This is a genomic window from Bacteroides sp. PHL 2737 (assembly GCF_004115325.2).
Lineage (GTDB): Bacteria > Bacteroidota > Bacteroidia > Bacteroidales > Bacteroidaceae > Bacteroides > Bacteroides hominis.
This window is the reverse complement of record NZ_CP040630.1, coordinates 2,249,188-2,479,873: the sequence shown is the minus strand read 5'-3', so window position 1 is coordinate 2,479,873 and position 230,686 is coordinate 2,249,188. Positions and strand designations below refer to the sequence as shown.

Annotated in this window: 183 protein-coding genes, 1 tRNA gene, 1 other RNA gene and 4 pseudogenes (2 of these 189 running past the window's edge); 67 read left to right on the top strand and 122 right to left on the bottom strand. The window is 41.9% G+C overall.

What is annotated here, in order from left to right; genetic code table 11:
- Positions 1-49: transfer RNA gene (locus DBK98_RS10040), tRNA-Ser, on the bottom strand; it reaches 36 nt to the left of the window's first position.
- A gap of 154 nt (positions 50-203) precedes the next feature.
- Between DBK98_RS10040 and DBK98_RS10035 the strand changes: the two genes are divergently transcribed.
- From DBK98_RS10035 to DBK98_RS10025, 3 genes are read left to right on the top strand one after another with little or no spacing between them, the layout of a single operon-like run.
- Positions 204-2,702, top strand: a complete 2,499-nt coding sequence (locus tag DBK98_RS10035) for an endonuclease MutS2 (RefSeq protein WP_032535526.1) — start codon at positions 204-206, stop codon at positions 2,700-2,702.
- Positions 2,703-2,715: 13 nt separating this feature from the next.
- The gene (gene corA, locus DBK98_RS10030; RefSeq protein ID WP_032535525.1) at positions 2,716-3,777 is read left to right on the top strand and encodes a magnesium/cobalt transporter CorA; all 1,062 of its coding nucleotides are present in this window, start codon (positions 2,716-2,718) and stop codon (positions 3,775-3,777) included.
- A gap of 56 nt (positions 3,778-3,833) precedes the next feature.
- A complete protein-coding gene (locus DBK98_RS10025; protein WP_005775976.1) occupies positions 3,834-5,042 on the top strand; it encodes an L-serine ammonia-lyase in 1,209 nt (402 codons plus the stop codon).
- A gap of 103 nt (positions 5,043-5,145) precedes the next feature.
- Here the strand turns inward: DBK98_RS10025 and DBK98_RS10020 are convergent, their stop codons facing one another.
- From DBK98_RS10020 to DBK98_RS23210, 5 genes are all read right to left on the bottom strand, one after another.
- Positions 5,146-5,646, bottom strand: coding sequence for a PepSY-like domain-containing protein (locus DBK98_RS10020; protein ID WP_005775975.1), 501 nt, complete (start codon positions 5,644-5,646; stop codon positions 5,146-5,148).
- A gap of 37 nt (positions 5,647-5,683) precedes the next feature.
- Positions 5,684-6,127: a PepSY-like domain-containing protein gene (locus DBK98_RS10015; protein WP_005775974.1), complete on the bottom strand. Its 444-nt coding sequence runs from the start codon at positions 6,125-6,127 to the stop codon at positions 5,684-5,686.
- 115 nt (positions 6,128-6,242) lie between these two features.
- Complete coding sequence (locus DBK98_RS10010) at positions 6,243-6,797, bottom strand: DUF4738 domain-containing protein (RefSeq protein WP_005775973.1); 555 nt, start codon at positions 6,795-6,797, stop codon at positions 6,243-6,245.
- 151 nt (positions 6,798-6,948) lie between these two features.
- On the bottom strand, positions 6,949-7,416 hold the full coding sequence (locus DBK98_RS10005; RefSeq protein WP_005809744.1) for a DUF4890 domain-containing protein: 468 nt from the start codon (positions 7,414-7,416) through the stop codon (positions 6,949-6,951).
- 782 nt (positions 7,417-8,198) lie between these two features.
- Complete coding sequence (locus DBK98_RS23210) at positions 8,199-8,327, bottom strand: hypothetical protein (RefSeq protein ID WP_255504458.1); 129 nt, start codon at positions 8,325-8,327, stop codon at positions 8,199-8,201.
- Positions 8,328-8,376: 49 nt separating this feature from the next.
- Between DBK98_RS23210 and ahpC the strand changes: the two genes are divergently transcribed.
- Both ahpC and ahpF read left to right on the top strand, forming a co-directional pair.
- Positions 8,377-8,943, top strand: a complete 567-nt coding sequence (gene ahpC, locus DBK98_RS10000; protein WP_005775969.1) for an alkyl hydroperoxide reductase subunit C — start codon at positions 8,377-8,379, stop codon at positions 8,941-8,943.
- A gap of 68 nt (positions 8,944-9,011) precedes the next feature.
- On the top strand, positions 9,012-10,562 hold the full coding sequence (ahpF, locus tag DBK98_RS09995; RefSeq protein ID WP_022011905.1) for an alkyl hydroperoxide reductase subunit F: 1,551 nt from the start codon (positions 9,012-9,014) through the stop codon (positions 10,560-10,562).
- 86 nt (positions 10,563-10,648) lie between these two features.
- Here ahpF and DBK98_RS09990 read toward each other — a convergent pair whose 3' ends face one another.
- The 8 genes and pseudogenes from DBK98_RS09990 to DBK98_RS09960 form a co-directional block, all read right to left on the bottom strand.
- A complete protein-coding gene (locus tag DBK98_RS09990) occupies positions 10,649-11,656 on the bottom strand; it encodes an endonuclease/exonuclease/phosphatase family protein (RefSeq protein ID WP_005809750.1) in 1,008 nt (335 codons plus the stop codon).
- 73 nt (positions 11,657-11,729) lie between these two features.
- Positions 11,730-11,834: pseudogene (locus DBK98_RS23035) on the bottom strand (alkaline phosphatase); the annotation flags it as partial.
- Positions 11,835-11,843: 9 nt separating this feature from the next.
- Entirely contained in the window at positions 11,844-12,830 is a 987-nt protein-coding gene (locus DBK98_RS09985; RefSeq protein WP_005809754.1) for a metallophosphoesterase family protein, read from the bottom strand.
- Between the two features lie 73 nt (positions 12,831-12,903).
- Entirely contained in the window at positions 12,904-14,427 is a 1,524-nt protein-coding gene (locus tag DBK98_RS09980) for a SusD/RagB family nutrient-binding outer membrane lipoprotein (RefSeq protein WP_005809757.1), read from the bottom strand.
- Between the two features lie 11 nt (positions 14,428-14,438).
- On the bottom strand, positions 14,439-17,825 hold the full coding sequence (locus DBK98_RS09975; protein ID WP_005809759.1) for a SusC/RagA family TonB-linked outer membrane protein: 3,387 nt from the start codon (positions 17,823-17,825) through the stop codon (positions 14,439-14,441).
- A gap of 173 nt (positions 17,826-17,998) precedes the next feature.
- The gene (locus DBK98_RS09970; protein ID WP_005809762.1) at positions 17,999-18,964 is read right to left on the bottom strand and encodes a FecR family protein; all 966 of its coding nucleotides are present in this window, start codon (positions 18,962-18,964) and stop codon (positions 17,999-18,001) included.
- A 638-nt stretch (positions 18,965-19,602) separates the two neighbouring features.
- Positions 19,603-20,595 (bottom strand): glycoside hydrolase family 43 protein, encoded by a 993-nt coding sequence (locus DBK98_RS09965; protein ID WP_005809764.1) that lies wholly within the window; start codon positions 20,593-20,595, stop codon positions 19,603-19,605.
- Between the two features lie 62 nt (positions 20,596-20,657).
- Entirely contained in the window at positions 20,658-21,203 is a 546-nt protein-coding gene (locus DBK98_RS09960) for an RNA polymerase sigma-70 factor (RefSeq protein ID WP_032535532.1), read from the bottom strand.
- A gap of 132 nt (positions 21,204-21,335) precedes the next feature.
- Here DBK98_RS09960 and DBK98_RS09955 point away from each other — a divergent pair, with 132 nt between their 5' ends.
- Positions 21,336-23,873 (top strand): glycoside hydrolase family 31 protein, encoded by a 2,538-nt coding sequence (locus DBK98_RS09955; RefSeq protein WP_005809768.1) that lies wholly within the window; start codon positions 21,336-21,338, stop codon positions 23,871-23,873.
- A 217-nt stretch (positions 23,874-24,090) separates the two neighbouring features.
- On the top strand, positions 24,091-25,551 hold the full coding sequence (locus DBK98_RS09950; protein WP_005809771.1) for a catalase: 1,461 nt from the start codon (positions 24,091-24,093) through the stop codon (positions 25,549-25,551).
- Between the two features lie 94 nt (positions 25,552-25,645).
- Here DBK98_RS09950 and DBK98_RS09945 read toward each other — a convergent pair whose 3' ends face one another.
- On the bottom strand, positions 25,646-26,332 hold the full coding sequence (locus DBK98_RS09945) for a TrkA family potassium uptake protein (protein ID WP_005775954.1): 687 nt from the start codon (positions 26,330-26,332) through the stop codon (positions 25,646-25,648).
- Positions 26,333-26,347: 15 nt separating this feature from the next.
- The gene (locus DBK98_RS09940; RefSeq protein ID WP_005809772.1) at positions 26,348-28,183 is read right to left on the bottom strand and encodes a TrkH family potassium uptake protein; all 1,836 of its coding nucleotides are present in this window, start codon (positions 28,181-28,183) and stop codon (positions 26,348-26,350) included.
- A gap of 135 nt (positions 28,184-28,318) precedes the next feature.
- Here DBK98_RS09940 and DBK98_RS09935 point away from each other — a divergent pair, with 135 nt between their 5' ends.
- Both DBK98_RS09935 and nfo read left to right on the top strand, forming a co-directional pair.
- A complete protein-coding gene (locus DBK98_RS09935; protein ID WP_005809773.1) occupies positions 28,319-29,686 on the top strand; it encodes a TrpB-like pyridoxal phosphate-dependent enzyme in 1,368 nt (455 codons plus the stop codon).
- A gap of 128 nt (positions 29,687-29,814) precedes the next feature.
- Positions 29,815-30,651, top strand: a complete 837-nt coding sequence (nfo, locus tag DBK98_RS09930) for a deoxyribonuclease IV (RefSeq protein ID WP_032535522.1) — start codon at positions 29,815-29,817, stop codon at positions 30,649-30,651.
- On the opposite strand, the gene DBK98_RS09925 is transcribed toward nfo, so the two are convergent.
- A complete protein-coding gene (locus tag DBK98_RS09925; RefSeq protein ID WP_032535531.1) occupies positions 30,645-32,216 on the bottom strand; it encodes a ClC family H(+)/Cl(-) exchange transporter in 1,572 nt (523 codons plus the stop codon). The two genes, nfo and DBK98_RS09925, sit on opposite strands and share 7 nt — an antisense overlap.
- 413 nt (positions 32,217-32,629) lie before the next feature.
- On the opposite strand from DBK98_RS09925, the gene DBK98_RS09920 reads away from it, so the two are divergent.
- From DBK98_RS09920 to DBK98_RS09905, 4 genes are read left to right on the top strand one after another with little or no spacing between them, the layout of a single operon-like run.
- Positions 32,630-34,171 carry an RNA-binding domain-containing protein gene (locus tag DBK98_RS09920; protein ID WP_011109350.1) on the top strand — a complete coding sequence of 514 codons (1,542 nt, stop codon included), beginning with the start codon at positions 32,630-32,632 and terminating at the stop codon, positions 34,169-34,171.
- A 16-nt stretch (positions 34,172-34,187) separates the two neighbouring features.
- Complete coding sequence (locus DBK98_RS09915; protein ID WP_005818837.1) at positions 34,188-34,892, top strand: hypothetical protein; 705 nt, start codon at positions 34,188-34,190, stop codon at positions 34,890-34,892.
- 32 nt (positions 34,893-34,924) lie between these two features.
- Complete coding sequence (locus DBK98_RS09910) at positions 34,925-38,398, top strand: helicase-related protein (RefSeq protein ID WP_011109349.1); 3,474 nt, start codon at positions 34,925-34,927, stop codon at positions 38,396-38,398.
- A 12-nt stretch (positions 38,399-38,410) separates the two neighbouring features.
- The gene (locus DBK98_RS09905) at positions 38,411-41,410 is read left to right on the top strand and encodes an N-6 DNA methylase (RefSeq protein ID WP_032535521.1); all 3,000 of its coding nucleotides are present in this window, start codon (positions 38,411-38,413) and stop codon (positions 41,408-41,410) included.
- A 58-nt stretch (positions 41,411-41,468) separates the two neighbouring features.
- Here the strand turns inward: DBK98_RS09905 and DBK98_RS23205 are convergent, their stop codons facing one another.
- The 15 genes and pseudogenes from DBK98_RS23205 to DBK98_RS09835 all read right to left on the bottom strand — a co-directional run bounded on the left by DBK98_RS23205 (position 41,469) and on the right by DBK98_RS09835 (position 56,438).
- Positions 41,469-42,116, bottom strand: coding sequence for a hypothetical protein (locus tag DBK98_RS23205; RefSeq protein WP_032535520.1), 648 nt, complete (start codon positions 42,114-42,116; stop codon positions 41,469-41,471).
- 75 nt (positions 42,117-42,191) lie between these two features.
- Positions 42,192-42,437: pseudogene (locus DBK98_RS23200) on the bottom strand (hypothetical protein); the annotation flags it as partial.
- Between the two features lie 74 nt (positions 42,438-42,511).
- On the bottom strand, positions 42,512-43,768 hold the full coding sequence (locus DBK98_RS09895; RefSeq protein WP_011109346.1) for an Eco57I restriction-modification methylase domain-containing protein: 1,257 nt from the start codon (positions 43,766-43,768) through the stop codon (positions 42,512-42,514).
- Positions 43,752-44,405 (bottom strand): master DNA invertase Mpi family serine-type recombinase, encoded by a 654-nt coding sequence (locus tag DBK98_RS09890; RefSeq protein ID WP_005818830.1) that lies wholly within the window; start codon positions 44,403-44,405, stop codon positions 43,752-43,754. Before DBK98_RS09890 ends, DBK98_RS09895 begins: the two co-directional genes overlap by 17 nt.
- A gap of 107 nt (positions 44,406-44,512) precedes the next feature.
- Entirely contained in the window at positions 44,513-45,160 is a 648-nt protein-coding gene (locus tag DBK98_RS09885) for a hypothetical protein (RefSeq protein ID WP_004313932.1), read from the bottom strand.
- Positions 45,160-46,059: a relaxase/mobilization nuclease domain-containing protein gene (locus tag DBK98_RS09880; RefSeq protein WP_004313935.1), complete on the bottom strand. Its 900-nt coding sequence runs from the start codon at positions 46,057-46,059 to the stop codon at positions 45,160-45,162. The genes DBK98_RS09885 and DBK98_RS09880 overlap by 1 nt, the downstream gene beginning before the upstream one ends.
- Positions 46,043-46,411, bottom strand: a complete 369-nt coding sequence (locus tag DBK98_RS09875) for a MobC family plasmid mobilization relaxosome protein (protein WP_004313937.1) — start codon at positions 46,409-46,411, stop codon at positions 46,043-46,045. Before DBK98_RS09875 ends, DBK98_RS09880 begins: the two co-directional genes overlap by 17 nt.
- Positions 46,412-46,512: 101 nt before the next feature.
- Complete coding sequence (locus tag DBK98_RS09870) at positions 46,513-48,315, bottom strand: DUF3987 domain-containing protein (RefSeq protein WP_032535519.1); 1,803 nt, start codon at positions 48,313-48,315, stop codon at positions 46,513-46,515.
- Positions 48,266-48,865: a BT4734/BF3469 family protein gene (locus DBK98_RS09865; protein ID WP_004313940.1), complete on the bottom strand. Its 600-nt coding sequence runs from the start codon at positions 48,863-48,865 to the stop codon at positions 48,266-48,268. Before DBK98_RS09865 ends, DBK98_RS09870 begins: the two co-directional genes overlap by 50 nt.
- Entirely contained in the window at positions 48,862-49,215 is a 354-nt protein-coding gene (locus tag DBK98_RS09860; protein WP_004313943.1) for a helix-turn-helix domain-containing protein, read from the bottom strand. Before DBK98_RS09860 ends, DBK98_RS09865 begins: the two co-directional genes overlap by 4 nt.
- 314 nt (positions 49,216-49,529) lie before the next feature.
- Complete coding sequence (locus DBK98_RS09855) at positions 49,530-50,792, bottom strand: site-specific integrase (protein ID WP_005818825.1); 1,263 nt, start codon at positions 50,790-50,792, stop codon at positions 49,530-49,532.
- Positions 50,789-51,334, bottom strand: coding sequence for a helix-turn-helix domain-containing protein (locus DBK98_RS09850; protein WP_011109344.1), 546 nt, complete (start codon positions 51,332-51,334; stop codon positions 50,789-50,791). Before DBK98_RS09850 ends, DBK98_RS09855 begins: the two co-directional genes overlap by 4 nt.
- A 203-nt stretch (positions 51,335-51,537) precedes the next feature.
- Complete coding sequence (gene dnaK / locus DBK98_RS09845) at positions 51,538-53,457, bottom strand: molecular chaperone DnaK (protein WP_005775948.1); 1,920 nt, start codon at positions 53,455-53,457, stop codon at positions 51,538-51,540.
- A gap of 286 nt (positions 53,458-53,743) precedes the next feature.
- The gene (locus DBK98_RS09840; protein ID WP_032535518.1) at positions 53,744-54,268 is read right to left on the bottom strand and encodes a UpxY family transcription antiterminator; all 525 of its coding nucleotides are present in this window, start codon (positions 54,266-54,268) and stop codon (positions 53,744-53,746) included.
- 7 nt (positions 54,269-54,275) lie between these two features.
- Complete coding sequence (locus tag DBK98_RS09835) at positions 54,276-56,438, bottom strand: SLBB domain-containing protein (RefSeq protein ID WP_005809804.1); 2,163 nt, start codon at positions 56,436-56,438, stop codon at positions 54,276-54,278.
- A 533-nt stretch (positions 56,439-56,971) separates the two neighbouring features.
- On the opposite strand from DBK98_RS09835, the gene DBK98_RS09830 reads away from it, so the two are divergent.
- Positions 56,972-58,111 carry an ABC transporter substrate-binding protein gene (locus tag DBK98_RS09830; protein ID WP_032535530.1) on the top strand — a complete coding sequence of 380 codons (1,140 nt, stop codon included), beginning with the start codon at positions 56,972-56,974 and terminating at the stop codon, positions 58,109-58,111.
- Complete coding sequence (locus tag DBK98_RS09825) at positions 58,108-59,109, top strand: iron ABC transporter permease (protein ID WP_005809813.1); 1,002 nt, start codon at positions 58,108-58,110, stop codon at positions 59,107-59,109. The genes DBK98_RS09830 and DBK98_RS09825 overlap by 4 nt, the downstream gene beginning before the upstream one ends.
- 95 nt (positions 59,110-59,204) lie before the next feature.
- On the opposite strand, the gene DBK98_RS09820 is transcribed toward DBK98_RS09825, so the two are convergent.
- Entirely contained in the window at positions 59,205-59,996 is a 792-nt protein-coding gene (locus DBK98_RS09820) for an META domain-containing protein (protein WP_005809815.1), read from the bottom strand.
- A gap of 124 nt (positions 59,997-60,120) precedes the next feature.
- On the opposite strand from DBK98_RS09820, the gene DBK98_RS09815 reads away from it, so the two are divergent.
- From DBK98_RS09815 to recA, 4 genes are all read left to right on the top strand, one after another.
- Positions 60,121-61,371: a hypothetical protein gene (locus DBK98_RS09815; protein ID WP_005809816.1), complete on the top strand. Its 1,251-nt coding sequence runs from the start codon at positions 60,121-60,123 to the stop codon at positions 61,369-61,371.
- Between the two features lie 94 nt (positions 61,372-61,465).
- Positions 61,466-62,659, top strand: coding sequence for a saccharopine dehydrogenase family protein (locus DBK98_RS09810; protein WP_005809817.1), 1,194 nt, complete (start codon positions 61,466-61,468; stop codon positions 62,657-62,659).
- 85 nt (positions 62,660-62,744) lie between these two features.
- Entirely contained in the window at positions 62,745-63,191 is a 447-nt protein-coding gene (gene bcp, locus DBK98_RS09805) for a thioredoxin-dependent thiol peroxidase (RefSeq protein WP_005775939.1), read from the top strand.
- A 10-nt stretch (positions 63,192-63,201) separates the two neighbouring features.
- Positions 63,202-64,245 (top strand): recombinase RecA, encoded by a 1,044-nt coding sequence (gene recA, locus DBK98_RS09800; RefSeq protein ID WP_005775938.1) that lies wholly within the window; start codon positions 63,202-63,204, stop codon positions 64,243-64,245.
- 63 nt (positions 64,246-64,308) lie between these two features.
- Here recA and DBK98_RS09795 read toward each other — a convergent pair whose 3' ends face one another.
- Positions 64,309-64,533, bottom strand: a complete 225-nt coding sequence (locus DBK98_RS09795) for a hypothetical protein (RefSeq protein WP_005809822.1) — start codon at positions 64,531-64,533, stop codon at positions 64,309-64,311.
- 141 nt (positions 64,534-64,674) lie between these two features.
- Between DBK98_RS09795 and DBK98_RS09790 the strand changes: the two genes are divergently transcribed.
- Genes DBK98_RS09790 through DBK98_RS09780 form a run of 3 tightly spaced genes read left to right on the top strand, consistent with a single transcriptional unit; the run spans position 64,675 to position 66,388 of the window.
- Positions 64,675-65,190, top strand: a complete 516-nt coding sequence (locus tag DBK98_RS09790; RefSeq protein ID WP_005775936.1) for an RNA polymerase sigma factor — start codon at positions 64,675-64,677, stop codon at positions 65,188-65,190.
- Complete coding sequence (locus tag DBK98_RS09785) at positions 65,171-65,698, top strand: hypothetical protein (RefSeq protein WP_005775935.1); 528 nt, start codon at positions 65,171-65,173, stop codon at positions 65,696-65,698. Before DBK98_RS09790 ends, DBK98_RS09785 begins: the two co-directional genes overlap by 20 nt.
- A gap of 6 nt (positions 65,699-65,704) precedes the next feature.
- A complete protein-coding gene (locus DBK98_RS09780; protein WP_022011922.1) occupies positions 65,705-66,388 on the top strand; it encodes a DUF4252 domain-containing protein in 684 nt (227 codons plus the stop codon).
- Between the two features lie 83 nt (positions 66,389-66,471).
- Here DBK98_RS09780 and DBK98_RS09775 read toward each other — a convergent pair whose 3' ends face one another.
- The 3 genes from DBK98_RS09775 to DBK98_RS09765 all read right to left on the bottom strand — a co-directional run bounded on the left by DBK98_RS09775 (position 66,472) and on the right by DBK98_RS09765 (position 69,045).
- The gene (locus DBK98_RS09775) at positions 66,472-67,464 is read right to left on the bottom strand and encodes a YeiH family protein (protein ID WP_005775933.1); all 993 of its coding nucleotides are present in this window, start codon (positions 67,462-67,464) and stop codon (positions 66,472-66,474) included.
- 78 nt (positions 67,465-67,542) lie between these two features.
- Entirely contained in the window at positions 67,543-68,439 is an 897-nt protein-coding gene (locus DBK98_RS09770) for a LysR substrate-binding domain-containing protein (RefSeq protein WP_005775932.1), read from the bottom strand.
- 24 nt (positions 68,440-68,463) lie between these two features.
- Complete coding sequence (locus tag DBK98_RS09765; RefSeq protein ID WP_032535517.1) at positions 68,464-69,045, bottom strand: DUF6621 family protein; 582 nt, start codon at positions 69,043-69,045, stop codon at positions 68,464-68,466.
- A gap of 223 nt (positions 69,046-69,268) precedes the next feature.
- On the opposite strand from DBK98_RS09765, the gene clpB reads away from it, so the two are divergent.
- On the top strand, positions 69,269-71,857 hold the full coding sequence (clpB, locus tag DBK98_RS09760; protein ID WP_005775930.1) for an ATP-dependent chaperone ClpB: 2,589 nt from the start codon (positions 69,269-69,271) through the stop codon (positions 71,855-71,857).
- Between the two features lie 76 nt (positions 71,858-71,933).
- Here the strand turns inward: clpB and DBK98_RS09755 are convergent, their stop codons facing one another.
- From DBK98_RS09755 to nusB, 6 genes are all read right to left on the bottom strand, one after another.
- Positions 71,934-72,173: a hypothetical protein gene (locus DBK98_RS09755; RefSeq protein ID WP_032535516.1), complete on the bottom strand. Its 240-nt coding sequence runs from the start codon at positions 72,171-72,173 to the stop codon at positions 71,934-71,936.
- Between the two features lie 495 nt (positions 72,174-72,668).
- Positions 72,669-73,085 (bottom strand): DUF5606 domain-containing protein, encoded by a 417-nt coding sequence (locus DBK98_RS09750; RefSeq protein WP_005775928.1) that lies wholly within the window; start codon positions 73,083-73,085, stop codon positions 72,669-72,671.
- Between the two features lie 17 nt (positions 73,086-73,102).
- Entirely contained in the window at positions 73,103-73,720 is a 618-nt protein-coding gene (gene coaE, locus DBK98_RS09745; protein WP_032535515.1) for a dephospho-CoA kinase, read from the bottom strand.
- Complete coding sequence (locus DBK98_RS09740) at positions 73,710-74,723, bottom strand: CdaR family protein (RefSeq protein WP_005775926.1); 1,014 nt, start codon at positions 74,721-74,723, stop codon at positions 73,710-73,712. The genes coaE and DBK98_RS09740 overlap by 11 nt, the downstream gene beginning before the upstream one ends.
- A 23-nt stretch (positions 74,724-74,746) precedes the next feature.
- Positions 74,747-75,073: a preprotein translocase subunit YajC gene (gene yajC, locus DBK98_RS09735; protein WP_005775925.1), complete on the bottom strand. Its 327-nt coding sequence runs from the start codon at positions 75,071-75,073 to the stop codon at positions 74,747-74,749.
- A gap of 45 nt (positions 75,074-75,118) precedes the next feature.
- Positions 75,119-76,045 (bottom strand): transcription antitermination factor NusB, encoded by a 927-nt coding sequence (nusB, locus tag DBK98_RS09730; protein WP_005775923.1) that lies wholly within the window; start codon positions 76,043-76,045, stop codon positions 75,119-75,121.
- Positions 76,046-76,213: 168 nt separating this feature from the next.
- Between nusB and DBK98_RS09725 the strand changes: the two genes are divergently transcribed.
- The 4 genes from DBK98_RS09725 to DBK98_RS09710 all read left to right on the top strand — a co-directional run bounded on the left by DBK98_RS09725 (position 76,214) and on the right by DBK98_RS09710 (position 78,454).
- On the top strand, positions 76,214-76,600 hold the full coding sequence (locus DBK98_RS09725) for a PUR family DNA/RNA-binding protein (RefSeq protein WP_005809831.1): 387 nt from the start codon (positions 76,214-76,216) through the stop codon (positions 76,598-76,600).
- A gap of 144 nt (positions 76,601-76,744) precedes the next feature.
- Complete coding sequence (locus tag DBK98_RS09720) at positions 76,745-77,335, top strand: 50S ribosomal protein L25/general stress protein Ctc (protein ID WP_005809832.1); 591 nt, start codon at positions 76,745-76,747, stop codon at positions 77,333-77,335.
- 104 nt (positions 77,336-77,439) lie between these two features.
- Positions 77,440-78,003 (top strand): aminoacyl-tRNA hydrolase, encoded by a 564-nt coding sequence (pth, locus tag DBK98_RS09715; RefSeq protein ID WP_005809833.1) that lies wholly within the window; start codon positions 77,440-77,442, stop codon positions 78,001-78,003.
- Positions 78,004-78,028: 25 nt separating this feature from the next.
- Complete coding sequence (locus DBK98_RS09710; RefSeq protein WP_005809834.1) at positions 78,029-78,454, top strand: RNA-binding S4 domain-containing protein; 426 nt, start codon at positions 78,029-78,031, stop codon at positions 78,452-78,454.
- Positions 78,455-78,559: 105 nt separating this feature from the next.
- Here DBK98_RS09710 and DBK98_RS09705 read toward each other — a convergent pair whose 3' ends face one another.
- Together DBK98_RS09705 and DBK98_RS09700 are read right to left on the bottom strand one after the other, a co-directional pair.
- Positions 78,560-79,339 carry a BT1926 family outer membrane beta-barrel protein gene (locus DBK98_RS09705; RefSeq protein ID WP_005809836.1) on the bottom strand — a complete coding sequence of 260 codons (780 nt, stop codon included), beginning with the start codon at positions 79,337-79,339 and terminating at the stop codon, positions 78,560-78,562.
- Positions 79,340-79,386: 47 nt separating this feature from the next.
- Complete coding sequence (locus DBK98_RS09700; RefSeq protein ID WP_032536809.1) at positions 79,387-80,964, bottom strand: hypothetical protein; 1,578 nt, start codon at positions 80,962-80,964, stop codon at positions 79,387-79,389.
- 227 nt (positions 80,965-81,191) lie between these two features.
- Here DBK98_RS09700 and DBK98_RS09695 point away from each other — a divergent pair, with 227 nt between their 5' ends.
- A complete protein-coding gene (locus tag DBK98_RS09695) occupies positions 81,192-81,551 on the top strand; it encodes a helix-turn-helix domain-containing protein (protein WP_005809840.1) in 360 nt (119 codons plus the stop codon).
- Positions 81,552-81,964: 413 nt separating this feature from the next.
- Here the strand turns inward: DBK98_RS09695 and DBK98_RS09690 are convergent, their stop codons facing one another.
- Positions 81,965-84,124, bottom strand: a complete 2,160-nt coding sequence (locus DBK98_RS09690) for a glycoside hydrolase family 97 protein (protein WP_005809842.1) — start codon at positions 84,122-84,124, stop codon at positions 81,965-81,967.
- Positions 84,125-84,275: 151 nt separating this feature from the next.
- On the opposite strand from DBK98_RS09690, the gene crcB reads away from it, so the two are divergent.
- The 3 genes from crcB to eno all read left to right on the top strand — a co-directional run bounded on the left by crcB (position 84,276) and on the right by eno (position 86,774).
- The gene (gene crcB, locus DBK98_RS09685) at positions 84,276-84,662 is read left to right on the top strand and encodes a fluoride efflux transporter CrcB (RefSeq protein ID WP_005809844.1); all 387 of its coding nucleotides are present in this window, start codon (positions 84,276-84,278) and stop codon (positions 84,660-84,662) included.
- Positions 84,663-84,670: 8 nt separating this feature from the next.
- Complete coding sequence (locus DBK98_RS09680) at positions 84,671-85,336, top strand: pentapeptide repeat-containing protein (protein ID WP_005775911.1); 666 nt, start codon at positions 84,671-84,673, stop codon at positions 85,334-85,336.
- Between the two features lie 148 nt (positions 85,337-85,484).
- Entirely contained in the window at positions 85,485-86,774 is a 1,290-nt protein-coding gene (eno, locus tag DBK98_RS09675) for a phosphopyruvate hydratase (RefSeq protein WP_005775910.1), read from the top strand.
- 231 nt (positions 86,775-87,005) lie between these two features.
- On the opposite strand, the gene DBK98_RS09670 is transcribed toward eno, so the two are convergent.
- A complete protein-coding gene (locus tag DBK98_RS09670; protein WP_032536810.1) occupies positions 87,006-88,175 on the bottom strand; it encodes a 6-bladed beta-propeller in 1,170 nt (389 codons plus the stop codon).
- Positions 88,176-89,100: 925 nt separating this feature from the next.
- On the opposite strand from DBK98_RS09670, the gene DBK98_RS09665 reads away from it, so the two are divergent.
- From DBK98_RS09665 to ric, 4 genes are all read left to right on the top strand, one after another.
- A complete protein-coding gene (locus DBK98_RS09665; protein WP_005809848.1) occupies positions 89,101-89,961 on the top strand; it encodes a hypothetical protein in 861 nt (286 codons plus the stop codon).
- Positions 89,962-89,970: 9 nt separating this feature from the next.
- Complete coding sequence (locus tag DBK98_RS09660) at positions 89,971-90,366, top strand: thiol-disulfide oxidoreductase DCC family protein (RefSeq protein ID WP_005809850.1); 396 nt, start codon at positions 89,971-89,973, stop codon at positions 90,364-90,366.
- 63 nt (positions 90,367-90,429) lie between these two features.
- Positions 90,430-90,894, top strand: coding sequence for a MaoC family dehydratase (locus tag DBK98_RS09655; protein WP_005775901.1), 465 nt, complete (start codon positions 90,430-90,432; stop codon positions 90,892-90,894).
- 163 nt (positions 90,895-91,057) lie between these two features.
- A complete protein-coding gene (gene ric / locus DBK98_RS09650; RefSeq protein ID WP_005809855.1) occupies positions 91,058-91,786 on the top strand; it encodes an iron-sulfur cluster repair di-iron protein in 729 nt (242 codons plus the stop codon).
- Between the two features lie 236 nt (positions 91,787-92,022).
- Here ric and DBK98_RS09645 read toward each other — a convergent pair whose 3' ends face one another.
- Positions 92,023-92,622 carry a hypothetical protein gene (locus DBK98_RS09645; RefSeq protein ID WP_005809857.1) on the bottom strand — a complete coding sequence of 200 codons (600 nt, stop codon included), beginning with the start codon at positions 92,620-92,622 and terminating at the stop codon, positions 92,023-92,025.
- A gap of 181 nt (positions 92,623-92,803) precedes the next feature.
- Positions 92,804-94,693, bottom strand: coding sequence for a fimbrillin family protein (locus DBK98_RS09640; protein WP_005809859.1), 1,890 nt, complete (start codon positions 94,691-94,693; stop codon positions 92,804-92,806).
- A 289-nt stretch (positions 94,694-94,982) separates the two neighbouring features.
- Between DBK98_RS09640 and DBK98_RS09635 the strand changes: the two genes are divergently transcribed.
- Positions 94,983-95,084, top strand: a complete 102-nt coding sequence (locus DBK98_RS09635) for a DUF4372 domain-containing protein (protein WP_157195908.1) — start codon at positions 94,983-94,985, stop codon at positions 95,082-95,084.
- A gap of 137 nt (positions 95,085-95,221) precedes the next feature.
- Here DBK98_RS09635 and DBK98_RS09630 read toward each other — a convergent pair whose 3' ends face one another.
- On the bottom strand, positions 95,222-99,088 hold the full coding sequence (locus DBK98_RS09630) for a TIM-barrel domain-containing protein (RefSeq protein WP_005809861.1): 3,867 nt from the start codon (positions 99,086-99,088) through the stop codon (positions 95,222-95,224).
- A 387-nt stretch (positions 99,089-99,475) separates the two neighbouring features.
- Between DBK98_RS09630 and DBK98_RS09625 the strand changes: the two genes are divergently transcribed.
- The 5 genes from DBK98_RS09625 to DBK98_RS09605 are packed head-to-tail and all read left to right on the top strand — an operon-like array spanning position 99,476 to position 109,986.
- Complete coding sequence (locus DBK98_RS09625) at positions 99,476-101,470, top strand: site-specific DNA-methyltransferase (RefSeq protein ID WP_005809863.1); 1,995 nt, start codon at positions 99,476-99,478, stop codon at positions 101,468-101,470.
- Between the two features lie 21 nt (positions 101,471-101,491).
- Positions 101,492-104,524, top strand: a complete 3,033-nt coding sequence (locus DBK98_RS09620; protein ID WP_005809865.1) for a type III restriction-modification system endonuclease — start codon at positions 101,492-101,494, stop codon at positions 104,522-104,524.
- Positions 104,525-104,539: 15 nt separating this feature from the next.
- On the top strand, positions 104,540-106,159 hold the full coding sequence (locus DBK98_RS09615) for an RluA family pseudouridine synthase (RefSeq protein ID WP_005809867.1): 1,620 nt from the start codon (positions 104,540-104,542) through the stop codon (positions 106,157-106,159).
- Positions 106,160-106,169: 10 nt separating this feature from the next.
- A complete protein-coding gene (locus DBK98_RS09610; protein WP_005809869.1) occupies positions 106,170-107,069 on the top strand; it encodes a GNAT family N-acetyltransferase in 900 nt (299 codons plus the stop codon).
- Positions 107,070-107,127: 58 nt separating this feature from the next.
- The gene (locus DBK98_RS09605) at positions 107,128-109,986 is read left to right on the top strand and encodes a hypothetical protein (protein WP_032536812.1); all 2,859 of its coding nucleotides are present in this window, start codon (positions 107,128-107,130) and stop codon (positions 109,984-109,986) included.
- A gap of 13 nt (positions 109,987-109,999) precedes the next feature.
- Here DBK98_RS09605 and DBK98_RS09600 read toward each other — a convergent pair whose 3' ends face one another.
- The 6 genes from DBK98_RS09600 to DBK98_RS23195 form a co-directional block, all read right to left on the bottom strand.
- Complete coding sequence (locus DBK98_RS09600) at positions 110,000-110,419, bottom strand: pyridoxamine 5'-phosphate oxidase family protein (RefSeq protein WP_005775889.1); 420 nt, start codon at positions 110,417-110,419, stop codon at positions 110,000-110,002.
- 91 nt (positions 110,420-110,510) lie between these two features.
- A complete protein-coding gene (locus DBK98_RS09595; RefSeq protein ID WP_005818741.1) occupies positions 110,511-111,386 on the bottom strand; it encodes a helix-turn-helix transcriptional regulator in 876 nt (291 codons plus the stop codon).
- A 101-nt stretch (positions 111,387-111,487) separates the two neighbouring features.
- Entirely contained in the window at positions 111,488-112,702 is a 1,215-nt protein-coding gene (locus tag DBK98_RS09590) for a sodium ion-translocating decarboxylase subunit beta (protein ID WP_005775879.1), read from the bottom strand.
- Positions 112,703-112,713: 11 nt separating this feature from the next.
- Complete coding sequence (locus DBK98_RS09585; protein WP_032529855.1) at positions 112,714-113,154, bottom strand: LapA family protein; 441 nt, start codon at positions 113,152-113,154, stop codon at positions 112,714-112,716.
- Positions 113,155-113,299: 145 nt separating this feature from the next.
- Complete coding sequence (locus tag DBK98_RS09580) at positions 113,300-113,683, bottom strand: hypothetical protein (protein ID WP_005818739.1); 384 nt, start codon at positions 113,681-113,683, stop codon at positions 113,300-113,302.
- 163 nt (positions 113,684-113,846) lie between these two features.
- Complete coding sequence (locus DBK98_RS23195) at positions 113,847-113,981, bottom strand: hypothetical protein (protein ID WP_005775876.1); 135 nt, start codon at positions 113,979-113,981, stop codon at positions 113,847-113,849.
- A 219-nt stretch (positions 113,982-114,200) separates the two neighbouring features.
- Here DBK98_RS23195 and DBK98_RS09575 point away from each other — a divergent pair, with 219 nt between their 5' ends.
- Together DBK98_RS09575 and DBK98_RS09570 are read left to right on the top strand one after the other, a co-directional pair.
- Entirely contained in the window at positions 114,201-115,796 is a 1,596-nt protein-coding gene (locus tag DBK98_RS09575; protein ID WP_005809879.1) for a YfcC family protein, read from the top strand.
- A gap of 106 nt (positions 115,797-115,902) precedes the next feature.
- Positions 115,903-118,581, top strand: a complete 2,679-nt coding sequence (locus DBK98_RS09570) for a transglutaminase domain-containing protein (protein WP_032536813.1) — start codon at positions 115,903-115,905, stop codon at positions 118,579-118,581.
- A gap of 290 nt (positions 118,582-118,871) precedes the next feature.
- Here DBK98_RS09570 and DBK98_RS09565 read toward each other — a convergent pair whose 3' ends face one another.
- From DBK98_RS09565 to ssrA, 5 genes are all read right to left on the bottom strand, one after another.
- A complete protein-coding gene (locus tag DBK98_RS09565) occupies positions 118,872-119,300 on the bottom strand; it encodes a hypothetical protein (protein ID WP_032536814.1) in 429 nt (142 codons plus the stop codon).
- Positions 119,301-119,413: 113 nt separating this feature from the next.
- Positions 119,414-120,508 carry a DNA polymerase IV gene (gene dinB, locus DBK98_RS09560; protein WP_032529860.1) on the bottom strand — a complete coding sequence of 365 codons (1,095 nt, stop codon included), beginning with the start codon at positions 120,506-120,508 and terminating at the stop codon, positions 119,414-119,416.
- Between the two features lie 133 nt (positions 120,509-120,641).
- A complete protein-coding gene (locus tag DBK98_RS09555; RefSeq protein WP_032536815.1) occupies positions 120,642-121,658 on the bottom strand; it encodes an AraC family transcriptional regulator in 1,017 nt (338 codons plus the stop codon).
- 38 nt (positions 121,659-121,696) lie between these two features.
- A complete protein-coding gene (locus DBK98_RS09550; protein WP_032536816.1) occupies positions 121,697-124,384 on the bottom strand; it encodes a two-component regulator propeller domain-containing protein in 2,688 nt (895 codons plus the stop codon).
- A 643-nt stretch (positions 124,385-125,027) separates the two neighbouring features.
- Positions 125,028-125,425, bottom strand: a transfer-messenger RNA (tmRNA) gene (gene ssrA, locus DBK98_RS09545).
- A 193-nt stretch (positions 125,426-125,618) separates the two neighbouring features.
- On the opposite strand from ssrA, the gene DBK98_RS09540 reads away from it, so the two are divergent.
- Positions 125,619-126,773, top strand: a complete 1,155-nt coding sequence (locus tag DBK98_RS09540) for a lactonase family protein (RefSeq protein WP_005809891.1) — start codon at positions 125,619-125,621, stop codon at positions 126,771-126,773.
- A 112-nt stretch (positions 126,774-126,885) separates the two neighbouring features.
- Complete coding sequence (locus tag DBK98_RS09535) at positions 126,886-128,070, top strand: OprO/OprP family phosphate-selective porin (RefSeq protein ID WP_005809893.1); 1,185 nt, start codon at positions 126,886-126,888, stop codon at positions 128,068-128,070.
- Here the strand turns inward: DBK98_RS09535 and DBK98_RS09530 are convergent.
- From DBK98_RS09530 to hpt, 6 genes are all read right to left on the bottom strand, one after another.
- Positions 128,009-128,740 (bottom strand): M23 family metallopeptidase, encoded by a 732-nt coding sequence (locus tag DBK98_RS09530; protein ID WP_005809895.1) that lies wholly within the window; start codon positions 128,738-128,740, stop codon positions 128,009-128,011. The two genes, DBK98_RS09535 and DBK98_RS09530, sit on opposite strands and share 62 nt — an antisense overlap.
- Before the next feature lie 9 nt (positions 128,741-128,749).
- The gene (locus DBK98_RS09525; protein ID WP_005809897.1) at positions 128,750-129,415 is read right to left on the bottom strand and encodes a B3/4 domain-containing protein; all 666 of its coding nucleotides are present in this window, start codon (positions 129,413-129,415) and stop codon (positions 128,750-128,752) included.
- 21 nt (positions 129,416-129,436) lie between these two features.
- On the bottom strand, positions 129,437-130,249 hold the full coding sequence (pgeF, locus tag DBK98_RS09520) for a peptidoglycan editing factor PgeF (RefSeq protein ID WP_005809899.1): 813 nt from the start codon (positions 130,247-130,249) through the stop codon (positions 129,437-129,439).
- On the bottom strand, positions 130,246-131,406 hold the full coding sequence (gene obgE, locus DBK98_RS09515; protein WP_032529872.1) for a GTPase ObgE: 1,161 nt from the start codon (positions 131,404-131,406) through the stop codon (positions 130,246-130,248). Before obgE ends, pgeF begins: the two co-directional genes overlap by 4 nt.
- An 85-nt stretch (positions 131,407-131,491) precedes the next feature.
- A complete protein-coding gene (locus DBK98_RS09510; protein WP_005809902.1) occupies positions 131,492-132,061 on the bottom strand; it encodes an adenylate kinase in 570 nt (189 codons plus the stop codon).
- Positions 132,062-132,120: 59 nt separating this feature from the next.
- Positions 132,121-132,657, bottom strand: a complete 537-nt coding sequence (hpt, locus tag DBK98_RS09505; RefSeq protein ID WP_005809904.1) for a hypoxanthine phosphoribosyltransferase — start codon at positions 132,655-132,657, stop codon at positions 132,121-132,123.
- A 247-nt stretch (positions 132,658-132,904) separates the two neighbouring features.
- Here hpt and DBK98_RS09500 point away from each other — a divergent pair, with 247 nt between their 5' ends.
- From DBK98_RS09500 to DBK98_RS09490, 3 genes are read left to right on the top strand one after another with little or no spacing between them, the layout of a single operon-like run.
- On the top strand, positions 132,905-134,968 hold the full coding sequence (locus DBK98_RS09500; protein ID WP_005809906.1) for a TonB-dependent siderophore receptor: 2,064 nt from the start codon (positions 132,905-132,907) through the stop codon (positions 134,966-134,968).
- A 21-nt stretch (positions 134,969-134,989) separates the two neighbouring features.
- Positions 134,990-135,643, top strand: a complete 654-nt coding sequence (locus DBK98_RS09495) for an HmuY family protein (RefSeq protein WP_005809908.1) — start codon at positions 134,990-134,992, stop codon at positions 135,641-135,643.
- A 13-nt stretch (positions 135,644-135,656) separates the two neighbouring features.
- The gene (locus DBK98_RS09490; RefSeq protein WP_032536817.1) at positions 135,657-137,171 is read left to right on the top strand and encodes a PepSY-associated TM helix domain-containing protein; all 1,515 of its coding nucleotides are present in this window, start codon (positions 135,657-135,659) and stop codon (positions 137,169-137,171) included.
- A 133-nt stretch (positions 137,172-137,304) separates the two neighbouring features.
- Here the strand turns inward: DBK98_RS09490 and DBK98_RS09485 are convergent, their stop codons facing one another.
- The 17 genes from DBK98_RS09485 to DBK98_RS09405 all read right to left on the bottom strand — a co-directional run bounded on the left by DBK98_RS09485 (position 137,305) and on the right by DBK98_RS09405 (position 153,616).
- Entirely contained in the window at positions 137,305-138,261 is a 957-nt protein-coding gene (locus DBK98_RS09485) for a glycosyltransferase family 4 protein (RefSeq protein WP_005809911.1), read from the bottom strand.
- Between the two features lie 3 nt (positions 138,262-138,264).
- Positions 138,265-139,284, bottom strand: a complete 1,020-nt coding sequence (locus tag DBK98_RS09480) for an NAD-dependent epimerase/dehydratase family protein (RefSeq protein ID WP_005809914.1) — start codon at positions 139,282-139,284, stop codon at positions 138,265-138,267.
- Entirely contained in the window at positions 139,281-140,045 is a 765-nt protein-coding gene (locus DBK98_RS09475) for a glycosyltransferase family 2 protein (RefSeq protein WP_005809916.1), read from the bottom strand. Before DBK98_RS09475 ends, DBK98_RS09480 begins: the two co-directional genes overlap by 4 nt.
- A gap of 16 nt (positions 140,046-140,061) precedes the next feature.
- Complete coding sequence (locus DBK98_RS09470; RefSeq protein ID WP_005809918.1) at positions 140,062-141,285, bottom strand: glycosyltransferase family 4 protein; 1,224 nt, start codon at positions 141,283-141,285, stop codon at positions 140,062-140,064.
- 54 nt (positions 141,286-141,339) lie between these two features.
- The gene (locus DBK98_RS09465; protein ID WP_005809920.1) at positions 141,340-142,119 is read right to left on the bottom strand and encodes a polysaccharide deacetylase family protein; all 780 of its coding nucleotides are present in this window, start codon (positions 142,117-142,119) and stop codon (positions 141,340-141,342) included.
- A gap of 12 nt (positions 142,120-142,131) precedes the next feature.
- Complete coding sequence (locus DBK98_RS09460) at positions 142,132-143,247, bottom strand: glycosyltransferase (RefSeq protein WP_005809921.1); 1,116 nt, start codon at positions 143,245-143,247, stop codon at positions 142,132-142,134.
- Positions 143,234-144,511, bottom strand: a complete 1,278-nt coding sequence (locus tag DBK98_RS09455) for a nucleotide sugar dehydrogenase (protein WP_005809923.1) — start codon at positions 144,509-144,511, stop codon at positions 143,234-143,236. Before DBK98_RS09455 ends, DBK98_RS09460 begins: the two co-directional genes overlap by 14 nt.
- A 6-nt stretch (positions 144,512-144,517) precedes the next feature.
- The gene (locus DBK98_RS09450) at positions 144,518-145,468 is read right to left on the bottom strand and encodes a hypothetical protein (RefSeq protein ID WP_005775846.1); all 951 of its coding nucleotides are present in this window, start codon (positions 145,466-145,468) and stop codon (positions 144,518-144,520) included.
- A gap of 1 nt (position 145,469) precedes the next feature.
- Positions 145,470-145,934: an O-antigen ligase family protein gene (locus tag DBK98_RS23190; RefSeq protein WP_255504456.1), complete on the bottom strand. Its 465-nt coding sequence runs from the start codon at positions 145,932-145,934 to the stop codon at positions 145,470-145,472.
- Positions 145,935-146,693: 759 nt separating this feature from the next.
- A complete protein-coding gene (locus DBK98_RS09440) occupies positions 146,694-147,242 on the bottom strand; it encodes an acyltransferase (RefSeq protein WP_005775844.1) in 549 nt (182 codons plus the stop codon).
- A gap of 14 nt (positions 147,243-147,256) precedes the next feature.
- Positions 147,257-148,174 (bottom strand): AAC(3) family N-acetyltransferase, encoded by a 918-nt coding sequence (locus DBK98_RS09435; RefSeq protein WP_005775843.1) that lies wholly within the window; start codon positions 148,172-148,174, stop codon positions 147,257-147,259.
- A complete protein-coding gene (locus tag DBK98_RS09430; RefSeq protein WP_005809929.1) occupies positions 148,171-149,055 on the bottom strand; it encodes a CoA ester lyase in 885 nt (294 codons plus the stop codon). The genes DBK98_RS09435 and DBK98_RS09430 overlap by 4 nt, the downstream gene beginning before the upstream one ends.
- The gene (locus tag DBK98_RS09425; protein ID WP_005775841.1) at positions 149,039-149,512 is read right to left on the bottom strand and encodes a MaoC family dehydratase; all 474 of its coding nucleotides are present in this window, start codon (positions 149,510-149,512) and stop codon (positions 149,039-149,041) included. Before DBK98_RS09425 ends, DBK98_RS09430 begins: the two co-directional genes overlap by 17 nt.
- A 2-nt stretch (positions 149,513-149,514) precedes the next feature.
- Positions 149,515-151,032: a lipopolysaccharide biosynthesis protein gene (locus DBK98_RS09420; protein WP_005775839.1), complete on the bottom strand. Its 1,518-nt coding sequence runs from the start codon at positions 151,030-151,032 to the stop codon at positions 149,515-149,517.
- Positions 151,033-151,193: 161 nt separating this feature from the next.
- Positions 151,194-151,592: a UpxZ family transcription anti-terminator antagonist gene (locus DBK98_RS09415; protein ID WP_005775838.1), complete on the bottom strand. Its 399-nt coding sequence runs from the start codon at positions 151,590-151,592 to the stop codon at positions 151,194-151,196.
- 169 nt (positions 151,593-151,761) lie between these two features.
- The gene (gene upcY / locus DBK98_RS09410) at positions 151,762-152,280 is read right to left on the bottom strand and encodes a capsular polysaccharide transcription antiterminator UpcY (protein WP_005809932.1); all 519 of its coding nucleotides are present in this window, start codon (positions 152,278-152,280) and stop codon (positions 151,762-151,764) included.
- A 700-nt stretch (positions 152,281-152,980) separates the two neighbouring features.
- Positions 152,981-153,616: a class I SAM-dependent methyltransferase gene (locus tag DBK98_RS09405; protein ID WP_005809936.1), complete on the bottom strand. Its 636-nt coding sequence runs from the start codon at positions 153,614-153,616 to the stop codon at positions 152,981-152,983.
- Between the two features lie 247 nt (positions 153,617-153,863).
- On the opposite strand from DBK98_RS09405, the gene DBK98_RS09400 reads away from it, so the two are divergent.
- From DBK98_RS09400 to DBK98_RS09390, 3 genes are all read left to right on the top strand, one after another.
- Positions 153,864-155,204, top strand: a complete 1,341-nt coding sequence (locus DBK98_RS09400; protein WP_032535677.1) for a DUF5690 family protein — start codon at positions 153,864-153,866, stop codon at positions 155,202-155,204.
- Between the two features lie 43 nt (positions 155,205-155,247).
- On the top strand, positions 155,248-156,759 hold the full coding sequence (locus DBK98_RS09395; RefSeq protein WP_005809940.1) for a bifunctional ADP-dependent NAD(P)H-hydrate dehydratase/NAD(P)H-hydrate epimerase: 1,512 nt from the start codon (positions 155,248-155,250) through the stop codon (positions 156,757-156,759).
- Between the two features lie 73 nt (positions 156,760-156,832).
- Positions 156,833-157,888 carry a DUF4831 family protein gene (locus DBK98_RS09390; protein ID WP_005775831.1) on the top strand — a complete coding sequence of 352 codons (1,056 nt, stop codon included), beginning with the start codon at positions 156,833-156,835 and terminating at the stop codon, positions 157,886-157,888.
- Between the two features lie 82 nt (positions 157,889-157,970).
- Here the strand turns inward: DBK98_RS09390 and DBK98_RS09385 are convergent, their stop codons facing one another.
- The 15 genes from DBK98_RS09385 to DBK98_RS09315 form a co-directional block, all read right to left on the bottom strand.
- Complete coding sequence (locus tag DBK98_RS09385; protein WP_005809943.1) at positions 157,971-158,324, bottom strand: PqqD family protein; 354 nt, start codon at positions 158,322-158,324, stop codon at positions 157,971-157,973.
- A gap of 6 nt (positions 158,325-158,330) precedes the next feature.
- A complete protein-coding gene (locus DBK98_RS09380) occupies positions 158,331-159,719 on the bottom strand; it encodes an MFS transporter (protein WP_005775829.1) in 1,389 nt (462 codons plus the stop codon).
- A gap of 170 nt (positions 159,720-159,889) precedes the next feature.
- Positions 159,890-160,270 carry a preprotein translocase subunit SecG gene (gene secG, locus DBK98_RS09375; RefSeq protein ID WP_005775827.1) on the bottom strand — a complete coding sequence of 127 codons (381 nt, stop codon included), beginning with the start codon at positions 160,268-160,270 and terminating at the stop codon, positions 159,890-159,892.
- Positions 160,271-160,274: 4 nt separating this feature from the next.
- Complete coding sequence (locus DBK98_RS09370) at positions 160,275-161,039, bottom strand: hypothetical protein (RefSeq protein ID WP_005809945.1); 765 nt, start codon at positions 161,037-161,039, stop codon at positions 160,275-160,277.
- 5 nt (positions 161,040-161,044) lie between these two features.
- Positions 161,045-161,566, bottom strand: a complete 522-nt coding sequence (gene lptE, locus DBK98_RS09365) for an LptE family protein (protein ID WP_005775825.1) — start codon at positions 161,564-161,566, stop codon at positions 161,045-161,047.
- Complete coding sequence (locus DBK98_RS09360; RefSeq protein WP_005775824.1) at positions 161,553-162,779, bottom strand: sigma-54-dependent Fis family transcriptional regulator; 1,227 nt, start codon at positions 162,777-162,779, stop codon at positions 161,553-161,555. The genes lptE and DBK98_RS09360 overlap by 14 nt, the downstream gene beginning before the upstream one ends.
- Positions 162,780-162,803: 24 nt before the next feature.
- The gene (gene pdxA / locus DBK98_RS09355) at positions 162,804-163,901 is read right to left on the bottom strand and encodes a 4-hydroxythreonine-4-phosphate dehydrogenase PdxA (RefSeq protein ID WP_032535675.1); all 1,098 of its coding nucleotides are present in this window, start codon (positions 163,899-163,901) and stop codon (positions 162,804-162,806) included.
- A 4-nt stretch (positions 163,902-163,905) separates the two neighbouring features.
- Positions 163,906-164,952 carry a DUF4837 family protein gene (locus DBK98_RS09350; RefSeq protein ID WP_005775822.1) on the bottom strand — a complete coding sequence of 349 codons (1,047 nt, stop codon included), beginning with the start codon at positions 164,950-164,952 and terminating at the stop codon, positions 163,906-163,908.
- Positions 164,953-165,027: 75 nt separating this feature from the next.
- On the bottom strand, positions 165,028-166,062 hold the full coding sequence (gene rlmN / locus DBK98_RS09345) for a 23S rRNA (adenine(2503)-C(2))-methyltransferase RlmN (RefSeq protein WP_032535674.1): 1,035 nt from the start codon (positions 166,060-166,062) through the stop codon (positions 165,028-165,030).
- 177 nt (positions 166,063-166,239) lie between these two features.
- Positions 166,240-168,378 (bottom strand): peptidylprolyl isomerase, encoded by a 2,139-nt coding sequence (locus tag DBK98_RS09340; RefSeq protein ID WP_032535673.1) that lies wholly within the window; start codon positions 168,376-168,378, stop codon positions 166,240-166,242.
- Between the two features lie 120 nt (positions 168,379-168,498).
- A complete protein-coding gene (locus DBK98_RS09335; protein ID WP_005809954.1) occupies positions 168,499-169,755 on the bottom strand; it encodes a hemolysin family protein in 1,257 nt (418 codons plus the stop codon).
- A 2-nt stretch (positions 169,756-169,757) separates the two neighbouring features.
- Positions 169,758-170,375: an LPS export ABC transporter periplasmic protein LptC gene (gene lptC / locus DBK98_RS09330; protein WP_005809955.1), complete on the bottom strand. Its 618-nt coding sequence runs from the start codon at positions 170,373-170,375 to the stop codon at positions 169,758-169,760.
- Between the two features lie 4 nt (positions 170,376-170,379).
- Entirely contained in the window at positions 170,380-171,705 is a 1,326-nt protein-coding gene (locus tag DBK98_RS09325; RefSeq protein WP_005775816.1) for a hypothetical protein, read from the bottom strand.
- 45 nt (positions 171,706-171,750) lie between these two features.
- Entirely contained in the window at positions 171,751-173,025 is a 1,275-nt protein-coding gene (locus DBK98_RS09320; RefSeq protein ID WP_005818680.1) for a hypothetical protein, read from the bottom strand.
- On the bottom strand, positions 173,012-173,743 hold the full coding sequence (locus DBK98_RS09315) for a type III pantothenate kinase (RefSeq protein WP_005775814.1): 732 nt from the start codon (positions 173,741-173,743) through the stop codon (positions 173,012-173,014). Before DBK98_RS09315 ends, DBK98_RS09320 begins: the two co-directional genes overlap by 14 nt.
- A gap of 527 nt (positions 173,744-174,270) precedes the next feature.
- Here DBK98_RS09315 and DBK98_RS09310 point away from each other — a divergent pair.
- From DBK98_RS09310 to DBK98_RS09290, 5 genes are all read left to right on the top strand, one after another.
- Entirely contained in the window at positions 174,271-175,497 is a 1,227-nt protein-coding gene (locus DBK98_RS09310) for a DUF4105 domain-containing protein (RefSeq protein ID WP_005775812.1), read from the top strand.
- Entirely contained in the window at positions 175,494-177,068 is a 1,575-nt protein-coding gene (locus DBK98_RS09305) for an alkaline phosphatase family protein (protein ID WP_032535672.1), read from the top strand. The genes DBK98_RS09310 and DBK98_RS09305 overlap by 4 nt, the downstream gene beginning before the upstream one ends.
- 107 nt (positions 177,069-177,175) lie before the next feature.
- Positions 177,176-180,505: a preprotein translocase subunit SecA gene (secA, locus tag DBK98_RS09300; RefSeq protein ID WP_032535671.1), complete on the top strand. Its 3,330-nt coding sequence runs from the start codon at positions 177,176-177,178 to the stop codon at positions 180,503-180,505.
- Positions 180,506-180,625: 120 nt separating this feature from the next.
- Positions 180,626-181,726 (top strand): DUF6340 family protein, encoded by a 1,101-nt coding sequence (locus tag DBK98_RS09295; protein ID WP_005809963.1) that lies wholly within the window; start codon positions 180,626-180,628, stop codon positions 181,724-181,726.
- Positions 181,727-181,790: 64 nt separating this feature from the next.
- Entirely contained in the window at positions 181,791-182,237 is a 447-nt protein-coding gene (locus DBK98_RS09290; RefSeq protein WP_005775807.1) for a hypothetical protein, read from the top strand.
- A gap of 93 nt (positions 182,238-182,330) precedes the next feature.
- Here the strand turns inward: DBK98_RS09290 and DBK98_RS09285 are convergent, their stop codons facing one another.
- The 5 genes from DBK98_RS09285 to DBK98_RS09265 all read right to left on the bottom strand — a co-directional run bounded on the left by DBK98_RS09285 (position 182,331) and on the right by DBK98_RS09265 (position 191,851).
- Entirely contained in the window at positions 182,331-183,890 is a 1,560-nt protein-coding gene (locus DBK98_RS09285) for an arylsulfatase (protein ID WP_022012999.1), read from the bottom strand.
- A 176-nt stretch (positions 183,891-184,066) separates the two neighbouring features.
- Positions 184,067-185,632 carry an arylsulfatase gene (locus DBK98_RS09280; RefSeq protein ID WP_005809968.1) on the bottom strand — a complete coding sequence of 522 codons (1,566 nt, stop codon included), beginning with the start codon at positions 185,630-185,632 and terminating at the stop codon, positions 184,067-184,069.
- Between the two features lie 16 nt (positions 185,633-185,648).
- Positions 185,649-187,289 carry a RagB/SusD family nutrient uptake outer membrane protein gene (locus tag DBK98_RS09275; RefSeq protein WP_005775803.1) on the bottom strand — a complete coding sequence of 547 codons (1,641 nt, stop codon included), beginning with the start codon at positions 187,287-187,289 and terminating at the stop codon, positions 185,649-185,651.
- A 6-nt stretch (positions 187,290-187,295) separates the two neighbouring features.
- Positions 187,296-190,676, bottom strand: coding sequence for a TonB-dependent receptor (locus DBK98_RS09270; protein ID WP_005809971.1), 3,381 nt, complete (start codon positions 190,674-190,676; stop codon positions 187,296-187,298).
- A 167-nt stretch (positions 190,677-190,843) separates the two neighbouring features.
- Positions 190,844-191,851, bottom strand: coding sequence for a FecR family protein (locus DBK98_RS09265; RefSeq protein ID WP_005809974.1), 1,008 nt, complete (start codon positions 191,849-191,851; stop codon positions 190,844-190,846).
- 135 nt (positions 191,852-191,986) lie between these two features.
- Between DBK98_RS09265 and DBK98_RS09260 the strand changes: the two genes are divergently transcribed.
- A complete protein-coding gene (locus DBK98_RS09260) occupies positions 191,987-192,562 on the top strand; it encodes an RNA polymerase sigma-70 factor (RefSeq protein WP_005775800.1) in 576 nt (191 codons plus the stop codon).
- 206 nt (positions 192,563-192,768) lie between these two features.
- Here the strand turns inward: DBK98_RS09260 and DBK98_RS09255 are convergent, their stop codons facing one another.
- From DBK98_RS09255 to DBK98_RS09235, 5 genes are all read right to left on the bottom strand, one after another.
- Positions 192,769-193,842, bottom strand: coding sequence for a metallophosphoesterase (locus DBK98_RS09255; protein WP_032535670.1), 1,074 nt, complete (start codon positions 193,840-193,842; stop codon positions 192,769-192,771).
- Between the two features lie 83 nt (positions 193,843-193,925).
- Complete coding sequence (locus tag DBK98_RS09250; RefSeq protein ID WP_032531830.1) at positions 193,926-194,954, bottom strand: endonuclease/exonuclease/phosphatase family protein; 1,029 nt, start codon at positions 194,952-194,954, stop codon at positions 193,926-193,928.
- Positions 194,955-195,042: 88 nt separating this feature from the next.
- Complete coding sequence (locus DBK98_RS09245) at positions 195,043-196,563, bottom strand: SusD/RagB family nutrient-binding outer membrane lipoprotein (RefSeq protein WP_032535669.1); 1,521 nt, start codon at positions 196,561-196,563, stop codon at positions 195,043-195,045.
- 13 nt (positions 196,564-196,576) lie between these two features.
- Complete coding sequence (locus DBK98_RS09240) at positions 196,577-199,879, bottom strand: SusC/RagA family TonB-linked outer membrane protein (RefSeq protein ID WP_005809985.1); 3,303 nt, start codon at positions 199,877-199,879, stop codon at positions 196,577-196,579.
- Between the two features lie 251 nt (positions 199,880-200,130).
- The gene (locus DBK98_RS09235) at positions 200,131-201,153 is read right to left on the bottom strand and encodes a FecR family protein (RefSeq protein WP_005809988.1); all 1,023 of its coding nucleotides are present in this window, start codon (positions 201,151-201,153) and stop codon (positions 200,131-200,133) included.
- Positions 201,154-201,257: 104 nt separating this feature from the next.
- Here DBK98_RS09235 and DBK98_RS09230 point away from each other — a divergent pair, with 104 nt between their 5' ends.
- Entirely contained in the window at positions 201,258-201,839 is a 582-nt protein-coding gene (locus DBK98_RS09230) for an RNA polymerase sigma-70 factor (RefSeq protein ID WP_005775793.1), read from the top strand.
- 23 nt (positions 201,840-201,862) lie between these two features.
- Here the strand turns inward: DBK98_RS09230 and DBK98_RS09225 are convergent, their stop codons facing one another.
- Together DBK98_RS09225 and DBK98_RS09220 are read right to left on the bottom strand one after the other, a co-directional pair.
- Entirely contained in the window at positions 201,863-203,758 is a 1,896-nt protein-coding gene (locus tag DBK98_RS09225; RefSeq protein ID WP_032531810.1) for an ATP-binding protein, read from the bottom strand.
- 116 nt (positions 203,759-203,874) lie between these two features.
- A complete protein-coding gene (locus tag DBK98_RS09220; protein WP_032535667.1) occupies positions 203,875-206,505 on the bottom strand; it encodes a valine--tRNA ligase in 2,631 nt (876 codons plus the stop codon).
- Positions 206,506-206,621: 116 nt separating this feature from the next.
- Between DBK98_RS09220 and DBK98_RS09215 the strand changes: the two genes are divergently transcribed.
- Both DBK98_RS09215 and mazG read left to right on the top strand, forming a co-directional pair.
- Positions 206,622-207,686, top strand: coding sequence for a DUF3810 domain-containing protein (locus DBK98_RS09215; protein WP_032531808.1), 1,065 nt, complete (start codon positions 206,622-206,624; stop codon positions 207,684-207,686).
- Between the two features lie 2 nt (positions 207,687-207,688).
- Positions 207,689-208,474 (top strand): nucleoside triphosphate pyrophosphohydrolase, encoded by a 786-nt coding sequence (gene mazG / locus DBK98_RS09210; protein WP_005775787.1) that lies wholly within the window; start codon positions 207,689-207,691, stop codon positions 208,472-208,474.
- A 170-nt stretch (positions 208,475-208,644) separates the two neighbouring features.
- Here the strand turns inward: mazG and DBK98_RS09205 are convergent, their stop codons facing one another.
- From DBK98_RS09205 to DBK98_RS09175, 7 genes are all read right to left on the bottom strand, one after another.
- The gene (locus tag DBK98_RS09205; RefSeq protein WP_032535665.1) at positions 208,645-209,097 is read right to left on the bottom strand and encodes a hypothetical protein; all 453 of its coding nucleotides are present in this window, start codon (positions 209,095-209,097) and stop codon (positions 208,645-208,647) included.
- Positions 209,098-209,125: 28 nt separating this feature from the next.
- Complete coding sequence (locus tag DBK98_RS09200) at positions 209,126-209,539, bottom strand: hypothetical protein (RefSeq protein WP_005810006.1); 414 nt, start codon at positions 209,537-209,539, stop codon at positions 209,126-209,128.
- Positions 209,540-209,556: 17 nt separating this feature from the next.
- The gene (locus DBK98_RS09195; protein ID WP_005775784.1) at positions 209,557-210,108 is read right to left on the bottom strand and encodes an RNA polymerase sigma factor; all 552 of its coding nucleotides are present in this window, start codon (positions 210,106-210,108) and stop codon (positions 209,557-209,559) included.
- Between the two features lie 72 nt (positions 210,109-210,180).
- Positions 210,181-211,095, bottom strand: coding sequence for a ribonuclease Z (locus DBK98_RS09190; RefSeq protein WP_005775783.1), 915 nt, complete (start codon positions 211,093-211,095; stop codon positions 210,181-210,183).
- A 123-nt stretch (positions 211,096-211,218) separates the two neighbouring features.
- Positions 211,219-213,012, bottom strand: coding sequence for a 30S ribosomal protein S1 (gene rpsA / locus DBK98_RS09185; protein WP_005775782.1), 1,794 nt, complete (start codon positions 213,010-213,012; stop codon positions 211,219-211,221).
- 141 nt (positions 213,013-213,153) lie between these two features.
- Positions 213,154-214,269, bottom strand: a complete 1,116-nt coding sequence (locus DBK98_RS09180) for a retron St85 family RNA-directed DNA polymerase (RefSeq protein WP_005810010.1) — start codon at positions 214,267-214,269, stop codon at positions 213,154-213,156.
- A 203-nt stretch (positions 214,270-214,472) separates the two neighbouring features.
- Positions 214,473-216,692: a DUF5686 family protein gene (locus tag DBK98_RS09175; protein ID WP_005810014.1), complete on the bottom strand. Its 2,220-nt coding sequence runs from the start codon at positions 216,690-216,692 to the stop codon at positions 214,473-214,475.
- 211 nt (positions 216,693-216,903) lie between these two features.
- Between DBK98_RS09175 and DBK98_RS09170 the strand changes: the two genes are divergently transcribed.
- The 3 genes from DBK98_RS09170 to DBK98_RS09160 all read left to right on the top strand — a co-directional run bounded on the left by DBK98_RS09170 (position 216,904) and on the right by DBK98_RS09160 (position 222,832).
- Positions 216,904-219,093, top strand: a complete 2,190-nt coding sequence (locus DBK98_RS09170) for a glutamine synthetase III (RefSeq protein ID WP_005775778.1) — start codon at positions 216,904-216,906, stop codon at positions 219,091-219,093.
- A gap of 547 nt (positions 219,094-219,640) precedes the next feature.
- The gene (locus DBK98_RS09165) at positions 219,641-220,342 is read left to right on the top strand and encodes a Crp/Fnr family transcriptional regulator (RefSeq protein ID WP_005775777.1); all 702 of its coding nucleotides are present in this window, start codon (positions 219,641-219,643) and stop codon (positions 220,340-220,342) included.
- 45 nt (positions 220,343-220,387) lie between these two features.
- The gene (locus DBK98_RS09160; RefSeq protein ID WP_005810018.1) at positions 220,388-222,832 is read left to right on the top strand and encodes a beta-N-acetylhexosaminidase; all 2,445 of its coding nucleotides are present in this window, start codon (positions 220,388-220,390) and stop codon (positions 222,830-222,832) included.
- Positions 222,833-223,167: 335 nt separating this feature from the next.
- Here DBK98_RS09160 and trxB read toward each other — a convergent pair whose 3' ends face one another.
- From trxB to DBK98_RS23610, 4 genes and pseudogenes are all read right to left on the bottom strand, one after another.
- Entirely contained in the window at positions 223,168-224,115 is a 948-nt protein-coding gene (gene trxB / locus DBK98_RS09155; protein WP_005775774.1) for a thioredoxin-disulfide reductase, read from the bottom strand.
- A 56-nt stretch (positions 224,116-224,171) separates the two neighbouring features.
- The gene (locus DBK98_RS09150; protein ID WP_032535664.1) at positions 224,172-224,813 is read right to left on the bottom strand and encodes a LolA-like putative outer membrane lipoprotein chaperone; all 642 of its coding nucleotides are present in this window, start codon (positions 224,811-224,813) and stop codon (positions 224,172-224,174) included.
- Positions 224,814-224,837: 24 nt separating this feature from the next.
- A pseudogene (locus DBK98_RS09145) lies at positions 224,838-226,475 on the bottom strand (DNA translocase FtsK); the annotation flags it as partial.
- 119 nt (positions 226,476-226,594) lie between these two features.
- Positions 226,595-227,327 (bottom strand): annotated as a pseudogene (locus DBK98_RS23610) (DNA translocase FtsK 4TM domain-containing protein); the annotation flags it as partial.
- 112 nt (positions 227,328-227,439) lie between these two features.
- Here DBK98_RS23610 and DBK98_RS09140 point away from each other — a divergent pair.
- The 4 genes from DBK98_RS09140 to DBK98_RS09125 form a co-directional block, all read left to right on the top strand.
- Complete coding sequence (locus DBK98_RS09140; protein ID WP_032535663.1) at positions 227,440-228,075, top strand: DUF5063 domain-containing protein; 636 nt, start codon at positions 227,440-227,442, stop codon at positions 228,073-228,075.
- Positions 228,076-228,081: 6 nt separating this feature from the next.
- On the top strand, positions 228,082-228,729 hold the full coding sequence (locus DBK98_RS09135) for a 3'-5' exonuclease (RefSeq protein WP_005775769.1): 648 nt from the start codon (positions 228,082-228,084) through the stop codon (positions 228,727-228,729).
- A 27-nt stretch (positions 228,730-228,756) separates the two neighbouring features.
- Entirely contained in the window at positions 228,757-229,935 is a 1,179-nt protein-coding gene (locus tag DBK98_RS09130) for a class I SAM-dependent rRNA methyltransferase (RefSeq protein ID WP_005810026.1), read from the top strand.
- A 339-nt stretch (positions 229,936-230,274) separates the two neighbouring features.
- Positions 230,275-230,686, top strand: partial view of a nucleoside permease gene (locus tag DBK98_RS09125; RefSeq protein ID WP_005775766.1) — the start only. It continues 848 nt past the right edge of the window; the window shows 412 of its 1,260 coding nt (coding positions 1-412); its start codon is at positions 230,275-230,277; its stop codon lies beyond the right edge, outside the window.

The window sequence follows — 230,686 nt, the reverse complement described above, 5'->3', positions numbered from 1 at the left end:
GTACAACGGTTTTCAAGACCGCCGCAATCGACCACTCTGCCACCTCTCCAAAACTACTTTTCAATAGTGCTTTTCTCTTAAAGCGCTGCAAAGGTACGAATCATTTTCAAATCTGCAAACGTTTCGGCATTTTTTTCGCGAAATAATCGTATTTTTGCGGCACATTTCAACTTAAAGCGTTATACAGATAAATAAGACAGTACATGATATATCCCCAGAATTTTGAGCAAAAAATAGGATTCGACCAAATCAGACAATTATTAAAGGACAAATGTCTCAGTACGTTGGGAGAAGAGAGAGTATCGGAAATGAACTTCTCCGATCAATTTGAAACTGTTGAAGAACTGCTGAACCAAGTCACAGAGTTTGTCCGCATCATACAAGAAGAAGATAACTTCCCGGATCAGTTTTTCTTCGATGTCCGTCCGTCATTAAAACGGGTACGGGTAGAAGGCATGTACATGGACGAACAGGAACTGTTCGACTTGCGGCGTTCATTAGAGACAATCCGCGACATCGTACGTTTTCTGCAACGGAACGAGGAAGAAGAATCCGACCACCCTTACCCCAGCCTGAAAAGACTCGCAGGAGATATTGCCGTATTCCCGCAACTTATCACCAAGATAGACGGCATTCTGGACAAATACGGTAAAATCAAGGACAACGCCTCAACCGAACTGTCACGCATCCGCCGGGAATTGGCTAATACGATGGGGAGTATTTCACGCTCGCTGAACAGCATCCTGCGTAACGCTCAATCGGACGGATATGTGGATAAAGACGTTACTCCGACCATGCGCGACGGTCGATTGGTAATTCCGGTTGCCCCGGGGCTGAAACGCAAAATCAAAGGTATCGTCCATGATGAATCGGCCAGTGGTAAAACTGTATTCATCGAACCGGCAGAAGTGGTAGAAGCCAACAACCGCATCCGCGAACTGGAGGGAGACGAGCGTCGCGAGATCATCCGTATCCTGACCACATTTTCCAATACATTGCGTCCTTCCATTCCGGAGATACTCCAATCGTACGAATTTCTGGCCGAAATCGATTTCATTCGCGCCAAAAGTTACTTTGCCATTCAAACCAGCAGCATCAAGCCCGGTCTGGAAAACGAACAATTACTGGATTGGACCATGGCTGTTCATCCACTGCTGCAATTATCCCTTGCCAAGCATGGAAAAAAGGTAGTTCCCCTGGATATAGAACTGAGTACCAAACAGCGCATCCTCATTATATCCGGCCCTAATGCCGGAGGTAAATCAGTCTGCCTGAAAACCGTCGGACTGCTGCAATACATGTTACAATGCGGTATGCTGGTACCCATGCACGAACGCAGCCACGCCGGTCTGTTCGGCAGCATCTTCATCGATATAGGCGACGAACAATCCATTGAAGACGACTTGAGCACTTACTCTTCCCACTTGACGAACATGAAGATCATGATGAAGAGTTGCAATGAACGCAGCCTGATTCTGATCGATGAATTCGGAGGCGGTACAGAACCCCAGATTGGCGGGGCCATTGCAGAAGCTGTTCTGAAACGATTCAACATAAAGCATACTTTCGGCGTTATTACTACACACTACCAAAATCTGAAGCACTTTGCAGAAGACCATGAAGGTGTGGTAAACGGAGCTATGCTCTACGACCGCCACTTGATGCAGGCACTGTTCCAACTTCAAATCGGTAATCCCGGAAGTTCTTTCGCAGTAGAGATAGCCCGGAAAATCGGTTTACCGGAAGATGTCATTGCCGATGCTTCCGAAATAGTGGGAAGCGAGTACATCAATGCTGACAAATACTTGCAGGACATTGTGCGGGACAAGCGTTATTGGGAAGGCAAACGCCAGACCATCCGTCAACGTGAAAGACAGATGGAAGAAACCATCGCCCGTTATCAATCGGAAATGGAAGAGTTGCAAAAGTCGAGAAAGGAAATCATCCGCCAGGCCAAAGAAGAAGCCGAACGGTTATTGCAAGAATCGAACGCACGTATCGAGAACACCATACGTACCATTAAAGAGGCACAGGCTGAAAAAGAAAAGACACGCCTCGTCCGTCAGGAACTGGCAGAGTTCCGCGAGTCGATGGACAGCCTGACTTCCAAAGAACAGGAGGACAAGATAGCCCGAAAGATGGAAAAGCTGAAAGAAAAGCAAAACCGGAAGAAAGAAAAAAAGCAGAATGTTCCGAAAGAACAACAAGCTGCACAGCAAACTCCCCAAGTAGCTCCCATCACCGAAGGGTGTCCGGTACGCATCAAAGGGCAGAGTTCTGTCGGAGAAGTGCTTGAGATCAACGGAAAGAATGCAGTCGTAGCTTTCGGCAGTATCAAAACAACCGTAAAGCTGGAACGGTTGGAACGAAGCAATGCAACTCCTCAGAAACAGGAGCCTGCTAAAAGCACTTTTGTCAGCAACCAGACCCAGGACAGCATGTACGAGAAGAAGCTGAACTTCAAGCAAGATATCGATGTGCGGGGAATGCGGGGGGACGAAGCCTTACAGGCTGTTACCTATTTTGTGGATGACGCCATCCTGGTCGGTATGAGCCGGGTACGTATTCTGCATGGAACCGGAACGGGAATTTTGCGTACCCTAATCCGCCAATATCTGCAAACCGTACCGGGTATCCGTCACTTCGCCGACGAGCATGTCCAATTTGGGGGAGCAGGTATCACGGTAGTCGATTTGGCATAAAAGAACAAAGAATATGAAGAATAACCTGTTAAGTGAAAGATTAGTTTATACCGGTGAGAGCCAGACTCCCACTCACCTGCATTTGTGTACCTACAATGCCCTCGAAATGCAGGAAGTATCGGGCACCGATTTCCAGGCTGTAGCCAATGCACTCAACCACGAAGAAATCAACTGGCTGCAGATACACGGGCTCCAGAATACCGAGCTCATCCGCGAAATATGCAGCCACTTTGAAATAGGCTTTCTTACCCTTCAGGATATTCTGAATGCCGAACATCCCACAAAGATAGAAGAGCATGACAAGTATACGGTATTGATCATGAAAATATTCCGCTTCAACAACAGAGAAGAAACAAGCCCCGAAGATGAGATGGATGAATTGGAGCAGCAACAGGTGTGTATCATACAAGGGAGCAACTTTGTGCTTACCTTTCTGGAAAATGAAACCGACTTCTTCGATGACGTTACCTCCGCCCTGCACAATGACGTACTGAAAATCCGGAGCCGGCAAAGTGACTACCTGCTCAGCGTTTTGCTGAACAGCGTGATGGGAAACTACATTTCCACCGTATCCACCATCGACGACTCGCTGGAAGACCTGGAAGAAGAGCTACTCACCATCAGTGACGGAAACGACATCGGCATCCAGATACAGGCACTCCGCCGGCAATATATGCTGATGAAAAAAGCCATTCTTCCGTTAAAAGAACAATACGTCAAACTGCTGAGGGCGGAAAACTCCCTGATGCACAAAGTGAACCGTGCCTTCTTCAATGATGTCAACGACCATCTGCAATTCGTATTGCAAACAATCGAAATATGCCGGGAAACGTTATCGTCTTTGGTAGACCTTTATATATCGAACAATGATCTGCGGATGAACGACATCATGAAGCGGCTCACCATTGTTTCTACCATCTTCATCCCGTTGACTTTTCTTGTCGGTGTATGGGGAATGAACTTCAAGATTATGCCCGAATTGGACTGGCGGTATGGATATGTATACGCCTGGATATTGATGATATTGGTAGGCGCAGCCGTATACTGGTTTTTCCGTAAGAAGAAATGGTATTAAGTTACCAAAAATCTTGAAAAAACAATTACCTTTGCGCAACAACCTAATTAGCTAATATGAAATCAATAAAAGAACTCTATCGCATTGGAACCGGGCCTTCGAGCAGCCACACCATGGGGCCTCGCAAGGCAGCAGAAATGTTCCTCACCCGACATCCTGAAGCAGCATCGTTCAAAGTAACCCTCTACGGAAGCCTGGCTGCGACAGGAAAAGGGCACATGACGGATGTAGCCATCATCGACACATTGGAACCGACAGCACCGGTAGATCTTATATGGCAACCTAAAATATTTCTACCTTTCCACCCCAACGGAATGAACTTCATTGCGCTCGACGCTGATGGCAACGAACTTGAAAACTGGACCGTTTACAGCGTTGGCGGAGGTGCATTGGCCGAAGACAACAAACAAGCTTCCATTGAAAGCCCGGAAGTATATGGCATGAACAGCATGACCGAAATTCTGGATTGGTGCGAACACACCGGAAAGAGTTACTGGGAATACGTGAAAGAATGCGAAGATCCCGATATATGGGACTACCTGAGAGAAGTATGGAATACGATGAAAGAGTCCGTCCAGCGTGGTCTTGAACAAGAGGGTGTACTGCCCGGCCCGTTGAACCTGAGACGCAAAGCCTCCACATATTATATCCGGGCCACCGGATACAAAGCTTCCCTGCAATCCCGCGGACTGGTTTTTGCCTATGCACTTGCCGTAAGTGAAGAAAATGCCTCGGGAGGTAAAATCGTAACGGCACCAACCTGCGGCTCATGCGGAGTAATGCCTGCCGTTCTCTATCATCTTGCCAAGAGCCGTGATTTCAGTGAGATGCGCATTCTTCGCGCACTGGCAACGGCCGGACTAATTGGCAACATCGTTAAGCAGAACGCTTCCATATCCGGAGCGGAAGTAGGTTGCCAGGGAGAAGTAGGCGTGGCATGCGCAATGGCTTCGGCCGCAGCCAACCAATTGTTCGGAGGCAGTCCTGCGCAAATTGAATATGCCGCCGAAATGGGTCTGGAACATCACTTGGGCATGACCTGCGACCCGGTGTGCGGATTAGTACAAATCCCCTGTATCGAACGGAACGCATACGCAGCCGCACGTGCACTGGACGCCAATCTATACTCGTCATTCACCGACGGAATACATCGCGTCTCTTTCGACAAGGTAATACAGGTAATGAAACAAACCGGCCACGACCTCCCTTCACTTTATAAAGAAACAAGCGAAGGCGGACTGGCAAAGGATTACAAGCCGATGTAAAAGGCCATTCTCCATAAAGCGCAAGAGGGTGTGCATGACTCACCACAGATTGCACATCCTCTTGTTTTTACTATTCACGTGCCTCGGTCGGCAGATTCAACCTTTAAGTTCTGGGCCAGTGAGTATCGTCACCGTTGGTCACATCTTTTTCGTGGAGCAAACCGCCACCTTCCGAAAAGTATAAATCAATCTTCTTACCCTGTTCCACGGTTACCACAAATTCCGTATAAGGTTCATTCGGATATTCCAGTATCGCTACATCATCCACCACCCAATTGCTGTAACTCGACTCCATAAAAGCCGTCAGCACTGCCGGGGGCAGATTATTGATGCTGTTCAACTCGGTTTCCGTCATCAGCCAGGTGGCGTTGGCATCAAACCATACTTCCTTTTCTCTGCCGTCAGCCTGACAATCGGCTACGTAATAAACACCCTTCTGCTCCCACTTAATGGCAGTGGCATTGGGATAAAGCTTCTTCAGTGCATCCTGAATGGCCTGGCTCGGCGGAAGATATCCTGTATCGTCATCATCACCACACGAACTGAAAGCAAACACTACCGACAGCAGCACAGCTGCCAACAAACTAAATTTCAACGATTTCATAATCAAGGTCTTTTTTTAACAGGTTTATTCCAATTTATCAATATTCCGCTTTACGGAAACGGCCGTCTTTGGTAAACTTCAGACTCAAATCCGTATTAAGCTCGACTTCATAACCTCTGCGGTCACGTTCTATCTGGGTTACAAATTCAGAGTTATATCCATTGGACTTCAAATACTCCTTCACGAAGCCGGGGATAATCGATGCGGGAACAGCGGCTTTCTTACAATCCACTTCAATCCAGTTTCCCCGGTTATCGAAGTCGATCTCGGTTGCATTAGTCAACAACACATCGTACTTCTTTGTTTGCAGAATCTCATTTTCTATCTTAATATGCGAAATCTGCGGATTAGAAAAGTGCTGATTAATAAAGTTGCGTGCCGGAAGAGGCAGTGTCATCACGTCTTTCGTAATGATATCACCTGCAAACGCAAATTGAACGGCTATGATAGCCAAAACAAGAATAGATAGAATCTTTTTCATAATCGTTATTTTTAGTGTAAATAATAAGTTTCGGAATTATTTTACACTGCAAATAACGAGATAGAATCGGGAAAGATTTGGTAATAAACAAAAGGGTAAACTCTTTTTGTATTTTTTAACGGCCAGAAGTATCCTCCTCGTATACCTCTTCCAGAAGTTCTTCTTTCTTCATGCTGATCTTCCCATCGGTCGAGATCGTAATGGAGACGGGCACATACAAGTCCGTTTGCGGATAACAGATACTGGCGGCATAGACAAATCCCTCGGGAGTTGTTTTATCATAAGCAATTCCTTCCAGAATGGACTTTGCCATAAAGTCCTCTCCTATCAGAGACGCAAATTGTTTCTTGGTGAAAGTCCTGCTAAAAATACGTTCATTCCCGCGTGTCAGTCTCAGAACAATCTGATTGTCAACGTATGTATTTCCCATCTGGCTCACTACCCGGGGAAGTGAATCATTAGGGGTACGGGATATAAACGAATGGTACTCTTTGCCTTTGTATTTAATATCTATCTCACTCTTCCGGGCTGTCATCCGCTGCAAGCCATGTGCATCGGTGCTATCTTGCATCAAGACACGGATATCGCTCTGTTTCTTTTCAGCTGTACCGGAACACGCAACGATAACCATAAGCATTGTCAACCCAAGCAGATAAATAAGCTTTTTCATATTTGAATCATCTGTTTATTAAATCGTACGGCAAAGGAACAAAAAGCAGTGGAAATATACAAGTATTTCGGTAATTAGTAGCTGACAATTAGTGAGGAACCGGCGCCCTATACCGCTACGCCGGTCCATCACTGATCATCCATACTGAAATTTACTTTCTACCTCCTCTTTTCGGTCCGCGTTCGGCCTTCTGCTTGGTATAGGCCTCATACTGCTCCTTCGTCATTATTTTCTTCAGACTGGCATCGTAAGCCTCACGCGAAGCTTTCATCTCCTGCCGCATCTTTTCTCTGTCTTCTTTCGACATGCGGGGAGCTTTTCTTTTATCCTGTTTACAAGTGCAGCTGTCAGTAGCCTGACTCTGCCCCTCCTTACCTTGCCTCATTTCGGGTTTCATCTTTCCGGGACGTGTTCCCATCTTCTCCATCAGAGCCATATTGGCTTCCAACAGTTGTTTCTTCTGGGTTTCATTCAAAGAGTATTCTTTCGCCATACGTTCAGTCATGCGCTCGGCACGTTCCTTCGGATCCATATTCTGACCACCTCTGCGCGGGCCTTGTGCCATCGCCATTCCCCCTACCATCAAAAGGGCCACTAACAAAAAACTTATTCTTTTCATTGTTCTTTTCTTTTTTAAATTATCAAATAATCATCTGTCTTTTTTGTTGCAACTGTCTATATGACTAAAAAGTCAGATAGAAGTTTAAACGTGAATACAACTTTAACAAAACGCAAACTTATTTCTATTTTGATTAGACTACACCTGTCTGCGCTCTCTTTGCTTTCATATCACCTTCTCTTCCAAGCACCCTTCCCTCCTCTTTCCACGGCGAAGGCTTTAAAATGCCGTTCTGTCAAATTGATAATCGAATGGATCCAGATTTGCTTTTTTCCGGGCAAGAATGCAGTAGAACGTTTTTTTCGTCTCCTTTCCCGGTCAGCCTTTTCCGCTTTATCACCTTTAATCTCTATTTTCAGGCAAGAGAACACTTATTCTATAAGAATAAGAACAAAAAGGGTATTATTTAAGTCCGGCACTTCCCTTTTATCTGTTTCGGCACCTTCATAATCAAAGGTCAACCAGAAAAAAATCTCTCTCTTTTCATCTCTCAAACGGGAACAATATATGTAATGAGAGAAAACATATAGAGATATTCCAAAAAGAAGTAAGCATTTTCTCAAGTTGCTTACGTCTTTCGGACCAAATGCTTACTTCTTTTTCTGGAAACACTGGCTCTTTTGGATGAAAACACCGGCTTTCGCACCGCCCAAGCCTGCTTCTTGAGGAAGAAAAACTCAGTTTTTGCACTTCACTCCCGCCGGTTTGATCCGAATCCTCAAAGGGCTTGTCAGCCAATCAACGTTTTTACTATCTTTCCGGAAGAGGACTAAAGAAATAAGTTACAATATGAACGTTCCGTCCTTATACCAGGCAAAAAACACATGGAGCTGCATACCCCATAAGATTTCATCTATCAGCCGATAAATATTATCAATGGGATTTTTTGTTGAAACGGGAAATTTTGCCATACTTTTGCAACGTAAACAAATAAAGAATGAATCTAAATAAGAAACAATTATGGAACCAATTATCAACTCACAGATGCCTGAATTCAAAGTACAGGCTTTTCAAAACGGAAGTTTTAAAACAGTAAGCAGCGAAGACGTAAAGGGAAAATGGGCTATTTTCTTCTTCTATCCGGCAGACTTCACATTTGTATGTCCGACAGAATTGGTAGACGTTGCCGAAAAGTATGAGCAATTCCAGGCCATGGGTGTGGAAGTGTACTCGGTAAGCACCGACTCCCACTTTGTACACAAAGCATGGCATGATGCTTCGGAAAGTATCCGTAAGATCAAATATCCGATGCTGGCAGACCCGACAGGCGTACTGAGCCGTGGCTTTGGCGTGATGATCGAAGAAGACGGAATGGCTTACCGCGGAACCTTCCTCGTAAATCCGGAAGGAAAGATCAAGATTGCCGAAATACAGGACAACAACATCGGACGTAATGCCGATGAATTACTCCGCAAAGTAGAAGCCGCACAGTTTGTGGCTACCCACGACGGAGAAGTTTGCCCCGCCAAATGGAAAAAAGGCGAAGCAACCCTGAAGCCGAGCATCGATCTGGTCGGTAAGATCTAAGCAGTAATTCTATGAAGACCGGCATCCCCCAATGCCGGTCTTTTTTACCCTAATCAATCTTCAATATAATGTTAGACTCAGCTATAAAAGAACAATTACGTACCATCTTCTCCGGATTGGAGGCGAAGTACACATTCGATATCACCGTCTCACCACAGCACGAAAGCCGCAACGAACTCCTGGACCTTCTGAACGACGTGGCATCTTGTTCAGAGAAACTATCTTGCCGGATCCATGAGGGCGAAGGACTGGAATTTACGCTTCTCAAAGACGACCAAAGGACGGGCATCACTTTCCGCGCCGTCCCCAACGGACATGAATTCAGTTCATTACTACTCGCCGTACTGAACGCAGACGGAAAAGGCAAAAACTTCCCGGACGAAGGGATTTGCAACCGGGTAAAAGCATTGAAAGGACCTATCCGCCTGACAACCTATGTGTCACTGACTTGTACCAACTGTCCCGACGTAGTGCAGGCACTCAATGCCATGACCACACTCAACGCCCGGATCCAGCACCAGACGGTGGATGGTGCCATCAATCAAGCCGAAGTAGAAGCCTTGAAAATACAGGGAGTTCCCTCTGTATTCGCAGACGGCAAACTGATTCATGTAGGCCGCGGCGACTTTGGCGAACTGTTGAGCAAACTGGAAGAACAATATGGAGTGGAACAAAGCCCCCGTGAAAGTTCTATCAGGAAGTATGACGTGATTGTAGTCGGTGGAGGTCCGGCAGGTTCCGCCGCTGCCATCTATTCGGCCCGCAAAGGCCTGAATGTAGCCGTTATTGCCGAAAGAATAGGCGGACAGGTAAAAGAGACAGTCGGCATAGAGAACCTGATTTCCGTTCCCTCAACCACCGGAAGTCAGTTGGCCGATAACTTGAAAACGCACATGGCACAATATCCTATCGACCTGCTCGAACATCGCCGGCTTGAAAAGCTTGAGCTTGAAGGCAAAGACAAAGTGCTCACAGCCAAAGGGGGCGAGCGTTTCTCTGCTCCGGCAGTAATCGTTGCCACCGGTGCAAGCTGGCGTAAACTGAATGTACCGGGCGAAGCGGAATACATCGGCCGGGGAGTTGCATTCTGCCCGCATTGCGATGGTCCGTTCTACAAAGGAAAACATGTGGCTGTCGTAGGAGGAGGAAACTCCGGAATCGAAGCTGCCATCGATCTGGCAGGCATCTGCTCCCAAGTCACGGTACTCGAATTTATGGATGAACTGAAAGCAGACCAAGTGTTGCAGGAGAAACTAAAAAGCCTGCCGAACGTAGAAGTCTTCGTCCATTCGCAGACCACCGAAGTGATAGGCAATGGCGACAAAGTTACCGGCATCCGTGTCAAAGACCGTCAGACAGAGCAGGAACAGGTAATCGGGTTAGACGGCATTTTTGTACAGATAGGACTGATGCCCAACAGCGGTATTTTCCGGGAGACGGTAGAAGTAAACCGTCCGGGTGAAATCATAATAGACTCCCACTGCCGCACCAATGTTCCGGGGATCTATGCTGCCGGAGATGTCTCCACCGTTCCCTACAAACAGATTATCATCGCAATGGGGGAAGGTGCCAAAGCAGCGCTCGCAGCGTTCGAAGACCGGATGCGTGGGGAGATTTAAGACACAGAGTAACACAGAGCATTTATGTCAATAATCAATGACTTAAAATTCACTCTGTGTTACTCTATGTCTTCTGTGGTGAAACATCACTTCATCTTAAACGTTACCAACAGTCCTTTATGATCGGTCGGCCATACGTCCAACGGAAGCAGGAATTTGTCTTTTGAAGTCTCCTGTACTCTCTGGTTACGTACGATAGAGCCTTTCGGACCAAAGATCACCGCTTTCTTTGCTTCAATATCCTTTCCCTGATAGAAAATAAAATCAATGCGGTCACGTTCGTCCGCTTTCGGTGCCCATGTCAGTTTACCGGGTTCTTTCAGCGGATTATCTGCCGGATATGTAAATCCCGGGTGAGTCAGCGGATTCGGGTAAATATGGCGGTATGTATCTATAAATCCGTCCTTCTCCAACAATGTTGTCACTGTCCAGGGAATTACGAGACCATTATGGTCGTACAGATTCTTGTTTTCCTCAATCCAGTCCAGATGTGAAGGTTCGTTGAAGTCACCGCCTACAATCACGCTATATCCGTTTGCAATGTCCTTTTTGGCCTCAGCGATAAACATCTTGATAGCGTCATCGCGTTGAGATGCCACATTCACTTTGAGCACCTCTTCCACAGTAGTCGGAATAGGTATCTCTTTCCAACTGGAACCGTCATAACCACGCACATTGTAATATGCACAATCCAGATAGTCCAAATGCGCCGTATAAACAGCCACTTTATGTCCGTCCACCGAGCTGGTCAGTTTATAGATACTTCCGTGATCTCCGTTTTCCGGAAATACAGTCAGTGAATCCGTGATCGGATGTTTGCTCAGCAAGCCTGTGTCATAAGTATAGAAAGAGTAATAATCCAGCCCTTTCTCTTTGAGAGAAGCCACAATACGGTCGTTGAAACGAGTGTTATGGTAATTGCGTACTTCACTGAACGTCACAAAATCGGGTTGCAAACGTACAATCTCGTTAACGATTGCATCATATCCTCCCGGAACCATTGTACCTTCCTGCCATACATTCCATTGCAGAACCGTAAATTCACCTTTACCTTTACTTTGCCCCACCATAGTTACCAGCAGGAAAAGCGTCATAAAAAAAATCTTTTTCATTTTATCCAATTTATATTATGTGCATTGTTTTTCTTCGGGTTGTGACAGTACTGTTTTACTTGAAAACCTGTATCATCGGACGTCCTGTCCAAACTTGCGGCTGTTTCACTCCAAAAACATATCCCATCGTGGCGGCAGTGTCATATCGCATCATGCTTTTGTGCAACCTTTATTCTTTAGTAAAATCGGCAGGATAGGTCACTTGTTGAACAATCCCTTCTTTCAGGCGTATCCATGTACGGAAGCTGCTTGCGTTTTCATCCAGCTCTATCACCCTCGCACCGTTTGTCAGATGGTTATAGACTGTATTACCGCCAGTATAACGTCCGTATGCCAGCAAGATGCCCTTCCATGACACAGCATAGTCGTCATCATGATCGTGTCCCACAAATACACCTCTCACATCTCCCATCTCTTTCATGGCAGTAAACAAGCCCGAATTTAATTGGGGAGCACATGCTTTTTCTTTACGAATACCATAAAGTATTGCGCTTTCGGAAGAGGCTGCCTGATTATACTCCGGCAAAGCTATATGAAAAAATGCATACGACGAAACCGGAACGCCATTATTTTCCGCAGTAAACTTCTTACTGTTCTCACGATACCACTGAATCTGGTCAAATTTTATATAATCGTATCCGTTCACCCCTTTTATCTGTGAATAAGAATGGGAGTCGATGCAATAAAGAACCGTTGCATTGCGTTTTCCGTCCGACGACTTCACAGGCAGGATAAAATTGGTCACCCCCGAAATTCCCGGAGTGGTCTGTGTCAGGTTGTAAGGAACGGACTGGATAATCTTCAGCAGCTCTTCACGGGTCAATCCCTGCTCATTATCATGATTCCCGAAAGTTACGGCAAAAGGAATCTCTCTTTTAGATACCAGATTCAATACCGTACGCATCCCTTCTTCCGCGGGTTTGCCATAAATCACGTCACCTGTGAAAAGAACAAGATCGGGTTTTTCCAAATCCAGTACCTGATTGATACGCTCAACCGATATGTCCGAACGGGGGTCATTATAGATATAATGAACATCGGTAAACTGGACAATCTTGAATTTACCGTCTTTGTTGAACCGGAGAGTTTGCTGCTGTGCACTTGCCAGCTGAAGGCTTCCCAACAGGATAGCCAACAATAAATAAATTTGTTTCATGGTTATGATTATTTGGGTATAAAGAAGGACGCACAGGATATACCTGTGCGTTTACCTTCAAATGAATAATAATTTACTGGAGAATCCACATTAACTTATTCACATCGTCCGAACCGTTGTACTGACGCTGAACAGCTTCGTTGGCGTTATCCGGATTATAACTGAATTCAGCCTCCGGATACATCCATCTTGTAGGGATCTTATCCTTTTCTGTATTCAGGTTCGTATTCGGATTGATAGGCAATACCGGATATCCTGTACGGCGGTAGTCATAGTAAGCATCATACGGATGTTGCAGGAACGAGGCCAGATAACGTTGCAATAAGATCATCTCCAGGTCTTTTTCCTTATCACCGGATAACTGGATGACCGGTTGTGCCAAGTATTCCTGTATATACTCTTGGGTAATGGTACGTCCATGAGTATACTCTTCCTTATCAGGCGTGTTGTCCGCTATAAAATTCATGCTGGCTTCTATACCTTTCTTATAATAAGTAGAAGCATCTCCCGAAATCCAGCCGCGTACAGCTCCCTCAGCCAATATAAAGTTCTGCTCCGCATAGCTCAGGCGCATCAGAGGTTCGCCCTCCGGAATACGGGTATAACGAAGGTTAGCCAGGCAGAATTCACCTTTTCCGTACAGAACGGAGATATTTGAATAGCTGTCCGAAGGATCTACCGAAAGATAAGCATCCCACTCGGACTCTTTCACCCCTTTGTCTGTCTGGGCTTTCGAAGGAGAAGCATAATAGAACATGCGGTAGTCATTGAACTTTTTCAGGTTATCGATAATCACGCTCGACATCATCAGATAGTCAGAATGCTTGTTTTGTGTATAGTAGAACGGATAAAGCTGTCCGGCCTTATTAGAATATACCAGTTGGAAGTTATCTGCATTCGATGTCATCAGCGAACCCGAGGCAGCCAGTCGGGCAAAGCGTTCTTTCACTTTCAGGTCTGCGTCCGCCTCTTTCTTACACAAGTGGGTCAGTACCTTCAGTTCGAATGCAACCACGGTCTTTTTCCAGTTTTCAGTGTCACCGCCAAAGATAGGGTCACCGTCAAAGTCATCACCCGATGAGAATAAAGTGTAAGCCTCTTCCAAATCTTCCAATACCTGGCGCATCACCTCTTTCTGTGTATCGTATTTAGGTTTCTGAACTCCCTCTTCGCCTTTCAAAGCATCACTGTAAGGAATATCGCCTACTTCCAATGATTTATAGAACAGCTTATAGGCCTTCATAAATTTAGCCAAAGCAGCATACGAGTCCTTATCTCCATCATTGGCCGCATCAATCATCTTCTGGCAGTTTGTGAGAATGGTATAACCGTCAAAATCGGTTCTGCCAAACAAATTGTACTGTTCATCCGAAGCATTCTCCGACCATGCGATCTGCTTGCTCAGCATACTGTGGTATACAAAATTCTTTGCAGCACCCTGTTGTGTGATATTCAGGATAAGTTTTGTCGCCAACATGGGGGCTGTCACCTTGGTTGCGGCATCCGGGTTCGTATTCAAATCATCAAACTTGTTACAAGATGCCAGGATAGCGGCACTTGCTGTAAGTAAAAGCAACGTTTTATTTATTAGTTTCATAATTTCCATTTTTACAAATCAAACTTAACATTAAATCCGACATATCTCATAGAAGGTGAATTCAGGTCATCCGAATCCACATCCGGGTCAGCATACTTAAACTCTTTCATCCAGATCAATAAGTTCTGTCCGATCAAACCGAGTGTAACGCCTTTCATATGCAGTTTATCACATACTGATTTGGGCATTGTGTACAACAATGAAAGCTCACGCAATTTCAGGAATGTACAGTCGTGAACGTTCTGGTAAACCTTGCCACCCGACCACGGATTGTAGTTCTTGATATAGCTTTCATACGAAACCTGTGTATCGTTCGGTGCAAACACACGCGTATCACTGATAATCTTTCCGGTTGTGTCGTATTCAACCTTACCCGATACCACTTTCACACCCTGGCCCACATAGTTCTTTTTGCCGTTCACCACTTCATCATAACGCCATTTGTTATCACTATCGGGGTGTACACCAGTGTTCCACATGGTCTGCTCCGTACGAGAATAAGCCATACCGCCTACACGTCCGTCCAGCGAGATTCCCAAAGTCCATTCTTTATAGCGCAAGGTAGTGCTGAGACCCCAGATCCAGTCCGGATATTCATTACCCATTACCGACTGGTATTTGCTTTGTACGGGATAACCGTTTTCATGAATGATGTTTCCCTGAGGGTCACGTTCCCAGTCATAGATGCCATACCAGTCCCAACGTTTACCGGCAGCTACCCAAGGTTTCTGTGTAGAGTACACCGGGTCAACCTTAGCATAGAAGTAACGGTCACGGGCCCAGTTAGCATTCACTTCCCAATTCCAGTCTTTTGATTGGATCAAAGACGCTGTCAACGAAACTTCCACTCCCCGACGAACCTGCTCTTCATCATAGTTCACCAATGTTTTGGTAAAACCGGACGATCCACTGATTGTAGCTTCACGTGTCAGGTTGTATTTCAGCTTGTTATAATAAGAAATATCAAAGCGCAAACGGTTGTTCCATACATTGAAAGCAGTACCGATTTCGTAAGAACGCGCAGCAGTCGGTTCAAGGGTTGAACTGCGAATCATTTCCGGATATACGGCAGTATTCATTCCGTCCCATACGTTGGTGCTTACACTGTAAGCCTGATTCGTATCATAAATACCCAAGTCGCTCTTCGTTACAGTCCAGGCACCTCTCAGTTTCCAGAAGTTCAGCCATTCGGGCATCTTCAGTAACTGCGACATGATGATACTTCCCGATACAGCCGGATAGAAATAAGAACGTGTTTCCGAGGGCAAAGTAGACGACCAGTCATTACGTGCCGTAACATCCACAAACACGGTGCTCTTCCAGGAAGCAGAGAATTTTCCGTAAATAGAATTCACCTGTTTTTGCTTGTATGAACTTGAAGAAGCAATCGGGTCAACCGATGCTTTCAGCGAATAATAGCCCGGGATGCTCAATCCGTTACGGGTATTCGATGATATGGCATCATCATAGTAATAATAGATGGTACCTCCGACAAAACCATCGATGGCAAAATCGCCAAAACTGTGGTTGGCAGATAACAAGGCATCACCATTGAAACTGAATCCGGTAGATTTGGATGTATAGAAGTATCCGTTCTTGTCCCATCCGCCGCGGGCACTCATTGCGTTTTTCTTTTCCGTACGGCTGGCATAAGCATCGGCACCGGCTCTCATTGAGAAGTTCAGCCAGGGCATGATGTCATATTTACCCGACAAGTAAGTATTTACTTTATCATAATCATTCGATGAAGTCATTTCATGCGCCAGATAATAAGGGTTATCATACCACACGTCATTCATCCAGTTCTGTTCTTCGTCTTTCTTTCTCCAATAGTTTTTATAGTCGCGCACATCATAATCGGTACCTGTCCATACCAACAGGTTGTAGATGTAACCGCCGCCGCCATAACCGGCTCCTTCACCATTGGGATAGAAACGCTTGTTGTAGATCGCGCCTCCTTCGAAACTCAGTTTGCCGAACTTCATGTCTCCACCTACCGAATAAGTAATCTTATTCAATCTCTGGTTCGGATATTGTCCCTTGTTATAAACATGCGACAAAGAAGAGCGGAAACTACCGTATTTACCGGTCTGGCTGATACTGATATTGTTATTGGTGATGAAACCTGTTTCCAGGAAGTTCTTAAAGTTGTCTTTACCTTTCGAAACCAACGGCATCTCTTTCCACTCATAAGTATACGGGTCATACTGTACGGCTGTACGGCCGATATCCAATTTATCACCCCAAACAAAGTCAGCAGCGGTATATTTACCTCCCTGACCGGTACTGTATCCGTGTTGCACTTCCGGCAACACCAGATAGCCGGCATTGAACATCGTACTACTGTTTACCGAAATATTCAGTCCTTCCTGGCTACCTTTCTTTGTAGTCACCATGATAGCTCCCGAACCTCCGCGGGCACCATACAAAGCCGATGCAGTAGCTCCTTTCAATACGTCAACAGACTCAATGTCATCCGCCGCGATATCATTCAGAGAGATATTGCTATACGGCACACCGTCCACAACCAATAACGGAGTCTCACCACGCAGTTTGAGGGTCGGAGCCGTATTGAACTCCGTACTGTTGGTTACGTTCAGACCGGCAACCTTACCGGTCAGTGAAGTAGCGATGTTAACAGGTTTCACAGTGGACAACTTACTTCCACCCACCTTCTGGACAGCATAACCCAATGCCTTTTCTTCGCGTTTGATACCCAAAGCTGTTACCACCACTTCATCAAGCACTTCTGCGTCTTCCGCCATTTTAATTCTCAGCATGGTTTTTCCGTTCACCGGCACTTCCTGCTGTTGGTATCCGATAAAGGAAACGATCAGTACACCATTGGCAGGCACTTCCAATTTAAAGTTACCCTCCACGTTCGTAATCGTTCCGGTTCCCTGAGCACCTTTCAATTTGATGTTAGCCCCGATTATAGGCTCACCTGCGGTATCTACGATGGTTCCCGATACTTGAATTGTATTCTTTTTCTGTTGGGGAGATGCAGCCAAAGACTGTGCTTCAGCCTCTTTGCGTACATGAAGAGAAATATAATTATCTGCGAAATTATAAGAAATATTATTCTTAGAGAGCACCTCGTTCAGTAAATCGGCCACCCTATGAGTACCTTTCTTCACACTTACCTGGCGAGAAGCATTGATTTCTGCATCACTATAGATAAACAGATAGTCTGTCTGTCTTTCAATTTCCGCCATAAACTCCTTTAACGGAAGTTGGTTTCGAGACATGTTTACCCTTGCATTTTGCGAGCTTACACCGGCATGTGCCTGAAGGATAAGCAGAAATAATAGCAAGACTGTGCATTTCATAATTCGCAAGATTTGAATAATTTCACGTTGTTTAATTGCATAAGATAACAGCAATAAGTTTTTTTTCATACTTTTGCAATGTAATAAGGTTAATACTTTGTTGTTTTTTATTAGGACCAGCCAAATGTGTTGACTTTATCGGGAGGGAAAGGTGTACCAGACCATTTCCTCCTTTTTTTCACTTCATACTGTTTTTCTATTTCATAGGCATCTGTTTTTAGTTAGAGTATCATCCGTATTTATCAATAAATAATAATTTCTTCTTCACTAACTATCTTGTATTTGAAAGGCATGGCACCTTGCAAAGCTTTTAAGATGCTCTCCAAAGAATCACTTTGCCGGAATTTACCGGAAATGCGTTGGGTTGCATTGACCGAACGTTCTATCTTGAAATTTACGTCATTCCATAAAGCGACGCTGTTCAGCACTCTCCCGAAAGGTTCCGACAGGAAGCTCACTATTCCGTTCTTCAGGTATTCTTCATTATCAAAGTCCGATTCCCGCTTCATCAGACGGTCTCCCCACAGCACCGCCTTCTCTTTGGGTTGCAGAAATACTTCATTCCTTATATCTGCCGGATCATAAATATGAACACAGCCTTCTACAAGGTCCGTCTCAAATTCAGCACTATTCTTATAGGCCGATATATTGAATTTAGTTCCGAGCACTCTGACCCGATAGCCCTTGGCCGAAACGACAAACGGCTTTTCAGGATTCTTTGCCACATCAAAATAAGTAGCACCATCCAATTCTACTTTACGGTCCGACTCATTAAAAGATGCCGACAGGCGGAGACTACTGCAAGGACTCAGCCAAGCAACGGTTCCATCCGGTAAATCCACTTTTACCCGCTGTCCCTTGGGAGCTGTAATCATAGTATAGTTTTTACCGAATTCCTCTGACAAGTATTGCTTTGTGACATAGAAAGTACCTGCAATCAACACCGCAAAAACAGCGGCATATTTCAAAGATACGATAATTGTCCGCTTCAATCTTTTACGAAACAGGAGTTGCGCGAAATGCTGCTTCCCTTTTCGGCTGACTTCAGGATCGTCCTGCCGGGAGAGTATTCCGGTCAACGCCACTACATTCTGCATCCGGAGAAATTCTTTCTTCAGAGTTTCATCCGTCTCTATCCGGTCGAAAAGGTCTTTTTTCTCCCGGTCAGTCATTTCTCCTGCAAAATATTTATCTATTAGTTCATTCATTTTTTAGGGTTTCTATTAATAAGGCGTAACAGCCTTTAAAATCCACTAAAAGAAAAACAACTTTTTTTCAAAAAACTTTTTTTCTTTGCAATCAGACCCGTGCAGCCAGAATAAAACATCACAATCCCCTGTCCCGGCCTTTCATCGGTTTATACCTCTCCCTCTCCGGAAACCTCTTCTGAACAAGCCCATCACAAGATTAAAATCAAACACACAAAAGTCCCTGATCAAAGTTCGTCAGAATACTAAAGAAAATGGGATTCTTCATATCATACTGTCCATCTCAGCACTCAAGATGTGTATCTTAGCCGCCAAGATGCAAATCTCGGCAGCCAAGATGTCCATCTTAGCGGCTAAGATGAACTTTACATGCAGACCAGAAGATTTTTCAGTCATGACTTCACCACTTCATAAAAAAGCACATCCCATCAAACAATGGACTTCTTAATGCACTTTCTCACTCTTAACGATCACCGTATTCGCCCGAAGATACCCTACTGACCCCAAACAATAAAACGGCCTCAGATGCAATTTCAAATGTCATCGACAGTTTGAAAAAGTCAGCATCTGCGGCCGTTTACAAAACCAGCTTTGTTCATGTGCCATTCTGTTTCCGGCACATCTCCCAAACGATTTCCTTATTTCTTCTTGATCTTCTGTGGAGGTACACCCTCAAAAGTCATCTTCACAGGTTTAATAAATCCGTCTTTGTCAAAAGTCATTTTGTCAATGCAAGTCGCGCGGTGATCGCGCGCATTATCATTCAGCGGACGACGATGATAAACAATATAATAATCATCCGACCCGGGAGCATGCAACACCGAGTGATGTCCGGCACTGGTTGCCACTGAAGAATCCTGCTCCAGAATTTTGGCTACACGTTTAAAAGGACCGAACGGAGAATCGGAAATAGCATAAGCTACAGAGTAATCAGGGCTTCCCCAACCTCCTTCACTCCACATAAAATAATATTTGCCGTCTTTCTTGAACATAAACGGTCCTTCGACATAATTTTCCGGAGTCACTTCTTTATAGATAGTACCGTCTTCGAAAGGTACCAATCCTGTAAAGTCATCGTTCAACTGCACTACATTGCAATGTCCCCAACCACCATAATACATATAATAACGCCCGTCATCATTGTACACAAACTGGTCGATCGGTTGCGCTCCATTCACTATCTCATTAATCAACGGCTTGCCCAGCAAATCTTTGTACGGTCCTTCCGGACGATCGCTGACTGCCACGCCAATGCCACCAATCTCTCCTTCGTGAACATCGTTCGCTCCAAAAAAGAAATAATATTTTCCATTTTTACTAATCACCGAAGGAGCCCACATCGCTTTCTTAGCCCATTTAACGGCTGTAGTATCCAGAACCGAAGCATATTTGGTCCAGTTCACAAGGTCTTTGGAAGAGAAACAATCAAAGAAAGTCTGTTTTTCGTAAACGTCGCTCCAAGTTGGAAAGATCCAATAAGTATCATCATAAATAATGCCTTCCGGATCGGCATACCACCCCTGGAGTACAGGATTACCACTCGTGGCCTTATGGGCAGCCACTTTCTTTTGCTGTGCAAAGCAGCAAGCACCGCCCACCATCAGGACGATGCAAATAACTAAGTGTTTCATTGTTGTGTTTTGAATATAAAATAAGTAATTCCTAATAACTTGACAAAAATAGGGATTCTTTTTCAGATAATGAAAACAAAAAGGGGAAAGTAGTCTTTCAGTTCTTCTTTTAACTTGCGCAATGCGATGGCAATCTGATTCTCAACCGTATTGGGAGAAACATTCAGCCGTATAGCTATCTCTTTATAGCGGAGATTCTGCAAACGGCTCATAATAAATATTTCACGGCAACGCTCCGGCAAGCGATTGATGGCATTATTCAATATCTCCTCAATGTCAGCATCCGAAAGGCGATCGTTGTCAAATGCTTCCAATGAATATAGTTTCAGTTGGAGTTCCCTGTTTTCTATCTCCGAAAGCGAACCTTTACGGATATCACGAACCATCTCTTTACGAAAATAGTCGATACAACGGTTTTTTGCCAATGTAAACAGATAGGCATTCAGGTTCTGAAGTGTTTCGATGATATCTCTGTGTTCCCATAAATAGATAAAGATTTCCTGGACAATATTCTCCGATTCATCCTCTGAAATCAGATACGTTTGGGTAAAACGCAGTAACTTCGGAAAATAAACATCATAAATTTGTGAGAAACCGTCTTTTTTCATACTATCATCTGTTGTAACTAAAGGAACGATAATTATTACACAGGTTGCAAAGATATAAAAAGATTTAAAATTCATTATTACAAATATATGAATATTACTCTTATCTTTGTGAAAAACTAACATAAATACAACATGAAACATTTAGCAGTCTATTTTTTACTGGCATTGCAAGGAGTTCTATTCAGCCTTTCACTCTCGGCCGCAACTCCTCAGAACACAATAGCCTATTGTGATGGGAACGTACGTTTTAGCATTCTCACAGATGGAGTTATCCGTATGGAATGGAGTCCTTCGGGTACGTTTACCGACGCCCCATCATTTGTAGCAATCCACCGTAACTTACCGGTTCCGGAGTACACGGTACAAAATAAAAGTGCGGTGGTAGTGATAAGTACCGCCCGTATGAAATTGAAATATAAAAAAGGGAAAGGTCCTTTTACGAAAGATAATTTAACGATTACATCGGCCAAAGGAATGTTGCCCTTCGAGTGGACACCCGGTACAACGCAAAAGGGAAACCTGAAAGGGACGGACCGCACACTGGATGGTTTTGAAGGAAACCACAACATATACAGCCATCAGGACATGAAGCTGGAAGACGGTCTTCTCTCAACAGACGGATGGACTCTGATTGACGATTCAAAGAATTTCCTGTTTGATGATTCGGAATGGCCCTGGGTAGAGACACGTGAAAATAAAGACGGACAAGACTGGTACTTCATGGCCTATGGACACGACTACAAAGCTGCCCTGAAAGATTATACAGCCTTTGCGGGAAAAGTTCCTCTACCACCCCGGTACGCATTCGGCTATTGGTGGTCAAGATATTGGAGTTATTCGGACAAGGAGATGCGGCAATTGGTGGACAACTTCCACACTTATAACATTCCTTTGGATGTATTGGTGGTAGACATGGACTGGCACTATACCGAACCGGGGTTCGGCGGATGGACAGGATGGACATGGAATCACCGACTCTTTCCGGATCCTGCCAAATTCCTCGGTTATCTGAAAGACAATGACTTAAAGATTACCCTAAATCTACATCCTGCCGATGGTGTGGCCCCTTACGAAGAAAAATATCCGGAGATGGCACAATGGATGGGAATAGATACGGCTAAACACGAACCTATCCCCTGGGTAGTTTCGGACAAACATTTTATGAACGGTATGCTGAACAAGGTACTCCGCCCCATGGAAAAACAAGGAGTAGACTTCTGGTGGCTCGACTGGCAGCAATGGATGTATGACAAGAAAGTGGACAGCCTCAGTAATACCTGGTGGATCAATTATGTTTTCTTCTCGGATATGGAGCGTAACCGTGATACGCGTCCGATGCTCTATCATCGCTGGGGAGGACTGGGCAATCACCGTTACCAGATCGGCTTCTCGGGAGATGCTGTCATATCATGGAAATCGCTTGAATTCCAACCTTACTTTACTAACTGCGCCTCCAATGTATTGTATGGTTACTGGAGCCATGACATCGGTGGGCACATGTTCAAAGGCGGTGAAAAAGAAATACTCGATCCGGAACTTTTCACCCGCTGGATGCAATACGGTGCTCTGACACCCGTGATGCGAACTCACTCTACAAAGGATGCGGTCCTGAATAAAGAATTATGGAATTTCAAAGGGGATTATTTCGAAGCCTTACGTAACTCGATCCTATTCCGCTACCAATTGGCTCCTTATATATATACGATGGCCCGGGAGACTTACGATAATGGTATTTCTATCTGCCGCCCGATGTATTACGATTATCCTGAAGCCAAAGAGGCATACGATTTCAGAAACGAATACATGTTTGGTGACCAGATTTTGGTAGCCCCCATCACTACTCCCATGCAAAACGGACTTTCCACAGTAAAGGTGTGGCTGCCGGAAGGTAACGACTGGTTTGAATGGACAACCGGAACCTTGTTGAAAGGAGGACAGACAGTAGAGCGCTCGTTTACACTGACCGAATATCCGGTATACGTAAAAGCGGGCTCCGTACTCCCTCTTTACAACCGGGTGAAGAATCTGAACAGCAATAACGAAGAGATTATCGTAAATGTATTCCCCGGAGGAAGCGGTTCGTTCTGTTTCTATGAAGACAACGGCAATGATAAATATTATGCCAACGAATATGCCCGTACCCGGATAGCCTGTGAACGAAAAGATAATCTTTTAACCGTAACGATTGCTCCTCGGAAAGGCAGCTATCGCAACATGCCGCCTAACCGTCAGTTTAAGATAAAAGTATTAGGTTCCGCCATTCCGGAAGCAATCACCGTGAATGGAAGCAAAGCAGAATATGAATACATCGGTGATGAATTGGCATTACTGATCACTCTACCGGAAACATCGTGCAGCCAGGGAAACACGATAGAAATTCAATATCCGACTTCTATCCCGGAATTAAATGACGGAATGGTTTCACAATTCAAACGATTCAGCAAGGCTGTTACTGCGCTCAAATACCGGGATGCCGGGATCGTATTGACCCCTGCCATGGGAGCGACCGAAGCGACCAGCATTGCACTGAATTACTCGCCCGAACGTTTTAACAAACTGATAGAAGCATTCAAAAGAAACTATAGTCAAATGCCGGAAATGCTCAAGGAGCAAAAACTGAACGAGACTAATACCCAATGGTTTTTGGAAACAATCGGCTGGAAAAAATAGAATCACTTACATCTTATATTTTTCCCCACGAAACATTGCAAATCCAAGTAAAACTGATATCTTTGATAGAAATAGATATCACCTATCCATGGATTGAAATTATCTATTTGACGAGTAAACAATTTAGCGCTACTTTTGTCAAGTAATAACACGGAAGAGGGGCTGTAAAAGACTTCACATCATTGAAAGCTTTGTTTCCGGTAAAAACCAAAACTATATGGAAAAGAAAAAACTTACAGCAGCTAATGGTCGTCCTATTGCCGACAACCAAAACAGCCAGACAGCAGGCCCCCGCGGGCCAATCATGCTACAAGATCCATGGTTGATTGAGAAACTCGCTCATTTCGATCGTGAAGTGATCCCCGAACGCCGTATGCACGCTAAAGGCTCCGGAGCTTACGGCACATTTACCGTCACACACGATATCACCAAGTACACACGAGCCGCTATCTTCAGCCAGGTAGGTAAACAGACAGAATGTTTCGTACGTTTTTCAACTGTAGCAGGAGAACGCGGAGCCGCCGATGCAGAACGCGATATCCGTGGATTTGCCATGAAGTTTTATACAGAAGAAGGAAACTGGGATCTGGTAGGTAACAATACCCCTGTGTTCTTTCTGCGTGATCCTCTGAAATTCCCCGATTTGAACCATGCAGTAAAACGTGACCCACACACCAACATGCGTAGTGCCAATAACAATTGGGATTTCTGGACCCTATTGCCTGAAGCCCTCCATCAGGTAACCATTACAATGAGTCCGCGCGGTATTCCGGCTTCTTATCGCCACATGCATGGATTCGGCAGTCATACTTACAGTTTCCTAAATGCTGAGAACAAACGTATCTGGGTTAAATTCCACTTGAGAACCATGCAGGGCATCAAGAACCTGACTGATCAGGAAGCTGAAGCCATCATAGCCAAAGATCGTGAATCACATCAACGTGACTTGTACGAAAGTATCGAACGAGGTGATTTTCCGAAATGGAAATTCCAGATCCAGCTAATGACAGAAGAAGAGGCTGACAACTATCGCATCAACCCGTTTGACCTTACCAAAGTTTGGTCGCACAAAGATTTCCCGTTACAGGATGTAGGTATCCTTGAACTGAACCGTAACCCGGAAAACTATTTCGCAGAAGTAGAACAATCGGCTTTCAACCCGATGAACATTGTTGAAGGTATCGGTTTCTCTCCCGACAAGATGTTACAGGGACGCCTATTCTCTTACGGCGATGCACAACGCTATCGACTGGGAGTAAACTCTGAACAGATTCCGGTGAACAAGCCACGTTGCCCGTTCCACGCATTCCATCGCGACGGAGCTATGCGAGTGGATGGCAATTATGGCTCGGCCAAAGGCTACGAACCGAACAGCTATGGTGAATGGCAAGACTCTCCGGATAAAAAGGAACCGCCTCTGAAGGTTCATGGAGATGTATTCAACTATAACGAACGCGAATACGATGACGATTACTATAGCCAACCGGGTGACTTATTCCGACTGATGCCTGCGGATGAACAACAATTATTGTTCGAAAATACCGCACGTGCTATGGGCGATGCAGAACTGTTTATCAAACAACGGCATGTGCGCAACTGCTACAAAGCTGATCCGGCTTATGGTGCAGGAGTAGCCTGTGCCTTGGGTATTAATCTGGAAGAAGCATTGAAAGAATAATTTTCTCTCTTTTTATATGCGCCTTAAATGTTAGACAATAACATTTATGGCGCATTTTTATATCAATGATTCGTCGTCTTCCGTTATTTGTCTATCACAATGCCTTCCACAGTTTCTGGAAATCATTATATTTACCGTAGCATACCAATACGTCATCCGGACGAATCTTGGCATTCTCGGGCAATTCGTTCACTATCTTGTGCTCTACCAACGAAATGCCCAAGCAATTCTTGATGGTATTGGAGCGTTTCAGTCCTATCAGCTTTAAATGAAACTCTTCATCCAGATTTAACTCATTGACAAAATAGCCTACAAATTTCTCGGGAACATTGAATTTGACTACATAGTATTCCGAATCTATCCGGAAAGTTTCCATCTTTGTACCAAAATCCAGCAACTGCACCAAACTTCGGGCGGCATCTTCTTCCGGAGTCAGTATCTTCTCCAGTCCAAATGCTTCAAGCACTGCTTTGTGTACTCCGTCGATGGCACGTGCATAAATATGTTGCACCTGCTTTTGCTTCAACATAGCCACCACACGGATTGAAGCTCCGAAATTCTCACCAATGGCAACAATCACCATATCAACACTGTTAAGAGGCAAAACGGAAAGAGACTGCTCGTCCGTCGCATCGATTACAAAGGCAGTGGCAATCTTATCTTTTATGCTATCTACCCGTCCTTCGTCCAAATCGGCCCCTATCACCTCGTGCCCTAAGGCGGAAAGTTCCTCAGCCAGCACATGACCGTAGTTTCCAAGACCAATAATAATGTATTTCATAATAAATTCAACTGATTAGTTTATGATAATGTTATCGCTCGGATAACGGTATTTTGTATTCTTTTTCTGTTTCACGATGCCCAGCACCAGAGTGATAAATCCTACACGACCGATAAACATAAGCAGAGATACCAGCAACTTACTTTCATCACACAGCAAAGGAGTGGCATTCAGACTGGAGCCGACCGTACTTAAAGCCGACACACATTCAAACGTCAGGGTCATGATAGACATCTTGGGTTCCAGTATGCTCAGAATAAAGACAAACACAAACAAGATTCCCAAAGAAACGACTACCGCAGCATTGGAACGTCGGATGGAGTCATGTGACAACTCACGGCCAAATACCTCCACTCTTTCGGTTCCTCTCAGCACAGCGATCAGGTTGAGTGAGGCAACAGCAAAAGCATTTACTTTCACACCACCGGCTGTGGACTGTGCCGCACCACCGATCCACATCAGGACTATATAAAGCATGATGGTTTGTATGCTCAGTGAAGTCAGGTCTACACTGCTGAATCCGGCGGTTCGGGGGCAAGTGGCATTGAAGAAAGCCTGTGTCCACTTATCGGCAACCGACATGCCTGCAAACGAATGATTCCACTCGAAAAAAGCAATGGCAAGCGTTCCGAAAACCAGTAGCAGAACAGTCATTATCAATACAATCTTAGTATTGAGATTGAACAGATGATGTACCTGATGATTGTCCCACTGGCGGGTACGGATCAGACGCCAGAAACGACGGGCATGGTAAACTATAATATCTTTAAAATTAACCAGAATCGGAAATCCGATTCCACCAAAAATAATCAGGAAAGACACGGTTATATACAGCCAGTTATGCTGGGTCATAATCATCGGATTGCCTAAATTACCGGGCAACGTAGAAAATCCGGCATTACAAAAGGCAGAGATGGAATGAAAGGCAGAAAAAGCCAGTTCATCCTGAACATCCATCCCCAGCGTACCATGTATACTGAACCAGATAGAGAGCATGCCTATCCCCTCAATGACCAATGTAAAACCTAATATGTACAATAAAGTAGAGAATAACGACCCCAATGAATTGGAACTTACCATATCACGTACGACCAACTGATTGTACAAAGAAGTATTTCCCATGAAGAACATGGCAAAGAAACTGGTCAGTGTCATCACTCCCAGACCACCGATCTGAATCAAAAGAATGATAACTGTCAGTCCGGCCGGCGTAAAAGTAGCGGATACGTCAACGGGAACCAACCCGGTTACGCAGACGGCACTGGTAGAAGTAAACAACGCGTCGACCCACGATAAGGTAACCCCCTCCACAGTACAACGAGGCAACATCAACAACCCCGATCCGATAAATATAATCACCAGGAAGCTGACAGCCAGAATCAAAGAAGGATTGGTTCTCCTGCCCAACAATCGTACCAGCCCATTAGACAAATTCAGTAAGGAGAAAAGCAACAGCAAGACAATATGGTAAAAGTAACCGTGCAGGAATTCCCACAGATGCAGAATAGCCCCTCCCTCCTCGGGCCGATGGAAGATAACAGGAATCAAAGTCAGATACAGTAACCAGCTCAGTATCCAGGCCAACTTCCGGAAATTCTTTTTCGTATCTCTATATTCAAGCAGGATATGCAGCGTAACGTCGATCAAGAATATAATCCAAACCGTCTTATAAAGAAGATGTATTTTCGTAACTTCATGGGCAGAGAGCGTAAAGCCATGTTCGTAAATCACTCCGACTATCAGCATGATGGAAGCCAGATAGGTGATAATTGCCATTAATCGTAACAAAAGTCGTACGTAAGGCTGCAACAATTTATTCTGGTACAAAAAGAATTTATGATAAATCTTCATCGGATTGCATATTAATAGAGTCGCACAAACTTAACTAAAATAACAAACATATCCGATTCTTTGTTGCTGAAATCATATAATTCTTAAAAATTATACTTACTTTTGGCATCAGAATAATCAAATAACTACAATATTATGAGCGACAAGAAAAAAAGGTACATACTGCCTGAAGAAGAAATTCCGCATTACTGGTACAACATACAAGCCGACATGGTGAACAAGCCGATGCCCCCGTTGCATCCGGGAACCAAACAGCCATTAAAGGCAGAAGATCTGTATCCGATCTTCGCGGAAGAGCTTTGCCGCCAGGAACTGAACCAAACCGACCAATGGATAGAAATACCGGAAGAGGTTCGTGAAATGTACAAATATTACCGCAGTACTCCATTGGTCCGTGCCTATGGGCTGGAAAAAGCATTAGGCACACCGGCACATATTTATTTCAAGAATGAAAGTGTCAGCCCGATGGGTTCGCACAAATTAAACTCGGCCATTCCACAAGCTTATTATTGTAAAAAAGAAGGTGTACAGAATGTAACAACTGAAACCGGTGCCGGACAATGGGGAGCTTCTCTGGCTTACGCCGCCAAACTTTTCGGTTTGGAAGCAGCCGTTTATCAAGTGAAAATCAGTTATGAGCAGAAACCTTACCGCCGTAGCATCATGCAGACCTATGGTGCCCAAGTGACTCCTTCGCCTTCGATGTCGACCCGTGCAGGAAAAGATATTCTGACTGCACACCCGAATCATCAGGGCTCATTGGGTACCGCCATCTCTGAAGCCATCGAACTGGCTCAAACTACTCCAAACTGTAAATATACATTAGGTTCCGTTCTGAGCCATGTCACCCTGCACCAGACCGTGATCGGCCTGGAAGCTGAAAAACAAATGGCAATGGCAGGTGAATATCCCGATATGGTGATCGCATGCTTTGGTGGTGGTTCCAACTTCGGTGGCATCGCGTTCCCATTCATGCGCCATAACATCCTTGAAGGTAAAAAAACACGCTTCATTGCTGCCGAACCGGCATCTTGCCCGAAGCTGACCCGCGGTAAGTTTCAATACGACTTCGGCGACGAAGCAGGATATACCCCACTGTTGCCTATGTTTACATTGGGGCACAACTTTGCTCCGGCCAACATCCACGCCGGCGGACTTCGCTACCACGGTGCAGGAGTGATCGTTTCGCAACTCCTCAAAGACAAACTGATGGAAGCTGTCGATATCAGCCAACTGGAATCTTTCGAAGCCGGATGCCTGTTCGCACAGGTTGAAGGTATTATTCCTGCTCCGGAATCTTGCCACGCCATCGCAGCCGCCGTTCGTGAGGCAAACAAATGCAAAGAAAGCGGAGAAGAGAAAGTGATTCTGTTCAACCTGTCCGGTCACGGACTGATCGATATGGCTTCGTATGACAAATACCTGTCCGGTGACTTGGTAAACTATTCGCTTACAGATGATGATATCCAAAAGAATCTGGATGAAATAGGCAATCTGGCTTAACCGTCGGATCCCATCAGAGCTTTTGCCCCATAACAATATATGTAATCACTCATTACATATATTGTTATGGGGCAAAACATATATTGTTACGGAAATGTTATCTTTGCATATGAATCAAAGAAAAGAATATGAAATATATCGGAGCACATGTCAGTGCATCAGGAGGCGTTGAGTTCGCTCCTGTCAATGCACACGAAATCGGGGCCAACGCATTTGCCCTCTTTACTAAAAATCAACGCCAGTGGGTCAGTAAGCCACTAACCGAAGATAGTATCCGTCTCTTCAAAGAAAATTGTGAGAAATTCGGCTTCGCCCCCGAATACATTCTCCCGCACGATAGTTACCTGATAAACCTGGGACATCCCGAAGAAGAGGGACTGTCCAAAAGCCGGGCTGCCTTCCTTGACGAAATGCAACGTTGCGAACAATTGGGACTGAAACTGTTGAACTTCCATCCCGGCAGCCACCTCAACAAGATACCGGTGGAAGAATGTCTGGATCGGATCTCAGAAAGCATCAATCTGACTTTGGAAAAGACCCAAGGAGTAACTGCCGTTATTGAAAATACTGCCGGACAAGGAAGCAACCTGGGAAATGAATTCTGGCAGCTGAAGTACATCATCGACCGCGTGGAGGATAAAAGTCGTGTAGGGGTTTGTCTGGACACCTGCCACACTTTTACAGCCGGTTATGACTTTCTGAATGATTATGATGATGTCTTCGGAGAATTCGGTGAAGTAGTCGGATTTGAATATCTGCGGGGGATGCACCTCAATGATTCCAAAAAAGAATTAGGTAGTCGAGTAGATCGTCACGACAGCATCGGTAAGGGACTAATCGGTTTCGCTTTCTTTGAGAAACTAATGAAAGATCCCCGTTTCGACAATATGCCGTTGATTCTGGAGACCATTGACGAAACACTGTGGCCCGAAGAAATAGCTTGGCTGAGAGAACAAGCTCAATAGATATTGGCCATACTTACCAAAGGTTCGTATAATTTTTCAATATCTTGTGCATCCATCTCGATCTGCACCTGATCCCCCGGAACAAGTTTTTGCTTTGCCGGGGGTATATCTTTCCGATCACGGTGTATATTGATAATCTCACAACGTTCCGGCAATAGTAATTCGCTTACCGTCTTTCCATCAAAATACGAACCACTCATCACTTCGACAGAAAGAGTATAGCGCTTCTCCTCCTGAAAGTCAGGAGAACTGATCATGTCATCATAAAGTGTTACATTAAACGGCTGGATCTGCAACATCTCCGTAAAATAGTAGGTCAGCCCTCCCACAACAATGGAGGGGTAGAAAACCTCCAGATGTCCTGTGATCTCGGTAATCAAAACGATTGCTGTCAAAGGAGTCCGGATCACCGCAACCAAAAAAGCAGACATACATATCAGCATGACATAGCTGATGTTTTCGTATCCGATAATGCCCTGACGTACCAGGATCAAAGCAACGATCTGCCCGATCAGTCCCCCGGTAACCAGAGTGGGAATAAAACTTCCTCCCGGCAATCCGGAAGAAAACGAAAGCACACTAAAAACAAAATGCAAAATCATCATACCTACAATCCACATAATATGGGTGTCAGCATGCATCGCCTGCTCCAATAAAAATTGTTCACCTCCACCGGTCAGATTCACTTCCGTGAGTGATATTAAATAAGCAATAAACAACAAATAGAGCATCTTCACATAAGCCGGATGCTTGATGGCCGGATAAAGTCGCTTAAACCAAACTGTAATAACCGAATAAATCTTACCGGATACGGAAATTACCGCAGCCAGCAATAAGAACAATTTGACTTGTGAAGAAAAAACCAGTCTGGGAGAAATAGCGTCAATCTGGAAATAAGGGTTAATGGGAAAGATCATACTCGCCACACCACCTGCCACCACTCCGGCGAGCAAAGTGGTTATGGCGGTCTTAGGTGCATCAAAACGTTCGATAGACTCAATGACCAATAACGAAGAAGCCAAGGGAGCGGCAAAAGCAGCAGCCAATCCGGCACCTGCACCGGCGGCAAGCAGTTGTTTTCGTTCACCGGCAAGCACCCTTCCCCATTTAGACACCAGACAACCGATATAAGAGCCGATCTGCACGGAGGGCCCCTCACGTCCCAAAGACAAACCGGCACTCAACGCCAACACTCCTCCCACAAACTTAGATACTAACTCTATAAAAGGATGCTTGTAGGAGATACGTCCGTTAATCACTCCACGGGTTTGAGGAATCCCCCCACCGGTGATCAACGGCATCTTTTTCACCAGCCACATCACAAATAAGAGGATACCCCATAAAGACAAAAAGATAGGAATATGCCAATACCAATGTGGCTGTGAATCAAAAAAGTTTCTACGGGTATTAAAAAAGAATTGTAACAGATAGTGATAGGGTACAGCAACAAGCCCTGTCAACAATCCCACGAATATACTGACAAAATAAAGACGGGCATCTATCAATTTCAGCTTCCATACCCGCCACTTCCTCATATCCTCTAAATCACCTGATTTTCCAAACATATCTCCGTCCGTTATACCGTTGCAGAGTACAACAATCCGGAGATTGCTTAGTTTCACCGGAATAGTTAAAATTAGTTCAAACAAATAAAGGCCGCCACAAGCACTCGTCTTGCAGCGGCCTTCTATATGTAGACCTATTATTTAGAACTTACTTACTTGACTTCCTCAAAATCAACATGATATACCTATCAGCAACTTGCGTACACGTGTTGCAAATATAACACAAACCCGAAAATAAGCATCCATAAGCAACACACGCTCTTGCTCACAAAAGTACGATTTTTATTCATAAACAACGAGACATAAACGCATAAAAATCAAAAGAAAGCGATGTTTTTAACAGATTCTTCGGTTTTATCCTTACCTTTGTGTATGATATTGGGATATTATACCCGAACAACAATAAGGAAACTATGCAAATACATAACAATACATTGATAGTGGAATGCTCGGCTTACGATTTCAAGGAAATGCTGGAACGTAAGAAAGTAAAGTCATGGCTTAAATCCGTGTCGGCTTTTGCCAATACGGACGGTGGCAGTTTGTTTTATGGAGTGAATGATGAAGGTGTAATTGTAGGGTTGGAGAATCCACAAGCCGATGCTGATTTTATCAGTGAAATGATGAAGGCACGACTTGACCCTGTGCCGGAAGTTCAGCTTATTCCGATAGAACACGAAGGGCATACCCTGCTTGAAGTGAAAGTAAAGGCAGGAACGCTTACACCTTATTACTATTATCAGGATGGGACACGTACCGCATATGTACGAGTTGGCAATGAAAGTGTAGAATGCAACTCCCAACAATTACTTTCGTTGGTATTAAAAGGCACGCACATGACATGGGATTCTCTTCCTACCCAAGTGGATGCCGGCAAACATTCTTTCATCATCCTTGCCAATACTTTCCGTGAGCAAACCCATCAAGAATGGAACGACAAGTATCTGGAATCATTCGGACTAGTAACTCCTGACGGCAAACTGACCAATGCAGGATTGCTGTTTGTGGATAATTGCACGGTATTTCAATCGCGTATTTTCTGCACCCGTTGGACTGGACTCTATAAGGATGATGCCATCAGTTCCGTAGAACATCGGGCTAACCTTGTGCTGCTCTTAAAATATGGTATGGATTTCATCAAAAACTATACCATGAGCGGCTGGGTGAAGATGCCAAACTATCGCCTTAACCTCCCCGACTATTCCGACCGTGCCATCTTTGAAGGACTGGTAAACCACCTTATCCATAGAGATTATACTATAATGGGCGGTGAAGTACATATCGACATTTATGATGACCGCGTAGAACTGGTATCACCTGGTGCTATGCTTGACGGTACACAAATTCAAGACCGTGACATATACAAAGTGCCGTCCATGCGTCGTAATCCTGTCATTGCAGATGTGTTCACACAGTTGGATTATATGGAGAAACGTGGTTCCGGTTTACGCAAAATGCGAGAGCTTACAGAGAAATTACCTAATTTCTTGCAAGGCAAAGAACCGCAATATCAAACGGAAGCGACCTCTTTCTACACCACGTTCTATAATTTGAACTGGAACGAAAGCGGAAGAATACCTGTAGAGGAAGTAGCCAACAGGGTAAATAGTACCCTCGAAAAGTACCCTGTAAACGAAGAAAGTTCGGTCGAAAAGTTCGGTGTAAACACAAAAGAGTTCGGTGTAAATGAAGAAAGTTCGGTCGAAAAGTTCGGTGTAAATGCGGATAAGTTCGGAGATACATCGGAAACACAGAAGAAAGTCAGTAAAACTGCACAAAAGATAATCGACCTCGTTATTTCAGATCCTTCAATCACAGCTGATAATATGGCCAACAAGATTGGTGTAACTAAACGCGCTATAGAGAAAAATATCAAGAGCCTTAGGGGTATGGGAATTTTGGTTCACGAAGGTTCAGACAAGGCTGGTTATTGGCGCATTATTGTTAAACCATAAACAGAACAACAAACCTATGGAGACCTCTTTCATACCACTCTTTGCAATCATAGCCGTTTTGATTATCGCCTTTTTGTTTGCCTCTTTGCCACAGGTAAACCATAAAACGCGATACCGAGTGCTTTATGCAATAGCCATTATCATGCTATTAGCTGTTATCCCTATTAGTGAATATATGGCTGGTGGCATACAAAACTCAAGTAACAATTATCTGCTTGTCCTAATATTCGATATTGCAGTAGGATATTTCTGTATGTACATTGCTGCTTTGCTAAAATTCAACGTTCTTAAACGAAAGAACCAAGCATTAGAAAACGCCTTGACAGAAAAGCAACAAGAAAATGTAGCAATCCTATTGGAGCATCAAAACGAAAAACAACAAGCACTCCGGCAAAGAGAGCTTGAATGGTTAGCTGGGAAAATAAAGATGTTTACCGAAGAAGAACAGGAAGCTATTCTTGCCAGTGCTCTATCATTTGCTGAACATGACTTGATAGTTGCTCCCTCAATAAGCATACAACCTAAAGAAACATGTAGTCAGCAAGAACTAATGTACTTTGTCTGCTCTGCTTTTTACAATATGGATAAAAGTCGTAGTGAAGTTGTGGGTTTCTTATATAAAGTTTTTCCTCTCTATTTTCCAGCAGGAGAAAGTGCATTGGCTAAAAAGATGCCGGGATTGGAAAAAGTAAAAGAGAGGAGAGAGAAAGAATGTAATTAGCGCATATTTTCAAACCATAGAATAGAATTAAAATGAATAATACACTTATAGATAATTCCATAGAAGCACTTTCAATGACAACAACATTGAGAAAATGCTTAGCCATTGATGGTATTAAAACAGTTAGTATTGCCACAGGCTATTGGGATATTCCCGGTTTAGCTATACTACAAGAAAATTTGAGGTCTTTCATTGAAAAAGAAGGAACAACGCTTCGTTTACTTATAGGAAAAGACCCTTATATATACGTAAATCAATTAAAGTCACCTAAATATAAAGATGCAAATTATCCGCTGGACTTCATAAAAACTGATATCCACGAACTTAATGTTACTGAGGAATATAAAGATGCTATACGTCTGCTTCTTGATTATTGTACGGAAAACAATGATTCAAAGATTCAGATTCGTGTATTTCGAAAAAATGAAAATGACGAAACTCAATTTTTACATTCTAAGTGTTACATCTTTGACGGAAAGTCAAACGGCATTGGTATTGGTATCGTGGGTAGTACAAATTTTACACAAAAAGGATTACAAGGTAACGCTGAATTAAACTATATTGAAACAGCTCCAAATCAAGTGTTATCGCTTGATGAAATACCTGGTAATAAATCTCATTTGATATGGTTTAATGAAAAATGGGAAATATCTGAACCTTGGAACAAACAATTCTTAGAACAAATCCTTAAATCTGCACCTATAACAGATGACGTGGAAAAAGAACGCAAAAGTGAACAACAATCATTCACTCCATACGAACTATATATCAAATTGCTACAAATTAAGTTTGGTGACATTGTAGACAAATCACTCGGACAACAGATAGAAACTTATCTGCCAGCGAACATCCACAAACTGGAATATCAAATAGAAGCTGTTAAGAGGTGTATCGGCATTATGCACGAACATGGTGGCTTTATGTTGGCAGATGTGGTGGGACTTGGCAAGACGATTATTGGTACGCTCATCATCAAGCGTTTCTTGTCCGTACCAGAAGACGATGGACGAGAACGTAAAGTATTGGTCATTACTCCTCCTGCCATTCAATCGGGTTGGAAGAAGACTATAGCCATGTTCGACAAAAATTCTGACGAGAAGATTGCGCCATACATTGACTTCATTACAACTGGACGCATCGGAAATGTTGCCGAAGATGAGAGCTGCGAAGATGACGATGACGACAGCCGCGATTCTGGCGATTTTGGTGGAACACTCCAAGAAAAGAATTATGGCTTTATTGTCATTGACGAAAGCCATAAGTTCCGCAACAGTGCCACATTGATGTACCAGTCTCTTGATGAACTGATACAGAAGATTTGTTCTAATACAGGGGTATATCCATACGTGGGTCTTCTTTCTGCCACACCGCAGAACAACCGACCAAATGACTTGAAGAATCAGATTTACCTTTTTGAGAGAAACCACAATGACAGTACATTGAAGAAGGCTGAAAGTGGTAATATCGAAAGGTTCTTTGCAGATGTCAACCGAGAATATGAATCGCTGATAGATAGAAGCAACGACATACCAGCAGATGAGCGCCGCCAACGCTTGGATGCCGTGTCAAAGAGACTACGTGATTGCGTGTTAAGTGATATTCTAGAACGCCGAACAAGAACTGACGTTGAGAAATATTACAAGGATGATATGGAATCACAAGGCTTGATATTTCCCAAAATTGTTGGACCTAACAATCTTGAATACATCATGGATGACGAGTTGGCTCAACTGTTCTCTGATACTATGACAATCATTGCTCCAACGGAGGCAGAAAAGTTGCAGACTGACGAGTGGTTAAAATATTTCCGCTATCGTGCCATTGAATATTTTACTGACCCTGCCAACGAAAGAAAACATACTGGTCGAGGCAATCGTGGTGTCAACGACGTTGCCAAGCAGCTTGCAATCATCATGCAGATTCTTCTTGTGAAGCGTCTTGAAAGTTCGTTCACTGCTTTCACCCAATCCCTGTTGAACCTGCGACGTTACACAGAGAACATGATTAAGATGTGGGAGAACGACACAATTTTCGTTTGTCCGCAAATTGACGTAAACAAAGAACTTGACTATGAAACCAAAACATTGAAACGTGGTAGACGTGTTTCGTTTAATGATTGTGTAGAAGAAATCAGAGCCAAGATAACAAAATTGACGGAACAAGGGCGTAACGAGAAGGGACAGAATGCAGAATATAACCGCAAAGACTTCAAGGAGGAATACTATATCCAACTGAAAGAAGACTTCCGACTCATTTCTAATCTCTATGATCGATGGGCGAAAAACCCACAAGACCCGAAATTTGATGCATTCAAAGAGAATATCAAGCCAGAATTGTTTAATCCACAAAAGAATACCTCTGGAAAATTGGTTATCTTCTCGGAAGCTATAGACACAGTACAATCGCTTGCGAGAGCGGTAAAGGCAAAGGGGTATAAGGCACTTGTCATTACTGCTGCCAATCGTGATGAGATGGAACACACGATTGAGGAAAATTTCGATGCCAATTACGAAGGTGTTTGGAAGGATGACTACAATGTTATCATTACAACAGAGGTCTTGGCAGAAGGTGTGAACCTCCACCGTGCCAATGTTATTCTGAACTATGATACTCCTTGGAACTCCACTCGCCTGATGCAGCGCATAGGTCGTGTAAACCGTATCGGCAGTAAAGAGCCTTTTGTCTATGTTTATAACTTCATGCCAAGTGCAGAAGGCGATGCGCAGATTCAGTTGGTTCGCAAGGCACATACCAAGTTACAATCCTTCCATGTCCTGTTTGGTGAAGACAGTAAGATTTTCTCGGAAGAAGAAAGTGTGGTACATTACGATATTGCCAAAGCTGTTGACGGTGAGGAATCACCTTTGCAGAAGTATGTATATGAACTGAAACAATACAAGGATACTCACCCTGAACGTTATCTGCAAATAGAACAAGCTGATAAAGACTGGCAGATAGCACAGGCTGCAAGTGGAACGGCATATTTCATAGTAAAAGCACCACACTCTGCAAGGCTTGCAATTAGAATACGTACAGAAGCCGAGGGTCTGTATAACGCCAAAATAATTTCTTTGCTTGAACTGCTTGAAGATATGCGTGTGAAAGAAAATGCCAAACGTGTTCCATTACCAGATAACTGGCGACAGCTTTCGGCAGAAGCCATAAAGACTTATAACCAATACTTTGTCCGCATCAACAAGTCAAGGGCTGGTGACAAGGCTACGGCTGCAAAAGAAATGTTGGTGAAAATTAACAACACACCTAGTTTATCACTACAATCCAAGATTTTGCTGAAAAATGCTCGTAAGTTTATTGACCGAGGAAGTTTTGATATTATCAAAAAAGTATTGGCTATTGGTCAGGAATTAGAAGAGCGGGGTTTACGTCTCTTTGCCATAGAGCAACAAGATATAGACGAGATTCTGGAGCGAGAAATCGGCAAACTCGTAGCCCATGTGGAAAGTAAACAAGGCGAAGCATCTATTGTATTAGGAACCATCAAGTAAACAAATACCCCCATGAATAAGGAGTCATTAAAAGAATATTTAAGCAGCCGATATCAAGGCTGGAGTTCGTTCCTCAACAATGTTATTTTTCCCATTTTCGGTGAAGATGACTTTGAGGATGGTTTTGAAACAGAGCTTTTGGAGAGTCAGCCCGAACGAAGACAACTGGCAGAAGCGACGGGAATACGCAGCATCAAGCAAGTTGGAATGATGTATGTTGGCGTTGAACCTTTACAGATTTTCGATGTGACAGTCAGCGACCGGGTTATGATGGAGCATAACCGTGTGAACATCCAGCGGCTCATCCGTGCTGTCATGGATCAATTCTCTTGTGCCTTCATGCTGTTCCATTACGAGGATGATACTCGTTGGGATTGGCGTTTCACCTATTGCCGAAAGAGTGGCAACAAAGAAGAATCCACCGACAGCAAACGCTATACGTTCCTGCTGGGGCCTGGTCAGTCATGCCGCACGGCAACTGACAACTTCATAGCTCTATACGACAAAAGGAATTCTCTTGAAATTAAAGACATCGAAAATGCATTCAACGTTGAAGCTCTTTCTAAAGAGTTCTTTGGGAAGTACAAGGCTCAATACGAAGCTTTTGTCAATTACATGGTTGACCCTACAAACGGAATGCGTCAACACTTCATTGATACAGGCTTTGACCATACGGGTATGGCTGCTGACAAAATTCGTGACCGTGAGGAAAAACCCATTCGTGACTATGTGAAGAAACTTCTTGGACGCATTGTGTTCCTGCACTTCCTCCAAAAGAAAGGCTGGCTTGGCGTTCCTGCAAGCAAGGAATGGGGCGAAGGCGATCGTGATTTCATGCTGAATATTTTCAAGAATGCAAATGAACGTCAAAAGGAAAACTTTCTTGATGACATATTAGAAGACTTGTTTACAGAAGGTTTAGACCGTAACCGTTCAGATCAGGGCGACCTTTACGACACAAAAGTAGAAGGCTTCCGCAACTGTCGTATTCCATATTTGAACGGCGGTCTGTTTGAACGTGACATTCTTGACAAGAAGCCCAGTCATTTTCCTGCCAGCTATTTTAATGGCCTGCTGACAATGCTCTCGCAGTACAACTTTACCATCGATGAAAATGACCCAAACGATGCAGAAGTGGGCGTTGACCCAGAAATGCTTGGACGCATCTTTGAAAACCTGCTGGAGGACAACAAGGATAAGGGTGCATTCTATACGCCGAAAGAGATTGTGCAGTACATGTGCCGAGAAAGCTTGATAGCATATCTGCAAACAGACATGAGGGAAGAAGACAAGGAGTGTATACGTCAGTTTGTGACAACTCACGATGCATCCCAGCTGGGCGAATTAAAGGAATACATTGATCAGAAACTGTACGATGTGAAGATATGCGACCCTGCAATTGGCTCTGGTGCTTTTCCAATGGGATTGCTGCGCGAACTGTTCTTCTGCCGTTCTGCTATTGAGCCAAACATTGTAGAGAATGCAGCTAACATTAAACGTCACATTATCCAAAACAACATTTATGGTGTTGACATTGAACGTGGAGCAGTGGATATAGCCCGACTTCGTTTCTGGCTCTCACTGATTGTTGACGAAAAGTCACCAGAGGCTCTGCCTAACCTTGATTTCAAGATTATGCAGGGAAATTCCCTTCTGGAGCAATATAAGGGTGTTGACCTTTCAACGATGACAGAAAAGAAAATAGGAGCTGGTGAAAGTCTAACTTTCTTTGATAGCATGTTAGATGTTTATCGCAAAAATCTACGCGACAAACTTACTGAATATTACGCTTGCCCTGAACATGACAAGAAAATGCAGCTGAGAAAGGACATTGCAGATATTGTAAAGCAGGAACTCGTTGAACAAGGTATTCATATTGATTTTGAAGATATGGACTTGTCTGCAAACAGTCAGTTCTTCCTCTGGCATACCTGGTTCCATGATGTTTTCTCACGACCCTCAAAAGAGGGCTTCGATATTGTCATTGGCAATCCACCGTACGGAGCGAAATACGACAACCAAACAAAGAGGTATTATAAGAATACCTATGTGACGGCAAATAGCATCCGAGGATTACAGAAGGGGGCTCTTGATACATATACACTATTCATAGAATTGGGATACAATCTGCTTAGGAAGAATGGGAGTTTTGCCTATATCGTTCCAATATCCTTGACATCAAGTGATTCCCTAACAGGCGTACACCGTCTTTTGATGGGAAACTGTGATACCATATACATATCATCCTATGCAGTACGTCCTAAGCCTGTTTTTGAGAACGCTGTAGTAAACACTTCGATACTTCTTTTTAAGAAGACTGAAACGCCATGTCAGTATATTTTCTCAACCAAGATGCACAGAAGAGGGAATGAGTTTGAATTACAAAGGCTCATTGATAATTTGCAATTTGTTGATGTGAAAGGGCAAACACTTTATGGTCGTATTCCAAAGATAGGTTCTGAAATAGAGAAAACCATCTTAAACAAACTCTTCAACTATACAAAGTTAGGATCTCTTATCAAGACTTCAGGGAGTCCAATCATATATAGGTTTGCAGGAGGGCGATATTTCAAAGTCGTAACAAATTATAGTACCGGTTCATCAGCAGAGAGAACTATCTATTTCGCTAATTCCAAAATCGCAGATGCTGTTGGCTGCATACTCAGTAGCAGTTTGTCATTTTGGTTCTATCAGATTTTTTCTGATAATTTAAATTGGAAGACATACGAGATAGAGAATTTCACAGTTCCACAGCTCTCAGCTGAGGATATTGACTATCTTGACAAGTTGTATTCTCGTTATCTTTCTGACATAGAGGCAAAAGCTAATATCAGAATAACTTCTGGAGAGTCCACCTATAATGTTGATTCATTCAAGGAATACAAAATTGTACGCTCCAAAGCCATCATTGATGAGATAGATGACTACATCTGTCCGCTATACGGATTGACGCAGGAGGAAACCGATTTTATCAAAAATTACGAATTAGAATTTAGGTTGGCTGGAGAATGAATGATAATTGGAGGATAATCCCTCCAATTATCATAATCTTTCCTTTCAGAATTAACGCTTATTCAGCATTTCGATATTGATAGTCATAATTGATTAAAAATTTTATTTCAATCTCAGATAAACCATATTTTTCTCCAATAAATTTATCAATTGCATCAATATGCATTTTAGATTGTCTTGCAAAAAAACATTTCAGTCCCGTTTTAGTTGTCTGGCTCTTTGAATATAAATCATTAAGATAAGTATCATATAAAGTATTTATTTTATCAAGTTCTTCATCTGAAAATGATTCGAATGGGATAGGAAACATTTCTAATTCGGATGATCGTAAGTTATGCCAATCTGAGTGTATCAGCCAAAACCAATAGAAAAGGTTACTTGACAAGGCTGCTCCTACAAGACTTTGATATTTTTCTCTGACTTTCAATTCCCCTTCTGCAGAAGAATGAGTAGGAATCTTAGTTATTATTTTATAGTACCTACCACCTGCCTTCCGGTAATAAATAGGTAAACCTTCTCGTTTATACACATCTTTTATTGTTGTGACACAACGCTCTAATTTGCATAATATTCCTAATTCTATTTCATTGCCTATCTTTGGAATTCTCCCATTGCGAATATGATGAAGGGCATTTACAAACTTTAGGTCATCTAAGAGTAACCACAGAGATTCATCAGAATAGCGTTTGTTGATATGCGTAGTCATAATTCTTGTGGCCTTGTTGCTGGATTTTTTAAAACTAATAATGGATACTTGTTGTTCTGCACTTTCAAATATACGGCGTGGTCTGTCTCCATATGAACTGACATAGATTTCGTCACAGTGATTTATTAGTAGTCTATGAAGTCCTGACATTGCATCGGAAGCAGTAACACTTAGTGGAACAATAAAGATTGCATTTCCTTTAGTGTGTAATATTTGGTAACCTAAATCAATGAAAAGCGAAAAAGTATCTAAAGATCCTTTTTGTATATTAGGTATAGTTTGAGCAGATGTAAATATATGTTTGAAGCATGCTTTGTCTATAGATGAAATTTTAGCACCATACGGTGGATTGCCAATGACAATATCGAAGCCCTCTTTTGAGGGTCAACAATATGTCATTGATACAATGCTTCCACAAGATTATTGAGCTGTTCTTCCAATTCAGAGTAATCGGTATTTGTTTCTCGAATAAGAAGAATCTGTTTTGCAATTTCGCCAATAGCGTTTTGTATTTCTCTTTGCGGAACAGGTATTGGAAGATTACGAATATGTTCTGGATATATGTGATAGTCACCGCCTCGTTGGTCTGTCAACAGCTGGTCTGCCATAGAAGAATTAAGGATGCCAAGCAAATAATACAGGTCGACCTTCTCAGACAGAGATTCCATAGCTTCACGGTTATGTTTACTGAATTTCTTTACACTAGAAGATATGCTTTTATTGCTAACATCTTTCAAATCTTTCCAAAGAATAGCACAGTAGATAGAGTGATTATGCAGAAAGTGTTCTTCTGCATCTATTGTCACGTTGATAGTTCCTAAACAATTCATGATAAGTTTTGGACGGTCATACAACTCGCGAAAAGTTGGACGGCGTAGTTTCTCTGGGCAGCGTTCCGTGTTCCATTCAAGATAGCGTACACGTTTGACTTGAAATTTGTCTATATCCTTTGCTTCAATATACTTTCTACAATGGATAGCATCGTATGTGTCACTTATCAAATCTTCTTTTTTGAATGCTCCTTGGGCATCCTTCTCATTGGCATTAACAACCATTCCTACGCTTATATAGCAGAAGTCACCCAATACATTCATATTAGCAAAACGGTTTCCTGTTCTTTCCTCTTCTGTCAAGTTCCAAACATAATTCTTCTTGTCCAGTTTTAATGCCTTTGGAGATTTGCTTAACACTTCACGGATGGTCTTGTCCTCAAAGATTTGTGTGATGCGAAGTTCACCCTCTGGTTGACTGTTCTGAATAAATGGAATACAGTTACTCACTGTGGCATTCTCAAAAATCTTTGTTCCATTTAGGTCGGCTATTTCCAACAAACGATACTCTTCTACAATCATCTTACGGAGTTTCTTTCCATACTTTTGATTTGTCAAAGGATATGGGACTATCATAGAAAATACTCCATTGGGGCATAGTAACTGCATACCAAGTTCCATGAAAGGAACATACAAATCCCACTTCTCATTAAGCGATTTATACTTCTTGCTTGCCACTATACGCTGCCGCTGTTCGTTCAATTCTGGTGATGCTATCTGTGTTGGCGCACTGATGTATGGTGGGTTACCAATGGCTATGTCGAATCCGCCCCCATTTGAGGGTCGCTTCTGTAGTACATAGAAATCAATGATAGATACCATACTCTTCCCATCCTTCTTGTTGACAGTTTATAGGCAAATGAAGCCCCGTATAAACGAGATAACGATATAATGTAGTTTTTGATACTTTCAATCTTTTAGATATAACTGTTTTTTCTGTTCCTTTAGCCAATTCTTTTACAATATAATCGTGCTTGTTGGCACATTTGGGATTAAGTCTACAACGAAAGCCACGACAATGTCCGAGCATTGCCCCTTCTGCTTTTTTTCTCGCTAACGCCTCTTTTGTACGTTGACTGATAAGATTGCGTTCAATCTCAGCTGACAATCCGAAAGCAAAGGCAAGGACTTTACTTTGTATATCTTCCCCAAGTCTATAGTTATCTTTAATTGTCCATACCTTACATTCTTTTGTCATACAGATATTCAAGATTTCCATAATCATAAAAAGATTGCGTCCAAGACGTGAAAGCTCACTACAGATGATAATATCATCTTTGCGTACTTTACGCAGTAAACGTCCAAGCTGTCGTTTTGTGTAATTTTTCGTTCCACTAATAGTTTCTTCAATCCAATCGCCAATTGTCAACTCATTATTATTACAGAAATTACTTATCTCAAAACGTTGGTTTTCTACAGTTTGTTTGTCACTGCTTACTCTAATGTATCCGTAAATCATAACTCTTAAAATTATATTAATATACACCAATATAAAAAATTCCTTCACAATTGATTAAAATGTAAAGGGATAAATTGGAGCAAACAGTATATACGTAGAAGCATATACTAATTTTCCCCTTTTATTGCTATCTGCTTTTCTATCAAGTTCTGATTCTGTTCCTTCACTGCCCTATACATAGAATAATACGCAAAGCTCTCTTCCTTATACTTCATACTACTAACAGAAACAGCAACGGCCCATATCATAATAACGACAATGAAGACCATGACATATCGTAGCTTAATATGATAGCCATATATAAACAACCCACTGATATTAGGTGGAATAACGGTTACAGGGCTTTTCAATTCATTGATTTTTGCTAATATCTCATCCTGCCGTTTCAATATACATCGGGTATTAGTTTCGATAGTTATACGATTCTGATTGTAATCGCAAACGTGCCGATAAAGATATTCAAGAAGTTTGGACTTCTGCTTGAATAAATCAATGAGTTTCGGAAACCATAGCGAAAACGGCAATGTGTTAGGCTGCTGTTGCCAGATATGTTTCTTGATCACAGACAAGGCTTCATTCCAGCAAGTACAGAAACTTTTGGCAATTCCAGTATAAATGGTCTTTTCATCAAATTCCACTTTTACAGATTGTTCCGATTTAGAAACAGTGACATTCTGTTTTTCAATACACTCTTTCAGTTCACTGATACTTTGGCGCAAATTTGCAAGATTTGCAGCTATTACATCTTCTTTCATTATCTTCTACGTTTTGAAGGTTTATAAAAAGGTTCGCTTCTTTGGTTATCCTTGTCTTTATCATCCCGCCCGCCTTGTTCATTGTTGGTTCCTCCACCTCCACCGGGAGTTATGACTTGATGGGGTTGAATAATCAGTTCCGCAGCTACATCACCCAACATAGTGCAAAGGTTGTTGAAGCTCAAATCACGGTCAAGTTTAGAACCAGCAATGCTAAATTCATCCATACAAAAGGATATACCACGAATTTTATCAGAGTTCTCAGCATGATTAAAACGCATATCTATGCCCTGACCTTTGAGCGTACTAATAAAGTCATTCCAAGAACGAGAATTTACCTGCGCATCAAGAACTGAAGAACGAAGATTATACTTCCGTAATTGGTGAGGACGCAAACGACTTTTATTTCTGGCTTTACTATTTTTAGGGGCAAAGTAAAATCCATACTCTTTAGTCAAAGCACGACAAACTTTTGCATTGCGTATTCTTTCATTGCTGTCAGAAATAAGATTGCCTTCATTGTCTATCCGATTGAATACCAAATGGCAATGAGGATGTTTCGTGTCGTGATGCCGGGCTATGATATATTGAGTATTACGAATCCCCATTTGTTCCATCCATTTCTTGGCAATCTCCACCATCAGCGCATCTCCTTCTTCATTATCGGGAAAACGGCTAATGTCTTGCGAAGAAAAAGCAAGTGATACGTGTTTCACCGGACTTTTTACTTTCGGGCGCATGGATGCTTGTATCTGAAAAAAATCAGCGATGGCTTTATTACTAATGGTGCAGACTCCTTCGTGTGCCAAAAGTGTGGCACTCTTTTTCTTGTTCTTTTGGTCATTGGCGTAATTCACTATTCCTCCAAAATCGGTTCTTGTTTTAATCTTTGCTATCATGGCAGTTGTTCTTTACTTGGGTGATGATTCTATTGACTTCTGATATGATTGAGAAGCATTGTTGCTTGACAGCTTCCAAACCATAAGTGTGCATCTGGTGGGCAATCTGATTGACATTATTGGCGATACCGGAAAGGTCACGAATAGCCGATACCATTTCAGGACTGATGCGTTGACAGACTTGACAATCCATTGCAGCCTGATGGCAAAATTCATTGACAGACAATCCAGCCTGCTCCGCTTTGGATTGGATATAAATGTAGTCGTTCTCGGTAAACATTACCCGAAAACATTTCGTGCGTTTCTGATAACTCGCCAACTTAGGGCGACCACCAAGTTTCTTATCCTTCATACTTATCTAAACTTTTATGTTCATAAATTGATTTTTTGAGAGTGGCTGTTCTATCCGCTTGCCGCATAGGTTTTAGTGACACTAAAACACAAACTTGCCACTCAAAAAATCTTCCTATATTTCCCTTGTTCTATTCGGCTTAGTTTGCCATCTTTGATAAAGGCTTCTATCCACTTGTTTGCCGTACTTCCATTCTCGCCCAAAGTTAAAACCGCCGCATCATAATCTTTCTTTGTGAAAGTGTCAGGCAACATATTATAAAGGGTGTTCCTTCGTGCATAAACGCCTGTCTCTTGCGAAACGGTATTGAATCGTTTAGACTGATTTCCTGACAAATTCAGATAAATGAATACGGCATGATAAAGCAGGGTGTCGCAAATACTCATGGCTACGGAATAGTCAAACTCATGGCAAACCAATTGTACAGTCTCGTCAGAAGAAGATTTGTGAATCACATTATCCAAATGTCGGACAACGGTCAACACCATCATTATACGATAAGCAATCAGTCCCATCCGTCTGACTACTCCTTGCATCTTGTTATCCACTTCGTCACAACATTCCTCATTCACCCGACTGAGATATTCAATAAAGTGTTCCTGTAAATCAGAGGGAAGAGAAAAGGAATAATTACCCTGCCGTACAAAATTCTCATGTAAATGGCAGAATTTATCTCCCAACAGTTTGAACATGGCATTCTTGGATTGGGAAATGTCGCTTGTGGCAAACACATTTCTTATACCTCGTTTGAAGCGGATAATATAGAAACAAAAGCGACTCATCAATCCGTTCTCTGCATCAGGTATCAATCTTCTTACCTGTTCTGGAGTTCCAGCCAAAGCTACCGATACTCTCGGATTGGCTACTTCACAATACTCTCTATCCTTACGCCTACTCAAACTTACCAATTCATGATGGAATGCCTTTCGCAACACATCGGAGTAATTGCCGTAGTCCGATTTCAAAGTCTGACTTAACGTGTCGCCCTCCGATTCAAACAGCAGCCCGATTCCGTCATTATCTCCTAATATCTTCAAGAAAGAGCTTGCGCTACTATTGGCTGGAATCACGAGCATACGCATGGGCGGTTCAGTTGGCATAGCCATTCCATCGGTTTTCTTACCTTTAATATATGTGTTCATTGCTTCTTTATATTCCTGTTCCAATCGTTTGGAAAGTTCATGCAAATGGCGGTTGATGGGGGCTACCAATTCACGGCATAGAGTCAATGCTCCTTTTCCCATACCGGCATCCGCTACAACAAACAGATAGAGGTTGGGATAAACAATGCGTTCATCGTACACGCCACAAACATTATGAAAGCATACCGACAAACACACAATAGCCCCGATTAATATCGTATCACGGTCATCTACCGAAATGGAATTATTGACAACCTCATTTAGAAAAGGAGGAAGATGCTCAAACACACATTCAGGAAATGTAGGAAGTTCTTCTTCTGATTTTATCCATTTACCCGTTTTACCATTTTGGATATTTGGCAAAATGGATAAATGCTCTTTGAAGAACGGAGCCAATGAGATTCCAGCTTGATTTGCCAAATGGAAGAAAGAACGGATAGTAATGCCTTGCCCTTTGGAGTGCAGACAATGCGTGTATTGTTTATCCGTTTCTTCCTTTTGATAGGTAGGGTAAAACCTGCTGATGCGGTGGTAATACTCCCGCCCGTTCTCTCCCAATCCATCCACAAGCGCAAAGCCCAACTCCACCCAATCTTTATAATGAGGGGCTATATCAATGGCACACTGTTCTATCTCCCGAACAACACTTTCCACATCATCCTCCACCTTATTATATATAGGGGCAATACTTGGTGTATGTGCCTGTTGTATTTCAGAAGGGACATTCTCCCAATCTTGGGCGGAAAATATTTTCTTCGACATCATCTTTGTATTTAGGGTTAATATATGCTTGTGGGTCGTAGGGTAAGAAGCATGAACGAGCCACATCACTGCCGGACATATCCACCAATGGCAAACCTGTCGCTTTGATACAGTTGGTAACAGCCTTGAAGTACCGGGAATGTTCCCAGCCTTTCAAATCAACAGGTATTATCCACTTCAATCCATTACCGGATGGACTGACAAATAACAGTTCTGTATCAAAATACTCATGGTTAAGTAATTGTTGCTTTAACCTCCCTATGTTATCCACATGATCGAAATCCAAACACATCAATCCTGAGTGCATAATCAGTTCCTTTTCATTCCGTTTTCGGAATAATCCCGAAAAAGTACAATAGTCAAAATGGGTGGCTTTGTACCTTTTGGCTTCGGGAGAGGACTGCATCTGCCGCAGGTTCTCGGTTTGTGGTTGGGCATAATGTCCGATGACATAACGATACACATCCACAATACCTATAGCCCTCATCGGTTCGATGTTTTGAATGGGCTTGCGAAAGAATGAAAAGCAATAGTCGGTCGTTTCCATCATCTGATAATCTTTTTAGATTCGACAAATCGTCTGGCTTCTTCCATTAAGTCATCTTGGGTCTTGTGCGATTTGTTCTTCAGCCAATCGTCAATCTCTGATTGCAGGAAAGCCAAAGCCTTGTTTATTTTATGTACGGGAATCTGTTTGGTTGACACCCATCCATAAACCGTTTGTTTGGCAGGATGTGATGGCAGATAAGCACAAAGCTCATCTATATCCATCCACTTGGGTGAGTTACTTGCCTGTTTATGCTGCAAGGCATTCACTTTAGATTGCAGTACTTCTACGGACTCAATCAGGTAGGACAACGCATTCGGCATTTCCTCCAATGAATTTACTTTATAGGCCATTTTTTCTTCGTATTAAAATTTATGCCGCAAAAGTATAGGGATGCTTATAGGTGCTAAATAGGTGCTTGACCGCCACCAATCAACCGCTCATTTACCACTGACAGATTTAAGTTTCATTAATACGAAAATTTATTGGGCAACATAATAAATGGGGAATAAACGACTGTTTGGACTAACACATTCTTTACTGAACACCTCTATACTACAAAATACCCCTCAAAAAGTTGATGCTTCATGAGGGGTAAACGGTGGTAAGTATATGATTGGTATTACATAAGTCGTTGGTGCTCAATGGTGGATATAACCACCACAACCTATAAATCCAAATTTTCTATATGCAGTGTATTGGCGGCTTTCTCTTTTTGTTCGTTTACGATATGCGTATAAATCTGCGTGGTTTTGACGTTAGTATGTCCCATCAAAGACTTGATGGTGTATATGTCAACGCCATTTTCCAGCAACAGCGAAGCATAGCTATGCCGCCCACAATGGAAGGTGATGTGCTTCTTGATACCGGATGCTTCTATCCAGACTTTCAACGGGCGAGAAATCCAAGAGGCATCAGTCAATCCTTCAAAAACAAGTGCTTCATCATCGTCTGGACGTATGCCGCATAGTTGAAGTGCCTGTTGAATGACTGGCTTGTAATCGGGCCTTTTTGTCTTTTGCTGAATTACTACTGCTTGCCATGTACCTTTGCTTGTTTGCTGAATTTGTTTCCATTTCAAAGTTTGAATATCACTATGCCGCAATCCAGTGAGAATAGAGAACAAGAACGCACGTTTCAAAACATCATCCTTGCAAGGAGTATCAACCAACATTTGCACTTCATTCATGGTAAGCGCAACACGAGGCTTCTCTATGTTTGTTATTCCCTTTACTTTCGCGCTTATATCAACGGTCAGATATTCATCAATGAACGCCTGTTTCAGTCCGGCTTTAAGTATGGAAAAATAGGTTGATGCCGTGTTTTGTGAGATAGTACCTTTCTTATTCCCTCCCATTGGAGCACGGAGAAGGAACATCTTTATATCTTCAAGCAGTTTAACGGAAATCGCCTTGAATGGAATTGGTTGCCCTTGTGAATACATTTTCAATAATTCACCTACACGCCTCCAGTTGACTATAATCGAATCGGAACTATTGGGATGACGTGTGCTTATAATACGATTGAAATACTTGATAAAATCCTGTTCGCTCCGCTCATTCTGTGCAGCGATTTCGTTTTCCTTATCAGTGTATAGGATGGCACTATCGTATTCATGCTGCCGTAACTTCCGCACATTGTCGGCATAGATGCAAGCCTCTTGGTCTATCGTTGAACGGCATTGGATAATTCCATTCAAATCACGTTTAGGCTTATAGTTGAATGTTCCATCCGGCAAGATTCGTGCTATGGATGACTTATCCCAAATGGGTGTGGATATAGTTCTGTTGATAGATTCCACCACACGGCTTGCCCGTTTAGAACCTCGCTTATACACTGGGTATGACTCTATAATCAGATACCACTCTTCTTTATAATTCGACCTTCTGAGTTTGACGGTCACTTTGGTATTGGGTAATGCTTTCTTCATAACGACTTATACAATTTATCAATTTCAGATTTGGGAACATAAACATAGTTACCGATTTGGCGTGTAGGAATAGAATGACGGCGTATGTGCTTAAACACACTGCTGTCATTGATATGGAACTTCTTTGCGATCTCTCCGATGGTGTAACAATCTTTGGGTTCAAAGGACAATGCCTCCTTTTTTCTCTTTCTACTCCCTGCCTTTGTTTTGAAGTGTTCATCCATATACTGCCGACTAAGGCGTATCAGACGCTGACCAAAATTGTATGACGGTATCAAGCCTTGCCGTATCATACGATAAAGAACGTCTTTACTAATTCCGTAAATCAGCATAGCTTCCTTTACGGTTAGATACCCCTTACTGGATGGTATTCGTCTAATCAGTGCTTGGCGTATCGCTTCTTTCTCTTTTGCGATTTGTCTTTTCTTATACGCCCTCTTGGAACAAGCAGGGCAACAATACTTCGACACTAATGTCGGAGGAGTAAAGATTTTACCGCACTCCTCGCAACTTCTTTGAATAGTGTAATTTCCTCTTGGCATATTCTTCTCGTTTTAAATGGTTTATATCAATTTAAGTTGTACCTTATCGCCAAATAAGACGTGTCGCAAACATGTCGCAAATAAGAGATAAAAAAGCCCATAGAAAACACATAGCAACCATGAACCCCATAAATGCAAAAAGCGTGCAACTCATTGAGCTGCACGCTTTTGCTTATTGTTTATTATCTGTTCCCTTATCGGAATCATTTCACTTCCTCAAAGTCAGCATCCTGAACGTTATCGTCTTGTTTGCCGTTATTTTGTCCAGCATTAGCCTGACCTGCGTTCATATCCGGACCAGCCTGTGCACCACCTTGCGCACCGCTCTGAGCGTACATTTCAGCACTTGCAGCCTGGAATGCAGTATTCAGTTCGGCCATAGCGCTATCGATAGTTGCCATATCCTGAGCCTTGTGAGCATCTTTCAGTTTCTGAAGAGCTGTTTCGATCGGAGCTTTCTTATCTGCCGGCAACTTATCACCCAGTTCCTTCAACTGAGTTTCAGTCTGGAAGATTAAACTGTCAGCCTGATTCAACTTGTCGATCTTCTCACGCTCTTTCTTATCTGCTTCTGCATTAGCCTCAGCTTCTGCTTTCATCTTTTCGATCTCTTCTTTGCTCAAACCGCTGGAAGCCTCGATACGGATAGCCTGTTCCTTACCGGTAGCTTTATCTTTAGCAGATACTTTCAAGATACCGTTGGCGTCAATATCAAATGTAACCTCGATCTGAGGAACACCACGGCGTGCCGGAGCAATGCCAGTCAGGTTGAACTGACCGATTGATTTATTCTGTGCAGCCATAGGACGCTCACCTTGCAAAACATGGATGGTAACCTCGGTCTGATTGTCGGCAGCAGTAGAGAATGTTTCGCTCTTACGTGCAGGAATCGTAGTATTAGCGTCAATCAATTTAGTCATCACACCACCCAGAGTTTCGATACCCATTGACAACGGAGTTACATCCAACAATACCACACCTTTGATTTCGTCAGTCAGTACAGCACCTTGAACAGCGGCACCTACAGCTACTACCTCATCCGGATTAACACCCTTTGAAGGAGTTTTACCGAAGAAATCTTCAACCAACTTCTGTACAGCCGGAATACGTGAAGAACCACCTACAAGAATTACTTCATCAATATCTGAGTTACTCAAACCAGCATCTTGCATTGCTTTCTTACAAGGTTCAAGACAAGCCTGAATCAGATTGTGAGCCAAAGATTCAAATTTAGCACGAGTCAGAGTCTTAACCAAGTGCTTAGGTACACCACCTACCGGCATGATATACGGCAAGTTGATTTCAGTACTTGTAGAAGAAGACAGCTCAATTTTAGCTTTTTCAGCTGCTTCTTTCAAACGCTGCATAGCCATCGGATCCTGAGTCAGGTCAGCACCTTCGTCATTCTTAAATTCCTGAACCAACCAGTCGATAATTACCTGGTCAAAGTCATCACCACCCAAGTGAGTATCACCGTTTGTAGAAAGTACTTCAAATACGCCACCGCCGAATTCCAGAATAGAGATATCGAATGTACCACCACCTAAGTCGAATACGGCAATCTTCATATCTTTGTGAGCCTTGTCGAGACCATAAGCCAACGCAGCTGCTGTCGGTTCGTTTACAATACGTTTCACTTCCAGACCGGCAATCTGTCCGGCTTCTTTTGTGGCCTGACGCTGTGAGTCAGAAAAATATGCAGGAACAGTGATTACTGCTTCTGTTACTTCTTGTCCCAGGTAATCCTCAGCTGTCTTCTTCATCTTCTGCAGAATCATTGCTGAAATTTCCTGCGGAGTATATAAGCGTCCGTCTATATCTACACGCGGAGTATTATTATCACCCTTCACCACTTTATAAGGTACACGTGCGATTTCTTTCTGCACCTGATCCCAATTTTCACCCATAAAACGTTTGATAGAGAAAACTGTACGGGTAGGATTCGTGATAGCCTGACGTTTTGCAGGATCACCCACTTTACGTTCGCCACCGTCTACAAATGCTACAATGGAGGGAGTTGTACGTTTACCCTCACTATTTGCTATTACTACAGGTTCGTTTCCTTCAAATACAGAAACACAAGAGTTTGTAGTTCCTAAGTCAATACCAATAATTTTTCCCATGATCGTTATTCTTTTATTTATTATTATTTCAGTTTCTTTTGTCCGGTTATTCCCGCACCCCCTTCAGGAGTTTGTCTCAAACGGACGACTATAAAAAAACAAACCTTGTGCCAAAAGGTTGAGTAAGATCGAAAGTGACAGGATTCTGACAGAAAGTCAGATTTTGACATTTTCATGTCACCCAAAGGATGAAAAAAAGTCAAAGTTACAGGGAAATAAAATAATAATTCCCCGCCCTGAAATGGACGAGGAATTATCGTTGAGATGAAAAAAGAGAAAGTAATATCTAAAGTCTTTCAATCCACTCTCCAGGTATGGTTATGCGAAAACATCCCATAGTATGAAAACGGATTATTATCCGTATTTCTGTTTCCGAAGTATCGAGTTCGCCCACCAGTCCATTTAAAGAACCTCCGGTGACACGAACCATAGGAGCCGGCTCCGGACAATCAGGTATCCACTCCACAGCAGTATCTATATGAGAAAACAATAATTGATAACTGTTCACCTGCCATTCCGGTATCCGATATTCCCATATATTTTGAGGAATAATTAATCCTTGTATTCCGGACAACTGCAAAACATCAGATTCTGAAGCCCGGATAAGAATGCAACGAGTTATCTGTGGTAACAATGTTTCCTTGGGACGGCCCTGCCATTGATAAGTAATTTTCCGCAATGGAAGATAATTCCGTACTTTTCGTTGATCCAGTTCTTGTTTTACACGTTGCTCTGCCCGCGAAGCTGTAAAAGCAAGATACCAATGACATGACTGTTTCTCCGCCATTTCGGGCTTTTCATTTATATTCATCTATCTCTTATTTTGTTAAACTCACCATAGAAGCAACCATTGCAGCAATAGAAGCCATGGAACTACTCATGCCTACTGCTCCGGACACAGTAGCTTTTTTCCGTTCTTCTTTAGTGGGAACGATTATTTCACACCCGGGCTCAATGGCATTTGCCGTATTGTGTCTTAATCGGGAAACAGTGCCATTCATATATACAACATAGGCACGTCGCTTCAAGGCCCGGTTGCCAAAGCCGCCGGCTTGACCTATATAATAATCAATTCCACTTCCTTTTTGATAAAGAACCGTATTGGGATACATCACAGCTCCGGTAATGGTCACAGTACTGACATATTTAGGAATAAAAAGTACATCTCCCTCACGCAACACCAAATCTTCATCGGACTTTGGTTTTGCTAATGCTTTTTCAAGTTCAATACCTACTGAATAAGTCTGATCGACTTCCAGAGCAGCCAAAGATACCGAATCTTTTCCGGTTCCCTTAACGGCAAACCGGACTGCATCTTGTCTTTGCCGGATTTCATCAGCTGTCATCCTACGCATCAGGCGTGCACCTTTTACATAGGCATCTTTCGACAATCCTCCGGCCTTAGCTATCAGATCACTCAACCGTTCATTCCTTTTAGTCAGCGCATAGTTGCCTGTGAATATTACTTCTCCATCAACCGTCACATTCGCCTGTTTCTGATAGCCCGGGCTTCTACGTATAAAAACCATATCATAAGGTTCCAATTCAAACACCCTCTTTGCTCCTATCAATAGGCCATTCTCCAATTCAACCGTAAAACTTTTCCCTATTACAGAAGAGGAAGAGGTGCTTTTAGCATCTTTAATACGCCGCGATACATCGATACGAGCCGTTGAAGCTGATTCCAACAGACCACCGGCTTTTAAAATCAGATCCTGGATAGTCATATTTTTAGCAAAAGGAAAATATCCCGGATTTGCCACATCGCCATAGATAGCCAATGTTCCTTCCTTTTCCAGTTCCCGGATACTCGATATATAAAGTACATCATTTTTCTGAAGGGGTAAATCCGGAATAATACCTTCCATCAATTTCCTTAAATCAACAGGAATCATTTCATGTGACAGGTCCTCACGCTCTCGCTTAAGCAACGCTCTATTAAGAAAAGCATCCCCACGAAGCCCTTCGGCCTGACAAATCAGTTGTTTTATAGTTCCTGTCAAACTGTCCAGTTGATACATACCGGCACGATATACTGCCCCACGAACTTCCACTTTATTAGAGAAACGATCTAATACCGCCTCCACGGAAACTTCATCATCATCAGTCAGAATAAAGTTTTCATAATCCACTTTATCTACATTATATATTTGCTTCTCTCTTCCGCTACGACGCAACAAACGAAGCGTATTCCGATAAGCATCCCCCGTAAAGCCGCCTGCATAGTTGATTAAGGCAGCCAGAGACTCTCCCTGTTTCATCTCATAAATCATCGGTCGTTTCACTTTTCCTAAAATACCGACCAGATTCTCATAAGGAGAGACCAGAATCACATCTCCTTCCGACAAACGGATATCATCTGCCAGTTTTCCCTCCATTATATATTTATATACATCCACATCAGCTACCTTTTCACCGTTCCGCACGACTTGAATCGTACGCAAGCTGCCAATTCGATTGACCCCTCCGGCCCGATACAAAGCATGAAACACTGATGCAAAAGCAGATAACCGATAGGTACCGGGAACTTCAACCTCCCCCATGACATTGACCATAATGGAACGTATCTTCCCTAATGTCACCTTGATATGTACCGATTCTCCGGAAATAGCTGCATAGATTTTACTGAACTCACGTCGTAAATGCCGCTCGGCCTCTTGCATGTTCATACCACTCAGATAAATAGGACCGATGTTCTCCACCACAATACTTCCTTCGGGAGAGATAGTCTCTCTTACCGTATTTTCCGAAGTTCCCCATATATCAATTATCACTTCATCTCCCGGTCCTAACATATAGTTTTCCGGGGTAGGAATATTCAGATTAGGTTCAAATGACAAGTTCCGACTTGCAAATATATTGCGTCCAAAAACCTGAGTTTGTTCGCTCTGTCCTACTACTTTTTGCAGCTCTTCCTGTTGAGCCCTTACCCATCCAATAAATAAAAGAAACAGTAAAAAGACTAATACTTTCTTGCCCATTTTCCTAAGTTATTCTATAAGATTATTTTTCTTCTTAAATCTCCGAAAATCATAAAGTATCCATATCAGACAAGCAAGCAGTCCCAATATTACACTTCCAAGAATCAATCCTAATAAAATCATAGTAGTTAGCTTTTAATATATTCTCAATAAAACATTCTTATTATCAATGTATTACATCTAAAAAAATGTGTTTTTAAACGTACGTTTAAAAACACATTAAAAACAAGTGATTCGTTAAAGGGAAAGATTTATAAAATCATAGAGATAAAATGAAAAGAAAAAGAACAGACATTGATTTGAGAATGAGTTTATTTCAATAATAATGAAAGTTAAAAGGAAGTCTTTTTATTAAACACTTTGTGTATTTAAATATTAGCTTTATCTTTGTGAACAAATAAACGTACGTTTAAAAACACATTTTCATCAGCTTTCCCTTTGCTCGTATTTACGGCATTTTCCTTATTAGGCAGACCTATAATCCGGAATAATCCTGTATTTTTGCACCACGACTAATCAATATTTAAAGTATGATGAACCGATCTTCTTTTATTCTTTTTGTACTAATATCATTTCTGCTCACTGCTTGCAAAGAAAAGCAGAAAGCAACACTCACTGTCGAAGAAGGTGTTCCGGCCCCTCTTTCATATGCAGAAGGATTCGGAATAACACATTCTCCTGAATACACTACAGTAACAGTATATAATCCCTGGAAACCGGGAGAGACCTATGATATCTATTATCTTGTGAAAACCGAAGATCAGCCTGTCCCTGCCAACGGTCACAAAATAGTGATCCCACTAAAAAGTATTATGACCAACTCAGCTACTCATTTGGGGTTTCTTGAACTTCTGGGGGAATTGCATAAAGTGACAGGGGTGTGCAACTCGGCCTATATTTACAATCCTACCATTCTGCAAGGTGTCAAAGAGGGTAAAATAAAAGATTTGGGCGATGCTTTCAATCTGGACATAGAAAACTTACTTTTATTACACCCACAGGCCGTAATGACTTCTGCCTACAATACCGAAGACGAAAACAGCCGACGTATGAAACAAACGGGATTGCCTATCCTATATAATATTGAATGGCAAGAAAAATCTATTCTGGGGCGTGCAGAATGGATTAAATTTGTCGGAGCCCTTTTCGACAAAGAAGCATTGGCTGACAGCATTTTCGGGCGAATAGCTAAACAATACAATGAAGTAAAAAAGAGTGCCGAGAAATTTTCATATGCGCCTTCTATACTTTCCGGGCAAGATTACAGGGGAACCTGGTCTATGCCGGGAGGAAGAAGCTATAGTGCACAACTCTTCCGCGATGCAGGTGCCAATTACTATTATGCCAACGACACAACAGCTTCCGGTAGTATATCCAGCAGTATTGAAGAAGCTCTGATACATTTCAACCAAGCTGACATATGGGTAGGCGTACAAGCCAATACTTTGGAAGAGTTGGGACGAATGGACTCGAAATACAAACTATTCAAATCATATAAAGACGGCAATGTATACCATATAAACAAGCGGACAAATGCTACTGGTGGAAACGACTATTGGGAAAGTGGAGTAGCTCGTCCAGATCTATTATTGAGTGATATGATCAAGATCGTTCATCCGACACTATTGCCTGACTACGAGTTAACTTACATGGATAAATTAAGAAGTGAATGAAAAACTACCGGCTGTTTTTATTATTAATCATATTGTTAGTCATTGCTTTCATGGCAGATATTGCTATTGGGAGCGTCAACCTCTCCATACGAGACGTATGGGATACACTTACCGGAGGCAGTGACAATCTTATCTATCGTGAAATTATCATCAATCACCGACTTCCCAAAGCATTAACAGCAATTTTAGCAGGAGCATCACTTTCTGTTGCCGGAGTATTGATGCAAACTCTGTTTCATAACCCACTGGCCGGTCCTGACGTATTGGGAGTAACTTCCGGCGCCAGCCTGGGAGTAGCCTTACTCACTTTAGGCACTTCTTCGCTTCCTTTGTGGCTTATAGCAGGATGGGGGCAAGTGACAGCTGCTATCATTGGGGCTATAGGAGTTTTATTATTGGTAATAATCGTTTCTATCAAAATACCTCAGACTGTCTCTCTGTTAATCATAGGCATGATGTTCGGCAACTTTGCCGGTGCCATCGTCAGTATCCTGCAAAGTATGAGCAATCCGGATACTCTCAAGCTTTTTATTACCTGGACCTTTGGCAGCCTCTCTTCAGTGGGCTGGGAACAGATGAGTGTGATGGCCCCTGTCATTGCCTGTGGAATTCTGACTGCATTGCTCTTGCAAAAGCAACTCAATATTTTGTTGTTGGGAAAAAACTATGCCAACGGATTGGGAGTCTCTGTGATCAGATTACGCCTTTGGATTATTCTGGCCACTGCACTTTTGGCCGGAACTTCGACGGCTTTTACCGGTCCTATAGCCTTCATAGGCATCACCATGCCCCATGTAGCCAGAGGATTGTTTGGGAGCCCTAATCACCGTATTATTCTTCCGGGCTCCATACTGTGTGGTGCCATTACGCTGTTAATTTGCGACTTAATTTCTCAAATGCCCGGAATGCAGGGTACATTACCTATCAATGCAGTAACTGCTTTGTTTGGCTCTCCAGTAATCGTTTGGATCATATTCCGCAACTCATATCTAAAATAAGAAGAACCATTATTATACTAAACCTTAGTTAAAAGATACAGAGAAGGGTGTCCCACGTGGGACACCCTTCTCTGTATCTTTTAACTAAGGCACTACTATTTTTTCACTAATACCATTACCAATGTTCCGTCTGCGTTATACAAACCAATTCCACCACCGGACAATACATCAAATGATTTCACCTCATTGATAGCCTTCATCACTTTACTTTCTACCTCCATGTCCGGACAAGCCATCATAGTAGAAATAACATTTGGGAAAGAAATAGAACGAGGATTTTCTTTATCAGTTTCAAATCCTCCATTAATCAGATTACATCCGGCATTTCCATGAATAGATTTCTTTTTAATGTCAAAACTGATAAAAGGCTGCTTCTCCATACCGGAAGGAATAGCCTCACCATTCACTTCCTCTATTTTCCATTCACCGTTCAGTGCAGACAACTTCACCGTAGATACTTTCTTCTGAAGGACAACTACCGGGCGACTGGAAGCATTACAAAGAGCCATGTTCTGTTTACCCAGCTTTTTATAACTCTTTACCTGTCCCAATGCATTCAGTACATTTTGTTCCGTTGTCATATCAGGACAAGCCATACGAGTACTTCCCAAACGACTCATATCAATAGTACCGGGTTTTGAATTTAGATCTATCGAACCCATCATACGATTACAGCCGCTGTTACCATATACTTTTCCAGTTGCTGTATCAAAACCGATAAACGGCAATTCCTGATTCTCTGCCGGAACAATAGCTGAACCGTTCACTTCAATAATGTTCCATTCACCATTTAAAGATGATAAAGAAGCGGTCTCTTTGGTTGAACCACAAGATGACATTGCGAATGCTGCACCTGCCATGCAAATTGAAAACAATACTTTTTTCATTGTTATACTATTTAAGTTAAATATTGGCGCAAATATAGATAAAAAATAATATAAAGTTGATACATTTGTCGAATTAAGATAAACAGAACAGACATACGAATAGTTCAACAAACAATATACAATCATGAAAAGACGTATCAGAACCTTATTACTCCTCCTCTTGACAGTCGCTTCGGCGGCAATTGCACAGAAAGATTATTCCGTACCCCTCTCTTCCCCCTTGGCTCCATCGGTTGATGAAGAAACGAATTTCATAACAACGTATTTTCCGATGAAGCAATTATGTAAGTGGACACCTGGAATAAAATTTATGTTTATTCCGGATAGTGGTGACGAATTCATCCCCATATTTTATTGTTACGAAAACGGGAAAGAAGTAGTTAACGACTTACTCAAAAATAAAACTGTAGAATATGTAGGATCAGAAGAAACAGAGCATGAAACATATATCGGTAAAATATATACTTCACGTTTCATTTTTGAATGTGAAGGTAAAAAATACTATTACGAAATGAAAGATACCAAACTAAACGATCTGTGTGATAAAGATCCTCGTGCCGGTATCAACGGGCTCGTCTACCTGCAAGATATAAATACTGCCAAAGAATTATTGATTGGAAAAACACTTTATACCCGGACTACCATAGTAAAAGTAGATGATGTCAGCAGTTACTCCGGATACAGAGAGGTCAGCATTCCCAAAGGCGAACCCGTAAAAGTCATAGCAATAAGTATTGGTAGCAAAGCTTTTCCTGTGAGAATTGTTTTTACTGACAGTGAAGGGAACACCTATTATATTGACGTAGCCATGTCCAGAACAAATTCCTGTATGGAACCTGAAGATTTTCAAGCAGAAAAAAGGATGAGCTACTTCCCCAATGCATTTTCTTTTACCAATCCGGACATTAAAGCCAAAGAGTCCATTCAATCTAAATATATCGGACAAGCCGTTTATCCCTTAAAAACAATACGAACAAAACAAGCAGATTTACTGCGTTATACTCCCCTACAAATCAAAGATGTGCAACCTGAAAAAACAGGAACGTCAGCTACACTCCTACTGGCAGATGTTTTGGGAACAACATACCGAATAAAAGTAGATTTGAGATATGACCCTATCCTTAGAAATGAAGATTTCATCGAAAATCTTTTTGAATTTGCCAACATACGAAAAAAATATCCGAACATTAGCGAAGCCAACTGGTTAATGCTTGCTAAAGGAGAGGTAAAACCGGGTATGACAACCGAAGAGTGTAAGTTGGCAATCGGCGAACCTATCGAAATCAGAGCCCGGACCGACTCTCGTTTTGAGACATGGTTATACAGAGGAAAAATACTGGAGTTTGAAAATGGTATCTTGCTTCGCGCCAAATAAAGAAACTTAAATCGGCGAATATTCTGAAATAATGCCGTATATTTGTTCCATCAACAATTCTTAAATTCTTAATTTAAAATTCTTAATTAAAGAAATGGGTAGAGTTCTTATTATCGGTGCAGGCGGTGTAGGTACCGTTGTAGCACACAAAGTGGCACAAAATGCCGATGTATTTACTGATATCATGATCGCCAGCCGCACGAAGTCAAAATGTGACGACATTGTGAAAGCCATCGGCAACCCCAGCATAAAAACAGCCCAAGTGGATGCTGATAATGTAGACGAACTGGTAGCACTATTCAACGACTTCAAACCGGAAATGGTTATTAACGTTGCTTTGCCTTATCAAGATCTGACTATCATGGAAGCCTGCCTGAAAGCAGGTGTAAACTACCTGGATACCGCTAATTATGAGCCTAAAGACGAAGCTCACTTTGAATATAGCTGGCAATGGGCTTATCACGAACGTTTCAAAGAGGCAGGTCTGACTGCTATCTTAGGTTGTGGATTCGACCCAGGGGTGAGTGGCATTTATACGGCATATGCTGCCAAACATTATTTCGATGAAATTCAATACCTGGATATAGTAGATTGTAATGCCGGAAATCATCACAAGGCTTTTGCTACAAACTTCAATCCGGAAATCAATATCCGTGAAATCACCCAAAACGGACGTTATTATGAAAACGGACAGTGGGTAACCACCGGACCCTTGGAAATTCATAAAGACTTGACTTATCCGAATATAGGTCCTCGTGACTCATACTTGTTATACCACGAAGAGTTAGAATCACTTGTAAAACACTTTCCAACTATCAAACGAGCACGTTTCTGGATGACATTCGGTCAGGAATATCTGACTCACCTACGTGTGATTCAGAACATCGGTATGGCCCGCATCGACGAAATCGATTACAACGGGCAAAAAATTGTTCCTTTGCAATTCTTGAAGGCCGTGCTACCTAATCCTCAAGATCTGGGTGAAAATTACGAAGGGGAAACCTCTATCGGTTGCCGCATCCGTGGCTTAAAAGATGGCAAAGAACGTACCTACTATGTATACAATAACTGTAGTCACGAAGCAGCATACAAAGAAACGGGTATGCAGGGAGTAAGCTATACCACAGGTGTCCCGGCCATGATTGGTGCCATGATGTTCTTCAAAGGCGAATGGAAGCGACCGGGTGTGAATAATGTGGAAGAGTTTAATCCGGATCCGTTCATGGAACAATTGAACAAACAAGGTCTGCCTTGGCACGAAGAATTCGACGGAAACCTGGAATTGTAATTAACATAATAATATGTCAATTGGCTATATGCCACCTTGTGGTAAGCTGATTGACATAATTTATACATTGGGAAAATCATCAAAGATGAATATAGGAGATAAAGCCCCTGAATTGCTGGGTATCAATGAAAAGGGAGAAGAGGTACGCCTCAGCAACTATAAAGGAAGAAAAATCGTCCTTTATTTCTACCCCAAAGATAGCACTTCCGGCTGTACGGCTCAGGCTTGCAGCCTGCGTGACAATTACGCAGAATTGCGTAAGGCCGGATACGAAGTGATCGGTGTTAGTGTAGACAATGAAAAGTCACATCAAAAATTTATTGAAAAGAATAATCTGCCATTTACCTTGATTGCCGATACTGATAAAAAATTAGTAGAGCAATTTGGAGTATGGGGAGAAAAAAAGCTATATGGCCGTGCCTATATGGGTACTTTACGCACTACTTTCCTGATCAATGAAGAAGGAGTCGTTGAACGAATCATCGGTCCGAAAGAGGTAAAGACCAAAGAACACGCTTCACAAATTTTATAAATCGATCATTATGGCAAAGAAAGAAGACGAGTTAAATTTTGAAACAGATAATAATAAAATGGCATCAAGCGAAAAATTAAAAGCCTTACAGGCTGCCATGGACAAGATAGAGAAAAGCTTCGGTAAAGGTTCTATCATGAAAATGGGTGAAGAAGTGGTAGAACAAGTAGAAGTAATTCCTACAGGTTCGATTGCACTGAATGCAGCATTAGGCGTAGGCGGTTATCCCCGCGGAAGAATAATTGAAATTTATGGTCCGGAATCATCCGGTAAAACCACACTGGCGATCCACGCCATTGCAGAAGCACAAAAAGCCGGTGGAATTGCCGCTTTCATTGATGCTGAACATGCCTTTGACCGTTTTTATGCGGCCAAGCTGGGAGTGGATGTAGATAATCTATTTATCTCTCAACCGGATAACGGAGAACAGGCACTGGAAATTGCAGAGCAATTGATCCGCTCTTCAGCCATCGACATCATCGTAGTGGACTCCGTAGCCGCCTTGACTCCGAAAGCAGAAATAGAAGGAGACATGGGCGACAATAAAGTAGGTTTGCAGGCTCGATTAATGTCTCAGGCATTACGCAAGTTGACATCAGCAGTGAGTAAAACCCGTACGACTTGTGTTTTCATCAACCAATTGCGTGAGAAAATCGGTGTAATGTTCGGTAATCCCGAAACAACAACCGGTGGCAATGCATTGAAGTTCTATGCTTCGGTACGTTTGGATATCCGCGGTTCACAACAAATAAAAGACGGTGAAGAAGTGATTGGTAAACAAACAAAGGTCAAGGTTGTGAAGAACAAAGTAGCCCCTCCTTTCCGTAAAGCAGAATTCGATATCATGTTTGGCGAAGGTATATCACATTCTGGAGAGATTATTGATCTGGGAGCCGATTTGGGAATCATCAAGAAAAGTGGTTCATGGTATAGCTATAATGACACGAAGCTGGGACAAGGTCGCGATGCAGCTAAACAGTGTATTGCCGATAATCCTGAACTCGCTGAAGAACTGGAAGGATTAATCTTCGAAAAATTGAGAGAACACAAATAACTCTAATCAATAGATAACGATTGGCTGTATTTCATTGAATGACAGCCAATCGTTTATCATATATCAATTCAGAGAATTCCGTTTTTCCAATGCCAACGGATAGTACTTATCCAGTAACATCGCCCACTCCGCTATAAGTTCAATTGGCATTCTCTGACCATTTTCATCACCAGACTCTGCAAATGTCCTTATCCGATCATCCAATGTAACCAAGCGCCGTATCTCTGGTTCTCTCTCACCTAATACCTCTACAATAATATCCAATTTCGTAATTTCACTTTCACTCATAGTATTTCATTTTAATTAAGTCATTAAAAGTACATCCTTTTCATCAAATATCTTCATATTACTTGCTCTTTTTTCTCTTTCTTTGTAACATAATTCGTCCCGTTACGTCTTACAAATATAAACATTGACAAAAACGAATCCATGGATGCTGAGAGTTTTAAAAAAGAGTTTCTGCCTTATCACCGCAAACTGTACCGTGTAGCTTACCGACTACTGGAGAATTCAGCCGATGCGGAGGATATAGTGCAAGAAGCCTACCTGAAGCTGTGGGATAAGCGGGAAGGACTGACTGTTATTAGTAATCCGGAAGCATTTAGTGTCACTTTGGTAAAGAATATGTGTTTTGATTTGCTCCGCTCAGGAAAGTACATATTGTCCCGACAAACCGTAGAACTGTCTGCCGTTCAGGATATTTCCCAGTCGGACAACCTGGAAGTACGCGAAGGCGCACGACAGGTAACAGATATCATAGCCCACTTACCCGAACAGCAGCAACGGATCATAAACATGCGTGATATCAAAGGCTGTTCTTACGAAGAGATAGAACAAGTTACCGGATTGAATTCTATTAATGTTCGTGTACTGCTATCACGAGCAAGGAAAAAGATACGTGAAGAATTTAATAAATGGAATAATTATGAAAGTCGAAGAAATTGAAAGGTTGCTCGCCAAGTTTTATGAGGGGACTACTACCGAGAGCCAGGAAGAGGCGCTGAGAGATTATTTCAGAACAACGGAAGTACCCGAACATCTGCTGAAGGACAAAGAAATCTTTCTTAACCTTTACTTAAACGCAGATCATGATGTGGAAATTCCTGCATATTTGGAGGACAAACTAAACTTGTTGATTGATGAAATGGCCGAGAAAGAACAACGCTTCTTCCGCCCCAACAGTTCCAAGAACAATTGGCGCTGGATTGGAAGTATAGCAGCCACTATATTATTACTTGTCGGTCTTGGATATGGTATCGACAATCTGGGTAAGAATGTGTGTCCACCTACACCGCAAGACACGTTTTCTGACCCGGAAGAAGCCTATCGAATGTTTCAGGCGACATTACTGGAGATTTCCGTTAACCTGAACAACGGGTTCAATGAAGTGAAGGAAAGCCAAATTGACATGAGAAGAATACATCAAGAAGTAAAAAACGAAATAAAAAAATAAACGGTTATGAAAACAATGAAATTTATTCTGGTTTGTGTGCTGCTATTATCACCTCTCTTTTGTCAGGCACAAAAGAATCTGTTCAACAAATACAACGACATGAAAGGGGTATCATCAGTTTACATCTCTAAAGCAATGATGGAACTAAATCCGAACTTATTTATGAAGGACCTTTATATAGGTAAGGTGGCAGAACACTTGAATTCTGTTCAGGTCCTTTCTACGCGTGATAATAAGATACGTGAAGAGATGGCTAAAGATATTCGTTCTTTGGTGCAGTCATCCAAATATGAACTATTGATGAAACAAAAAGGGACAACTTCCGGTTCAGAAATCTATGTAAATCGTAAAGGAAGTAAGATAAAAGAACTAATTATGGTAATGGACGGAGCATCTTCCCTAAAATTTGTATATATGGAAGGAGATATGACAACGGATGATATCAAAAAACTAATGTTGTATCAAAATACCAGTCAGTGCTTTATAATATCAGGAGATAGGCTCTATACCAATAATAAACCTGTCATTTATGACAGCAAGAAAGATATAAGCAAACAAAAAGGTATGATAGAATTAAGCGGAACTTATAATTTGAACACTATAGATACAAATTATAGTGAAGAATTAAACGCTTTGAATGACGAACTAAAAAACCTTGGGAAAGAACTAAAAAACATAAGTATAGAGTAAATGATATAGGATATTTATTATATGTAAGAGGTACGATGTATTTAGACATCGTACCTCTTACATACAGTTCTGTTTATATTTAATCAGCACCAATAAATATATGCCAAAGTGCTCAGACTAATCACTGCCCACAAAAGTACTCCCTGTATCAAAGGTTTGATACCTACGGACTTCACAACATCCAATGAAAGAGAAGCCCCGATGAAAAACATAGTGATAGTTAAAGTTTTACGAGCCAATCCATTGATAGCTGCCCCCAATGCAGGCACACTACCCAACAAATAGGTATTCACAATCATAGCTAATACAAAGAAGAAGATAAACCAAGGAATGCTGATCTTCTGTCCTTTACTTTTAAAGATAAACGAAGTAGCAAATGCCATTGGAATAATCCAAAGGGCACGGGTCAATTTAATAGTAGTAGCAACTTTTAGTGCCTCCTCACCGTATGCAGCACCGGCACCTACCACAGAACTTGTATCATGAATAGCAATGGCAGCCCAAGTTCCGAACTCATGTTGACTCATATTTAAAGCATGTCCGATTACTGGAAAGATAAAAAGTGCAAGTGCGTTTAATATGAATATTGTAGCCAACGCTACAGACATTTCACTATCATTCGCCTTTACTACAGGACCTACAGCAGCAATGGCACTACCACCACAAATCGCCGTACCCGAACTGATAAGATAAGAGGTATTACGATCTACCTTCAGGAACTTACGACCAATAAACCACCCAATGATCAGTGTACCGATTACTGAAATAATAGTAAACTCCATTCCTTCTTTACCGGAAGCAAGTGCCGAATGCAAATTCATACCAAAACCTAATCCGACAACAGAGTATTGCAACAAATATTTGGATGTCTTTTTATTAAATTTCGGATGCGCCTGTCCACATGTCAATGCGAAAGCTAACCCAAGGAAGAGAGCTAATGGTGGGGTTACCCATGCAGAAAGTGCCTGCAATCCTGGAACATAATCCAACATTAGAAATAAAGTCAAAATAGAAAGTAAAGAAACATAGACCTTTTTATTGTTTGTCTGTAACGTTTTCGTAATAGCTGATACCATATCTTATTATCTTTTTTATTTTTCGGGTGCAAAGATACGGCTACTTATCGGTATATGCCAATTGCATCTAATTATGCTTTATAACTTTTTATTATGATGCATGGCAAACTGCATCAAAACCTGTGACAATCCACTCTCCTGCCCTTGGGGTTGGGCAAAACAGAATTCACGCAACATAGGCATGCCTTTGATTTCGATAACCCGGAAAGTACCGGAAAGTAATTCACGACTGATGGAACGGATAGAAACAATTCCCATACAATCTGTATGTTCCAGAAACAATTTGATACTCTCCGTACTACCCAAATATAAAAGCACATTCAAAGATGATAACTTTATATTATGTCCGGACAAAGCTCTTTCAAAAACATCCAACGTGCCCGAACCTCTCTCACGAAGCACAAGAGGAATTCTGGATAAATCTTCCGGAGTAATTTCATCCGGTAATGAGAGCTTATTACCTGTGTGGACAACAGCCACCAATTCATCCTGCAAAAACGTAGTATATTTAAGATTCGGCAAACGAGAAATTCCCTCCACTAAACCTAAGTCAATGCGGTGTTCCTGCAAAGCTGCTTCTATTTCTCTGGAATTCCCATTCAGCAAAGAAAGATTCACCTGAGGAAATTTTGCTATAAAATTAGCCAATAAAGGAGGAAGCACATATTGCGCAATTGTAGTACTGGCACCTAACTTTAAATCACCTATATATTCATTATGGAGTAAATGCATTTCATATTCCAGCCGTTTATAGTCCTCCAATATCTTTTCACTATGTTCTTGCAAAAGCTTCCCTGCCTCTGTCAAAGATATCTTATTCCCTTGCCTGTCAAACAAGCGGGCCTGATAGCAAGTTTCCAATTCCTGAATATGCTTGGTTATAGCAGGCTGACTGACAAACAACTCTTGTGACGCTTTCGTAAAACTAAGGTTCTTAGCAACACTTAAAAATACTTTTAGACGAAAATCAGACATAAATATAAAGGTTTATTGTCTATATTACAATTCTTCTCCCCTGATTCCCAACGCTTGCATCAACGGATATGCAAGCATTTCCCATTGATACCCTTCCGGCATTTCCTCCGGTTCATTCATACGAAACTGAATCGTTTTTTTATTTTTAATCTTCTTCAACCGATTCATTACTTTATCACCATATTCTTCATTAAAAGAGACTAAAATCAATTGTCTCACATCGGCAGAATCTGCAACAATATTTAATAAATCGAGATATAAATCCTCACGGGATACCATTTCCTCACAAGGTACACCGGCAAAAGAAAATTCTCCAAACTGACTCTTAAACGCTACACCATTCAGCTCTGTAGATAAATCAGACGGTACACAATTAGATAACCGGACGGAATTCTTATCGTATACCACTAATATTTGAACTTGATTTTCTCCTTCTGTTATGCCTGAGTCTAACGCTAAATAAGTTATCAATTCCGAAAGATCAATCTCTTGTAACTCACGCTTCAATGTTCGCTCAAAATATTTCTTCAGATCCGTTATAACTAAATTCAAGAACGCTGCATCTATCAATATCACATTCGAAGGGAACTTTATTTTTTCGTCCATATAGTAATTCCTTTATAATTATATTCAGGCTATAAAGATACAACATACTTCTAAAATGCCCTTGCATTCGGACACAATTTCCTTGTAAAAAGGAAAATATATGACATTTTGGCTTTTACATTCCTTAAAAAGCTGAAAAAAAGTCAGTTTTTAACCCATGGCAAATCTTTTGCGCCTTCAATAGTGTTATTGAAAATAAGAAAAAGAAAGGAGAATAAACGATATGAATTTCAACAATTTTACCATTAAATCACAGGAAGCTGTACAAGAAGCGATCAATCTGGCACAAAGCCGGGGACAACAAGCCATTGAAACAGCTCATATCCTGTATGGAGTGATGAAGGTAGGCGAAAATGTTACTAACTTCATCTTCCAGAAGTTAGGATTGAACGGCCAGCAAATCGCCCTTGTACTCGACAAGCAAATTGACTCTTTCCCAAAAGTTTCGGGCGGAGAGCCTTATTTGAGTCGGGAAGCAAACGAAGTCTTCCAGAAAGCAACACAGTATTCCAAAGAAATGGGTGATGAATTTGTTTCACTGGAACACTTATTACTGGCATTACTAACGGTAAAGAGTACTGTATCTACTATTCTGAAAGATGCAGGAATGACCGAAAAAGAACTACGCGGAGCTATTAATGAATTGAGAAAAGGAGAAAAAGTCACTTCTCAGTCCAGTGAAGATAATTATCAATCACTGGAAAAATACGCCATAAACCTGAACGAAGCCGCTCGTAGCGGCAAACTCGATCCGGTGATCGGACGTGACGAAGAAATTCGGCGTGTACTTCAGATTCTGAGTCGACGCACCAAAAATAACCCTATATTAATAGGTGAACCGGGTACCGGTAAAACAGCAATCGTTGAAGGGCTGGCACACCGTATCCTCCGGGGAGATGTTCCTGAAAACCTGAAAGATAAACAAGTATACTCTCTGGATATGGGGGCACTGGTTGCAGGAGCCAAATACAAAGGAGAGTTTGAAGAGCGGCTTAAATCCGTAGTGAATGAAGTGAAAAAATCTGAAGGTAACATCATACTCTTCATCGATGAGATCCATACATTGGTAGGAGCCGGGAAGGGAGAAGGTGCCATGGATGCAGCTAATATCCTGAAACCTGCACTTGCCCGTGGAGAGTTACGTTCCATCGGTGCTACGACCCTTGATGAATACCAGAAGTATTTTGAGAAAGACAAAGCTTTGGAACGCCGTTTCCAGATAGTACAAGTAGATGAGCCGGATAATCTGAGTACCATATCCATTCTGCGTGGTCTGAAAGAACGATATGAAAATCATCACCATGTACGTATCAAAGACGATGCAATCATAGCTGCCGTAGAATTAAGCAGTCGATATATCACTGATCGTTTTTTACCGGATAAAGCAATTGACCTCATGGATGAGGCGGCAGCCAAACTCCGTATGGAGGTAGATTCCGTCCCGGAAGGATTGGATGAAATATCACGTAAAATCAAACAGTTAGAGATCGAACGGGAAGCCATTAAACGCGAAAATGATGAACCGAAATTACAAACAATCGGCAAAGAATTGGCCGAACTGAAAGAACAGGAGAAATCATACAAAGCAAAATGGCAAAGTGAAAAAAGTCTGATGGATATAATCCAGCAGAACAAAGTTGAAATCGAAAATCTTAAATTTGAAGCTGACAAGGCCGAACGTGAAGGAAACTATGGGAAAGTTGCAGAAATCCGATATGGAAAATTACAAGAATTGAATAAGGAAATTGAGGATACCCAGAAAAAGTTACATGAAATGCAAGGGGATACAGCTATGATAAAGGAAGAGGTAGATGCTGAAGATATCGCCGATGTAGTATCCCGCTGGACCGGAATTCCCGTAAGCAAAATGATGCAGAGTGAAAAGGACAAGTTACTTCATCTTGAAGAAGAATTACATCAGCGTGTTATTGGGCAAGATGAAGCCATTGCAGCCGTATCCGATGCCGTACGCCGCAGCCGCGCAGGATTGCAGGATCCCAAGCGTCCGATTGGTTCCTTCATCTTCCTGGGCACTACCGGAGTAGGTAAAACCGAACTGGCTAAAGCACTCGCAGAGTTTCTTTTTGATGATGAAACAATGATGACCCGTATTGATATGAGTGAATATCAAGAGAAACATAGTGTTTCACGTTTAGTTGGAGCACCTCCGGGATACGTGGGATACGATGAAGGAGGACAGTTGACAGAAGCCATACGGCGTAAACCCTATTCTGTAGTACTGTTTGACGAGATCGAAAAGGCTCATCCGGATGTATTCAATATATTGTTACAGGTACTTGATGACGGAAGGTTAACAGACAATAAAGGTCGCGTGGTAAATTTCAAAAATACAATTATCATCATGACCTCTAATATGGGTAGTAGCTACATACAGAGTCAAATGGAAAAACTGAACAGTGCCAACAAAGACGAAGTTGTAGAAGAAACCAAGAAAGAGGTAATGAATATGCTAAAGAAAACCATACGCCCCGAATTCTTAAACCGTATTGATGAAACCATCATGTTTCTACCACTAACGGAAAAAGAAATAAAACAAATTGTCCTGCTGCAAATCAAGAGTGTGCAGAAGATGCTTGCGGGTAATGGAGTAGAGTTGAAGCTGACAGATGCCGCTTTAGATTTTCTTTCACAAGTAGGTTATGATCCAGAGTTCGGTGCACGTCCTGTAAAAAGAGCTATTCAGAGATATTTATTAAATGATTTATCAAAGAAATTATTAGCACAAGAAGTAGACCGTAGTAAAGCAATTATTGTAGATGCACAAGGTGACGGATTGGTTTTTCGTAACTAAAGAATTGAGAATCTATAAACTATAGCGATCTGCCGGTATGCCTTATGGTATACCGGCTTTTCTCTTTCTTGAAAGTTCAATAAGTGATCCTCCTGACCTCCACCGGATAGGATGCACAATGAATAACAAGCACATACATGCCTCTTCTCGGCAATATAAAAGTAACACAATCTCCCGTTGAGTGAATCTTCCCTATTAACTCACCCTGCTCACTATACAGGTATACCATTGTATTAACTTCCAGACGTTCCAAAGACAAAACTCCGGTAGAATCGTCCAGTTTCATACAGATACCGCTATCTCTTGTTGCTTTCATGCTCTTTCCTTCTCTCCTATCACTCCCGGTTCCCTCGAAAGAATCTTTCGTATATAAAAAAGCGTGGGAACGTTGCAATTATCGTACCTGAGGCTCTGGACTGCCACTATTCAAATAATGTACAACAACCCACGCTCGATACTATATATTTGCATATACAGCAGAGCATGAGCGTTCGTTGCATTATTCCTGAATAGTGAAATTGTCCAGATTTCAAGTACAGAATAATATCTTAAAAACGCTTTTGTTCTTTTTGTGTAATATTCCTCGCAACACTGACTCTTCAGGTATCGACGGATTGCAACAAAGATAATTAAAAAGCCCTGAATACGACAAATAAGTTCTCTAAAATATTCTATGCAAATTTTATATAGTTATGCAAGAACAGCTTAAGGAGCCTTTTGTTTATTGGGGCACGATAAAAAATAAAAGCGCAATATCCCCCCTTTCAGTAAGGGATATTGCGCTTTTAACTAAAAGAAACAGAATTAATTTTTATTCCGCCTCAGCAGCAGCTTCTTCACCAAATTCTGTAATTCCGTTAGAAACAAGAATATTGTACCATAAGATCAATTTCTTGATATCATTCACATACACTCTGTCACGATCAAAATCAGGCAAAACCTCAGCTAAATATTGGCGTAGCTGCTCGGGAGTAGCCTTCTTCACATCTATAGAGGCCGTAGCTGCATTTTCCTTTTCTTTTATTGAACGCAATACGTCACGCAAAGGTACTTCCGAATCGTTTGTGTACATTGCTATATCTGCCAAAGAGATAATCTTTTCATTACCATAAGCAGGAAAACGTTTCTTAGTCGCATCAATTGTTTCTACAATTAACATATTTTTCCCCTGCGAAATAAGCTTATACAATCCCGGTTTACCGGAGATAGACAAAATAGTCTTTAACATAGTATATTACTTTTATATTAGTTATTTTTTGCGGAGCAAAGGTAATGAATCTTTTGATATAGGAAAGCAATTAACTCTAAAATCTGTGGTATCAACGGTTTCTCATCATCATTTATTATAACGAAAGAAGCCTGTTCACACTTTTCTTCATCACTCATTTGGCTCCGAATACGTTGCATTATCTGTTCACACGAAGCATTGTCACGCCGAACTGCACGATCCACCCTTATTTCTAAAGGGGCATAAACCATCACAATACAATCAACCTCATCAGCAAACCCCGACTCTATAAGGATTGCTGATTCCATACCTATAATATCCATACAACCCTTGTGTGAAGCCCATTGCCTGAAATGCTCTTTAACTCTCGGATGTATGATTCTATTAACTTGAGAAGCATGTATGGAGGAAGCAAAAAGGTATGAAGCCAATAAGACCTTATTTAATTTACCGTTTAAGAAAACCTCCTCTCCTACCAAGTCGCACAGTTCCTTACGTATAACAAGATCGGTCGCTACAATTCTCTTGGACTCCTCATCTGAAATATAGACAGGAATCCCCATTACTTCAAGTAGCCGTGAAACAATACTTTTGCCACTGCCTATCCCACCGGTTATACCAATTTTAATTGCCATAAGAAGAAACTTGTTCTATAAGAAAATCAACCTGCTCCGGATGAATGCGTATATGACTCACTCCACGTGGAACTGACTTCAATTTGACAGTATATTTATCAGTGCCCAACTTTAAAAGTTCTTCATAAGAGACATTTACAACAAAATCACTTGCCTTAATTTTGCGAAAACGGCTTAGTCCAACCTGAAATGTAATCTGGACTTTAGACGGAAAAGCTCTCAACACCTTATCTGCCGGAAAATTAATACCACGCAATGGTACTTCAACAGTCTTTTCCGTATATATATCCACAGGCAAAGTTAAATCAATCGCTCCAGGAACAAACTTAGCTCCTTTCACTCCGGCAAGTGCAATTCGTTGCCTCAATGTATCCGCTACATTCTCAAAGTTCACTTTTTGTGTATAGGCAGTTGTAATTGTATCCAATATAGCTACAGGAGCATATACTAAAACAGAATCCGGAGAATAAATGGTATCGGAAATATAGTATTGACGCCCTGCAGTAACTTTACCCTCTAATTTAACAGGTACCAATTTCGACTTTCCGGTAGAATAAATATACTCCAAGGTATCTGGTTTGACAGAAAGCAGACGAGTGGACACATTGAGCTGTCCCAGAATCTTTTTCTCAAGTTCTGAAGTATAAATCTTCACATGATTATCAGGGGCCTTTGACTCAGAAAAATCAATATTTACCGGAAAGAAACTTTTGCCCAACATATAGTTCAGCAATACCGTACCCTTATCTTTTACTTTGATACGCAATTCAGAAGGAGGTTCAGAAGTTAAAACTACATGATTGGGTACTCCTTTCAAACGAACAGGAATTGAAAATTCTGCTTCATAATCATTATTTAATGTTTGAAGCAGCCAAAATCCACCTGCAATAAAAAAGAAAAATAAAAAAATTAAGAACTCTCTGCTCTTATCACTAAGCAGAAAGTCCTTAATCCTTCTTGATAATTTTAAATAAATATACTTTATGTTCCTACGTTCGAACATAGGCTTTATTTATTTTTAGTTCCTTATTTCGTAGCAGACTGGCTATTGGCAGCTGAAGCATCTGCAAAAATAGAGTTCTTATCTATCTTAATTTTTACATTAGAAGCGATTTCAAGAACAATATAATCATCATTGATTTCCTTAATCACACCATGAATACCACCAGCAGTAATTACATTCTGATTCACCTGGAGAGACTTACGGAAATTAGCGATCTCTTTCTGTTTCTTATTCTGCGGACGAATCATGAAGAAATACATGATAACAAACATTGCTATCAGCATAATCCACATCAAACTACCATCAGGGCCAGCAGCAGGAGCTTGAAAAAATACAGTTAATAGGTTCATAAAATAATCAGTTTTTTAGTTTTTTAATCTATTTGGACAAAGGTATTAGTTTTTTGTCAACTTACCTTCTTTTTTTAATTGATTAACTATTCCGTCCAATGTACCATTGATAAAGCTACCGCTCTTCACTGTACTATAGAGTTTGGCAATCTCTACATACTCATTTAACGAAACACTGACCGGAATGTTCGGAAAACTAAGAATTTCTGCCAACGCACACTGCATAATAATCACATCCATGAAAGCTACACGATCCAAATCCCAGTTCTTTGTGTTTTCACTGATCAGATGCCGATAATAATCGGCATTCAGAATGGCCCGACGGAACAAGCGCCGTGCAAATTCCTGATCTTCATCATCTTTAAACTCAGGCAATAATGGCTGGTTAGCCCCTTGTTTTTCTTCAAAACGCTTGATAGTTTTCAATACAAATGTATCAACAATCTCTTTATCATCATTCCAATATAAACTCTGATCTTCCAACACTTGATCCAGCGAATCATTATTGAAAACAAACGTTTTATATAGTTTTCTCCACAACTCACGATCCATTTCGTAAGATTTATCGGAAGAAGCCATATATTCTTTATATATATCGGATGCAATAATCTTCTCGTACAATTCTTTGATAAAGTCCTGATCGTTTGCCCAGGTTCTTTTCTGGTTAGCTATAAACTCGCTCAATTGTTTATTTACTTCAAGTTGTGCGATAAACTTATTTTCCACAAACTTCATGTTAGGATACAACTCTTCTTTTGTCGGCGCCAATTTAGCTTTCGCTGTGTCAATGCGTTTTTGTGCATATTCCGTCAAAGCAATCATAAGCATCAGCAAATAGTTGTATAAGTCGTAAGCCTTAGAGAGGCTAAAGAACAACTCTTTCTCCGCTGAGTCTAAATTTTTGCTGCCGTTTTGATAGTAAGCATACACTATCTGTATGATCTTTAGACGAATAAGAACTCTGTTAATCATAATCTTAATTAATACTGTTATTAACGAATTGCAAAAGTAGACATTTTTAATGAGTTTACGCAAATAAATCACATTTTTTAATGCAGTATTTCATTCTCTTTCCTTTTTCTTTTGACGGTTTAAAAAAAATATCCAATTTTGAAGCCAATTATAAACAGACCTAACAATATGGAAGATTTTAAAAAGAAAATAGGAACAGACATGAATGATAAAGAGATTGTATTCTCCAAATCGATTAAAGCTGGTAAACGTATATATTATCTGGACGTTAAAAAGAACCGTAAAGATGAAATGTTTCTTGCTATCACTGAAAGCAAAAAAGTCGTAATGGGAGAAGGAGACGATTCCCAGGTAAGTTTTGAAAAGCATAAAATCTTTTTGTATAAAGAAGATTTTGGTAAATTCATGTCCGGTCTTGAACAAGCGATCAGTTATATCAATCAGAATCAAGAATATACCGAAGATTTAGAATCCGAAAAAAAAATCGAATCTGAAAGCGAAACTGAAACTGCAGTTTTAGATAGTGAAATTAAAATAGATATTGATTTTGAATAATTAAAAACATCAATTCTTTGATATTTCAGAAAGAAAGTGTACTTTTGCACCGCTTTTTGCACATCGTGTGATAATCACATCGTGTGATGGTGAATTAAGCAAGCAAAATAACTTAATTTAGAGTAACACAAAAAATTTCAAGAAATGAGATCAATTGAAGTTAAAGGAACTGCAAGAACAATTGCAGAACGCTCTTCTGAACAGGCAAGAGCTTTGAAAGAAATTCGTAACAACGGTGGTGTACCTTGTGTACTTTACGGTGGTGGAGAAGTTGTTCACTTCACAGTGACTAACGAAGGACTTCGCAATCTGGTTTATACTCCGCACATCCACGTAGTAGACCTGATTATCGATGGCAAAAAAGTGAATGCGATTTTGAAAGACATTCAATTTCACCCTGTAAAAGATACTATCCTGCACGTAGACTTCTATCAGATTGACGAAGCTAAACCTATCGTAATGGAAGTACCGGTACAACTTGAAGGCCTTGCTGAAGGTGTGAAAGCCGGTGGTAAATTAGCATTGCAGATGCGTAAACTGAAAGTTAAAGCTTTGTACAACGTTATTCCTGAGAAACTGACTGTCAATGTATCTCACTTGGGTCTTGGCAAAACAGTTAAAGTAGGCGAATTGAGCTATGAAGGACTGGAACTTCTGAACGCAAAAGATGCTGTCGTATGTGCCGTTAAGTTGACTCGTGCGGCAAGAGGTGCAGCTGCTGCAGCAGGAAAATAATATTGCTATCCCTTTATTAGAGATATCATTCAAACGCAGATTAATGCAGATTTCACATCTGTGTTAATCTGCGTTTTTTATTTAAAACAAATAAACTGAAAGATATGAAATACTTAATTGTCGGATTAGGAAACATTGGTCCTGAATACCATGAAACGCGACATAATATAGGCTTTATGGTGTTGGATGCTTTGGCCAAAGCAAACAACCTATCATTCAAGGACGGTCGTTATGGCTTTACAGCTACCCTATCTGTAAAAGGAAGACAAATGATTCTGTTAAAGCCTTCGACATTTATGAATCTAAGTGGCAATGCCGTGCGTTATTGGATGCAAAAGGAAAATATTCCATTGGAGAATATGCTAATCATCGTTGATGACCTGGCTCTTCCTTTTGGAACATTACGTCTGAAAAGCAAAGGTAGCGATGCAGGTCATAACGGATTAAAACATATCGCAGCTATCTTGGGAACTCAGAATTATGCACGGTTGAGATTTGGCATTGGCAATGACTTCCCAAAGGGCGGACAAGTTGATTTCGTATTAGGACATTTTACGGAAGAAGACTGGACAACAATGAACGAGCGCCTGGAGACAGCCGGAGAGATTGCCAAAAGCTTTTGTTTGGCAGGAATCGACATAACGATGAATCAATTCAACAAAAAATAATAATTCATTTTCAATTTATAACCCAATGCCTGAAGCAAGAATAGATAAATGGATGTGGGCAGTCCGCATCTTCAAAACCCGCACCATCGCCGCTGAGGCCTGTAAAAAAGGACGAATCAGCATCAACGGATCGTTTGTGAAAGCATCTCGTATGATAAAGCCAGGAGACGTAATTCAAGTAAAAAAGCCCCCCATTACATACTCTTTCAAAGTATTACAAGCTATCGAGAAACGAATCGGAGCAAAACTTGTATCCGAGATGATGGAAAACGTAACGACACCCGATCAATACGAACTTTTGGAAATGAGCAAAATCAGTGGTTTCATTGATCGCGCAAGAGGCACCGGACGCCCGACTAAAAAAGACCGTCGAAGCATTGAAGAATTCACTACTCCGGAATTTATGGATGACTTTGATTTTGACTTTGATTTTGAAGAAGACAATAAATAAAAATCCCCGACAGCCGTCACGGACATCGGGGAGGTATAAATAAATGGACTTATTTATAAAATCACCCACCCGACCGATAACCTATCGGCCGGATGGAGATAGAGGTCAAAACTTAAATCCGATCTTCAATGTCGGAGCCGCCAAAACACTGTAGTTATGGCTGTCTGCCGACAGATCGCCAAGACCGGCTTGCGGATTATACGTAGTCTTGTTGTACGTATAAGCAAACGGATCGATCTGCGCACCGACGTAGAGGGCAGGAAGAACATAGTAATCGACACCGATAGTCAAGGCGCCACGAAGATTCCAGCTTTCGGCAACCGATTTGCCCATAGAGGTCTCTTCATCATACTTCATTTCATTTTCGCCGTAAGCAAAACCTACGCGAACGCCTGTATACCACATCAGGTTAGGAACACGCTTGATGTTGAAATAACGATCAACACCTGCCAACACATTATAGGCGAACGACTGGGCACTGGCTACGGCACGGTAGTTAGGGATTTCTCCCATCAAATCGTCTGCCGATCCACTTCCATTCGATTCTGAACCATCTATCGTGCCGGGAACAGCCGGATAACCGGGGTTATTCGTGAAGCTGACACCGCCACCCAAATTTAGTTTCCACTGATCTTTGAAGAACCAGCCCCCTTCGAAACCAACCATCAGCTTTTTGTCTGCCCAGTTGGTTGAGAGCGCTCTGACTTCATAGTCAGTCAGCAGCCCCGAAGGGGCTGTGACGTTTGTGTAACTATTGTATCCAACAGTAGCTGCTACCGTAAAGTCACCCTTTTTAGGAGTATTGTCTTTACTACAGTTCTGCGCATTAGCTGCAAGACACATCATGGGTAGAACGGCCAACACTAAAAGTCTTTTTATTTTCATACGATACTTTTTTTGATTTGTTGTTTATTTGCCGTTACTATTGGCGATTATTTTGCTATTAAAGCATTAATCTGCTCCATAACTATATCCATAAGTTTCTGAATAGCATCGATCTGCGTTGTAAGATTAGCTACAGAAACCTCAAGACGTGCAATTTGTTGTTCACTATTCAAAACGCCATAAGTAGAATCTAAGTCTGCAATTGCTTTATTTAAAGTTGCATTGGCAGCTTCTAAAGTCCGAATTTCGGCCTTGGCATCTACCCCATAATTATTTGCTAAAGCAGATAAAGCAGAATAATTCGCATCAGCTACCTCGTAAGCTTCGTCCGCCTCGTCATACGCATCGCACGCAGCTACATAAGCCAAAACTGTTTCATTTATCTTCAAAGCCTCAATAGCTTTATCATAAGCAGCAACATCTGCTCCCGACATTGAAGCAATCAACTCTATTGTCTCTTTCAATTCAGCAATGGATTCATTCTGTTCATTTATAGCATCCTTAGCTTTAGCAATACTAATGTTGGCAGCATCAATTTTTACTTGATCCTCACCGGCAGCTTTCAGTTCTTCATTCGCTGCGGTTAAATCAGCATATTTGGTTCCTGCGTCAGCCTTATCACCTGATTTGCCCAGAAGTTTAACAGCAGCAGCATATTTATTATTGAAATTTTGAGTTGCCTTTTCTTTAGCATATTCAGACTTCCAACTATAATAAGTAACAGATAAATCTTCTGCTATCTCTTTTGAACTTATTTCGATTGGCTGAATATATTCTCCATTACCAATGTACAACAGACCTGAATAGTAATATACACCAGTACCATCTATATAATCATATTCACAGCCTGTGATAGGAGTGGCAACACCAAAATTCTGCAATTGATCTATTATGGTACGAGCAGCAACCACAGTCTTCAAAGAAGATTCATCACTTGTAAAGTCCGCAATAGCATCCTGATATGCCTTCTGTGCAGGAACTTTAGCTTGAGCGGCAGCTGTTGTTGCTTTTATTGCGTTATTTTTAATCTGCAGTGCCTCAAGTGCTTTATTTTGTAGATCAGCTTTATCCAAACCATCGTACTTACTATAAGCAGCAATTTTAGCATCATTCTGAGCTATATTAGCCAGTTTGATAGCTTTCTGCTTTTCAACTACTTCCTTATAAGATATAAGCCCGGCTTTATAATTAGCCAGAGTAACTGCATTTTGATCTCTTGTTTCCTGTAGACTACTCAACTGAGAAGAGTAACCTTGATACTCACCGTATAACCCCTTCAATTGTTCATCCGCAACATTCAGGAAGTCTTGTTTTGCTCTTTCTTCATTAGCCTTAGCTACCCATAAAGCAGCATTTGCCTGAGCTATCAACCTCTCTTTGTCACGTTCATAGGCTTCTTGATCTTTTTGATTTTCAAATTCTTTAGCCGCAGCTTTTGCCTCAGTCAACCGTTTTTGGGCATCCTGAACGCCAGCCTGTGCATTAGCCAATGCAGCAGCACCTTTCAGCTGTTCAGCTTTTGCGTTACGCACCGCTGTTACCGATGCCGATTCGTCGTTATCTACGCAAGCTCCCAGTGACAAAGCACCCAGGAGCACTGCAACCATCATGAGTTTCTTTTTCATAATCTCAAAATTTTAGTGTTAATAATAATAATATAAATGTTATGTTTCACTCTGTTTTTTCTTCTGTTACCAGAAGGGTGTTAGTGCACCCCTCTCTGTTATCCGCAGCAAATATATCCCAATTTATCTGATAAAACAAATAAATTATGAACAAAATACAGAAATAGACAGATATTCTTTTATGCCGATAAACCTAACTCTTCGGATTATGTTGTACTTTCATGCAAATGAAAAAAAGCAATATTTATATAGGTGAAATTATCAAGAATATAATGTCCGAGAGGCAGGTCACTAAAGCTGAACTCGCAAGAAGATTGGACGTTAAGCCTCAAAGTGTAGATTATCTACTGACAAGGAAAAGCATTGATACGGATACATTATATAATATTTCACTGGCGTTAGATTATGATTTTGCCCTTTTATATAGCATCAAACAAGAACAGAGAAATTATGATAACGAAGATATCAGATATAAATTGGGAAATGCCAAAATTACAGTAGAAATAGAACTGCAGCAAGATGAAATTATCAAGCTAAACCTGAAAAAGAAAATAGCCGAGTTACTGGATGGAGGAGCTAATAAGTAGAGTTGTTTACACCTTATTATATATAGGGAACAAAAGCTATCAAAGCAAAGATATAATCATAACAGAATAATTTAACAATGTTAAGGAGAAAACAAAGATCATTATTCCCTCTGTACAAAGAACAAATCTTTTAAATGCAAACAACTTGTTCTTTGCATTCAAAAAACAAGCTTTAACTCTATGTTAAAGTTAGCTTTATAAACATTCAACATTAGACTATTAATCACTTGATTAAAAACGATATAATCAATAAAGATAAGAACAGCAGATAAAAATAGAAAGTCAAGAGATGACTCACTTAATTGATAATATAGTAACTATCAACAAAAGGAGTCCGGACATACATATTGTGTATCCGGACTCTTTCATTTCAAAAAAATAACCAAACTAACCTTTTTACCACTACCCCACCTTTATTTCCACTTTTTAAGTTCTTTTCGGTCGGCCGGAGTAGCTTCTATCAGACTGAGAGCGAAACCTCCACTACGAGCCAATTTAGTAGAGATCTTGGTTTTATTAGTCACTATACCTTTTTTAATCTCATAAGAGGTCGGATTCTTCTCATAATCCGCATCTTTCCCATCAGCATATAAAGTGGCTACATACTGTTTCCCCAGATCCAGGAAATCAAGAATGAATGTAGAAGTACGGGGATTTTCACCTGTAATACCTCCAACAAACCAATTATCGGTTCCTTTGGCCTTTCGAGCCACCGTGATATATTCTCCCGGTTCTGCTTCAATATATTTACTGTCATCCCAGTCTACTGCCACATCTTTAATAAACTGAAATGCGTCCATGTGGCGCTCATAACTCTCCGGAAGGTCGGCAGCCATTTGCAGCGGACTATAAAGTGTAACATAAAGGGCCAATTGTTTTGCCAAAGTGGTATGCACAAAACTATGTTCACCACTCAAGAAAGACAATTGAGTGTCAAAAATACCCGGAGTATAATCCATTGGACCACCAATCAGGCGTGTAAAAGGAAGCAATGTAGTATGGAATGGTTTATTCCCACCAAAAGCTTCATATTCTGTTCCACGGGCAGACTCGTTACCGATCAGGTTTGGATACGTACGACACAATCCGGTTGGACGAACGGCTTCGTGAGCATTTACCATGATTTTATGATCGGCTGCCTTCTTCACTGCATAGAGATAATGATTATTCAGCCATTGCCCGTAATGATGCTCACCGCGTGGGATTATATTGCCTACATATCCGCTCTTCACAGCGTTGTAGCCGTTATCTTCCATAAATTGGTAAGCTTTGTCCATGTGGCGTTCATAGTTACGGACAGATGCAGAGGTTTCATGGTGCATCATCAACTTTACCCCTTTATTCTTGGCATATTCATTCAACATTTTCACATCAAAGTCGGGATATGGAGTGACGAAATCAAACACATAATCTTTTGACTTGCCAAACCAGTCCTCCCATCCTTCATTCCAGCCCTCAACCAATACCTGGTCAAAACCGTGTTCAGCGGCAAAATCGATATAACGTTTCACATTCTCATTATTGGCACCATGACGCCCATTGGGCTTAGTCTTAGCATAATCGGTCTCACCCAACTTCACTGAATAAACGTCGTCAGTATAAGCCCATGTACTTTTACCCGTAATCATCTCCCACCATACACCTACATATTTGACAGGCTTAATCCAAGAAGTATCCTCCAATTTACATGGCTCGTTCAGATTTAATGTTAATTTGGAAGTAAGAATGTCACGTGCATCATCACTGACCATGACTGTACGCCATGGAGACTGACAAGGAGTCTGCATATATCCTTTATCTCCCTGTGCATCAGGAGTCAGCCATGATTCAAAAACAAAGTTTTTATCATCTAAATTAAGATGCATACAAGAGTAATCCACCAAGGCAGCTTCATGAAGGTTGATATACAATCCATCATCGGTCTTCATTTGTAAAGCAGTCTGAACCCCGGTAGGAGAAAAAGGAGTCTGGGAAGCATTGGGAGTCACAGCTGTTTTCATCAGGCCACGTATTTCCGAAAGCTTCGATCGAGTATAATCATATTCTTGTGTATCATAATCGCCCGGTATCCAGAAAGCAGTATGATCGCCTGTCATAGCAAATTGGGAATGCTCCTCTTTTATCACAAAATAATTCAGATTCTTTTGCTGCGGAAATTCATAGCGAAAACCGAGTCCGTCATCGTACAAACGAAAACGAATCAACATCTTACGATCCTGAGCTTTTTGGTCTAAAGTTACCGCAAGCTCATTATAATTGTTACGGATTTGCTTTACTTCTCCCCAAACAGGTTCCCAGGTTTCGTCAAAAGAAGAAGTCTTGGCATCAATCAATGTAAAACCATCCATCAGACCGGGATCATCTTTCAGTTCAAGGCCCAGTTTAGAAGGTTTAATCACTTCTTTACCCTTATAAGAAAGTTCATACACAGGCTCGCCTTTTCCATTCACCGAAAAGTTCAGTTTCAAGAGTCCATTTGGAGAAGTAATGCTTTCGGCCATTGCCACACTACTCACTAAAAGAGAAAGAAAAAAGCAAGCCAACTTAAAAGTCAGTTTATTCATGTTCTTCATGATATGGTTTAATATAAATTAGTAATCATGCAACAAAGATAAGCAAGAAGCAGATTCCGGTTCGACGAATAGAACCGAAATAAAGAAGATTTATCAGAAAACGTTTGCATAAACAGTTGACAGTGGTAACTTTGCCAACAAAATAAAAAAGATGAAAGAGATTATTTATATATTTATCGGAGGAGGCATAGGCAGTGTATCCCGCTATCTGGCACAAATAGCCGTCAACGAAAAACTTAGCCCTACTTTTTTCCCCTTTCCGTGGGGAACATTTGCCGTAAACATTGCTGGGAGTTTGTTAATAGGATTATTTTATTCACTTTCGGAACGTCTTGATCTATCCTTCGAGTTAAGGCTATTTCTGACTGTTGGTTTCTGTGGAGGTTTTACCACATTTTCTACTTTGGCTAATGATGGCCTGAGTTTACTGAAAGGAGGCTTCTACGGCATATTCGCATTTTACACATTAGCCAGTATGATACTCGGGCTTTTAGCCGTATTAGGTGGAGGATACCTCGGAGAACATTTAAAACAATAGACTAATATATGAAACCAGCAATTAAGAAAGTCCAACCTGTTAAAGTCGTAGCCCCATTCATCAATGAGCAGTCCGAAAGCATCACTCCGCTCGATATTTTGGTGGATGAAGAGAAAATTTCTGATTTATATTTCTCTAAAGGAGTTGTCCGACAAGTAAATAAGCCCTATCTAAATATTAACAATTGTACTTTCAAACAACAAATATTCAACGAATGCCAGTTGAAGTCAGCCCAATTAACAGACATACGTTTTGAAAATTGCGACTTATCCAACGTGTCCTTTGCCGGAACTATTTTCTACCGGGTAGAATTTATATCATGCAAGCTCTTAGGAACAGGTTTTCCGGAAGCCACCCTAAACCATGTCCGGATGGAGCATTGTTATGGACAATATATCAATCTTTCCATGACGAAAATGCGGACCGTTCGTTTCAGCCATTGTGATTTTCGAAACGCCAGCCTCAATGACAGTAAATTAATACCGGCAGCTTTCGACAACTGTGAACTGCTTGAAGCAGATTTTTCGCATACGTCTTTAAAAGGCATCGACCTGAGGAGCTCAAGAATAACAGGCATTCAACTAAACATAGCTGACCTGAAAGGGGCTATAGTCAGTTCATTACAGGCAATGGACTTACTGCCTCTGTTAGGAGTCAAGGTTGAAGACGACTGAACTTTTCCACCTCTCTCTTTGTTTTATAGTATAAAAGCGATAATACTGATTTATAGGGAAAGAGACCGCACGGAATACCTATTAATAGTTATTCTACCGCTTCCCATAAGTGAGTACATTTGCAGAGACTAAAAAAACAAGAGAAACAATGAAAATAGAAAAAATTACAGGACGAGAGATTCTCGACTCAAGAGGTAACCCTACAGTAGAAGTAGACGTAGTATTGGAATCAGGCATCATGGGACGTGCATCCGTTCCGTCGGGCGCATCGACCGGTGAGCATGAAGCGCTTGAACTCCGCGACGGTGATAAACATCGTTACGGCGGTAAGGGTGTACAGAAAGCAGTAGAGAACGTTAATAAAGTCATTGCCCCACATCTGATTGGTATGTCAGCCCTCGACCAAATGGGCATTGACCATGCTATGCTGGCACTGGACGGAACAAAGACAAAAGCCAAACTGGGTGCAAACGCTATCCTGGGTGTTTCACTTGCCGTAGCCAAAGCAGCTGCCAATTATCTTGATATTCCCCTTTACAGATATATCGGCGGCACAAATACTTATGTTTTGCCCGTCCCAATGATGAATATCATTAATGGAGGATCACATAGCGATGCCCCAATCGCCTTTCAAGAATTTATGATTCGCCCAGTTGGTGCAAACTCTTTCAAAGAGGGACTGCGCATGGGCGCTGAAGTATTCCACGCCTTGAAAAAAGTATTAAAAGACCGTGGTTTGAGTACAGCTGTAGGTGATGAAGGAGGCTTCGCTCCGAATCTGGAAGGCACAGAAGATGCACTAAACTCTATCCTTGCCGCTATTAAAGCTGCCGGATATGAACCGGGTAAGGATGTAATGATCGGCATGGACTGCGCTTCTTCCGAATTCTATCATGACGGTATCTACGATTACACCAAGTTTGAAGGTGAAAAGGGTAAAAAACGTACAGCCGAGGAACAGATTGACTATCTGGAGAAACTTATCAACGAATATCCGATTGATTCCATCGAAGACGGTATGAGTGAAAATGACTGGGAAGGCTGGAAAAAATTAACTCAACGTATCGGTGACCGCTGCCAATTGGTAGGTGATGACCTTTTCGTTACTAATGTTGATTTCCTGGCAAAAGGTATCGAAAAAGGTTGTGCCAACTCTATTCTGATTAAAGTAAACCAAATAGGTTCGCTGACAGAAACATTAAACGCTATTGAAATGGCACACCGCCACGGATATACAACAGTCACCTCTCACCGTTCCGGCGAAACAGAAGATGCAACCATTGCAGATATTGCCGTAGCAACAAACAGCGGACAGATTAAAACCGGTTCGTTGAGCCGTTCGGACCGCATGGCGAAGTACAATCAGTTGCTCCGTATAGAAGAAGAATTGGGTGACCGTGCTGTATATGGTTACAAACGAATTACCGTAAAAGGCTAAATAAAATCATGATAAGCATAGCATGATGAAAGGTTAGTTATTTTTATAATGATTGAATGTAAATGTGAAAAGGAGGTTGTGTCAAATACGCTTTGACACAACCTCATAGTATACGTAAAGAACAAGAGCAACACCATCTATTCGGTCAACAATCCTGCGAATGGAATAAAAGGAGTGTTCAGCAGGTGGTGGATGATCCACTGCTCTTGATAAAATAGTTGGTTGCCTTTTTCATTTTAAACCACTATTTTTTTGCTTTACCAACATGATTACAGGATTGTCTTCTTCATTCAACTTTGAAGCAATATCTTTCAATTTGCCATCTTTCAGTTGCTCTTTCTTATAAATCTCAACAAGTCGGGATGCACTTAAACTCGTGACATTTTCGATATCGCGATTAATTGATTTCGCCGTCATAGCTACAGTTCTTTTTTCTGCATAGTCATCATTATATACGGCAACTTGAAATATGGCTTTTTCCTTCTTGTCGTACACCAGCCCATCTGTATAGAATCCGTTACCTTTTTCAAAGTTAAATACATTTTTAACGGTTTCCATAAAGTAATAACGGTCGGTATGAATACCCATATAAAGAAAAATTTCAGGCTCCATAGTATTTGCAGAGGGGGTTCTTACAATAAAGGGGCTTAATGTACCATCCGGTGCATAGTTATACAATGTATCGGCTGATGCGTCCATAAGTGTCCATTTGCCGTTACTTAGGCGTATTTGGTAAGAATAATTTGCTATAAATCGATCTCCATCAGTCACAATCGGTGTGTTAATAGTTTTAAAAGGAATAAAAATTTCCCAGGTGATACTTCCATCCTGTTTTGATATAAGAATATGGTACGATTTGTTTCTATCTTTTCCTTTGTTATGATAATCTGACATATCATAACAGATCAAATTATGTTTGTCATAATCAAAAATAGATGAAATATCTCTACCAAGATTCAAACACCGTTTGAATTCTCCGTTAAGATCGTATACTAAGATTTTATTTCCCGGTGACTTTACGAATATTTCATCATTGTTTTCATCAAGAATAATCTCATTAATCCTTGCATATTCTTCTGCCCCTTGCCCTCGCCGATTTATCTTTTTTAATCCTTTACCGGTTTGCCTGTCAAAAATAAAAATATCCCCATCATTATTCCTATTGGTTACCAATAAGTATTCTTTTCCCACATCTTGTACTAAGCCTTGTGTAAGAAACTCATCTGTAGTTTCCAGCGCAACATATTCCACATTCATAAAATCCTGAAGAATCAATTCTTTTTTAGGATAGCTTTTCGAAACGTCCACGATGATTAAATCATCGTTTGATTGTTTATTTCTTCCACATCCAGTCAATACTACCAACAGAATGACTGTCAAAACAGTGTTTACTTGTTTCATCTTATTTGTTTTATTTGTTTTTTTATGTAACAAAGATTAGTACGATCAATAATTATTTTAAATTTTTCATATTCAATTCCTTTTAAGGTTAAGAAACGGGCTGAAGTGTTTCGGGGTAAATATACCACTATCTGATGTCTAAAGCAAGAAAAAAACATTAATATACAAGAAATCAAAAAGAATAAATTAAGCGACAAGATTCTATTATTGAAAGAATATCACAATATCGACTTCTCTTTTTTTCCATCATTCGAACTATTCGAATTGAATAATAGATTACTGCCTTTGTCTGATTTCTATCTTTCTGCTTCAGAAATGCATAGGGTTGTGTGGATTGGTTATAAACTATCTTTTGAGATCTACATTCATTTCGTTATGAATGAAATACCGGTTATACCTGTAACATGTTCATTGTTATCGGAGAAATTGTTATCTGAAGGATTGGAATATGATCAGGGGGATAAAGAAATTCAGTAATATTGTACCGGTGGGGATATCATCGTTATTGGGTGGATGACGTATGATAGCCTTTTTATGTCTGAAAACGAGTAATGGAACTTGTTAATGGTTAACAATACAAGTGTGAAATGTTAATAAGTTATCGGTAACATTAAACCATGTTATAATAGAGCAGAATATCGTGCGTAAATTTGCTAATTAGTTGGGAATCGGTATTTTTGTATTGTGTTTTTTCATAAGTATTAGATTTAAGGTTAACAAAAGATTGGTTGCTCGGGACGAGTAGCCATTTTTTGTTTTATGCAGTAATGTGGTTTCGCTTCCGATGATATTTATTTCTTTAATTTCCCTGTTCCCTTTGTAATTTATAGATGGTTTTGAGAGCAAAACGACTTTTATATTGTTATTAGTGCAATATCAGCTATCTATAGGCTTGTTCTATTTACTAATTATTAAAGGAAACATTATGAAAAAGAATCTATTGTTTTTTGGAGCACTTGTGAGTGCTTTTCTGTTGGCCTCTTGTTCGGGTGGAAGCAAGAGCAAAGCTCCTGTTGCCAGTACGGCAGATATTGAAAATGCGACAGAGGTAATCAAATATTATAATACTTCTCTCGGAGTATTAAAAGATATGGTGAAGGAAAAAGATGTAAATGCCGTTTTGGATTATATGGAACAAAAAGGAAAAGTACCGGCTCTTACCGCCATCGCCCCACCGACAGTTGTTGCAAAAGATTCGGCGACGGTGATGAATCCCGGAGATTACTTCAATGGAGAAACCCGCCAGAATCTGGTGCAGAACTATGCCGGATTGTTTAAGGCGAGAGCAGAGTTCTACGCAAATTTCGATACCTATCTTTCTTACTTGAAAAAGAAAGATGTAACCAAAGCGAAGCAACTGTTAGAGGCGAATTATCAGTTGAGCACACAGATGTCTGAATACAAGCAGAATGTTTTTGATATTCTGAGTCCGTTTACCGAACAGGCTGAACAGGTGCTTCTGGCGGACAGTCCGCTGAAAGAACAGATTATGTCTGTACGGAAGATGTCTGCTACGATGCAGAGTATTTTGAACCTGTATGCACGTAAGCATATGATGGATGGCCCCCGCATTGACCTGAAAGTAGCTGAACTTACCAAACAACTCGATGCTGCTAAAAAACTTCCTGCCGTGAATGGTCATGAAAGCGAGATGAAGTCTTATCAGACTTTCCTTTCACAGGTAGAAATATTTATCAAACAGGTGCAGAAGGCTCGGGAAAAAGGAGAATACAGTGATGCCGATTATGATATGTTGACCAGTGCATACGAGACTTCCATTATTTAGAAAAATAGAATGAATATTATACTTTTCGATGGTATATGTAATCTCTGCAACGGGACAGTTTCTTTTATTGTAAAGAGGGATAAAAGAAAGCTGTTCCGTTTTGTTTCACTGCAATCTGAAGCGGGTAAAACTTTGTTGGGCCGGTATGCTGTTGAAAGTAGTAATAAGACTCTCTATTATTTTCGGAAAGGAGATTGTTATTCTAAATCTACGGCTATACTTTATATCTTAAAAGACCTGGGAGGATTCTGGCAGTGTTTTTATCCATTGATCCTGATTCCGGTAAAAGTAAGGGATGCATTGTATTTATTGGTTTCCAAATATCGGTATCGGATATTTGGGAAAGTAGATTCATGTACTAAGCCGGCGAGTTTTTCTGATGAAGAATCTAAAAGACCGGATTAATTTTAACTTATCTAAAAAAAATATATCTTTGTAGCAAAGATGTACATTTTTAAATGAAGAAATATGGATAAAGTAATTATTAATTCTTATGAAGATTTTGAGAAATTAGTGGGGCAGCAGATTGGAGTCTCTGACTATCTGGAGGTTTCTCAGGAACGTATCAACCTTTTCGCTGATGCAACATTAGATCATCAGTGGATTCATGTGGACACAGAGCGTGCTAAGGTGGAGAGCCCTTATCATAGCACCATTGTTCACGGATATCTGACATTGTCATTACTTCCTCATTTGTGGAATCAGATTATTGAAGTAAATAATTTGAAGATGATGATTAATTATGGTATGGACAAGATGAAGTTCGGGCAAGCAGTACTGTCAGGTCAAAGTGTGCGACTGAAGGCAAGTCTGCATTCTCTTACTAACTTGCGTGGTGTGGCTAAAGCTGAAATTAAGTTTGCGATTGAGATTAAAGATCAGCCTAAGAAAGCACTCGAAGGTATCGCTATCTTTCTGTATTATTTTAATTAAGAAAAGAATATGGCATACACAAGTTATAGAAAACTGTGTATGCCATTGTTTTATACTTCATATTGCTTCGAAAGACAAAAGAAAATCCTTCCTGTAACATTGGTTACAAATTATTTGTTTTCTGTTCCCTACCTTTGTCCTCTGAATAATAAAAGAGGAAAATATGAAAGATTATAAACTTATGACAGTCGGCCAGATTGTAGCCGATCGTTTTGACCACGCAAAGGTATTCAATAAGTATGGCATTGATTTCTGTTGCAATGGAGATGTCTCGCTGACTGATGCTTGTGAAAGAGCCGGAGCAGGGGTGGACAGTTTGTTGGAAGAGTTGAGGCAAACGCAACCGAACCATTCTCCGATTTTTGATTTTAAAAGTTGGCCTATGGATTTATTGGTAGATTACATCCTGAAATTCCATCATCGTAATATCCGTTACCAGGGACCGCAGATTCTTCAATTGCTTGATAAAGTTTGTGAGGTACACGGTGAGAAACATCCGGAACTTCATGAGATACGTGGGTTGTTTCAGGAGTCCTGGATAGATCTGAATAATCATCTTACCAAGGAGGAAATGGTGTTGTTTCCTTATATATACGATTTGTTCGATGCAGTGACCCAACACCGCCCCGTTCCGCCTTTTCATTGTGGCAGTGTCAGTAGCCCTATTTCGGTAATGATGCATGAACATGATGCCGAAGGTGAACGTTTTCGCCGGATTTCTTTATTGGCTCAGGGATATTTAGTACCCGATGATGCTTGTGACACCTACAGGTTATTGTTTGAGATGTTGGAGACATTTGAGAAAAATTTGCATCATCATATTCATTTAGAAAATAATATTGTTTTTCCTATGGCTATAGAGCTACAGGAGAACTGTGAACGAATGTGTTAATTGTTAACGTTTTTAGCCTAAAGTATTAACAAAACAAGATCGAGTATTAAACGGTGTTATAATACAGGATATTTTTGCTCTGATATTTGCTAATTGCTTGAAATTCGGTATATTTGTATTGTGTTTTTTTCATAAGTATTAGATTTAAGGTTAACAAAAGATTGGTTGCTCGGGATGAGTAGCCATTTTTTGTATTCGATACTTTGGTTATTTATTCTTCAATTAGAGTATGACGTTTAAAATCTATATCCCAGTCCTATTCTCACAGTAGGATAGATGGCGGAATTGCCGTTGGAGGACTTTATATAACCGGCTCCGCCAGATAGATCGAAAAGAAAATGTTTCCATACGCGTCGAAATCCCCAATATGGGGTGATAACATATATATGCGCTGTTTTTACTCCGCTGCTGATGGCTATTGGAAAAGAATATCCGAAACAGGCAGATAAATACCCACCGGAATTGCTCCAAGTACGCTTGCCATTGCGATGCCTTTTCTTCAGGTTATAATAAAAACGTGGTTCTATGGCTAAATCTCCGGTTACTAAATGATAGTCTTTGGTGGCGATATGAAATTCGCGAAGTGATTCCATTTTGAGTTGCCATGTTCTTCCAAAAGCATAAGAAGCTCCTGCGCTAAAAATAACAGTACCTTTCGGAGCAAAAGCATATTCATAACTATATGCCAGTCCGATACCATTTAAACTGATACTGTGACCGGAGACGGTTTGGAATTGGGCAGATGCATCTGGTCTTTTTTGAGGATTGTGCTCAGCATGGATAGAGAGGGCGAATAATGTAAGTAGAATTGTGGTGATAAATAATACTTTCTGCATATGTTTTCTGTTTTGGGTTTTATAATTGATTTCTTGATTATAAAGACAGAAAAAAGAAGAAGATTCCCTATTCGAATGAAGAGAATAATTTAACGATAAAATACAGAATCTAAAGTTTGGGCCAGTAGCGGTGAGGAGATCTACCTAAACTTTAGATTCTGTATGATAGGCAAAGTGCTTGTTATTTACGGATGCATCTGACAGAAAGAGCTCTGTCTGTTATATTGCCGTCTTTTATTTCATTTGTAGTATGCAGCAAATAGATTGCTTTATTTATTTGATTTCCAGATGAATTGGTAGACCAGTATACCACCGTATATAAGCCGTTGGTATACCCGTTCTTACTTTTTAGAATATATCCTTCCGGCATTCCATTGAATCCTGTAGTGTTAAGTATAGGAAGCTTGTCACCGTTTTCATCGCTTGACCATGGTCCGGATTTCAGTTTAGAAGCATCATTGTTTATATATTGCTTTAGTTGTTCCCACTCGGTTTCGGTAGGAATATTCCATCCTTGGGGTGATAACTTGCCTGAAATAACAGCTTCAGAATTGTAAAAGTAAAAATTTTGAGGCGCATCTTGATATTTCCCGGTGTAATAGCCTGCTGTTGCCGTGAAATCCTTTTTCAAAGTAATTGTTTTACCGTCGGTATAGCGTGTCGCTTCCAAACTACGTCCCATCCAATATTGGATTCCTATTTTTACTATAGGATAAGTTTTGGTTTCCGTATTCCGTATATCTGTCAAGACATCTTCTTGCAATCGTACAGGTAGAGGATTTTCCGGCTTGGATATTGATATTGAGTTATCTTCGGCTATGTAGAAATCGTTGATGACGCTTTGATTTCCGGGCGTGTAGGCTAATACATTATTAACTTTGTTCCAAGAGACCTTGCCTCCGTGAACGGCTGCTGTTTCGTCAAGTAAACAAATTACCGTGCCGTTGTTTAAATCTGTTTCTCCATTTAGAACAGGATAGGCGACGATGGCTTGTGCATCGATATTGTCTGCCAATAGATACTCTTTACAGATCTCTGCTACCTGCGTCCCTTCGTTAATGGCTTTATATACATTACTCTTACTGAATTTCAGTGCAGCCAGGTGAATTATACCTGATGTTTCCTGAGCTGTCGTTTCACCCGACTCCCCTTCTGTCCAGTCTGCAATGCTATGATCGAAGTTGTTGATTTGAATACCTTCGGATGATTTATAGATAATGCCTATGGAACAGCTTTTTTCACTGGACAGCTGAAAGTTGTCCGGAAATGGGCAACTATAGCTCTTTCCATCTATTTCCATATTTATGTAGTGACTGTCAGACTCTATTTTTTCGGGTATCAGTATCGCTTTTTTGCCTATAAGGGTATTATTCTCTATTTTCCATTCTCCATAAGGAATAATGCCGCTCGTTTGTCCCGATGACTCGAATTGGCCGGTGAGAAAATCATAAGATGCTTCCGAATGGAATCCGTTTAAGGATAAGGTAGGGTTATCAGCCAAGAGCTCTTGTAAGTCTTCTCCGGCTGCGGGTCTTATAATGATTTCCAGTTTGCAAAGTTTGTGTTTATATTCCATGGCAACCATGTTCTGGCTGGGTGTAATGTCATTGTTTACAGCGATCATAAAGTCGGAAAGTGATAGTCCGCCCACAGTACTTTGGTCGGTCCGTATCTGGACCTGCATTGTACTTTTGTCCGGTTCAATACCTGTTTCTTGAAAAGGATAATAACTGATGAAGTTACATTCTCCGTTTCCTTTAGGATAATAAATCGTTTCTTCCGGTTCGAAGCCGGAGGTTTGGGAACATGTGAAACGCATATTGTCAATGTATCGTTTCTGATTGATAGTTGATGGTTGTGTCAATACATACAAGCCAATGGCGTCCTTTTCTTGAAATTTGTTATCAATAACACGTGTGGGGTTGCATAAAATTTGTGTAGAAAGGCGGATAGGAATTTCTCCGGGAAGGGTTGTCGATTCTTCTGAAATTTCATTTACACAGGAAGTGCTGACAAGCAGGGGCATCATTATGAATTTTATCATAAAGGATGCAATTTTCATGTTTTTCATTGTAGTATATAGTTTAATTTGTGTTTTAGTTTCATTGTTTAACTATATGTTTAAGGAGTAACAAAGCTACTATTATTAATACAATTATTACTATGAATTATGATAATATTTTGTATTTATATAATAAATGTTTCACTACTGTTCCGTTAAAGTAAATAATAGTTCTTTGAAATGATTGAAATATAGTCGATTAAGTTATATTTTGAAATAAAACGGATTTGAATTTCTATTTTTGCAGCTGTAATGATGAATCAAGATAAATACACTTTTTCTCAACTTTTCCACTTTTTTGAACAGAACTCGGTTTAACAACTACGTTCGTAAGTACGATGTCAACCGTTATGTGAAGCATTTTACTTACTGGAACCAAATAGAAAAATCGCCAAGTTAGTATTTCTAACTTGGCGACTCTCACTTTTGCTCTTCAAGAGGGCACTGAAAAGCCATCTGTTTTTTCAGTGCCCTCGGAAATTTCCGGGCAGCTTTTTATTTTTCTCCGTTCAAACGGCGGAGTATTCTTACACAAGTTTAAAACTTACGTGTGTTCAGGTTCTTGTCGACCAAAACGCCATCAATAGCTTTCAGATCAAACTTCACGGCACGTTTCGCTTTCAGCTTCAGAATAAACAGATCGTTTGTTCCTTCAAGGGCTTCTTTAGCTCCAAGGTTAACGAATGTAGGATAGAGTGCTTTTGTACCATTGGTATGGAGTCTGTCGTAAGTCAGATTTTCCATTGCTTTAAGGTTCAAAGGTTCGACACCTACAAATTCATAATCTTGCTGATTGTATGGCAACGCAAAACTCAAGGCATTTACAGAACGGAGGTTGACACCTTTTACAAGCACTTCAACCACATCACCCTTACTGTAATTTCGTTTAGCCGTACTGATCTCAATAGTACCATCCAGTTTCTCAATCGGTTCATCACTGACACCATCTTCCAATTGTGTTGCCACAACAGAAATGTCATAAGCATCGATCAAACCATTCTGGTCGATATCACCTACGCTGATATAGCCTTCATAGTCGGAATCACCTTTTCTCAGACCGGTATAGTTGGTATACGAAGTTAAATCGTTATTATCGATCTTACCGTCGTTATTGATATCACCCTGCAAACGGCTCTCTGTTCCAGGAACTTTAAATACATACAATTCTCTACCCGAACCATAATTGTTCACACCTTCCGTTACAGCCAGTTTGATATAGCGTGCAGTCGGGCGCTCAGTAAATGTAAATACTTTCACATCACCATTACGTTTCCAGTCTATTGCTCCGGCCTCAGTCCAATTCTCTTTATCCATACTGTAATATACAGTACCTTTCAGAATCGTTCCGTTACCACCGTCGGTACGTGGCAGGTATTCGAATTTATCCAACTGGTTCACAGTTCTCAAGTCGATAATCATATCATATGGCAGCGCTTTTGCTCCATACTTCGTATGCCACATATCACCCAATTCGGCAAAGTCGAACAAACGATCGATATCAAATCCTTCCTGATTCTTCGCAGTTGTTTCACCCTTGATTCCGTGAAGAGCAAATTCCAGCGGGTTCGCTTTTGTCTTAGCGCTGAATTCAGCCCAATCCGAATAGCCATCCTTGTTTACGGCACGGATCTTGAATGCGTAGTCGGTTTCAGCAGCCAGCCCGTCAAACAGCAACTCAGTATCCTTAATTGTTGTATACAACATGCCATTGAACTCTATTTCATAGAAATCGGCATTCGGCACTTTGCTCCATGTAGGTTTCAAAGTGTAAGCTTCAATATTCTCGGCAGTAATCTGAGCTGCAGGAGCAGTCAGCGAACCGGACGTAACTCTGTAATTATCGGCAGGCGCATACTGGAAGCCTTCGATATTCATCACAACCTGATTTTTAGTAATGTCAGTAGCAGCCAACTTCACAAGAAGCTGAGGATTCTTAGTGATTACCTTCTTTTCAAATTCACTGCCTTTCGTAGCAAATTTATTCAGATTAGGAGCAGCATCATAGAAGTATACATTCTCACCTTTCTGGAAATCATCCATAGAGAGCACTTCGATCAACTTCACTTTGCTTTTGCCCACCTGAGCAGAAACTTTCTTTGGTTTGGCAGTAATATTTACCCTAAACTCAGTAGCTTTCTCTTTTACAAAACCGTCGAAATCACCCTGTGTAGGACGAATAGAAATCTTCACATTGTTTTTCGAATCAACATTTGACTCAATGAAAGTTGTGGCACCTTTACCATCCTTATATGCTTCCGATACACCGTCATCATCATATTCAACAGTCATCATGTGCTTATACGGATAGATCTCGTAGATACGAAGTCCTTTGTTGATTTCAGCAACGTTATTGTTAGGATTGGTCATCGGGATAATAGCTCCGTTCTTCACAAATACCGGAAGTTTCCAGAGAGGAGCAGCAAAGTTGTTGAGTACACAGTTACCCTGATATTTTTCTCCGGTGAAATAATCGATCCATTCTCCTTCAGGCAGATAAATACCGTCACGGATATCATTCCCTTCAGCATCTGCTTTTGTGGCTTTATAGATAGGTGCTACCAGGAAGTCGGTACCATACATAAACTGATACTGCGTGGCTGTACCCAGAGTATAAGCATTCGGATATTCCAGGAACATAGCACGAATAAGCGGCATTCCGGTTACAGCTTCTTTCGCAAAACTATAAGTATAAGGCATCAATTCCGATTTCAGTTTCAGATACCAGCGGTTGATAGAAGTGGCAGGTTCGCCCAAAGCATGCGGATATTTTTCGTTCGATCCCCATCCATCCATATTCAGCTGCATCGGAGTGAAAGTTTTCCACTGGAAGTCTCTGGTGTTGACAATCATATTCTTGCCGCCGAAGATACCATCCATATCCGAAGAGATGTTAGGCTGACCTGACAGACCTGAACCGATATAAGTCGGGATGTGGAAACGGATGTACTCCCATACACCGCCTGTCTGGTCGCCCGACCAGATTCCGGCATATCGTTGTGTACCGGCCCAACCATCGAGTGAAATAATGAACGGACGGGCATCATCTCCGTAATAAGGCATAATATGACCTACGTCTGCCACACCATTCAGTCCGAAGGAATATCCCCAGCCTACCCATGCAACGTCTGTTTTCAATACACGCACACCGGCATCTCTCACTTCCTTCACAATATCTCTTTGCAGCAATGCACTCACACCTTCTTTCGGATGCAAGTCAGACTGTGTCCACAAACCGATTTCGACACCATTCTTACGAGCATAGTCGCCCAGACTTTTCAGATTCTGGATGTTTCCGTCAAGGGTTTCGGTCTGTCCGTATCCGGCACCATATCCGTCGTTTGGCAGCAACCAGCCTAAAGGCATGTCATGATTCTTATAGCGATCAATCACTGCACGGGCCGAGAACTGATAATTATTCTTTTCTCCGTTCAATGATTCCTTGATTCCACCATTATCTTTCTGGCTTTCCTTATAGCGTTTTCCGTCTTCGAACAAGATTCCTTTTTCGTCTTCCTTCCAGTAGTCACGGTTATAAGCATTCAAGTGACCCTGATAAAAACCGAACTTAGGCAACAACACCGGATTACCGGTCAATTGATAAAAGTCATTCAGAATCCCTACGGCACCATCACTAACCATATAGAATACATCAAGGTAAGGAGAATCGTGCATAAGCTTCACTTTACCTTTTTCTTCCGCACCGAAATCATATTTACCCGGTTTGAAAGTATACCACATCATACCATAGCCGTTAGTAGACCAATAGAAAGGTGTGGGTGAAGCTACTCCACCGTCTGTCCAGCTATTTTCGTTTACAATATTAATTGCTTTTCCTTTGTGCGAAAAACGTCCGTTCTGCACACCGCCGCCATAGAAATATTCGTTGGGGTTCTCTTTCAGAGTTACAGTAACTTTTCCTTTATCAAAAAGTACCGGTTCGGCTTCTTCAAAAGCTACGGTATTCTTTTCCAAGTCGATCACTTTCATCAAAGAGGTATTCTTATCGATTTCCACCTTGATTTTCCCCGTAGTGATAGAAAGGAGATTACCGCCATCATTTAAGTCAAGCGTAGAGACTGTGTTTCTGGGATTATTTACCAGAATTTGTGCTTCAGGTTTCGCTTCCGGATCACGGATGATTCCTCCATCATTGTCCTGAAATACTCTGAAGATGTTCTCTCCGTAGAAATCGAATGTCATTCTCTGGTTATTAGAGAACAGTACTTCAATCGTAGTCGGATTGATTTTCTTTGCACTAACGATCTTCAAGTTTTGTTGTGTCACTTCTCTAACGATTTCGGACCGATGCATAGCCTGCATAGGCGAACCGGAAAACATCAGAGGCAAAGCGAGAGCGAAGAGCACTGCTTTTCGCTGCTTACAATTACCAATTGCGTTCTTCATGATTTTTACTATAAAATTTCAACTAAATATTACTCCATTCTGTCAATAGATTGAATACGCAAAAATAGGCAAAAGTATTCAGAAAAGGCATATTCTATGAAAATAAATACAAGTAAATACACTTGCTTCCTATAATTCAAGAAACACCTTCACACTCTATGCCCGTTTCCTCCTAATCATCAATCGAAAAACATGAGGGTGTTTTTCGATTGATGATTAGAACATAAGACTATCCGGTCAGCAAGATAAAACACTTACCTTATTACCTAATCCAACAACCGGTTCGGAATAGCGGTACGTTACTTCCCAAAACACACATTATTTATAGAGGAAATTAGCCAATCAGAATGAAAATCTTAACTTTGCAGGACAAAAATGAAATCATATATGGAAAAGCTAAAAATGGAATCTGTGAGTATCGCAGAGGACAGCCTGAATAAAATAGCCGAACTCTTCCCGAACGTAGTCACTGAATCGATGGGTAAGGACGGACAGCTACATAAAGCTATCGACTTTGATAAACTGAAATTCCTCCTTACAGCCAACCAAGCAGAAATGGGAGTGGTATATGATGACGACGAACGTTACGAATTAACATGGGTGGGCAAGAAGCAGGCGATAAGAGAGGCGGCGCATCCTATCCGCAAAACATTGCGTCCCTGCCCGGAAGAGAGCAGGAATTGGGAACAGACCCAAAACCTATACATCGAGGGAGACAATCTGGACGCAATGAAACTCCTGAAAAAGAGTTATGCAGGAAAGGTAGACGTTATCTATATCGATCCGCCTTACAACACAGGTAAAGACTTTATCTTCAATGATACATTCGCTCTTTCACAGGAAGAATCCGACGAGAAACAGGGAAGATATAATGAAGAAGGACAACGATTGTTTCAGAATACGGAGGCTAACGGAAAGTTTCACTCCGATTGGTGTAGCATGATGTATGCCCGGCTGATGCTTGCCCATACCCTGTTAAATGATAATGGCATCATTTTCATTTCCATTGATGATCACGAACTGGCAAATCTGATTAAAATAGGCAATGAAGTATTCAATGCTTCTAATTTCATCGATGTATTTAATTGGGCAAAGACGGAAACTCCGGAAAATCTCTCGAAAAAAAGCAAGCAAATCATCGAATACATCGTCTGCTATCAGAAGAAGAAAAACGACATGAAATTCCAGGGTCTGAAGAAGGAGTCGGTCAGTTCAAATGGTCTGTTGAATCAACCGAATTCCGTCGGCATTCTGACTTTCCCCGCCAACAAAGTAGTTACTTCCATCCCCGACGGAGTGATCAAAGCGGGCATGTACGGAACAGATGCGTATGACGTGGAATTACTGGAAGATACCACCGTACGTGACGGACTGTTTACAGCCCCCGTCAAGCTGAAAGCCAAATTCAAATGGAGTCAGGAAAATCTGGAGAAAGAGATAAAAAAAGGAACAACCATCAAAATACCGACTCTTAAGTTAAGTCCTTCGTACGAAAAACTGGAATATGACCCGGAAGTTCCACCCAACCTGATTAATTACAAAGTAGGAGTTGAAACTAATGAGCAGGCCGGTAACTATCAGCTACAGTTCTTTGATAAGAAAGTGTTCAACTTTCCGAAACCTGTCAGTCTGATTCAATATTTATGTGAGTTTATCGACACCAAAAACAAAGATTGTATTGTGATGGACTTCTTCTCTGGTAGTGGCACTACTGCCGAAGCGGTTATGCGGATGAACATGAAACCGCGTAAAAACAAGGTGAAGTACATTCTCGTACAACTGCCGGAAGATGTGACTGAAACAATAAAAAAGGCCAAGACTCCCAGTGAAAAAGAGATCATGCAAAATGCGATCGACTTTCTCACGGAAAAGCATAAAGCATTGAACATCTGCGAACTGTCCAAAGAGCGTATTCGACGTGCCGGAGACACGATTGAGGCGGAATGCAACCAACTTAAATTAAAGAACCGCCCGGACATCGGTTTCCGTGTTTTTCGGATTGCCGACAGCAATATGAAAGACGTATATTACAGTGCAGGGGAATATTCACAAAGTGATTTGTTTTATTTCACAGACAATATCAAAGAAGACCGTACCGGACTCGATCTGCTTTATGGTTGCCTGACCAACCTGGGACTATCCCTGTCACTCCCACACAATGAAGAGGATATAAATGGATATACGGTTTATTCTGTCGACAAGACCGAATTAATGGCATGTTTTGCAGAACAGATTCCCGAAGAAGTCTTCCGTGAAATAGCCGGTAGGCAACCACGCCGGGTCGTCTTTCGGGATGCCTCGTTCAGGGATAGTGCCGATCGCATCAACATAGACGAGATATTTAAAACGTTATCTCCCGGTACTATGATCGAGATTCTTTAAACAGAGAAGGAAGATACAGAAATGAAATTAAAATTCAAACATCAAAAGTTTCAGGAAGACGCAGCAAAAGCGGTATGTGATGTCTTTGCCGGGCAGCCATACAAGATGCTCGACTATCAAGTAGAGACCCGGAAGAAAGACGGACAGACCAGTTACGAAAGATTTACAGGATTCCGTAACCACCCTGTCGTACCCCAACTCACAGATGAGATGGTTCTGAGACATATCCAGGATATCCAGCGTGCCCAACAAATCAAACCGTCGGAAGCGCTGGAAGGGAAATACAATCTCACCATCGAGATGGAGACAGGAGTCGGCAAAACATATACCTACATCAAAACCATCTTCGAACTGAACAAACGCTACGGTTGGTGCAAGTTCATCATTGTCGTACCCAGTGTTGCCATCCGCGAAGGAGTCCACAAAAGCCTGGAGATTATGAAGGAACACTTTGCCTTGGATTACAGCACCCCTCTGTCTTATTTCATCTACGACTCCAAACAGTTGGGTGAATTGAACGCATTTGTCACAGACAGCAGAATCCATGTAATGATCATCAATTCACAGAAGTTCAATGCTACGAACAAAGACGCCCGCCGCATCTACATGAAACTGGATGATTTTGGCGGCAGCTGTCCTATCGATGTGATTGCACAGATGAATCCGATACTGATTATCGACGAACCCCAGTCGGTAGAAGGAGCCAAAACAAAAGAGGGATTGAAACGATTCAATCCCCTGTTCACACTGCGTTATTCGGCTACACACCGCGAACTCTATAACCTGATCTATCGCCTGGACGCGATGGAAGCTTACAACCTGAAACTGGTTAAGAAGATTGCCGTCAAAGGTATTTCCATCAGTGGAACAACAGCCACCGAAGGCTTCGTCTATCTGGAAGGTTTAAACCTGTATCCGGACAAAAATCCGACTGCCAATATCGGATTCGAAATAAAAAGGACCAAAGCAGTGAATCAGGTAGTACGGGCTCTGAAAGTAAATGATGACTTGTACGCTAAATCAAACCGTCTGGAAGAATACCGGAACGACTATGTAATTACAGATATCAACGGCGTTGAAAATTCCGTCACCTTCCGGAACGGCATCAAGCTTTATGCAGGTGACATAACGGGTAGCGTCAACGAAACTCAACTACGACGTATCCAGATACGAGAAACCATCTTATCACATATTAAGAAAGAACAGGAACTGTTTGAGAAAGACATCAAAGTTCTCTCCCTTTTCTTCATCGATGAAGTAGCCAAATACCGCCAGTATAACCCAGACGGAAAAGGAGAATATGCCGAGATTTTCGAACAGGAATATACCGATATCATAAAGCACTTGGACCTTTCGTTATTCAATCAGCCGGAATATATCAATTATCTAAAATCGACCGTGGCATCAAAAGCTCACGAAGGGTACTTCTCCAAAGATAGAAAAGGAAAGCTGATTGACAGTAAAACCGAGCGGGGAACCAAAGAATCGACAGATGAGGAGGCATACGATTTGATTATGAAAAATAAAGAACGCCTGCTTGACCGAAAAGAGCCGATCCGCTTTATTTTTTCACATTCCGCCCTGCGGGAAGGATGGGATAACCCGAACGTCTTTCAAATCTGTACCCTGAAACAAAGTTCGGCAGAGGTACGCAAGCGTCAGGAGGTGGGACGCGGGCTGCGCCTCTGCGTAAACGGACAGGGAGATCGCATGGACGCCAACGTTTTAGACAAAGAAGTACATCGTGTCAACCTACTGACCGTGATAGCCAGTGAATCGTATGAATCGTTTGCCAAAGGCTTACAGACAGAAATGGCAGAAGCCATAGCCGACCGCCCACAAAAAGTAACTATCCAATTATTCAAGGACAAGACGCTCCGATTGCCTAATGGTGAAACCATCATAGCAACCGAAGATATAGCACAAAGTATCTACGACTCTTTACTTGAAAACAAGTACATCAAGAAAGGAGAACTGACGGACAAATTCTATGATGACCGTAAACAGGGAGAAGTGATTTTCGACGATGAGCTCACCGATTATAAGGCGTCTATCATGACCATCCTAACCTCTATCTATAATCCAAGAGAGATGCAGCCGGAGGATGCAAGGAAATACAACATAAATCTTCGGTTGTCGAAAGATAAACTTGAAAACAGCAAACTTCAGGAATTGCTGAAGCTGCTATGCAGTAAGTCAACCTACACCGTAAAGTTTGACGAAAAAGAATTGGTAGAGAAAGCAATCGGGAGCTTAAATGAAAAGTTAAGAGTACCCCAGCTCTATCTTTCTGTCATTACAGGCCAAATGGACGAAATCAAGTCTAAAGCAACTTTGGTTTCGGGAGAGGCATTTAAAGTAGATCCCAATCAGGCGCACTATGAAAAGATAGATGCCATGGCAAACGATCAAGTAAAATATGACTTGCTCGGTAAACTCACAAACGCCACAAATCTGACCCGAAAGGCAGTTGCTCAGATTCTTGCCCGGATAAAACCGAATGTATTCGCCCAATTCAGAAATAATCCCGAAGATTTTATTATTAAGGCTTCGGAACTGATTAACGAAGAAAAAGCGCGTCTGATAGTACAACATATCGAATATAGCCCAATCGACCAGTACTATGATGTATCGGTCTTTACCCAGGCAGCTGTTCAAGGATGTTTGGGAGTAAACACAATGAAAGCAGATAAACATCTGTACGACCATGTGAGATTCGACTCTCGAAATGAAAAAACATTCATGGAAAAACTGGAAGAAAATGACGAAATAGAAGCTTATGTAAAACTACCCAACAGTTTCTATATCCCTACTCCAATGGGAAAATACCATCCGGACTGGGCCATCGTCTTCAAACAAAAGTTGTCGAAGTATCCTTATTTTATAGCCGAAACCAAAGCCAGCGATTCTTCCCTGCAAGACCGGGAAATAGAAAGGGCAAAGATAGAATGTGCCAAAAAACATTTTGCGAATGTAAACGGTGGAAAGCTTAAATATGATAAAGTAAGTTCCTTCGAGGAACTTTTGAAAATTGTCGCACAAGATCCCGTTTAAATCCAATAAAATAGCATGTTTCATTCCTTCCAGACCTCCATTGCCGGCATCGAATTGCCCCACTTGTTTACTTATCCCTTCCATTACACTCCTCATCCGTTATGTGTAATGGCAGCAGGAGAAGTACAGGCTTACATAAATAAACAGACAAGATGGAAAGAAGAATTGGACAAAGGAAAAATGTTCGGCGTATTGATAGTCCGTACTTCTAACGGACAAATGGGATATCTGGCTGCTTTCTCGGGTAGCTTGTGCGGAAGCAATTCACACTCTTTCTTTGTACCACCGGTATACGATTTGTTGCAACCGGATGGTTTCTTCAAGATAGAAGAAGAACAAATCTCGGCTATCAACCGCCGAATCGGACAATTGCAAAACAGTGACCGGTATGTGAAACTCCAACAAAGGCTGGCGAAAGAGACAGCCTCATCACAACAGGTATTGACCGAAGCGAGAAAGACCCTGAAAACGGCAAAAGAAAAACGGGAACAGCGCCGGCAGCAGCAACCGGATGAAGATGAACAAGCTGCCATGATACGCGAAAGCCAATATCAGAAAGCAGAATTCAAACGTCTGGAAAGATATTGGAAAGAGCGAATCTCCGAAGTGAAAGCAGAACTGGAAAGTATTTCATCGCAGATTGAATCTCTCAAAGCAGAACGCAAAAACCGTTCGGCGGCATTGCAGCAAAAGCTATTCCATCAATTCAGCTTTTTGAATGCCAGGGGAGAAAGCAAGAACTTGTGTGCTATCTTCGAACAAACCATTCAGCAGATACCACCTGCCGGAGCAGGTGAATGTGCCGCGCCCAAGCTATTGCAATATGCTTACCTAAATGGATTGAAGCCCATTGCCATGGCCGAATTCTGGTGGGGAGAATCACCGAAAACAGAAATCAGGCGTCACGGTTATTACTATCCGTCCTGCAAAGGAAAATGCGGGCCCATTTTACGTCACATGTTACAAGGTCTGGATGTCGAACCGGATCCTTTGGCAACAGCCCCTGCCCCGCCAAAGGAAATAGAGATTCTCTTTGAAGACGAATGGCTTCTGGTTATCCATAAACCGGAAGGACTACTCTCCGTACCTGGAAAATCGGAGGAACTGTCCGCCTACAGTCTACTCAGAGCCCGCTATCCTGAAGCTACGGGACCGATGATCGTACATCGACTGGACATGGCAACTTCAGGATTGTTGTTGGTAGCCAAAACCAAGGAAGTACATCAGCACTTACAGGCGCAGTTTGAAAACCACAGCATTAAAAAGCAGTATACAGCACTGCTGGAAGGTATCTTACCGACAGACGAAGGAACCATCGATCTTCCCATTTGTCCGGATCTTCTTGACAGGCCCAGACAAAAAGCAGACAGAGAATCAGGTAAAAAGGCTGTCACCCGATACTGCGTAATAGATCGCAAAAACGGACGAACCCGTATCGCTTTCTTCCCGCAAACGGGACGTACACATCAGTTACGCGTTCACTCCGCCCATCCGTCAGGTCTGAATTGCCCCATCGCAGGCGATGAACTCTACGGTAAGAGAGCGGAGAGGCTTTATTTACATGCGGAACGTCTGGAATTTATCCATCCGATGTCCGGACAACGAATATATATTGAAAAGAAAGCTGACTTTTAACAAATAACCAATGATAGAACAACCCCACATACACGAGTATGACGAGCTTCTTCAGGTTTGGGAGGAGGCAGTTCGCACTACCCACCACTTCCTGACCGAAACGGATATACAGTTTTATAAACCTTTGATCCGGAACGAATACTTTGCCGCAGTACAACTTTACGTCATCCGTGAAGATGCGGGAACCATCGCTGCCTTCATGGGACTAAGCACCGATTGTATCGAAATGCTGTTTGTCAGTCCTAAGGCCCAGGAACAAGGCTATGGCAGTGAACTGGTTGAATTCGCCATCCGTGAAAAACACATTTATAAAGTAGACGTAAATGAGCAAAACACGGCAGCATTAGGATTCTATCTACATCGAGGATTTGAAGTGACAGGCCGCGACGCGTTGGACGGAACGGGAAAGCCATTTCCTGTTTTACACCTGCAGATCCCTCCTGTCCGGCTGCGAAAAGCAAGGATCCAAGATATGGGTTTGCTGCAAACAGTGTTTACACAAAGCGTACAGAACACTTGTTCTGCCGATTATAATCACCTACAGATTCAAGCATGGATCGGACGAGGAACTCAACAACGTTGGCAGGAATTATTTCAAAGTGACTTATGTTTTCTGTTAGCAGAAGATATCAGACAATCACAAATAGCCGGATTCACCTCTATCAACCCTAAAGGGTATCTGCACAGCATGTTCGTCCATCCCCAATATCAGCATCGGGGTATCGCTTCCATTCTGTTGAGAAAAGCTGAAGAGTATGCCCGCAATTGTCGCGCTGTATCGGTTCACTCGGAAGTAAGTATCACCGCCCGGCCTTTTTTTGAAAAACACGGATATATCACCGAAAAAGAACAAACGGTCGATGTGAACGGCATAGAAATGACTAATTTCTTGATGTATAAACGAATTTAACAGAACAGACTGAGATTTTTTTATAGCTTTGCGACAGATAACTATTTAAAATCAGCTCATGTTACAATCCCAATATCTGTTTCTTTCGCTTCTTTGCCTGCTGGCACCGCTCCGGCTTCATGCACAATTCATGGATTACGGGTCGGATCCCGCCCGGTTTAAATGGAACATAGCGAAACTGCCTCACTATGATCTGGTATACCCGCAAGGAAATGATTCAATGGCCTATCGATATGCTCTCTTTCTTGAAAATGTATATCCCCATATGTCCAAGACCATCGGAAAGCCGATCAAAGCCCGTTTCCCGGTCATTCTCCATCCGGCCAGCATGCAATCCAACGGAATGGTTTCCTGGGCACCGAGACGGATGGAACTGATTACAACTCCTTCTTCGGACCTAAGTACTCAAAGCTGGGATAAACATCTGGTATTGCACGAGTCGCGCCACGTATTCCAGACCGGAAAGGTGATGCATGGTATCTTCAAACCTCTTTATTATATAATAGGTGAACAGGCAGCCGGTGTGGCCTCCTTTTTTCTTCCGGTGTGGTTTCTCGAAGGAGATGCAGTAAGCACCGAAACTGCCATGTCAAACGGCGGACGGGGACGTCTTCCGGAATTCAACATGATCTATCGTGCCCAATTATTAGCAGGCGGAAAGCCTTATACTTTCGACAAGTGGTTAATGGGATCTTACAAAAATTATACAGGAACTTATTATGCATTGGGCTACGATATGGCTTCATATGCCCGCCAGCGTTATGGAGCTGATATCTGGGATAAAAGTACCAGCCGTTATGTCCGGAATTTATTATTTGAAGGCTCATTCAAGCATTACACAGGAAGCAGTTTCAAACGGCTTCAGCACGACACATTCGATTTCTTGCGGAAAGAATGGGAAAAACAGGATACCTGTACACTTGTGCCCGACTACCTCTCTTCTACCTCAAAAACCTACACCTCTTATCGATATCCCCAATCGATCAATGACAGTGTAATTATTGCCGTCAAATCCGGACTGAAAGATATAAACTCTCTGGTAGCCATCAGCAACGGTAAAGAAAAGCATCTGAGTTATATCGGAAGTATCAATAGTCGTCTCAACTTCCGGAACAACCGGATTTACTGGAGTGAATTGGTTCCCGGGCTCCGTTGGACGCACGAGAACTATTCCGTTCTGAAATATTATGATTTGGATAAAAAGCAGATAAAAACAATCACCCCGCGCCAACGTTATCTGGCCCCGGCTATCGACAAGTCCGGTCGGACCATTGCGGTCTCCCGCCCCACTGTAGAAGGCAAAAACCAACTTGTATTGATAAATGCAGAAAAGGGAAAAGAGCTATCCTCTTTCGACGTACCTGACAACGCATTTATCAAAGAACTCACATTCGGAGAAGGCCTTGATATTTTCTCCATAGCCGTAACCGATTCGGGAACCAGTCTGTTGGAATTCAATCCGCGGTCCGGAGAGTGGAAGGAGTTGATAAAAACCACCTCGGCCAACATCACCTCTCCTACTTGGAAAGACGGAAAACTCTTTTTTGAGTCGGGAGCCAACGGCACAAATAATATCTACTGTCTTCATCTCTCCGACAAACAGGTTTATCGGCTGACAGCCGCTCGTTTCGGTGCATTCGATCCTTCATTTTCCCAGTCAGGCAACCATCTGCTTTTTGCTGATTATCAAGCAGACGGATACCGGATTGCTGCGTTGCCGACTGACAGCTTACTATTTGAAAAGGCCGATTTAGCCCGTCCTGCTCCGATGCCATTCGTTGAAACATTGGCTGCTCAAGAACAGTTCAACCTTGACTCTACCCGTCTGGATAGCATTGATTTCACCCCCAAACGCTATCATAAAGGTACACATACTTTCAAGATACACAGCTGGGCACCTTTCTATTATGATGTGGCCGAAGCAATGAACAGCAGTGCAAGTGATTTAAGTACAATTGTCAAGCCGGGAGCAACCATTATGTCACAAAATACACTGAACACTGCCATCATGCAGGCCGGCTGGTATTATGACGAAGGCTACCATCACGGTAAACTGTCATTCACCTATCAGGGCTGGTTCCCTATAATAAATCTTGCTGCCGACTATGGTGATAAGGCTTTCAATATCGGCTGGACCAAAAATGACAAAGGTCAGGATATCACCAAAGGATATTATCCCGGACGCAATCTACTGGAAGCGGAAGCGCGAGTTTACCTCCCTTTCAACCTGACACGTAACCAACGCATACGAGGCATACAGCCTGCTTTTACTTACTATTTCACAAACAATAAGTATCAGGAGTATCATAGTGGAAAGTATCGCAACTTCCAATACATTCTCCCGGAAATCCTATTTTATGATTACAGACGAAAAGCACAACGCGATATCCTTCCCCGAAACGGTTACCAGCTTCGGCTGCAATACTTGAAAACCCCGTTCAATAAGGAGAATTTCGGTAGTCTGTACGCTGCCCGGCTGACTACCTATTGGCCGGGTATCATCAGGAATCACGGATTGATGCTACGCTTGGGTTACCAATATCAAGACCTTGACAATAAATCACTGTATCTCCCCAAACATCTGCTGGAAAAGCCTCGCGGATATCATTTCCAATATCAAACCCGCCAACAATGGGCCTTCAAAGCAGATTATGCTTTACCCCTGCTTTCGCCCGACCTGAGCATCAGTTCACTGATTTACATACGCAGGCTGCGTGCAAATCTTTTTTATGACTTGTCACGTAACCAAGCCAGTCGCAAAAGTAACTGGAGCACACAAAGCTCTTACGGAGGCGATCTTATTTTCGATTGGAATGTGCTACGTATGAGTTATCCGCTCACGACAGGCGTACGGCTGATCCAGCCGATCGACTATGGAAAATTCCAGGTAGAAGCACTGTTTTCAATCAGCTTCTAAGATTGAAAACAGCCTACTCTACCTCAAAATCTTCCGAACTGAAGTTTCCATAACGCCTGCCGGTGATAGCGGTGAACTTCAGTACACAATAGTCCGGATCTGTAACGCCAAGCGGATAGTAGAGCGTATCGCCTTCTCTCCATATCATTTCTTTAGTGGAATTATCTGTAAGCACTTCCATCTTACCTTTCAGCATAACTCCCCTAAAAAAGCGAGAGTCACAGAAGTAGACACAAGCATGATGGTTCTTCAGGTATTGAGTGGTACGCATAGAAGAGGTATTGGTGGTAAAATAAAGAATCCGGATACCTTCACGCTTCCGGGGCTGTAACATTGCTTTAATATTGGGGAAGCCTTCTATATCAACAGATCCGATAAATGCGATCTTTTGCTTATCAATCAGATTCCCAATCGTTTTCTCTACATCTTTCATTGTTCTAAATTTTAATAGTTTTACACTGACACAAAGGTACAGAAAGAAAAAAGAGGGTATGTGACAGAAACAAAGGCAGAAATGACACTTTTTATGGTTTATGTCCCCTCCGGTAGCCCAAAGGAGTTTCTCCCGTATACCGGCGAAAACAACGGCTGAAATAAGAAACCGTTTCATAATTCAGTTCGAAAGCTATTTCGGCAACCGGCAAATCCGTGTAAGCAAGCATCCGCTTTGCTTCTTCCATCACTTTATTCTGAATATATTGCTTGGCGCTTATCTGCATAGCGGTACTCACTATTTCATTCAGATAGTTAGGAGTAATACACAGTCTTCCGGCATAATACCGCACGGTACGGTATTCACTGAACCCACGGTCGACCAACTGTACAAACTGAACAAGATACGGACTGCGGCCTTCCTTGTTTATCCCTGCATCCGATACGGTCTGCACGTAAAAACGGTCAAGCAGCATCAACGCTTCATAAAGTTGCGCTCTCAACACATGAACGTCATTCTGTCTGAACAGATCAATCTCCTCCTTAATAGATTGCAGAAGTTGCAACATACGCAGAAAAGAGCGTTCCGGCAAATGTATTTTCAACGATTCCTTCACCGGATTGAAAAAGGAAAGATGCTGCACAAACAAAGAATCTTTAAAGAAAGAAGATAAAAACTCTTCTTCAAATATCAGAGCATATCCATTCACAATCGCATTTGTATCCCAGCTACGTATCTCTCCCGGCTTGGAGAAGAACACATCTCCCACACCGCCCCGGTAGGTATGATTATCAAGAATGAAACTTCCTTCCCCTTCGGTGATAAAGGTAATGTCATAATAAGTCAGGGTATGAACAGAACTTTTAACGACATATTTCTTTATATCTTTCAGTTCTACTATATCCACCAGCAACTCACTGCCGTACTTATTCTTTAAAAAGGTATATCGAGGGATAAGTTTTTTCATAACCTTGTCTTTCAAACTATCTGAGAGCGACAAATATACAAACTGTAAATGGATAAGCTCTGTCAGTCACTCATGAAATCATTCTGTCAGCTACAACATTATTATAAATAAGGTATAATCGTTATGTAAATACCCGTAATGATAGCCGAAGTGATTACTCCTGAAATGTTTGCACCCAGTGCATCCCCCAGGATGAAAGAGTTCGGATTATCTTTACTTACCAACTTCTGGGCAACCTTTGCCGTAGTAGGCACACAACTCACGGCAGCAATACCGATCACCGGATTATAGTTTCCTTTCTTAATGAAATACATGATGTAACCACCCATGATTCCCCCGATACCCGACAATAACAAAGCAAGCATACCCAACACCAAAAGTTTCAGAATTTTCGGATCGAGCAACAAATGGGCGTCACAGAGCACACCCAACAGTAATCCCAGCATAAAGGTAGAACCATAAAGCAACGGACCACTTACAAAATCATAGATATGCTTCATGCCGGACTCGCGTACAGCTACCCCTAAGAACAGAGAAAAGAATAGTGGAGAAGCAACCGGAAACAAGAAACACAGCACAGCACACAGAATAGCAGAAAAGGCAAGTTTCACTTTCGCGTCATAATTTTTAGGAGCTTTCTTCTCCACCATCTTGATAGCACGCAGACGTTTAGGAATCAACAGCTTTACCAAATAAGGATATCCCCCGTATGTTAATCCCAAATACAGATAAGCCACCACCGTAATAGGCACAAACAAGTGTTTGGCCAAGGCAAGCGAAGTAAACAGCACCATCGGTCCATCGGCTCCGCCGACCATTGCAACAGAAGCGCTTTCCTTTAAAGACAACCCCAGACCCGAAGCGATAGGCACTGTAAGGAAAGTCCCCAACTCAGCACAAAGGGCCAGGAAAATACTGGCAAACGGTTTCTGCAACAAGAATCCGACATCGAGCAACGTACCGATTCCCATAAACACAAAGCAGGCTATCAATCCGTTACTAAACGTCAATGTATATACCGGTTGCAGAAAGTCAATCTGCATCGTATTCATCAACGCGTCCGTATCCGATAACATAGGGTCCAGAAAAAGGTTCCCCAATGCTCCGTCGGGCATAATCAGTGTTCCGCAATTAATGGCTACCATCCCCAGTCCCATCGGAATCATAACCATCGGCTCAAGTACACCCTTCCAGCCCAGATAGATGAGCAGAAATCCCAAAGCTATTAAAAACATACGGGCACTGGCCAGAAACCATCCGCTGGCCATCATTGTTCCAAATCCCTGAAACAGGGTTCCAAAGTCTATACTTTCCATACTATCAAGATTTATTTGTTTTTATTGGTTGAAGATGCTTTCTTATTGTTCTTTTTGTCATGCTGTAACATTTGTTCTTCTTTGCGAAGAAACATGGATCTTGTATCTTCCGGATAAAAATAATCCATCAGTCCGCGTTCCGGCTCACCGGGACTGACACCGTGATAGAACCCGCGATTGTCTCCGGGATGTTTGGTGATGCCCCTGCTGAAGTCTTCACGCCCGTCACTCCCGTACTCCTCGTCGCTAAGGGCACTTTCGGTTATCAAGACAGCTACTTTCTGATGAAGTTTCCGAATACGTTTCAACCGGGCAAGCTCTTCCTGATGTGAACTGTAGAAAGCCAATGAATCAGCCGCAGAAGCAATCAGCTTTATTACTCCGGCAACGAAAAAGCCAATGACGAAGGTAAGCCCCATCATGGCAAAAGTGGATAACAATAAACTAAACATAACATGGTATGATTTTAGATTGAAAAAATAAAATGCAACGAATGCCGACTGCCGGAGGGAGACAAGACACACTTCCCCGGCATTTATCGGAACAGATAAATGGGGTTACCCAATCACTTCAATACGGAAGTGTGAAACCGAAAAGCTAAATCAGGATATGCCCTAACGAGTATACATAATACCCGCTGGAATATTTAATGAAGTTATGATTGAAATCCGGATAAGCATCTCCCTTCTCCGACTGGCGGATATGAAAGGTATTAAGCAAGCGGATGGCAGTCTGTAATTTAAGTTTTAATACTTTGGATGAACCGAGTTCCCGTGAAAAAGAACCGTGGGGAAGGATGGCATCACTCACTTTCGAGTCAGCCGTCTGGTCGTTGAATAAAGAGTGGTCTCCGGCACATTGCGATATAAAGGTTGCAGTAACTCCCGCAGGAAGTTCCGCGTTCTCTTCTGCAGGGGCTGTGCAACCGGCTCCATACATTAAGAAGATACCTATCAATATGCAGAATACGTACTTTATCATAGTGACCGCAAACGTAGTAATAAATTTGAGATAAAACAGGATTCGTTGTTTAATTAACGAATATTTTATAATGATTGTTCCCGGTACAGACAGATAAATGACAAAAAAAGCAGAGAATCATCCGATTCCCCGCTTCTTATTCATATAATATAGGTGTGTTTAATTACATGGTAACCTGCTTTGCAAGCAGTTTTTGAAGTTTGCCATTCAACAACTGGCACATTGTTCCATTTCCCATTGCTTGGTAACGTTTGATACGGTACTGCAACATCATAATTTCATTTGCATTCTTTTTCATAATTTTGGTCCTCTTTTTTTGCTCCCCACGTTTTGAAGAGCGGTTTTACATCTTGTTTTCTTTATTAACACTGCAAAGATACGAAATGTTTTCGAAAACATGTTCTAAAACATAAGAAAAGTGTGTTATTAGTTGATTTTTCTTTTTATATGGGCAGATTTGGCAAGTGCATATTACAAATATATTGCATAACTTTGCGCTTTATCAAGAAAAACGACTATGCTAAAACGGATACCACACACATACACCATCATTTCTTCTGTCATCTTGCTCTGTGCAGTGCTTTCCTGGATCATTCCCGCAGGTGAATATGTGCGCGAGACCATTGACGTCAACGGCACTTCCCGCACAGTCATTATAGACCACTCTTTCCATCGGGTAGAACAGACGCCACAGACCTGGCAAGTGTTCAGCGCTCTTCTTGAAGGCTTCGAACGGCAAGCGGGAATCATCGCCTTCTTATTGATCATGGGAGGTGCCTTTCAGATAATGAACAGCAGCCGTGCCATCGATACCGGCATCTTTTCATTCCTGAACTTTACGAAGGGGCTTGAAAAGCACAGACTGATTAAATCATTGGGGGTAAACAATGTGGTGATTTCCTTAGTCATTATTCTCTTCAGCCTCTTCGGCTCCGTATTTGGCATGAGTGAAGAAACCCTGGCCTTTGTCATTATCATCGTCCCGTTGGCCATTTCAATGGGATATGATTCCATCACGGGGCTTTGCATGGTATATGTTGCTGCCCACATAGGTTTTTCGGGTGCCGTACTGAACCCATTTACCATTGGCATTGCACAAGGCTTGTCCGACTTACCGCTATTTTCCGGATTTGAATATCGCATGCTTTGCTGGCTGATACTGACCACGGTCCTGATAGTCTGTGTACTCAGATATGCCGCCGTCATTAAAAAGCATCCGGAGAAATCGCCCATGTATCATGCCGATGCTTATTGGCGGAAACGGGAAGAAGAAAGCAACGGAGAGATATCCCGTGTCACGACTCGTCCGGCATGGATCGTCTACATACTGTTAATCATATCCTTGTGCCTGTTTTCCATCATTTACCCAACCAGTACTTTCGCAATAGGCGAAGCGTCTGTCACCTGCTATGCAGTGCCCGTCCTGTCTGTTTTGTTTGCCGCCTTCGGCTGGCTGGGTTTACGTAAATCCAACCAGTTCTTCATACTGACCCTGCTTGCGTTCACCATTCTTTTCCTGATTACCGGTGTCATGGGACATGGCTGGTATCTGCCGGAGATCTCCGCCATCTTCCTCGCAATGGGTATTCTCTCGGGATTTGCCAACAGTGAAAAAACAGATAACATCATCGGGCAATTCATGGACGGAGCCAAAGATATGCTATCAGCTGCCATCGTGGTAGGTCTGGCAGGAGGGATCATCCAAATACTGCAAGACGGACATATCATCGACCCGATCTTACATTCTCTGGCTTCACTGATGGGAGAAACCGGAAAAATAGTATCTTTGGGGGTGATGTACCTGATACAGACACTGATCAACCTGATTATCCCGTCCGGATCGGCCAAAGCTGCATTAACCATGCCTATCATGGCACCTTTTTCCGATGTCATCGGGCTTTCACGGCAAGCTACAGTAATGGCTTATCAGTTTGGTGACGGATTTACCAACATGATCACACCTACTTCCGCCGTATTGATGGGAGCCTTGGGCATTGCCCGCATCCCCTACGAGATATGGGTGAAATGGTTCTGGAAAGTACTTCTTTTATTCATCATTCTGGGAATGGTATTGCTGATCCCCACAGTACTCTTCCCTATGAACGGATTTTAGGAAATAAAAAAAGAAATCATAATCAAATATATAAACCAACAGCATTCACTCCTCCCCTCTCTCCGGGAGAGAAAAAGGAGCGAAGCCTTATTTAACAACAAATTGTATGAAAATCCTGACCCGCTTTCTAATCATCCCGATGTTGTCGGTTGCGTTTTTTTCATGCAGTGAGTCCCACTTCCTGAAAGATGAGACTTACCGTAGCCAAGTGACGCAAGATTTTGAAAAGAAGAAGCAACAGCTCCCTAACGGAGATCTGTTCGCAGTGTTTAATGAAAAACTCACCACTTCCGAACAGGAGGCCTTGATGTTCCTCTATGCCTATATGCCCACAGGTGACGTGACGGATTATACAGGTGACTACTATCTGGAGAATGTCAGACTCTCCGATCAGGCGCGTCGCGAAATGCCTTGGGGAAAAGAGATCCCCGATGACGTATTCCGCCATTTCGTACTCCCTATCCGGGTAAACAACGAAAATCTGGACGACTCGCGCCGGGTATTTTACAATGAACTGAAAGATCGTGTGAAGAACCTGTCGCTGCACGACGCTGTGCTTGAAGTGAACCACTGGTGCCACGAAAAGGTAGTCTACACCCCAAGCGATGCCCGTACCAGTTCCCCACTCGCTTCGGTAAAGACCGCCTATGGCCGTTGTGGTGAAGAATCGACCTTCACTGTAGCCGCTCTCCGCTCGGTAGGCATTCCGGCACGGCAGGTTTATACTCCGCGTTGGGCGCATACCGACGATAACCATGCCTGGGTAGAAGCCTGGGTAGATGGTAAATGGTATTTCTTCGGCGCCTGCGAACCGGAACCGGTACTGAACCTGGGCTGGTTTAATGCTCCTGCCAGCCGTGGCATGCTGATGCATACCAAAGTATTCGGACGCTATGCCGGACAAGAGGAAATCATGTACGAAACTCCGAACTATACGGAAATCAATGTAATCGACAACTATGCCCCGACAGCCAAAGGCTCGGTATTGGTGACAGATGCCGAAGGGCAGCCGGTATCCGATGCCACTGTAGAGTTCAAGGTGTATAATTATGCTGAATTCTACACCGTAGCCACTAAACATACGGATAAGGCAGGACGCGCATCGCTGACTGCCGGCAAGGGCGATATGCTGGTATGGGCCTCTAAAGACGGACGGTTCGGTTATTCCAAATTGTCATTCGGCAAAGATAACGAACTGAAGATCGCACTGGACAAGAACGCCGGTGAAACCTATTCACTCCCACTGGATATTGTTCCTCCGGCCGAAGGTGCCAACCTGCCCGAAGTGACTCCGGAGCAACGTACTGAAAACGATCGCCGCATGGCACAGGAAGATTCCATCCGCAATGCTTACGTAGCCACTTTCATTACCGAAGAGCAAGCCCGGACTTTTGCCAAAGAGAACAAACTGGATGAAACCGAAACAGTACGCCTACTGATAGCTTCCAGAGGTAACCATCAGACTCTGACAGATTTCCTTTCTGCTGCCGTAAAAGCCGATAAAGCCAGTCAGGCCATCAGCTTGCTGAAAGTAATCTCAGCCAAGGACCTGAGAGACGTTAGTCCGGAAGTACTGAACGATCATCTGAACAACTCCGGTCTGCCCGGTTCCGAGGACTTCTGCAGCAACGTACTGAACCCTCGTGTGGCCAACGAAATGATCACTCCCTACAAAGCATTCTTCCAGAAAGAGATCCCGGCAACTGAAGCGGAAGCTTTCCGAAAGAATCCACAGGCTTTGGTAGAATGGTGCAGAAAAGAGATCACTATCAACAATGAACTGAACTCACAACGTATTCCGATGTCTCCAATGGGAGTGTGGAAAGCCCGGGTAGCAGACGAAAAGTCCCGTAACATTTTCTTTGTATCCATGGCACGTAGCCTGGGTATCCCCGCCTGGATAGACGAAGTGACCGGAAAAATTCAATACCGGAGTTTCAATGACAACGATCTAAAGAACGGTAAAGTCTACGACGTGGATTTTGAAGCAGCACAGCAGACACAGGCACCGACCGGAACGCTCGTAGCCCGCTACCAGCCTATCCCTTCGTTGAGCGATCCGAAATACTATTCACACTTCACTCTCTCGAAATTCCGCAACGGGACTTTCCAATTGCTGAACTACGATGAAGGGGACGTAGATATGGGCGGCGGAGCCACCTGGTCGAACTTACTGAAAAATGGCGCCCGCATGGATACCGGATACTACATGATGGTAACCGGAACCCGTATGGCAAGTGGAGCAGTGTTGGCCAACATCACTTTCTTCACCATCGAAGAGGGAAAGACAACAACTGTCGATCTGGTGATGCGCGAAAGTAAGGATCAGGTGCAGGTGATCGGTAATTTCAACTCCGAATCCACCTACCTGCCGATAGGAGCCACCGAACCGCAAAGCATTCTTCAGACTTGCGGACGGGGATATTTTGTAGTTGCCGTGTTGGGAGCCGGACAAGAACCGACAAACCATGCTCTCCGGGATATTGCGGCTCTAAGCAGCGAATTCGAAAAATGGGGCCGCAAAATGGTACTGCTTTTCCCTAATGAAGAACAATATAAGAAGTTCCGCCCGACAGAATTCCCCGGACTGCCCTCAACCATTACCTATGGTATCGATGTGAACGGAGCCATCCAGAAACAAATTGCCGAATCAATGAAATTGCCTAACAGCACCATCTTGCCGATGTTTATTATCGGTGATACGTTCAACCGGATAGTTTTTGTTTCACAAGGCTATACCATCGGACTGGGCGAACAACTGATGAAAGTGATACACGGATTGTAGCAAACAGATTCCGGCAGCTTTTAATGGCTTTTCCGGAGAAACCGGCAATTCCCCCGGATGCAACCGGGAAAAGCACCGGGAGCCGGTTGCTCCGAAAACGAATGAAGTAAGCACTTGCCGGAAACAGAGACTCTGCAGAAGCAGAACAGAGGCTCTATCCGTACCAAACAAAGGCTCTGTTTATAGCAAACAGAGCCTCTATACAGAAGGGGAGAAGTTTCGGCTTCTCCCCTTTCTTATATATCATAAAACGAGGACAGACATTCAGGCGGCTGTCCCGAGCCACCATACTATCCCCCAAATATAAATGTAGCCTTTATGGACATATCCCCCGGAGAGTAACTTGTTATTCCTATTTTCCCTTCATAAAAGGAACTCTCAACCACGACCGTTAACTTCTCCGTGTTACTCAATAACAGTGACACATCTTCTTTCCCATCAGCAGACAATGCTATATCAGGAACTATTTCCTGTCCGCGATATTCCAGAACTCCATCCGGAAGATAGCGGAAACCTGCAATATCCATCGAATATATTCCATAATAAATATATACTTTAGCATTATAATCCGGATGTATTCCGGATCCGTCGTTATATTTCACAATGAAGTTCGCGGTTCGTTCGTCGGTCGGAGGTATATCCTCCCTGTCTTCATCGTGGCAACTACAGAACAACGCAAATAGTAGCAACAAGAGAATTGGACATCTGCTCAGGTTCATGATCTTTTATAATTTATTAGTTCTCAATGCCGTATCACTTCCCAAAGATAAGAAAAATAATACTAAACAGATACAATCACCCGACTATTTCATCCCCGCATCCCGATCTTTAACTATTTTCCCCAGTCACTGAACTCAAAACTCAATTGTTCCCACACTCCCCGATGCTCATCTGTCTCCTCTCTCGGATTCGACACCGAAAGCCCTATCAACCGAATGGGATGTTGCTCATACTCCACCTCTTTCAGCAACTGTTTGGCAAGAGGCAGAATTCTTTCAAGGCTCGTCAGTTCCTGAGCCTGCGTCATGCTCCGTGTGATCTGGCTAAAGTCATGAAATTTGATTTTCAGCGTCAGCGTCTTTCCCCGGAAGTCCTTCCGTTGCAACCGTTCCACAAGTTCCGTAGCTACGTGATAAAGTTCTATAATCACAGCCGATTTCACATGAATATCTTTCTCCAACGTATGTTCGCAACCGATTGATTTACGTATCCATACCGCTTCTACGGGACGGAGATCGACTCCTCGTGCAAAATCGTAATAGAGCAGTCCTACTTTACCAAACTGCCGTACCAACATTTCCGACGAACAGCCACGTAGCTGAAGGCCATTGTGAATACCCAGCAAATGCATCTTCCGGGCAGTCACCGGTCCTACTCCCCAAAATGACTCGATGGGCAGACGGGCAATGAAATCGAGCGCCTGATCGGGATGGATGGTACAGAGTCCGTCGGGCTTCCGAAAATCCGAAGCAATCTTTGCCAGGAATTTATTATAAGATACACCCGCCGATGCTACCAGGTTCAACTCTTCACGGATGCGCTGCTTGATAGCCCTGGCTATATCTACCGCCAGTAAAATTCCCTGTTTATTCTCTGTCACATCCAGGAATGCCTCGTCCAACGAAAGGGGTTCAATCAAATCGGTGTATTCATGAAAGATCTCGTGTACCCGGCGGGAAACCGATTTATATATGTCCATCCGTCCGGGAACGAAAATCAGTTGCGGACATAAGCGCTTTGCCTTCTGTGACGACATAGCCGAACGCACTCCGTACCGACGCGCTTCATAGCTTGCCGCCGCCACTACTCCCCGCTCCTCGGCATGCCCGACAGCAAGCGGTTTACCACGTAATTCCGGATGGTCTCTCTGCTCTACGGAAGCATAGAAAGCATCCATATCAATATGTATAATCTTACGTTCGCCCATTTCTGCAATAATTCTACATCGCAGTTCACATTTTGAGAAGCAAAGATAAGAGTTATTCTTTCAATCCCACTGACAGGATTAGTTAATAAAATGAAGACCGGCAAGGCACTCCCCCGGCCGGTCTCCCGTTAACTTACAAATTGCTTATATACTTTGTCGGTGAATCTCCGAAACGTTTCTTAAACACGATCCTGAAATATTTCGGATCACTGAATCCCGTCATGTCGGCAACCTCGGCTACAGTATATTTCCTACTCATCAGCAAGATCAGCGCCTTGTTAAGGCGTACACTACGAACATAGTCTGCGGGTGCATGGCCGGTTATCTCCTTAATCCTATTGTAAAAGCTCGAACGGCTCATATTCACACAATCACTCAGTTCGTCAATCGTAAACCTGGAATCGGTGAGTCTCTCTTCAATCAGGCTTCTCACCAGACTGATAAATTCCTGATCACTATCCGACAACGGCACATCGGCTTCGACGTCATCCGGAGCATCAACCCCTAATGTCAAACGGATATACCTCTTGCGGATAATCTCCCGGTTGGTAATCAGACTTTCAATCTCTGCTTTTAAGAACGAAATGGCAAAAGGCATTGTCACATAAAGATCGGCGTTCCGTTGGGTCTCCTTGCTGTCTTCGCCCGGTTTCACGAGCAATATCACAGGTACATGTGCTACCCTGTCATCCGATTTAATCCGGACAGCAAGTTCTTCCCCCGAAATTCCGACAAGGGCTGAAGAGGCCAGAACAGCATCGGGATGCTGTTCACATATAGTCGTAAAGGCCGTTTCCGCATCGCAAACCGATACAACTTCGTAATCCGGCATCAGGATTCGCACAAGATAATTACGTAATTCTTTATGGGTTTCGACCAATACCAAAGAACGTCCGTTGCGTCTCTTCTCCCGATGTTTCGGAAATGGAGTTTCCATTGCCGGCAACGTTTCGTTAGCCGGTAACAGTTCGCTGTCCTTGGTCGGAAATTCAGGTACGGAAAGCAGATCGGAAAGGTCGGAAAATTTCTCCGATTGCCGGATAGCAACAGGAAAGACTAAGATAAGAACCAGTTTATGCTCTTCTTTATAAGTAAATTTGATTTTGCCTTTATGCAAACAGATTAATTTGCGTATAAATAACCAACTCATGGTCTCGGCAGAGCCTCCCGAAACCAGTCCCTTATAATTTAAAATTTTTTTTTAAGAAGTCCATTATCTTCAGACTCCAGCCTCAACTCCCAGTTTTGAGTGTTGCACGATGTACTCAGAAGTATTTCCCCGCCCCTGTCTATACTGTCGGTAAAAGCCATCAAAAGGTTCCGGAGGATTGCAGCCATCTTCTCCCTATCCAGACACACGGTAACAAAAGCCGGCTCGTCCACCCAACGAAGCGTAATACATTTTTCGTTTGCGTAATCACTGAACCGGTTCACCGTCTCTTTGAGAAACATGGATAACTCATGATCGGCAAGAGACAGGCACCCGGGAGAAGCCGAAATACGGCTGATGCTTTCCAGGTCGGCCAGCAGATTGTTTACACCCTTAATCTGTTGCAATACGTTATTGACAAGTTCGGAAGACGATTTTTCATAAAGATACTCCAACGGAACCTTTATCAACGTAAGCGGCATGCAGAGGTTACGGGTAGTATTCATAAACAATTGTATCTTTTCTCTTGAAAGATTCCTGTCTTGCCAGATGAACCACGAACGAACAGCTAAAGACCCCAGCGTAATAGCCAAAACTCCATAACAAAGAAAAGCGCCATTTGTCTTCCAGAGCGGTTTACGAATCACGATATTCATATTCCTCTGTGCAAACGGACGTCCGTTGCCAATGGATATTGCCCGTACGGAGAAGACATATTCACCCGGAGCAAGGTTCGAAAAACGAATTCTATTCTCCGGCGACGGATTACTCCAGTCCGTATTATCCAGTTTCCAGCTGTAAGCTATATCCTGTATTTCATCGTAGCGGACGGCAGTAGCCGTAAACGAAAAAGTGTTTTCATCATGATCCAACTGTAAGGTAGCTGTATAATTCAGTGCTTTTTCTAACGGAGTATTTTCTGTTTCTACGGTCATATCCTTATCCAGCACCCGAAGCCCGTCCAGATAAAATCCCAGGCAGGTCTTGTGTAACGAACGAGGCTCTTGTTTGTCATAATCAATTGCTCCCTGGTATGTACCCAGTATCTGCCTGCCGTCTCCAATAAAAGCTCCCGACGTAATCCGGAGTCCTTTATTGGGAAACCGCCGAAACGAATGCTGTACAGGATCAAATGAAAAGGCAAACTGATCACTGCTTCCTATCAGCCGCTTCTTGTCATCCTCCCAAACAGCGTACACATTAGCAACTCCCGAATTTTTCACAGTATCCAGCCGGGATTGCTCCGGACGGTAGACCAGCAAACCGTTTCCTTCGGTTCCAATATACAGGCAATTACTATCGGACTGATACAAGGCATGAATGTGCAGACCGGACAAGGATTTCACTTCTACAACACCATTATCATTGGGACAATAGAGAAACAAACCTTCATCCGTCCCAATCCATAACCGATCTTTATCCTCACGGCAAAGTGCATTGACCCCGGAAATGCGGGCATACGGAACAACCTGATTATTATTCTTCTTACGGATGATGTACAAGCCGTGTACATAGTTTCCGGCACATATCTCTCCGGGACCTGTTTCGCTAAGTGCAGTATACATCTGGCAAGGAAGATCTGTAACAATCCGTTCCCATCTGCCTGTCGACGGGTGAAAACAACTGATACCACGATCCGTCGCAAACCAGACATCCCCGTCCGAATCATGTAATACCGCATTTACCCGGTTGTTCGCCAATGAATGCGTATTTCCTGCCTGAAACCTATACCACTTATAATCATCCGGAGAATCCATATCAATCATTGATACGCCTTCCGGATAATCCGCCACCCAGATATGTTTCTGATCATCCACAAACAAATCGACAATCCGGTTCGTACGAATTGAATTACCATTCTCAAAATCGGTATGTACAAAAGACCTGATTTCCGGGTTAATAATGTCCATGCGATATAATCCCTCACCGTCCGTTGCTACTAAGACATTCCGGTCGTCCAATGTTCGCAAACTACTAATCCGGCTGTTCACAGGCCTGTCCCATGTATAAATCATCCGCTCCGACTTCGTGTCCCACACCATTAACCCTTCCGAATAGTCTGCGATAATCAGTCTGCCGCTATACGGATGAAAAAGCATTTCATGTATCCGGCGACATCTCTTCCCGGACAGTTCGCTGGATTGTTTTTCTATGGAATAACCCTTCATGGTTATCTCAAACAGGCCTTCATCCGAGCCCACGAAATACTCTCCCGGAGCTACTTCTACCATACCGGAAATCTGTTTCAGATTGTGATTCACCCGATAGAAAGTATTAGTAATTCCCCGATAAGCAATCAACCGGTTTCCAGCGGAAAACCAGATATGCCCCTGACTATCTGCACAGAGAAAGCGCACTGACGCCTTATCCTGGTTCGGCAGATGGTTTCTGCACTCAAACTTATCCAATGACGGATTATACGTCCATAAATCTCCGTTTCGGGTAACCGCCCATAACCCATTCTCTTTGTCCGTAAGCAGCCGGCAACAGCCCATATAATAATCCACAGTCTGTCCTTCGGCAGACAACTTATAGTGTTTCAGCTTCGTTCCATCAAACCGGCTTATTCCGGTATGGCTCATAAACCACATATATCCCAAGGCATCTCTCCGTATCTGATGCACTTTACGAGTATTCGTTTCACTTATTTCTACAATGTGTTTGCAAACGATGGCATGGCATAACGAACCATATATCATCATCATGAAGTATAAAATATATTTCATTCTTTTTGTTTGTTATAATTAAAATGGAGTAGTTTTATTAAAAGTGGGAACCCTATAGTAAGGTAGTCATGGGGGAAAGAAAAACACTACCTTCTGCACATCACGTGAGTAGGTGACCGGATTTGTGGCGCTCCTGAACGCCTTAAATCCCTCCCTGTTGTCGTAGAGGATACTAACAAAACAATAGTAATGAGATGTTCACATCGTTTATCGGTGAGCAACAGGACATCAAGAAAGGCGACTCACATGAAAAATCAATCTGATCTACATTATAACGAGACAATATTCAGTTTGTTTCCCCAATATGGTTTTTATTAAGAAAAAGATAGATTGGCAAGGGCATTTACCGGAATATGAATAAACAATAAATATGAGCAGACAATAATTTCTTTAACCATACTTGGGATTAGACCGTTTCTCACTTGTCGACTCTCTATGACGAATTGCTCAGAAGTCAAATGTAGAGTGTTTATTTTAAAAGACAAAATAAAGTACCCGGACAAATAACAGCAGTTTAAATGCCGATAGGCAGCTACCTATCAACGACTTACGTTGAGAACGTAACAAATAACCCGGACAATCCGGATATTCTTAACAAAAAATCCCCCTGAACTTACCGGTTCAGAGGGACGTTTCTGTCATAAAGTGGAGCTGGAGGGATTCGAACCCTCGTCCAAACGAGGAAATCATAAGCTTTCTACATGCTTATCTTTGCCTAAGTTTTTCGTGCAGGAGCAGAACCAAAGCCATCAATTCCTGCCTTATCCTCTAAATTTTCATCCGAAGCGCGAGGCCACTTCTGACTATCCCCGATGTAACTGCACCACTGAACCGGAATGCTTCGGAGCAACAGCTTCCGAGTGATGTCTCGTCCTGGCACCTGGTGCCTGGATTAAGCTAATCTACTATGATTCGATTAAGCAGCAAGAGCGTAATTAGTTTCGCCAGATAAAATTTTGATAACTGAGATTAAAGTGCAAATCACCGACGCACTGCATGCTTACCCACCATTTCTGCCCGCTGTCAAAACCAGTCAACCCCTTTTGAGATGAGGAAGTGGTAACCACTTATGTGGCTGCAAAGATAGGGAATATTCATCATAAAGAAAGAAAAAGAGGATGGATTTTAGATATTTTATTCATTCCGGAAAGAAACACAGGAGATTATACTAACTTTGTGTTTTCAGAATATAACGAAGGTAACCAACAAACCCTCAAAATAACATCTATTTATTATGGTCGAAAAAATCATTAGTATCTGTGCAGTCGGCATGCTTGTAGCCAGTTGTTCTCCAAAGAAGACAACCGCACAGCCGGCAGATCCAACAACAACTGACAACGAACTGACTATGCTGGTAGGAACATATACTTCCGGCGACAGTAAAGGCATTTACACTTTCCGGTTCAACGAAGAAACCGGAGCATCAGTACCACTCAGTGATACAGAAGTTGCTAACCCATCATACCTCGTTCCGTCGGACGACGGAAAATTCGTTTATTCCGTCAATGAATTTAGCAAAGACCAGGCATCTGTGAGCGCCTTTGCTTTCGATAAAACCAAAGGAACGCTTCGCTTATTGAATACTCAGAAAACAATGGGGGCCGATCCGTGCTACCTGATCACCAACGGAAAGAATGTTATCACTGCCAACTATAGCGGAGGGAGTATCACTGTCTTTCCCATCGGAAAAGACGGTTCTCTGCTACCCGCCTCCGATGTAATCGAATTTAAAGGTTCCGGACCGGATAAAGAACGACAGACAATGCCTCATCTGCACTGCGTACGTATCACTCCGGATGGCAAATATTTACTCGCCGATGACTTAGGTACCGATCAGATACATAAATTCAATCTCAATCCGAATGCCAATGCCGATAACAAAGAGAAACTCCTGACAAAGGGTAATCCGGAAGCTTTTAAGGTTGCTCCGGGTTCCGGTCCCCGACATCTGATATTCAGTCCGGACAGCAAGTTTGCTTACCTTATTAACGAAATAGGAGGGACGGTAATAGCTTTCCGGTATACCGACGGAATGCTGGATGAAATTCAAACCATTGCAGCCGATACTGTAAATGCGCAAGGCAGTGGCGATATCCACATCAGTCCGGACGGAAAATATCTCTATGCCAGCAACCGCCTGAAAGCAGACGGAATTGCCATCTTCAAAGTCGACAAGACCAATGGTACCCTGACCAAGATAGGTTATCAGTTAACGGGAATCCATCCGCGTAACTTCATCATTACTCCCAACGGCAAATATTTGCTGGTAGCGTGCCGCGACACCAATACCATTCAGATATTTGAAAGGAACCAGACTACCGGACTATTGACCGACATCAAGAAAGATATAAAAGTAGACAAACCTGTTTGCCTGAAATTTGTAGACTAACAGAACAGGAACTTTAAGGAGAAACAGACAGTTTTACCTTGAAAAGACGAAAAGGAAGACGTTTTTTATTATTTTTGCATCACTTTTATTAACCCAAAGAGATTTCACAAATATGAAAAGACACGTCTTCCTTTTGGTAACCTTGTTTACCATGGGTACCATTACGGCCCAACAGCAACCCATTATTTCCCCAAACGACTCTATTTCTTCTGTAGTCCAACGCATCACCGGAAAAGAAAACAAAGGATTCTCCGCTCACATGAACCTGCAACTCTACACCTCATGTGCTGCTTCTTTTACCGAGAATGAATTAGAGGAGGTCGCTTTCAAACTTAATCGGTTCAAATTAGAAATTGTAGGAAATATCAACCAAAAGTTCTCTTACCATTTCCGTCAGTCTTTTAATAAATACAGCAATCCCTTTGTACTGGACAACCTGTCTTCTTCCGTAGAGTATGCTTATCTGACCTATCACCTCTCCGACCGCTTTTCCATCACCGCCGGAAAACAGTTCCTCATGCTGGGTGGCTACGAATACTATGTCAACCCGATTAAAGTGCGTGAGTTCAGTGAGTTTAATAATTATGTCAACTGCTTTCTGGCAGGTGTATCTGCCACCTGGAATGTAACCCCTACTCAGGAATTGAACTTCCAGATAGTAAACAACCGTAATGGTGGGGATGAAGATACCTATCTCCACGGGCTACCGGCAAATGTAGAAGCTACCAAAGTTCCCCTGATCTCAACTATCAACTGGAACAGTTACTATCTGGATAAAGCCATCCAGTTAAGATATGCCGCTTCATGGGGACAGCAGGCCAAAGGAAGAAACATCCTGTATCTCACTGCCGGAAACGTCTATGAAAAAGGGCCATGGATCGCTTATGTAGATTTGATGTACTCCCGACAGGGGATCGACAACAAAGGCATTATCAGTGCCTTACCCCACACTGACCTGGAGAATCCACAAACGGCCCAATATACCGAATACTTCACTACCATTGCCAATGTGGACTACCGTCTCCATCCCAATTGGAATGTATACTTGAAAGGTATCTACGAAACCGGTAAGATTTATAAAACAAACGGAATCTTTGAGAAAGGCACCTATCGTCGTACCTGGTGCGGGCAAGCCTGCGTAGAATACTATCCGATGCGAAACAGCGAACTATTGATCTTCCTCCATTATCAGTACAAACGGAACGAACTCCTGAAAGCTGCCCGCCGTTTAGAAGCTATAGACCCGAATACACAGCGGATTTCGCTAGGCCTGGTATATTCCATTCCGGTTTTTTAATACCGGGCAGTTCATAAAGGAAAGGCGAAAGAGTTTTATACTTAGGGGGAACTTTTTCGCTTTTCAAAGCTTTCACAATAATCCCTTTCCCCTTCTTCGTACATTGCAGATAATCCTTGCGCAAAGTGCGTTTATCCATATCAAAAATAAGACCGGGATTAAAATGTTGCCCGTTAATCCGCGTTTCGAAATGCAGATGTTCCGTAGTAGCCCGCCCGGTACGTCCGGTCAGGGCAATAGCTTTTCCCGCTTTCACAGCATCTCCGCTTTTTACCAGATTCTTCACATTATGACTGTACACCGTTTCCAACCCATTGGGATGGCGAATCACAATCACATTGCCGTATGCACCATAAGGTTTTGCCATACGTACCACTCCGTCAAAAGCAGCGCGAATCGTATCACGGGCACAAGTTTTTATATCATCCCCACTATGTCCGCCACGGGTTCCATAACCGGAAATGACTTTACCTCCCGGCAAAGGGAAAGAGTAATTCCGCGACAGAGAATTCAGATCGAGCATGATGCAATTCTCTTTAGCAAAAAGTCCCGGTGTAGCCACCCGGACATGATTAACCTCCATATCCGAGAATTTGGTTTGTGCACTGCGTTGTGCACTCGTACACAACGAAAACAGAGATAAAATCAAAAAAGTGTGTATGTTCTTCATGGACGCTTGTTATTCAAAATAGGTGATCGTTCCTCCGTCCGATCCTGCATATCTTCGCAATAAAGTCTGTATCATCCCGGCAGCCTCCTGCAATCCTTCCTTCCCATTATAACCATTAACGATGGCTAATATATGAGTCGTTTCCAGATCCATCTTTGTCCGCTCGTTATCACTGGTAGGTGTTCCTATTCCTCCCACAGCATCGCGGTATACCGGAAGTCCCTCTATGTTCAGTACTCCACGGCCAATACCTTCGAAAGGCTCTTCTTTTTTACCTATCCCCAGCTCCAGATTGGTGCCCGCTATCTTATCCGCATCAAAACCACCTATCGAATGCCCGGTCCGGAGAGAAACCAGATTGATCAAATCGACCAGAGTATCAATCTGATACAAGGCAATTCCCCGCATTAGCCTGCGACGTAATGCTTCGGCCGATGGGCGATATCTTCCGGGGTCTTTTCCACACCGTTTGTAAGCCTCACGTGTGGCAGCTATCACTGGTTGTTTTTTAATATCTTCCAACTGGGTTGTTGTAGTGAGCTTTTCTGTAAAAGATTGAATCTCCTCCCAAAGTCCTTCACAATAAGAAGTGTTTTTCACTTCAGCATATACAGCAGCTCCTGCAAAAACAGGACATGCTTCTTTTAACTCTTTCGATATAGTAATGGTATACATAATAAATCAAAATTTTGTCCATCAGCAGTTTATCATAATACCCGATAGAATACGTCCGGACTTTATGCCTAATCTTCTCGCTGAAAAGAAATCTTCATAATGGATGTAAGTACAGATATCCGCTACTTCAATCTGAACTCCCGGCACACCAAAGTCTAATAGTTGCTGCCGGTTTGCCTCCCATAAGTCAATATGGTACTTATGGGTAACCGAATGTCGGAAAGAGATACGCGACATATCAAAACCATTCAAACGAAAAGCTTCATAAACTTCGTCCCCTACTTCGAATGATTGAATAGAAATACCCGGGCCGATACATGCAATCACATCCCGTCCCTCCGTACCAAATGCCGCCCGCATTTTCTCAAGCGTGTGTCCCACGATATACCCCACAGTTCCCCGCCATCCGGCATGTACGGCTGCTACACCCCCATGTACTTTATCATATAGCAGTACCGGAATACAATCTGCCGTTGAAATACCGATACAACAACCCGGTTCATTAGTAATCAATGCATCTATCCCGTCCAGCATTTCCTGTTGACATTCTATAGAAGTCTCCAGAAAATCCTTATTAATCAGAAGCACTTTTGTTCCATGCGTCTGGAAAGGGAGGATCAGATGTTTCGGTACTTGCGGTAGCGATTGAAACAATAAAAGCTGATTCTTTTTTACTTTTTCAAATTCATCCCCCGAGTAAGGAGAACAATTAAAAGAAGTATACGCTCCCTCACTATAACCTCCATGTCGGGTCGTCACAAAATGAGAAATGTTGGGGTATGCGCCCAACAGCCTATACCCCAACATTTTCTTATCGTCGGTGAGTGAAATCATTTATCTTCCCAATCTTCTTCTTCGTATTCGTAATCCAGATCATCTTCATCACTATCGTCCTCATACTCATAGTCGAGTTCTTCATCCTCTCCCATGTCTTTGAGTTCCTGTTGCAGTCTGCTGACATCCTTCGGACGATGCACAATAGCCTCTATTTTATTGCTCTCTTTATTCAGTTCCGTCCACAGAATATCCTTCAATACTGAGATACCCAGACCGGATACGGACGAAATGAACACATGAGGGATTCCCTCAGGCAATGTCGGCTCTATTTCATCCATCAACTCCTGATCGAGCATATCACTTTTAGTGACTGCGAGTACCCGTTGCTTATCCAGCATTTCCGGATTAAACGTTTTCAGCTCGTTTAGCAGCACTTCATAATCTTTACGGATATCGTCACTATCTGCCGGTATCATAAACAGTAATAAAGAGTTACGTTCAATGTGACGTAAGAATCGTAATCCAAGCCCTTTACCCTCACTGGCTCCCTCGATAATTCCCGGAATATCTGCCATCACGAACGACTGTCCGTCACGGTAAGACACAATACCCAGGTTAGGCTCCAAAGTAGTAAACGGATAATCAGCTATTTTGGGTTTTGCCGCAGAAATAGCCGACAATAACGTAGACTTTCCGGCATTCGGAAAACCAACCAGACCTACATCTGCCAACAGCTTCAATTCAAGGATCACTGTCATTTCTTGCATCGGTTCACCCGGCTGGGCAAAACGGGGAGCCTGACGGGTAGCTGTCTTGAAATGCCAGTTTCCCAATCCGCCTCGGCCACCCTTCAGGAGAATGACTTCCTGTCCATGTTCCGTAACATCACATACATATTCTCCCGTTTCGGCATTGTAAACTACCGTACCACAGGGGACTTCAATAATCTTATCTGCGCCGTCTTTACCAAAACTGCGGTTCTTGCTCCCCGATTCTCCATGACCGGCCATAGCATGACGGTCATACCTCAGGTGAAGCAATGTCCAGTAGTTCCGGTTACCACGCAGGATAACATGGCCTCCTCTACCACCATCTCCTCCATCGGGACCACCGTTAGGAGTATATTTTTCTCGCCTCATGTGCGTAGAGCCTCTTCCACCCTTACCCGAGCGGCAGTATATCTTTACGTAATCAACAAAATTCGATTCAGCCATAATCAATAAATTTTCAATGTGATCATGTGCCGACATACCCATAATCCATGCTATCATCTTAATGAGCACATCGGCACATATATAATTATAATGTATCTACCGCTTTACAAATATCTTCGAAGATACCTTCCATGGTTCCAAGACCATTGATATGCTGGTATTTGCCTTCGCCCTTATAATACTCTTTCAACGGTGAAGTCTGTGTATTATATACAACCAGACGCTTTTTGATAGTCTCTTCATTATCATCAGCCCGACCTGATTCCTGACCACGCTTAATCAGACGAGTCATCAACTCTTCTTCCGGAACATCCAGATCCAGCATCACAGAGATATCCTGTCCACGTTCTTTCAACATCACTTTCAACGCCTCAGCTTGCGGAATAGTTCTTGGGAAACCATCAAAAATAACCCCTTTACTATCCTTAAAGCTATCGAATACGCTTGCCAGAATGTCTACCATCAATTCATCCGGAATCAACTGTCCCTGATCAATGTAGCCTTTAGCTGTTTTACCCAGCTCTGTGCCGTTTTTAATTTCTGCACGCAATACATCTCCTGTTGAAATGTGGTTAATTCCGTATTTCTCTACAATACGTTCGCTTTGTGTTCCCTTTCCTGAACCGGGAGCACCGAAAATTACAATGTTCAGCATCTTGTTAATTTATAATTCTACATTTTACCATTACTGGTATACCTATTATTTATTTTATGTTAGTCTATAACTGTATAAATATCCGGATAATTACGCCCGAAACCGTCGTAATCGAGTCCGTATCCTACAATGAAATCATTGGGAATATTCATTGCGACATATTCAATATTCAGATCCACCTTAAGCTTATCCGGCTTTACCAGCAACGAAGCAATGTGGATTTCCTGTGGCCCGCGCGTTCCCAGTGTTTCCAGCAAACGCTGCATAGTCAGTCCCGTATCTACAATATCTTCTACGATAACAACAGTACGTCCCGCTATATCTTCATTGATACCGATCACTTCTTTAATAGTACCGGTAGACGATACTCCCTGATAAGAGGCTAACTTTACAAATGAAATTTCGCAGGGAATCGTTATATGTTTCAGCAAATCGGCAGTAAACATGAACGAACCATTCAACACACTGAGGAACAAAGGGTTCTTACCTGCCAGGTCACGATTAATTTCATTCGCCACGCGAATCACTTCTTTTTGAATCTCTTGTTCCTTGATAGAAACAGTGAATAGTTTATCTTTTATCTGAATGGTATTCATAACCGGTTATTTTAAAAAAGTTGGTTGCAAAAATACGATTTTTATTCCACTCCTTACACCATCTCCTGCAAATTCTTTAAGAGAAGCGGCAGAATCCCTCCGATATGCGAGGTGAGAAAAGCCATCCGGAAGCTGAACTAATTATTTCGATGGAATTAGTATTAATCGTCATCTGTCTTTTACCTATTTTTAGGTATTTCACACTCTTTAAGTACCCTATATCTTTGCTGCTCCAAAAACAAAGATTATGATAAGAACAAAATTTGCATTACTACTGACTTTTATAGGTGCACTCCCTTTAGCAGCACAGAATGTACGGCAAGAAAAGGACACAGTTTCTTATATGAATGATGATCCTTTCAACCTTGAACAAATTGTGGTTACAGCCACCCGAACTGAAAAAAAAATAAAAAACACACCAGTTATCACTCAGGTAATCACCGCAAAACAAATAGAAGAAAGGGGAACCGGTAACATCCAGGATCTCTTGACCCAGGAAGTACCCGGACTCAATTTTCAGGAAGTCGGTTATGGAACCAGTATCGACATACAGGGCTTGGGCTCCAAACATATCCTTTTCCTGATAGACGGTGAACGCATAGCAGGAGAAAACGGTGGCAACATTGACTATTCACGAATCAATCTTTATAATATTGACCATATCGAAATAGTCAAAGGGGCCTCTTCTGCCCTTTACGGCTCACAAGCTATGGGTGGAGTCATCAATATCATTACCCGTAAAGCTAAAAAGAAGTTTGAAGCCTCCGCAGAGATACGTTATGCGGGAAAAAACCAGCAAAATTATAAAGATACCCCCAAGGACCATTCACAATACAAGTACCGGACCCATTTAGATAAACCCAATCTGAACACCAATTTATCCCTTGGATTAAACTTAGGAAAATTCACGATGAACACCGATATACTTTATAAAAGTTTCGACGGATATCAATTATATGACAAAAAGCCGTTGGTAAAATTCTTCCCGGCCTATAACACCACAATTACCGAAGAACTCAACACAACTCCCACCAGCATATCGGGATACGAAGACGTGCAAGTAACCCATAAAATGGATTATCGTTTCAGTAAACGACTGAAGGTCCAGTTAAAGGGAAGCTATTATATGCTAAACAAGTATGATTTTCAAGCAGATAACATTTTCGAAAAATCAGAAGACTATACTTATGGGGGCACAATAGACTATACGATTTCCGATAAATCGGCTCTGGTTGCTTCTATTCATACCGACCATTACAATCGTTATGATAAATACGAATTGAAAAGCGGGCGCCGCCTTGAATATAAAAACAATATTATTCAGCCACGCGTCGTTTACACTACCACTGCATTGGACAAACAGACCATCACGGGCGGTTTGGAATTTTACAGAGAGTCATTGTTCAGTGATAAATTCGAAACCGGTGTAAAAGAGAACAAAAGCCAATGGTATGCTACCGCTTTCCTCCAGGACGATTGGAGTATCAACAAGCAATTCTCCGTTGTGGCGGGACTGCGATGTGACTATCACGAAAAATATGGTGCCAACGTCACTCCCAAAGCCTCTGTCATGTATAAAGTATTCCCATTCACAGTCCGCTTCAATTATGCACGCGGATACCGTTCACCCAGCATTAAAGAACTCTATATGAACTGGGATCACCTGGGGATGTTCTGGATATATGGCAACAGTAAACTGAAACCTGAAACCAACAATTATATATCACTTTCAGGAGAGTACGTGAATAGTTGGATCAATATCAATACCAACATCTACAGTAACTGGTTCCGAAACAAAATAGAAGGAATGTGGAGTAATGACCAAACCGAACTCCATTATACCAATGTGGGGAAAAGTCATCTGGCAGGAGTTGAAACCATGTGCAAGGTACAGATAAACAGACACATCAATGTACACGGAGCTTACAATTACCTCTACACAAGCAAAGACGCTGACGGAGTCCGGTTAAGTTCTTCCAGTCCACATTCCGGCAACATCCGTGCCGAATACAATACACGTATCCCCCGTTATGCCACAGTTGTCAATCTGTCCGGCAATATCATGGGAAAAAAGAGATTCGACGTATTGGACGAACTCGAAATAGAGGGAAAGAAAGTAGAAGCCTACTATCAGGCTAAGGTGAACCCCTATTGTCTTTGGGATCTGACGGTGTCACAATACATCATGCAGAACCTGAGAATCACGGCAGGAATAACCAACCTGTTCGATTATACCTCAGACCGGGTAACCTTCAATACCTCTACCTCACCGGGAAGAAATTATTTTATCGCATGTAATTATACACTATAAATAAATTAAACTAAAACAAGTATGAACAACAAAAGCAAATTCAGATTCGCCATTCTATTATTTGGCGTACTATCAGCATTTATCAGCACCTCCTGCTCAGGTGACAATAACGGTTCTCTGCCCGACGATCCCTCACAGGGGGGAGGTGCTTTACCGGTAAAACAGGTAAGCCTGAGCCGGAAAACAGCATATGGGAACGACTGGATTTATTATTCACTTGAAAAAGGAAAAGAAGTAAACATCAGTGAAGAAGCCCATGCCGAAAACACAGATTGGGATATCGCATTCAACCGTTACAATGTGCGTACCAACAGCGGCGCGTCCGGTAAGGGAAAAGGCGGTGCTTTACTCACGAATATCAAAGATATGGCAGCCTGTACGACAGTTCCTCAAGGAACATTCACTGTCGATGCATCCTATACCATTACCGCTCCCGGCACCGGATTTCCTCCTCCTACCATGGAGTCTACTGCCAACGAAGTACTTTGTAAAGCAATCACTTTTGCCGGCCCCCCTCCCACTTACACGCCAAGTGATTATGTATTTATCGTCCGCACAGCCAGTGGGAAATATGCAAAACTAAAAGCCAAAAGTTTTTATGATGACGAAGGCAATAGTGGCATTTATTCCTTTGAATACACCATTCAGCCGAATGGCAGTACCAATTTAAACTAAGTAACAATCTCTAATGAAAAATTTCTGGAAGAAATACCATAAATGGGTAGGTTTGTTCTTTAGCTTCTTTATCCTGATGTTCTGTTTCTCAGGCATTGTACTCAATCACCGTACACTTTTTTCAAAAGTTGAAGTCAACAGAAACTGGATGCCGGAAAGCTATCACTACAGAAACTGGAATAATGGAATTATAAAAGGAACATTACGCCTTCCTGATGGGAAAATTCTGGCATATGGTAATGCAGGAGTCTGGCAAACAGACTCCTGTTTCATCACCTTTACCGATTTCAACCAAGGTCTGGTTCGGGGAATCGACAATCGCAAAATAAGTAATATCATCCGCCTTGCCAATAACGATATTTGGTGTGCCGGATTATACTCTGTCTATCTCCTGGACAAAAACAAATGGCAGGAGTATCCGATATCCGGAAATGAAGAACGAATCTCTGATATAACCCAACGCGGAGATACTCTGGTCGTGCTCACACGTTCTAATCTGTATACCAGTGTATCTCCTTACCATCAATTCAAAAAAATAGAATTAAAAGCCCCCGCGAGTTATTCACCGAAAACCTCCTTATTCCGTACCATCTGGCTCCTCCATAGCGGAGAGTTGTTCGGTACACCCGGCAAACTGGTAGTTGATTTTCTGGGAGTAGTATTAATCATTCTCAGTATAACGGGAATCATATATACTTTTCTTCCCTCATTCATTCGCCGAAGACACAGAAAAAGGCTCCCTGTCAAAACACAGGCAAAGGCCTTGAAAACTTCACTGAACTGGCACAATAAATTGGGTACATGGCTGATCGTACTGACCATATTGTTATCTGTTACGGGTATGTGTCTCCGACCGCCCTTAATGATACCTTTTGTTCTGGTGAACACGAACCCCATCCCCGGAACAACTCTTGATTCAGACAATCCGTGGCATGACAAACTCCGCAGTATCCGATGGGACGCATCAAAAAATGTCTGGTTATTGTCTTCGTCAACCGATTTCTATCTTATAAAAGACTTTACACTGCCACCGGTTAAATTAAAACGAACCCCACCAGTAAGTCCTATGGGAGTTAATGTGTTTTATCCGAAAAACCCGGACGAATGGTTAATCGGCTCTTTCAGCGGACTGTTTATCTGGAACCCATCTACAGGAAGTGTTCTCGATTATTATACAGGGCACCCCCCGGCAGCAACTTACGGGAGACCACTCGGCGGCAGTCTCGTTAACGGATTCACCGACGATTTAATCACGCGGGAGGTAATCTTCGAATACGACAACGGAGCACGCAATAAAGAGAATAATTTAGCATTGCCGGCAATGCCTGTTTTTATGCAACAGCAACCCATGTCATTATGGAATTTCTGCTTAGAACTCCATGTCGGTCGCTGCTATTCACCTTTCTTAGGTGTTTTCTCGGATCTATTCGTTTTTATCTCCGGACTTCTGCTAACGTTGATTCTCGTTTCAGGATATATCGTGTATAAAAGACACCATAGACGAAGTAAAAAAATAAGGATGCATTAATTGCATCCTTATTAAAACAGTTTATAGAAACCGGAAAAGTAAGTTATAGCTTATAGAAGGGATTATCAGACATATCCTCCAACTATGAAAGGATTAATAACGACCATATCCCCAATTATCATAAATATAATAATTATCTTTTAGGTAAAAGATGTAAGTGAAAATATTTGCTCATAAAAATAATATATATTCCACTCAGCAAGATGATACAACCCAATAAATACCAATAACCATAATCCCGGCAATATAAATACCCGATGATAATTACAAATTGCGCAATCATATACACCAACGATACTGCTACGTGCGGTATTCTCAATTCATTAGCCATAATCTGATATAAGTGTTTCCGGTGCGGCAGACCAATATTTTCGTGAAGCATCAATCGATGAATGATAGTCAACACACTATCTACTCCATATACAACAAGTAATACGAGCCAACTAAAATTCTCTGTTTTGATAATTAAACTTCCGATCAGAAAAAGGATCACAAAAGCTATACCGACCGACCCAACATCACCGGCGAAGCATCTCGCTTTCTTGCGAAAATTAAAAAAATTAAAGACCAATACTGCGCAAAGCATAGTATAAATAAAGTCCGTTTCAACAAATGGAACATATACCCTATTTATATAGGCCAATGCTATCAGAATGATCAATGAGTATCCGCCTGTTATGCCATTAATGCCATCCATAAAGTTGTAAGCATTAATAATCCCAGTACAAATGATCAGGGCAACAAGGATTGTCCACCAAGGCAAGCTAAACAATCCCCATTGATAAAACATCAAAGCCATTGCCGTAAAATGAAAGACTAAACGCAATCCTTGCGAAATAGAACGAATGTCATCTATAAAACTGATAAAAGTTATCAGAGTCAAAGCCAGCATAAACCATGGATATTCAAAGTGGTTTGTGAGAAAATAGACCAACACCCCAAAATAAAAGATGATTCCTCCACCACGCAGTGTAATCCGGGTATGTGAACTACGTTCGTTAGGCTTATCGATAATGTTACACTTATCCGCAATACGGAAATAAAAAAGTTCTGCCAGGAATAGCAGAACTAAGATGATTAGATAGTACATAAGTTATTTAGTTTCTTCAAATGAACGAATGGTCTTCATCAACCCCTCTTTAGCTGTCACAGGCATTTTATCAATCCCGAGAGCGGCTTTGATCTTAGCGTTACTTACTACATAATTCTCCGTCAGTTTACGAAGTCTTTCCGTATTCAAAGGTAAATGCAGCAGAGTACCCAAGCCGGCACATCCTTCCATAAGCCCTTTGTTCATCTTCCAGATATGCGGCTTTTTTCCCATTGCTTCACACATGATGCCAATCAGTTCATTCGTTGACAGAGCTTCATCATCTCCCATATGGTAGATGCCCGTAGGTACATCCTGATTCAAAAGCCCCTCAATCACATAACAAAGGTTATCGATTGAAGTAAACGAACGACGATTATCAAAATCGCCAAGAGGCCAAGGGATTCCCTTCTTCACTACGTTATATAATAAATTTAAATTTCCCTTGTTTCCAGGGCCATGAATCATACAGGGACGAAGGATATATACCTGTTTATTCATAGCCGTCCTCCCCTTATCTTTCCCCAACCGCAAAGACTGATCCTCATCAATAGAAGCAGTTGGAAACATAAAATGCTCTTTTATATACTCTTCCGCCTTAATCTTGCTCTCCCCATAAGGACCAACCGGGGTCGGAATCACGTCTTCAGTAAGTACGTTTCCCACTACGCTATCGGCAGCAGCTTTCACCGAACTAAAGAAAATGAATTTCTTGGCAGAAGACTCCAAAAAGAAATCAAAGATCTTTTGAGTCAAACCAGTATTGATATCAAAATAAGACTGAGCAACCGATTGGTTTTTCGTATCATGAGCCTTTCCGGCAAGATGAATAATGGCATCAAACTGAGGAAGGGCTTGAAAAGGGAAAGATGTGGGTTCGATATCTCGCCAAGAAAAAGTATTAACGACCCCATCTTTAGCAGGAAAAACAATATCAAGCCCATACAAAGTATGTTTATCTTTCAAAGCCCCAATAAAATTAGAGCCTATAAAACCATGAATTCCAGAAATAAGTATATTCATTTTTTTATAAAAATCAGTTCAAACACTTTTACTAAATATTTTAATAAAAGCAAGGGATAACAAGTCCATATTCCATTCTCCTTACATGCCCTTACTATCTCTTTATTCAATAAGATATTACTCTTAATAGAAGCTGTACTCGCACCTCCTGTTCTCATTTTCATAAAACCCAAAGGCAAATATTTACTTTTTAACCGATGTACATATAAAAAACGAACAAGCAATTCATAATCAGCAGCTATTTTATAATTTGTTTTATAATAGCCAAACAGGTCAAAATATTTTCTATATGTAAAAAATGTTGGATGGGCAGGCATAAATCCGAATCGAAACAAGGATGGGACAAACCTTTTAGAAGAATAATAGCGAACTGTCCTATCCAAATTATCAGGGTTTACAAAACGTACATCTCCATAAATCGCCTCTGTTTCACCAACTTCAAACGATTGAGCAACTTTCTCTAAAACATCTTCTCTATGATAAAAATCATCCGAATTAATAATCCCGACAATATCCCCGGTAGACATTCGAATCCCTTTATTCATAGCATCATAGAGTCCCTTATCTTTCTCACTTATCCATTTCAAACGACCCTGAAATAAAGGTTCATATTCTTTAATAAGTGCAACGGTTTCATCATTAGACAAACCATCCACTATTATATATTCTATATTAGTATAAGACTGCGAAAGAACAGAATGAATCGTATCACGAAGCGTTTTAGCACTATTAAAAGTGACAGTAACAAGGGATATTTTCATAACTATGAAAGAAGAACTATCTTTCTTTATTTAGTAATTGATCATAAAGAGACAAGTAGTAACTCAACTGCTTTGACTTATCAAAAAATTGTAATGCTCTTTGGCGACATTTTGTTATATAAGACTCTTTACCTCTTTCTCTTATTTCTAAAATCTTTTCTAATAACGTATGAATATCCCCACGTTTTAAAACCATTCCCGTATCAGAATCTACAATGTCAGCACTGCCTCCGGTATCATAAGTTATAACAGGAGTACCACAAGCAAGCGCTTCAATATTGACTGTAGGTAATGTATCTTGATATGTCGGGTTTATAAAAATATCTGCAGCAGAATATATTTCAACCAACTGATTAATATTCTCCGTTCTCTCTATACCAATCATATTACCAGGCAATTTTTTTATTTGTTTTATGGTTAGCCCCACCACAACAATGACACTCTTATCTGGTAATAAAGAGTTTAGGTATATAAGATCATCAAATCCCTTCGTAGTCCCCCAAACCGTAGCAACAGCTAAAATCATGTATCGTGTCCCTACACCTAAATTACTTTTTATCACATCACGATTACCTTTTGGAGTAAACACTTTCAAATCAATCCCGTTAACAATAGTCTGCCGTTTTATTTGAGAAAGATATGACTTACTCAACATATCACTTAGCCAATTGCAAACAGGTACAATCATCATACGTTCAACCGAAGTAAACAATCTCTTCTTTTCTATATAGTTCATACGAGAGTTATCACAACCTAAAGCTTTGGGATAATCTCGTATATTGGGACATGCAAAACAACCTGTCTTCCACTTCTCACACCCGATATTCTGAAAATGGACACAATGTCCCGTGAAACTCCAACAATCATGCAAAGTCCAAACAACAGGTATTTTAGCTGTAGATAGATAGTCAAATAAAACCTCACAGTTTAAATAATAGCCATGAAGATTATGCAAATGGATTATGTCCGGTTTTATTTTCTCTATTTTTGAAATTAAGTGCAAGGTAGCTCTCCGTGAACCAAAACCATGCCTGTCAAACAACATGGATTTCAAGCCATGGACAAAGAGATCAAATCTAGTTCCAACCCTAATCAACATAGATTGGCTGGGACAGGCCCAACGACCGTAAGCAATATAACTTTTCCAGCCAGAAGCAATAACCAAACGCCCTAACTCCTCTGCAATATGGCCGGTGGAACCAGAGTTAGCAACAACATTTATTTGAAAGAGAGTTTTCACTATCGTAGTGATCAAATAGAAGAGAACAAGATCGAAAAGACTAATTAAAGTCCCCTATTTTTTATGGCAACTCAAAAAATAAGAAACATGTTTCACGGGCCAAAAGGGCTCAAAATGGCGTCTGTTAATTACACGACCATCAAAAGAAAAGTAATGTTTATAATCCGATTGAGAAAACACATATTTGTAATACTTACATGCAATATCAATCGAAGATTGATTAGCATGTTCCAAACGGCCGTATGGAAAAGCAAAATATTCACAAGGAGTAGAAAGTTTATGTTCAATAACTGATTTACAACAGCCTATTTGTTTATCCAATTCTGCCAAATCATTATCATTAATCATATAATGATCCATTGTATGTGCACCAATAACATGTCCCCTCGACTGTAAATCTCTTATCTCTGCCCAGCGCATTGGAATCTTACCGGGAGTAAGAACTATATTATTTGTAAAATTCTGAATATACACATCATCCCCATCTACGAAATTAGGATTGATAAAAAAAGCCGCATTCACCCCAAACTGTTCCAAAACAGGTGCTATCATTGAATGACATTCCATAAAACCATCATCAAATGTAAAGGCAACCAAAGGTTCATCGACACTTTTATGATTGAGGATTAGAGAAGTGGCTTCCTCCACTCGTATAAAATGCACATAACGAGAAAGTTGCTTTAACTGGTAAGAAAAATAATCTTTAGCTTGATCGCTGACCGCTCCGCGACATATCATATGTCCATTCAATATATGAATTCCATTCTGAGGACGCGAAAACGTTCCTAAAATATCCAAAATACCATTTCTAACTAAACTTCGAAAATTGTTCATCCTTAATTTGTTTTAAGAAAAAACTTTTTTGAGGACATCCATTTGGTAATATAAATTCCATTTAGTATCAATTGTCTGATAGGCAAACTGCCGGATATCATCTCTACTATATAAACTCCGACTTAACCATTTCTGAATGGTATCAGCTAAACTGTTTACATCATTTTCCTGGAAAAAATCCCCCGTTTTTCCCTGAATTATAGATTCAAATTCAGGACCTTGGAAAGGAAAATTATTATGTGTTATGACAGGACAACCATAAGTCAGAGAATGGATAGCAGTCAAGCCAACATTCCCAGGAGACACACAAACATCCGCATTATAGAACATCTCTCCTATGCGCATCTCGTCATAACAAGGTCCATATAACCAGACATGAGAGCCAAGATTATATTTAGCTATTTCACAATCAAGATGAACCCCATCCACATCTTTACCGACAACAACAAGATTTACCGGAAACCCTTTCTGTTTCAAGATATCCATAGCTTGGATTATATATTCCAATTTCTTCGATTTTTGCACACGCCCAATATAGAATAATACAGGATAGGAGTTGGAAAAATGAGTAGAATAAATAGAAGAAGGCGACAAATTGCATCTGATTTTCAACTGATTATCATAATCCAAAGAGTTTGCAATACAAACCATCTTTGATTTATCAAAGCCTTCTTTTGACATCAGGGAAATAGCATATTCGCCATAAACCATCAACTCAGAAAACAAAGAATAAAACAACTTTTTTATAACCTTCTTTACAATACTTTCTCTGCCATACCAACCATGAGTCCAAGCTACTGTTTTCTTATTTAAAAGTTTTGCCCAGAAAAGGATAACCCATGAAGACAAACAATAAGGTTCTCCATCCAATACATAATAAGTATAGGGTTTAAAGACTAACCGGACAGATTTAGATTGCCAATAAAACTGAGAAAATAAATATTTGTTATGCAATTCTGAGCGAAAATGGTTCAATTGGGTATAATCCATTTTCTTTATTGGCGTCAATAAACGATCGCCAAAATAAAAATCACAGGGAAGCTCCGAAGACATTTTTGAATATATAGGATTGCGATAGTGAGTCCCTATATTAAAAATACAACAAATAGAAGAATTATAATCTGCCATCTATTATATCTTTACTCAATACAGCTTTAACATCATAAACAACACCCATATCAGAACGGAGAAAGCCGCGAATATTCATATGCCGGAACTCTTTATGTCCAACACACAACACCACCGCATCAAATTGTCCAACCAAATTATCAATACCAGCAGTCAGGATCAATATACCATATTCATGTGCCACTTTAGCCGAATTAGCCCAAGCATCATAAACGGTAATGTCAGAAGTATACTCATGTAAGGTAGAATAAATGTCTATCACCTTGGTATTTCGAATGTCAGGGCAATCTTCTTTAAAAGTAAAACCCAGAAGCAGAATCTTTGAATCTTTGACAAGAATACCTTTTTTATTCATTAATCTAATCACCTGATTAGCGACATAGTCTCCCATACCATCATTCAAACGCCTTGCTGCAGACATGATTCGTGGGAGTACCCCATAAACCTGGGCCTTCTGAATAAGATAATAAGGATCAACACTAATACAGTGACCACCGACCAAACCAGGTTTCAACTTGATAAAATTCCATTTGGAAGATGCAGCCTCAATAACATCATTGGTATCAATGCCCATTGCATTGAAGATCTTTGAGAGTTCATTCATGAAGGCAATATTCACATCGCGCTGGGAGTTCTCTATTATTTTGGAAGCTTCAGCCACTTTGATAGAAGGGGCTTTATGAGTACCGTTAACCAACACCGAATTATAAACAGAATCAACAATGTCAGCAATCTCAGGAGTCGAACCGGAAGTTACTTTCTTAATCTTTTCAACAGTATGCTCTTTATCACCCGGGTTTATACGTTCTGGCGAATAACCTGCATAAAAATCTACATTGTATGTTAACCCAGACACCTTTTCGACTACCGGAAGACATTCTTCCTCTGTTACTCCCGGATATACAGTAGATTCATACACAACAATATCCCCTTTTGAAATAACTTTTCCGACTGTAGTACTCGCACCAATCAAAGGTGTAAGATCGGGGCGATTATTCAAATCCACAGGGGTTGGTACAGCTACAACATAAAAGTTACAATTACTTATTTCGTCAATATTACTGGTACATTTGAAACCATTTTCTATCGCTTTCCGAAGTAAGTCGTCAGAAACCTCTAAAGTCATATCATGACCGGAATTTAAAGCATCAACACGAGACTGGTTCAGATCAAAACCAATACATTCATATTTTGTCGAAAACAATCGGGCCAAGGGAAGCCCAACATAACCAAGACCTATTACGGCAATCTTAATCTTCTCCATATTCTATTATTTATTATTTATAGCAAAAGGATCTATTCCTTTTTTTAGATAATATTCTCTAACAGACTTAATCTGTTTATCATTCAAGTTATTACCTATATTTTTATCAGCCAATGCTACATTTATTAAATTTATAACTGGTAATAGACTTGCACTTCGTTCTTTAGCTGGTACTATTTTAGTGCCTTGTAATCGACACATCACATTCAACCATATGTCATCAGCAAAAGGTGCTAACCTTTGAAAAAGACCAATATTACAAACATCTTTGTACAATACTCCTGGAGGAAACAAAGTTCCACCACCTGAACCAAAAAATATTTTATCTCTTGATTTGTTCGTTAATTGTTTCCACTTAATATAAGGGAGACAATTACCTAGATTATCTTGCGTAATAGCAGAAAAATAACGAGAAACAACCACAGGACATGAATATCTTAAACTTTCCTTTAAAAGCTCTTCTATAGCAGAAGTCGGATAAAAAATATCATCATCCACCGTAATCATAACATCATTAGGATATTCTGATAACGTATAAAAAAATTTTTTGTAAGAACGTAAATCACCCTCTCTTAAAAAGATTTGCAACCCCCTCTTACGCAATTTAAGCAGACTCTTAGGTAATAAATCAAGATTAGAAAATTGATCTTTCGATAACCATAAAATAATCATATCAGGTTTATGACTCTGTCTCAACAACGACTCAATGACTAACCAAAGTCGATTTATTCGTGCAGGAAACGAAGTTAAAGTCACTATTATACGTTCACTTTTAAGCTCCCCACTCGATAAAGAATATTTCTTATTATTTACAGTAAGAACGTAATAAATCGGAATGGTTATATTGGCTAAAACTCGAATAAAAAATCTTAAAACAGAATAAATTCGCATCTTCTTTAAAAAGGAGTGCTCTTCATGCTGCATTGAAGCATACCAATAGTTATAAAAATCAAGCATATTATTTATCAAGTGTAACAAATACAAACAAAGAGGAAAAATAGATCCATATTACAGGAAATAAGAGATAAGAACTATTTATTACAGCCATAGCAGGCAAACTACATAAAGCTGCACATAGTACATAACGAATAACCAAATCCTTAGCTTTTCGAATATTTAAAAATATAAAATATAATAATGATAAAAAACAAAAGAAAATCACCAATCCATATTGTACTAAAATTTCTATAAATAGATTATGTGGTAAAGTTATACCAGAGGTAAGAGTCTCTAAAGAAGCTTGAATACTGCCTATCCCTGTTCCACAAAAGTACGAATTGAGAAATAGAGAAAAAGCAAACTCAATAAGTTCTGTTCTAGAACTATCGCTTACAATAGCTTCTGACTCAACAAATCTTGAAACGATTTGAAGAAGCAATATATCAGAATATACGTATATGGTGCAACATATAAAACTAATCAAAATAAAGAAAATTATCTTCTTGTATTTTTATGTTTGTTCGTTTAAAAAAAAAAAAAAAGATCAAAAACAGATCAATAAAGATAATAGTCCACCTCTTGAAGCATTGATTAAGAGTATGTAAGCCATTAACATAAAAGATAGCCAGCCATATAATAAACACCTAACCTTCACAGCACTCAAGATATATGCAAATAAGAAGGGCAAGACACAACACAAAAAGTAACATAACCATTATAATTGCCAAATGTAACCGATGCATATTGTTTTTGCATCACAGTACCCCAGAATTTAATAATAAATCTGATTCATAAATATTCATCGGAAGATGTATGTCAAATAAAATTTCACAAACAGCAATAATTGCTGAAAATAAAAAGCAATGAGCCAGCCCTTAATTATTGAGCGATAGGGTTGATTAGCATTAAAAGAAAGATAGACAAGTAAAAAAAAGAGCGAAATATGTGTCGAATAATAAAAACTCCTTAAAAGCTTCATTGATATCACTTGTCCAAAATAGACTTACCAGTGAATAAAAAAAACATAGAATAAAAAACATAGAATATTCCGAAATCTTAATTTATTATTATAAATAAAAAGTCAGAACAAATGGAAGCGAAAATAGTCCGATTAATCTAATAGGCTGCAATGCCCCTCCTAAATTGCCAGCTATAAGTGTAAATATAACTAACATGACCATATAGTCATATCTATTATTTAATCGATTATGATTAGAAATACAAATAGTCATCATATTGTATTCTATTTTCTTATCTTTATTAACTTTGATGGATTCCCACCAACGACTGAATATTCTGGAAAATCTTTACAAAGGACAGTTCCCCCTGCAATAATTGTTCCTTTTTGTATGGTTCTACCGGGAGTCATAAGCACATCACGTCCAATCCATACATCGTCTTCAATTATCGTTTGTTTTACTTTAGCATGACCTTGCATAATCATTGGAATATCTATTCTACTAAATTCATGATTTTGTCCTAAAATATAAACATTAGGTCCCATCATTACATTCTTACCTATAACTATATTTCCTGGTACACAACAATTTATTCCAATACCAGAATTATCGCCGATGACAAGATTCCTCCCAGAACCAAAAATTGCCTTACGTTCAATATTAACATTACGACCACATTTCAAGAATATATTTCGGCAACATAAATATCGCCAATGTTTCATCAGTTTTCCAAATACAAGATTTGTACTACAAGGCATGTAGAATAAAATACTATAATATAATATTAGAAAAAACAGTTGCTTTATTGTAAATACTTGCCCATTTATTTTCATAGTAAAGAACAGTTTTATTGACACTTTTTCCCAAAAAAAATAAGTAATAACACTTTGTATATATTTTTCAGTGCTTTTTTTGATCTTTTCTTAAATAATTGCTTTAGCTGAATATTTATATAATTAAAATAAGATAAATCGGAATAACTATAAGATACTCTACACCATATGCAATCTGGATCATCACAAAATAAAGCATATGAATTCTTAAACAATTGCTCTTTTTCAATTTTATAAGAAGTAGACATATCTGTTATAACCGCCTCTCCCTCACCAACATATCCAGATGAAACAATAATCGAATCTTTCAATTTCTTCTGATAAAAATTGAAAAATCCTTGGGGACAGAATAATGAAGGTAGCTTATCATACCAAATCTTTTTATTTTTACTATTATAATAGTATCGTCCACTAGACTCTCTAACTTGATAATATCCCATTTTTTTTAGAAAATCCGTTAAAGCTATATGTGTTGTCCCATCGAAAGGTTCACCTCCAATGCGTAGACACTTTCCATTCATAGATAGCATTTTCTTTAAAATATCATAATTACTAAAGCTATCATTATCTTTATGCTCTATCAATTCCTGTGCTTTCGCACCTATTACCGCAAATGGTAAAGTAGGATGGGCAGAAACAGAAACATTCGGGTTTGATAATACAATATTAGAAATAGCTCCCGTTTTAGAAATTAGTTTATTAGACAAATTATATTTATAAAAAAATCTCATAAAAGAACTATATCTAGAAGGAAAAGCTGTAACAACAATTGTTCCTTCCTTCCCAACTACGTCTAGTAAAGCATCAACAAAAGTCTTCGGTCCTCCTTCCACCCTTCCAATAGCTTTGTAAGATATTCGTAAAAAAAGTAAATCACCACTGGAAACCCCTAACATCTTTAAATCATTACGCAAACTATCAAAAGTTATCATTGTACTTTTTCCTTTATTAATTGTTGCTTCATCAGTATATTATTAGCCATTTTCACCATTGGAGGTCCTATGAATTTATCTCCTTTGACTGCAACTCCTTTGCCCTCACTAACAGAGTCAGACGCTAACGCTAACATTTCTTTTGCCCACTCAACTTCTTCTTGAGTAGGAGAAAAATATCTGTGTACTAATGGTAATTCTTTAGGATTTAATACAAGCATACCTTCAAATCCCAATTTTTTAGACAAAATCAAATTTTTCTCTAGATCCTCTAAATCATGTACTTTGATGTGAACAGTATCAATAGGATAAATGTTACAAGCTCTTGCACAAGCTGAGATTAAAGATCTAGCCATAAATATACTTTCTCCTTTTTCATCATGCTCTCCACGTAAGTCCGTTACATAATCTTCACAACCAAAAGCAACAGCCACTACTCTAGAACATGCCGTACAAATATCTTTCAGATTTACAATAGCCCCTGCTGTTTCTATCAAAGGAATTATTTTAAAAGTCCCAATAGGAAAACCTTTTTCATACTCTACAGTTTCCAGCAGCTTACCAATAAAATATATATCTTCTCCTTTAGTCGATTTAGGATACATAAAACCCGAAACACCCGGAATTGTTAACGCATAGATATCTTTTAATAATTCACCACTTTCTCTATCATTAATTCTAGGATAAATAGGACGATTTAAAAAAATATGATCACCAATATATTTAACTATATTATTTCGTGCTATTATCTTATTCGACACTGGCTGAACAGAATCTTCTATATCTAAAATTAATACATCAGCATCCGATCTAGATGCACTATTCAATAAACGCTCATTATGAGCAGGCACAAACATCAAACTTCTAAATAGATGGCTCATATTCTCTTCGCTTTACTAAAACTTTACGTTTAAAACTTATAATTTCCTCTCCATTCTGATTATACCCAATCGTTTTCACATAAACAATTCCTCTATCCTTTTTAGAATGAGAAGGATACTTTTCAAGAATTATTGTTTTAGAATATATGGTATCTCCGATAAATACAGGACCCAAGTGTTGGATATCTTCATAGCATAAATTAGCAATCGCTTTGCCACTAATATCAGGAACAGTCATTCCAACAACCAAAGAGAAAACTAATGTTCCAACAACTAATACTTTACCATGTTGATTCTTAGCTGCATAATCAACATTTGTATGTACTGGGTGATAGTTCATTGTCAAAAGACAAAAAAGATTATTATCACTTTCAAAAATTGTCTTAGAAAGGCTATGAACAAATGTACCCCCAACCTCAAAGTCATCCCAATAGAAACCGATATCATGAGATTCCATATTTACACTTTTTTAAGTTTTAAATTATACACCATATTATATATTTTCCCCCTTTCATTCTTATTTATACCAGCAAACATTACTATAACCCCATTTAATAGCAATATTACGATAAGAATAAAAATAAAATGAAAATTATAAATTTGCATATATATTAGATAAGATAAAGGAATACTTAATGTGACAACACAACCAACTGGGAACAACACTTTTTGCAGAAAAAGCTCCAGAGGAACTCCTAATAAATATTTTACAAAATAAACTCTAATCAACAATACTAATATATTTATACCAACTCTTATCCATAATACACTTTCCGGAGATCCTCCAAAATAAAGCAAAAAATAAGACAAAATAATACTTGAAAAAACAAACAAACTCAATATTATTTGATATTTTTTTATTTTTCCAGTTGCAAAAATAGCCATCCAAAAAGGACCAGTCACAGCATCAACTAATGAATAAATAATCATTAATATACAAAAGTTTGAAGTATAAGTTGGAACAATAGTTAACCAACAATGTAAAATAGCATCTATATTAAAAATAATTGGAATAGCCAATAAATATATCAAATAGAATGACATTTTAGATGTATAGAACATCATATTGAAAAGATATTCAAAATCACTATTTGCATAAGACTTAGTTATTTGAGGTTTAAAAGCCGTCTGGAAATTACTAACAAAACTCATCAATGCGGAATTTACTTGATTTGAAATCCCTAATGCTGCATTGACAACTACTCCATAAAACATATTTAATAATATATTATTCCCCTGACTAGAAAATACAATAGCGACCTGACCAAGGAAACTCCAACCAGAAAAACTCATCAATTCTTTATATATATTCTTATCCCAATAGAAACGATATTTACAATAAGGATATATTTTTAAACAAAAAAGTTTATTTATAAAGTAAAATAGAACAGAAGAAAAAAATATCAAGAAAGCATACAAAACAAGTCTATCACTAAAAAATAATTGCAACAAGAAAGCAATGCAAAGCTTCATTATTACTTCTGCAATACTTACATATGCATAAATAGACATTTTCTCTTGTGCAATTATATTTGCATCATATGGAACCTTTATAATCTGAAAACAAAAAGCCAAAATCGAAAATTGGTAAACCAAATTAGCCTCTACTATTTTTCCATTAGGTATACTTATATAAGAGTTTAAAAACCATAATCCAATAGTTTCCGAAAATAACAATACTATAGCTATTATGGAAAAATGCGATAAAAGACTAATGCTAAACACTTTAGGAAGTTCTATTGCATCACCCTTTCCTATAGCAAAAGTTATATATCTCTGAGTTGCACTTGTCATTGCACCATTAATAAATGAAAATAATGTGACAACTCCTCCTACAACATTATAAATACCATAATCTTCAATCCCAAGGCTTTCTAATATAATCCTTGATGTATATAATGTAACCAACATAGTTACCATCATACGTAAATACAATATTACAGTATTCTTTGCAATATGCTTGCCCCCTTTATTCATTTAATAAGGATTTATAAACAATATTCTAATAAGAGAGATAAATTCTATTAGTTACACCATTCTTATAAAAAATAAAAATCTATCAATTAAACTTTTACAGTTTAAAATAATTAAGCTCTATATTTATTAAAAAAATACACTACAAACACTTCATAACTGACTTACATTATACCCATAACATCCAGAACGGTCCCTAAGCTGGCTATCAGCTCCTCATCCCCCGTCTGCTCAAAGCACTCCAACAGTAACTGACATTTCAAAACAGAGGCAGGAAGTTTTTCTAAAACAGCCATTGAACGATCCAATAACTCTTGAATAACCTGTTCATTCTCTGCGGAGACATTAAACAGCATGGTATCGTAACCTTTGAACAAGGCAACAAGTATTTCCGCTTCTTCTTCTGGAGATTCCCCCTTCCGGAGAAGAAGATCGGCACACAAATTACGGAGTTCCTGATTTAACGCAGTAAGTTCATTCACATAGACAGGAGTACCGTCCTCACCATACTCCAGAAGCTTTTTCACAACAGAGGACACAGAGTTACACAGAGAATTTTTCATTTTAAAAAGGAATGAATTATGATTCGTCGATTCTTTCTTCGGTTTTTGACTTATATAAAAGAGAATTGTATCTAATGACGTAACGGGACATTACATATATTGTTATTACCCGTTACATATATTGTTATCGCCATTACATATAATGGTATTTTCTTTACATTTATAGTTTTTATTTATCCTTTCGGACGTAACTGGCCGGAATAGTCACCATAGCGCTACCGAACATATCGATACGTACTAAAATATGATATTTATTATTATAGCGGACCAATTCTCCCCGCAAGCCTTGTAAATCGCCCTTGGCAACTACTACACGAGTACCTTTGGGAATGGACTCTCCTGTCAGGATCACCTGATCCTGGGAGTAATCGAGCATATAGCGAAAATCAGCCATTTGCGCATCAGGGATACAGGTAGGAGCCCCGGTGGAACGATCACGAAGGAAATCGTATACATTCAGTGTGCTTCGGACGGCGGCCATTTCCTGACGGGAGATATGAACGAAAACCATACGGGGCAACAAAAGGCGCTCACGCTCAATGCGTTTTCCTTCACGCTCTATGACACGGTTTTGTACAGGAAGAAAGGTATCTACCTCCTGCAATTGAAAATAATCCCGAACTTTACGTTCTGAGTTAGTTCGTGTCAGTACGACATACCAATGTTTATCGCTATCTGTTGTCTCCAAGACTACGTTCGTAAGAAAAAGTTTCAGTAATGACTAAGGATGAAAATTTGTTAAAAACAGAAATATTCAAAAAACACGCCTTATTTTCAGCAATTTACAAATTAAGTTTTTTAATGATTGGATATAGAAAAAGTATTCGCATCAGATTTGAGAACCATCTGATACGTTGAATTATTTTATTTGAAATATATATTCGATTCAAAAAAGAGTATTCACACGCATATATATTTTCGGTTGCAAAGGTAAAACCTTCTTTCGAGTCTCCAAAACTTTTCACAGATTATTTTCACAAAACATGGCTATACCCATGTAAATCAAAAGTATAATTCAAATCTTCATAAAGAAGGGAAGTACTATAATATATGTATTATAGAAAAATATAAAAACAAGCATTTAATTAAGTAACAAGAAGTATTAATGCTAACTTGATAAATTGACAACTTCATATTTTAAATGTAAAAGGATGATTCTACCTGAACTAAACAACAAACATATAATCATCTGATTTCCTGCAAACAGGGTATTAATAAAATGATTATAGGAAGTTAACTTTAACACAGTGTTAAAGTTAACTTCGTAACCATAGGATATTAACTTCATAAAAATACGAAGTTAATAAGTTATCGGCAAGCAATTAAACTTCTCTTCTTACCATTAACATTGTTAATACATTCAGTAGTAAGCTAACCATCGGTATCCTTTACAACTGCATCATTTTCTTATGCCCTATTATACATAATTCCTCTTTTCTGCGGCGGTACATGGCTATATTGGTAAAACCGGCATTAACAAGAATAGTCTTCAGCTGATCATCGGAATACACCACCATTCCTTCGACACGACTGGTCCATACTTCATTCGTCGGATCACTCATTTCACAACAGATAAGAAATGCTCCGCCAGGCTTCAAGACACGTGCCACTTCAGTAAAAGTATGCTGTAAGTCACTCCAGAAGTAAATGGTCTCAAAAGCGGTGACCACATTAAAACTGTGATCGGAATATGGAAGTTGATCGACACTCCCCTGCTCTACAAAACAACGTGTACCAAGTTGCCTTCTGTTTCTTTTTCGTGCAAAAGCAACACTTTCCGGTGAAATGTCTATGCCAAAAGCCTTACCTTGCGGGCAATATTTGAGGATTTGCGCCAGGTTGGCACCACCACCGCAACCTATATCAAGCACGTTCCATCCCTGATGCCACTCCATACAAGACATTCCCCAATGAGCCAACGAAGCATGTCCCTGATTCATTCCCCAGAGTATCATTCTTCCAAAGAATCCTTCGGGTTTACGGACATTCTGCAAGATTCTGTTAATAAGGCTTTTCCTTTTCATTTATTATTTGTTTTGGTTTCACAAACAAAGTTACAGATTCCATATAAACAGGCAATACCTAAAAGTAGGGAATTTATTCGATAGAAGCACAGTATGAATTTCGTTTCTATTTCATAAATGTTACATAAACATTACAACATAACTCTTTCATTATCAATATCTATTAATAATAAATATTCATATATTCAGTAACAGGTCTGTAATACGAGGGACCTATTTTTGCGCCAGAAAACAACAAGCAGATGTTATGGACAATGTACAACAAGTAAAAACTAATTCACAAAAGAAACTTTCCGATTTCCTTTTCATTCTTTGGGCAGGTGGTGCTGCATTGCTCTCCTACTCACTGGTTTATGCACTAAGAAAACCTTATACGGCTGCCGGATTCGATGGACTTGAGGCATTTGGAATGGATTATAAAGTAGTGGTCACTATCGCACAGATATTAGGATACGTACTTTCCAAGTTCATTGGGATCAAACTCATTTCAGAATTGAAACGGGAAAACCGGATGAAATTCATCCTGATCTCCATTGTACTGGCAGAAGCTTCGTTGATACTGTTCGGACTACTACCTGCACCTTATAATATAGGAGCTATGTTTCTGAACGGTCTTTCATTGGGATGTATGTGGGGAATCATTTTTAGTTTTATAGAAGGACGCCGCATGACGGACATACTCGCCAGCCTGTTGGGTGTCAGTATGGTTATCAGCTCGGGAACAGCTAAGTCCGCCGGCTTGTTTGTTATGGACACTTTAAACATAAGTGAATTCTGGATGCCGGCTCTGATCGGAGGTATTGCTTTACCCATACTCGCCCTATTGGGTTATTCTCTGAACCGGCTCCCACAACCCACGGCCGAAGATATCGCCATGAAATCGAAACGGGAAACACTGAACGGCAAACAGCGTTGGGATATCTTCAAGAATTTTATGCCTTTTCTCACCCTGCTCTTCATTGCCAATGTAGTATTGACAATCTTAAGGGATATCAAAGAAGACTTCCTGGTGAAGATTATCGATGTATCCCAATACTCTTCGTGGATGTTTGCTCAGGTAGACAGCGTAGTAACTATCATTATCCTTGTCATTTTCGGGTTGATGGTTTTTGTACGAAGCAACTTGAAAGCATTATCGATATTACTGGGATTGATCATCATCAGCATGGTAGTGATGACAGTGGTTTCATTTGGCTACGAACAATTGCAATTAAACGCTATTGTCTGGTTATTCATTCAGAGCCTCTGTCTTTATCTGGCTTTTCTCACTTTTCAGACCATTTTCTTCGACCGATTCATCGCATGCTTTAAAATCCGGGGTAATGTAGGTTTCTTTATTGCCATGAATGATTTTCTCGGTTATACGGGTACGGTTATCGTATTGGCTGTCAAGGAATTCTTTTCACCTGACATTAACTGGACTACTTTCTACAACCTGATGGCCGGCTATGTAGGAGTGATTTGTTTTGTCGCTTTCGTATGTTCATTTATCTATCTGCACCAACGTTATCGTAGAGAGAACTACGGAAAAACAGGCGCATTCAGAAAAAAAGAAGAAGAAAAAGAAGTTCCTGATTTCGTATATTAATTGCTATCTTTGTGGGTCAAAAAACTTAAAATAAAAGTTCACCATGAAGATTTTTCCAAGTAGCAGCATCAAAAAACTGGATGCTTACACCATAGAACATGAACCGATTGCATCGATCGACCTGATGGAACGGGCAGCGCAGGCACTGACAAAAGCCATCACTGAACGTTGGGACATCACAACTCCTGTCACGGTATTTGCGGGACCGGGTAATAACGGCGGAGATGCCCTTGCCGTGGCCCGCATGCTGGCGGAAAAGGAATATAAGGTTGAAGCCTATCTGTTCAACCCGAAAGGAGAACTGTCAGCCGACTGTCAGACCAACAAAGAGTTGGTGGAAATGATGGATAATGTGAAGTTCAGTGAAGTAAGCACACAATTTGTACCTCCTACCCTGACAATGGATCATTTGGTAGTGGACGGACTTTTTGGTTCGGGACTCAATAAACCGTTAAGCGGCGGTTTCGCGGCTGTAGTGAAATATATCAATGCATCGCCTGCTACAGTGGTTGCTATCGACATCCCTTCGGGATTGATGGGAGAAGAAAACACATTTAACGTAAAAGCCAATATCATCCATGCCCATCTGACACTGAGCCTGCAATTGCCCAAACTGGCTTTTCTCTTCGCAGAGAATGCCGAATTCGTTGGTGAATGGAAATTGCTGGATATCAACCTCAGCCATGAAGCCATCGAAGAAACAGAAAGCAATTATGCCTTATTGGAAGCAGAAGAGATACATGCTTTGATCAAACCCCGCAGCCCCTTTTCACACAAAGGAAATTTCGGACACGCCTTGCTGATTGCCGGATCGTATGGTATGGCAGGGGCTTCGGTGCTGGCGGCCCGTGCCTGTATGCGTTCGGGGGTAGGATTGCTGACTGTACACGCACCCATGCGTAACAATGACATCCTACAGATTTCCGTCCCGGAAGCAATTGTCGAACTCGATGCCAGTGATTCCTGCTTTGCTTTTCCCACAGATACAGATGACTATCAGGCGGTAGGTATCGGTCCGGGAATCGGACGCTCAGAAGAAACAGAAGCCGCATTGCTCGAGCAACTCAGTGGATGCCAGACTCCTTTGGTGCTGGATGCCGATGCACTGAATATATTAGCCAACCACCGCCATGCACTGACCACGCTCCCCAAAGGCTCCATCCTGACCCCTCACCCCAAGGAGCTGGAACGTATGGTGGGCAAATGCCAGAATTCGTACGAGCGACTGATGAAAGCTTGTGAACTGGCTCGTACCGCTAAAGTACATATTATATTAAAAGGAGCTTATTCAGCAATTATCACCCCTTCGGGCAAATGTTATTTCAACTCCACAGGTAATCCGGGCATGGCGACAGCCGGAAGTGGAGATGTGTTGACGGGTGTCGTACTGGCTTTACTGACACAGGGATACCCGGCTGAAGAAGCAGCTAAAATAGGTACTTACGTACACGGTTTGGCCGGCGATTTCGCACGCAAAAAGCAGGGCGTTATCGGTATGACAGCCGGAGATATTGTCAATTATCTGCCAATGGCCTGGCGTCTGGTAAGCGAATAAAGGTTAACAACTTATGATTTTCCAAATAACTTCATTAACTTTGTTTTTTAAACCAGTTAAAATAAACCGGAAAATGAAAAAGCTAATTATACTGACAGGACTGTTACTTTCTGCCTCGGCATATGCCCAGACAGAAGTTACAGCGGGAGTTACCCGGGGAAAAGATTACGGGGTGACCTATGCACTTCCTAAAACAGCAATCGACATTGAAGTCAAAGCCAATAAAGTGACATACACTCCGGGAGAATTCAGCAAATATGCCGACCGTTATCTGCGGCTGACCGATGTGTCGGGAGAGCCTCAGGAATATTGGGAACTGGTCAGCGTCAAAGCCAAATCTGTCGGTATCCCCGATAGTGACCATACCTATTTCGTCAAACTGAAGGATAAAACAGTGGCTCCGTTGATAGAGTTGACCGAAGACGGTATTGTTAAATCGATCAATGTACCGTTAAGTCCGAAGAAGTCTGCACCTATACAACCAGCCACTACGCTGAGAAAAAAAGTAAATCCACGCGATTTTCTGACAGAAGAGATTCTGATGGCAGGTTCTACAGCTAAAATGGCTGAATTGGTCGCCAAAGAAATCTACAACATCCGCGAAAGCAAAAACGCCTTAGTACGCGGACAGGCAGACAACATGCCTAAAGACGGAGAACAACTGAAGATAATGCTTGCCAACCTGGAAGAACAGGAAGCTGCCATGACCGAAATGTTCTCAGGTACACTGAATAAAGACGAGCGGATATTTACTATCCGCCTGAATCCGGAAAAAGAGATGGATAACGAAGTGGCCTTCCGCTTTTCCAGGAAACTGGGTATAGTTGCCAATAATGACCTGGCAGGAGAACCGGTTTACATTACTCTGAAAAATCTGAAAACAGTCAATGTACCGGAAGACGATGGCAAAAAGAAAGTAGACGGCATAGCTTATAACGTGCCCGGTAAGGCGCAAGTGACGCTCATAGAAGGAAAAAAAGAATGGTTTAACGGTGAACTTCCCGTTACACAGTTCGGAACAATTGAATATCTGGCTCCGGCTCTTTTCAATAAAAAATCGACCGTACAAGTTACTTTCAATCCGGCTACAGGAGGATTGATTAAAGTAGATAGGGAAGAAGGAGAATAAAACTGATAAAAAAACTCCGGCTGATCTATACAGGTCAGTCGGAGTTTTTTTTATTTTCTTAAATTGTGCTTTTCAAACACCGTCAGTTTGTAACTGCTAATTTCACAAATCCGTCCTTCTGCAACTGGGTGATATAAGCAGTAATACGCGATTCGTAATTTTCTTCGTGATCGAAATGCTCTGCAAGTTCTTCAATAATCTGGCGTACGGTCCGCTTCCCGTCAATTAACTCCCATACGGCAGTACCATGTTCTTCCAGCCGGACATGAATATCCGGAGACATTCCTTTGGGCAATAAAAAACGCCGCATCCATTCATATTTAAACCGGGGGAAAGCAATGGTAACGGTACCATCGCTTCCCTTTTCGGCTGTAATATTCTCACTACGGAAAGGAATTACATCCAGAAGATTTATTTTCTCTTTCGCGTCTGCCATATTCTGTTATTTCTTAATATTCGCTTCCTGCAATCCGTATCCCTTCTTCTTATCTTCAGCTTTCAGCATCAAAGCCACAATCAGTGCCAAAACACCAAAACAAGCAAAGATAGACATAGGCAAAGTATAATCATAGGTCTGTGCACCATCTACAACGGGACCTTTGCAATAAGTATTCAGTACCCATCCGATCAACAAAGGAACACCCATCAATCCCCAGTTCTGTACCCAGAAAATCAGGGCATAGGCTGTACCCAGTTGTTTCTCCGGAATAATTTTCGGAACAGAAGGCCACATGGCAGAAGGCACCAGTGAGAAGGCAATACCCAGAATTATCATAATTACAGTGGCAAACCACCATACATTAAGGATAGGAAGCGCAAACAAAGTATGTACGCCAATCAACATAACGGCACCGATAATCATTAATGTAGCTCCCTTACCGATACGGTCATAAAGAGTACCAAACAACGGAGTCAGGAAGATGGTCCCTATCGGTAGTAATCCTGGGATATTTCCGGCCAATTTAGGATCTACGTTATACTTCTGCACCATCAAGTCGGTTGCATATTTAATAAAGGGGAAGACGGCGGAATAGAACAATACACACAATAAAGCAATCAACCAGAATCCCTTATTAGTAACAATAAGCATAACATCCTTCATACGGAACGGTTCCTCCGGTTCTTCTCCCTGAGCATCTAAAGAAGCATCAAGTTTCTTATCATAAAAGGTATAGATAAAGAAGGCGATAGTACCGATGCACAGCATAATCAGACACAACAAAATAGGCATCGGAATATTGGTATGGAAACTGCCACTTTCATCCGTATAGCCAAAATAATCGGCAATAGGAACAGTAAGTACCATTGCCAAAGTAGTACCGATACGCGCGGTTGCCATCTCAAGTCCCATGGCTAAAGCCATCTCTTTGCCCTTAAACCATTTTACAATAATCTTGGAAACCGTGATACCTGCAATCTCTACACCTACACCAAAGATAGCATATCCTAAAGCAGCCAGAAAGACCTGAGTTTTGAAGCCCATAATCAAAGCGCCTTCGGGGAAAGTTGTAGAAATAGCATAATATTTCAGTCCACAACCCAGCACCATCAGTATACAGGCTCCCATTCCGGTGAAACGAACTCCCATCTTATCGAGAATGATACCACCAAAAATCAACATCAGCAGGAATACATTAAACCACCCGTAAGCGCTGGTAAAGAATCCATAATCCAAACTATCCCAAAGGAGCTCTTTTTCGAGCATGGGTTTCAAAGGAGACATTACGTCGGTAAGGAAATAGCCGCAAAGCATAGTAAAAGCGACCAGAGCGAGCACACTCCAACGAAGTGTTTTGGAGTCACTCAGTTTGTTTCTCAATTGTTCTGTCATTGTAATATTTAAACTCAGAAGTTAGTAAAAGTGTTATAGCGAACAAAGGTAACTAAATCCGCCTTGTATGCCTAACAAAAAGATACATTTTACGGCTAAAAACAAGTGAAGCTGCAAGTTTCGGTTTGAAATTGCAGCTTCACTTATCGTTTCTTAAAAAGAATCTGTTGTTAGTTTGCCGGGGTTGCCGGAGTTTCTGTTGCAGGTGCTTCAGCCGGAGCAGCAGCATCCGTCTTCGGTGCAGTAGTACCTACAGGCAGGTTATACGGGTTGGTCTGTTCTTCCTGCTGAGCCTGTTCCATGATGACATCTTGCGTTTTAGAAGAAGAAGTCGGAACAACATAAGCAGTAGCAATGCTCATCACAACCATAAATGCAGCTAAGCCCCAAGTTGCCTTTTCCAGAAAGTCTGTAGTTTTGCGTACACCCATAATCTGGTTAGATGACGAGAACCCAGAAGCAAGACCACCGCCTTTTGAGTTCTGAATCAACACAATGAAGCACATCAGTATGGCTGCAATAACCATTAAGATAACTAATAATAAGTACATTTTGTTATTTTGATTTAGCGTTAATAATCAATTTCTCTAAAAATCTGATTTGGTCTGCAAAGTAAGCATTTTTTTTTGGATATTTCAAACTTAATTTTTTAATAATTTCAAGTGCCTTGGAATATCGGTGCTGTTTGACATATATTTTGGCTAATGTTTCGGTAAAACAGCTATCATCTTCATCTTCTTCATGATGCGCCTCCCCCTCTTCTTCCACGGGAAGCGTTTCATTGTTAGCTGCGGGCTGCAGACGAATGGATGTTTCTCCCTCACTTCTCTCGATAAAGCCATCAATCAATTCATGCCCACGAAGTTTCGGAATCTCCGACTGTTCCGGAGCGGAATCTTCTTCATCTTCCTGTAACAGATAAGTAGTATAATCCGTTGAATAGTCCAGACTTGTCTGCCCGGAAACCTCTTCAGGCACAGTGGCCAAAAAAGCATCGATCAGGGAGAGTGTACGATCCAGACCGGGCTCTTCCTCCAACACTTCTGCTTCGGAAGGCATATTCTTTTTACGGGGCTTCAAAATATACCTCTCACCTTCAATCAGATAAAACAGCTTCCGGCGATCTGCCACATATAATATGGCTTTACGAAGCTCCGCACCGAAAGAGATATCGTGTAACAGATAAAGATTTTTAAGATAGAGTAAACGCAGCGACTGGAAATAAGGATAGCGTGTGACAAGTGTCCGCAACTCGTACAAAGTATCTTTATTCAGCGTTTCAGGATGCTGAATCCATTGTTGTAAATTAGCAGAAATCATCCCAATTACCAATTTGCTACCGTTGCATTAAATATTTGATCTGTAATCTCTTTGGTCATCTCCGCAATCAGTCCGTCCTGAACAGCTGTCAGTAACTCTCTTGAGTCGTAGACACGGAAAGCCGAGAATTGCTGTTCGAAGTCCTGCTCATGGTTCGTATTATTCACAAAACGAACATTTACCGTAATCGTCAGCTTCGTTTCAGAAGAGTATCCATCGGCCGAAACAGCTTGGTTATACTGGTTGTATCCGGTGATTTCTCCATCAATCTGAAGGTCGGCATTATTATTCACCAGCTTCAGGCGAGTCTGGCGAAGGAAGATATCTTTCAGATCTTCATTGAATTTAGTACCTAACGGTGCATAAACATAGTCCGACTTTATAGGAAAGTCGGCTATAGAAATAGTCTTTACCTTATCGTAATTGATATTACCACCATTAAATTTATAAGAAACAGTACACGAGATGCCCACTACCAGCGTGACAACCAGTAGTGAGATTCGCATTATCTTTTTATTCCAATCCATATTCTTTTATTTTTCGGTAAAGGGTACGCTCAGAGATATTGAGGTCCTTTGCCGCACTTTTTCGTTTGCCATGATGTTTCTCAAGGGCTTTACGTATCATTTCTTTCTCTACCTCGTCCAGCGAAAGAGACTCTTCAACATACTCTTCGGTATCCTGTATGTCATCGTCATCGGGACAATTAGGCTTGACCGGATGGATCAGGGCAGGTACAGAAGGCGGAGGCGTCACAACAGGAGCCGGGGCATAAAACGTACCAACATTGGAAGCTACAGCTCCGCGTTCGGACATGATTTCGTGCACAAGCTTTTTCAGTTCGGTCACATCCTGCCGCATATCAAAGAGAACCTGATATAAAATTTCACGTTCACTTTCAAAACTCTTCCCGGCCTTTACACCGAACAAAGCCGGCAGTCGTTGTGTATTCTGGGCAGGCAGATAGGTCCGCAAAATAGAAGCATTGATTTCACGATTTGTCTCAATGATAGAGATCTGTTCCGTGATATTCTTCAATTGGCGCACATTACCCGGCCATGAATATGACAATAAAACCTGTTTGGCATCTTCGGTCAGTTGTATCGCAGGCATACGATATTTCTCCGCAAAATCACTTGCAAATTTGCGGAACAGCAACAGCACGTCTTCTCCACGTTCCCGCAAAGGAGGAATCTGGATGGGTACCGTATTGAGACGGTAATACAAATCCTCACGAAAACGCCCTTCAGCAATGGCTTGTGTCAGATTGACATTGGTAGCAGCCACAATACGGACATCTGTTTTCTGCACTTTGGAAGAACCTACTTTTATAAACTCTCCGCTTTCAAGCACACGAAGCAAACGCGCCTGAGTAGGCAAAGGCAACTCCCCGACTTCATCCAGAAAGATAGTCCCGCCGTCGGCCTCGCCAAAATATCCTTTCCGCTCACCAATAGCACCTGTAAAAGCCCCTTTTTCATGCCCAAATAGTTCCGAATCAATGGTCCCCTCAGGAATAGCACCACAGTTCACGGCAATATACTGGCCATGTTTACGACGGCTATACTGATGAATAATCTGAGGAAAGCTTTCCTTGCCGACACCACTCTCTCCGGTTATTAGCACGGACAAATCGGTAGGCGCTACCTGTATGGCAACATCTATCGCACGCGTCAAGGCTTCAGTGTTACCAATAATACCGAACCTTAGTTTTACTTGTTGTATTTCCGCTTTTGTCATATTCGCACTAAACTCCCTTCCTGATTAAATATCGTCATCTACTGTATCGAGCTTCAGTTTATCACTGTCGTCTCTTTTTTCGTAATATTGTTTACGCAACGGATTGGCATGTGCTACCTTTTCACGCTGGCGGTTACGGAATACATCAATCGCTACATAAATGGCTTGCCGGAATGAATCTTCACAAGCAACCCCTTTTCCTGCAATATCATAGGCTGTGCCGTGTGCCGGAGAAGTGCGTATCACAGGCAGACCTGCCGTATAATTCACACCTTCATCCATGGCCAATGCCTTGAAAGGTGCCAGTCCCTGATCATGATACATAGCGAGCACTCCGTCAAAATGGGTAAAATTACCCGATCCCATAAAGCCGTCAGCCGGATAAGGACCATAACATAAGATTCCTTTAGCGGCCATCTCCTGGATAGCCGGAGAAATGATCTCCTGTTCTTCCGTACCGAGCAACCCGTCATCTCCGGCATGTGGATTCAGTGCCAACACTGCAATGCGAGGTGCGCCGATTCCAAAATCCTGTTTCAACGAACGGTTGAAAATGACAAGTTTCTCCTGAATCAGCTCTTTGGTTATCGAAGAAGCTATCTCCCGAACCGGAATATGACCGGTCACCAAAGCCACACGGAAATCCTCCTTCATCAAGATCATCAGAGATTTCGAACCGTCTCCCAAACGCTCTTCAATATATTCAGTATGTCCGGGGAAAGCGAATCCTTCGGACTGAATTGTATGCTTATTAATAGGAGCTGTCACAATGACATCAATCAGCCCTTCCCTGAACTCCTCTATCGCTTTTTCAAGTGCCCCTAAAGCTGCTTTACCGGCCTCCGGATCGGGTTTTGAAAACTCGACTTTCACTTCATCATCCGTGCAATTGACTACACTCAACCGATTGTGTGCAGCTTCTGCAGCAGTATTGACAATACTGAAGTTAGTGGGCAGATCGAGTGATTTACGGTGATATGCAGCCACCTTCGGCGAACCGTAAATGACCGGTGTACAAAGTTCCAACATGACGGGGTCGGCAAAAGTCTTCAAGATTACTTCGTATCCTACCCCGTTTATGTCTCCCTGAGTGATACCAATTTTTATTTTGTTATCTTCCATTTTGTTATTTGTTAGTTTTCTCCTCCTGCTCTATGCCCATCGGAATCTGCTCCTGCTTCTTCTCAGTAGGAAGTTGCAAAGTATACAGAGATGCTTCCAACATGCGCATCAGGTTACGTTTCAATTTATCTGGTGAGTAAATAAATACCTCTACAGTGACAATACGATGGTTAGCCTTGTCCAGACGAGTGTGCGAAACAAACGGACCACCCATGAAGTCACCCTTCATACGCCAAAGCCCACGTGCTTCCATTGTATAGTCGCCATGAATATCGATTGGACGAACCTCGACTGTAGTCGAGTCTGTCGACATATACATACCTTCTTTAGCTCCCGGAATATTAGCTTTCATCACAGAATCGCGTTTATGGATGAAAAACTCTTTCGTAAACGTATCCTTATCGGTATACGGATAAGAGTAGATCACAAAATTCTGATCAGCGGAAGCTGTATTCGTACCTGCCCAGAAGAAATCCTCTCCAGTCTTTGAACTGCCCAACTCAGCCGGAAGCCAGATGTCGCTATCGAACATACTGTTAACCTTCTTCGAAATGAAATCATTGTGGTTTTTCTCTAACAAGGAAATCTGGCGATTCATCTCGGCACGGGTAAAGAAGTCGATAATTGCTTGCTTGTTTTCATTCACAAACTTTTCAAATGTGGCTTCGTCCGGAGCCTGAATAGTCAGAATCATCTGGGGAGATGCATATACATCCTTGGCATACTTAAATTTAGGCTGACTATAGATGTCCTGTATATCTACGATAATAATATTACGTACCAGCTTCAGGATAGCATCGAAATTGTTCGCAGAAGTAGACATGATTCTGAACGAACGTTCCGATTGCGGAAGTCCAGGTACATCTGTATCAAGCACATTGTACAAAGCTCTACCGGCAGGACGCTCCCACACAGGATTATCAACGACCACCAGGATTTCGTAAGCACGTCCGCTGGAAGTTGGAGTAAACACACTTTTCTTGCCGCCTTTACAAGAAAACAATACTACTGCTACAAGAGCCATACTGAGGTAAAACAGGTACTTTTTCATATGCATCAATTTTAATGTTTTCACAAAACTACGAAATCACCGTATACATATAGTCTACGAAGCTGATAATTTATATTAATTCTTGTCACTCTCTTCCTGCTTGGCAGTCGATAACATACCACAGGCAGCAAAAATATCTTCTCCCCTTGAAGCGCGAATCGTAGTAAACAATCCGTGCGACGTCAGATAATCACGAAATGCCATCATAGTCTCCATATCGGCACCTTCAAGATCCACTCCGAGAATGGCATGAAAGCGAATCAGATTCATCCGGCAATCAAGCCCACGAAGTAACTTTACCAGCTCTTTGGCATAAATCAACGAATCATTGACGCCTTTAAAAACAATGTATTCAAACGAAAGTCTGCGTTGTTTACTAAAATCATAGTTTTTTAACAGATCGACCATCTCTTTTATCGAGAAGGCTCTTTCGGCAGGCATCAACTCTGAACGCTGTGAAGGAAAGGGAGAATGCAGGCTGATGGCCAGATGGCACTCGCTTTCTTCAATAAAACGCTGTAGTCCCTTCCGTAACCCCACCGACGACAAAGTTATACGTTTTGGACTCCAACCGTATCCATACGAAGCTGTCAGGATATGCAATGCTTTTAAAACTTCATCCAAGTTGTCAAGCGGTTCACCCATCCCCATCATAACGACATTGGTCAACTTGTCCCGCTCCGGCAATGCCGCGATCTGATTTAAAATCTGATTGGCAGTCAGACTTGCTGTAAATCCTTGCTTGCCCGTCATGCAAAATTTGCAGTTCATTTTACACCCCACCTGGGAAGACACACACAGTGTCGCCCGGTCTTCATCAGGAATATATACCGCTTCAACAAAATGGTTCTCTCCCACGCGATAAAGATACTTCACCGTACCATCTATGGAACGCATAGCATCCACGGGTGCGACTACTCCCAAATCGTACTCGCCTTTCAGCAATTCTCTATGCTTCAACGACAAATTAGTCATTTCGTCAATAGAAGTCACTTTTTTATCGTACAACCAGGAAGCTATCTGTTTGGCCGCAAAAGCCGGCATCCCCAAGTCTTTGGTAACAGATTGCAATTCGGTAAGAGTCATTCCTAAAAGCGGATATTTGGGCATATTTACTACAAATATTTATTTATTCATGCAAATGTAAGGAATAAAAGTTGATTTTTGAAAAGAGAAAGGACAAAAGTTAATAAGAAGAAGGAAAGAGAGAACAAAAAGAAAAGGCCATTCCACAAGGAATGACCTTTTATCTATAAAACTATTTTTAATAAAAAACGAGTCTTGTTTTTAGAAGAACAGGTAACGCTTGTCTTTTACATCACCTTTCAGATAAAGATCGTTCATGAAACGGGCAGCCAGACGGGCATGCATATTTTCCAGAGTAACCTCCTCTGCCTTGGCATCGAATGTTTCATTCAACTTATCTTTGGCATATACCTGCAATACAAATACACCGCCATTACCTTTGATAGGAGCGCTCAGTTTATTAATATCGGCTACCGATGCATAAGCACCTACCAGCGGTTCGCTACTACGCAAAGCAGCTACATAGGCAGGAGCCGCAAATGTTACGTGTTTCACAGAATCGCTCACTGCATTGGCCATTGATTTATACTGATCGAAAGAAGTTGCATTGGCAGCCTTCATGTCAGCCATAATTTTTTCAGCCTTCTTATCACGAATGATTTCTGCTCTTAACTGATCCTGAACCTGAGCCAAAGGACGATAACCTTCTTCGATCACGTTAACCAGGCCGACAACCAGCATACGATCGCTCTCACCACATTCATACAAACCGGAAACTTCACCGGGTTTTGCAGCAAATGTCCATTTCAGAGCTTCTTTGGTTCCTCTGATACCACCGATTCCGTGTTCCGAGCTATACAAATCATTTCTTTCAAGCAATTTATAACCTGCTTCTTCAGCATTAGCCGCCATCTTTTCTACCGTCGGATTGGCTGCGATAAACTGACTGAAGTCATTATATGCCTTATTATAAGTTTCTTTGCTGAAGTCAACTGCGCGTTTGATTACGGCAACTTTATATTTATCTTTCACAGCTTTCTTGTCAGTAACCTGCAAAATGATGTTACCCTGTCCCAATGCTACATTAGAGAGTTCGTTCACTCCCAGGTTGTTGATCGTGGTGATAAACTTCAGGTTGTCACCATCAATCTGTGCATTTTCGTAGTTAGCAGAAGAAATCCAGTTGGATTCACCTGTCTGTCCATACTTTTTAGCCAAAGCGGTGAAGTCGGCCCCACCTTTAATTGCTATATAAATACTATCAGCCAAAACTTTTGTTTTAGCAGCATCTTCAGCATAAACCTGAATCTGACGGAACTGTACAGAATCGGCAGCAGCCACTTTAGACAAAACCTTGAAAGAGTTAATGGTATTATCACCGGCATTATAATAAGGACCATATACCTGTCCCACTGAAGCTGAATCCATCCGTGCAACTACATCTGACGGAAAAGCTCTTTTAGTGTAATACAAATCAACGTAAGGATATTCAGATCCTGTCGAACGGATGAAAGTAGTATAATCACCATTAGCAGTAGCCAACTGATTTGTATAATCAGTCACTTCCTGCTGAATAGCGGCTTTATCTTCCGCACTGGCAGTCACCTGTACATCGATATATTTGATATTGCGTGTTTCAACATATTGTTTGAACTGTTCTTTCTTCTTATTATAGAGATCTTTCAGCTCTGACTCTTTCACTGTAATGGTAGAATCAACAATTGAAGAATAAGGCACAGCAGCCAACAGTACATCCGATTGGTTCACTCTTGCATCGAAAGCATCTTGTGCTTCAACCGGGTTAGAGAAAAGAGCCTTTGTCACCAATGCCTGATATTTTTCAGCCAGACGGCTCTGAATCAGAGTTTTTTCAACGAATGACCAAAGTTTGTGCATGCCTTCATAGTATTCTACATATTGAGACGGCATCTTAGTTTTGTCCATTTTAGAATAGTCAGACAAAAATTTCTTCAACATATCTTTATCGAAAGCACCCGTTTGCGGATTGCGGAACGGAGTCTGTTGCAGCAACGGATTCACACCTTCGTTGATGATAGACTGAATTTCAGCCTTTGAAACTGTAATCCCCAGCTTCTTCGCTTCTTTTTCAATCAGTTTATTGTTCACGTAGCTACGCCATACTTCGTCTTTCACCTGATTGGTTTGTTCATCGTTCAATGAACTCATTCCGCTGGAGAACTTGATGACTTCAGTATATTCTTCTACCATATTCTGGTAGTCCTGAGCAGAAAGAGTTTCTCCGTTGACTTCGCCTACATCATGCGACTGGTGTGGCTGGAGAACTTTCCAGGCATCGCCCGCAATGAAAGCAAACAAAGCCAAACCAATAACGATCACCAACAGGGGTCCTTTGGATCTAATGTTTTGTAATGTTGCCATTTTGATTAATACGATTTATTTGTTATTATTATTTTCTTCATCTTTGGTTTTAGCGCACGAAGATACAAAAAATGCTAATATGCATCTATTTATTAGCTAAAAAATTACAGTTATCGATCATTATTCCATCACTTTCAGCCGAACAAGTTCGATTTTCGTTGCTGTAACCTTAATTATTTTAAACTGATATTTACCCACGGATACCAATTCGTGCAATTTTGGGAAACTCTGATACTGATTCAAGATTAATCCTCCCACTGTCAGATAGTCATCGGACTCCGGGAGGTCCAAATCGAAAGTTTCATTTACTTTCTCTATTTCAAGACGGGCCGAGAGCACATATTCATGCTCTCCGATTTGCTTGCAGATATAGGAAGTATTGTCATGTTCATCCTCTATGTCACCAAAAATTTCTTCAACAAGATCTTCCAGACTGACAATGCCCGAAGTTCCTCCGAACTCATCCACTACTACGGCAATAGTCTTCTTTTGCTGCATAAACAGTTTCATCAGCTTATGGGCAGCCATTGTTTCGGGCACAATAGGTACCTCTTTCACATGGTCGCGCCAGTCTTTCGGGTTACGGAACATTTCCGACGAATGAATGTATCCCACGACATTGTCTATGTTTCCGTCATAAACAATTATTTTTGATATTCCGGATTCCACAAACCGGTTTTTAAGTTCCTCAAGCGAGGTATCCAATGCAACGGCTACTACTTCCGTACGGGGAACAATGCAATCTCGTATTTTAACCGTCGAAAAATCAAGAGCATTCTGAAAGATTTTCACTTCTGTATCCAGGGTCTCTTCGCTTTCGGCATTATCTATACTCGACTGGACAAAATAATCGAGGTCTACTTTTCCAAAAGCTTTTGCCGAAGCCTCCTTATTCACTTTCATCCCGAACAGGCGAAGGAAAAGATAAGAAACTCCCGACGAGAATTTGGATATCGGATAAAGAATGATATAACAGATAAAAAGAGGAAGCGCACATACGTTCAGAACCAGATTCGGATTGATCTTAAAAAGCGTTTTTGGCAAGAACTCTCCTGTTACCAGAATAATCAATGTAGAAATAACGGTCTGTATCAATACCATCACAAAATGATTGGTAATCCACCCGGCCAGCAAATTATCACCGATAATCTGTGCCATCAATATACCATAGATAACCAAAGCAATGTTATTCCCGACCAACATGGTAGAAATAAAATCATTCGGGTTCCGGAAGAAAAGCGAAAGAATACGAGACGACACTCCCCCTTTCCGATCCATTTCAAAACGAAGTTTGTCTACCGAAACAAAAGCAATCTCCATACCGGAAAAGAAGGCGGAGAATGCCATGGTTATCAACAGGTAAATAATGATACTCATAACTAATTTACAGAATCTGTTTTTGCCTTTTCGGCATCTTGGTCAACATAAAATATACCGGCAATATTGTGAACAACCGGCTTCAGAAATCGGTCATCCGACTCAAAACCATATCCGGTTATCACCTGATCGGGCTGCTCCATCTGGACAAATTTGTCGGTATATACTTTCTTGGTGGCTTCATTCCAGTATAATAATTCGGTACTGACATGATCTCCTTTCAGACTTTTAATGTCTACATTCCCAATAAGCTTCCAAAGCCGGTCACGGTCGTAATAATAAGCCGTATCTGCCTTTATACTTGCATCTACATGAAACAAGGAGTCGAACTGCTCCAAATAAATTCCTTTCTCAAAGGCCCAATACGAGGGTTTCTTCTTGTCAAAAATCAGCCACTCTTCAGTATTGACCCGATAACGCGTAACTCCGGAATCGGATATAAGAGTCGTCACCCCTCGCGTGTCCATGACAGGCAGGGAATCCCGTTCGGTAATGGCATCGGCCATTGCCTTATTTCTTCCGCCACAGGAAGAAAATAAAAGAAGCATAACAATTGCCCCGAAGACAATTGTTATGCTCAAACTTTTATTTAATAAACTGTTACTTTGTTGTCGCAACATAAATTTATCTGATCGTTGTAGTCTCTCCAATCCAGCCACCGATAGTGATGCGGTCACCAGCTTTGTAACCCAACATGAACAAGTCTTTAGCCTGCGGAGTATAAGCGGAATATCTACCGATCATTTTGTTAGCCTCTTCTGCAACACTCGGATCTACAGATTTAGCTTTCTGCAACTTATCAATAACCACAAAATAAGTACACTTATTCAATGCTGATTCATCACTCCAGTTCGGACTCATTGCATACAGGTTAGCAATAAGGATATAAGGAGCACCGTAGTTTTCATTGAAACTGATTGCTTTCTGAGCATATGATCTTGCCTGAGATAACTTCTTAGCAGTAGTTAAAACACTGGCAGCAGCATAAGCTTTTTCCGCTTTCTTCGCATTATCCGTTTCCAGATTAATCGCTTCATCAAAGAACTTCACAGAAGTTTCAATATCCCCCTTCTTATAAGCTTGGTAGGCACATCCTGTAGCAGCTTCAGCTGAAGGCTCTATTTTATACACATAGAATGAAGCTTGTTGATAGGCTTCACTATCTGTACATTTCATCATCTTCATAATGTCGATAACTTTCTTTAAATAAGCCAGATCTGTCTGATTAGCTTCTACTTTGGGAGCATAGATTGCTTGCAGTGATTCACAATCGGCTGTACCGCTATTGATGAACAGAGCTACCAGATTGTCTTTGATACCAGTAAGCGCTTTCTTTGTACTCTCTTTATCAGCAGCAGCTATGGCAGCGTCCACATATTCGGATGCACTCAGGTAATCCTGAATAAACTGTTCTTTGTGGGCAGGATCTGTTTTCAGTTTATCATGTGACATCTGCAGGAAGTAGAATATAGTAGCTCCCGAAGATTCACCTTTTACAGCATCTACCGACTTTTTCAGCCACTCATAAGCTTGGTTTACATCCATTTTAGGAGCAAAGGCAATATAATCAACAGCCTTGATTCCCAAAGCTTCGTCCTCTGATGATACTTTCACACCTTTTCCCAAAAATTCCTGAGTATACTTCATACGAAGATCATGGGTATTCATCAACTCGTCAAAATACTGTTTGTATTCAGCAGAATTTCTGTCTTTGATCTGTCCCAGCAACCCTTTCAGAATTTTATAACCGTCTGTGAAGGTATAGAAACGAAGAGTCGGACAGTTCTCCAAAACAGCTTTCCACGGAGTATAGGCATCTTTAAAGTTGCCTGCTTTCACCGCTTCGTGAGAAATACTACTGTTCGAATTACAATTAGCGTCGTCCTGTGCTACCACAGTTGTTGCTCCCGCCGAAAGAAACAACACAGCCACAAGCGTTTTAATTTTCATTGTATCTAAATTTTAGTTGTTATATAATACCGTCTATTCTTTCTGTTATTTTACTTTACGTTTGAAGAACCAGCCTTCATTAAAGGTAATTCCAAGACTCAACCGCAATGTATTTTCATCTACCATACCAGCTCTCAGTCCGTGTACTTTAATGTATTGGGCTGAAACATTGATTAGCGAACGTGACCCCGGAAGCGGTAACCCCAAACCGGCTGTCACTCCATACTCACGAGAAGCTCTCTCTCCCCCTATCTTATAGTAGGGTTCCGAATAATATCCGCCAACACGATATTTAATATGTGCCAGATAACTGCGTGAAAAACGATTCGGCATATATTCGGCACCTACTGAAATTTTCATTGCATCGCAAAAGGCGTTAGGTTGATTCATATAGGTTACATCTCCCCATTTCTGCAAATTAAAATCTGCACCAATGATCAGACGTTTGTCATATTCGTAGGTGAGTCCCACTCCAAAACTGTTTGGTGTCCCATAGGTGGCCACCGTATCGATAGTGCTCACAGCAACTGTCTGGTTACTATTGGAATTGGTAAGTGTTGCCCTTTGCACATAAGCTTCATTATGCAAATCTTTTTTAGGTGAGAACACAACTCCTAAAGTAACAGCATGTTTTCTGCCAAACTGTTGTGTATACTGTGCCCCAAAATCCAATTTATAGTCGCGAACGGACAAATAATCAACATTTTGAAAAGCAAAAGCATTTTCATTATTCGGGAAAGCAATGCGTGCCGTACGTGTTATTTCACCCCAAAAGTAAGACACATTCGCACCGACAGACAAATTTTTAAGCACTTTCACTCCAAAACCTACATAAAGCTGATGCAACCCGCCGTCTCCGGAAAATGTAGTCACATTCTGCGCATCTTCCGACGCAACGTCTTTATCTGCTTTTGCCATGCTATAGCCGACACTCGAATAAGGCAACAAACCAATACTCATGGCTATCCATTTTTGCAAACGGAACTGCATGGCGATGTAGTCAAAACTTGAATTTTTCGCATTCAGCTTTGTTCCTTCACTACTGAAGTTGGTATTTTGCATCGAAAACCCTCCGTCGAAAAGAAAAGTCAACGAATCAATCGCTGTGTAAGAAGCAGGATTTAACGGATTAATATGTGATCCATTGCGCAACCCATAAGCAATCCCTCCCATTGCTTTACTATTTGCAAATGCCTGATCAGCCAACTGACCATAACCATATCGTGTATAAGGAGAGTTTGTATTATTTTGAGCGATTGCCACTCCGGGTAATAATATCGTGAGCAGAAGCGCACAAAGTGTCTGTTTATATCCTACCATTATTATAGTTTAATATTCTATTTAATCCTTTCAACACTAAAAATCTATCTGCAAAGATGACACTTTTTAATTTCGTATCAAAAGAAAAATCATCTCCGCCCGTTAAAAAAACCAAAAGTTCAGGATATTTATGCTTCATAGCCGTAATATACCCTGCAATTTCGTATTCTATCCCTTTTTTCACTCCGGAACGAATGGCTGTTTCAGTATCTTTTCCCATATCCGGCAGGCGTCCTTCCGCATTGATCAAAGGCAAACGCCCGGTGAACTGATGAAGCGCTTTGAGACGCATCCATAATCCGGGCGAAATATTTCCACCATGATATTGCCCCAAAGAGTCAATAAATTCATAAGTGATACATGTACCCGCATCAATCACCAGAATGTCTTTACCGGGAAACTGATCGTTGGCCGCTACAACAGCAGCCATCCGGTCATAGCCGAGAGTTTCAGGTGTTTCATACAGATTCGTTACCGGAAGCGGCGTATTGCAATTCAACCATAAAATGGGTACAGGGAGCTTACCCAACTGAGCCAACACACATTCGTTTAAGTCTATAACAGTGGCAACAATTGCTTTTCGAACATTATATTTGCTGCAAACTGCCTCTAAACAATCCAGAGATTGATTAGAATCGTAAACAACTTCTACCATAGAAGTTTGGTCGAAAAGCGCTACCTTGGCTACTGTATTTCCAATATCGATAATTAAGTTCACTTTCTCTCTGTTTGAGGGTGCAAAGATAAGGGATAAAATTTATTTGCATACTGAAATAAGAAATAAAAAGCATTGGGAGGCAAAGAAAAGCCCCCAAAAGACGACTTGACGAGCTATCGAAGAAACACGTTTTAAAACAGAAAACCCGCCTGAAAAAGCACACGAAAAGGAAGACAGAAAACCCAAAACCAAACATCCAGTTTTCACCATTGATTAGCAACGCCTTACGTATGTATAAAAACCCAGAAAAACCTACAATACAATACAGAACAATACAATACAGAACATAACAATAACAGAAGAAACAAGATACCGCCGCTGCCGATGCCATCCCCGGTAAACTTATCACAAAAAGATTTGTAGCCCGGCGCTCCGGCCCCGTAGCCCGGCGGTCGGATGTATGCAGCCCGGCGCTCCGCAATCTGTAGCCCGGCGCTCCGACACAAACAGCCCGGCGGTCGGGAAAAAGTGACAGATTTATTCACTTAATCGAGTATTTTATCCCGCAAAAGCAGTATCTTTGCCACATGAACTCAAAGTTGCGACATTTGCTCCTGATATTTTTTTCTTTCTTCACCATCCTGACATGGGGAACAGAGAGTCCATCCTCGCCTGATTCTGTCCGAATCAGCCTGCTGACGTGCGCTCCGGGGGAAGAAATCTATTCGTTATTCGGACATACTGCCATCCGCTATGAAGAACCGGCACGGGGTATCGATAGGGTGTACAACTACGGCCTGTTCAGTTTCAACACCCCTAACTTTACGCTACGTTTTGCACTCGGCAATGCCGACTACCGGTTGGGAGTGGAAGATTACCGTCATTTTGCCGTCGAATATGAATACTTCGGACGCAGTGTATGGCAGCAGACGCTCAATCTGACAGCCGAAGAACAACAACAGTTAATCACCCTTCTGGAAGAAAATTACCGCCCGGAAAACCGGATATACCGCTATAATTTTTTCTACGATAATTGTGCTACCCGACCACGGGACAAAGTGGAAGAGAGCCTGCAAAAAAGTGGCAGCCAACTGCTCTTCAGCAATACATATACCGAAAATAACGAGACTAAATCTTATCGAGATATTGTTCACCAATACACGAAAGGACACCCCTGGGCACAATTCGGAATCGACTTCTGCATCGGCAGCCAGGCCGACCGCCCCATCAGCGAAAGACAAATGATGTTCTCACCATTCTATCTGATGGATGCTTTTGACAAAGCGCGCATCGTTAACGCATCCGAAAACAGACCGTTAGTGACCGCCACTCAAAAAATTATCGACTGCGAACCGGACGTATCCGCACCTGCAGAAAGTGACATCTGGGATACACTTACCCCCATCCGCCTATCTCTTCTATTTTTTATCGGCATCGGCATAGCTACGGTCTATGGCCTGCGAAAAAAGAAAAGTCTTTGGGGACTGGATATAGCAGTATTCGCCGCAGCAGGTATCGCAGGATGCATTATTGCTTTCCTTGCTCTTTTCTCCGAGCATCCCACGGTGGGGGCGAATTACTTGTTATTTGTCTTTCACCCGGGACATCTGCTCTGCCTCCCTTTCTTCATAAACGATGAACGGAAGCAGCGCAAAAGTAGGTATCATCTGCTGAATTGCATGGTTTTAACACTTTTTATAGCGTTTTTCCCTGTAATACCACAAAATTTCGACTTAGCAGTATTACCTTTGGCACTCAGTTTGCTGATACGTTCTGCAAGCAACCTTATACTGACATACAAAAAAGCTAAATGAAAGGACTATTAACCTCCATACTGACCGTACTTACTTTTACCGGGCTGCAAGCCCAGCCACTTCCCACTACTCCGAAATTAGTGGTGGGACTTACAATCGACCAGTTACGTACGGACTATCTCGAAGCTTTTTCAACTTTGTATGGCGACAAAGGCTTCAGGAGGCTTTGGAAAGAAGGACGCGTATTCCGGAATGCCGAATATACTTTCTGTGGCACAGACCGTGCATCGGCCATCGCAGCCATTTATACAGGCACCACTCCTTCGGTCAACGGAATCATCGGTAAACGCTGGATGGATGTATCGATCCTGCGCACCGTGAGTTGTGTAGACGATCCTTCATTCATGGGTAATTACACGAATGAAAGCTCTTCTCCTTCACATCTCCTGACCTCAACAATTGCCGATGAGCTCAAAATAGCTACCCGCAACGAGGGATTAGTATATGCCATCGCCCCCTTCCGTGACGCTGCCATTCTTGCAGCCGGACATGCCGGAAATGGCGCATTCTGGCTCAACAATACTACCGGCAAATGGTGCGGAACAACTTATTATAGTGAATTCCCATGGTGGATGAGCCAATATAACGATCGGAATGCCGTAGACTTCCGCATTGCCGATATGACGTGGACTCCTGTCCACCCCATGCAAAATTACACATTCCTACCCGAATGGAGGGACGCAGCCTTTAAATATAAATTTGACGATGACCGCATCAATAAATACAAACGGCTGATTACAAGCCCTTTTATCAACGATGAAGTTAACTTGCTGACCGAGGAGCTGCTGGACAAGAGCACAATGGGAAAAGACAATACTCCCGACATGCTCTCACTCACCTATTACGCCGGCAATTATGCCCACAAGAGTGTACAGGAATGCGCTATGGAAATGCAGGATACCTACGTTCGCCTCGACCGCAGCATTGCTTCTTTGCTGGATATCATCGACAAGAAAGTAGGCTTACAGAACGTTGTCTTCTTTATCACTTCCACCGGATACACCGATACTGAATCGGCAGACCGGGGACTCTACCGGGTTCCGACCGGAGAGTTTCACCTGAACCGTTGTGCGGCCCTGTTGAACATGTATCTGATGGCTACTTACGGTCAGGGACAATACGTGGAAGCCTACTACGACCAGCAAATTTATCTCAACCATAAACTGATAGAAGAAAAACAGCTGGATTTGGCAGATATTCAGGAAAAAGCCGCTGAATTCCTGATCCAGTTTAGTGGTGTAAACGAGGTTTATTCGGGTAAACGCCTGTTATTGGGGGCCTGGACACCGGACATCTCAATGATACGGAATGGTTTCCACCGTAAACGCTCGGGCGATCTGTTGATCGACGTATTGCCGGGCTGGACCATCGTCAATGAAAATACATCCGACCATAAAGTGGTCCGGAAAGCACATATTCCGTCTCCGCTTATTTTTCTGGGCAGTGGCGTAAAACCGGCCGTAATCAACACGCCCGTAACCATCGACCACATAGCTCCTACCGTAGCTCACATCCTGAGAATACGGGCCCCGAACGCATGCACTGCAACTCCGATTACCGACATCCGGTGATACTTTCCACACAAAAAACAGTGTGCAAAGCGCAAATAAATCAGCATTTTAATGTAACTTTGCGCAGTTAAATCAATTTAGTAAATAATAAACATAAATAATAGATAATGGGATTTAATGAATTTTTAAGCTCGATTTTCGGAAACAAATCCACACGAGACATGAAAGAAATTCAACCCTGGGTAGACAAGATCAAAGCCGCTTACCCAGAGGTTGCTAAGCTTGACAATGACAGCCTCCGTGCAAAAACAGAGGAACTTAAAGAATACATCCGCAACTCGGCAAGCAAAGAACGTGCTAAAGCTGACGAACTCAGAGCAGGCATCGAAAGCGTGGAACTGGAAGACCGCGAAGAAGTATTCGCTCAGATCGACAAAATTGAAAAAGAAATATTAGAGATATACGAAAAAGCACTTGACGAAGTATTGCCGGTAGCTTTCTCCATCGTAAAAGAATCTGCCAAACGTTTCTCTGAAAACGAAGAAATAGTAGTTACAGCTACAGATTTCGACCGCTCCCTGGCGGCTACCAAAGACTTCGTACGCATCGAAGGTGATAAAGCCATCTGGCAGAATCATTGGAATGCCGGTGGAAATGACACGGTATGGAACATGGTTCACTACGACGTACAGTTGTTTGGCGGTGTAGTACTGCACAAAGGGAAAATTGCCGAAATGGCAACCGGTGAAGGTAAGACTCTTGTAGCTACGCTTCCCGTATTCCTGAATGCCCTGACCGGAAACGGCGTACATGTAGTAACCGTGAACGACTATCTGGCTAAACGTGACTCCGAATGGATGGGACCGCTTTATATGTTCCACGGACTCAGCGTGGACTGCATCGACCGTCACCAACCCAACTCTGACGCACGCCGCCAGGCTTATTTGGCAGACATCACTTTCGGAACGAACAATGAATTCGGTTTCGACTATCTGCGTGATAATATGGCTATCAGCCCGAAAGACCTTGTACAGCGCCAGCACAACTATGCCATCGTCGACGAGGTGGACTCAGTATTGATTGACGATGCCCGTACTCCGTTGATTATTTCAGGTCCCGTGCCCAAAGGCGAAGACCAGCTCTTTGAGCAACTCCGCCCATTGGTAGAACGCCTTGTGGAGAAACAGAAAGAGTTAGCAACTAAATACTTATCGGAGGCTAAGAGACTTATCAACTCGAATGATAAGAAAGAGGTGGAAGAAGGATTTCTCGCTCTGTTCCGCAGCCACAAAGCACTGCCTAAAAATAAGGCATTGATCAAATTCCTCAGTGAACAGGGAATCAAAGCCGGTATGCTGAAAACGGAAGAGATCTACATGGAGCAAAACAACAAACGCATGCATGAAGCAACAGATCCATTGTACTTCGTGATTGACGAAAAGTTGAACAGCGTAGATCTGACAGATAAAGGTGTAGACCTGATCACCGGTAACTCGGAAGATCCGACTTTATTCGTATTGCCGGACATAGCCGCCCAACTTTCGGAATTGGAAAACGAACATGGATTGAGCGACGAACAAAAGCTTGAAAAGAAAGATGCCTTGCTGACCAACTATGCCATCAAGTCAGAACGCGTACACACCATCAACCAGTTGCTGAAGGCATACACCATGTTCGAAAAGGATGATGAGTATGTGGTAATCGACGGACAGGTGAAGATCGTTGACGAACAAACAGGACGTATCATGGAAGGCCGCCGTTACTCAGACGGATTGCATCAAGCCATCGAAGCGAAGGAAGGTGTGAAAGTAGAAGCTGCCACACAAACTTTTGCCACCATCACTCTGCAGAACTACTTCCGTATGTATCATAAACTCTCGGGTATGACCGGTACGGCCGAAACAGAAGCCGGTGAGTTGTGGGACATTTACAAACTGGATGTAGTCGTGATTCCGACCAATCGACCGATTGCCCGCAAAGACATGAATGACCGCGTTTATAAAACAAAACGCGAAAAGTATAAAGCCGTAATCGAAGAAATAGAACAACTGGTACAAGCAGGACGCCCGGTATTGGTGGGTACTACTTCGGTAGAAATCTCCGAGATGCTGAGCAAGATGCTGACCATGCGCAAGATCGAACACAACGTATTGAATGCGAAACTTCACCAGAAGGAGGCAGACATCGTTGCTAAAGCAGGTTTAAGCGGTACGGTAACCATTGCTACAAACATGGCCGGTCGTGGTACGGACATCAAGCTGAGTCCTGAAGTAAAAGCAGCAGGCGGTTTGGCAATCATCGGTACCGAACGCCACGAGTCACGTCGTGTAGACCGTCAGTTGCGCGGACGTGCAGGACGTCAGGGTGACCCGGGTTCATCTGTCTTCTTCGTCTCACTCGAGGACGACCTGATGCGCCTCTTCTCTTCCGACCGTATCGCCAGCGTAATGGATAAACTGGGATTCCAGGAAGGTGAGATGATCGAGCACAAGATGATCTCCAACTCCATCGAGCGTGCACAGAAAAAGGTAGAAGAAAACAACTTCGGTATCCGTAAACGTCTGTTGGAGTATGACGATGTAATGAATAAGCAACGTACGGTTGTTTATACCAAACGCCGCCACGCGCTGATGGGTGAACGTATCGGAATGGATATCGTTAATATGATTTGGGACCGTTGTGCCGCTGCTATCGAGAACAATGCAGACTACGAAGAATGTAAGCTGGACTTGCTCCAAACACTCGCAATGGAGATTCCTTTCACAGAAGAAGAGTTCCGCAACGAGAAAAAGGACAAGCTGGCAGACAAAACATTCGATGTGGCAATGGCTAACTTCAAGCGCAAGACAGAACGTCTGGCACAAATAGCCAACCCTGTCATCAAACAGGTGTACGAAAATCAAGGGCACATGTACGAAAACATCCTGATTCCGATTACAGACGGAAAACGCATGTACAACATCTCTTGCAACCTGAAAGCAGCTTACGAAAGTGAATCGAAAGAAGTAGTGAAATCATTTGAAAAATCAATTCTTCTTCATGTCATTGACGAATCCTGGAAAGAAAACTTACGCGAACTGGATGAACTGAAACACTCGGTACAGAATGCAAGTTATGAACAGAAAGACCCGCTGTTGATCTACAAACTGGAATCTGTGACTCTGTTTGACAACATGGTAAACAAGATCAATAACCAGACGGTGTCTATCCTGATGCGCGGCCAGATTCCCGTAGCCGAGCCTACAGAAGAACAGCAAGAAGCGGCCAGACGCGTAGAAGTACGTCAGGCAGCTCCTGAACAACGCCAGGACATGAGCAAATATCGCGAACAAAAACAAGACCTGAATGATCCGAATCAGCAGGCCGCTGCCCAGCAGGATACTCGCGAAGCCGTGAAACGTGAACCCATCCGTGCCGAAAAAACAGTAGGACGCAATGATCCCTGCCCATGTGGAAGCGGAAAAAAATATAAAAATTGTCACGGACGGAACAGTTAAGTATATAAAGAACCCGTAACTCCTTAATAAAAGCCTTGAACGGTTAAAAACTGTTCGAGGCTTTTCTATATTCAATCAAAATCGTATTTTTGTTCTTTCAGAAAAGTAAAAAAACAGGCTATGACAAAATATCCGTATATTCTGTTCGTATTGCTCCTTGTGTCTTTCAGTTCCTGCCAGACTGTTGAGCAACTTTCCATTGATTATATGCTCCCTGCGGAAATCAGTTTTCCTAACGAGTTGAAACGGGTGGCAATCGTAAATAATGTCAGTGCCACACCTGATAATACCTTACCTCCCAAAGAAAATAAAATAAAAGATAAAAATGAACTCAGCCGGGCAGTATCCTATCACGACGGCCAGCCCGTGCTCACTACCGAGGCACTGGCCAAAGCCATAGCTGAGCAGAATTATTTTAACGAAGTCGTTATTTGTGATTCGGCTCTGCGCGCACGGGACTTCAGACCTCGTGAATCAACCCTCAGCCAAGAAGAGGTCCGGACCTTGACACAGACTTTAGGTGTTGATTTCATCATTTCACTTGAAAACTTGCAAATGAAATCAACACGTGTTTTCAGTTATATTCCCGAATGGAACACTTATTATGGTACATTAGATACTAAAATCTATCCTACGGTGAAGATTTATCTTCCGGGACGGAAAAGCCCGATGGTAACGATCAACAGCAACGACAGCATTTTTTGGGAAGAGTACGGAAATACCGAAGCGTTTGTCCGCTCACGTCTCCCGGATGACAAACAAATGATTCGCGAATCCTCTGAGTTTGCCGGTAGCATTCCGGTAAGCAAGATACTGCCGTACTGGAAAACAGCCTATCGTTATTACTTCATCAGTGGCTCGGTAGCAATGCGCGACGCAGCCGTCTATGTGAAAGAAAATGAATGGGACAAAGCATCAAAACTTTGGGAACAAGCTTTCGAAGCAACTAAAAATAACAAAAAGAAAATGCGTGCAGCTTTCAATCTGGCCCTATACCACGAAATGAAAGATAGTGTGGAAGAAGCAGAGAAATGGGCTATCAAAGCACAGGAATTTGCACGTAAAATAGATAAAATCGATTCACTGAAGAGCAGTGATATAGACTTTAGCAGAATTCCCAACTACTACCTGACCAGCCTTTATGTGAACGAATTGAAGGAAAGGGCCGAGGGATTAGGCAAACTTAAAGGCCAAATGAGTAGATTTAATGATGATTTTTAAAGAAATCATGCAAGGGTTCTTATTTTTTTTATACCTTTGAGCTAAATAAAAAGAGCTAAAAGATATGAAACTTAGTCAGCAGTCACAAGCCATTATCGAATCTGCGATTCAAAAAGCAATTAACAAATATACCTGTGGATGCGAACAGACCATCGTCACAGATATCCATATTCAACCGAACCAAAATTCCGGTGAGCTCTTCATCTATGATGATGAAGATGAAGAATTATCCAGTGTAACCATTGATGAATGGACAGCCTACGAGGGAGATGACTTTTACGAAGATGCTGAAAGAATCTTCCGCACCATGCTCTGCCGTATGAAAGAAGGTGGAAGTTTCGATAAGTTGACTATCCTTAAACCTTATTCTTTCGTATTGGTAGACGAAGATAAAGAGACGATCTCCGACCTTTTGCTTGTAGACGATGATACACTGTTAGTAAATGATGAACTTCTGAAAGGGCTGGATAAAGAACTGGACGATTTTCTGAAAAACTTATTGGAAAAATAGTTCCGCCCCCTTCTTGTGATATAACTGAAAGAGGCTATCCGAATAATTCGAATAGCCTCTTTTGGATTGGGTTCATGACGGACATATGGATAATCAATACCTTGTCACCTTGTCCGAATGCGCCTTCAGGTATTCAAAACGATTGATTAGTTCACCCAACTTTTTAGGGTACTTCTCTGCCAGATTCTCCTGCTGACCGATATCCGATTTCAGATTATAGAGTTTATAGCCATAGCCTAAACCGATAAAGTCACCGTCTTCTTTACTATAGGGATTATAATAAGGGGGAATCAGTGCCCAGTCACCCTGACGATAAGCATAATTGAACATCCCTTCGATCACTAACTCTTTACGACCCTTTTTACTCTTACCTAAAAAAGCATCCATCGTATTCTGACTATCCACTTTATCAGGATAACTTTGTCCCAGAAGTGAAGCAAATGAAGCTAATAGATCCATCTGGCAAACAAATACATCTGATACCTGAGGCTTCACCCTGGCCGGCCAGCGAAGCATAAATGGTATACGGGTTCCCCCATCAAACATGCTTGTTTTACCCCCGCGTAAGGGCCCGGCTATTTGGTGATCACCCACCAATTCAACAGCATCATCTTTGTAGCCATCATCAAGTACCGGACCGTTGTCACTTGTCAGAATCACGATGGTATTCTCTGCCAATCCCAGTTTATCCAATTCTTTCAGAAATTGATCTACACACCAATCAGCTTCCAGAATCACGTCGCCACGAGGCCCCATACCCGACTTCCCGACAAAACGTTCGTTAGGCACACGAGGTACATGCGGTTGATGAAGTCCATAATAGAGAAAGAAAGGTTTATCCTTGTTTTCATCAACAAATTGTTTGGCTTTATCCAGAAATAATCCTGCCATTTCTTCATCTTTCCACTGTGCCGCCTTACCGCCTTTCTGGAAACCAATACGAGGCACCCCATTCACGATGGAACCTGCATGCCCCACACTGGGGTGCATACGCAACAACTCCGGATTGTCTTTACCGGTGGGTTCGCCAGGGAAATTTTTCCGATAATCCACATAAAGAGGGTCATTCGGATCCAGCCCGACCACTTTTCCATTTTCCAGAAAAACACAAGGAACACGATCATTCGTCGCTGCCTGAATGAATGAATAATCGTAACCGATCTCGGCAGCACCGGGATGTACCTCCTTATTCCAATCTACATGCCCGTCTCCCAGACCGATATGCCATTTACCGACAGAACCGGTAGTATACCCTGCCTGCTTCATCAGCTTTGGCAATGTTATCTTCTGTGGATCAATAATCAACGCGGCATTACCCGGCAAAATCTTAGCTTCGACATTGCTCCAGGGATACTTCCCTGTCATGACCGAATAACGGCTCGGAGTGGACGTAGCTGCGGTACAGAATCCCTGTGTAAACCGAATACCTTCATTGGCTATACGGTCCATGCCCGGAGTCTGTATTCGATGGGCACCATAACAACTTAAGTCTCCGTATCCCAAGTCATCGGCAACAATCAGGATAATGTTGGGCTGTTTTTCTGTTTGTTCTTGTGCAGACTGCGGCGCGCCGGCCAAAGCAGTAGCCGGCAAAGATACCCCCGCTACCACCCCTAAGGTACAGTTTAGCAATTTCATTTTTTCGTTTGTCATATTAAATTTGTTCAAGAGTAATTTCTGATGAGGTCAATGGAGCCTGAGTACAAAGATAGGCAAGAATCTTGTTCTGTCATGAAAATAATGAAATTAAATATAAAGCACATCTAAAAAAGATGCCGCCTCAACGATATTATCATTAAGACGGCATCCTGTTTCTGCCAAGAAGTTTTCTAAGGTTTCAGATTTTTCATCCGGACATGCCTTAATATATTCTGCAACTCAAAAACCCGCTCCGGATATAAAGAAGCTTCGTTCTTCCGTTCCGCCACATCATCTGCTACATGATATAATTGGGGGGTACTCAAATTACCGGTTTCTATTTTAGGTCCCCAGGTAATCATGGCAGGTCCGTCATTCGGCTCAATATACTTCCAATCTTTGGTACGGACCGACAAAGTGTGATTTGAAGCCTGCTCTATCACCCATGGACGATCGGACTGATTCTTGCCTAACCAAGTATCCAGAAAGTTAAAACTGTCAGGTGCCGCTCCTTTGGGTAGCCCTGCTCCAACCAATGAAGCCAAAGAAGCAAACCAATCAATTTGTGAAACTAAAGCATTGGAAACCTCGGCTGAAGCAGCTCCCTTCGGCCACCGGACAATAGCGGGAATACGGGTTCCACCTTCAAAAGCACTGTACTTATTACCACGTAACGGTCCTGCGGGACTATGCCCGTTCAGCAACTCCTCTGCCCGATCCTGATAGCCATCATCAACAACCGGCCCGTTATCACTGGACAGTATAATGAGGGTATTTTCTGATAATCCCAGCTTATCAAGCGTATCCATAATCTGACCTACACTCCAGTCAAACTGGACTATTGCATCTCCGCGCAATCCCATCGGATTTTTACCACGGAAGCGATCGTGCGGAAAACGAGGGACATGAACATCGTTCGTCGCAAAATACATAAAGAACGGCTCGTCCTTATGCTCACGAATGAAACCTATGGCATGTGAAGTTATCGAATCAGCAATATTCTCGTCTTTCCACAAGGCCTTGCCTCCCCCTTTCATATATCCGATACGACCAATGCCATTGACAATAGCCATATCATGTCCATGGCTTGACTTCAGATTGAACAACAACTCCGGGTGATCCTTTCCCAATGGTTCTCCTTCAATCGGTTTACGATAACTGACCTCAATCGGAGCAGAGGGATCATAATTAGCCACCTTACCATTTTCTATAAAAACACACGGAACACGATCAGCGGTTGCAGCCATTATATAGGAATAATCAAAACCGATATCTCCTAAAGCAGTCGGCAACGGAGCATTCCAATCTTGTTCCCCATCCTTATCTCCCAATCCTAAATGCCATTTGCCGATAGCAGCAGTAGCATAACCGGCGTTTTTAAACATGTCAGCCATCGTATAACGCTCGGGGCGGATAATCATCCCTGCATTGCCTGCCGCAATATCCGTGCCCGGACGACGCCAGGCATACTCTCCGGTAAGCATGGAATAACGGGATGGGGTACTTGTAGCTGCTGTAGCATGGGCATTATTAAAGCGGATCCCCTCAGCTGCCAAACGATTTACATGGGGTGTCTGCACATTCTTTGCACCGTAACATTCCAAATCACCATAGCCGAGGTCATCAGCATAGATAAACACAACATTGGGGAGCTTCCGATCGTTAACTTTTTGTTGGGCTTTCCCTCCCTTCTGACCGGTAGCAGCCATCAGGCATGCTACCGGAGAGAGACAAGCCAATAATACATATTGTCTCATTACTTAAGCTATTAAATTAGTCGCGTAAATTAGGATTAATATTCTGTTCAGACTGTGGAATCGGCCATGTATAATCTGTCGGATTGCGGAAAGCACGTTTTCCAACATACCAACGGCACTTCCCTGTCGGATCAACCTCCTTGGTCGTTGTTGCATACTGAGTTGAATTTGGATAGGGAGCACCCCATATTTTCTGGGACAACACTTCATGTGCAATCCCCCATCGCATGATATCCCAGTAGCGAATACCTTCCATAGCCAACTCAATGCGACGTTCGTGACGCACGATCTCACGAAGTTTAGCCGGATTCACTTCGGTAATAACAGGCATCTTCACACTGGCCCGACCTCTCACTGCATTGATTGTCTCGTCCAATGTTCCCTGAGTGATCGTTTGATTATCTTCAACCAGACATTCCAGATATCCCAACAACACTTCGGCATAACGAATAATCGGAGTCAGTCCGTTTGCGCTCTGTACATCGTTTATAGGTGTCGATTCTTCAAAATATTTCCTCATCATAAAGCCGGTTCTGGAAGCCTCGCTCGTATAATCGAGCTTCTCTTTCTTGGCTGCACTATAGTCAGGACTCATCTTGTACTCTGTACCCATAAAGATGGCACCATTATAGTAAATTGTATAATCCAGACGCGGATCGCGATCCTTTCCTAAATTAGACGGGTCATATCTCGGATCATCATAGCTGAAAGGAGTTCCATCCTTAAATTCATACGATTCGTATAAATCAGCAGCCGGATTGACCAGGCTCCAGCCCCCGTCTTTGGCAGAAAGTGCATGCTGCGGCAGACCGGTACCCAGATAGTTTTCCAGATACTGGATGTAGAAAATATTCTCCTTGTTCGAAGTTCCGGTAGAAGGATAAAACAGCTCCTGATAGTTGGCGTTTATCGCATTATCTCCCAATTCCATAATATCGTGGAAAGCCTTTGCTCCACTTTTCCAATCTTTCTGCAACATGCAGGTACGTCCGAGAAAAGCAAGGGCCGCCTGTTTACAAGCACGTCCGGCTTCTCCCGCCGGAATGGCGGAGAAACGGGGCAAATCGGCCGCAGCTGCAGTAAATTCGGTTACACACCATTTCAGGATATCGGCTTGTGAAGTCTTTGTCACATTGTTGGCTTCTTCACCCGTCAGCACATTCTCTACCAAAGGAACATCCTTGAAGTAGCTGGCAAGATAAAAATACTGGGTTGCACGTAAAAAGCGGGCCTCAGCAATCATCCGTGTCTTTTTTGCCGATTCGGAACTATTCTGAATGCCAACAAGAAAACGATTGCAGTAACCTATTCTCTTATAAGACGTTTCCCAATATCTTTTAATAAATGCATTATCAGCCGTCAAATTACCACTTGAAATCTTGAAGAAAGGATTATTCTCCCCCCGACGGTCAAAAGCATTATCCGAAAGATGCTCCATCATAATCATTCCGTGATAGGACCACCAATCCGAAGGGTTATACTCTACGCCGTCTGTCAGGCTTCCTCTATAAAGAGAAGTCAATGCCAGTTCCGCATTCGATTCGCTATTCCAAAAAGTCTCTTCAGACAAGTCTGTCAGTGGATAGCGCTCTAAATCACAAGCTTGAAACAGTCCTGCCGCCAATGCCAATGCTACTATATATTTTAAACTCTTCATCTTACATCAAAATTTTAAGGTTAAACCAAATGTATAAGTTGACAGAATAGGATAATAACTACCGTCTGTATTAATTTCCGGATCCCAGCCTTTACGATATCCGCTGATGGAGAATGGATTATCAAGTGATATATAAAAACGAAGGTTGGAGGAACCGAACTTCTGAGTTATATGTTTGGGCAATGTATATCCTAACTGGATATTTCTCACTTTGAGATAAGAGGCATCCAGAATCCAGAAGTCAGAGCCCAGCGTATTGTTGCTACCCGCATTCGACATCACCTCGAGACGAGGATATTTAGGATACCGGTTCGACTGATTATTCGTCCAGGTCTCTTCTGCCTGCCATTTCTGGATATTACCTTCCTGGAAGAAAGCATAACCGGCATAATTAGTCAACTGTCCTTTTACTTTGGCCACTCCTTGAAGCAATATATTGAAATCGAATCCTTTGTATTCGGCACCCAATCCTAAACCAAATGTATATTGAGGTATCTTCGATCCCAAATAAGCTTTATCGGCTTCATCCACCTTTCCGTCACCGGAAATATCCACATAACGCAAATCACCCGCTTTGGAGTTAGGAGCAATCTTACTCTGATCATGCCATTCTTTTACTTCTTCATCAGTCAAGAATACGCCATCCGTCTTATAACCGTAAAACATATTCATCGGATAACCCAGGAACAGATTGCTACCATTACCTATCATTCCACTCTTTTGCTCCACATCTCCTACACCCAGACTGATCACTTTATTCTTGATAATGGAAAAGTTTCCGTTAACATGATAACTAAATTCACCAACCTTATTCTGGTGCCCTATTTCAAACTCCCATCCCTTGTTTTCAAGACTTCCTGTGTTGACTTGCGAAAGTGCAAGACCAAAAATAGAAGAATAACTTGCGCTCGGTTTATACAGGATGTCTGTTGTCTTACGATAGAAATAAGCTGCATTAAACGTCAGTTTGTTCTTCCAGAAAGCAGTCTCGATACCGACATCCGTAGTACGGGTCTTTTCCCATTTTAGAGTCGGATCAACATAGGTAGTCACTGCGGCACCCTGAGTATAAACACCCCCGAATACATAGTTCATTGCTTTTCCAAGAGCATAAGTAGACTGATAAGGATAGTTACCAATATTGTTATTACCCAGAATACCGTATGATGCTTTCAGCTTCAGATTATCAATAAAGCTCAGTGACTCTGCTTCTTTGAAAAATTGCTCCTCCGATAAACGCCATCCTGCGGCAACAGATGGAAAGAAACCAAATTTATTATCTGTCGGGAAACGGGAAGAACCATCATAGCGCATCGTGGTTTCAAACAAATAGCGTTGGTCATAATTATAAGTCAAACGTCCGAAAACAGACATAATGGCCCAATCATAGCCTCCACCGGAATTGGTTTGCCCATCAGCTCCTCCGGCGTTCAGGTAGGGGACTTCATCCGATGGGAAATTCAGGCGGCTTCCTCCTACGGTTCTCTGCGATTCATCTTCCCAAGTATAACCGACTAATACAGACAAATCATTCTTGCTGAATTTCACATTGTAATCTGCCAATGCCTGAAACGTTTTATAGACCGTTTTATACATGGTATCCGACAGAGAAGAAGGACCCAACTTTTTACCGCCTGTAATCTCCATAGCCGAACGATAGTGACGAATCTGCTGACCGGTATAATTATATCCTCCGATAGCTTTCAAAGTTAAACCTTTCACCGGTGTAAACGCCAACTCTACATTAGAACGGAATTTATCAAAGTTTTCATCATAAAAAGAACCACTATCCAACCATGCCAACGGTGTACCAAGCACCTTGGGTCCTAAACCGTACGAACCATCTTCCAGTTTGGTAGCCCACAATCCTGGGAAACGAAGTGCATTGCTTGAAAAAGCTTTAAATCCTGCAGAATCCATTCCACCCGGAGTAGAAGGCTCGCTTCTTTTTGAAACGACACCGCCTAAACGTGTGGTTAATGTAAGGTTTTTAGCCAATTCTGTCGTCAGATTCACTCTGCCGTTATAACGATCATAGTGATTGTGTTTCATCAGCCCGTTCTGTTTTACATAGCCAAAGGAAACCATATATTGTGTTTTATCATTGCCTCCGTTCACAGTCAGTTCATGTCCGGTTTGCAGCCCTTTGTTACCCAATAATTTGTCCAGATAGTGTTCATTAGGATAATTGTACGGATCGGAACCATCTTTATATTTCTGAATCTCTTCTGCCGTATAAACCTCCTTGCCCATTGCTTTATTGTACAGTTCGGCATACTCCCACGAATCACACATTTCAGGTAATTCAGTAGCCTGATTAAATCCGACATAACCGTTATAACTTACGGTAACCTTACCCTTTTGACCACCCTTGGTTTTCACAAGTACAACACCGTTCGCAGCACGCGAACCGTAAATAGCAGCAGAGGAAGCATCTTTCAAGATTGAAATACTCTCAATATCAGCTGGATTCAAATCATTCAAGCTACCGGGAAGTCCGTCAACCAACACCAAAGGATCGGGGGTTGCTCCAAAAGAACCGACGCCACGTACACGAATTGTACCTTGATCTTGTCCGGGATTACCGCTCGATTGTGTAATTGTTACTCCGGATAGTTGTCCGGTCAGCATATTCGAAACGCTGGGAGCGGTTCTGGATTCAAGTTTCTTACTATCCACCGCAGCAATCGAACCAATCACGTTCACTTTCTTCTGTGAACCATATCCAACCACGACCACCTCTTCCAAAGCCCGGGTATCTTCTTTCATCGTAACACTTAATGGTTTTCCCGAAACAACTTTCAGTTCCTGAGTCTGATATCCGATATAAGAAATCTCAACCACCGCTTTCTCCGAACTCACTGATAAGGAGAACTCTCCCTCTAAATTAGTTATGATACCGTTTGTTGTCCCTTTCTCAACGACACTGGCACCAATCACCGGTTCTCCGTTCACATCCGTCACTCTTCCCGAAACTCTTACCGTTTGTTGTTGCTTCGATGTCATTTCGGTAGATAAAATAATCTTTTTATCCAAAACGGAATACTTCACATTAGTCCCTTCAAAGATTTCATCCAGCACTTTAAATATATCACTCTTGTCAACTGAAACGGAAACCATCCTTTTCAGGTTAACATGTTTGTTATTAAAGAAAAAGCCAAAGCCCGATTGCTTTTCTATTTCTTTCAGAACTTTCTCTACAGTTTGATTATGTATATCAATACTGATCTCCACCTTTTGTGCAAAAACATCTGTGGCATGCACAAAACTCATAGAGCAAATTAGGAATAGAATAAATAGTCGCATAGTTCTTGGTATTTTATTCGAGGTCAGCCAAAGCGAAGACTTTACCACCCGCAATAATTGGATGCTAAAATAATTTTGCATAATTTTGTATTGACTTAAAGTTAAAAAAATAGTTTATCTTAGCTTGTCGCTAAACAAGCTCAAAAGGTTTACTCTTTTACGTATGGAAGGATACGCCAATATCTTTCCATACGTTTTTAGTAGTTCAAGGAGATTTGTTTTTCATAAGCATTTCTTTTAAGGGTTAATTAATAAATTTCAATTTTACTCCGTTCATCCTGAATATCAGGACTCTCCAGGTATCTCCATTGTATCTTGGACGAAATTTTAAAGTATTCCAATATGCGTTCAAGCCGTTGTTCGGTGAATGTACCCGTAAACGCATTTGTTTTTAAACGTGTATTCTTTATAATGAAAGTTACATTAAAACGTTTTTCAAGCATTCTCAACGCTACTTCCAACGGCGTATTACTGAATATGATCTTGCCATCTTTCCAGGCGGTTTCCGACAAGCCAGATGTAGCATATAGCCGCACATCACCGCTTGTCGAACTATAAACAAGCTTTTGTCCGGGTTTCATAACAACTTTCTTAACCCGATAATCTCTATCATTAAAATGAAAACAAACATGTCCTTCTACCAACGTGGTCGAGACGTCCGGTTCATCTTCATAAGCCTCCACATTAAAATGGGTACCCAATACTTCTATCTTTGATGCATGTGGAGTAGAGACGAAAAACTTCTTTTTTAAATCTTTTGCTACCGCAAAATAAGCCTCTCCCCGCAACTCCACATCTCGTGTATCACCTTCAAAAAAAGTTGGATAACGTAAAGAAGATTCCGAATTCAGATAAACGACCGTACTATCTGGTAGTACCACCGAAGTTGTCATTCCCGGATTCGTCTTAATCTCAAGCATCTGACTCAAGACAGGTTTACTATTGTTCATGTATTGCACCACAAAAGCTATAAACAAAGGAATGAATAAAACAGCAGCGGTACGTTGTATCCACTCCCACCAAGTTGTTTTCTTTACAACCATTCTACTCCTAACCTTATCCAAGGCCTTCTCCGTATCCACCTTACGCATTACGTTAACTGTATCTACAGCCAGATAAAGAGTATTCATCTGATCAACCATCTTCCGGTTCTCTTCCGATTCTCCTATCCAGGCTTCCACCTGCCTGCACTCTTCTTCCGTAGCCAGTCCTTCACAATAGCGAGGTAGTAAATGGTCTATATCTTCTTGATTCATATTTATAACTCAACTCTTTTATTAATAAGACAGGTGGGAAAATAGGATTCCTAAACTTAATTCCATTTTTTTTTAGAAAATCTTTGTTTTAATAAGAAAAGACTATCTTTGTATATAAATTAAATTCTTAGATCTATGAAGCCAAACCGGACAAGAGAAGAGATTTTATTGCTTTCCAAACTTCAACAAGGGGATAAAAAGGCTTTTAACGCCTTGTTCAGAAAATACTATCCAACGTTATGTGCATACGCCCACCGGTTTGTGGATTTGGAGGATGCGGAGGAAATTGTACAGGATGTGATGCTTTGGCTATGGGAGAATCGTGAGATATTACTTATTGAATCATCACTAAGCCAATATCTGCTAAAAATGATATATCACCGTGCATTAAACCGCATCGCGCAGAAAGAGGTAAAATATCGCGCAGATACACTATTTTATGAAAAAAATCAGGCAATGATTTACGATGTAGACTTCTATCAGATAGAAGAATTAACAAAACGGATTCACACAGCCATAGCAGCGTTACCGGAATCTTATCGAGAAGCATTTATCATGCACCGCTTCAAGGATATGAGTTACAAAGAAATTGCAGAGCTCCTTAATATATCTACTAAGACCGTAGATTATCGTATACAACAGGCACTGAAATTACTACGCAAGGAACTCAAGGAATTCTTATCATTGGCATTAATTTTTCTGGCAGCGTAGTTCGCACAGACGAAAGATAGACATTATAAAAGGAGGCAGAGTTACCGAATAAAAAGAAGGAGTTGTGTCAAAAGTCTTTTCACCACAAAGGACACAGAGTAGCAGAGATTATTCACATTGATCATCAACAACTTAAAGACACATCTGTGTTATTCTGTGTTCTCTATGGTGAGTTTCGACACCCCCCTCCTTTACACATGCACTGTTTATTCTATCGTAATATCAAACTGATCATAAGAATCTGTTCTCCACGATTTATCGCAAGTCAGAGGAGAGAGAGCAAAAAGAGGAGAGAAAGTCTTGATTTTAATCGTTTTTCCATCAGGCATAAATTCCATAATTCTCAGCCACCCGTCTCCACCGTTACCAAACCATTGTCCATCTGCTGTCTGTGCATTGAACATCATTTGAGGAACATTTTTACCGGATGCATTTTTATCAATCCGGAAACTGACATTATCCTTATAATCGGCTATCTCACATTCGTGTCCACAAATCACCATACAAATATTCTTTGAAGGATAGACCAACTTGTCCCAAATAGCTTGTCCATAATTGGCAGGTGTCATTTTATAATTCTCTTTTTCAATTATTTTTCCTGTCCATGCCAGATATGAATGCGTCAACAATATCACCTTATGATCCTTATAGCGAGGTGAATCCACCACTTTCTTCGCCCACTCCAAAGCTTCATCACGAGGAGCAAACTCCAGAGAAACAACTAAAATCTTACCCCAGGTATCAGTCACGAATTCATAAGCAGCATTTTCCAGTGTTGGTATGCCCTGATAGTTATTTCCTACAGCAACCAGACTTTCTCTCCAGCAAGAATTTCTCTCTGAAGGAAAGTAATCAGAAAAATGGCACAAACGATTTTCTGCTTTTTGATATCCATAATCATGATTGCCGGTACAAATCACATAAGGCAGCTTTCCGTCCAAGCGCTCAAATGCACGCGAAGCGGCACGCCATTGTTCTTCACTTGTCTGATTCCCGTTCACTCCATCTGGAATACGTATTTCATTCTGCTCCACCAAATCACCGGTACAAAGCACTCCTTTTATATTCAGAGACTCAATGCTATTAGCCACCCATGCTGTCTGCAGCTCAAAAAGAGGTTGGTTGGCATCGAACTTTGTATAGCTCTGTGGATCAGGCAACAGAATCATTGAAAAAGAATTTTTATCGGTAAGTTTTGCACGTACCGGATAAACTTGCGCAGAAACAAATAAAGTCTGCATACAAAGAATAAAAGCTAATAAGTAGTTTTTCCTGTTCATAAGTATTACATTTAAATATTTCAAATAAAATTAAGTAGCAAAGATATAAATACTCACTGGCAATAACCCCTGTATCCTCCTAATTATTTCAGAAGAAAAGTGGCCATTACAGCTTTATGATCCGTCGGCCACACCCCTAACGGGGTTATAAATAAATCTTTGCTTCTCTCCTCTATACGTTTACTGCGGACAATCGATTTTGAAGGTCCTACCACAGATACATCCTTCAATTTCAATTTTTTGTCAGGCCTGAAATAAATAAAATCAATACGGTCCCGTTCATCAGCGTCAGGTGCCCACGACAGCTTTTCTACAGCTATACCTTCATTATCAGACGGAAAAGTAAATCCCGGATGTGTGATCGGATTAGGATATTTTGTCCGGTAGGCATCTTTAAATCCCGCATTTTCAAGGAGAACGGAACAATCCCACCGAACTACCGTCCCGTTATGATCCCACAATTTCTTCGTATTTTCGTTCCAGTCCAAATGTGAAGGTTCATTGAAATCACCGCCTAATAAAACAATATTCCCCTTTTCTTTCCGGGCATCTTCTATCACATGACGAATCGCTTCATCACGCAAAGATTCATTATTGGCTTTCTCAATCACCGCTACATCCAGTACCGGTGCATCCAACTTTTTCCATGTAACGCCACTATATCCTCTTGGCAGATAACAGGCATAATGTGTATAATCCAAATGTGCGGAATATACAACAACATCTCTTCCATTAATGCGTATGCGGGCTTTCAGTACGGAACCGGCATCATCTTCCAAGGGACAATTAGGAGCCTGTTCTTCAATTTTATATTTAGATAAAATACCTACATCCAACTTGCTGTTTTCACCATAATATCTCTTTCCACGTTCTTCCAAAGCCTGTAGTATACGCGAAATAAATTGTTTTCCATGATAGTTTCTCACTTCACTAAACATCACGATATCCGGCTCCAGACGAGCCACCTCGTCAGCTATTGCCTCAAAGCCCCCTTTCACCATGGTACCTTCCTGCCAGATATTCATTTGGAGGACTTTAACTTCGTTTCCCTTGCCATAAGCCATTACAGTAGATAGCCATAAGACTATACTTAATAAACTATATCTCAACATCATATTAATAAATGTATTAAAAACCAGAGGAGGTGCGAACAGAAAGCATTTCTCTCCATTCTGCACACACCTCTTCTAAAACTCTATTTTATTGCAAAATCCACATCAGTTTATTAACGTCATCTACTCCCCCGAATTGACGTTGCAAAGCCTCGTTCTGATGCTCCAGATTATAATCAGACTCTGATTTCGGATACATCCAGCGCATAGGCAGTCTGTCATTCATCGTATTCCGGTTGGTTGCAGGATTAATCGGTAATACCGGATACCCTGTACGACGGTAGTCATAATAAACATCATACGGATGTTGCATGAACGATGCCAGATAACGTTGTGTCAATATCTTCTCAAGGTCTCCCTCTCTCTCACCACTTAACTGTATAGCCGGTGTTTCAAGAAAAGCCGCAATCGCTTCCTGCGTCAACGGATGTCCATGATGATAGATCTCTTCATCCGGAGTATTAGCAGCTATAAACTCCATGTGAGCTCTGATTGCCTTCTTGTAATAAGTAGTTGCATCACCCGAAATCCATCCTCTCACGGCAGCTTCTGCCAGAATGAAATTCTGTTCGGCATATCCCAATCGGACAACCGGTTCTCCGGAAGGATAATCAGTATACCGCGCATTAAATCCAGAATATTGTTCTGTGGCATAAGCCTTCTCTATCTGCTCAAAAGGCAATGACGGATCAGTCCCGATATAAGCATCCCAACTGTCAGCGGTCACTCCTGCATCAAGTTTAGCCTTTGCCGGTTTGGCATAATAGAACATACGGATATCTCCGGTTGCCTTAAACTTATCAATCAGCATAGTAGAAAGCATGGCATAACCGGCGTGTTTAGTATTTGTGTTATGGAAAGGATATACAGTATTCGCTTTATCCGCATATTTCATCTGAAGATTATCATCGTTTGATTCCATTAAGCTACCCGATGCCACGATCCGGGCAAAACGTTCTTTCACATTCAAATCTACATCACTCTCTTTCTTCGAAAGATGCATCAGAACTTTCAACTGAAATGCTGTAGTCGCTTTCTTCCATTTGCTGATACTACCTCCCAGAATCGGATCACCATCAAAATCTTTAGCTGAGGAAAATAATTCGTATGCTCTTTCCAGATCACTCAAAACAAACCCCATCACTTCCTTTTGGGTATTGTATTTAGGGCGCACCAACCCTAATTCACCTTGCAAAGCCTCCTCGTAAGGAAGGTCCCCCATTTCCATCGACATATAGAATATTTTGTAGGCCTTTATAAAATGCGCCAGACCATCGTATGCATTCACATTATCATCCGTAACAGATTCGACCATCTTCTGTGCATTAATCAGTGTCGTGTATCCTCCGAAACCGGAACGTCCGAACACATTATACTGGTAATCTTCCATACTTTCGCCCCATGCCATCTGTTTGGCAAGCAGATCGTCATATATAAATGATTTACTGGCACTGGACGATGTAATATCCAAAAGTAATCCGGTCGCCAGCAGTGAAGAGGTAACCTTAGTGGTTGCATCGGGATTTGTGTTGATTTCATCGAACTTATCGCAAGAAGCCAGCAAGGTAGTTACCAATAACAACGATATGTATTTATTAATTCGTTTCATATTATTCTATCTTTTAAAAATCCAATTTTACATTAAAGCCTAAATAACGAGTGGACGGAGAACTTAGGTTATCTGAGTCACTGTCGGGATCGGTAAAGCGGAACTCTTTAGTCCATACAAACAGATTTTGTCCGACAAAAGCCAGTGTCAAACCTTTCATATGCAGTTTGTTGCAAACAGACTTAGGCATCTGATAGCTCAGCGAGAGGTCACGCAGTTTGAAGAACGTCTCGTCAAATACATTCTGACGTGTCACGGTACCTATATACGGGTTAGTACTTTTCATATACGACTCGTAAGATACTTGTACGTCGTTCGGAGCAAATACTCGATCGTCATGGATAATTTTTCCGTTCGAATCGTAATCTACACTCCCGGAAACGACTTTCACTCCGGTACCTACAAAATTGGTCTTCTTATTCACCACTTCATCATATCGCCACTGATTGTCCGAATCAATATGTGCTCCCGAGTTCCACATCGCCTGATTGGTTTTCGAGTGTGCCATACCTCCTACCCGTCCGTCAAGTGTAAAGGAGAGAGTGAAATTCTTGTAAGTTATCGTATTCGTCCAGCCCCATATCCAATCAGGATATTCATAACCGATAACCGACTGGTAATCGCTCTGTTTAGGATAACCATTGTAATTGATAATATTTCCTTGAGGATCGCGTTCCCAATCGTAAATTCCGTACCAATCCCAACGTTTACCGGCAGCTACCCAAGGCTTCTGTGTAGAATATACCGGGTCTATTTTGGTATAATACCAACGGTCACGTGACCAGTTGAAAGCCGATTCCCAGTTCCAGTCTCTTGTTCTGATAATATCGCCTGACAGGGTCAATTCTACCCCACGACCCACATATTCTTCATCAATGTTGATCAATGTAGACGTAAATCCAGAAGAGTTGCTGATGCCGGCACTACGAGTCAGATTGTAATAGAGCTTATTATAATAAGTAAAGTCTACTTTCAGACGATTTTTAAACATATGGACTGCCGTACCGATTTCATAAGAACGTGTAGCCGAAGGTTTCACCGCAACACCACGGATAGATGTGGGATAATATGCAGCACTCTCACCATTCCACAAATCGGTAGACACACTATAAGTATTGTTAGTATCATATACTCCCAGGTCACTCTTAGTTTGTGTCCATGCACCTCTCACTTTCCAGAAATCAATAAATTTAGGCATTGGGATAAACTGCGAAAGCACAACACTGCTGGCCACAGACGGATAGAAATAAGATCGTGTCTCCGACGGCAAGGAAGATGACCAGTCATTACGTCCCGTTACATCCAGAAATAAAGTACTCTTCCACGAAACAGAAGCTTTTGCATATACACTGGTCACCAGTTTTTTAGTAATACCACTGGTTGTTTTCAACGGGTCTACAGATGATTTCAATGAGTAATATCCCGGAATTTTCAGACCATTTTGTGTTTCAGCCAAAATATTATCACTCTTCCAGTAATAAACGTTTCCACCCACGAAACCATCGACATTGAAATTACCGAATTTATGATCGGCAGACAGTATCAAGTCATTGTTTAAACTATATCCGCCTAAGCGTTGCAGACCATAATAACCCTGTTTATGCCAACCACCCACAGCACTTACAGCATTCCGCCACTCTTTTTTCTGTGAATACGAGTCCAGCCCCGAACGCAGTGATAAGTTCAACCAAGGAGTAAAATCATAATTGGCAGAAAGATATCCGTTAATCAAATCATAATCGCTTGAACGCGTAATTTCGTTCGCAATGAAATATGGATTATCATACCATTTGGTATCCATCCATTTCTGCTGTTCATCCTGTTTAATCCAGTAATTTTTATAGTCCCGTATATCATACTCAGCCCCTGACCATACCAACAAATTATAAAGGAAACCACTTCCACCATATCCGGCTCCCATATCGTTGGGGTAGAAACGTTTGTTATAAGTCAGACCTCCGTCAAAAGAAAATTTCTTCCATTTCATATCGCCCGATACTGAGTAAGTAATCTTATTCAATTTTTGATTCGGATACTGCCCTTTGTTATATACATGGGTCAATGAAGTACGTACGCTACCATATTTACCTTTCTGGGATACACTTACATTGTTGTTTGTCACCAAACTCAATTCTTGAAAGTTCTTTAAGTTATTTCTACCTTTCGAAACCAAAGGCATATCCACCCATTCGTGAGTATACGGATCATATTGCAATGCTGTACGTCCGATGTCCAGTTTGTCTCCCCATACATATCCTCCGGTGGAATAAGTCCCCTGTGACCCGGAACTATATGAAGTTTGTACCTCCGGCTTTCTCAGATATCCGGCTGCAAACATGGTACTGCTGTTTACAGTCACATTCAATCCTTCTTCCTTACCTTTTTTAGTGGTAATCATCACTGCACCGGCACCTCCACGGGCACCATAGAGTGCCGAAGCCGTAGCTCCTTTCAGGACATCAACCGATTCGATGTCATCAGCTGCTATATCATTCAATCCCACATTACCATAAGGTACACCGTCGATAACTAACAGGGGGGCAGATGCACGCAACGAGAGTGAAGGAGCTGTATTGAACTCTGTACTGTTTTTTACATTCAATCCGGCAATCTTGCCCGTTAACGAAGTAGCAACATTCACTGTTTTTACAGCAGCCAGCCGATCTCCGTCCACTTTTTGCACGGCATACCCCAGAGCCTTCTCTTCGCGCTTGATACCTAATGCCGTTACAACAACCTCATCGAGCAGTTTCGTGTTCTCGGCCAACCGAACAGTAAGTGAAGTATTATTACCCACAGGAACTTCTTTGGTGATGTACCCGATATACGAAATGATAATTGAGCTTTTAGTTCCTACAGAAAGACTAAAGTTACCGTTGACATCTGTAATCGTCCCGTTTCCGGAATCCTTTTCTTTAATATTAGCTCCGATAATGGGTAAACCGGCCTCATCAGTAACCAGTCCCTTTATCTTTTTAGTGGTCTGCTGTTGTGCAGCAGTCGTTTCCAAAATCTGTTTAGGAGACAGGATAATACTATTCTCCAATATTTTATAACCGATATCCGTACCAGCAAACAGCTGATTCAAAACTTGGCTGATCTCTTTTTGAGTACTTTTAATAGTCACACTCCGAGAGATATCCACCTGCTTATTATTATAGAAAAAGTGGTATTCCGACTGCTTCTCTATTTCATCCAGCACTTTCTGAAGACTGCTGTTGCTGACATTCAATGTCACACGTACTGACTGGCTATAACCCTTAGCCGCAAATGCCATACTGGCAAAGACAAACAACATGATCGCTGATAGTTTCATACACAAAGGTATTTTTTTCAGAAGCGAAAAGATATTCTGCCTCCCGAAAAATTGGAAGTTTAAGTAAATTGTCATAGATTTGTAGTGATTTTGATTTAAAAAATTCTATTAACCGCACAACTTGTCGCCAAACAAGCGGACGGTGGACTTTCATACAGGAAAATATTGGCGTATTTTCCTGTATGTTTTTTTGTTTTAAGGTGGACGTGTTGTCATAGGTATCAGATTTTAAAAGTTTAATATTCAAATGGTCAATATAGCTCTATTTTCATTTTCTGCTGTATTGTCTGCTGTGTGTTATGTTCCAGTTCTATAAATCTATACTGTATGCCCGAAGCAAGCCTAAAGTGTTCAAGAATCAGAGGTAAGTGCTGTTCGCTGAATACTCCGGTAAATGAATTTCCATAAAGAGTAGAATCTTTTACGATAAACTCCACATGAAACCGCTTGGTAAGTATTTTCAAAGCCTCAGACAGCGGGGTATTCCTAAATACCACCTGACCGTCTTTCCAGGCCGTATAAGTTTTCACATAAGGTTTGTCGGTCCTCACTGTACGTGTTTCCGGATTATAGATAAACTCCTCATCAGGCTTCATCACAAAGGTCCGTTGCTTGTCACCCTCACCCAGAAATGACAATTTCACAGAGCCCGATACTAAGGTAGTTCTTACCACACTGTCCGTCCGATAAGCCTCTATATTGAACTCCGTACCCAAAACCTCAGTCTGAATACGGAAAGGCGTATTAACAATAAATCGCTTACTCTTATCTCTATGCACCTCAAAGTAAGCCTCTCCATCAAGTTCTACGTTACGTATATCTCCTGTGAACCTGGTAGGATGTTTAAGTGAAGATCCCGAGTTCAGCCAAACTTTAGTTCCATCCGGCAGATTCGCTTCAGCAACCATACCGGGATTTGTCCGTATCTCCACATACTCCACGGGGGAGTTTTTCAAAATCAGATAAAGGGTGGTGGCAAGCAGCGGCAGAGCCAAACAAGCAGCAATACGCTGCCCCCACACCATCCATGAAACTCTATGTTGATGTTTGTGTATTCGGTCCTTTACCTGATGGAAAGCCGCAACAGAATCTACGTGCTTCATGTAGTTCAATGTATCGGCTGCCCGGTAAAGCTGAAAAATATCCCGTGCTGTCTTCGTATTCTCCTCCGAAGTAGCAATCCACTCTTCTACCTCCTTTTGTCTGTCAGCAGGAAGCTCCCCGGCAAAATAGCTTAAAAGAATTGACTCATTTATGTAATAGGATTCATCCATAATTCGTGCTTTTATAGATAAGACGAATGAAATCAGAAATCTCCTAACCTAAAAACGTATTTTTTTTGAAAAAAATATTATTTTTGCCCAAAACGAGGGTTTACATGCACAACAATACATCGCATACAACAAGCGACGAAATTCTTTTTTATCAGATACAACAGGGAAATGAAGACGCATTTGAAGCGCTGTTTCTCCGGCACTATCCCGCCTTGTGCGCTTACGCCCGGCTGTTTGTGGAACCGGACGACGGACAGGAGATTGTATCGGATGTAATGGTCTGGCTTTGGGAAAATAAAGAGATGCAGGCATTTGAAACTTCTTTGAAAAGTTACTTGTTCAAAGCTGTTAAAAATCGTTGCCTGACTCTTATCAATCGGAACGAAGTGAAACAAAGAATCGAAAAGATGATTTTCGACAATCTCCAATCACAGTATGATGATCCCGATTTCTACGTCATGCAAGAATTAACCGAGAAAATAGAAGAAGCTTTGGCACGACTCCCGGAAAATATCCGCGAAGCATTCGAGCTCAATCGTTTCCAGAATCTGACCTACAACGAAATAGCCGAACGCTTAGGAGTATCTCCCAAAACGATAGATTACCGGATTCAGCAGGCACTGAAACAACTGCGCATCGATCTGAAAGATTATCTGCCCGTCCTGCTATCCTTCCTGCTGCGTTAAAACAGCGGAGCATTCAGCAAATACTATACAGAAGTCCGATAGGGTAAAGTAAACCAAAAAAGAGAGCCTTTACCAACCTCAGAGGTAACCCCGATCTCACCTCCCAGTTTTTCAATAATCATCCGGCTGATAGATAGTCCCAGCCCGGTACCTTGTATAAAAGGATTATATTTGACAAAACGTTCAAACACATGCTCACACTGTTCGGTGGACATGCCACAGCCTGTATCAGACACATAAAAATATAATGTTGCGGCATCTTTCAACCGATATCCCATCCGTATCTCCCCTCCGGAAGTGAACTTAATCGCATTGGTCAACAAATTAATAATGACTTGTGTCAGCCGATTCTTATCAGTATATAAAATACATTGGGGCAATTGTTCGTCAAAAGTTAGAACAAGTTCTTCCGATTTGATACGCAGTTTACCCACTTGTTCTATCTCCGACATCATTTGATTGACATCCGCACGGGTTATATGAAAATCATACATTCCGGACTCGATCTTCGACATGTCCAGAATATCGCTGATCAGTTGAAGCAGAAGATCTGTATTGGTTTCAATGATATCGGCATATTCTTTCATCTCTTCTTTATCTTCTACCTGCGAAAGCAGGTTTGAAAAACCGACAATAGCATTCAGAGGGGTACGTATTTCATGACTCATATTCGCAAGAAAAGCTGATTTTAATTGATTAGCCTCCTCCGCTTTCAGACGCGCCTCTTCCAGGCGTTGATGAGTTTTCTTAAGAATATGAATATAAAAGCCAATGGCACCTGCTACCAGAAGCACAACAAATACCGTTAGTAAAATCTCCTTTTTATACTGCTCAAAGAAACTCATAGGAAGATTTACATATACAGCCCCTTCCGGATAAAGCGAAACAGGGATTTGGTAGGACTGCAAAGCCGGATAACAAAGATAAGCGGCCGGCTCACCCCCTAATGCAGACGGAATTTCGCGGGGTTGCTCTCCTTTCAACACACGTTCAATCAGTTGCAATAATGAATCTCCGAATGACTCCACCGATACATAATACCCTCCCGCAAATGTGTTATTGGATAAATCCTCAGCAGCCAGCAAAAACAGGGGAGAGTGCACAAATCGGGTAATAATCTCTTGAATATGATCAAACAAATAGTTATTGTCGTCTTGGTTATGCGATTCAAACCACGAATAATAAATCAATCCGGTGTTTTTATCATATCCGCTCAAAGTATCGAGCAGCATTTCAGTAGAAATATTTTTGGTTGACAACTGCTCCAGACTCAGCTCCGGGAAGTATCTGCCCACAGCCTGACTGACATCGCCACGAACTGCCTCACTGATATATCGGTCATCGGATATAAAAGCAACTCGTTTCATCCCGGGCATCACTTGCCGCATCAGTTCGATAGTCTCTTTTACATAATACGTTTGCCCCAATGTAGTCACATTATATCCTTTGCGCCATTCTTTAGCCGGAACGGTATTGGTTTCAGTCAACGGTTCGTGAGACAGCAAAACATCAAGTGTTGCCGGCAAGCGGTCCCGGGCATTAGTAATGATGACCGGCACATCTCTCCATTCATCATCAAAAAGCTCCCGACAGACAATCCATCCCGGGTCACCTATAAAAACAACCAATCGAGGAGGTATATCATGCTTTCGACGTAACTGTTCTACAATTGCAGTTGCCTCTTTACGGCTACAAAGGGCCGGTACAGACAGAGATTCAGCCGTTACGGCAACATCTTCCTTCTGCAATTCCTGATGTACATACCAATATATACTTTTTGCCCAGGGAAGATTAAAGTTAATAGAATTCAGAAACAACACATCTCCACCGGACCTGTCCTTGTGAGCCGATAGCCGACAGTTCATTCCTCCCAACAGAATCAGAAGGAAACAGAAGTATCTGAATTGCATTTGTTTCATTTGTAACGGTCGATTGCTAAAATCGGTGACAAAGGTATCATTATTATTCGTATACAGAAAAAGGCACCCTATTATTTTAGAGTGCCCTTTTATATTTATCTTCTAAAAAGATCTTCTTACGCGTTTCTCAGAGATGCAATACTCTCTTTGAGCGATTTAATGATACTTTCGGCATCAGCCTGTTTCTTGCGTTCCATTTCAATAACGGCAGCCGGCGCATTACTCACGAATTTCTCATTGCTGAGTTTCTTCAAAACGCCCTGCAAGAAGCCCTCTTTATGTTTCAGTTCGGCTTCCATACGTGCTATCTCAGCTTCCACATCGATCATATTACCCAAGGGGACTGCAAACTCAGTCGTTCCGATCATGAATGAAGAAGCTCCGTCAGCTTTTACATCCACTACCTGAATAGCAGACAAGTTACACATTTTAAAGATAACAGGGTTCATTTTCTCTACCGGGTTTACTCCTACCACTTGTAACTCAAGCGGTTCTTTCATTGCAATATTCTTTTGCAAACGGATGGCACGCACACTACTGATTATCTCTTTAGCCGTTTCGAATTGTTTCAAGAACTCCTCGTTCACTTCTCCGACTTCTGCCAACGGTTCTACCATCAGACTTGCCCCCGGCTCACGCTCACGTAACTGCTGCCACAATTCTTCCGTAATAAATGGCATGAAAGGATGGAGCATAGCCAACAGACGTTCGAAAGCACTCAAAGTCATTGAATAGATAAATCCGTTTACAGGTTGTCCATAAGCAGGTTTCACGATTTCGAGCAACCATGAAGAAAATTCATCCCAGAACAGTTTATAAATCAGCATCAACGCTTCGCTCAAACGGTACTTGCTGAATAAATCGGCTACCTCAACTGCGGCAGCATCCAGTCTTTGGTCAAACCATTGTACAGCCAGGTGTGCATCCGCCGGAATATCGATTGTTCCCATTCCATTCTCCCAACCTTTCACCAGTCGGAAAGCATTCCATATTTTATTGCAGAAATTACGTCCCTGTTCGCAAAGTGCATCATCAAAAAGAATGTCGTTTCCGGCAGGAGCCGAAAGCATCATCCCCATACGTACACCATCTGCTCCGTATTTCTCTATCAACTCCAACGGATCCGGTGAGTTGCCGAGCGACTTGGACATTTTACGTCCCAATTTGTCGCGGACAATACCCGTAAAATATACATTTTTAAACGGCATTTTACCTTCATACTCATAGCCTGCCATAATCATGCGAGCCACCCAAAAGAAGATAATATCCGGACCGGTCACCAGGTCACTGGTAGGATAGTAATAGTTAATTTCTTCGTTACCCGGATTATTGATGCCATCGAACAAAGAAATAGGCCACAGCCAAGAAGAGAACCAAGTATCCAGACAATCTTCATCCTGACGAAGGTCAGCCATTGTCAGATAATCGTTGCCTGTTTTTTCTTTAGCCAGTTTCAATGCTTCTTCGTCAGTAACGGCTACTACATATCCGCCTTCCGGAAGGAAGTAAGCCGGGATGCGGTGTCCCCACCACAACTGACGACTGATACACCAGTCTTTGATGTTCTCCATCCAATGACGATAAGTATTTTTATATTTGGCAGGATAAAACTTAATCTCATCCTTCATCACCGGCTCAAGGGCAATCTGAGCCAAATGCTCCATCTTAAGGAACCACTGCATAGAGAGTTTAGGCTCTATCACTACATTGGTACGTTCAGAATAGCCGACTTTATTGGTATATGCCTCCGTCTTTTCAAGTAATCCGGCGGCTTCAAGATCTTTCTCAATCTGTTTGCGAACTTCAAAACGGTCCATACCGATATACATACCGGCAGCTTCGCTGATAGTCCCGTTATCATTGAAAATATCAATACTTGGCAAGTTATACTTCTCACCCAGCATATAGTCATTCACGTCATGTGCCGGAGTCACTTTCAGACATCCTGTACCGAATTCGATATCTACATAATCATCCTCAATCACCGGGATGACACGGCCTACCAGCGGAACAATAACCTTCTTACCTTTCAGGTGCTGATTTTTCGGGTCATTCGGATTGATACACATAGCGGTATCGCCCATAATCGTCTCCGGACGAGTAGTCGCAACAACGGCATAACTGTCTTCACCCTCTACCTTATATCTCAGATAATACAGCTTTCCATGCTCCTCTTTGTAAATCACCTCCTCGTCAGACAAAGCTGTCAATGCCTTCGGGTCCCAGTTTACCATACGCACGCCACGGTAAATAAGTCCCTTCTTGTAAAGGTCTACAAATACTTTCAGCACACTTTCGCTACGCTTTTCGTCCATAGTAAAAGCAGTACGGTCCCAGTCACAGGATGCCCCCAACTTACGGAGCTGTTTCAGGATAATCCCACCATGTTCATCTGTCCATGCCCAAGCATGCTTCAGAAACTCGTCACGAGTCAGATCAGTCTTTTTAATACCCTGTGCAGCCAACTTATTCACCACCTTTGCTTCGGTAGCGATAGAGGCATGGTCGGTTCCCGGCACCCAACAAGCATTCTTGCCTTCCATACGTGCACGACGAACGAGGATATCCTGAATGGTATTATTAAGCATGTGTCCCATATGCAGCACACCGGTGACGTTAGGGGGCGGAATAACGATGGTGTAAGGTTCACGTCCATCGGGTTTCGAACTGAATAATTTATGGTCCAGCCAATACTGATACCACTTTCCCTCCACGTCAGCAGGGCTGTACTTACTTGCTAATTCCATGTTGTATATATCTATTTTATTAGTTTATTGCGAAAGATTGGCGCAAAATTAATAAAAATAAGTAGAATATAGGGACAGGAATATGTACTTTTGTTCCTCGAAAGAAAGAAGTAGCAATGAAAAGCAAAAAGCGAGTCATACGGTACTCTGTTTTAGGAACTTTAATTATCCTTGTCTGGGTCACTCAGGCGATCCCGGCAATGGGGGAAGGATATGCACGCTCGGTCTATCCTGTTATCTCGTACGTCCTGTCCGGTTTTTCCAATTTCTTTCCTTTTGCTTTGGGTGACCTGTTCATAGCATTCAGTATTACAGGGATTATTCTTTATCCGGTATACGCACGCATCCGCCAAAAGTTAAGTTGGAAAACAATCCTGAGAAGGGATACGGAATATCTGGCATGGATCTATGTATGGTTTTACCTGGCATGGGGACTCAACTATTCGCAAAGAAACTTCTACGAGCGTACAGGGATACCATATATTACCTATACTCCGGAAAATTTTGACCACTTTGTAAACCAATACATCTATTTACTGAATGAATCATACGTTCCCATAACCCGGATCGACAAGGAAACCATCTGTAAAGAGGCAGTCAGCCAGTACAGTCTGATCAGTGACAGTCTCGGCGTACACCATCCTCCACACTCCATGCCACAGGTCAAAACAATGTTGTTCACTCCACTTATTTCAATGGTAGGAGTAACAGGAAGCATGGGACCGTTTTTCTGTGAGTTCACGCTGAATGGTGACTTGTTACCTCCACAATATCCGGCAACCTATACGCATGAACTGGCCCACTTATTGGGTATAACCAGTGAAGCGGAAGCCAACTTTTACGCCTATCAGGTCTGCACACGTTCTACAAATAGAGAAATCCGCTTTAGCGGTTACTTCTCTATCCTGGGACATGTGCTTGCTAATGCCCGCAGATTGATGACAGAAAATGAATACCGGGAATTATTCAGTCGGATACGTCCGGAAATCATCGAACTCGCCCGGAAGGATCAAGAGTATTGGATGGCTAAATATAGCCCGTTGATAGGTGATATTCAAGATTGGATATATGACTTATATCTGAAAGGAAACAAAATAGAAAGCGGACGGAAAAACTATTCGGAAGTCATCGGTCTGCTGATTTCATACAACGAATGGAAAAAAGAATCAAATAAAGAATAAACATGCATACAAGAGAAGAACAGATGGAAGCCTTCGGGCGCTTCCTGGATATACTCGACGAACTTCGGGTAAAATGTCCCTGGGATCGCAAACAGACCAACGAAAGTCTGCGCCCCAATACTATCGAAGAGACTTACGAATTGTGCGACGCATTGATGCGCGATGACAAAAAAGATATTTGTAAAGAGTTGGGAGATGTATTGCTGCACGTGGCCTTTTATGCAAAAATAGGCTCAGAAACCGGTGATTTCGACATGAAAGATGTTTGTGACAAACTCTGCGAAAAACTGATTTTCCGCCATCCACATGTTTTCGGAGAAGTAAAAGCCGACACAGCCGGACAAGTATCCGAAAACTGGGAACAGCTGAAACTAAAGGAAAAGGACGGAAATAAAACTGTATTAAGCGGAGTCCCTACTGCCCTGCCCTCACTTATCAAAGCTTACCGGATGCAGGACAAAGCACGTAATGTAGGATTCGATTGGGAAGAAAAAGAGCAAGTCTGGGAAAAAGTCAAAGAAGAAATTGCAGAATTTCAGGTAGAAATAGCCCATATGGACAAAGATAAGGCGGAAGCCGAATTCGGTGATGTCATGTTCAGCCTCATCAACGCTGCCCGTCTCTACAAGATCAACCCGGACAATGCCTTAGAACGTACAAACCAAAAATTCATCCGCCGATTCAACTATCTGGAAGAACACACCATTAAGGAAGGCAAAAACCTGAAAGAGATGTCTCTCGCAGAAATGGATGCAATCTGGGATGAAGCCAAAAAGAAAGGACTGTAAAAAGTCCTCTCTCCTCTAAAAGGATAATACCAAAATTCCACTGCAAACTAACGGATTGCGCAGAGTATGTAATTGACGGATCAATAAATATCCCCAATTAGTGTTTATCTGTGCAATCCGTTAAGTCTGTGGTAAATTCTCCCGCTCTTGCAGGAGAGCAATTTTTCATTCTATTTTTTCTTTCCTTTGTTATCACGAACCCCTTTCAACAACTCTCGGTGAAAACGCATTTCTGCTCGCTGTATCAGATAAATTTTCTTACACGGAAGTATCTTTTTAAACTTCTCAAAATAAGTTTTATCCAGACGGTCTGAAGCAATACGGGCATCGTATACCCCTTCCAATATTTCTTCATATTGTGCGTCAGTGGTTTTATCATCTTTACCGCTACGAAGCAACTTCCAGGCCTCGTCATTCAGTTGTTTTTTCCGGTCCTGTAATTCAAAGTAAACCGGGAAGAACTTTGCTGCCTCTTCCTTAGTCAGACCGGCTTTTTCTGTTATAAATGCTCGTTGTTTGGCCCTGAATTCTTCGGGTGACAAATGTTGGTTAGGATCTCCCATGGCATTCAGTGCCGGGATACAACTACAAACTATAATCAATAGAATAATCAGTTTCTTCATTTTGCTTTATTAAATCAGTTTAGTTTACTTATTCAGCTGTAGCATCACTGAGATAGACGTACAAAGAGTAATCGTCCAGCATCGAGCGATCCAGTGCTACATCAATATATTCATCCGAAACAACTTCGGTTCCTGCATCATTTGCAGTCAGTTGATCATCCACCGTTGCCGGCTGGTGATTTGAAGAAGCCACACGGATAATCAATGCAGCTCCTATAAACATAGCCGCCATATAGAATAAAGGTTTCACCCTGGTCCACATTGTGGGTTGCTTCACTTCTTCAAAAGCAGGCTTCTCTTTTTCCGGAAGTTTACCCATCACCTCTGAAGTCAAGTTTTCAAAGTATCCCTCAGGTACTTTAAAGGAATTCTCCCTCCCCACTTTCTTCAATATGTTATCTTCTTCTTTCATACGTTCTTCTCCTCTCTTCTTCTTAGACATTATGCATATTAAAAGGTTTAATCAGCCTCCTCCAAAAACTTCTCGATTTTTTTCACGGCATGGTGATAAGAAGCTTTCAGAGCCCCCACCGAAGTGCCGAATATCTCCGACATCTCTTCATATTTCATTTCCTGATAATATTTCAGGTTGAACACCATCCGTTGCTTTTCAGGAAGGGTCAGCAATGCCTTCTGAAGCAATAACTCTGCCCGATCCCCCGAGAAGTAAGGATCGCTCTCCAGTTTCTGAGTCACGTCGGCCTCCGGATCGTCAATGGCAATTGTATTCATAGCCCGTTGTTTATTCAGGAAAGTGATACATTCGTTCAGGGCAATACGGTAAAGCCAGGTAGACAGCTTTGCCTCAGCCCGGAAATAGTCAATGTTTATCCATGCCTTAATGAAAGTATTTTGAAGAAGGTCATTGGCATCGTCATGTGAAAGTACCATCCGCCTGATCTGCCAGTATAATTGTTCGCTATACAGCGAAACGATCTGCTCAAATCCCTGCTTCTGTGTCCTCTCATCCTGAAGGAGTGCCAAAACCTCTCGTTCATTATAAGGGTTCATAGGTTCGTTTGTAATTCGTATATGTTATATTAGACAATTCTATTCAACAAAGGTTTAATCGGTCTCCCGAAATTAAAGACTTATACACAAGTTTTCTTTTGCAAGTATAGTATCCGGAAAGATAGCCGAAGCTTCTTTCAGCAAAACATTTTCATCTTCGTAGCGGGCAGAGAAATGACCGATCACTAATCGCCGTACACCGGCTTCCACAGCTATCCGGCCGGCTTGGGCGGCTGTAGTATGGTACGTTTCTTTAGCACGTGCCAGTTCCGATTCGGCAAATGTAGCCTCATGAAAAAGCAAGTCAACACCTGAGATCTGTTCCGCAATCTCCCGCCGGAAAATCGTATCCGAGCAATAGGCATACCGTCTGGGAGGATCCGAGGGGCGGGTCAAGCGCGCATTAGCAATCACTTCTCCTTCCGGAGTTATGTAGTCTGCACCGTTCTTTATCCGATTCAGTTCATAGACCGGTACTTTATAGAAATCGATCATATCACGGATAATATGGTTCGGCCGGGCCTTTTCCGCAAACAAAAAGCCACAACAGGGAATACGGTGCTGGAGCGGGATGGTGGTGACTGTCATCGAACGGTCTTCATAAATCACCGACGCTTGTCTGGTGTCAAATTCATGGAAAATGACTTTATATGCCAACGTATGGCAAAAGAAATTAAGCATAGGAGCCAATAACTCCTCCAATCCTTTTGGAGAATGGATATGTAACTCTGCCGTGCGCCCCAATAACCCGAAAGTGGAAATAAGCCCCATCAATCCGAAGCAATGATCACCATGCAGATGCGAAATGAAGATATGGTTCAGCCGCGAAAATTTCAACCGCGACTTACGCAATTGCATCTGTGCCCCTTCTCCGCAATCGATCATAAAAAGTTTATCACGCAAGTTGACTACCTGCGAAGTGGCAAAATGCCGGGTAGTAGGCAATGCGGACCCACAACCCAATATATGTAATTCAAATTTTTCCATCTTTCAAACTGTATTTGCAAAGATAGACAATTAAAGTTCAGCGCAATGATTCAACATACAAAAAAATGAAGGGTATCCCATTGAATGAGATACCCTTCTATATCAATCTATGAAAGATTTGAATTACTTCTTACCTTCCAGCTGTTCTTTCAAAGCAGCCAAAGCATCGATATCACCCAAAGTAGTAGAAGCAGCCTGATTTTGGATAGCAGGAGTTTCTTCTCTCTTAGAAGATTTCTTTGCGTTAGAAGCAGCTTTCTTCTCAGCTCTTTCTTCTGCCTTGGCAACATCTTCGAAAATGCGGCTATGAGACAGGATGATTCTCTTAGCGTCTTTGTTGAACTCGATTACTTTGAATTCCAGTTTCTCGTCCATCTGAGCCTGTGAACCGTCTTCTTTAACGAGGTGTTTCGGAGTAGCGAAACCTTCAACGCCGTAAGGAAGAGCAACTACAGCACCCTTATCCAACATTTCGATGATTGTACCTTCATGTACAGAACCTACAGTAAATACTGTTTCAAATACATCCCAAGGATTTTCCTCAAGTTGTTTGTGACCAAGGCTCAGACGACGGTTTTCTTTATCGATTTCCAGTACCTGAACTTCAATATCAGCACCAATCTGAGTAAATTCTGACGGGTGTTTAACCTTCTTAGTCCAAGACAGGTCAGAGATGTGGATCAATCCGTCAACACCTTCTTCGATTTCTACGAATACACCGAAGTTAGTGAAGTTACGAACCTTAGCAGTATGTTTAGAACCTACAGGATATTTTTCTTCGATAGTTTCCCAAGGATCTTGTTTCAGTTGTTTGATACCCAAAGACATCTTACGTTCTTCACGATCCAGAGTCAGAACTACAGCTTCTACTTCGTCACCGACTTTCATGAAGTCCTGTGCAGAACGCAGGTGCTGTGACCATGACATTTCTGATACGTGGATCAGACCTTCAACACCCGGAGCGATTTCGATAAATGCACCGTAGTCAGCCATAACCACTACTTTACCTTTCACTTTGTCACCTACCTGGAGGTTCGGATCCAAAGCATCCCATGGGTGCGGAGTCAGTTGTTTCAGACCCAAAGCGATACGTTTCTTCTCGTCATCAAAGTCGAGGATAACTACGTTCAACTTCTGATCCAGCTCAACCACTTCCTTCGGATCGCTTACGCGGCCCCAAGACAGGTCAGTGATGTGGATCAATCCGTCTACGCCACCGAGGTCAATAAATACACCATAAGATGTGATATTCTTAACGGTTCCTTCAAGAACTTGTCCTTTTTCAAGTTTACCGATAATTTCTTTCTTCTGTTGTTCCAGTTCAGCTTCGATAAGAGCTTTGTGAGAAACAACCACGTTTTTGAATTCCTGGTTGATTTTAACAACTTTGAATTCCATTGTTTTGCCAACGAATACATCGTAGTCGCGGATCGGTTTCACGTCGATCTGAGAACCCGGCAAGAATGCTTCGATACCGAATACGTCAACAATCATACCACCCTTAGTGCGGCACTTGATGTAACCCTTGATAATTTCTTCATTTTCCAGAGCAGCATTAACGCGATCCCAAGAACGGGTAGCGCGGGCTTTTCTGTGAGACAGAACCAACTGTCCTTTTTTGTCTTCCTGGTTTTCGATGTATACTTCTACAGTGTCACCTACTTTCAGATCAGGATTGTAGCGGAATTCATTCAAAGGAATGATACCGTCTGATTTGTAACCGATGTTCACAACAACTTCACGTTTGTTCATTGCGATTACAGTTCCGTCAACAACCTCACGGTCATTTACTTTGTTAAGCGTACCGTCGTAAGCTTTTTCAAGTTCTTCGTGGCTGGCACCAGCGAAGCTCTCGCCGTTTTCATACGCATCCCAGTTGAAGTCTTCAATAGGAGCAACGTTCTTTAAGTTTTCCATTAATAATTAATTGTTTAGTAATTCTTTAATTAAATAAGACATTATATTGATTATATAAATCGGGCGCAAAGATAGAACTATTTTCTTGAATTAGAAAAGAATAGCAAAAAAAATATTAAAAAGAGCTACAATCGGTACGTCTCACATCAAGCTCTTTAAAGCCGCGATAGAATCGGATACATATCGGTTATCCGGTTCTATGGAACGCCAGTAACACAGATTGCCCAATAAACGCTTCAGATAAACCGGATCGGTGGAGCCAATATGCTCCTGATGACTGGCCAATCCTTTTGTCAGGACGTAATGCACATTCTTACGGATCTCCCTCTTTTTAGTTTTGGGAATTGTCATCTTCGTGCCCGAACTAACTGATACTCCAGTAATTATCTTACGTTTATGCTCAGACAGAAAACGGGTTTTCTTCACATTCATCGTAAACCCTTCCTCCCTGATAACCTGATCAATCCGTGACAAGACTTTATCCTTCGGCAGAAAATCTCCCGAAAAGGTCAGGTCATCGGCATACCTCGTATAGACCAGCCCGTATTCATCGGCTAACGCCATCATTTTTTTATCCATCGGATAAGCAATAATATTGCTGAGAGCCGGACTTGTAGGCGCACCCTGCGGAAGGCACCTGTTACAGCAGCAGAGTTCCGCCAGTACTTTCGCTATAGGACGTGAATATCCCATCTCCCTGAATGTCGCCCTCACTTTGGGCGAACGTATGGAAGGGAAAAAGTCATGAAGATCTACTTTCAATACATTTTTTCGTCCCAAATGAACCCGCGCATTATCGGATACAGATTTACCAGGACAGAATCCGGTAACAGCAGGATGCACATTGGCTAACAATAAAACTCGTTGGTAAATGGTCTGCTGCATAGCTCGCAACTGACCTTGGGGAGCTGTAATGATCCGGACTCCTCCGCTTCTCTTCTTTATATAGAACTGGGTATATTGCCTCGGCACATAATCCAGCACCTCTCTCAACGTGTCTTCTTTGACTCCAAGTAAACTGGCACACCAACTGACAGCTCCGGCATCGAACCGCTTTGAGCCGAAAGCCACGGCTTTCCTACCAAAAATATTCTTCAGGGACGAAACACTTTCCTTCTTCTCTTTAGCATAAGGATTCTCACCGGCATAGTTTCCGGCTTTCCATCTTTTATATCCTTCCTGGCCTTTACTTGAACGAATGATACTAAAAACCAGCCAACCGGTAACGACAATCACAATAGCTAAAAGTAGTTCCATCCTTATACCTTAATTAATATATAGAAGCAAGTAAAAAAGAGGATGAGAGTGTTTACTTTTCTTTATTATGTTAATAAAGAAATCCAGAAAGGCCCTGAATTCACGAGGCGACTGCACCTCTTTTTTGCTAAATCTTTATCTCATCCTCTTACGGGCAAAGATAAAGGTTTTCTCCTCCCCGACAAATAATAACAAGAATAAAATTAGCGGTTGAATAACTCAAACGTAAATTTACAGCCAACCTCGGTATACCTCCAGTTCTCACTTCCTACGAAAACGCCGAAATCGAAAATGTGAGTGCCGATTCCATATCCCAGCTCAATATAAGGCTGAAGATGGGGTACCGATAATATACTTGCATACAACCGTTCGTTTTGCACATAGCGTGTATACTTGATCAGATGCTTTAGAAGTAAAAAAGGAGCTTCATAGGTGAAATGCCCCCGTATGTACTTGCGTGAAGCATTGTACCAACGTCGGTCAAGAAGCTGAAATACTCCGCCAATTTCATCATTCCAACCTTCAGGAAGATTGCTACGGGTGAAATTATTAAAGTCAACAAAATACATTTCTTTCTGGTTAGTAAACATACCGAAACCAAAACGATAATAGATATTACGCATCAGTCCCAAAGGGATATGGTGTTGCAGGTCAAACTCCAGACGTTCATATTGCCCGGTGCTGCCAAACACCCCCTTGATACCCCTCTCCCAGTCTATTGAAAAAGTGGGGTATTTAGAACGCAGGTTGATCTTACGATGGCCGTTCATATAATAGTAAAGGCAAGGGGTCCACTCCAACCGGACCCGGGGAGCAAAGCTTAAATAGGTATTCCTGATTTTTCCCTGAATATCTTCGTTGGGAAGTTCCAGGCTCTTGGTCAATGGAACCAACTTGGAGGGTTTCACGGCTTTTCGTCTATGGGTGGAAAAGCCCACACTCAATTCCAGTCCATTAATAATTTCGATACTGTGCCTGAAGTTAAAGTATAAGTCATAGAAATAATCCAGATGAATCTGGTTGAAATCGAATACACTATCCGGTATGGCCTTCAGGTCATCGAGCACATCACTGCTGTAAATCCGGTTTCCGTTACCAAAGTCCACGTGGAAGGTCCCCATTTTCTCGGGTAGATAATTAAATTCGGAATTGACAGACCAATAAAACTCCTTGCGCGTAAAGTTGTAACCCAACTTAGGCACCACACGCAACAGCCGGTCGTGCTTAAAAAGCCGGTTGTACTTAAACGATTGCCTGTAAGAAAGCCCGTTACTTCCACTGTAACTCAATAAGAAAGGATTGATTATGGGCGAGCACTTCACACTTCCCAAATTGGACAGATTCAATTTATAATCACTGATCAGCACATCTCCTACCTGTCCCCAGAACACCTGGCTCTTACTCTTTGGCTTGATATTGCGCTGAATGGTGTCTTTACGCAGCGCATCTTCCTCGTACAATTTACGCTCACTTTCCGACAAGGGAATAGGCCGTAATGTTTCAAAGTAGGCACTATCCGTATGATAAGAAGCAGTCTCACATTGCAGGTTGTAAGAGTCTGAAAGATCATATTTACTTTTTCCTTTTGTCCTTGCCCTCACTTTTTCTTTCCATTCATTCTGGTTTTCTTCAAGTACGATGTCATGGTAGTTGAGTGATGCCACATAAACCCCGTTGATACGATTACCCAAGAAATTAAACTGTCCCTCGACATTGTAGCTGACAGGCAGAAATTCATCATCTTCTCCAACTCCTCCCATCTTTATCAGACAACTGAACAGCAAAAGCTCCGACCTGCCGGAAAATCGTATCTCGCGGACACTCCATACATCACTGCTCACAATCATATACCCGCCCACCAACTGGTCGCTTTTGCTTTTGGGGATAAACCGTATCTTATACTGCCGGTTATCTGTCCCACCCATAATGGAATCAATCAGATACTTATAATACTTCCGTCCATTTTTGGCCAAGGGCGAAAGCAACCGATCATAAAGCAGCGTAGACGAATAGAGGTTGATATTGAAATACTCCAGCATACCCGGCACTCCCCGGCTATTGTGTACCGTACCTACAGAGGCTTTCACTTTTTGGTCATAAATATTAGGAGCCGTAAAATGCAGGTCACTATATGTTTCCACCATATACTGGCGCACTCCTTTCTGAAGACGGAACATGGAAGGCACATACCGGAGAATAAAATTTTTGCGTTTGATGTCCATCGTACCTTTTATATAGAGGTCGGCTCGGTAGTCGGTCACCAACTTTTCATAAAACGGGGCAAAGGTCATCACATTATTTAAAATGGAATCGGCAGAAATCGGACGTTTGGTCTGAGGATCAAGAACAACGTTAGCCACTCCCTTTTGTGAAAAAGAGAGCAAGACAAGCCCAAACACCCATATCCATATCTTGTATCTCAAATAGTAATCTCCTTTATTCAAGGCAAATATAAAAAAAATCCGATTATACGACTAATAAATTAATGATTTATACGAATCCGATCTACCTTCTTAAAACAGGGTGTCATCTTAAAAAAGAGACTAATTATAGAAAATACCCCTATAAAAATAGGGGTTATCTCAGAAAAAACACATAATTTTGCGCCCAACAACCGATAAAAAAGGCACCATTATGTCAAAAATGAGATTTTTCGCATTACAAGAGCTATCTAACAGAAAGCCCTTAGAAGTTACCACTCCCTCAAACAAACTATCCGATTATTATGCCAGCCACGTATTCGACCGCAAGAAGATGCAGGAATATCTTCCCAAGGAAGCATACAAAGCAGTGGTAGACGCTACCGAAAAAGGTACACCCATCAGCCGTGAGATGGCCGATCTGATAGCCAATGGTATGAAAAGCTGGGCTAAATCGCTCAACGTGACACACTATACACACTGGTTTCAGCCACTGACGGACGGAACTGCCGAAAAGCACGATGGCTTTATCGAGTTTGGCGAAGACGGTGAAGTCATCGAACGCTTCTCCGGAAAATTACTGATCCAGCAAGAACCGGATGCTTCTTCCTTCCCCAACGGCGGAATCCGAAATACATTCGAAGCCCGCGGATATACAGCATGGGATGTATCCTCACCGGCTTTTGTGGTAGACACCACTCTTTGTATCCCGACAATCTTTATCTCCTATACGGGCGAAGCGCTCGACTACAAAACTCCGTTACTGAAAGCATTGGCCGCCGTTGACAAAGCTGCCACCGAAGTGTGCCAGCTTTTCGACAAAAACGTAACCCGCGTATTTACCAATCTGGGTTGGGAGCAGGAATATTTCCTGGTCGACACCTCTTTATATAATGCGCGTCCTGACCTCCGACTGACCGGACGTACCCTGATGGGACACTCTTCGGCTAAGGATCAGCAATTGGAAGATCATTACTTCGGCTCCATCCCTCCACGTGTCACAGCCTTTATGAAAGAGCTTGAAATAGAATGCCACAAACTGGGCATACCGGTGAAAACCCGTCACAACGAAGTAGCTCCCAACCAGTTTGAGTTGGCCCCCATTTTCGAAAACTGCAACCTGGCAAATGACCATAACCAGCTGGTGATGGATCTGATGAAGCGCATCGCACGCAAGCATCATTTCGCCGTACTCTTCCACGAAAAGCCATACAGCGGTGTCAATGGTTCGGGTAAACATAACAACTGGTCGCTTTGTACTGACACAGGTGTCAATCTCTTTGCACCGGGCAAGAACCCAAAAGGAAACATGTTGTTCCTCACCTTTCTGGTCAACGTGCTGATGATGGTTCACAAAAATCAGGACCTGTTGCGTGCTTCGATCATGAGCGCCGGAAACAGTCACCGTTTGGGAGCCAATGAAGCCCCTCCAGCCATCTTATCCATCTTCCTGGGTTCGCAACTGTCGGCTACTCTGGACGAAATTGTCCGCCAGGTGACCAATTCCAAAATGACTCCGGAAGAGAAGACTACCCTGAAACTGGGCATCGGACGTATCCCCGAAATCTTGCTCGATACTACCGACCGTAACCGCACCTCTCCATTCGCATTCACCGGAAACCGCTTTGAGTTCCGTGCCGCAGGTTCATCGGCCAACTGTGCCGCCGCCATGATTGCCATCAACGCTGCCATGGCCAACCAGTTGAACGAATTTAAAGCATCGGTAGACAAACTGATGGAAGAAGGCATTAGCAAGGATGAAGCCATCTTCCGCATCCTGAAGGAAAATATCATCGCCTCCGAACCCATCCGTTTCGAAGGGGACGGTTATTCGGAAGAGTGGAAGCAGGAAGCAGCTCGTCGCGGACTGACAAACATCTGCCACGTACCGGAAGCCCTGATGCACTACATGGACAACCAATCGAGAGCCGTACTGATCGGTGAACGCATCTTCAACGAAACCGAACTTGCCTGCCGCCTGGAAGTGGAACTTGAAAAGTACACCATGAAAGTACAGATCGAAAGTCGTGTATTGGGTGACTTGGCCATCAACCACATTGTCCCCATTGCTGTCAGCTATCAGAACCGCTTGCTGGAAAACCTTTGCAGAATGAAAGAGATCTTCCCAGCAGAAGAATACGAAATCATGAGTGCCGACCGGAAAGAGCTTATCAAAGAAATCTCGCACCGTGTGTCTGCCATCAAGGTACTGGTACGCGACATGACAGAGGCCCGCAAAGTGGCAAACCATAAAGAGAACTTTAAGGAAAAAGCATTTGCCTACGAAGAGACCGTACGTCCCTATCTGGAAAGCATACGCGATCATATTGACCACCTGGAAATGGAAATCGACGACGAAATCTGGCCGTTACCGAAGTATAGAGAACTACTATTCACAAAGTAAGCCCTATACTTTATAGAATAGGACTCTGTCAAAAGTCTTTTCACCACAGGTTACACAGATTATCACAGATTATCAATACTGATAATCAATGACTTAAAATTCACTCTGTGTTACTCTGTGGTGAGTTTCGACACACTTTCTTTTTTTATTTATAAATGTTCCACTACAAGCACTAATTCCTTCACCTTAAAACATCCCCATGTTTTACCATAAAACATCCGGATGTTTTACACAACAACATGGGGATGTTATCATCATAAACACCCGGATGTTTTAGATATAGAGATCAAAAGGTATACAAGGAACAGCCAAAGAATGCAATACAAAAGATACAGAGTTCACAGGCTTTTAATCATTTATGAATATATCTTCAAAAATATAGTTTCACTGTGCCCTCTCTACTTCTGTAATGAAAGAAATAAACCCTGCATACATCTGTGGAATCTGCGGTATTGCAATGCCAACATGGCAAACTTTTCCCAAAACTATTCCGTTTTTCATTTTTTCTTTCTACATTTGTGCTTTATAACACAGTTTTGCAGCAGTCATGGTAAAGATGAATTTGTCAGAAATAAACGTTCCCGAACGTATTGCAGAGATGTGGGCTCCTCTAAACGCAGAGCAGAGAGAGTTCCTGGCCAATAATTTCACTCTTCAGAATTACAAAAAGAACGAAACAATCTATTGCGAAGGCGAATCGCCTGCCTATCTGATGTGTCTCCTTAGCGGAAAAGTTAAAATCTACAAAGACGGTGTAGGAGGCAGAAGTCAGATTATCCGCATGATAAAACCTACGGAATATTTCGGTTACCGGGCTTATTTTGCCAAAGAAGACTATGTGACCGCTGCTTCCGCATTCGAACCTTCAACTATCTGCCTGATTCCCATGAGTGCCATCATGACACTGCTCGGCCAGAACAACGACCTGGCCATGTTTTTCATTCGCCAGTTGTCTGTTGACCTCGGTATCGCCGACGAAAGAACTGTGAACCTGACCCAGAAGCATATCCGTGGACGTCTGGCCGAATCGCTACTCTTCCTTAAAGAGAGTTACGGACTGGAGGAAGACGGCTCTACCCTGAGTATCTATCTGTCCCGTGAAGACCTGGCCAATCTGTCGAATATGACAACTTCCAATGCCATACGCACGTTGTCCAACTTCGCAACCGAACGCCTGATCACCATCGACGGAAGAAAAATCAAGATCATTGACGAAGAAAAGCTTAAGAAGATCAGCAAAATCGGTTAAGACGCTTCGTCACTATTTAATAACTTAACACATATTTATCAGACCATGAAAAAAGGAATTACTCTTCTTCTTTTGTCTCTACTTTTCATCGCCCCCGGATGTAAACAGTCAAAAGAAGCCATCGTGAACGAGTACAATATCGTTCCGTTGCCCAACCAAATGATTCCCCAACAGGGGCGATTTGAAATAAGTAAAAAAGTAAGAGTCATCACTACTGCTTGCACACCGGAAGTACAGACCATTGCCGACAGCCTTATCAACCGATTGAAGTTGACGTCCGGAATCACAATGAAACAGACTTTCGAAAACATAACGGACGAGCCCGTCATCCGCTTTGTCCCCCAGGACGGAATGCCCGAAGAAGGATATAAACTCTCGGTCACACCGCAGAATATCACTCTCAGCGCCTCCACCCCCAAGGGATTTTTCTATGCATTACAAACCCTTTACCAATTGCTTCCTCCCGCCGTATATGGCACAGAGAAAGTAAAAAACGCAGAATGGTCAGTGCCGGCTGTCGAGATAGAAGACGCCCCGCGCTTTGCATACCGCGGTATGATGCTGGACGTATGCCGCCACTTCTCTCCAGTGGAATATGTATATAAGTTCATTGACATGCTGGCCATGCATAAAATGAATACCTTCCACTGGCACCTGACCGATGATCAGGGATGGAGAATTGAAATCAAGAAATACCCGAAACTGACCGAGATAGGCTCCAAGCGCAAAGAGACACTGATAGACTATTATTATGTGAACTATCCGCAAATATTCGACGGCAAAGAGCATGGCGGATACTATACACAGGAACAGATCAAGGACATTGTAGACTATGCTGCCAGTAAATTCATCACTGTAATCCCTGAGATTGAAATGCCGGGACATGCAATAGCTGCCATCGCTTCTTATCCGGAGCTTTCGTGTACACCGGACAGTACATGCGATGTGACGGGAACCTGGGGCGTATTCGAAGAGGTATTCTGCCCTTCGGATACCACTTTCGAGTTCCTTGAAGGGGTGATGGACGAAGTAATGGATCTCTTCCCAAGCAAATATATCCACATAGGCGGTGACGAATGTCCGAAAACGGCCTGGATCAAAAGTGAATATTGCCAGTCACTGATTAAACAACTGGGACTGAAAGACGATGTCACTCCCAACGTTATTGACGGGAAGAAGCATACCAAAGAAGAGAAATTACAGAGTTACTTCATTACCCGCATGGAGAAATACCTGAACAGCAAAGGACGCAACATCATCGGGTGGGACGAAATCCTGGAGGGCGGGTTGGCCCCGAATGCTACCGTCATGTCCTGGCGGGGAGTAGAAGGCGGAATGAATGCAGCCAAAGCCGGTCACAACGCTATTATGACTCCGAATCCATACGCTTATCTGGATCAATATCAGGAAGAACCGGAGATAGCCCCCGTTACTATCGGCGGATATAATACACTTAAAAAGACCTACAGTTATAACCCGGTACCGGACGATGCAGACGACCTGGTAAAAAAACACATCATCGGAGTACAAGGCAACATTTGGACCGAATACATGCCGAGCGACAATAACCGCGACTATCAAGCCTTCCCGCGCGCAATAGCTATTGCCGAAACCGGTTGGACACTGAACGCAAACAAAAACTGGAATGACTTCTGCCAGCGCATGGTTGAAGATTTCCGGCGAATGGACGTGAAGAATGTAAAAGCCTGCCGTAATTTCTTCGATGTGAACATAAATACTCATGTAGACGAGAGTGATACGCTAAAAGTGATACTGGAAAGTTTTTATCCCAATGCGGAAATTCATTATACAACAGATGGAAGTACTCCAACCGTAGAATCGGCCCTCTACAATCGCCCTTTCACCCTCTCGGGCGAAATTGAAGTGAAAGCAGCCGCTTTCAAAGACGGACAAATGCTGGGCAAGGTCACCGGAAAGAAACTGTACGGCAACCTGATCAGCGGAAAGAGCTTCACAGTCACTCCGGCCATTGGAGGTGCCAAAGGCGACATCTTTGGTGAAAATGACGTTCTCGGCACGGACATAAGTACCTTCGGGCTTACCAACGGTAAACGCGGCAACACCGCCTCTATGACTCCGTGGAGCGGATTCCGGATGGATGATAACTGCAAAGAGATGGTATTCATCGTCGAATTCGATGAGCCCACTACTGTCAGCAAAGTAGTCTTCGGTTCTCTATACAACCCTGCGTCAGTTATCCTCCCTCCGAGTGTTGCCACCATCGAAACCTCTTCCGACGGACAAAAATACAGCAAAGTCGCAGAAGCTTCCTTCAAACGCAACTATCCGGAAAGAGGCAGAAAGGCATTTACAGACACCTTAGCCTTCGAACCGAGAGAAGTAACTTATCTCAAAGTCACCCTTCAGAATGGCGGTACTTTGCGAAACGGCATCGACTTCGTAAAAGACCCGGGCAGCAAAGAGGTGGTTCAGGCAAACCTGTATCTGGACGAAATTGAAGTATACTAATTTGTTTTTCCATCGATTGACGATTACATAAAAATAAATAATCCCAATTATCTTCTTCTCAATGTAATCTGTTAATCGGTGGTGAAATGAAAACTACCGGAAAAAGAACTTCATCTATCCGGATAAGTGATAGATATAAAACAGAATCAAGCCTGAGATGACTCTGATACAACATATAGAATTGAACAAGACGAATTTGTAGGGTGCCATAGGGGCTTGATCTCGCAAAATCAATAAAGAAATAAGAAGTTATAAAAAAACTACCGGACGCAACCAGCTCTCTCTTATTAAGCATGGTTGCGTCCGGTATATTAATAAACAATATCTTACGACTATCAGATCAATCCCTTCTCCGACAGATAACGCTCAGCCTCAATGGCAGCCTTACAGCCGCTTCCTGCAGCAGTAATAGCCTGGCGATAGTGTGAATCGGCTACATCGCCAGCCGCAAACACTCCGGGAACCTTGGTACGGGGACTATCACCGTCAGTGATGATATATCCCACCTCATCGGTATCCAGGTAAGGTTTGAAAATGTCCGAATTAGGCTTATGACCGATGGCAAGGAAAAATCCGTCGATAGGCAGCGAATAACGTTCTTCATCCGGTTCTTCCCAACGTTTTACGAGATTCATACCTTCTACACCGTTATCTCCAAAGAGTCCGACTACATTATGCTCGAAAAGGACTTCAATCTTATCGTGCTTCATCACACGCTCTTGCATGATCTTTGAAGCACGAAGATAGGGCTTGCGTACAACCAAATAGACTTTAGAAGCGAGTCCGGCCAGATAGATGGCTTCTTCGCAAGCGGTATCGCCACCACCCACAACAGCAACTACCTTTTTGCGATAAAAAAATCCGTCACAAGTAGCACAAGCACTGACCCCCATACCGGCATATCTCTTTTCATCATCCAAACCTAAGTATTTGGCTGTGGCACCGGTAGCGATAATCAATGAATCGGCTTCAATTACTTTTTCACCATCAATCGTGATTTTGTAGGGAGCTTGGCCAAGGTCGGAAGCAGTAGCGATTCCAAAACGGATATCGGCACCGAATCGTTCGGCCTGTGTACGAAGATCTTCCATCAATTGCGGTCCGCTGATTCCCTGAGGATAGCCCGGGAAATTTTCTACATCGGTAGTCGTGGTCAACTGTCCACCCGGTTGTATTCCTTCGTAAAGCACCGGTGACAAATTTGCACGTCCTGCATAAATAGCGGCTGTATAGCCGGCTGGTCCTGAACCTATAATAAGGCATTTAATTCTTTCTGTTTCCATATTCCTATTTTACATTCTACGATTTATAATAAACGATCGAAGTTACTCCTCTTGACCTATCGGAGATCGATCACCTCGGCATGAGGATAGAGCTTCTTATCAAACACAAACATACTGTCGGCATATTTCAATCCTGCCTGATAGCTGGTCACCGTGATTTCGCTACGGCTCTTATCACGTTGTTCCATCAGAATGAAGAGTGGCTGGTAAGTGTCTTTACTGACATAAAGCACAATTCGTGATAAATCCCGTTTCTTGTCGGTAGCAGTCAGCACCATTTCATAAATCGATTTGCCACCAAAATTCTTCAGTGTTCCAAGCTTATAGCTGAAACCATGGCGATAAATCTGCAAAAGTGCGTACGGATTAAGACTTTGCAGTTCGACTCCGGTTGGATTGCTGATATTGACCTCGTCACTACCTGCCAGATAACTCCATTGGGTCTTGCCATCAAACCACGTGGTACCATCGTCCGTTTTCAGCACGAACTTCTCTCCCCTGAGTTCAATGACTCCGGCAGATTGTCCCGCCATCCGGCCTTTATTGAACACCGTCACGTTGAATCCCGCACGAATACCCCCTGCTTTCTCAAATGTGGCTGCCGTTTTATCAAGCACAACCTTTGCCTGCATTTGTTGTTGCGCAAACACAGGCAAAGTCAGTAAAGCTATCCAAATGCTAATTATAATCTGCTTCATTGTATACACTCATTTAACGTTTGATTATTGAATATTGTTCAAACGCATTTCAAGGTCGTTCTCGTCAACACAAAGTACGTCGCGCGCCTTGCTTCCTTGCGAAGGACCCACAATGCCAGCCTTTTCAAGCTGATCCATCAAGCGTCCGGCACGGTTATAGCCAATGGAGAATTTACGCTGTATCAACGAAGTTGACCCTTGCTGATGAATTACGATCAGGCGGGCAGCATCTTCAAACAAAGGATCGAGGCGCCCCATATCGACATCTCCCAGATCGCTTCCGCTGTCTTCGCTCACATATTCGGGCAGGAAGAAAGCGGTAGGATATCCTTGTTGGCGTGAAATATATTTGGTAATTTCTTCCACTTCCGGCGTATCGATAAAAGCACACTGCACACGCACCGGATCGGCCCCTTGCAAGAAAAGCATATCACCACGCCCAATCAGTTGATTGGCTCCCGGACGGTCAAGGATGGTACGTGAGTCCATCATGGCCGACACACGGAACGCAATACGCGCCGGGAAGTTGGCTTTGATAGTACCGGTAATGATATTTGTAGTCGGACGCTGGGTTGCAATAATCATGTGGATACCTACGGCACGTGCCAACTGCGCAATACGGGCAATCGGCAACTCGATCTCCTTGCCGGCAGTCATGATCAAGTCTCCGAACTCATCGATGACTACCACAATATAAGGCATAAATTTATGCCCTTTCTCCGGATTCAGGCGGCGGTTGATGAATTTCTCATTGTACTCTTTGATATTGCGTACATGTGCCATTTTCAACAGATCGTAACGACTGTCCATCTCTACACAGACTGAGTTGAGGGTCTGCACCACCTTGGTCACATCGGTGATGATAGCATCCTCACCATCGGGAAGCTTCGCGAGAAAATGATGCTCAATAACAGAATAAATACTGAACTCTACCTTTTTAGGATCCACCAGAACGAACTTCAGTTCGGCAGGATGCTTCTTGTAGAGCAATGAAGTGATGATGGCATTCAAACCGACAGATTTACCCTGTCCGGTAGCACCTGCCACCAGCACATGAGGCATTTTGCAAAGATCTACCATGAATACCTCGTTCGTAATGGTCTTACCAAGCGCAATGGGCAAATCGTATGTCGATTCCTGAAACTTCTTACTGCCGATGATGGACTGCCCCGAAACAATCTTAGGATTTGAATTAGGTACCTCGATACCGATTGTACCTTTTCCCGGTATAGGAGCTATAATACGGATACCCAAGGCAGAAAGGCTTAAAGCGATATCATCTTCCAACCCACGAATCTTTGAGATGCGCACTCCCTGTTCCGGAGTGATTTCGTAAAGAGTCACCGTAGGACCTACCGTAGCTTTAATCGTACTGATTTCAATACCAAAACTACGCAATGTATTAATGATACGGTCTTTATTTGCGTTCTGTTCCTCCATATTGATGGTAGGCTCACTATTTTCATAGTGCTTCATCAAATCGATAGTAGGGAAATGATAGTTTTCCAGATCCAATTTTGGATTATAGGGTTCGGTTTCCGTTCCCTGATAACTTTCGTCATCGGCAGCAGCCTCTATTTCAAACTCAGGCCCGTTATCTGCCGACTCTGCCCGAAAAGGGGGCACAGGATCAGGAGTTGTCTGTTCGAAAGTCATGGTGACATCACCATCGGTTGCCGTATTTCTGCTTTCCGTAACTATTGGAGACTCAGAAGGAGACTCGACAAGCAGATCGGATACGGTAGGAGTTTCCACCTTCTTCACCGGTACCTCCTGACGGAAAGTGCGATTAACATCGAATTCCACTTCCTGAGGTTTCGGATTATCATATTCACGGGGATCGGAATCCTGCTTCACCTCTGAATGTTCTTCTTTTTGTTTACGTTTCAGGAAACTAAGAGTGAAAAGCTTACGCAACCAGATGACTGTGCGGGCACTCATATATATAAGAAAACAAATGCCTGTCACCAAAAGAATAAGCCAAACACCGGGAATACCGACCTGCGAAATAAGCCAGTTACTGATATTATATCCATGCAATCCACCCAGATAAATGAATGAATCCTGATAATGATCCATAAAAATAAAGCCCAGGAAAACGGAAAACCAAATGAGCAACAGCGTACATCCGATGAACCACTTCCAAAGACGCACCACACGCACACGCATCAGCTTCAATCCGGCTACAGCCAGATAAACCAAAATAAAGAAAGAGGAGACACCAAAACAGTCATTGATCAGATAACTTGCCAGCTGAGCTCCCCGGGAACCTGCATAGTTTTTTACATGATTATTTACAGCAGCAAGATCCTGGGCATTCCCGCTATCAATGATACTCTGGTCGGCTGCTCCGGTGAAAAAGAAGGAGGTAAAAGCCAGCAACAGATAGACTGAAAAGATGACCAATACCAATCCGATCACAAAGTGGATTGTTTCGTTTCTGAAGAAAGCCAAGTACTTATTTGTGGAAGCCGGCTTCTGTTCTGCTTCCTTATCTGATTTCTTTTTTGCCATGTGGATGAAGAATCTTAAGCTATATGATTAATGATGCAAAAGTAGTAAAAAAAAGAATTTCATTGGACTACCCACAACTTTTTCTTACCTTTGCGTTTCAATTCAAGCTGATATGAAAAAAGAAAGCCAAGTAATATTTGATAAGAATGTGATAGAATTCGTTACGGTAGCTGCCGAGTTCTGCGCTTTTTTGGAACGTGCCGAAGGCATGAAACGTAGTATGTTTGTTGACACCACCCTGAAAATTCTTCCTTTACTTTATCTAAAAGCGTCCATGCTTCCAAAATGCGAAATGATAGGCGACGAAGCACCGGAAACATATGTGACGGAAGAAATATACGAAGTGTTGCGCATCAACCTGGCATCCGTATTGGCGGAAAAGGACGACTATCTGGAAGTATTCCTGCCCGACATGGCTTACAGCGATGAACCCATCAAAAAGAATATTTCGGAAGACCTGGCCGATATCTATCAGGATATTAAAGATTTTATCTTTGTATTTCAACTGGGATTGAACGAGACGATGAATGACTCCCTTGCCATTTGCCAGGAAAACTTCGGACTCTTGTGGGGACAAAAACTGGTAAATACCATGCGTGCCCTGCATGACGTGAAATATAGTCCGAAGGCCCGGGGAGAAGACGAAGAGGAGGATGAATACGAACCCGAAAACAATGAAGGCTGTCACTGTGAAGATGACGACTGCCATTGTCACGATCATGGCTGTCATTGCCACGACGATGAATAAACGAATATGATTTTAAAAAGAACCATAAGCAAAGAAGAGGTGAAGGAGATGCCCAAAGCGGCATTCCCCGGACGGATTCATGTAATACAAACTGAAAGTGAAGCGGAAAAAGCAGTGGCTTATCTGCAATCCCAGGCAATTCTGGGCATCGACAGCGAAACCCGTCCCTCATTCACCAAAGGACATTCCCATAAAGTAGCATTGCTCCAGATTTCATCTGACGAATGTTGCTTCCTGTTCCGCCTGAACATGACCGGGCTGACCCAACCCATCATAGAGTTGCTTGAAAATCCGGAAGTGATCAAAGTAGGACTCTCGTTGAAAGACGACTTTATGATGTTGCATAAACGGGCTCCTTTCAACCAGCAGGCATGCATCGAGTTGCAAGAGTATGTCCGTCCGTTCGGCATTCAGGATAAAAGCCTGCAAAAGATATACGGTATCTTATTCAGGGAAAAAATCTCAAAATCACAACGTCTTTCCAATTGGGAAGCAGATGTACTGACGGATGCCCAAAAGCAATATGCAGCTACAGACGCATGGGCTTGCCTCAACATATACCACCTACTGCAAGACCTAAAGCGTACGGGTAATTACGAACTGGCCCCGGAAGAAGAAACCGTAGAGACGGTGAAAGCAGGTTCGGATCAATGATAAAAATAAAAACAACATAATAAATTTATGCATAAAGTATATCTTAAACCCGGCAAAGAAGACTCACTGAAACGGTTCCATCCCTGGATTTTCTCCGGGGCCATTGCTCACTTCGACGGCGAACCCGAAGAAGGAGAAGTAGTGGAAGTGTATACCTCAAAAAAAGAATTCATAGCTAAAGGGCATTTCCAAATCGGAAGCATTGCCATACGTGTTCTTTCCTTTAAACAAGAAGAGATCGACCATGACTTCTGGAAACGCAAGTTGGAAGTGGCTTATGACATGCGACGCAGCATCGGCATCGCTACCAACCCGACTAACAACACTTACCGCCTGGTACACGGAGAAGGCGATAACCTGCCAGGACTTGTTATCGATGTTTATGCCCGGACCGCCGTAATGCAGGCACACTCTGCCGGCATGCACGTAGACCGCATGGCCATTGCCGAAGCATTGTCCGAAGTAATGGGCAACCAGATTGAAAACATCTACTATAAATCGGAAACGACTTTGCCATTCAAAGCGGACCTTTTTCCGGAAAACGGTTTCCTCAAAGGAGGAAGTAACGACAACATCGCTCAGGAATATGGATTAAAGTTCCATGTAGACTGGCTGAAAGGACAAAAAACGGGATTCTTCGTAGACCAACGCGAAAACCGTGCTTTGTTGGAACGTTATGCCAAAGACCGTTCGGTATTAAACATGTTCTGCTACACCGGCGGATTCTCCTTTTACGCCATGCGTGGAGGTGCCAAACAGGTACATTCGGTAGACAGTTCTGCCAAGGCCATTGATTTGACTAATAAAAATGTAGAATTAAATTTCCCGGGTGATACCCGTCATGCGGCTTTTGCAGAAGATGCTTTCAAATATCTCGACCGCATGGGCGACCAATACGATTTGATCATCCTCGATCCGCCGGCATTCGCCAAGCACAAAGACGCATTGCGCAACGCCCTCCAAGGTTATCGCAAACTTAATGCCAAAGCATTTGAGAAAATCAAACCGGGCGGTATCCTGTTCACCTTCTCTTGTTCACAGGTGGTGACCAAAGATAATTTCCGTACTGCTGTATTCACAGCAGCAGCCATGTCCGGTAGAAGTGTACGCATACTGCATCAGTTGACTCAACCAGCAGATCATCCGGTAAATATCTATCACCCGGAAGGCGAATATCTCAAAGGATTGGTACTGTATGTCGAATAATCGCCTTAATAGCATAAAAGCAGAAGCTACAAAGTTAATATGAGTTAACAAACAGAAGATTTTCACCAAATCATTATGTTCTATAACATAAAACCCTTTATCTTTGCAATGTGTTTTTCATGGTATTAGATTTAAGGTTAATAAAGATTGGCTGTCTGGGATAGATAGCCTTCTTTTTTTATATACCCTTTCCTTCTTTGCATTTCCAATTTTCTTTTGCTATTTTTCCCTTTCTTCCTCCCTTTTATCCTGTACTTTTTCCACTCTGTCAACTAAAAATATTATATTTGCAGCTGATCTGCCATATATTGGCACGACGGGAAACACATCAATAAAGTTATGAATATAAAAAATCGTTTGATTATTATGAACTTCCTGCAATTCTTTGTATGGGGGTCGTGGTTAATTTCATTAGGTGGCTATATGGAAAGAGGCCTCCATTTCGAAGGTGGACAAATCGGAGCTATCTTCGCTACAATGGGAATCGCATCTATCATCATGCCGGGAATAACCGGTATTATTGCCGATAAATGGTTCAACGCCGAACGTCTTTATGGTATTTGTCATTTATTAGGAGCCGGCTGTTTGTTTTACGCATCCACCGCTACCGACTATAATCAAATGTATTGGGCCATGTTACTCAACCTGATGGTTTACATGCCTACCCTTTCCCTTGCCAATACAGTTTCATATAACGCACTTGAACAATATAAATGTGATTTAGTAAAGGATTTCCCGCCTATCCGCGTAT

Coding starts and splice junctions, on each gene's coding strand:
- DBK98_RS09400 (WP_032535677.1), top strand. CDS start 153,864: ATGGACAATGTACAACAAGTAAAAACTAATTCACAAAAGAAACTTTCC.
- DBK98_RS09840 (WP_032535518.1), bottom strand. CDS start 54,268: ATGAATATAAATGAAAAGCCCGAAATGGCGGAGAAACAGTCATGTCAT.
- DBK98_RS09770 (WP_005775932.1), bottom strand. CDS start 68,439: ATGTCTGATTTTCGTCTAAAAGTATTTTTAAGTGTTGCTAAGAACCTT.
- DBK98_RS09240 (WP_005809985.1), bottom strand. CDS start 199,879: ATGAAACTATCAGCGATCATGTTGTTTGTCTTTGCCAGTATGGCATTT.
- DBK98_RS09750 (WP_005775928.1), bottom strand. CDS start 73,085: ATGTTAAAGACTATTTTGTCTATCTCCGGTAAACCGGGATTGTATAAG.
- DBK98_RS09960 (WP_032535532.1), bottom strand. CDS start 21,203: ATGAAAAAAGACGGTTTCTCACAAATTTATGATGTTTATTTTCCGAAG.
- DBK98_RS09325 (WP_005775816.1), bottom strand. CDS start 171,705: ATGAAAATTAAAACGCTTGTGGCTGTGTTGTTTCTTTCGGCGGGAGCA.
- DBK98_RS09135 (WP_005775769.1), top strand. CDS start 228,082: ATGATTTTAAAAAGAACCATAAGCAAAGAAGAGGTGAAGGAGATGCCC.
- DBK98_RS09440 (WP_005775844.1), bottom strand. CDS start 147,242: ATGAAAATAAATGGGCAAGTATTTACAATAAAGCAACTGTTTTTTCTA.
- DBK98_RS09925 (WP_032535531.1), bottom strand. CDS start 32,216: ATGTTTGGAAAATCAGGTGATTTAGAGGATATGAGGAAGTGGCGGGTA.
- DBK98_RS09860 (WP_004313943.1), bottom strand. CDS start 49,215: ATGGCCTATAAAGTAAATTCATTGGAGGAAATGCCGAATGCGTTGTCC.
- DBK98_RS09460 (WP_005809921.1), bottom strand. CDS start 143,247: ATGGCAGATTATAATTCTTCTATTTGTTGTATTTTTAATATAGGGACT.
- DBK98_RS10035 (WP_032535526.1), top strand. CDS start 204: ATGATATATCCCCAGAATTTTGAGCAAAAAATAGGATTCGACCAAATC.
- DBK98_RS09870 (WP_032535519.1), bottom strand. CDS start 48,315: ATGTCGAAGAAAATATTTTCCGCCCAAGATTGGGAGAATGTCCCTTCT.
- lptE (WP_005775825.1), bottom strand. CDS start 161,566: ATGGATTGGAATAAAAAGATAATGCGAATCTCACTACTGGTTGTCACG.
- DBK98_RS09630 (WP_005809861.1), bottom strand. CDS start 99,088: ATGAAGAACGCAATTGGTAATTGTAAGCAGCGAAAAGCAGTGCTCTTC.
- DBK98_RS09530 (WP_005809895.1), bottom strand. CDS start 128,740: ATGAAGAACATACACACTTTTTTGATTTTATCTCTGTTTTCGTTGTGT.
- DBK98_RS09380 (WP_005775829.1), bottom strand. CDS start 159,719: ATGACAGAACAATTGAGAAACAAACTGAGTGACTCCAAAACACTTCGT.
- DBK98_RS09275 (WP_005775803.1), bottom strand. CDS start 187,289: ATGAAGAGTTTAAAATATATAGTAGCATTGGCATTGGCGGCAGGACTG.
- DBK98_RS09620 (WP_005809865.1), top strand. CDS start 101,492: ATGAAATTAAAATTCAAACATCAAAAGTTTCAGGAAGACGCAGCAAAA.
- DBK98_RS09605 (WP_032536812.1), top strand. CDS start 107,128: ATGTTACAATCCCAATATCTGTTTCTTTCGCTTCTTTGCCTGCTGGCA.
- crcB (WP_005809844.1), top strand. CDS start 84,276: ATGAAAGAGATTATTTATATATTTATCGGAGGAGGCATAGGCAGTGTA.
- DBK98_RS09765 (WP_032535517.1), bottom strand. CDS start 69,045: ATGGACGAAAAAATAAAGTTCCCTTCGAATGTGATATTGATAGATGCA.
- DBK98_RS10005 (WP_005809744.1), bottom strand. CDS start 7,416: ATGAAAAGAATAAGTTTTTTGTTAGTGGCCCTTTTGATGGTAGGGGGA.
- DBK98_RS09290 (WP_005775807.1), top strand. CDS start 181,791: ATGAAACTTAGTCAGCAGTCACAAGCCATTATCGAATCTGCGATTCAA.
- DBK98_RS23205 (WP_032535520.1), bottom strand. CDS start 42,116: ATGACTACGCATATCAACAAACGCTATTCTGATGAATCTCTGTGGTTA.
- DBK98_RS09475 (WP_005809916.1), bottom strand. CDS start 140,045: ATGAAAATATCCCTTGTTACTGTCACTTTTAATAGTGCTAAAACGCTT.
- DBK98_RS09660 (WP_005809850.1), top strand. CDS start 89,971: ATGAATATTATACTTTTCGATGGTATATGTAATCTCTGCAACGGGACA.
- DBK98_RS09255 (WP_032535670.1), bottom strand. CDS start 193,842: ATGAACAGGAAAAACTACTTATTAGCTTTTATTCTTTGTATGCAGACT.
- DBK98_RS09785 (WP_005775935.1), top strand. CDS start 65,171: ATGAAAGTCGAAGAAATTGAAAGGTTGCTCGCCAAGTTTTATGAGGGG.
- DBK98_RS09570 (WP_032536813.1), top strand. CDS start 115,903: ATGAAAATCCTGACCCGCTTTCTAATCATCCCGATGTTGTCGGTTGCG.
- DBK98_RS09200 (WP_005810006.1), bottom strand. CDS start 209,539: ATGTCTAAGAAGAAGAGAGGAGAAGAACGTATGAAAGAAGAAGATAAC.
- DBK98_RS09305 (WP_032535672.1), top strand. CDS start 175,494: ATGAAAGGACTATTAACCTCCATACTGACCGTACTTACTTTTACCGGG.
- DBK98_RS09690 (WP_005809842.1), bottom strand. CDS start 84,124: ATGAAGAACATGAATAAACTGACTTTTAAGTTGGCTTGCTTTTTTCTT.
- DBK98_RS09865 (WP_004313940.1), bottom strand. CDS start 48,865: ATGATGGAAACGACCGACTATTGCTTTTCATTCTTTCGCAAGCCCATT.
- DBK98_RS09910 (WP_011109349.1), top strand. CDS start 34,925: ATGAATAATACACTTATAGATAATTCCATAGAAGCACTTTCAATGACA.
- DBK98_RS09555 (WP_032536815.1), bottom strand. CDS start 121,658: ATGAGTTGGTTATTTATACGCAAATTAATCTGTTTGCATAAAGGCAAA.
- DBK98_RS09250 (WP_032531830.1), bottom strand. CDS start 194,954: ATGTTGAGATATAGTTTATTAAGTATAGTCTTATGGCTATCTACTGTA.
- DBK98_RS09890 (WP_005818830.1), bottom strand. CDS start 44,405: ATGATTTACGGATACATTAGAGTAAGCAGTGACAAACAAACTGTAGAA.
- eno (WP_005775910.1), top strand. CDS start 85,485: ATGAAAATAGAAAAAATTACAGGACGAGAGATTCTCGACTCAAGAGGT.
- ahpF (WP_022011905.1), top strand. CDS start 9,012: ATGTTAGACTCAGCTATAAAAGAACAATTACGTACCATCTTCTCCGGA.
- DBK98_RS09350 (WP_005775822.1), bottom strand. CDS start 164,952: ATGAAAAAGTACCTGTTTTACCTCAGTATGGCTCTTGTAGCAGTAGTA.
- DBK98_RS09915 (WP_005818837.1), top strand. CDS start 34,188: ATGGAGACCTCTTTCATACCACTCTTTGCAATCATAGCCGTTTTGATT.
- DBK98_RS09590 (WP_005775879.1), bottom strand. CDS start 112,702: ATGGAAAGTATAGACTTTGGAACCCTGTTTCAGGGATTTGGAACAATG.
- DBK98_RS09955 (WP_005809768.1), top strand. CDS start 21,336: ATGAAACATTTAGCAGTCTATTTTTTACTGGCATTGCAAGGAGTTCTA.
- DBK98_RS09285 (WP_022012999.1), bottom strand. CDS start 183,890: ATGACAAACGAAAAAATGAAATTGCTAAACTGTACCTTAGGGGTGGTA.
- DBK98_RS09985 (WP_005809754.1), bottom strand. CDS start 12,830: ATGAAACAAATTTATTTATTGTTGGCTATCCTGTTGGGAAGCCTTCAG.
- DBK98_RS23195 (WP_005775876.1), bottom strand. CDS start 113,981: ATGAAAAAGAATGCAAATGAAATTATGATGTTGCAGTACCGTATCAAA.
- DBK98_RS09340 (WP_032535673.1), bottom strand. CDS start 168,378: ATGGCAACATTACAAAACATTAGATCCAAAGGACCCCTGTTGGTGATC.
- DBK98_RS09160 (WP_005810018.1), top strand. CDS start 220,388: ATGAAAAAAGGAATTACTCTTCTTCTTTTGTCTCTACTTTTCATCGCC.
- DBK98_RS09965 (WP_005809764.1), bottom strand. CDS start 20,595: ATGAAACACTTAGTTATTTGCATCGTCCTGATGGTGGGCGGTGCTTGC.
- DBK98_RS09710 (WP_005809834.1), top strand. CDS start 78,029: ATGCCTGAAGCAAGAATAGATAAATGGATGTGGGCAGTCCGCATCTTC.
- rpsA (WP_005775782.1), bottom strand. CDS start 213,012: ATGGAAAACTTAAAGAACGTTGCTCCTATTGAAGACTTCAACTGGGAT.
- DBK98_RS09565 (WP_032536814.1), bottom strand. CDS start 119,300: ATGAACCTGAGCAGATGTCCAATTCTCTTGTTGCTACTATTTGCGTTG.
- DBK98_RS09945 (WP_005775954.1), bottom strand. CDS start 26,332: ATGAAATACATTATTATTGGTCTTGGAAACTACGGTCATGTGCTGGCT.
- DBK98_RS09450 (WP_005775846.1), bottom strand. CDS start 145,468: ATGCTTGATTTTTATAACTATTGGTATGCTTCAATGCAGCATGAAGAG.
- DBK98_RS09225 (WP_032531810.1), bottom strand. CDS start 203,758: ATGAAACAAATGCAATTCAGATACTTCTGTTTCCTTCTGATTCTGTTG.
- DBK98_RS09245 (WP_032535669.1), bottom strand. CDS start 196,563: ATGAAACGAATTAATAAATACATATCGTTGTTATTGGTAACTACCTTG.
- DBK98_RS09265 (WP_005809974.1), bottom strand. CDS start 191,851: ATGAATCAAGAAGATATAGACCATTTACTACCTCGCTATTGTGAAGGA.
- DBK98_RS09810 (WP_005809817.1), top strand. CDS start 61,466: ATGGGTAGAGTTCTTATTATCGGTGCAGGCGGTGTAGGTACCGTTGTA.
- DBK98_RS09990 (WP_005809750.1), bottom strand. CDS start 11,656: ATGACGCTTTTCCTGCTGGTAACTATGGTGGGGCAAAGTAAAGGTAAA.
- DBK98_RS09235 (WP_005809988.1), bottom strand. CDS start 201,153: ATGGATGAATCCTATTACATAAATGAGTCAATTCTTTTAAGCTATTTT.
- DBK98_RS09920 (WP_011109350.1), top strand. CDS start 32,630: ATGCAAATACATAACAATACATTGATAGTGGAATGCTCGGCTTACGAT.
- DBK98_RS09295 (WP_005809963.1), top strand. CDS start 180,626: ATGACAAAATATCCGTATATTCTGTTCGTATTGCTCCTTGTGTCTTTC.
- DBK98_RS09465 (WP_005809920.1), bottom strand. CDS start 142,119: ATGAACAATTTTCGAAGTTTAGTTAGAAATGGTATTTTGGATATTTTA.
- lptC (WP_005809955.1), bottom strand. CDS start 170,375: ATGTTGCGACAACAAAGTAACAGTTTATTAAATAAAAGTTTGAGCATA.
- DBK98_RS09720 (WP_005809832.1), top strand. CDS start 76,745: ATGAGATCAATTGAAGTTAAAGGAACTGCAAGAACAATTGCAGAACGC.
- DBK98_RS09875 (WP_004313937.1), bottom strand. CDS start 46,411: ATGAAGGATAAGAAACTTGGTGGTCGCCCTAAGTTGGCGAGTTATCAG.
- nfo (WP_032535522.1), top strand. CDS start 29,815: ATGAAATATATCGGAGCACATGTCAGTGCATCAGGAGGCGTTGAGTTC.
- DBK98_RS09625 (WP_005809863.1), top strand. CDS start 99,476: ATGGAAAAGCTAAAAATGGAATCTGTGAGTATCGCAGAGGACAGCCTG.
- DBK98_RS09480 (WP_005809914.1), bottom strand. CDS start 139,284: ATGAATATACTTATTTCTGGAATTCATGGTTTTATAGGCTCTAATTTT.
- DBK98_RS10015 (WP_005775974.1), bottom strand. CDS start 6,127: ATGAAAAAGATTCTATCTATTCTTGTTTTGGCTATCATAGCCGTTCAA.
- DBK98_RS09230 (WP_005775793.1), top strand. CDS start 201,258: ATGCACAACAATACATCGCATACAACAAGCGACGAAATTCTTTTTTAT.
- DBK98_RS09610 (WP_005809869.1), top strand. CDS start 106,170: ATGATAGAACAACCCCACATACACGAGTATGACGAGCTTCTTCAGGTT.
- DBK98_RS09670 (WP_032536810.1), bottom strand. CDS start 88,175: ATGAAACAAGTAAACACTGTTTTGACAGTCATTCTGTTGGTAGTATTG.
- DBK98_RS09655 (WP_005775901.1), top strand. CDS start 90,430: ATGGATAAAGTAATTATTAATTCTTATGAAGATTTTGAGAAATTAGTG.
- DBK98_RS09725 (WP_005809831.1), top strand. CDS start 76,214: ATGGAAGATTTTAAAAAGAAAATAGGAACAGACATGAATGATAAAGAG.
- DBK98_RS09435 (WP_005775843.1), bottom strand. CDS start 148,174: ATGATAACTTTTGATAGTTTGCGTAATGATTTAAAGATGTTAGGGGTT.
- secA (WP_032535671.1), top strand. CDS start 177,176: ATGGGATTTAATGAATTTTTAAGCTCGATTTTCGGAAACAAATCCACA.
- DBK98_RS09680 (WP_005775911.1), top strand. CDS start 84,671: ATGAAACCAGCAATTAAGAAAGTCCAACCTGTTAAAGTCGTAGCCCCA.
- DBK98_RS09825 (WP_005809813.1), top strand. CDS start 58,108: ATGAAAAACTACCGGCTGTTTTTATTATTAATCATATTGTTAGTCATT.
- bcp (WP_005775939.1), top strand. CDS start 62,745: ATGAATATAGGAGATAAAGCCCCTGAATTGCTGGGTATCAATGAAAAG.
- DBK98_RS10010 (WP_005775973.1), bottom strand. CDS start 6,797: ATGAAAAAGCTTATTTATCTGCTTGGGTTGACAATGCTTATGGTTATC.
- DBK98_RS09705 (WP_005809836.1), bottom strand. CDS start 79,339: ATGAAAATAAAAAGACTTTTAGTGTTGGCCGTTCTACCCATGATGTGT.
- DBK98_RS09895 (WP_011109346.1), bottom strand. CDS start 43,768: ATGGTATCTATCATTGATTTCTATGTACTACAGAAGCGACCCTCAAAT.
- DBK98_RS09700 (WP_032536809.1), bottom strand. CDS start 80,964: ATGAAAAAGAAACTCATGATGGTTGCAGTGCTCCTGGGTGCTTTGTCA.
- DBK98_RS09150 (WP_032535664.1), bottom strand. CDS start 224,813: ATGAAGCAGATTATAATTAGCATTTGGATAGCTTTACTGACTTTGCCT.
- pgeF (WP_005809899.1), bottom strand. CDS start 130,249: ATGATTTCACTCACCGACGATAAGAAAATGTTGGGGTATAGGCTGTTG.
- DBK98_RS09420 (WP_005775839.1), bottom strand. CDS start 151,032: ATGAATAAAGGGGGCAAGCATATTGCAAAGAATACTGTAATATTGTAT.
- DBK98_RS09495 (WP_005809908.1), top strand. CDS start 134,990: ATGAACAACAAAAGCAAATTCAGATTCGCCATTCTATTATTTGGCGTA.
- DBK98_RS09850 (WP_011109344.1), bottom strand. CDS start 51,334: ATGCCAAGAGGAAATTACACTATTCAAAGAAGTTGCGAGGAGTGCGGT.
- DBK98_RS09390 (WP_005775831.1), top strand. CDS start 156,833: ATGAAAAAGCTAATTATACTGACAGGACTGTTACTTTCTGCCTCGGCA.
- DBK98_RS09665 (WP_005809848.1), top strand. CDS start 89,101: ATGAAAAAGAATCTATTGTTTTTTGGAGCACTTGTGAGTGCTTTTCTG.
- DBK98_RS09220 (WP_032535667.1), bottom strand. CDS start 206,505: ATGGAATTAGCAAGTAAGTACAGCCCTGCTGACGTGGAGGGAAAGTGG.
- obgE (WP_032529872.1), bottom strand. CDS start 131,406: ATGGCTGAATCGAATTTTGTTGATTACGTAAAGATATACTGCCGCTCG.
- DBK98_RS09795 (WP_005809822.1), bottom strand. CDS start 64,533: ATGAGTGAAAGTGAAATTACGAAATTGGATATTATTGTAGAGGTATTA.
- recA (WP_005775938.1), top strand. CDS start 63,202: ATGGCAAAGAAAGAAGACGAGTTAAATTTTGAAACAGATAATAATAAA.
- DBK98_RS23210 (WP_255504458.1), bottom strand. CDS start 8,327: ATGGCAAAATTTCCCGTTTCAACAAAAAATCCCATTGATAATATTTAT.
- DBK98_RS09640 (WP_005809859.1), bottom strand. CDS start 94,693: ATGAAAAACATGAAAATTGCATCCTTTATGATAAAATTCATAATGATG.
- DBK98_RS09180 (WP_005810010.1), bottom strand. CDS start 214,269: ATGGAACTACTTTTAGCTATTGTGATTGTCGTTACCGGTTGGCTGGTT.
- DBK98_RS09260 (WP_005775800.1), top strand. CDS start 191,987: ATGAAGCCAAACCGGACAAGAGAAGAGATTTTATTGCTTTCCAAACTT.
- DBK98_RS09370 (WP_005809945.1), bottom strand. CDS start 161,039: ATGATTTCTGCTAATTTACAACAATGGATTCAGCATCCTGAAACGCTG.
- DBK98_RS09360 (WP_005775824.1), bottom strand. CDS start 162,779: ATGACAAAAGCGGAAATACAACAAGTAAAACTAAGGTTCGGTATTATT.
- DBK98_RS09170 (WP_005775778.1), top strand. CDS start 216,904: ATGTCAAAAATGAGATTTTTCGCATTACAAGAGCTATCTAACAGAAAG.
- pth (WP_005809833.1), top strand. CDS start 77,440: ATGAAATACTTAATTGTCGGATTAGGAAACATTGGTCCTGAATACCAT.
- DBK98_RS09950 (WP_005809771.1), top strand. CDS start 24,091: ATGGAAAAGAAAAAACTTACAGCAGCTAATGGTCGTCCTATTGCCGAC.
- DBK98_RS09385 (WP_005809943.1), bottom strand. CDS start 158,324: ATGGCAGACGCGAAAGAGAAAATAAATCTTCTGGATGTAATTCCTTTC.
- DBK98_RS09600 (WP_005775889.1), bottom strand. CDS start 110,419: ATGAAAGATGTAGAGAAAACGATTGGGAATCTGATTGATAAGCAAAAG.
- DBK98_RS09395 (WP_005809940.1), top strand. CDS start 155,248: ATGAAGATTTTTCCAAGTAGCAGCATCAAAAAACTGGATGCTTACACC.
- DBK98_RS09830 (WP_032535530.1), top strand. CDS start 56,972: ATGAACCGATCTTCTTTTATTCTTTTTGTACTAATATCATTTCTGCTC.
- secG (WP_005775827.1), bottom strand. CDS start 160,270: ATGTACTTATTATTAGTTATCTTAATGGTTATTGCAGCCATACTGATG.
- DBK98_RS09855 (WP_005818825.1), bottom strand. CDS start 50,792: ATGAAGAAAGCATTACCCAATACCAAAGTGACCGTCAAACTCAGAAGG.
- DBK98_RS09695 (WP_005809840.1), top strand. CDS start 81,192: ATGAAAAAAAGCAATATTTATATAGGTGAAATTATCAAGAATATAATG.
- DBK98_RS09970 (WP_005809762.1), bottom strand. CDS start 18,964: ATGAATGAACTAATAGATAAATATTTTGCAGGAGAAATGACTGACCGG.
- DBK98_RS09905 (WP_032535521.1), top strand. CDS start 38,411: ATGAATAAGGAGTCATTAAAAGAATATTTAAGCAGCCGATATCAAGGC.
- DBK98_RS09580 (WP_005818739.1), bottom strand. CDS start 113,683: ATGATAAAGTACGTATTCTGCATATTGATAGGTATCTTCTTAATGTAT.
- DBK98_RS09740 (WP_005775926.1), bottom strand. CDS start 74,723: ATGTTCGAACGTAGGAACATAAAGTATATTTATTTAAAATTATCAAGA.
- trxB (WP_005775774.1), bottom strand. CDS start 224,115: ATGGAAACAGAAAGAATTAAATGCCTTATTATAGGTTCAGGACCAGCC.
- DBK98_RS09585 (WP_032529855.1), bottom strand. CDS start 113,154: ATGTTTAGTTTATTGTTATCCACTTTTGCCATGATGGGGCTTACCTTC.
- DBK98_RS09425 (WP_005775841.1), bottom strand. CDS start 149,512: ATGGAATCTCATGATATCGGTTTCTATTGGGATGACTTTGAGGTTGGG.
- DBK98_RS10025 (WP_005775976.1), top strand. CDS start 3,834: ATGAAATCAATAAAAGAACTCTATCGCATTGGAACCGGGCCTTCGAGC.
- DBK98_RS09535 (WP_005809893.1), top strand. CDS start 126,886: ATGAAAAGACACGTCTTCCTTTTGGTAACCTTGTTTACCATGGGTACC.
- DBK98_RS09615 (WP_005809867.1), top strand. CDS start 104,540: ATGTTTCATTCCTTCCAGACCTCCATTGCCGGCATCGAATTGCCCCAC.
- DBK98_RS09975 (WP_005809759.1), bottom strand. CDS start 17,825: ATGAAAAAAAACTTATTGCTGTTATCTTATGCAATTAAACAACGTGAA.
- ahpC (WP_005775969.1), top strand. CDS start 8,377: ATGGAACCAATTATCAACTCACAGATGCCTGAATTCAAAGTACAGGCT.
- clpB (WP_005775930.1), top strand. CDS start 69,269: ATGAATTTCAACAATTTTACCATTAAATCACAGGAAGCTGTACAAGAA.
- DBK98_RS10020 (WP_005775975.1), bottom strand. CDS start 5,646: ATGAAATCGTTGAAATTTAGTTTGTTGGCAGCTGTGCTGCTGTCGGTA.
- DBK98_RS09415 (WP_005775838.1), bottom strand. CDS start 151,592: ATGAAAAATTCTCTGTGTAACTCTGTGTCCTCTGTTGTGAAAAAGCTT.
- DBK98_RS09885 (WP_004313932.1), bottom strand. CDS start 45,160: ATGAAAGAAGATGTAATAGCTGCAAATCTTGCAAATTTGCGCCAAAGT.
- pdxA (WP_032535675.1), bottom strand. CDS start 163,901: ATGGAAGATAACAAAATAAAAATTGGTATCACTCAGGGAGACATAAAC.
- DBK98_RS09190 (WP_005775783.1), bottom strand. CDS start 211,095: ATGGAAAAATTTGAATTACATATATTGGGTTGTGGGTCCGCATTGCCT.
- DBK98_RS09595 (WP_005818741.1), bottom strand. CDS start 111,386: ATGAAAAAACTTATCCCTCGATATACCTTTTTAAAGAATAAGTACGGC.
- DBK98_RS09490 (WP_032536817.1), top strand. CDS start 135,657: ATGAAAAATTTCTGGAAGAAATACCATAAATGGGTAGGTTTGTTCTTT.
- DBK98_RS09430 (WP_005809929.1), bottom strand. CDS start 149,055: ATGAGCCATCTATTTAGAAGTTTGATGTTTGTGCCTGCTCATAATGAG.
- DBK98_RS09790 (WP_005775936.1), top strand. CDS start 64,675: ATGGATGCTGAGAGTTTTAAAAAAGAGTTTCTGCCTTATCACCGCAAA.
- DBK98_RS09280 (WP_005809968.1), bottom strand. CDS start 185,632: ATGAGACAATATGTATTATTGGCTTGTCTCTCTCCGGTAGCATGCCTG.
- DBK98_RS09130 (WP_005810026.1), top strand. CDS start 228,757: ATGCATAAAGTATATCTTAAACCCGGCAAAGAAGACTCACTGAAACGG.
- dinB (WP_032529860.1), bottom strand. CDS start 120,508: ATGGGCGAACGTAAGATTATACATATTGATATGGATGCTTTCTATGCT.
- corA (WP_032535525.1), top strand. CDS start 2,716: ATGAAGAATAACCTGTTAAGTGAAAGATTAGTTTATACCGGTGAGAGC.
- mazG (WP_005775787.1), top strand. CDS start 207,689: ATGCATACAAGAGAAGAACAGATGGAAGCCTTCGGGCGCTTCCTGGAT.
- DBK98_RS09205 (WP_032535665.1), bottom strand. CDS start 209,097: ATGAAGAAACTGATTATTCTATTGATTATAGTTTGTAGTTGTATCCCG.
- DBK98_RS09510 (WP_005809902.1), bottom strand. CDS start 132,061: ATGCTGAACATTGTAATTTTCGGTGCTCCCGGTTCAGGAAAGGGAACA.
- DBK98_RS09335 (WP_005809954.1), bottom strand. CDS start 169,755: ATGAGTATCATTATTTACCTGTTGATAACCATGGCATTCTCCGCCTTC.
- DBK98_RS09540 (WP_005809891.1), top strand. CDS start 125,619: ATGGTCGAAAAAATCATTAGTATCTGTGCAGTCGGCATGCTTGTAGCC.
- yajC (WP_005775925.1), bottom strand. CDS start 75,073: ATGAACCTATTAACTGTATTTTTTCAAGCTCCTGCTGCTGGCCCTGAT.
- DBK98_RS09940 (WP_005809772.1), bottom strand. CDS start 28,183: ATGAAGATTTATCATAAATTCTTTTTGTACCAGAATAAATTGTTGCAG.
- coaE (WP_032535515.1), bottom strand. CDS start 73,720: ATGGCAATTAAAATTGGTATAACCGGTGGGATAGGCAGTGGCAAAAGT.
- DBK98_RS09980 (WP_005809757.1), bottom strand. CDS start 14,427: ATGAAACTAATAAATAAAACGTTGCTTTTACTTACAGCAAGTGCCGCT.
- DBK98_RS09320 (WP_005818680.1), bottom strand. CDS start 173,025: ATGGTAGGATATAAACAGACACTTTGTGCGCTTCTGCTCACGATATTA.
- DBK98_RS09455 (WP_005809923.1), bottom strand. CDS start 144,511: ATGGAGAAGATTAAGATTGCCGTAATAGGTCTTGGTTATGTTGGGCTT.
- DBK98_RS09755 (WP_032535516.1), bottom strand. CDS start 72,173: ATGAAAGCAACAAGAGATAGCGGTATCTGTATGAAACTGGACGATTCT.
- DBK98_RS09880 (WP_004313935.1), bottom strand. CDS start 46,059: ATGATAGCAAAGATTAAAACAAGAACCGATTTTGGAGGAATAGTGAAT.
- hpt (WP_005809904.1), bottom strand. CDS start 132,657: ATGAATACCATTCAGATAAAAGATAAACTATTCACTGTTTCTATCAAG.
- DBK98_RS09500 (WP_005809906.1), top strand. CDS start 132,905: ATGATAAGAACAAAATTTGCATTACTACTGACTTTTATAGGTGCACTC.
- DBK98_RS09310 (WP_005775812.1), top strand. CDS start 174,271: ATGAACTCAAAGTTGCGACATTTGCTCCTGATATTTTTTTCTTTCTTC.
- DBK98_RS09575 (WP_005809879.1), top strand. CDS start 114,201: ATGCTAAAACGGATACCACACACATACACCATCATTTCTTCTGTCATC.
- ric (WP_005809855.1), top strand. CDS start 91,058: ATGAAAGATTATAAACTTATGACAGTCGGCCAGATTGTAGCCGATCGT.
- DBK98_RS09165 (WP_005775777.1), top strand. CDS start 219,641: ATGGTAAAGATGAATTTGTCAGAAATAAACGTTCCCGAACGTATTGCA.
- DBK98_RS09780 (WP_022011922.1), top strand. CDS start 65,705: ATGAAAACAATGAAATTTATTCTGGTTTGTGTGCTGCTATTATCACCT.
- DBK98_RS09935 (WP_005809773.1), top strand. CDS start 28,319: ATGAGCGACAAGAAAAAAAGGTACATACTGCCTGAAGAAGAAATTCCG.
- DBK98_RS09270 (WP_005809971.1), bottom strand. CDS start 190,676: ATGCAAAATTATTTTAGCATCCAATTATTGCGGGTGGTAAAGTCTTCG.
- DBK98_RS09820 (WP_005809815.1), bottom strand. CDS start 59,996: ATGAAAAAAGTATTGTTTTCAATTTGCATGGCAGGTGCAGCATTCGCA.
- DBK98_RS09550 (WP_032536816.1), bottom strand. CDS start 124,384: ATGAAATATATTTTATACTTCATGATGATGATATATGGTTCGTTATGC.
- DBK98_RS09485 (WP_005809911.1), bottom strand. CDS start 138,261: ATGTACTATCTAATCATCTTAGTTCTGCTATTCCTGGCAGAACTTTTT.
- DBK98_RS09645 (WP_005809857.1), bottom strand. CDS start 92,622: ATGCAGAAAGTATTATTTATCACCACAATTCTACTTACATTATTCGCC.
- DBK98_RS09140 (WP_032535663.1), top strand. CDS start 227,440: ATGAAAAAAGAAAGCCAAGTAATATTTGATAAGAATGTGATAGAATTC.
- DBK98_RS09405 (WP_005809936.1), bottom strand. CDS start 153,616: ATGAAAAGGAAAAGCCTTATTAACAGAATCTTGCAGAATGTCCGTAAA.
- DBK98_RS09525 (WP_005809897.1), bottom strand. CDS start 129,415: ATGTATACCATTACTATATCGAAAGAGTTAAAAGAAGCATGTCCTGTT.
- DBK98_RS09215 (WP_032531808.1), top strand. CDS start 206,622: ATGAAAAGCAAAAAGCGAGTCATACGGTACTCTGTTTTAGGAACTTTA.
- nusB (WP_005775923.1), bottom strand. CDS start 76,045: ATGATTAACAGAGTTCTTATTCGTCTAAAGATCATACAGATAGTGTAT.
- DBK98_RS09815 (WP_005809816.1), top strand. CDS start 60,121: ATGAAAAGACGTATCAGAACCTTATTACTCCTCCTCTTGACAGTCGCT.
- dnaK (WP_005775948.1), bottom strand. CDS start 53,457: ATGGGAAAAATTATTGGTATTGACTTAGGAACTACAAACTCTTGTGTT.
- DBK98_RS09195 (WP_005775784.1), bottom strand. CDS start 210,108: ATGAACCCTTATAATGAACGAGAGGTTTTGGCACTCCTTCAGGATGAG.
- DBK98_RS09835 (WP_005809804.1), bottom strand. CDS start 56,438: ATGGGCAAGAAAGTATTAGTCTTTTTACTGTTTCTTTTATTTATTGGA.
- rlmN (WP_032535674.1), bottom strand. CDS start 166,062: ATGCCCAAATATCCGCTTTTAGGAATGACTCTTACCGAATTGCAATCT.
- DBK98_RS09775 (WP_005775933.1), bottom strand. CDS start 67,464: ATGGTATCAGCTATTACGAAAACGTTACAGACAAACAATAAAAAGGTC.